213 protein-coding genes and 2 pseudogenes (2 of these 215 only partly in view) are annotated in these 228,310 nt (G+C 70.0%); 88 read left to right on the plus strand and 127 right to left on the minus strand.

Annotation, left to right across the window (positions count from 1 at the left end; genetic code table 11):
* The 4 genes from ACFYPG_RS04115 to ACFYPG_RS04130 all read right to left on the minus strand — a co-directional run.
* Positions 1–1,143 carry the 5' portion of a mandelate racemase/muconate lactonizing enzyme family protein gene (locus tag ACFYPG_RS04115; RefSeq protein ID WP_387350133.1) on the minus strand. Its footprint begins 39 nt before the window's first position, so the window shows 1,143 of its 1,182 coding nt (coding positions 1–1,143); it begins with the start codon at positions 1,141–1,143; the stop codon falls past the left edge of the window.
* Between the two features lie 8 nt (positions 1,144–1,151).
* Positions 1,152–1,982: a carbohydrate ABC transporter permease gene (locus tag ACFYPG_RS04120; protein ID WP_196926036.1), complete on the minus strand. Its 831-nt coding sequence runs from the start codon at positions 1,980–1,982 to the stop codon at positions 1,152–1,154.
* On the minus strand, positions 1,979–2,932 hold the full coding sequence (locus ACFYPG_RS04125) for a carbohydrate ABC transporter permease (RefSeq protein WP_387350135.1): 954 nt from the start codon (positions 2,930–2,932) through the stop codon (positions 1,979–1,981). Before ACFYPG_RS04125 ends, ACFYPG_RS04120 begins: the two co-directional genes overlap by 4 nt.
* A gap of 75 nt (positions 2,933–3,007) precedes the next feature.
* The gene (locus tag ACFYPG_RS04130) at positions 3,008–4,255 is read right to left on the minus strand and encodes a sugar ABC transporter substrate-binding protein (RefSeq protein ID WP_355006256.1); all 1,248 of its coding nucleotides are present in this window, start codon (positions 4,253–4,255) and stop codon (positions 3,008–3,010) included.
* A 161-nt stretch (positions 4,256–4,416) separates the two neighbouring features.
* Between ACFYPG_RS04130 and ACFYPG_RS04135 the strand changes: the two genes are divergently transcribed.
* A complete protein-coding gene (locus tag ACFYPG_RS04135) occupies positions 4,417–5,211 on the plus strand; it encodes an IclR family transcriptional regulator (RefSeq protein WP_355006257.1) in 795 nt (264 codons plus the stop codon).
* Between the two features lie 19 nt (positions 5,212–5,230).
* On the opposite strand, the gene ACFYPG_RS04140 is transcribed toward ACFYPG_RS04135, so the two are convergent.
* Entirely contained in the window at positions 5,231–5,545 is a 315-nt protein-coding gene (locus ACFYPG_RS04140) for a chorismate mutase (protein ID WP_355006258.1), read from the minus strand.
* 139 nt (positions 5,546–5,684) lie between these two features.
* Here ACFYPG_RS04140 and ACFYPG_RS04145 point away from each other — a divergent pair, with 139 nt between their 5' ends.
* Positions 5,685–6,569 carry a CDP-diacylglycerol diphosphatase gene (locus ACFYPG_RS04145; protein ID WP_355006259.1) on the plus strand — a complete coding sequence of 295 codons (885 nt, stop codon included), beginning with the start codon at positions 5,685–5,687 and terminating at the stop codon, positions 6,567–6,569.
* A gap of 9 nt (positions 6,570–6,578) precedes the next feature.
* On the opposite strand, the gene ACFYPG_RS04150 is transcribed toward ACFYPG_RS04145, so the two are convergent.
* Entirely contained in the window at positions 6,579–7,196 is a 618-nt protein-coding gene (locus ACFYPG_RS04150) for a TetR/AcrR family transcriptional regulator (RefSeq protein ID WP_355006260.1), read from the minus strand.
* Positions 7,197–7,277: 81 nt separating this feature from the next.
* Here ACFYPG_RS04150 and ACFYPG_RS04155 point away from each other — a divergent pair, with 81 nt between their 5' ends.
* On the plus strand, positions 7,278–7,706 hold the full coding sequence (locus tag ACFYPG_RS04155; RefSeq protein ID WP_355006261.1) for a hypothetical protein: 429 nt from the start codon (positions 7,278–7,280) through the stop codon (positions 7,704–7,706).
* Positions 7,707–7,717: 11 nt separating this feature from the next.
* A complete protein-coding gene (locus tag ACFYPG_RS04160; RefSeq protein WP_355006262.1) occupies positions 7,718–8,104 on the plus strand; it encodes a hypothetical protein in 387 nt (128 codons plus the stop codon).
* A gap of 107 nt (positions 8,105–8,211) precedes the next feature.
* On the opposite strand, the gene ACFYPG_RS04165 is transcribed toward ACFYPG_RS04160, so the two are convergent.
* From ACFYPG_RS04165 to ACFYPG_RS04185, 5 genes are all read right to left on the minus strand, one after another.
* On the minus strand, positions 8,212–9,216 hold the full coding sequence (locus ACFYPG_RS04165) for a hypothetical protein (RefSeq protein WP_355006263.1): 1,005 nt from the start codon (positions 9,214–9,216) through the stop codon (positions 8,212–8,214).
* A 99-nt stretch (positions 9,217–9,315) separates the two neighbouring features.
* Positions 9,316–10,203: a helix-turn-helix domain-containing protein gene (locus tag ACFYPG_RS04170; RefSeq protein ID WP_355006264.1), complete on the minus strand. Its 888-nt coding sequence runs from the start codon at positions 10,201–10,203 to the stop codon at positions 9,316–9,318.
* A 98-nt stretch (positions 10,204–10,301) separates the two neighbouring features.
* Positions 10,302–10,892, minus strand: a complete 591-nt coding sequence (locus ACFYPG_RS04175) for a WHG domain-containing protein (protein WP_355006265.1) — start codon at positions 10,890–10,892, stop codon at positions 10,302–10,304.
* Entirely contained in the window at positions 10,885–11,721 is an 837-nt protein-coding gene (locus tag ACFYPG_RS04180) for an alpha/beta fold hydrolase (protein ID WP_387350140.1), read from the minus strand. Before ACFYPG_RS04180 ends, ACFYPG_RS04175 begins: the two co-directional genes overlap by 8 nt.
* A gap of 75 nt (positions 11,722–11,796) precedes the next feature.
* Positions 11,797–12,579 carry a hypothetical protein gene (locus ACFYPG_RS04185; RefSeq protein ID WP_387350142.1) on the minus strand — a complete coding sequence of 261 codons (783 nt, stop codon included), beginning with the start codon at positions 12,577–12,579 and terminating at the stop codon, positions 11,797–11,799.
* A gap of 54 nt (positions 12,580–12,633) precedes the next feature.
* Here ACFYPG_RS04185 and ACFYPG_RS04190 point away from each other — a divergent pair, with 54 nt between their 5' ends.
* Positions 12,634–13,236, plus strand: coding sequence for a class I SAM-dependent methyltransferase (locus tag ACFYPG_RS04190; protein WP_355006268.1), 603 nt, complete (start codon positions 12,634–12,636; stop codon positions 13,234–13,236).
* Positions 13,237–13,316: 80 nt separating this feature from the next.
* On the opposite strand, the gene wrbA is transcribed toward ACFYPG_RS04190, so the two are convergent.
* A complete protein-coding gene (gene wrbA, locus ACFYPG_RS04195) occupies positions 13,317–13,925 on the minus strand; it encodes an NAD(P)H:quinone oxidoreductase (protein WP_387350143.1) in 609 nt (202 codons plus the stop codon).
* Positions 13,926–14,111: 186 nt separating this feature from the next.
* On the opposite strand from wrbA, the gene ACFYPG_RS04200 reads away from it, so the two are divergent.
* From ACFYPG_RS04200 to ACFYPG_RS04210, 3 genes are all read left to right on the plus strand, one after another.
* Complete coding sequence (locus ACFYPG_RS04200) at positions 14,112–16,937, plus strand: BTAD domain-containing putative transcriptional regulator (RefSeq protein ID WP_387350145.1); 2,826 nt, start codon at positions 14,112–14,114, stop codon at positions 16,935–16,937.
* Between the two features lie 69 nt (positions 16,938–17,006).
* On the plus strand, positions 17,007–18,572 hold the full coding sequence (locus ACFYPG_RS04205) for an alpha/beta hydrolase (protein ID WP_387350147.1): 1,566 nt from the start codon (positions 17,007–17,009) through the stop codon (positions 18,570–18,572).
* Between the two features lie 287 nt (positions 18,573–18,859).
* On the plus strand, positions 18,860–20,743 hold the full coding sequence (locus ACFYPG_RS04210; protein ID WP_387350148.1) for an alpha/beta hydrolase-fold protein: 1,884 nt from the start codon (positions 18,860–18,862) through the stop codon (positions 20,741–20,743).
* Positions 20,744–20,810: 67 nt separating this feature from the next.
* Here the strand turns inward: ACFYPG_RS04210 and ACFYPG_RS04215 are convergent, their stop codons facing one another.
* Positions 20,811–21,524 carry an alpha/beta hydrolase gene (locus tag ACFYPG_RS04215; protein WP_355006273.1) on the minus strand — a complete coding sequence of 238 codons (714 nt, stop codon included), beginning with the start codon at positions 21,522–21,524 and terminating at the stop codon, positions 20,811–20,813.
* A gap of 184 nt (positions 21,525–21,708) precedes the next feature.
* On the opposite strand from ACFYPG_RS04215, the gene ACFYPG_RS04220 reads away from it, so the two are divergent.
* The 4 genes and pseudogenes from ACFYPG_RS04220 to ACFYPG_RS04235 form a co-directional block, all read left to right on the plus strand.
* A complete protein-coding gene (locus tag ACFYPG_RS04220) occupies positions 21,709–22,947 on the plus strand; it encodes an MFS transporter (RefSeq protein ID WP_387350151.1) in 1,239 nt (412 codons plus the stop codon).
* Between the two features lie 198 nt (positions 22,948–23,145).
* Positions 23,146–23,949, plus strand: a complete 804-nt coding sequence (locus tag ACFYPG_RS04225) for a hypothetical protein (RefSeq protein WP_387350152.1) — start codon at positions 23,146–23,148, stop codon at positions 23,947–23,949.
* Positions 23,950–24,070: 121 nt separating this feature from the next.
* Positions 24,071–24,241, plus strand: a complete 171-nt coding sequence (locus ACFYPG_RS04230; RefSeq protein ID WP_387350154.1) for a hypothetical protein — start codon at positions 24,071–24,073, stop codon at positions 24,239–24,241.
* A 117-nt stretch (positions 24,242–24,358) separates the two neighbouring features.
* A pseudogene (locus tag ACFYPG_RS04235) lies at positions 24,359–24,739 on the plus strand (ADP-ribosylation/crystallin J1); the annotation flags it as partial.
* Positions 24,740–25,210: 471 nt separating this feature from the next.
* On the opposite strand, the gene murQ reads toward ACFYPG_RS04235, so the two are convergent.
* On the minus strand, positions 25,211–26,104 hold the full coding sequence (gene murQ / locus ACFYPG_RS04240; protein ID WP_355006277.1) for an N-acetylmuramic acid 6-phosphate etherase: 894 nt from the start codon (positions 26,102–26,104) through the stop codon (positions 25,211–25,213).
* 253 nt (positions 26,105–26,357) lie between these two features.
* On the opposite strand from murQ, the gene ACFYPG_RS04245 reads away from it, so the two are divergent.
* From ACFYPG_RS04245 to ACFYPG_RS04255, 3 genes are read left to right on the plus strand one after another with little or no spacing between them, the layout of a single operon-like run.
* Positions 26,358–27,917 carry a sodium:solute symporter gene (locus tag ACFYPG_RS04245; protein WP_355006278.1) on the plus strand — a complete coding sequence of 520 codons (1,560 nt, stop codon included), beginning with the start codon at positions 26,358–26,360 and terminating at the stop codon, positions 27,915–27,917.
* A gap of 11 nt (positions 27,918–27,928) precedes the next feature.
* Entirely contained in the window at positions 27,929–29,113 is a 1,185-nt protein-coding gene (locus tag ACFYPG_RS04250; RefSeq protein WP_387350156.1) for an anhydro-N-acetylmuramic acid kinase, read from the plus strand.
* Positions 29,114–29,138: 25 nt separating this feature from the next.
* Entirely contained in the window at positions 29,139–32,012 is a 2,874-nt protein-coding gene (locus ACFYPG_RS04255; RefSeq protein WP_387350158.1) for an FAD-binding and (Fe-S)-binding domain-containing protein, read from the plus strand.
* A gap of 72 nt (positions 32,013–32,084) precedes the next feature.
* Here the strand turns inward: ACFYPG_RS04255 and ACFYPG_RS04260 are convergent, their stop codons facing one another.
* From ACFYPG_RS04260 to ACFYPG_RS04280, 5 genes are all read right to left on the minus strand, one after another.
* The gene (locus tag ACFYPG_RS04260) at positions 32,085–33,008 is read right to left on the minus strand and encodes a peptidase inhibitor family I36 protein (RefSeq protein WP_387350159.1); all 924 of its coding nucleotides are present in this window, start codon (positions 33,006–33,008) and stop codon (positions 32,085–32,087) included.
* Between the two features lie 6 nt (positions 33,009–33,014).
* On the minus strand, positions 33,015–33,899 hold the full coding sequence (locus tag ACFYPG_RS04265) for a peptidase inhibitor family I36 protein (RefSeq protein WP_387350161.1): 885 nt from the start codon (positions 33,897–33,899) through the stop codon (positions 33,015–33,017).
* Positions 33,900–33,932: 33 nt separating this feature from the next.
* Positions 33,933–34,796, minus strand: a complete 864-nt coding sequence (locus ACFYPG_RS04270) for a peptidoglycan-binding protein (RefSeq protein ID WP_387350163.1) — start codon at positions 34,794–34,796, stop codon at positions 33,933–33,935.
* A 196-nt stretch (positions 34,797–34,992) separates the two neighbouring features.
* Positions 34,993–35,934: an NBR1-Ig-like domain-containing protein gene (locus ACFYPG_RS04275; RefSeq protein WP_387350164.1), complete on the minus strand. Its 942-nt coding sequence runs from the start codon at positions 35,932–35,934 to the stop codon at positions 34,993–34,995.
* A gap of 171 nt (positions 35,935–36,105) precedes the next feature.
* The gene (locus ACFYPG_RS04280) at positions 36,106–37,554 is read right to left on the minus strand and encodes a serine hydrolase domain-containing protein (protein WP_387350166.1); all 1,449 of its coding nucleotides are present in this window, start codon (positions 37,552–37,554) and stop codon (positions 36,106–36,108) included.
* Between the two features lie 125 nt (positions 37,555–37,679).
* Between ACFYPG_RS04280 and ACFYPG_RS04285 the strand changes: the two genes are divergently transcribed.
* Positions 37,680–38,261, plus strand: coding sequence for a TetR/AcrR family transcriptional regulator (locus ACFYPG_RS04285; protein ID WP_387350168.1), 582 nt, complete (start codon positions 37,680–37,682; stop codon positions 38,259–38,261).
* Between the two features lie 44 nt (positions 38,262–38,305).
* Here the strand turns inward: ACFYPG_RS04285 and ACFYPG_RS04290 are convergent, their stop codons facing one another.
* The 4 genes from ACFYPG_RS04290 to ACFYPG_RS04305 form a co-directional block, all read right to left on the minus strand.
* Positions 38,306–40,339 carry a hypothetical protein gene (locus tag ACFYPG_RS04290; RefSeq protein WP_387350170.1) on the minus strand — a complete coding sequence of 678 codons (2,034 nt, stop codon included), beginning with the start codon at positions 40,337–40,339 and terminating at the stop codon, positions 38,306–38,308.
* A 180-nt stretch (positions 40,340–40,519) separates the two neighbouring features.
* Positions 40,520–40,666 carry a hypothetical protein gene (locus tag ACFYPG_RS04295; protein ID WP_167337290.1) on the minus strand — a complete coding sequence of 49 codons (147 nt, stop codon included), beginning with the start codon at positions 40,664–40,666 and terminating at the stop codon, positions 40,520–40,522.
* Between the two features lie 121 nt (positions 40,667–40,787).
* Entirely contained in the window at positions 40,788–41,429 is a 642-nt protein-coding gene (locus ACFYPG_RS04300) for a GNAT family N-acetyltransferase (RefSeq protein ID WP_387350172.1), read from the minus strand.
* A 256-nt stretch (positions 41,430–41,685) separates the two neighbouring features.
* Positions 41,686–42,897, minus strand: coding sequence for a cellulose-binding domain-containing protein (locus ACFYPG_RS04305; protein WP_387350174.1), 1,212 nt, complete (start codon positions 42,895–42,897; stop codon positions 41,686–41,688).
* Between the two features lie 435 nt (positions 42,898–43,332).
* On the opposite strand from ACFYPG_RS04305, the gene ACFYPG_RS04310 reads away from it, so the two are divergent.
* The 3 genes from ACFYPG_RS04310 (at position 43,333) to ACFYPG_RS04320 (ending at position 47,078) form a co-directional block, all read left to right on the plus strand.
* The gene (locus tag ACFYPG_RS04310; RefSeq protein ID WP_355006290.1) at positions 43,333–45,312 is read left to right on the plus strand and encodes a translation factor GTPase family protein; all 1,980 of its coding nucleotides are present in this window, start codon (positions 43,333–43,335) and stop codon (positions 45,310–45,312) included.
* Positions 45,313–45,471: 159 nt separating this feature from the next.
* The gene (locus ACFYPG_RS04315) at positions 45,472–45,858 is read left to right on the plus strand and encodes a YciI family protein (RefSeq protein WP_387350176.1); all 387 of its coding nucleotides are present in this window, start codon (positions 45,472–45,474) and stop codon (positions 45,856–45,858) included.
* Positions 45,858–47,078: an RNA polymerase sigma factor gene (locus ACFYPG_RS04320; protein ID WP_387350178.1), complete on the plus strand. Its 1,221-nt coding sequence runs from the start codon at positions 45,858–45,860 to the stop codon at positions 47,076–47,078. Before ACFYPG_RS04315 ends, ACFYPG_RS04320 begins: the two co-directional genes overlap by 1 nt.
* A 1-nt stretch (position 47,079) precedes the next feature.
* Here the strand turns inward: ACFYPG_RS04320 and ACFYPG_RS04325 are convergent, their stop codons facing one another.
* A complete protein-coding gene (locus ACFYPG_RS04325) occupies positions 47,080–47,640 on the minus strand; it encodes a hypothetical protein (RefSeq protein WP_387350180.1) in 561 nt (186 codons plus the stop codon).
* 115 nt (positions 47,641–47,755) lie between these two features.
* On the opposite strand from ACFYPG_RS04325, the gene ACFYPG_RS04330 reads away from it, so the two are divergent.
* Both ACFYPG_RS04330 and ACFYPG_RS04335 read left to right on the plus strand, forming a co-directional pair.
* Positions 47,756–48,118: a VOC family protein gene (locus ACFYPG_RS04330; RefSeq protein ID WP_387350181.1), complete on the plus strand. Its 363-nt coding sequence runs from the start codon at positions 47,756–47,758 to the stop codon at positions 48,116–48,118.
* 223 nt (positions 48,119–48,341) lie between these two features.
* On the plus strand, positions 48,342–50,459 hold the full coding sequence (locus ACFYPG_RS04335) for a ThuA domain-containing protein (protein WP_387350183.1): 2,118 nt from the start codon (positions 48,342–48,344) through the stop codon (positions 50,457–50,459).
* A 19-nt stretch (positions 50,460–50,478) separates the two neighbouring features.
* Here ACFYPG_RS04335 and ACFYPG_RS04340 read toward each other — a convergent pair whose 3' ends face one another.
* Positions 50,479–50,955 carry an Rrf2 family transcriptional regulator gene (locus ACFYPG_RS04340; RefSeq protein WP_355006296.1) on the minus strand — a complete coding sequence of 159 codons (477 nt, stop codon included), beginning with the start codon at positions 50,953–50,955 and terminating at the stop codon, positions 50,479–50,481.
* Positions 50,956–51,065: 110 nt separating this feature from the next.
* Here ACFYPG_RS04340 and ACFYPG_RS04345 point away from each other — a divergent pair, with 110 nt between their 5' ends.
* Positions 51,066–51,533, plus strand: coding sequence for a cupin domain-containing protein (locus ACFYPG_RS04345; protein ID WP_387350185.1), 468 nt, complete (start codon positions 51,066–51,068; stop codon positions 51,531–51,533).
* A gap of 80 nt (positions 51,534–51,613) precedes the next feature.
* On the opposite strand, the gene ACFYPG_RS04350 is transcribed toward ACFYPG_RS04345, so the two are convergent.
* Positions 51,614–54,094 (minus strand): M14 family metallopeptidase, encoded by a 2,481-nt coding sequence (locus ACFYPG_RS04350; protein WP_387350187.1) that lies wholly within the window; start codon positions 54,092–54,094, stop codon positions 51,614–51,616.
* Positions 54,095–54,328: 234 nt separating this feature from the next.
* On the opposite strand from ACFYPG_RS04350, the gene ACFYPG_RS04355 reads away from it, so the two are divergent.
* Together ACFYPG_RS04355 and ACFYPG_RS04360 are read left to right on the plus strand one after the other, a co-directional pair.
* Positions 54,329–54,565 (plus strand): hypothetical protein, encoded by a 237-nt coding sequence (locus ACFYPG_RS04355; protein WP_387350189.1) that lies wholly within the window; start codon positions 54,329–54,331, stop codon positions 54,563–54,565.
* Positions 54,562–54,879 (plus strand): hypothetical protein, encoded by a 318-nt coding sequence (locus ACFYPG_RS04360; RefSeq protein ID WP_387350190.1) that lies wholly within the window; start codon positions 54,562–54,564, stop codon positions 54,877–54,879. Before ACFYPG_RS04355 ends, ACFYPG_RS04360 begins: the two co-directional genes overlap by 4 nt.
* A gap of 89 nt (positions 54,880–54,968) precedes the next feature.
* Here the strand turns inward: ACFYPG_RS04360 and ACFYPG_RS04365 are convergent, their stop codons facing one another.
* Positions 54,969–55,922, minus strand: a complete 954-nt coding sequence (locus ACFYPG_RS04365; protein ID WP_387350192.1) for a cyclase family protein — start codon at positions 55,920–55,922, stop codon at positions 54,969–54,971.
* Between the two features lie 485 nt (positions 55,923–56,407).
* On the opposite strand from ACFYPG_RS04365, the gene ACFYPG_RS04370 reads away from it, so the two are divergent.
* Entirely contained in the window at positions 56,408–57,595 is a 1,188-nt protein-coding gene (locus ACFYPG_RS04370; protein WP_387350194.1) for an amidohydrolase family protein, read from the plus strand.
* Between the two features lie 4 nt (positions 57,596–57,599).
* Here ACFYPG_RS04370 and ACFYPG_RS04375 read toward each other — a convergent pair whose 3' ends face one another.
* Positions 57,600–58,034: a glutaredoxin domain-containing protein gene (locus ACFYPG_RS04375; RefSeq protein WP_387350196.1), complete on the minus strand. Its 435-nt coding sequence runs from the start codon at positions 58,032–58,034 to the stop codon at positions 57,600–57,602.
* A 259-nt stretch (positions 58,035–58,293) separates the two neighbouring features.
* Between ACFYPG_RS04375 and ACFYPG_RS04380 the strand changes: the two genes are divergently transcribed.
* The 3 genes from ACFYPG_RS04380 (at position 58,294) to ACFYPG_RS04390 (ending at position 62,189) form a co-directional block, all read left to right on the plus strand.
* Positions 58,294–59,808 carry a family 43 glycosylhydrolase gene (locus ACFYPG_RS04380; protein WP_387350198.1) on the plus strand — a complete coding sequence of 505 codons (1,515 nt, stop codon included), beginning with the start codon at positions 58,294–58,296 and terminating at the stop codon, positions 59,806–59,808.
* Positions 59,809–59,886: 78 nt separating this feature from the next.
* Positions 59,887–61,545 carry an RICIN domain-containing protein gene (locus ACFYPG_RS04385; RefSeq protein ID WP_387350200.1) on the plus strand — a complete coding sequence of 553 codons (1,659 nt, stop codon included), beginning with the start codon at positions 59,887–59,889 and terminating at the stop codon, positions 61,543–61,545.
* Positions 61,546–61,664: 119 nt separating this feature from the next.
* Positions 61,665–62,189: a hypothetical protein gene (locus ACFYPG_RS04390; protein WP_387350202.1), complete on the plus strand. Its 525-nt coding sequence runs from the start codon at positions 61,665–61,667 to the stop codon at positions 62,187–62,189.
* 52 nt (positions 62,190–62,241) lie between these two features.
* On the opposite strand, the gene ACFYPG_RS04395 is transcribed toward ACFYPG_RS04390, so the two are convergent.
* Entirely contained in the window at positions 62,242–63,507 is a 1,266-nt protein-coding gene (locus ACFYPG_RS04395; protein WP_355006305.1) for a prolyl oligopeptidase family serine peptidase, read from the minus strand.
* Positions 63,508–63,689: 182 nt separating this feature from the next.
* Between ACFYPG_RS04395 and ACFYPG_RS04400 the strand changes: the two genes are divergently transcribed.
* From ACFYPG_RS04400 to ACFYPG_RS04410, 3 genes are all read left to right on the plus strand, one after another.
* On the plus strand, positions 63,690–64,829 hold the full coding sequence (locus tag ACFYPG_RS04400; RefSeq protein WP_387350204.1) for a sensor histidine kinase: 1,140 nt from the start codon (positions 63,690–63,692) through the stop codon (positions 64,827–64,829).
* A complete protein-coding gene (locus ACFYPG_RS04405) occupies positions 64,826–65,488 on the plus strand; it encodes a response regulator transcription factor (RefSeq protein ID WP_355006307.1) in 663 nt (220 codons plus the stop codon). Before ACFYPG_RS04400 ends, ACFYPG_RS04405 begins: the two co-directional genes overlap by 4 nt.
* Before the next feature lie 98 nt (positions 65,489–65,586).
* Entirely contained in the window at positions 65,587–66,231 is a 645-nt protein-coding gene (locus tag ACFYPG_RS04410) for a DUF2306 domain-containing protein (RefSeq protein WP_387350206.1), read from the plus strand.
* On the opposite strand, the gene ACFYPG_RS04415 is transcribed toward ACFYPG_RS04410, so the two are convergent.
* From ACFYPG_RS04415 to ACFYPG_RS04450, 8 genes are read right to left on the minus strand one after another with little or no spacing between them, the layout of a single operon-like run.
* Positions 66,218–67,039: an IclR family transcriptional regulator gene (locus ACFYPG_RS04415; RefSeq protein WP_387350208.1), complete on the minus strand. Its 822-nt coding sequence runs from the start codon at positions 67,037–67,039 to the stop codon at positions 66,218–66,220. The genes ACFYPG_RS04410 and ACFYPG_RS04415 overlap by 14 nt on opposite strands.
* Positions 67,036–67,416: a 4-carboxymuconolactone decarboxylase gene (pcaC, locus tag ACFYPG_RS04420; protein ID WP_355006310.1), complete on the minus strand. Its 381-nt coding sequence runs from the start codon at positions 67,414–67,416 to the stop codon at positions 67,036–67,038. The genes ACFYPG_RS04415 and pcaC overlap by 4 nt, the downstream gene beginning before the upstream one ends.
* Positions 67,413–68,192, minus strand: coding sequence for a 3-oxoadipate enol-lactonase (pcaD, locus tag ACFYPG_RS04425; RefSeq protein ID WP_387350210.1), 780 nt, complete (start codon positions 68,190–68,192; stop codon positions 67,413–67,415). Before pcaD ends, pcaC begins: the two co-directional genes overlap by 4 nt.
* Positions 68,189–69,529, minus strand: a complete 1,341-nt coding sequence (gene pcaB / locus ACFYPG_RS04430) for a 3-carboxy-cis,cis-muconate cycloisomerase (protein WP_387350212.1) — start codon at positions 69,527–69,529, stop codon at positions 68,189–68,191. Before pcaB ends, pcaD begins: the two co-directional genes overlap by 4 nt.
* Positions 69,504–70,076: a protocatechuate 3,4-dioxygenase subunit alpha gene (gene pcaG, locus ACFYPG_RS04435; protein ID WP_387350214.1), complete on the minus strand. Its 573-nt coding sequence runs from the start codon at positions 70,074–70,076 to the stop codon at positions 69,504–69,506. Before pcaG ends, pcaB begins: the two co-directional genes overlap by 26 nt.
* The gene (pcaH, locus tag ACFYPG_RS04440; protein WP_355006314.1) at positions 70,069–70,818 is read right to left on the minus strand and encodes a protocatechuate 3,4-dioxygenase subunit beta; all 750 of its coding nucleotides are present in this window, start codon (positions 70,816–70,818) and stop codon (positions 70,069–70,071) included. The genes pcaG and pcaH overlap by 8 nt, the downstream gene beginning before the upstream one ends.
* Positions 70,815–71,585, minus strand: a complete 771-nt coding sequence (locus tag ACFYPG_RS04445) for a CoA-transferase subunit beta (RefSeq protein WP_387350216.1) — start codon at positions 71,583–71,585, stop codon at positions 70,815–70,817. Before ACFYPG_RS04445 ends, pcaH begins: the two co-directional genes overlap by 4 nt.
* 27 nt (positions 71,586–71,612) lie before the next feature.
* Entirely contained in the window at positions 71,613–72,431 is an 819-nt protein-coding gene (locus tag ACFYPG_RS04450) for a CoA-transferase (protein WP_355006316.1), read from the minus strand.
* A 245-nt stretch (positions 72,432–72,676) separates the two neighbouring features.
* Here ACFYPG_RS04450 and ACFYPG_RS04455 point away from each other — a divergent pair, with 245 nt between their 5' ends.
* The 7 genes from ACFYPG_RS04455 to ACFYPG_RS04485 all read left to right on the plus strand — a co-directional run bounded on the left by ACFYPG_RS04455 (position 72,677) and on the right by ACFYPG_RS04485 (position 79,922).
* The gene (locus ACFYPG_RS04455; RefSeq protein ID WP_387350218.1) at positions 72,677–74,137 is read left to right on the plus strand and encodes a benzaldehyde dehydrogenase; all 1,461 of its coding nucleotides are present in this window, start codon (positions 72,677–72,679) and stop codon (positions 74,135–74,137) included.
* Between the two features lie 17 nt (positions 74,138–74,154).
* Entirely contained in the window at positions 74,155–75,336 is a 1,182-nt protein-coding gene (pobA, locus tag ACFYPG_RS04460; RefSeq protein ID WP_387350220.1) for a 4-hydroxybenzoate 3-monooxygenase, read from the plus strand.
* Positions 75,337–75,525: 189 nt separating this feature from the next.
* Complete coding sequence (locus ACFYPG_RS04465; RefSeq protein WP_355006319.1) at positions 75,526–76,500, plus strand: ABC transporter substrate-binding protein; 975 nt, start codon at positions 75,526–75,528, stop codon at positions 76,498–76,500.
* A gap of 69 nt (positions 76,501–76,569) precedes the next feature.
* Positions 76,570–77,370: an ABC transporter permease gene (locus ACFYPG_RS04470; protein WP_387350222.1), complete on the plus strand. Its 801-nt coding sequence runs from the start codon at positions 76,570–76,572 to the stop codon at positions 77,368–77,370.
* Positions 77,367–78,191, plus strand: a complete 825-nt coding sequence (locus ACFYPG_RS04475; protein WP_387350224.1) for an ABC transporter permease — start codon at positions 77,367–77,369, stop codon at positions 78,189–78,191. Before ACFYPG_RS04470 ends, ACFYPG_RS04475 begins: the two co-directional genes overlap by 4 nt.
* Positions 78,184–78,996 carry an ABC transporter ATP-binding protein gene (locus ACFYPG_RS04480; RefSeq protein ID WP_387350226.1) on the plus strand — a complete coding sequence of 271 codons (813 nt, stop codon included), beginning with the start codon at positions 78,184–78,186 and terminating at the stop codon, positions 78,994–78,996. The genes ACFYPG_RS04475 and ACFYPG_RS04480 overlap by 8 nt, the downstream gene beginning before the upstream one ends.
* 38 nt (positions 78,997–79,034) lie before the next feature.
* On the plus strand, positions 79,035–79,922 hold the full coding sequence (locus ACFYPG_RS04485; RefSeq protein WP_357202699.1) for a PaaX family transcriptional regulator C-terminal domain-containing protein: 888 nt from the start codon (positions 79,035–79,037) through the stop codon (positions 79,920–79,922).
* Here the strand turns inward: ACFYPG_RS04485 and ACFYPG_RS04490 are convergent.
* From ACFYPG_RS04490 to ACFYPG_RS04555, 14 genes are all read right to left on the minus strand, one after another.
* Positions 79,846–81,372 (minus strand): long-chain fatty acid--CoA ligase, encoded by a 1,527-nt coding sequence (locus ACFYPG_RS04490; protein ID WP_387350228.1) that lies wholly within the window; start codon positions 81,370–81,372, stop codon positions 79,846–79,848. The genes ACFYPG_RS04485 and ACFYPG_RS04490 overlap by 77 nt on opposite strands.
* Positions 81,373–81,433: 61 nt before the next feature.
* Complete coding sequence (locus ACFYPG_RS04495; protein ID WP_387350230.1) at positions 81,434–81,886, minus strand: MaoC family dehydratase; 453 nt, start codon at positions 81,884–81,886, stop codon at positions 81,434–81,436.
* A 17-nt stretch (positions 81,887–81,903) separates the two neighbouring features.
* Positions 81,904–82,785, minus strand: a complete 882-nt coding sequence (locus ACFYPG_RS04500; RefSeq protein ID WP_387350232.1) for an amidohydrolase family protein — start codon at positions 82,783–82,785, stop codon at positions 81,904–81,906.
* Between the two features lie 24 nt (positions 82,786–82,809).
* A complete protein-coding gene (locus tag ACFYPG_RS04505) occupies positions 82,810–83,736 on the minus strand; it encodes an SDR family oxidoreductase (RefSeq protein WP_387350233.1) in 927 nt (308 codons plus the stop codon).
* A 112-nt stretch (positions 83,737–83,848) separates the two neighbouring features.
* Complete coding sequence (locus ACFYPG_RS04510) at positions 83,849–84,598, minus strand: IclR family transcriptional regulator (protein ID WP_387350235.1); 750 nt, start codon at positions 84,596–84,598, stop codon at positions 83,849–83,851.
* Between the two features lie 30 nt (positions 84,599–84,628).
* Positions 84,629–85,582, minus strand: a complete 954-nt coding sequence (locus tag ACFYPG_RS04515; RefSeq protein WP_387350237.1) for a PDR/VanB family oxidoreductase — start codon at positions 85,580–85,582, stop codon at positions 84,629–84,631.
* Positions 85,579–85,797, minus strand: a complete 219-nt coding sequence (locus ACFYPG_RS04520) for a hypothetical protein (protein ID WP_355006330.1) — start codon at positions 85,795–85,797, stop codon at positions 85,579–85,581. Before ACFYPG_RS04520 ends, ACFYPG_RS04515 begins: the two co-directional genes overlap by 4 nt.
* Entirely contained in the window at positions 85,794–86,837 is a 1,044-nt protein-coding gene (locus ACFYPG_RS04525) for a Rieske 2Fe-2S domain-containing protein (protein WP_387350239.1), read from the minus strand. Before ACFYPG_RS04525 ends, ACFYPG_RS04520 begins: the two co-directional genes overlap by 4 nt.
* 156 nt (positions 86,838–86,993) lie before the next feature.
* Positions 86,994–87,326 (minus strand): TraR/DksA C4-type zinc finger protein, encoded by a 333-nt coding sequence (locus tag ACFYPG_RS04530; protein WP_355006332.1) that lies wholly within the window; start codon positions 87,324–87,326, stop codon positions 86,994–86,996.
* 338 nt (positions 87,327–87,664) lie between these two features.
* On the minus strand, positions 87,665–88,399 hold the full coding sequence (locus ACFYPG_RS04535; RefSeq protein ID WP_355006334.1) for a VOC family protein: 735 nt from the start codon (positions 88,397–88,399) through the stop codon (positions 87,665–87,667).
* Positions 88,400–88,456: 57 nt separating this feature from the next.
* Positions 88,457–88,816: a DNA polymerase ligase N-terminal domain-containing protein gene (locus tag ACFYPG_RS04540; RefSeq protein ID WP_387350241.1), complete on the minus strand. Its 360-nt coding sequence runs from the start codon at positions 88,814–88,816 to the stop codon at positions 88,457–88,459.
* Positions 88,817–88,866: 50 nt separating this feature from the next.
* Positions 88,867–89,979, minus strand: a complete 1,113-nt coding sequence (locus ACFYPG_RS04545) for a Gfo/Idh/MocA family protein (RefSeq protein WP_387350243.1) — start codon at positions 89,977–89,979, stop codon at positions 88,867–88,869.
* Positions 89,949–90,659, minus strand: a complete 711-nt coding sequence (locus ACFYPG_RS04550) for a ThuA domain-containing protein (protein ID WP_387350245.1) — start codon at positions 90,657–90,659, stop codon at positions 89,949–89,951. The genes ACFYPG_RS04545 and ACFYPG_RS04550 overlap by 31 nt, the downstream gene beginning before the upstream one ends.
* 372 nt (positions 90,660–91,031) lie before the next feature.
* Positions 91,032–91,259, minus strand: coding sequence for a hypothetical protein (locus ACFYPG_RS04555; RefSeq protein ID WP_387350247.1), 228 nt, complete (start codon positions 91,257–91,259; stop codon positions 91,032–91,034).
* A gap of 111 nt (positions 91,260–91,370) precedes the next feature.
* Between ACFYPG_RS04555 and ACFYPG_RS04560 the strand changes: the two genes are divergently transcribed.
* The gene (locus ACFYPG_RS04560; RefSeq protein WP_387350249.1) at positions 91,371–95,321 is read left to right on the plus strand and encodes a helix-turn-helix domain-containing protein; all 3,951 of its coding nucleotides are present in this window, start codon (positions 91,371–91,373) and stop codon (positions 95,319–95,321) included.
* A gap of 198 nt (positions 95,322–95,519) precedes the next feature.
* Positions 95,520–95,972, plus strand: a complete 453-nt coding sequence (locus tag ACFYPG_RS04565) for a peptidoglycan-binding domain-containing protein (protein ID WP_387350250.1) — start codon at positions 95,520–95,522, stop codon at positions 95,970–95,972.
* Between the two features lie 114 nt (positions 95,973–96,086).
* On the opposite strand, the gene ACFYPG_RS04570 is transcribed toward ACFYPG_RS04565, so the two are convergent.
* The 3 genes from ACFYPG_RS04570 to ACFYPG_RS04580 are packed head-to-tail and all read right to left on the minus strand — an operon-like array spanning position 96,087 to position 100,484.
* Positions 96,087–97,580: an RICIN domain-containing protein gene (locus ACFYPG_RS04570; RefSeq protein ID WP_387350252.1), complete on the minus strand. Its 1,494-nt coding sequence runs from the start codon at positions 97,578–97,580 to the stop codon at positions 96,087–96,089.
* A 52-nt stretch (positions 97,581–97,632) separates the two neighbouring features.
* On the minus strand, positions 97,633–99,072 hold the full coding sequence (locus ACFYPG_RS04575; protein WP_387350253.1) for a glycoside hydrolase family 43 protein: 1,440 nt from the start codon (positions 99,070–99,072) through the stop codon (positions 97,633–97,635).
* 35 nt (positions 99,073–99,107) lie between these two features.
* Positions 99,108–100,484, minus strand: a complete 1,377-nt coding sequence (locus ACFYPG_RS04580; protein WP_387350254.1) for a family 43 glycosylhydrolase — start codon at positions 100,482–100,484, stop codon at positions 99,108–99,110.
* Between the two features lie 694 nt (positions 100,485–101,178).
* Between ACFYPG_RS04580 and ACFYPG_RS04585 the strand changes: the two genes are divergently transcribed.
* Positions 101,179–102,225, plus strand: coding sequence for a serine/threonine protein phosphatase (locus ACFYPG_RS04585; RefSeq protein ID WP_387350256.1), 1,047 nt, complete (start codon positions 101,179–101,181; stop codon positions 102,223–102,225).
* A gap of 129 nt (positions 102,226–102,354) precedes the next feature.
* Here ACFYPG_RS04585 and ACFYPG_RS04590 read toward each other — a convergent pair whose 3' ends face one another.
* The 5 genes from ACFYPG_RS04590 to ACFYPG_RS04610 form a co-directional block, all read right to left on the minus strand.
* A complete protein-coding gene (locus ACFYPG_RS04590) occupies positions 102,355–103,164 on the minus strand; it encodes a tyrosine-type recombinase/integrase (RefSeq protein ID WP_387350258.1) in 810 nt (269 codons plus the stop codon).
* Complete coding sequence (locus ACFYPG_RS04595; RefSeq protein WP_387350260.1) at positions 103,161–103,343, minus strand: hypothetical protein; 183 nt, start codon at positions 103,341–103,343, stop codon at positions 103,161–103,163. The genes ACFYPG_RS04590 and ACFYPG_RS04595 overlap by 4 nt, the downstream gene beginning before the upstream one ends.
* The gene (locus ACFYPG_RS04600) at positions 103,340–103,828 is read right to left on the minus strand and encodes a tyrosine-type recombinase/integrase (RefSeq protein WP_387350888.1); all 489 of its coding nucleotides are present in this window, start codon (positions 103,826–103,828) and stop codon (positions 103,340–103,342) included. Before ACFYPG_RS04600 ends, ACFYPG_RS04595 begins: the two co-directional genes overlap by 4 nt.
* Before the next feature lie 435 nt (positions 103,829–104,263).
* A complete protein-coding gene (locus tag ACFYPG_RS04605; protein WP_387350262.1) occupies positions 104,264–105,469 on the minus strand; it encodes a tyrosine-type recombinase/integrase in 1,206 nt (401 codons plus the stop codon).
* A gap of 108 nt (positions 105,470–105,577) precedes the next feature.
* On the minus strand, positions 105,578–106,162 hold the full coding sequence (locus ACFYPG_RS04610) for an NADAR family protein (RefSeq protein ID WP_387350264.1): 585 nt from the start codon (positions 106,160–106,162) through the stop codon (positions 105,578–105,580).
* Between the two features lie 261 nt (positions 106,163–106,423).
* Between ACFYPG_RS04610 and ACFYPG_RS04615 the strand changes: the two genes are divergently transcribed.
* A complete protein-coding gene (locus ACFYPG_RS04615) occupies positions 106,424–106,954 on the plus strand; it encodes a GNAT family N-acetyltransferase (protein ID WP_387350266.1) in 531 nt (176 codons plus the stop codon).
* Between the two features lie 90 nt (positions 106,955–107,044).
* Positions 107,045–107,647: a GNAT family N-acetyltransferase gene (locus tag ACFYPG_RS04620; RefSeq protein WP_387350268.1), complete on the plus strand. Its 603-nt coding sequence runs from the start codon at positions 107,045–107,047 to the stop codon at positions 107,645–107,647.
* Positions 107,648–107,697: 50 nt separating this feature from the next.
* Here the strand turns inward: ACFYPG_RS04620 and ACFYPG_RS04625 are convergent, their stop codons facing one another.
* From ACFYPG_RS04625 to ACFYPG_RS04660, 8 genes are all read right to left on the minus strand, one after another.
* Positions 107,698–108,237 carry an SUKH-4 family immunity protein gene (locus ACFYPG_RS04625; protein ID WP_355006351.1) on the minus strand — a complete coding sequence of 180 codons (540 nt, stop codon included), beginning with the start codon at positions 108,235–108,237 and terminating at the stop codon, positions 107,698–107,700.
* Positions 108,234–108,776 carry an SUKH-4 family immunity protein gene (locus ACFYPG_RS04630; RefSeq protein ID WP_387350270.1) on the minus strand — a complete coding sequence of 181 codons (543 nt, stop codon included), beginning with the start codon at positions 108,774–108,776 and terminating at the stop codon, positions 108,234–108,236. The genes ACFYPG_RS04625 and ACFYPG_RS04630 overlap by 4 nt, the downstream gene beginning before the upstream one ends.
* Positions 108,773–109,303: an endonuclease gene (locus tag ACFYPG_RS04635; protein WP_357197327.1), complete on the minus strand. Its 531-nt coding sequence runs from the start codon at positions 109,301–109,303 to the stop codon at positions 108,773–108,775. The genes ACFYPG_RS04630 and ACFYPG_RS04635 overlap by 4 nt, the downstream gene beginning before the upstream one ends.
* Positions 109,296–109,790, minus strand: a complete 495-nt coding sequence (locus tag ACFYPG_RS04640) for a hypothetical protein (protein ID WP_387350272.1) — start codon at positions 109,788–109,790, stop codon at positions 109,296–109,298. Before ACFYPG_RS04640 ends, ACFYPG_RS04635 begins: the two co-directional genes overlap by 8 nt.
* 4 nt (positions 109,791–109,794) lie before the next feature.
* A complete protein-coding gene (locus tag ACFYPG_RS04645; protein WP_387350274.1) occupies positions 109,795–110,118 on the minus strand; it encodes a WXG100 family type VII secretion target in 324 nt (107 codons plus the stop codon).
* Positions 110,115–110,534, minus strand: coding sequence for a YbaB/EbfC family nucleoid-associated protein (locus ACFYPG_RS04650; protein WP_355006356.1), 420 nt, complete (start codon positions 110,532–110,534; stop codon positions 110,115–110,117). The genes ACFYPG_RS04645 and ACFYPG_RS04650 overlap by 4 nt, the downstream gene beginning before the upstream one ends.
* Positions 110,535–110,682: 148 nt before the next feature.
* Positions 110,683–111,699 carry a sensor histidine kinase gene (locus tag ACFYPG_RS04655; RefSeq protein ID WP_387350276.1) on the minus strand — a complete coding sequence of 339 codons (1,017 nt, stop codon included), beginning with the start codon at positions 111,697–111,699 and terminating at the stop codon, positions 110,683–110,685.
* Positions 111,692–112,387, minus strand: a complete 696-nt coding sequence (locus ACFYPG_RS04660) for a response regulator transcription factor (protein ID WP_387350278.1) — start codon at positions 112,385–112,387, stop codon at positions 111,692–111,694. The genes ACFYPG_RS04655 and ACFYPG_RS04660 overlap by 8 nt, the downstream gene beginning before the upstream one ends.
* A gap of 159 nt (positions 112,388–112,546) precedes the next feature.
* On the opposite strand from ACFYPG_RS04660, the gene ACFYPG_RS04665 reads away from it, so the two are divergent.
* Positions 112,547–113,626 (plus strand): NAD-dependent epimerase/dehydratase family protein, encoded by a 1,080-nt coding sequence (locus ACFYPG_RS04665; RefSeq protein ID WP_387350280.1) that lies wholly within the window; start codon positions 112,547–112,549, stop codon positions 113,624–113,626.
* On the opposite strand, the gene ACFYPG_RS04670 is transcribed toward ACFYPG_RS04665, so the two are convergent.
* Positions 113,598–114,962 carry a hypothetical protein gene (locus tag ACFYPG_RS04670; protein WP_387350282.1) on the minus strand — a complete coding sequence of 455 codons (1,365 nt, stop codon included), beginning with the start codon at positions 114,960–114,962 and terminating at the stop codon, positions 113,598–113,600. The two genes, ACFYPG_RS04665 and ACFYPG_RS04670, sit on opposite strands and share 29 nt — an antisense overlap.
* 147 nt (positions 114,963–115,109) lie before the next feature.
* Here ACFYPG_RS04670 and ACFYPG_RS04675 point away from each other — a divergent pair, with 147 nt between their 5' ends.
* The 9 genes from ACFYPG_RS04675 to ACFYPG_RS04715 all read left to right on the plus strand — a co-directional run bounded on the left by ACFYPG_RS04675 (position 115,110) and on the right by ACFYPG_RS04715 (position 123,326).
* A complete protein-coding gene (locus ACFYPG_RS04675; RefSeq protein ID WP_387350284.1) occupies positions 115,110–115,787 on the plus strand; it encodes a glycosyltransferase family 2 protein in 678 nt (225 codons plus the stop codon).
* A complete protein-coding gene (locus tag ACFYPG_RS04680; protein ID WP_387350285.1) occupies positions 115,784–116,464 on the plus strand; it encodes a DUF2064 domain-containing protein in 681 nt (226 codons plus the stop codon). The genes ACFYPG_RS04675 and ACFYPG_RS04680 overlap by 4 nt, the downstream gene beginning before the upstream one ends.
* The gene (locus ACFYPG_RS04685) at positions 116,461–117,177 is read left to right on the plus strand and encodes a class I SAM-dependent methyltransferase (protein ID WP_387350286.1); all 717 of its coding nucleotides are present in this window, start codon (positions 116,461–116,463) and stop codon (positions 117,175–117,177) included. The genes ACFYPG_RS04680 and ACFYPG_RS04685 overlap by 4 nt, the downstream gene beginning before the upstream one ends.
* Positions 117,174–118,340 carry a molybdopterin-dependent oxidoreductase gene (locus ACFYPG_RS04690; protein ID WP_387350288.1) on the plus strand — a complete coding sequence of 389 codons (1,167 nt, stop codon included), beginning with the start codon at positions 117,174–117,176 and terminating at the stop codon, positions 118,338–118,340. The genes ACFYPG_RS04685 and ACFYPG_RS04690 overlap by 4 nt, the downstream gene beginning before the upstream one ends.
* On the plus strand, positions 118,337–118,762 hold the full coding sequence (locus ACFYPG_RS04695) for a hypothetical protein (RefSeq protein ID WP_387350290.1): 426 nt from the start codon (positions 118,337–118,339) through the stop codon (positions 118,760–118,762). Before ACFYPG_RS04690 ends, ACFYPG_RS04695 begins: the two co-directional genes overlap by 4 nt.
* 44 nt (positions 118,763–118,806) lie before the next feature.
* Entirely contained in the window at positions 118,807–119,646 is an 840-nt protein-coding gene (locus ACFYPG_RS04700; protein ID WP_387350292.1) for an S-methyl-5'-thioadenosine phosphorylase, read from the plus strand.
* Positions 119,647–119,712: 66 nt separating this feature from the next.
* On the plus strand, positions 119,713–120,282 hold the full coding sequence (locus tag ACFYPG_RS04705; RefSeq protein WP_387350294.1) for a DM13 domain-containing protein: 570 nt from the start codon (positions 119,713–119,715) through the stop codon (positions 120,280–120,282).
* A 276-nt stretch (positions 120,283–120,558) separates the two neighbouring features.
* The gene (locus ACFYPG_RS04710; protein WP_387350295.1) at positions 120,559–121,920 is read left to right on the plus strand and encodes a ricin-type beta-trefoil lectin domain protein; all 1,362 of its coding nucleotides are present in this window, start codon (positions 120,559–120,561) and stop codon (positions 121,918–121,920) included.
* Positions 121,921–121,988: 68 nt separating this feature from the next.
* A complete protein-coding gene (locus ACFYPG_RS04715) occupies positions 121,989–123,326 on the plus strand; it encodes a ricin-type beta-trefoil lectin domain protein (RefSeq protein ID WP_387350297.1) in 1,338 nt (445 codons plus the stop codon).
* 61 nt (positions 123,327–123,387) lie between these two features.
* Here the strand turns inward: ACFYPG_RS04715 and ACFYPG_RS04720 are convergent, their stop codons facing one another.
* From ACFYPG_RS04720 to ACFYPG_RS04760, 9 genes are all read right to left on the minus strand, one after another.
* A complete protein-coding gene (locus tag ACFYPG_RS04720) occupies positions 123,388–123,774 on the minus strand; it encodes an AtzH-like domain-containing protein (RefSeq protein ID WP_387350299.1) in 387 nt (128 codons plus the stop codon).
* 81 nt (positions 123,775–123,855) lie between these two features.
* Positions 123,856–125,484, minus strand: a complete 1,629-nt coding sequence (locus tag ACFYPG_RS04725; protein WP_355006368.1) for a regulator — start codon at positions 125,482–125,484, stop codon at positions 123,856–123,858.
* A 12-nt stretch (positions 125,485–125,496) separates the two neighbouring features.
* Positions 125,497–126,189 (minus strand): cysteine hydrolase family protein, encoded by a 693-nt coding sequence (locus ACFYPG_RS04730; RefSeq protein WP_387350301.1) that lies wholly within the window; start codon positions 126,187–126,189, stop codon positions 125,497–125,499.
* A gap of 9 nt (positions 126,190–126,198) precedes the next feature.
* Entirely contained in the window at positions 126,199–126,888 is a 690-nt protein-coding gene (locus ACFYPG_RS04735) for an isochorismatase family cysteine hydrolase (RefSeq protein WP_355006370.1), read from the minus strand.
* 37 nt (positions 126,889–126,925) lie between these two features.
* On the minus strand, positions 126,926–128,728 hold the full coding sequence (gene atzF / locus ACFYPG_RS04740; RefSeq protein ID WP_355006371.1) for an allophanate hydrolase: 1,803 nt from the start codon (positions 128,726–128,728) through the stop codon (positions 126,926–126,928).
* 101 nt (positions 128,729–128,829) lie between these two features.
* Entirely contained in the window at positions 128,830–129,495 is a 666-nt protein-coding gene (locus tag ACFYPG_RS04745; protein WP_124853711.1) for a GntR family transcriptional regulator, read from the minus strand.
* Positions 129,496–129,595: 100 nt separating this feature from the next.
* Positions 129,596–129,979: a VOC family protein gene (locus tag ACFYPG_RS04750; RefSeq protein WP_355006372.1), complete on the minus strand. Its 384-nt coding sequence runs from the start codon at positions 129,977–129,979 to the stop codon at positions 129,596–129,598.
* A 77-nt stretch (positions 129,980–130,056) separates the two neighbouring features.
* Complete coding sequence (locus ACFYPG_RS04755; protein ID WP_387350304.1) at positions 130,057–131,715, minus strand: thiamine pyrophosphate-binding protein; 1,659 nt, start codon at positions 131,713–131,715, stop codon at positions 130,057–130,059.
* Between the two features lie 12 nt (positions 131,716–131,727).
* Positions 131,728–132,489, minus strand: coding sequence for a cyclase family protein (locus tag ACFYPG_RS04760; protein WP_355006374.1), 762 nt, complete (start codon positions 132,487–132,489; stop codon positions 131,728–131,730).
* Positions 132,490–132,663: 174 nt separating this feature from the next.
* On the opposite strand from ACFYPG_RS04760, the gene ACFYPG_RS04765 reads away from it, so the two are divergent.
* The 3 genes from ACFYPG_RS04765 (at position 132,664) to ACFYPG_RS04775 (ending at position 135,827) form a co-directional block, all read left to right on the plus strand.
* Positions 132,664–133,878 carry a PP2C family protein-serine/threonine phosphatase gene (locus ACFYPG_RS04765; protein WP_387350305.1) on the plus strand — a complete coding sequence of 405 codons (1,215 nt, stop codon included), beginning with the start codon at positions 132,664–132,666 and terminating at the stop codon, positions 133,876–133,878.
* Between the two features lie 206 nt (positions 133,879–134,084).
* Positions 134,085–135,233 carry a zinc-dependent alcohol dehydrogenase gene (locus ACFYPG_RS04770; protein WP_357197262.1) on the plus strand — a complete coding sequence of 383 codons (1,149 nt, stop codon included), beginning with the start codon at positions 134,085–134,087 and terminating at the stop codon, positions 135,231–135,233.
* Between the two features lie 18 nt (positions 135,234–135,251).
* The gene (locus ACFYPG_RS04775; protein WP_387350306.1) at positions 135,252–135,827 is read left to right on the plus strand and encodes a hypothetical protein; all 576 of its coding nucleotides are present in this window, start codon (positions 135,252–135,254) and stop codon (positions 135,825–135,827) included.
* A 136-nt stretch (positions 135,828–135,963) separates the two neighbouring features.
* Here ACFYPG_RS04775 and ACFYPG_RS04780 read toward each other — a convergent pair whose 3' ends face one another.
* The 6 genes from ACFYPG_RS04780 to ACFYPG_RS04805 all read right to left on the minus strand — a co-directional run bounded on the left by ACFYPG_RS04780 (position 135,964) and on the right by ACFYPG_RS04805 (position 141,434).
* A complete protein-coding gene (locus ACFYPG_RS04780) occupies positions 135,964–136,350 on the minus strand; it encodes a hypothetical protein (RefSeq protein ID WP_387350307.1) in 387 nt (128 codons plus the stop codon).
* Positions 136,351–136,485: 135 nt separating this feature from the next.
* Positions 136,486–137,502, minus strand: a complete 1,017-nt coding sequence (locus tag ACFYPG_RS04785; protein WP_387350308.1) for an ABC transporter permease subunit — start codon at positions 137,500–137,502, stop codon at positions 136,486–136,488.
* Positions 137,499–138,380: an ABC transporter ATP-binding protein gene (locus ACFYPG_RS04790; protein ID WP_387350309.1), complete on the minus strand. Its 882-nt coding sequence runs from the start codon at positions 138,378–138,380 to the stop codon at positions 137,499–137,501. The genes ACFYPG_RS04785 and ACFYPG_RS04790 overlap by 4 nt, the downstream gene beginning before the upstream one ends.
* Positions 138,377–138,766, minus strand: coding sequence for a GntR family transcriptional regulator (locus ACFYPG_RS04795; protein ID WP_124853702.1), 390 nt, complete (start codon positions 138,764–138,766; stop codon positions 138,377–138,379). Before ACFYPG_RS04795 ends, ACFYPG_RS04790 begins: the two co-directional genes overlap by 4 nt.
* Before the next feature lie 149 nt (positions 138,767–138,915).
* Positions 138,916–139,242 (minus strand): hypothetical protein, encoded by a 327-nt coding sequence (locus ACFYPG_RS04800; protein WP_355006381.1) that lies wholly within the window; start codon positions 139,240–139,242, stop codon positions 138,916–138,918.
* Positions 139,239–141,434 carry an EAL domain-containing protein gene (locus ACFYPG_RS04805; RefSeq protein WP_355006382.1) on the minus strand — a complete coding sequence of 732 codons (2,196 nt, stop codon included), beginning with the start codon at positions 141,432–141,434 and terminating at the stop codon, positions 139,239–139,241. Before ACFYPG_RS04805 ends, ACFYPG_RS04800 begins: the two co-directional genes overlap by 4 nt.
* A gap of 388 nt (positions 141,435–141,822) precedes the next feature.
* On the opposite strand from ACFYPG_RS04805, the gene ACFYPG_RS04810 reads away from it, so the two are divergent.
* The 3 genes from ACFYPG_RS04810 to ACFYPG_RS04820 all read left to right on the plus strand — a co-directional run bounded on the left by ACFYPG_RS04810 (position 141,823) and on the right by ACFYPG_RS04820 (position 144,367).
* Complete coding sequence (locus tag ACFYPG_RS04810; protein ID WP_355006383.1) at positions 141,823–142,857, plus strand: hypothetical protein; 1,035 nt, start codon at positions 141,823–141,825, stop codon at positions 142,855–142,857.
* Positions 142,858–143,054: 197 nt separating this feature from the next.
* On the plus strand, positions 143,055–143,663 hold the full coding sequence (locus ACFYPG_RS04815) for a response regulator transcription factor (protein ID WP_355006384.1): 609 nt from the start codon (positions 143,055–143,057) through the stop codon (positions 143,661–143,663).
* A 119-nt stretch (positions 143,664–143,782) separates the two neighbouring features.
* Positions 143,783–144,367 (plus strand): response regulator transcription factor, encoded by a 585-nt coding sequence (locus ACFYPG_RS04820; protein WP_355006385.1) that lies wholly within the window; start codon positions 143,783–143,785, stop codon positions 144,365–144,367.
* A gap of 29 nt (positions 144,368–144,396) precedes the next feature.
* On the opposite strand, the gene ACFYPG_RS04825 is transcribed toward ACFYPG_RS04820, so the two are convergent.
* The 5 genes from ACFYPG_RS04825 to ACFYPG_RS04845 form a co-directional block, all read right to left on the minus strand.
* Entirely contained in the window at positions 144,397–146,175 is a 1,779-nt protein-coding gene (locus tag ACFYPG_RS04825) for an ABC transporter ATP-binding protein (RefSeq protein WP_355006386.1), read from the minus strand.
* Complete coding sequence (locus tag ACFYPG_RS04830) at positions 146,172–147,899, minus strand: ABC transporter ATP-binding protein (protein WP_355006387.1); 1,728 nt, start codon at positions 147,897–147,899, stop codon at positions 146,172–146,174. The genes ACFYPG_RS04825 and ACFYPG_RS04830 overlap by 4 nt, the downstream gene beginning before the upstream one ends.
* A 72-nt stretch (positions 147,900–147,971) precedes the next feature.
* A complete protein-coding gene (locus tag ACFYPG_RS04835; protein WP_013734295.1) occupies positions 147,972–148,091 on the minus strand; it encodes a SapB/AmfS family lanthipeptide in 120 nt (39 codons plus the stop codon).
* Between the two features lie 5 nt (positions 148,092–148,096).
* A complete protein-coding gene (gene lanKC, locus ACFYPG_RS04840) occupies positions 148,097–150,694 on the minus strand; it encodes a class III lanthionine synthetase LanKC (RefSeq protein ID WP_387350312.1) in 2,598 nt (865 codons plus the stop codon).
* Between the two features lie 133 nt (positions 150,695–150,827).
* Positions 150,828–151,373, minus strand: coding sequence for a carboxymuconolactone decarboxylase family protein (locus ACFYPG_RS04845; protein WP_355006389.1), 546 nt, complete (start codon positions 151,371–151,373; stop codon positions 150,828–150,830).
* Between the two features lie 465 nt (positions 151,374–151,838).
* Between ACFYPG_RS04845 and ACFYPG_RS04850 the strand changes: the two genes are divergently transcribed.
* From ACFYPG_RS04850 to ACFYPG_RS04860, 3 genes are all read left to right on the plus strand, one after another.
* Entirely contained in the window at positions 151,839–152,417 is a 579-nt protein-coding gene (locus ACFYPG_RS04850) for a hypothetical protein (RefSeq protein WP_355006390.1), read from the plus strand.
* 268 nt (positions 152,418–152,685) lie between these two features.
* Positions 152,686–153,291: a lytic polysaccharide monooxygenase gene (locus ACFYPG_RS04855; RefSeq protein WP_238680842.1), complete on the plus strand. Its 606-nt coding sequence runs from the start codon at positions 152,686–152,688 to the stop codon at positions 153,289–153,291.
* Positions 153,292–153,566: 275 nt separating this feature from the next.
* Entirely contained in the window at positions 153,567–154,502 is a 936-nt protein-coding gene (locus tag ACFYPG_RS04860; protein WP_355006391.1) for a DUF4394 domain-containing protein, read from the plus strand.
* Between the two features lie 94 nt (positions 154,503–154,596).
* Here the strand turns inward: ACFYPG_RS04860 and ACFYPG_RS04865 are convergent, their stop codons facing one another.
* The 11 genes from ACFYPG_RS04865 to ACFYPG_RS04915 form a co-directional block, all read right to left on the minus strand.
* Positions 154,597–156,252 carry a serine/threonine-protein kinase gene (locus ACFYPG_RS04865; protein ID WP_355006392.1) on the minus strand — a complete coding sequence of 552 codons (1,656 nt, stop codon included), beginning with the start codon at positions 156,250–156,252 and terminating at the stop codon, positions 154,597–154,599.
* A gap of 45 nt (positions 156,253–156,297) precedes the next feature.
* Positions 156,298–157,026: an anti-sigma factor gene (locus ACFYPG_RS04870; RefSeq protein WP_355006393.1), complete on the minus strand. Its 729-nt coding sequence runs from the start codon at positions 157,024–157,026 to the stop codon at positions 156,298–156,300.
* Entirely contained in the window at positions 157,023–157,640 is a 618-nt protein-coding gene (locus tag ACFYPG_RS04875; RefSeq protein ID WP_387350890.1) for a sigma-70 family RNA polymerase sigma factor, read from the minus strand. Before ACFYPG_RS04875 ends, ACFYPG_RS04870 begins: the two co-directional genes overlap by 4 nt.
* Positions 157,641–157,697: 57 nt before the next feature.
* Positions 157,698–158,159, minus strand: coding sequence for a class F sortase (locus ACFYPG_RS04880; protein WP_355006395.1), 462 nt, complete (start codon positions 158,157–158,159; stop codon positions 157,698–157,700).
* A 241-nt stretch (positions 158,160–158,400) separates the two neighbouring features.
* A complete protein-coding gene (locus ACFYPG_RS04885; protein ID WP_387350315.1) occupies positions 158,401–159,189 on the minus strand; it encodes a hypothetical protein in 789 nt (262 codons plus the stop codon).
* Positions 159,190–159,330: 141 nt separating this feature from the next.
* Entirely contained in the window at positions 159,331–160,854 is a 1,524-nt protein-coding gene (locus ACFYPG_RS04890; protein WP_355006397.1) for a molybdopterin-dependent oxidoreductase, read from the minus strand.
* A 59-nt stretch (positions 160,855–160,913) separates the two neighbouring features.
* Positions 160,914–161,543 carry a fasciclin domain-containing protein gene (locus ACFYPG_RS04895; protein WP_355006398.1) on the minus strand — a complete coding sequence of 210 codons (630 nt, stop codon included), beginning with the start codon at positions 161,541–161,543 and terminating at the stop codon, positions 160,914–160,916.
* 162 nt (positions 161,544–161,705) lie between these two features.
* A complete protein-coding gene (locus ACFYPG_RS04900) occupies positions 161,706–162,629 on the minus strand; it encodes a serine hydrolase (protein ID WP_387350318.1) in 924 nt (307 codons plus the stop codon).
* Positions 162,622–163,149, minus strand: a complete 528-nt coding sequence (locus ACFYPG_RS04905) for a hypothetical protein (RefSeq protein WP_387350320.1) — start codon at positions 163,147–163,149, stop codon at positions 162,622–162,624. Before ACFYPG_RS04905 ends, ACFYPG_RS04900 begins: the two co-directional genes overlap by 8 nt.
* A gap of 306 nt (positions 163,150–163,455) precedes the next feature.
* Positions 163,456–163,956 carry a SigE family RNA polymerase sigma factor gene (locus ACFYPG_RS04910; RefSeq protein WP_355006401.1) on the minus strand — a complete coding sequence of 167 codons (501 nt, stop codon included), beginning with the start codon at positions 163,954–163,956 and terminating at the stop codon, positions 163,456–163,458.
* Positions 163,949–164,830, minus strand: coding sequence for a hypothetical protein (locus tag ACFYPG_RS04915; RefSeq protein ID WP_387350322.1), 882 nt, complete (start codon positions 164,828–164,830; stop codon positions 163,949–163,951). The genes ACFYPG_RS04910 and ACFYPG_RS04915 overlap by 8 nt, the downstream gene beginning before the upstream one ends.
* 357 nt (positions 164,831–165,187) lie before the next feature.
* Between ACFYPG_RS04915 and ACFYPG_RS04920 the strand changes: the two genes are divergently transcribed.
* The 3 genes from ACFYPG_RS04920 (at position 165,188) to ACFYPG_RS04930 (ending at position 170,644) form a co-directional block, all read left to right on the plus strand.
* Entirely contained in the window at positions 165,188–166,171 is a 984-nt protein-coding gene (locus ACFYPG_RS04920; protein ID WP_387350324.1) for a GNAT family N-acetyltransferase, read from the plus strand.
* A gap of 549 nt (positions 166,172–166,720) precedes the next feature.
* On the plus strand, positions 166,721–169,156 hold the full coding sequence (locus tag ACFYPG_RS04925; protein ID WP_387350326.1) for a non-reducing end alpha-L-arabinofuranosidase family hydrolase: 2,436 nt from the start codon (positions 166,721–166,723) through the stop codon (positions 169,154–169,156).
* Positions 169,157–169,294: 138 nt separating this feature from the next.
* Positions 169,295–170,644, plus strand: a complete 1,350-nt coding sequence (locus ACFYPG_RS04930; protein ID WP_387350328.1) for a ricin-type beta-trefoil lectin domain protein — start codon at positions 169,295–169,297, stop codon at positions 170,642–170,644.
* Positions 170,645–170,758: 114 nt separating this feature from the next.
* Here the strand turns inward: ACFYPG_RS04930 and ACFYPG_RS04935 are convergent, their stop codons facing one another.
* The gene (locus ACFYPG_RS04935) at positions 170,759–171,166 is read right to left on the minus strand and encodes a hypothetical protein (protein ID WP_387350329.1); all 408 of its coding nucleotides are present in this window, start codon (positions 171,164–171,166) and stop codon (positions 170,759–170,761) included.
* A 46-nt stretch (positions 171,167–171,212) separates the two neighbouring features.
* Here ACFYPG_RS04935 and ACFYPG_RS04940 point away from each other — a divergent pair, with 46 nt between their 5' ends.
* Genes ACFYPG_RS04940 through ACFYPG_RS04950 form a run of 3 tightly spaced genes read left to right on the plus strand, consistent with a single transcriptional unit; the run spans position 171,213 to position 173,886 of the window.
* Positions 171,213–172,664 (plus strand): PLP-dependent aminotransferase family protein, encoded by a 1,452-nt coding sequence (locus ACFYPG_RS04940; protein ID WP_387350331.1) that lies wholly within the window; start codon positions 171,213–171,215, stop codon positions 172,662–172,664.
* Positions 172,652–173,056, plus strand: coding sequence for a cupin domain-containing protein (locus ACFYPG_RS04945; RefSeq protein ID WP_387350333.1), 405 nt, complete (start codon positions 172,652–172,654; stop codon positions 173,054–173,056). The genes ACFYPG_RS04940 and ACFYPG_RS04945 overlap by 13 nt, the downstream gene beginning before the upstream one ends.
* A 14-nt stretch (positions 173,057–173,070) precedes the next feature.
* Positions 173,071–173,886 (plus strand): NAD-dependent epimerase/dehydratase family protein, encoded by an 816-nt coding sequence (locus ACFYPG_RS04950; RefSeq protein ID WP_387350335.1) that lies wholly within the window; start codon positions 173,071–173,073, stop codon positions 173,884–173,886.
* 28 nt (positions 173,887–173,914) lie between these two features.
* Here the strand turns inward: ACFYPG_RS04950 and ACFYPG_RS04955 are convergent, their stop codons facing one another.
* Positions 173,915–176,161 (minus strand): hypothetical protein, encoded by a 2,247-nt coding sequence (locus ACFYPG_RS04955; protein ID WP_387350337.1) that lies wholly within the window; start codon positions 176,159–176,161, stop codon positions 173,915–173,917.
* A gap of 223 nt (positions 176,162–176,384) precedes the next feature.
* On the opposite strand from ACFYPG_RS04955, the gene ACFYPG_RS04960 reads away from it, so the two are divergent.
* Both ACFYPG_RS04960 and ACFYPG_RS04965 read left to right on the plus strand, forming a co-directional pair.
* On the plus strand, positions 176,385–177,293 hold the full coding sequence (locus ACFYPG_RS04960; RefSeq protein ID WP_387350339.1) for a GNAT family N-acetyltransferase: 909 nt from the start codon (positions 176,385–176,387) through the stop codon (positions 177,291–177,293).
* Entirely contained in the window at positions 177,293–177,784 is a 492-nt protein-coding gene (locus ACFYPG_RS04965; protein WP_387350340.1) for a barstar family protein, read from the plus strand. Before ACFYPG_RS04960 ends, ACFYPG_RS04965 begins: the two co-directional genes overlap by 1 nt.
* Here ACFYPG_RS04965 and ACFYPG_RS04970 read toward each other — a convergent pair.
* From ACFYPG_RS04970 to ACFYPG_RS04985, 4 genes are all read right to left on the minus strand, one after another.
* The gene (locus tag ACFYPG_RS04970) at positions 177,751–178,164 is read right to left on the minus strand and encodes a hypothetical protein (RefSeq protein ID WP_355006409.1); all 414 of its coding nucleotides are present in this window, start codon (positions 178,162–178,164) and stop codon (positions 177,751–177,753) included. The two genes, ACFYPG_RS04965 and ACFYPG_RS04970, sit on opposite strands and share 34 nt — an antisense overlap.
* 210 nt (positions 178,165–178,374) lie before the next feature.
* Complete coding sequence (locus ACFYPG_RS04975; protein ID WP_387350342.1) at positions 178,375–179,343, minus strand: CPBP family intramembrane glutamic endopeptidase; 969 nt, start codon at positions 179,341–179,343, stop codon at positions 178,375–178,377.
* Between the two features lie 143 nt (positions 179,344–179,486).
* A complete protein-coding gene (locus tag ACFYPG_RS04980; protein WP_387350344.1) occupies positions 179,487–180,089 on the minus strand; it encodes a response regulator in 603 nt (200 codons plus the stop codon).
* Entirely contained in the window at positions 180,086–181,240 is a 1,155-nt protein-coding gene (locus ACFYPG_RS04985; RefSeq protein ID WP_387350346.1) for a sensor histidine kinase, read from the minus strand. The genes ACFYPG_RS04980 and ACFYPG_RS04985 overlap by 4 nt, the downstream gene beginning before the upstream one ends.
* A gap of 62 nt (positions 181,241–181,302) precedes the next feature.
* Here ACFYPG_RS04985 and ACFYPG_RS04990 point away from each other — a divergent pair, with 62 nt between their 5' ends.
* Genes ACFYPG_RS04990 through ACFYPG_RS05000 form a run of 3 tightly spaced genes read left to right on the plus strand, consistent with a single transcriptional unit; the run spans position 181,303 to position 183,658 of the window.
* Positions 181,303–182,235, plus strand: coding sequence for an ABC transporter ATP-binding protein (locus ACFYPG_RS04990; RefSeq protein ID WP_387350348.1), 933 nt, complete (start codon positions 181,303–181,305; stop codon positions 182,233–182,235).
* 26 nt (positions 182,236–182,261) lie between these two features.
* Complete coding sequence (locus tag ACFYPG_RS04995) at positions 182,262–182,981, plus strand: ABC transporter permease (RefSeq protein ID WP_387350350.1); 720 nt, start codon at positions 182,262–182,264, stop codon at positions 182,979–182,981.
* Complete coding sequence (locus ACFYPG_RS05000; RefSeq protein WP_387350352.1) at positions 182,978–183,658, plus strand: GPP34 family phosphoprotein; 681 nt, start codon at positions 182,978–182,980, stop codon at positions 183,656–183,658. The genes ACFYPG_RS04995 and ACFYPG_RS05000 overlap by 4 nt, the downstream gene beginning before the upstream one ends.
* 325 nt (positions 183,659–183,983) lie before the next feature.
* Here the strand turns inward: ACFYPG_RS05000 and ACFYPG_RS05005 are convergent, their stop codons facing one another.
* Positions 183,984–185,186 (minus strand): low temperature requirement protein A, encoded by a 1,203-nt coding sequence (locus ACFYPG_RS05005; RefSeq protein ID WP_387350354.1) that lies wholly within the window; start codon positions 185,184–185,186, stop codon positions 183,984–183,986.
* Between the two features lie 303 nt (positions 185,187–185,489).
* Between ACFYPG_RS05005 and ACFYPG_RS05010 the strand changes: the two genes are divergently transcribed.
* Both ACFYPG_RS05010 and ACFYPG_RS05015 read left to right on the plus strand, forming a co-directional pair.
* Positions 185,490–187,634, plus strand: a complete 2,145-nt coding sequence (locus ACFYPG_RS05010; protein WP_387350356.1) for a hypothetical protein — start codon at positions 185,490–185,492, stop codon at positions 187,632–187,634.
* A 113-nt stretch (positions 187,635–187,747) separates the two neighbouring features.
* Positions 187,748–188,833, plus strand: coding sequence for a hypothetical protein (locus tag ACFYPG_RS05015; RefSeq protein ID WP_387350357.1), 1,086 nt, complete (start codon positions 187,748–187,750; stop codon positions 188,831–188,833).
* A 131-nt stretch (positions 188,834–188,964) separates the two neighbouring features.
* Here ACFYPG_RS05015 and ACFYPG_RS05020 read toward each other — a convergent pair whose 3' ends face one another.
* From ACFYPG_RS05020 to ACFYPG_RS05045, 6 genes are all read right to left on the minus strand, one after another.
* Positions 188,965–189,357, minus strand: a complete 393-nt coding sequence (locus ACFYPG_RS05020) for a nuclear transport factor 2 family protein (protein WP_355006419.1) — start codon at positions 189,355–189,357, stop codon at positions 188,965–188,967.
* A gap of 177 nt (positions 189,358–189,534) precedes the next feature.
* Positions 189,535–191,430: a CocE/NonD family hydrolase gene (locus tag ACFYPG_RS05025; protein ID WP_387350359.1), complete on the minus strand. Its 1,896-nt coding sequence runs from the start codon at positions 191,428–191,430 to the stop codon at positions 189,535–189,537.
* Between the two features lie 204 nt (positions 191,431–191,634).
* Positions 191,635–192,213: a TlpA family protein disulfide reductase gene (locus ACFYPG_RS05030; RefSeq protein ID WP_387350361.1), complete on the minus strand. Its 579-nt coding sequence runs from the start codon at positions 192,211–192,213 to the stop codon at positions 191,635–191,637.
* Positions 192,210–192,644, minus strand: a complete 435-nt coding sequence (locus ACFYPG_RS05035; protein WP_355006422.1) for a hypothetical protein — start codon at positions 192,642–192,644, stop codon at positions 192,210–192,212. Before ACFYPG_RS05035 ends, ACFYPG_RS05030 begins: the two co-directional genes overlap by 4 nt.
* Before the next feature lie 85 nt (positions 192,645–192,729).
* Positions 192,730–194,772, minus strand: coding sequence for a M6 family metalloprotease domain-containing protein (locus ACFYPG_RS05040; RefSeq protein ID WP_387350363.1), 2,043 nt, complete (start codon positions 194,770–194,772; stop codon positions 192,730–192,732).
* A gap of 178 nt (positions 194,773–194,950) precedes the next feature.
* Entirely contained in the window at positions 194,951–195,868 is a 918-nt protein-coding gene (locus ACFYPG_RS05045) for a dihydrodipicolinate synthase family protein (protein ID WP_387350365.1), read from the minus strand.
* Positions 195,869–196,104: 236 nt separating this feature from the next.
* On the opposite strand from ACFYPG_RS05045, the gene ACFYPG_RS05050 reads away from it, so the two are divergent.
* A complete protein-coding gene (locus tag ACFYPG_RS05050; protein ID WP_387350367.1) occupies positions 196,105–197,334 on the plus strand; it encodes a PucR family transcriptional regulator in 1,230 nt (409 codons plus the stop codon).
* Positions 197,335–197,415: 81 nt separating this feature from the next.
* On the opposite strand, the gene ACFYPG_RS05055 is transcribed toward ACFYPG_RS05050, so the two are convergent.
* On the minus strand, positions 197,416–198,501 hold the full coding sequence (locus tag ACFYPG_RS05055) for a branched-chain amino acid aminotransferase (protein ID WP_387350369.1): 1,086 nt from the start codon (positions 198,499–198,501) through the stop codon (positions 197,416–197,418).
* 295 nt (positions 198,502–198,796) lie between these two features.
* Here ACFYPG_RS05055 and ACFYPG_RS05060 point away from each other — a divergent pair, with 295 nt between their 5' ends.
* On the plus strand, positions 198,797–200,137 hold the full coding sequence (locus tag ACFYPG_RS05060; RefSeq protein ID WP_387350371.1) for a carbohydrate-binding protein: 1,341 nt from the start codon (positions 198,797–198,799) through the stop codon (positions 200,135–200,137).
* Between the two features lie 123 nt (positions 200,138–200,260).
* On the opposite strand, the gene ACFYPG_RS05065 is transcribed toward ACFYPG_RS05060, so the two are convergent.
* From ACFYPG_RS05065 to ACFYPG_RS05075, 3 genes are read right to left on the minus strand one after another with little or no spacing between them, the layout of a single operon-like run.
* On the minus strand, positions 200,261–201,046 hold the full coding sequence (locus ACFYPG_RS05065) for a hypothetical protein (protein WP_387350372.1): 786 nt from the start codon (positions 201,044–201,046) through the stop codon (positions 200,261–200,263).
* Complete coding sequence (locus ACFYPG_RS05070; RefSeq protein ID WP_387350374.1) at positions 201,043–201,612, minus strand: RNA polymerase sigma factor; 570 nt, start codon at positions 201,610–201,612, stop codon at positions 201,043–201,045. The genes ACFYPG_RS05065 and ACFYPG_RS05070 overlap by 4 nt, the downstream gene beginning before the upstream one ends.
* A gap of 35 nt (positions 201,613–201,647) precedes the next feature.
* The gene (locus ACFYPG_RS05075; protein ID WP_387350376.1) at positions 201,648–202,763 is read right to left on the minus strand and encodes an acyltransferase family protein; all 1,116 of its coding nucleotides are present in this window, start codon (positions 202,761–202,763) and stop codon (positions 201,648–201,650) included.
* 349 nt (positions 202,764–203,112) lie between these two features.
* Between ACFYPG_RS05075 and ACFYPG_RS05080 the strand changes: the two genes are divergently transcribed.
* Entirely contained in the window at positions 203,113–204,324 is a 1,212-nt protein-coding gene (locus ACFYPG_RS05080; protein WP_387350377.1) for an esterase-like activity of phytase family protein, read from the plus strand.
* 85 nt (positions 204,325–204,409) lie between these two features.
* On the opposite strand, the gene ACFYPG_RS05085 is transcribed toward ACFYPG_RS05080, so the two are convergent.
* A complete protein-coding gene (locus ACFYPG_RS05085; RefSeq protein ID WP_357207513.1) occupies positions 204,410–204,679 on the minus strand; it encodes a hypothetical protein in 270 nt (89 codons plus the stop codon).
* A 201-nt stretch (positions 204,680–204,880) separates the two neighbouring features.
* Here ACFYPG_RS05085 and ACFYPG_RS05090 point away from each other — a divergent pair, with 201 nt between their 5' ends.
* Complete coding sequence (locus ACFYPG_RS05090; RefSeq protein WP_387350379.1) at positions 204,881–205,648, plus strand: zinc-binding dehydrogenase; 768 nt, start codon at positions 204,881–204,883, stop codon at positions 205,646–205,648.
* A 218-nt stretch (positions 205,649–205,866) separates the two neighbouring features.
* On the plus strand, positions 205,867–206,982 hold the full coding sequence (locus tag ACFYPG_RS05095; protein ID WP_387350381.1) for a hypothetical protein: 1,116 nt from the start codon (positions 205,867–205,869) through the stop codon (positions 206,980–206,982).
* A gap of 4 nt (positions 206,983–206,986) precedes the next feature.
* Here ACFYPG_RS05095 and ACFYPG_RS05100 read toward each other — a convergent pair whose 3' ends face one another.
* Together ACFYPG_RS05100 and ACFYPG_RS05105 are read right to left on the minus strand one after the other, a co-directional pair.
* Positions 206,987–207,997, minus strand: coding sequence for a mechanosensitive ion channel family protein (locus tag ACFYPG_RS05100; protein WP_387350383.1), 1,011 nt, complete (start codon positions 207,995–207,997; stop codon positions 206,987–206,989).
* 141 nt (positions 207,998–208,138) lie between these two features.
* Complete coding sequence (locus ACFYPG_RS05105; RefSeq protein ID WP_387350385.1) at positions 208,139–209,056, minus strand: NADP-dependent oxidoreductase; 918 nt, start codon at positions 209,054–209,056, stop codon at positions 208,139–208,141.
* 501 nt (positions 209,057–209,557) lie between these two features.
* On the opposite strand from ACFYPG_RS05105, the gene msrA reads away from it, so the two are divergent.
* Positions 209,558–210,064: a peptide-methionine (S)-S-oxide reductase MsrA gene (gene msrA / locus ACFYPG_RS05110; RefSeq protein ID WP_355006436.1), complete on the plus strand. Its 507-nt coding sequence runs from the start codon at positions 209,558–209,560 to the stop codon at positions 210,062–210,064.
* A gap of 178 nt (positions 210,065–210,242) precedes the next feature.
* Positions 210,243–210,890 (plus strand): TetR/AcrR family transcriptional regulator, encoded by a 648-nt coding sequence (locus tag ACFYPG_RS05115; RefSeq protein ID WP_387350387.1) that lies wholly within the window; start codon positions 210,243–210,245, stop codon positions 210,888–210,890.
* A gap of 93 nt (positions 210,891–210,983) precedes the next feature.
* Here the strand turns inward: ACFYPG_RS05115 and ACFYPG_RS05120 are convergent, their stop codons facing one another.
* Complete coding sequence (locus ACFYPG_RS05120) at positions 210,984–214,169, minus strand: penicillin acylase family protein (RefSeq protein ID WP_387350388.1); 3,186 nt, start codon at positions 214,167–214,169, stop codon at positions 210,984–210,986.
* 894 nt (positions 214,170–215,063) lie between these two features.
* Positions 215,064–215,426, minus strand: a complete 363-nt coding sequence (locus ACFYPG_RS05125) for a winged helix-turn-helix transcriptional regulator (protein WP_387350390.1) — start codon at positions 215,424–215,426, stop codon at positions 215,064–215,066.
* A 108-nt stretch (positions 215,427–215,534) separates the two neighbouring features.
* Here ACFYPG_RS05125 and ACFYPG_RS05130 point away from each other — a divergent pair, with 108 nt between their 5' ends.
* Complete coding sequence (locus ACFYPG_RS05130) at positions 215,535–216,374, plus strand: NAD(P)H-binding protein (RefSeq protein WP_387350392.1); 840 nt, start codon at positions 215,535–215,537, stop codon at positions 216,372–216,374.
* Positions 216,375–216,437: 63 nt separating this feature from the next.
* On the opposite strand, the gene ACFYPG_RS05135 is transcribed toward ACFYPG_RS05130, so the two are convergent.
* A complete protein-coding gene (locus tag ACFYPG_RS05135) occupies positions 216,438–217,292 on the minus strand; it encodes a hypothetical protein (protein WP_387350394.1) in 855 nt (284 codons plus the stop codon).
* 187 nt (positions 217,293–217,479) lie between these two features.
* Between ACFYPG_RS05135 and ACFYPG_RS05140 the strand changes: the two genes are divergently transcribed.
* Positions 217,480–220,335 (plus strand): BTAD domain-containing putative transcriptional regulator, encoded by a 2,856-nt coding sequence (locus ACFYPG_RS05140; RefSeq protein ID WP_387350396.1) that lies wholly within the window; start codon positions 217,480–217,482, stop codon positions 220,333–220,335.
* A 25-nt stretch (positions 220,336–220,360) separates the two neighbouring features.
* Here the strand turns inward: ACFYPG_RS05140 and ACFYPG_RS05145 are convergent, their stop codons facing one another.
* Complete coding sequence (locus tag ACFYPG_RS05145; RefSeq protein WP_387350397.1) at positions 220,361–220,849, minus strand: MarR family winged helix-turn-helix transcriptional regulator; 489 nt, start codon at positions 220,847–220,849, stop codon at positions 220,361–220,363.
* An 8-nt stretch (positions 220,850–220,857) separates the two neighbouring features.
* On the minus strand, positions 220,858–222,105 hold the full coding sequence (locus ACFYPG_RS05150; protein ID WP_387350399.1) for an FAD-dependent oxidoreductase: 1,248 nt from the start codon (positions 222,103–222,105) through the stop codon (positions 220,858–220,860).
* Positions 222,106–222,194: 89 nt separating this feature from the next.
* Between ACFYPG_RS05150 and ACFYPG_RS05155 the strand changes: the two genes are divergently transcribed.
* On the plus strand, positions 222,195–222,854 hold the full coding sequence (locus ACFYPG_RS05155) for an MSMEG_1061 family FMN-dependent PPOX-type flavoprotein (protein ID WP_387350401.1): 660 nt from the start codon (positions 222,195–222,197) through the stop codon (positions 222,852–222,854).
* A 74-nt stretch (positions 222,855–222,928) separates the two neighbouring features.
* Positions 222,929–224,239, plus strand: coding sequence for a serpin family protein (locus ACFYPG_RS05160; protein WP_387350403.1), 1,311 nt, complete (start codon positions 222,929–222,931; stop codon positions 224,237–224,239).
* On the opposite strand, the gene ACFYPG_RS05165 is transcribed toward ACFYPG_RS05160, so the two are convergent.
* Complete coding sequence (locus ACFYPG_RS05165; RefSeq protein WP_387350405.1) at positions 224,221–224,802, minus strand: dihydrofolate reductase family protein; 582 nt, start codon at positions 224,800–224,802, stop codon at positions 224,221–224,223. The genes ACFYPG_RS05160 and ACFYPG_RS05165 overlap by 19 nt on opposite strands.
* 143 nt (positions 224,803–224,945) lie before the next feature.
* On the opposite strand from ACFYPG_RS05165, the pseudogene ACFYPG_RS05170 reads away from it, so the two are divergent.
* Positions 224,946–225,381: pseudogene (locus tag ACFYPG_RS05170) on the plus strand (IS607 family transposase).
* Positions 225,378–226,802 (plus strand): IS607 family element RNA-guided endonuclease TnpB, encoded by a 1,425-nt coding sequence (gene tnpB / locus ACFYPG_RS05175; RefSeq protein ID WP_355006447.1) that lies wholly within the window; start codon positions 225,378–225,380, stop codon positions 226,800–226,802. Before ACFYPG_RS05170 ends, tnpB begins: the two are co-directional and overlap by 4 nt.
* On the opposite strand, the gene ACFYPG_RS05180 is transcribed toward tnpB, so the two are convergent.
* Both ACFYPG_RS05180 and ACFYPG_RS05185 read right to left on the minus strand, forming a co-directional pair.
* Positions 226,733–227,161 carry a hypothetical protein gene (locus tag ACFYPG_RS05180; RefSeq protein ID WP_355006448.1) on the minus strand — a complete coding sequence of 143 codons (429 nt, stop codon included), beginning with the start codon at positions 227,159–227,161 and terminating at the stop codon, positions 226,733–226,735. The genes tnpB and ACFYPG_RS05180 overlap by 70 nt on opposite strands.
* A gap of 87 nt (positions 227,162–227,248) precedes the next feature.
* On the minus strand, positions 227,249–228,310 hold the 3' end of the coding sequence (locus tag ACFYPG_RS05185) for a SpvB/TcaC N-terminal domain-containing protein (protein WP_387350407.1). Its footprint extends 6,606 nt past the window's final position; 1,062 of the gene's 7,668 nt are visible here — the last part of the coding sequence; its start codon lies off the right edge, out of view; the stop codon is at positions 227,249–227,251.

The following is a 228,310-nucleotide window of genomic DNA, read 5'->3' on the forward strand; positions in this document are numbered from 1 at the left end:
GCGGGGACGGATGTCGAAGACGGCGTCCTGGAACATCCGCAGCGGGTGCGGTGTGAACTGATGCTGCTCGATCGCTGTGAGGTCCACCTCGATGCCCAGGCCGATCCCGGTCGGGATGAGGATGTCGCCGTCGTCGGTCAACACCAGCCGCTCGTTGGTGATCTCGGGGCGCCAGGGCACGTCGGTCGCCATGATCTCCAGGTACCGGAAGTTGGGCAACGTGGCCCCAAGTTGCAGCGTCGCCGCGGTGCTGAGTGGACCACTCGGGTTGTGCGGCGCGAAGCCCACGTAGCTGGTCGCCGCGAGCGTGGAGATGAAGGCCAGCTCGGCGATCCCGCCGGCGTGCGTCACGTCGGGCTGGACGAAGTCGACCGCCTGGCGGGCCAGCGCCGGCGCGAAGCCCTGCCGCCCGTACCACCGCTCCCCCGCGGCGATCGGCACCGGCGACGCGCGACGGATGTCGACGAGCGCGTCGAGGTTGTCCGGTGGGCAGGGCTCCTCGAACCACACCGGGTCGAACTGCGCGATCTCCTTCGCCACCTTGATGGCGTGGCGGACGTCGAAGCGCCCGTGCCCCTCGACGAACAGCTCCACCTCGCGGCCCACCGCGCCACGGACCGCGTCGATCTGGGCCAGGACCCGGTCCAACTGGGCGGTGGTGATGGTCAGGTCGTAGTTCTCGAACGGGTCCCACTTGAGGCCCCGGAAGCCCGATTCCACGGTCCGGCGCGCGGCGGCCGCGTAGTCCTCCGGCGTGACGGCACCTGAGAACCAACCGTTCGCGTACGCGCGGACCCGGTCGCGGGTCGCGCCGCCGAGAAGCCGGGAGACCGGTACGCCGAGCTCACGCGCCGAGATGTCCCAGAGGGCCATCTCCAGCGAGCTCAACGCCGTCATGATCACCGGGCCGCCGCGCCAGTACCAGTCCCGCGCGGTCTCGTAGAGGATCTTCGAGATGTTTGTGGGATCCAGGCCCACCACCGCCTCGGCCAGCTCGGCGATGGCGCCCTGGACGGCACGTTCCTTGCCCTCCAGGGTGGCCTCGCCGAGCCCGACGATTCCCTCGTCGGTGTGGACCCGCACGATGACGAGGTTCGTGCGGTAGAAGTCGACGACGAGTGTGTCGACAGAGACGATCTTCATCTTTCGGCTCAACCCTTCACCGCGCCGGCGGTCATGCCGGACACCACGTACTTCTGCACCAACAGGTAGAAGGCGACGGCCGGCAGCGTGAACAGGAAGGCGACGGCCATCACCGTCTGGATCGGTGTACCCAGCTCGCCGATGAAGTTGGCGATGCCGACGGAGGCGGGTTGCAGGTCCGGGTTGAAGATGAACGTCACTGCGAACACGTACTCGTTCCAGGCGTGGAAGAACGCGATGACAGCGGTGGCCGCGATCGACGGGGCGATGAGCGGCACGTTGATGCGGGTCAGGGTGGTGAAGGGCCGGGCGCCGTCGGCACGCGCGGCCTCCTCCAACTCCTTCGGGATGCCGTCGATGGCGCCCTTGAGGATCAGCGCGACGATCGGCAGGACGAAGGCGGAGTTCACCAGGATGAGGCCGGTCAGCGAGTCGAGCAGTTCGAAGCGGCGGAACAGCGCGAACAGCGGGACGACCATGAGCGCCTCGGGAAGCATCTGCGTGAACAGCAGAACGACTGTCAGCACGGCCTTGCCCCAGAACGAGAACCGGGACAACGCGTAGCCGAGCGGGATGCCCAGGCCGACGGAGAGCACCATCGTGCCGACGGCGATGATCAGGCTGTTGAGCAGCCAACCGGCGGCCTTGCCCTCGGCGAGCGCATCCACGAAGACCCCGAACTGGCCGAGGTCCGGCGTGAGCCGGGGCTGATCGGCGAAGAGGTCGCTGTTGCTGGACAGCGCGGTGACGAACATCCAGTACAGCGGGAACACCGCGACACCGAGCACGACGAGCACGGCGACGATCCGTGCGGTGACACCGAAACGGAAGCGCCTCATCGGACGTCCCCCTTCTCCACAGCGCGGGCGACCAGGCGGCTGCCGATGACGACGATGAGCGAGATGACGACGCCGACCATGCCGATGGCCGCCGCCGAACCGAGTTCCTTCGAGTCGAAGGCCTGCGAATAGAGGTCGATGACGAGCGTCTCGGTGGCACCGACCGGCCCGCCCTTGGTCATCAGCCAAATCAGCTCGAACCGCCGCAGCGACCAGATCGTCATCAGCAGGGCCAACAGACCCACAGTCGGCTTGATGACCTGCCAGGTGACGGCCCGGAAGGTCGCCCACCGTCCGGCACCATCCACGGTGGCGGCCTCGTTGAGATCCTGCGGTACGGACTGCAGGGCGGAGAGCAGCACCACGGAGGTGAAGGGGAACAGCTGCCAGATGGTCGTGGCGAGCACCGCCGGGAGCGCGTAGCGCGGGCTGTCGAGGATGGCGCCACCCGGGACGCCGAGCCCGACCGCGTCGAGGAGTCGGTTCACGATGCCGTACTGCGCGTTGAGCATCCAGGTGGCGATGAGCGCCACCGCGATGCCCGGAGCCGCCCAGGGGACGGTCACCAGCGCCCGTGCCACGCCACGGCCGCGGAACTTCCTGTTGAGCAGGAGCGCGACGGCGAGCCCGGCGCCGATCGCGACGACCACGCAGGTGATCACGTAGACGACTGTGATCAGCAGGGTGCGATGGAACTCGGGGTCCCCGAAGATCCGGTTGAAGTTGTCGAGCCCGACCCACTCACTGCGGGTGGGGTTGAGCAGCCTCGTCCTGGTGAAGCTGAGGTACACCTCCTGGACGAGGGGTACCGCCTGGAAGACGAGGATGAACAGTGCGGCGGGTGCCAGGAACAGGTACGGCGTCCACTTGCTGCCCAGCGGGCTGGGCCGACGCCGGGGCCGGCCTGAGGGTGTTGTCTTCGGTACTCCGGTCTGCTCGACCACAGTCATCGGATCGGTCCTTCTGGGGGAAGGACGCCGCCGACGCACGAATCCTTGCGTCGGCGGCGTCGCCGTGTCGAGCGGTCAGCGGACCAGTTCGGTCGCCTGCTGCTGGGCGCGGTCGAGTGCCGACTTGAGGTCGGCCTTGCCCTGCAGTGCCGCGACCACGTTCTGCACGACCACCTTGCGGATGTCCGGCGTCTTGGCCTCGAACCCCAGCACGATCTGCGGCAGGCTGGTCTCGGTGAGCCCGTCGAAGACGGGGAGGAACGGCGTGGCCTTGAGCGCTTCCGCGCTGCGCTGCGTGGTGGTGGCGACGCTGCTCGCGCCGAGGATCTCCTGGAGCTTCACCTGGTTCTGCGGCTCCAGCGCCCACTTGATGAAGGTGGCGGCCTCGTCCTTGCCCTCGCTGGCCTCGTTGATCACGATTGGTGCGAGGATCGCGCCCTGCTTGCGGACCGGGAACGGGATGGGAGCGACGTTGAAGTTCAGCTTGGCGTTCTGGCCACGCGTGGCGGTCACGTAACCGCCGTTGTTGAGCTCCATCCCGACCTTGCCCTCGGCGAACATCCGCCGAAACGTGGCAGCGTCCGCGCCGCGCGGGATCACGTTCGCGTCGTACAGGTCCTTGAACGCCTGGAGGCCCTTGAGGTTCTCCGGCGAGTTGATCGTCAGGTTCTTTCCGTCGGACCACGCGCCGCCGAAGCCGTAGACGTAGTTGAAGATGTCCTGCCAGACACCGGCCTCCTCGGCCTCCGTCTGGCGGAACGCCAGGCCGAAGACGTCGCCCTTGGTCAGCGACTTGGCGGTGGAGGTGAACTGCTCGTAGCTGGTCGGCGGCGTCGGGATCAGGTCCGCGTTGTAGAACATCGCGTAGTTCGACGCTTCGAAGATGACGCCGTGCCGGACACCGTCGTGGACCATGAACTGGTCCGGCTGCTTGAGCAGGTCGTACTTGCTGGCGTCGATCACCTTGTCCAGCGGTGCGACGAGACCGGCGTCCGAGGCCGCCTCGAACTCGGGCATGTCGAAGCGGACCAGGTCGGGACCCTTGCCGCTGCCCATCTGCGTGAGCACGGTCTGACCGAAGGTCGGGTACGGCACCGCGGCGGCGGAGACCTGGACCTTGGTCTGGCTCTGGTTGAACTCGTCGAGCCACTTCGTCAACAGGGGCCCGCGGCCCGGGTCGCCGAAGGTCGAGGCCGCGAAGGTCAGTTTGGTGACGCCGTCGCCGGAGCCGCCGTCGGAGCCGCAACCGGTCAGGAGCGTGGCGGCAAGGCCGAGGGCACATGTCGCCCTGGCGATGCCGAAATAAGCGCGCTTATTACCCATCGTTACTCCACTGTTACGAGATGACGTCAAGCCGATGAAATTGCAACGATCGTAGCGTCATGTGCAACGGTGTCAAGTGGCGATTGCGCATCGCGTCATCTATATTGCACAATATGCAATGACAGCGACGGCGCTACCGTCGCGCGAGGGGAGACACAGCCTTGGCGCAATCGATTCGCCGCGCGATCGACCTCATCCGTCGATCCGCGGAGCACCCGCTGTCCCTTACGGAGGCTGCGGACGTGCTCGGCGTCCACAAGTCCACAGCGCTCCGCATACTGCAAACACTGGAGTCCGCGCGCTTCGTCCGCCGGACGGGCGCGGGCACCTACGTGCTCGGCAGCGGCCTGATCGAGTTGTCCGAGCTCGCGCTCGGCTCGATGGACCTTCGCCAGCCCGCCGCCGCACACCTGCGTGCGCTGCAACGCGAGACCGGCCACACCGTACACCTGGCGCAACTGACCGGCGACGAGATCATCTATATCGACAAGGTCGACAGCCCGGCGTTCGACGCCGTCAAGCTGCCGTCGCGGGTGGGACGCGCGGTGTCGATCTACGCGAGCGCCGTGGGCAAGACCATCCTCGCCTACCTCCCCCGGCAGGAACGCGACAGGCTTCTCTCCCACGTCGTCTTCGAGAAGTTCACCGACACCACGTTCGCCGACCACGACTCCCTGGAAGCCGAACTTGCCCGCATCCACGACTGCGGCTGGGCCATGGACAACGGCGAGCACGACGCCTACGTGATGTGCGTGGCCGCGCCGATCAGGGATTCACGGGGGCAGGTCATCGCCGCTGCCTCGATCACGGCGATCGAGGTCATCGCGAGCCTCGACCAGCTCAAGAGCAACCTTCCGCTGCTCCTGGAGACCGCCAACAAGATTTCGTACGAGCTCGGCTACGCGCCGCCGCCCACCGTGGCCAGCCCGGACGGCGAGATCCTCTCGGCGACCTGACCGCGCACGCCCCGGGCGATCACCGCGTTCTCGGCGCCGACCCGCCGGTGATGCGGTGGTGCTCGTCGGTCTCCATGTCGATGAAGGCCTGGATCATGCCCCGGTAGATCCGTTCGATCAGATCCGGGTCGGCACCGGCCTCGCTGGCCAACGTGCGGACCCGGGCCACCACCTGCGCCACCCGGTCCGGCGCACGGACGGCCTGACCGTCGCTCTTGAGCGGGGCGGCCTGCCGGACCAGCTCCTCCCGACGGGCAAGCAGCCCGACCAGGTCCCGATCCAGCTCGTCGATCCGAGCGCGGATCGCTGTCAACGTCGTCGCGGTCTCTGCCACGCCGGAAATCGTCGCACGACAGCGACACGATCAGGGGACCCGTTCGCCGGCCGACGCGTCGAATGCCGGCTATCACCCTAATCTCGACACGTTCATGTTCGCCTCGGCACGGCAACCACGGAGGGTGACGATGGGCGGAATGCCACGGCGTCAGTTCGTCAGACTCTCCGGAACCGCCGGCGCCACCGGACTGCTGGGACTGGTCGGCGCGGACCGGGCGTTGGCCGACGGGGGCCCGACCCCCGCGCCGTCGCCCTCGACACCCGGCGGCCCCGGCGCGGCGGCCTGCCCCACACCCTCGGCCCTGTGCGGCTACCCCGCCGACACCGGTGGCAGGTACGACCTGTGGGACCGGGTCCAGGTCTGCGAGGGCACGAAGACCGGGCCGCCATTCCCCCAGTGCCTGCGGACCACTCCCACGTACGTCGTCCTCAATGGAGGGTCGGGCTCGAACCACGACTTCCTGCTCGTGCCCAGTTGCCGGATCAGCGGCATCGAGTGCCCGTTCATCACCACCGCCAGCGCGCCGAACTACTGGCTGGACGCCTGGGACAACGCCCAGCCGGGGCAGCCGGGGCACGTCGTCTATCCCCACCTCGGGCTGGGCGTCAACTCGGCCGACCCGACGATCCGTCAGCAGGACCAGCTCCACATCCACCTCGCCGGGATCCACTCGGGGATCCAGACGCAGCTGAACAACCACGACAGCGCGATCAGCAACGACCCGAACCGGTGGCGCAACCAGATCGTGCCGATCTGGGGCCTGACGAGCACCGGCCTGCCCGCCCCGCGCTCATACCGGGTTCTGCACGTCGCGAACCTGAACGGGAACCTCTTCCGGCTCCTGCTGGACAGCGTCGTGCGGCCGACCGGAGCGGCGATGGCCGCGCAGATGCTGGCCGTGACGCCCCGCCTGATCGGCGGCGGCGGGTTCTACGTCCTGAACAGCGAGCCGGGCCTGCCCGTCCCGGCCGGTCAACCCGGGGGTACGGGCACCGTCGACTTCCTGCTGGCGTACGCCTGAGCCGCCCGCTCAGCGCAGCAGCGCCATCCGGTCGATGATGGAGTCGCGCAACTCCGGCGGCCAGGGAAACAGCGGCGCTGCCACGCGGAGCTGGGCAAATCCGTGCAGCCCGACCCAGAGCGCTGCCGCGTCGCCGAAGGGGTCGGCGCTGGTCGACCGTCCCGCCGCGACACAGTCCGCGAGCGTACGCCGCAGGACCTCGAAGGCCCCCATGCCGAGCACGGCGAGCTCGTCCGCCATGCCGGGCGCCCGCTCAAGGGCCTGCCCGGCGTCCCAGACGGCGCCGAACATCACCCGGTACTGGTGGGGCCGGCGTTCGGCGAAGGCCAGGTAGGCCGCGCAGGTCGCGCGTAGCCGCTCGACCGGATCCGCGTCCTCTGGTGTGCCCAGTTCCTGCTCCAGGATGTCGAACGCGCGTTGCGCGACCGCGAGCAGGATCGAGTCCAGGTCCGGAAAGTGCGGATAGATCGACGGCGCGGAGATGCCGGCCTGCCGGGCGATCCCGCGCAGGGTCACGCCCTGCGGCGCTCCGTCCTCAAGGAGCGTCATCGCGGCGTCGACGATCTCGTCGCGCAGTTGGGCACCTTCGCCGCGCTTGTTACGGGCCCGTGTTCTCGGTGTGGTCACTCCTTGACTTTACAGACGTTAGGCGAGCGCGTAAGTTAACGGCTGTAAGTTGACGTACGTTTCCTCAAGAAGGAGCCTCTCATGACCACAGCGACCGCTACCCGAATCGACACCGCCGCCCCCACCCACCGCGCCGACCTTGCCGGCCGTGCGCTGGCGGCCCTCGCGTCCCTCGCCACCGGCGTCGCGTTCGTCAACGGCGTACTACTGACCATCAACGCCAGCGACGAGCGCCTGTTCATCGAGGGCTGGCGGGTCTCCAGCTTCGGCATCTTCGCCGCGCTCTTCGCCCTGCTGGCGGTCAGGCCGCGCCAGGCGGCCGGCGTCTGGGAGATCGTGCTCGCCGGCAAGGCCGCTCTCGTCGTGTTCGGCGCGCTGATCGGAGACGTTCCGGAGGCCCGCCTGTCGGCCGTCATCGACTTCGGGCTCGTCGCCGTCGTCGCGGCCGCGTACGTGCTGTGCCGCGGCTGGTTGGCGTGGCGTCCCGCGACCACCAACCCGACCCGATGACGGAGACGACAATGCCCTCCACCTCGCCTTTCCGCCGCGTCGACCGGACCGTCACCATCTCGATCTGGGCGGTCCCGGTCCTGGTCGTCGGACAGTTCGCCATGCTGGCCATCGTCCCGGTCGTCCTCGCGCTGACCGTCAGCCTGCGGCACGCCCACCTACGCCGACTACGCCGCTGGACCATCGCTCTCGCCGCCGCCTACGCCACTCCGCTGATCCTCTGGGCCATCGGGCCTGACCGCGCCCCGAGCCTGTCCAAGGACATGCACCCGGTCTTCGCCGCGCTGATCGTCGTGGCCGCGCTGGCTACGGCAGCTGCCCTCCACCTCGGCAGGCGGCGTCCGAGCGGACCAGACGGCTCGTCGAACGAGCGGACGTCCTCCCGGGCCGCGCCGTGACCGATCCAATTCTCCCCCCGCGAGCGGAAGCGCCGGATCGCCCGTCGCCGTCATCCGACGGTGGCGGGCGATCCGAGCACTCGGTAACTGTCCTGGCGCGTGACGGATCAGCGAAGTGGCAGGGTGGCCAGCGCCAGGTTGGGGTCGACGCCGGTGGTGTACGCGGCACTGAGCACGTAGACGGTGCGACCGCGCACGGCCACCGAGGTCGGGTTCTGCAACCCGTCGGCCGCAGTCATCACCGTTCGGGAACGGCCGGCCGCGTCGATGCTCACCACGGTGTTCGGCCCGTTCAGCGTGGCGATGACCGTGTCGTCACCGGCATCGACGAAGGCGAAGTCGTCGATACCGACCAGACCGGTCGCCACCACCCGGACCGGCCCGGGTCGGCCGTGCCGCAGCGGAATGCGCAGCAGCGTGCCCTGGTCGAGGTTGGTCGCCCAGACCGCGCCGGCTCGGACCTTGATGCCGTTGGCACCGAGGAAGCCCGCCGGGGCGAGCTCGGGTGCCGAGGACCACACCTCGGCGCGACCGCCTTGCAGGGGAACCGTCGAGATCGTGCCGAGCACCGAGTCCGTGAGGTAGAACCTCTTCGTCCCCGCGTCGAACGTCAGGCCGTTGGGGAGCCCGTCGGCCGGCAGGGCCGCGATGCGGTACGGGGACCGGCCGGGACGAAGCCGGTACAGCCCCGTGGTGGCGGCGTCGCCGCTCGCGTAGAGGAAATAGATGGTGCTGTCAGCCATTCGAACGATGCCCGTGGTCAGCGCGAACCCGAGCACCGGCGTGTTGACGCCGCCGTCGGCCGGGGCCGGCAGGGTTGCCAGAACCCGCGTCCCGCCGGACGGGGTGACCGCGGCGACCTGTCGGGCCGCCGCGAAGGTGACGTAGGCGGTCCCGTCCGGGCCGAGCGCGACGTTCTCCGGCAACTGGCCCTTCGCCAGGTCGAAGTGGACCGCGATCCGCGCGGGCACCGGCGCGGCCGACGCTCGACTCGGCCCGACGGTGAGCGCCCGGGTGGTCGCGGCCGGTGCGGCGCTCGACGGCACGACCGTCACGACACCGAACCCGGCTGCTGCGACAGCGACTGCGAGGGTCATTGTTCTCTTGCGCATTTCTGTCCTTACTCACGGTGTTGTTGGTGGGCTTGAGCAGGGCGCGACGGGTCCGGCGCTCCTTGCGGAGCACCTCGTGTCGAGCCGATGGGGACGGCGCTATTCGCGCCTGACGAGCGGCTGCGAAGCACCGGCACGGGTGGTGACGGCGCTGTGCGCGAGCAACGTCATCGCGGCGTGGGATGCCGAGCCGGGTTCGGTGGTGGCGGCGATGACGGTCTGGCCGGTCTCGGTGCGCAGGGTCTGCTGTGTCACGTCCATCGCACCGACCAGCGGGTGACACATCTGGTAGACGGTGTCGCCGCCGGCCTTCACCCGGTGGTCGGCCCACATGGCGGCGAACTGCGGACTCCGCACGGTCAACTCACCGACCAGCGCGGCCATCAGCGGGTCGTCCGGGTGCTGCCCGGAAGCCATCCGCAGTGTCGCCACCACCGCGCGGGCCTTGGCGGGCCAGTCCGCGTACAGGTCACGCGTGTGCGCGTCCAGGAACACCAGCCGTGCCATGTTCGGCCGTTGGTTCGGCCACTCCGGGATCTCCGGGTTCAGGTGACCGGCGAAGAGGGCGTGACCGGCGGTGTTCCAGGCCAGCACGTCGGCGCGGCGACCGAGCACCACCACAGGTACGTCACCAAGCGTCGCCACGAGCTGGCGTAGCGCCGGGCTCACTCGTTCCGGGGCCGGGCGACGTACGGCAGGCCGGCGGCGGGTTCCGGCCGCCAGCTCGCCCAGATGGCGGCGTTCCGCGTCGTCGAGTAGCAGTGCCCGGGCAAGCGCGTCGAGCACCTCGGGTGAGGCGTTCACGGCCTGTCCCTGCTCCAACCGGGTGTAGTAGGAGACGCTGACCCCCGCCAGCAGGGCCAACTCTTCCCGCCGCAGCCCTCGAACCCGGCGCCGCTCACCGTACGTCGCCACGCCGGTGTCCTCCGGCCGCAGCTGGGAGCGCCGGGCCTGGAGGAAGTCGCCGAGCTGTCCTCTCGCGTTCATGACTCGAAGTATTGCGAGCCCTGCCGGCCCCAACCACTCCCTGCCAGGGGTAGGCACCGCCCGGCGAGGCAGTCCGTACGCATGCAGGCGACCCGGTGTCAGTTCGCGACGTCGCTGCCACTGACGGCGCCGGCGCGAAGGCCCTCATCGATGAAGCTGACCAGCCAGCTGAAGCTCTCGTCGACGGACGCGTCGATCTGGAACCCACCGGCCACCTCAAGGGTGGCGAACCCGTGCAGGACGCTACGAAGCGTCCGCATGGCGTGGATCACCTGGCCGGGTTCGAGGTCGTACCCGCCCAGCATGGCCGCCCATGAGGCGAGCACCCGCTCGCTGGCCGGGATGAACGGGTCGTCCGGGCCGGTCGGGCGGGCGGCGTTGCTGGCCGCGTACCGGCCGGGGTGTTCCCGCACGAACGTCCGCATCGCCTGCGCTCCGGCGGCGAGGGCTTCACTGCCGGAGCGGCCCTGGATGGCGTCACGGAGGGCGTCGCCGGCCTGGGTCATCCCCAGGATGGCGATCCGGTGTGCCAGGTCGGCCTGGCTGGCGACGTGCTTGTAGAGCGAGGGGGTCTTGATTCCCAGCCGTTCGGCGAGCAGACCCATGCTGAGGTTGTCGAAGCCGACCTCGTCGACCAGCGCGGCGGCGGCTTCGGTGACCGATGCCGGGGTGAGCCGCGCCTTAGGCACTGGTCAGCGTCCGGGCGAGGAAGGGCAGGGCCAGCGCGAGGACCTCGTCGGGCGTCTGGACGTGCGGGTAGTGGCCCGCGCCCTCGATGACAGCCAGCTCGCCGAGCCCTCGCGGCAGGTCGGCGAGGATGCGCTCACCCTCGGCCCGTGGGTCGGCCCAGTCCGGGTCGACGCTGCCCTGGATCACCAGGACCGGGCAGGTGACGTTCGGCAGTTGCCGACCGGCGTCGGCCGGGCTGCTCTTGGCCATGGACTGGAGGGCCTTCATCCGGCCGGGCTCACTCATCTTGGCCTCGATGCGCGCCAGCTCACCGTGCCAGTCGGCGGGCTTGGTGGGGATCGCCACGTCGAGGTACCTGCGCCAGTTCGCCACGCTGCCCCGGACGAGCACCTGCGCCAGTTGGAGGTAGCCGGCGCGGAAGCGCTTCACCCGCACCAGCCCACCCAGGTCGAAGGACTGCGCGCGGGTGAACGGCGCCAGCTCGATGACGCCGGTGATCAGCTCGGGGGCGGTGGCGGCCGCGATGGTCGCGGCGCCGCCGCTGATCGACTGGCCGATGATCACGGCGGGGCCTCCGAGGTGGCGCACGACGGCGACGAGATCACCAGCGATGTCTGTGCGGCTGTAGCCGTCCCAGCCGAGACTGGAGTCGCCGCAGCCACGGATGTCGACGTTGGCGACCCGGTATCCGGCCGCGGCGAGGGCCGGCGCGACGAACCGGTAGGAGTGCCGGCTGTCGCCCATGCCGTGCGCCAGGACGACAAGCGGGCCCTGCCCGGTCACTTCGTACGCGAGGGTGTTGCCGGCGATGTTCAGGTATTCGGTCATGACGTCCTCCAGCAAGCTAATGTGATTAGCTAAAGGCTAACCGAATTAGCCGCGATGGGCAAGTGCCGGTCACCGCTACTTCCCTCCACCCATGCCGAGCTGGGGATAGAGGGCATCGGGGGCGGCGGCCGCCCCGGTCGGCCGAGCGACAGTGACTGTCGTACCGAAGTCGCTGTAGCGCAGGGACGCGTTCGGCAACCCGTTGGCCTCCGGGATCAGGAAGCTGACCAGCCGACCCTCGGTGTCCAGCGTCGCCCGGAAAATGTGGCTGCGCGCGCCGTCCGGGAAGACACCACCGGGAGGGGGGCGGAAGCTGATCCCGTTGCCGGCGGCAACCCGGGTCACGTCGATCGTCCCGGTGATCTGGGTGCCGTTCACCCGTGCGGTGACGATCGCGTCGATGAGGCGGCCGGAGCCGCCGAAGTCGTTTCTGCCCGGCGCGAAGCTCAGGGCGAAGTCCGGCGGCAACCGGGCCGGGTCGAGGACCATCCAACCGTCGCCGACACCGCGAAGGAGTGCGCCGGCCTTCATGTAGACCTCGTCGTCGATCATCCGGATCTCGATGACCCCACCCGGCGCCGAGATGGTGGCGATCGAGCGCTTGCGGACGTTGTCGCTGTGCGACAGCGCCGCGATCTGACTGGCGATATCGACGTCGCTGCGAAAACTCGTCCGATCGACGAACGCCGTGCCCGTCCGCAGCAGACCGATCGCCTCGGCCGTCATTGTGGCATCGGCGCTGGCCGCCGAAGCCGGGGCGGATCGAGGCTTGGGTGCACTGTCCTTCGGTGCGCCAACCGAGCAACCCAGCATGAGCAGACCCGCAGAAATGCCGGCCAGTGTGGCTCGACGTGTCATGCCCGTCACGGTAGGCCGACCTGGCAAGGGCCCGGTGACCCATATAGTTCGGCGATGGAAACGGACACGGTGCGACAGGCTTACACGTCCGTCGCGGAGCTCTACATCGAGCTGTTCGGCACGGGCCAGCAGGTGGACGCCGACGACCTCGCCCTCATCCGGCGACACCTGGGCAGCCGGCCCGGCCGGGTGCTCGATCTGGGGTGCGGGCCTGGCCACCTCACCGGATACCTTCGCGAGCTGGGCGTCGACGCAGCAGGGATCGACCTGGTCCCCGAGTTCATCGCCCATGCGCGGGCGGCCCACCCGGGCGTCGAGTTCCACCTCGGCTCGATGGAACGCCTCGATATCGCCGAAGACTCCGTCGACGGCATCCTGGCCTGGTACTCGTTGATTCATCTTCCGCCGCCCGAGTTGGACGGCATGCTCAAGGAGTTCCGAAGGGTGCTGGTCCCGGCCGGGCGGTTGGTCCTGGGCGTCTTCGACGCCGAGGAGGTCGGCGCCTTCGACCACAAGGTCCTGACCGCCTACCGCTGGCCGGTCGACGAGATCTCCGAACGACTCGGCCGGGCCGGTTTCCGCGAGGTGGAACGCCTCCGGCGGTCCGCCACCGACGAGCACCGGCCGCTTGCCGCCATCGCGGCGATCGCGGTGTGAGGACGCCGAGGGCCGGCCTCCCGTCCTGGGAGACCGGCCCTCGCCCAGCTGAGCACCCGCGTCCGGGCGGGCGTCAGCACTCAGGCGTTGAGCTTCCCGGCGATCGTGACGACCCGCTCGGCCATGTGGTCGAGCGCGGCGAACTGGGCGTCGCCCAGCGGGGCGTCGTTGCTGCCCCCGGTGACGTGCGAGACGCCGTACGGGTTGCCGTCCGCGAACTTCAGCGGGTCGGTGTAACCCGGGGCGACGACCAGACCCCCGAAGTGGTGGATGGTGTTGTAGAGCGCGAGAAGGGTCGACTCCTGGCCGCCGTGCGCGGTCATGGAGGCGGTGAAGCCGGCGTACACCTTGTTGGCGAGCTGGCCCTGCGCCCACTGCGGACCGAGGGTGTCAAGGAACTGCTTGAGCTGGCTGGCGACGTTGCCGTAGCGGGTGGGCGTGCCGAACAGCACCGCGTCCGCCCAGACGACGTCGTCGGCGGTCGCCTTCGCCTCGTCCTTGGTGGCGTCGAAGTGCTGGCTCCAGGCGGCGTTGGAGGCGATGGCCTCGGCCGGGGCGAGCTCCGGAACCTGACGCAGACGCACCTCGGCGCCAGCCTTCTCGCCAGCCTCGGCGAGGCGCTTGGCCATGGCGTGCAGAGTGCCGGTGGACGAGTAGTAGATGACGGAGAGCTTGGTCATCGGAGGCATCCTTCCCAGGAAAGTAGTTGCCGCTGATAAATTTGCGGCCGCAACAATCTCGACATTAGCAGCCCTCTCGCGGTGTCCCAACCTCCTGACCACGCCCACCGGCGTGACGGAGCACACCAGGAGACGGGCGCGGGCCGCAGCCGTCCAGCCGATGAGGCGGAATGTGCGCGCCCCTACGATGAGGTGATGGACCCCGCGGGGACGCCACCGGCGGCGCGTTACCACCTGCTCGGGCCGGTCGAGGCGCGGTCGGCCTGCGGGGAACCGCTGGCCCTCGGCACGCCGATGCAGGTGCGCCTCTTGGCCGTGTTGATGTCGCAGCCGGGCACCGGGTGGTCCATCGACCAACTCGTCGACGAGCTGTGGCAGGGGCGACCGCCGAAGACGGCAGCCGGCAACGTGAAGACCTATGTCTGGGCGCTGCGCCGGGCGCTGCGCTCCCCGGGCTTCCCTGACCCCGCCATCGTCGCCGGGCCCACCGGCTACCGTCTTGCCCTGGACGGGCTGGCGGTGGACAGCGTGGCCTTCGACGACCTGGCCCAGCGCGGGTATTCCGCGCTGCGGCAGGGTCACTGGTCAGCCGCCCAGGAGACGTTCGAGGCCGCGTTGGCGCTCTGGCGTGGGGAACCGTTCGCGGGCCTCCCCGGCTGGGGGGTGTTGCGCTCAATCCGAGCGCGCCTCGAAGAACAGCGGTCCAGCCTGGTGGAGGAGGTCGTCGACCTCAAACTGCGCGCCGGACAGCATCACGAGCTGATCGAACCGCTGCGGAGCCAGGTCGACGACGACCCGCTGCGCGAGCGCCCATGGGGGCAACTGATGGTGGCCCTGGCGCGGACCGGCCGGCGTGCCGACGCGCTGGCGACGTACCGGCAGCTTCGCCACCTCCTCGCCGAGGAGGTGGGAGTCGAGCCCGGTCCCGATCTCCAACAGCTGCACACCCGCATCCTGCGGGCGGAACGGGAGCCGTTGGCATCCGATCCGCGGCCCTCGGAAGGAACCCCGCCGCGATTCGTCCCCCGGCAGCTGCCGGCCCCACCGACGTTGTTCACCGGCCGGGCCGGGGAGCTGGCCCGGCTCACCTCGCTGCTGCTCGATGACCCGCGCTCGGCCAGCACCGTCGTCATCACCGGTACGGGCGGCGTCGGGAAGAGCTGGCTGGCGCTGCGCTGGGCGCACGACAACCGGCATCACTTCCCCGACGGGCAGCTCCACGTCGACCTGGCCGGATTCGGCACCGCGACGCAGGAGGCGTCACCCTCGGCCGTCGTACGCTCGCTGTTGCCCGCCCTGGGTGTGAAGCTCCTGGAGATCCCCGCGGAGCCGGCGGCCCAGTTCGCCCTGTACCGCAGCCTGACCGCAGCTCGACGGCTGCTCGTGCTGCTCGACAACGCCCGCGACGCGGAACAGGTGCGGCCGCTGCTTCCAGGGTCGACCCGCTGCGGTGTGCTCGTGACGAGTCGCCACACCCTGCCCGGCCTGGTCACCACCGATGGCGCCCATCTCCTCGCGCTGGACCTGCCCAGCGACGACGAAGCGCGCCAACTGCTCGTCCGCCGACTGGGCGCGCAGCGGGTCATCGCCCAGCCGGCAGCGGTCGACGAGCTGATCGGACGTACCGCGCGGTTGCCCCTGGCGCTGTCCATCGTGGCCGCGCGAGCCGCCGCCCGGCCCACATTTCCGCTCCAGGCCATCGCCGACGACCTGGCGGCGAGCCGGGGCGGGCTCACGGCCCTGGCCACCGACGATGCCGCCACCGACGTGCGCACGGTGCTCTCCTGGTCGTACCGACTGCTCAGCGCGGACGCGGCCCGGCTGTTCCGGCAGATCAGCCTGCATCCCGCCCCGGATGTCAGCGCGGCGGCGGCGGCCAGCCTCGCCGGTGCGCCATCGCACCTGATCCGGCCGGCGCTCGACGAGTTGGCCCGGGCGAACCTGCTGGCCGAGCAGTCCCCCAACCGCTTCCGCTGTCACGATCTGCTCCGCGCGTACGGGGAGGAACTGACGCGCGCTCTCGACCCTCCGGCCGACCGTGGCGCCGTCCGCAGGCGCGTGCTCGACCACTACCTGCGTGTCGCTCGTGACGCGGCGAGGCTTGTCGACCCCGGCTGGCAGCCGCTCGACCCGCCGCCCCTGCCCACCGACGCGTCACCGTCGGCGTTCGCCGACCACCGGGCCGCGCTGGCCTGGTTCACCATCGAACAGCGGGTGCTGCTGGCCGCGGTCGCCGACGCGGTCGCGCACGGCTTCGACGCCCACGCCGGGCAGCTCGCCCAGGCCCTCACTCCCCTGCTCGGGCGGCTTTCGCAGTGGCACGACCTGGCCACCGTGCAGACCATCGCGGTCGCGGTCGCGCGCCGCCGCGGTGACCCACAGGCCGAGGCGCTGGCCCACCGGGACCTCGCGCTGGCCCATATCCAGAACCGCCGGTTCGGTGCGGCCCACCACCACCTCCGGCGCGCCATGGCACGGTACGACCAGGCCGGCGACCGCCCGGGTCAGGTCAGCGCCCATCTGCACCTCGCCTGGCTGTCCGACATCGAAGGAGACGCCGGGGCGGCGCTGCCGCACGCCAGGCAGGCGCTGGCACTGGCCAGCCACATCGGCGACCGGCTCGGCGAGGCGGCGGCGCTCAACGCGCTCGGCTGGAGCCATGCGCGGCTGGACGAGCACGCCCGCGCCATCGCCTACTGCGAGCGGGCTCTCGCGCTCTACGAGGAGGCCGAGGATCGGCTCGGCACGGCCCACACCTGGGACAGTCTCGGATTCGCCTATCACGGTCTCGGAAAACACCCGAGCGCGGCGGACTGCTACCGGCGCGCGCTCACGCTCTACTCCGAGGTCCAGGACCCGTGCGGGAGGGCGGACACGCTCGTCCGCCTCGGCGACACCCATCAGGTGTTGGGTGACCACCACACCTCGGTCGACCTGTGGCGGCAGGCGTTGGCGATCCTCGACCGGGTCGGTCATCCACAGGCCGCGGTGCTGGCCGACCGGCTGGCCGCGTACCAGTGAACGTCCTGCGCCGGCCGTCCCCGGACCGGCATGGATCCGACGTGGACCGGGCGTCGGCAGGCTGGACGAATGTTGACCACGAAGAGAACCACCCGCCGGCATCCGCGCGGGGTCGACCGTCGACGACGGCGGCTCCTCGGCAGCCTCTCGGTCGTCGTCGCGGCCCTCGTCACCTTGTCGCTCAACGCCCCACCGTCGCTCGCGGGCACCACGCCGACGAGCGGCGGTGCCAGGCCGGTCACCGTGGACGTCACCGGCGGTGGGAACGCTCGCATCGACTGGCAGGCGTGCCCGGAACAGCCCGACGATCCGGGCACGCGATGCGGCACCCTGCGCCTGCCGGTCGACTGGGCCCGACCGGGAGGGGAGACCTTCCCTCTGGCGCTGGCCCGGCGTCCCGCCACCGACCCGGCCGCCCGCATCGGTGTCCTGGTCTTCAACCCCGGCGGTCCCGGCCTGTCCGGGGTGGACGTGGCGTTGACGGCTGCCAGCCAGCTCGGGCCGGACGTGCTGCGCCGCTTCGACATCGTCGGCTTCGACCCCCGGGGCACGGTCCGTAGCGCACCGGTGCGCTGCTCATCGGCGCTGCTGGGTCAGCAGCCCTCCCTGACACCCGCGAACGCCGCGGAGTTCGAGCGGCTCCGCACCTACAACCGGCAGTTGCGAGACGACTGCCGTGCCAACAGTGGCCCGCTGTTCGACCACCTGGACAGTGTGAGCGTCGCGCGCGACACGGACGCCGTCCGGGCCGCACTCGGTGAGCGGCAGCTGAGCCTCTACCAGTGGTCCTACGGCACCCTGATCGGGCAGTCCTACGCCGAGCTGTTCCCCGACCGTGTCCGCGCCCTGGTCATGGACAGCGTGATGGACCACAGCCAGGGGGTACGGGAATACTTCCGCGGCGGCGCGGCCAGTAACGAGGCGCTGTTCCACGAGTTCGTGACCTGGTGCGAGCGAAACCCTGGCTGCGCGCTGCACGGACGTGACGTGCCGGCGCTCTACGACCGGCTGATGCGCCGTGCCGATGCCGGCACACTCGTCGACGCGGCCACCGGCACCCCGCTGAGCTGGTTCGAGCTTGGGTTCGCGACGTTCGTCAACTTCTTCGACGCGACCTGGGCCGATCTCGCGACCATGCTGCTCGCGCTGGAGCGGGGCGAGCCGGCCTCACTCGCGTCCCCGATGGTGCCGGTCGACGGCGACGAGAACCTGACCGAGTACGCGCTACCGGCGTTCTGCCAGGACTGGTCGCTGCCGATCGACGGGTTCGCCGACTGGAACCGGTATCTCGACCTGTCCCGCGCCACGGCACCGCACCTGCGAGCCTCCCCGTTGGCCGTCCGCTTCGCCGCTGTGTGCCTGGGCTGGACGGCGACCAACCCACAACATCGACTGCAGGTCCGGACGAGCGCGCCGCTGCTGGTGCTCAACGGGCGGTACGACCCGGCCACCCCGTACGACGGGGCCCAGCGGGTGGTGCGCCAGCTCGGCAGCCGGGGCCACCTCCTCACCTACGAGGGGTCGGGCCATGCCAGCTACCCGAGGACCGAGTGCACCCGCCGTCAGGTGGAGCGATACCTCATCACCAGAACCACGCCGCCGGTCGGTGCGAGCTGCCCGGCCGCCCCGGTCTGACGCGCCGGCGGTGTCACGGCGACGCTTCAGCTCACGGTAGGTGGTGCTGGGGCGTCGCCGCCCGCTCGGCAGGGCAGCGACGGTAATACGGCTCGGAAAAACCCGCAGGTCGGGGGTGGTGGACCTGTCGCGGCGGGCGCGGGCCCCGAACCAGGGCACCCTTGACATCGAAAGGGGTACCCATGTCACACTCCCGATGCTAATTCGATTTAGCGACCACCGAAGCCCTCAACTCCCCACACCGGACCAGACCGCGACGAGCGACCACCACAAAGGAGTCTTCGCGCATGAGGGAAACGACCGGAAGACGCAGGCTCCGGCTTGCGATCTCGATTCTCGCGTTCACAGCGCTCGCTGCGGGGGCCGTCGTCCCCGCGCCGGCTGCTGCCGCCGGCAAGCCCGCGCCCGTGCCGGGTGCGACCGTCAAGGCGGACCGCAACTCACCGACCGGATACACCGTCACGTTCGTCTACCGCAATCCGCAGGCCACCCAGGTCCGCCTCGCCGGGGACCTGACAGTGCTCGACGTCGGCACCGGCACCACCCGCTACCAGCCGGAAGAGTGGCAGCCGGGGCGCTATCACGCGGGCGGCACCGAGTTCCTCCGGGACATGACCAGGGACCCGAAGGGGAACTGGTCGGTCTCGGTCCCGCTGCACGCCGGCGGTCTCAGCTACTGGTACCGCGTCTGGGATCCGACGCAGGGCTGGGAGAACAAGCGCATCTGGGACCCCGCCTCGACGAACCCTCGGCCGCCGGGCGAGTCCTCGTTCCGGGTCAGGAACAACGACGTCCTCGATGCCGTCCACGTGCCGTACGCCAAGAAGCAGAACGACCCGGTGCTGAAGGCGCGTGCGGATTACGAGTTGCCGGTTGCCGACCGCGCGAAGCGGGGAACCGTCAGGTACGTCCCGTACACCACGATCCTTGGCGACAGTGGCCACTACCTCGGCGTCTACCTGCCGGCCAACTACGACGCCAACCGCGCGGAGCCGTACAAGGTCGCGTACCTCGCCCACGGCATCTTCGGCGACGAGACCGATTTCATGGTGCCCGCGAACGTCCCGAACATCCTGGACAACATGACGGCCAGGGGCGAGATCGAGCCGACCGTGGTCGTCACCATGGGCAACCACTTCACGGGCACCAGCCTCGGCTTCGCGTCCTACAACCAGACCAACGCGGCCAACAACCTGGTCCAGACGATCCTGCCCCTCGTCGAGAGCAGCTACAACGTCTCGACCGAGCGCTCCGGGCGGGCCTACGCGGGATTCTCGTACGGCGGGATGACGGGCGGCGTCGTCATGAAGAACTACCCGACCACCTTCGCGTTCTACGGACACTTCTCGGGTAACCCGTCGCTCACCACCCAGGACTACGACACCATCGCGAACGCGGTCGGAAACGACGATCTCTCGGTCTTCCTCGGCAATGGCGTCTTCGAGGGCAACCTCAACGCCCAGAACGCCATCGCGGACAACTTCCGGGCGCGGGGATACACCGCCGCGACGACCCAGGTCCCCGGCGCGCACGACGGGATGACGGCGGGCCAGCTGTTCACGATCTTCGCCCGGGATCACCTGTGGTCGGGGGTCGACACCGTGTCGGTGACGCCCGCGACGGTGAACCTGACGAAGGGCTGGAGCTGGGAAAGGCAGTTCACCGCCCAGGTGACGACCAACGAGGGTGTGAGCCCGGCGGTGACGTGGTCGGTGCAGGGAGCGACCTCCACCGACACCAGCATCTCCGCTGAGGGTCTGCTGTCGGTCGCCGCAGCGGAGACCGCGTCGTCGCTGACCGTCGTGGCGACGTCGGTGGCCGACCCGTCCAAGTCGCGCTCGGCCCAGGTCACCCTGACGCCTCCGGGCCCGGGACACGTCGCGGTCAAGGCGAAGGCCACGCCGGCCTCGGTCGTCCGCGGTGGCACGTTCACGCTGACCGTCGACGTCCGGGCCCAGTCGCCGCGCCCGAAGGCTCCGAAGGTGACCGGCGAGGTAGCCGTCACCTTCGGCGGCACCACCCGGGTGGTTGCCCTCCGCGGTGGCACGGCCGTCGTCGAGCTGCCGACCGCTGGGCTGCCCGCAGGGGTGCACCCGGTGCACGTCGCGTACTCCGGTGACGCGGCCCACGCCCCCACCGCTGCGGTCCACCAGCAGCTGCGGGTCCGCTAGGCAAGCAGGCAGGGGTGGGCCGGCGACCTCTCGTCGTCGGCCCACCACCGGCTGTCCGTCCGAACCGTCAGCTCACGCCCCGAACCGCCTCGATGATCGTCTCGGCGACCTCGCTCGGCCGGGCCACCGCCATCGCGTGCGACCCGCCGACGACCTCGCGCTGCCCCCGGGGGTTGGCCCGCTCCGCCATGAACCGGTGCGCCTCGGCGGGGATGTTCTTGTCAGCGTCGCCGAACACGAACCAACTGGGCAACGATCGCCAGGCGGGGTCGCCGGTGAGCTTGTCGCCCAGACCCTGTTCGGTGATCGGCCGCTGGGTCCGGGCCATCAGCGCGGCCATGTCGTCCGACGCGTCCGCGCAGAACTGGGCGTGGTACTGCTCCTGGCCGATCGCCACCTCATTCCCACCGGTCGACACCGGGTACTGCACCAGCGTGTCGGCGAGAGTGCTGCCGGGAAACTTCGAGGACAGCGCCAACGCCGACTCACCGGTGTCCGGGGCGAAGGCGTTGACGTACACGAGAGCCCGCACCGAGGTGTCGCCGGCTGCCGCCTGCGTGATCACCATGCCGCCGTACGAGTGGCCGACGAGGACGACCGGACCGCCGATCCCCCGCACGACATCCTGCACGTACGCGGCGTCGCCCGCCACGCTGCGCAGCGGGTTCGCGACGGCCACCGAGTCGTACCCGGCTCCCAGCCGCTCGAGCACACCGTTCCAGCTCGCCGACTCGGCGAATGCGCCGTGCACGAGCACGAGCGTGGGCTGTGGATCAGGCATGACAGGTGCCCCCTCACTCCGTGAAGCTGTTACCGCAGGTCGCACTGGTACGCCTGGATACCCGTCACGCGAGCGTGAAACGTCGGGTTCGACCGGCTCGCCGATGACCCCTACCGCCCGCCAATGACCACCCGGAAACACGGGGTCGCCTGCCCGAGCGCCGGACCCTATAGTGAGTTCCATTATGGGACTTACTGCATTCTGGCGGTGGTGGGTAGCCGGCACGACCAGTCAACTCGGCTCGGCGGTCGGCGCGCTGGCCCTACCGCTGACCGCGTTGACCGTGCTCCACGCGTCGGCCTTCGAGATGGGTCTGATCACGGCGGCGGGCTATCTGGCGTACCTCCTGATCAGCCTGCCGGCGGGCGTGATCGTGCAGCGTCTGCCGCTGCGCGGCATGCAGGTCGCCCTGGATCTGGTTCGGGCCCTCGCCATCGCGTCGGTCCCGCTGGCCTGGTGGTTCGACATGCTGACGGTGGCCCAGCTGATCGCTGTCGCCCTGGTGGTGAGCTTCGCCAACGTGCTGTTCGACGTGGCGAACCAGACCTTCCTGCCGGAGATCGTGCCGGCCGCGCAGTTGCAGGCCCGCAACAGCCTCACCTCCGGCACGCACGCGGCCACCTCGCTGGGCGGGCCGTCCCTGGGCGGTCTCGCGGTGCAGTTGCTGGGCGCCGTGCCGACGCTGTTCGTGGACGCCGTCAGCTACCTGCTCTCCGCCACGCTGCTGCGCACCCTGCCGGCCCGGCGGGTGCAGCGACCGGCCGAGCGGCCGCCGATGACCACGATGATCCGCGAGGGCTGGCACTTCGTGATCCGGCACCCGATCATCAGACCGGCCATGTGGGACGCCACCGCGACGAACTTCGTCAACGGTGGCATGCTCGCCCTGTTCCCGTTCTACCTGGTGCGTGAGCTGCACGCACCGCCACTCATGGTCGGGCTGTTGATCGCCGCCGACGGCCTCGGCGCGCTCATCGGCGCGGCGTTGACGACCCGGTTCACCAACCGTTTCGGCACCGCCCGCGGCCTCATCATCGCGGCCTTCGTCGGTGTGGCCGGCGCGCTCATCATCCCGCTGGGCACCGGCACCGCCGCGTTCCTGGCCTTCGCCGTCGGAAACCTCATCTTCGCGAGTTCCAACGTGGTGCTCAGCGTGACCACCCGCACCTACCGGATGATCGCCAGCCCACCGGAACTGCTGTCCCGGGTGATCGCCACGGTCAAGTTCGTCTCCTGGGGTGCCATCCCGGTCGGCGGCCTGCTCGCCGGCATCCTGGCCGGGCCACTCGGCGCCCGTACCACCCTGCTGATCTTCGGGGCGCTCACCGTGCTGTCCCCGATCATCTACCTGTCGACGCCGATCCGCCAGATGCGTGACCTGCCGCTCGACGCCACGCCGACACCCGCCGAGGCACGGGTGTGAACCAGCCGGATGCGCTCCCGATCTGCCCACAACGCTCACCGGATATCGACAGGAGGTGTAGCCCTCAGTCCCCTGGGGCAAGAACCCGCCCATGGAGGGAACGGCAGGGTGCGCGGGGCATCCGCACGGCCAGCAGCACCGAACCGGTGACCCGGGCCAGGTAGGACTGGCGATCCCACTGACGGCAGTCTGCGGCTGATGCGGCTGAGGCACAGCCTCCCCCCGGTGGCGCTCGGCGCGGTGGCGCTCGGCGCGGCGGCGCTCGGCGCGGCTCTGGGTGCCGACCCCGCCCACGCCGACACCCCGTCGCCGTCGCGGCTCCCACTGGTGGAGGTCGCCACCTCGCCGGAGGCCATCAAGGTTTCGGTGGCCGACGTGGTCGAGGTGGATCTGACCGTCCCCCTGCCCCTGCCGACCGCTGTCGCTTCCGTGCCCGTGCCTCTACCGTCGACGGACCCGCTGCCCCTGCCGTCGGCGGTTCCAGTTACGGTGCCGACGCCGTCAGCCAAGCCCTCCACCGCCCGGCCGAGTCGGCCGGCTGGGACCCCCTCGTCGTCGCCCAAGGCCACACCGGCACCCTCCACCTCGGAGTCCCCGGAGGCACGGGCCGGCTCGCAGCCACCGCCGACACCGCAGAAACCGCAGACGCGCGTGCCGTCGACGGTGTCCCGGGGCGGCGCGGACGGCACGTCCGACGGCGAGGCGTCGAGGCAGGCGAGGAAGACGGTGGCCGCTGTCACCGGACAGCGGCCCAACCCGCCCGCCCGGCCCGCACCGGGGCCACCGGCGTTCGTACTGGCGCTCGCGTCCGCACCGACCGGCGTCGGTGCCGGCGGCGCCGATCCACCCACCTCAACGGCCGAAGCTCCGCCGCACACCTCGCCTCTGCGCGCAGGGCTCACCGTCACCGCCGTCGACATGCGCGCTACCAGCCGACCCGTCGAGCGGGGCCCTCCCCCGCCCCGACAACTCCTGATCACCCACTCGCGTCCACGACGTTGATCAGGAGAGGTTCATGGAAATCGCCGTTATCTGGATCCCCGCCGACATCGAGCCGTCGGAGCCCGTCGTCGCGAGGTGTCTCAGCCACCTCCGCCGAAACTCCTACCGATTCGCAGGAGTCATGCGGGCCCCCTGGGAGACCATCGAGCAGTCGATGATCGACGGAGAGGTGGATGTCGTCGTCATCGCCGACTTCGCCCACCTCCCGCCGGACCGGTCCCCCCGGATCGAGCTGGCCAGCGCGCCCGACGTCGACGAGGACCGAACGGTTCCGGATTCACCGCTCAACTGACACCACGAAGCGCCCCGTCCGCTGCGGACGGGGCGCTTCGTCGACCTGACGAGATCGCGTGGCCGGGAAAGACGAAGGCGCCGGCCAGTTCCGAATTCGTCGCACGGTTCGGTCAGAATGTCGGGCGGCGGCGTCCTGGCGCCAACACCGCAACCGGTAGGGAGCAGACCCATCGGCAACTCCGACGCGATCACTCTGTGGCGGCCCACCGGGCAGGCCGAACTCGACCTCGTGGCGGCGGCCGGCTGGCGGGCCTGGCCTCCACGACTGCCGGACCAGCCGATCTTCTACCCGGTGCTCAACCGCTGGTATGCCACGAAGATCGCCCGCGAGTGGAACGTCCCCGCCAAAGGCGTCGGCTACGTCACCCGGTTCGACGTGCAACGGTCGTACCTCGACCACTACGAGGTCCAGCAGGCCGGTGGCCGCGACGTGCTGGAGTACTGGATTCCCGCCGAGAAGCTCGACGACCTCAACGCCCACATCGTCGGCGCGATCATCGCGGAGGCCGAGTACCGGGGCCCGGTTGACGACGAGGAGTTCGCCGACGCGGAGAGGACCCTGGGCCGGGCGCTGCCGGACGCCTGGCGCACCTACCTGCAGGGTGAGTCGTGGTTCCGGCGCGGCTGGATGACCACCGACGCCTACGTGTGGCTCAACTCCCCCCGCGAGATGCTGGAGCTGCATGAGGCGTGGGACGAGGCCACCGTCGCGCATCCTGGCATCGCCATCATCGGCGGTGACGGCTCCCGAGAACAGCTCGTCCTCGACCTGCGCAGTGACCCCGCCCCGGTGCTGCTGGTCGACATCACCAGCGGCGGTTGGGAGGACGCCGTCCAGCTGGCCGACGATGTCCGTCAGCTCATCGACCGCATCGAGGCGGGCACGTTCGCGTTCGACCTGGAGACCTGACGTCCGACCGGGTGACGAGCACCTGACCGGATCAGGGTCTCACCGCGAACCCGAGGATCAGGCCGCGACGGCCGCCCGTACGTCGTCGTCGGCGGCGCGCAGCCGAGCGGCGGCCTCTTCGGCGGTGCAGTTCGCCAGCAGCAGCACGATGGCCGTCTTGGCGTGTCCGTGCGCCGCTGCGAGCGCCCTCGCGGCCGTGTCGAGATCGGTCTCGGCGGCGTTGGCGACGATCCGACGCGCCCGGTCGACGAGCTTCTCGTTGGTGGCGTTCATGTCCACCATCAGATTCCCGTAGACCTTGCCGAGCCGGGCCATCGTGGCCGTCGAGAGCATGTTGCAGACCAGCTTCTCGGCGGTGCCGGCCTTGAGCCGGGTGGAGCCGGTCAGCACCTCGGGGCCGGTGGGCACCTCGATGGCGACGTCGGCGTGGCGGCTGGTCACCGCGTCGGTGTTGCAGGCCACCGAGACGGTCGCCGCGCCAAGCGCGCGGGCATGATCCAACCCACCGACCACGTACGGGGTACGGCCGCTGGCAGCGAGCCCGACCACAGTGTCGCGGGCGGTCAGGCCAACGGCGTCGAGGTCGGAGACGGCGCGGGTCGGGTCGTCCTCAGCGCCCTCGACGGCGACACCGAAGGCTCGTGCCCCGCCGGCGAGCAGACCGACGACCCGCTCGGGCGTCGTACCGAAGGTGGGTGGGATCTCGACGGCGTCGAGCATGCCGATCCGGCCGCTGGTGCCCGCGCCGAGGTAGATCAGCCGTCCGCCCTGACGGAGCGAGGCCACGATGACGTCGACGGCGGCGGCGATGTCCGGCACGGCTCGGCGGACGGCGGCGGCGACGGTCTGGTCCTCGTCGTTCATCGCGAGAAGCAACTCGGTGGGAGACATCCGGTCGAGGTCGCCGGTCTTGTCGTTGCGGGTCTCGGTACCGAGGGTGCTGAGGTCCACGGGGTGCTCGTTCCTCTCGCTGGTGTGCAGTCGCCGGCCGGCGGGGAGAGGTCTCCGGTCGCCCGGTGGCGGCTCGTCGTCGAGCGCGTCTCGCGACCCGCCGCCGCGGCCAGGCCGAGGGCGCAGCTGCGAACAGTCCCCGTATCAGCAGGCTGAAACCACAGCGTAACCAGCCCGGACCGGCGGTGGCAAAAAGTTTCGAGTTAGGCTGGCTCAACGTCACTTATTGACAACCGCTGGTTGGGAGCGAGCCGTGCGTCAACTCGACCTCGTCGTGATCGTGCTGTACCTCGTGGTGATCGCCTTCGTCGGACTACGCCTGTCCGGTAAACAGAAGTCCGCCAAGGACTACTTCGTGGGCGAGGGTCGGCTGCCCTGGTGGACCGTCTCGTTCTCGGTGGTGGCCACCGAGACCAGCGTTCTGACCGTGATCAGTGTTCCCGGCGGCGCCTACAGCGGTCAGGGCTTCGGCAACGTCGAGCTGGCCCTGGGTTACGTCATCGGTCGGGTCGTGGTGGCCGCGGTGCTCATCCCGCTCTACAAGCGGGGTGGGTTCGTCAGCGCCTACCAGTACCTCGGTGAGCGGTTTGGCCTGAAACTTCAAGGGCTGGCGTCGGTGACCTTCGTCTTCACCCGCCTGCTCGCCGAGGGTGTACGGCTGTTCGCCTCGGCCATCCCCATCAAGCTTCTTCTCGACGAGTTCGGGCTGAATGTCGGCTATCAGGCGATCATCATCGTCCTGACGCTCATCACTGTGGTCTACACCTACCTCGGTGGCATCAAGGCGGTCATCTGGACCGACGCCATCCAGATGGGGCTGTACCTGGGCGGGGCGATCCTGGCCATCGCGGTGCTCAGCCACGCCGTCGGCTTCGACGGCTACTCGCAGGCGCTGGACGCCGGCAAGTTCCAGCTCTTCGACACCAACTTCAACCTCGCGCACGTGCTCACCAGCCCGTTCGCCCTGCCGACCGCCATCATCGGTGGCGCGATCTTCGCGATGGCCAGCCACGGCTCGGACCAGCTGATCGTGCAGCGCATCCTGTCCACCCGCACACTGCGTGAGGGACAGAAGGCGATGATCTCCTCGGGCATCTTCGTGGTGATCCAGTTCGCGGCGTTCTCCCTGGTCGGGGCGCTGCTGTGGTCGTACAACAAGGGTCAGACCTTCAAGGAGCTCGGCCTGGCCAGCAGCGACAACCTCTACCCGAGCTTCATCCTGCACGCCCTGCCGGTGGGCATCTCGGGTCTGCTGGTGGCCGGCATCCTCGGCGCCGCGATGGGTTCGCTGTCCTCGGCGTTGAACTCGATGTCGAACTCCACGGTCGCCGACTTCATCCACAGCTTCTTCCGCACGGTCCCGTCCGACGACGCGATGCTCCGGCTCGCCCGGGTGATGACCCTGGTCTGGGCGGTGCTGATGGCGATCTTCGCCTGCGCGTTCAGCTCCAGCACCGGAAACGTCTACCTGACCGGTCTGACCATCGCCGGCTACACCTACGGGGCGCTGCTCGGTGCCTTCCTGCTCGGCCGTCTCGTCAAGCGGGCCAACCAGGTCGACGCGGTGATCGCCTTCCTCGTCACCGTGGCGGTGATGACCTACATCGTCCGCTACGTCAAGATCGACGTGACGACGGCCGGGACCACCACCGCCACCGCCATCGCCGCGCAGTGGCTGGTCCCGATCGGCGTCCTGATCACCCTGGTCGTCGGAGCGGTGTCCAGCCGGTTCCACCCGGCACCGGAGACGCCGTACGACCATGGACGCACCGACGAGGTCGACGACGCGGCGGCAGCCGCCGGCCGGGCCTGAAGGAGGATCTGATGCGCGTGATCGGCCTGATGTCCGGAACCTCCTACGACGGCATCGAAGCCGCCGCCGCCGAGTTCGACCTCAGCGGCGACACAGTGCGGATGCGACCGCTGGGGCGGCTCAGCCATCCGTACTCCGACGAGCTGCGCACGCAGATCGCCGCCGCCCTGCCGCCGGCGCCGACCACCACCGAGGCGATCTGCGTGCTGGACACCGGCATCGGCCAGTCCTTCGCCGAGTCCGGCGTGCGGGCCCTCGCCCAGCTGTGCGACGGCAAAGCCGACCTGGTCGTCTCGCACGGGCAGACCATGCACCACTGGGTGGAGGCGGGCAGGGTTCGGGGCACTCTCCAGCTGGGTCAGCCGGCCTGGATAGCGGAGGCCACCGGCCTTCCGGTCGTGTCCGACCTGCGCAGCCGCGACGTGGCCGCCGGCGGCCAGGGCGCCCCCCTGGTCGCCCTCTTCGACACACTGCTGCTGGGTGGCCTACCCGGCGTCCCGGCCGCGCTGAACCTGGGCGGCATCGCCAACATCACTGTCGTAGCGCCGGACGCGGACCCACTCGCCTTCGACACCGGCCCGGCGAACGCACTCCTCGACGCCGCCGCCCGCCACTTCAGCGGGGGCACCGAGGAGTACGACAGGGACGGGCGCGGGGCGGCTGCCGGGCAGGTGAACCCGGACCTGCTGCGGCGGCTGCTCGACGAGCCGTACTACCGGCTGCCCGGCCCGAAGAGCACCGGGAAAGAGCTGTTCCATCTGCCCTACCTGCTCGCCGCCCTCGCCGACGCGCCCACACCGGACCCGCAGGACGTGCTGGCCACGCTCACCCGGCTGACGGCGGTCACTGTGGCCGGCGCCTGCCGCGACCACGGCGTCACCCGGCTCGTCGTCTCCGGCGGCGGCGCACACAACCCGACCCTGATGCGCATGCTCGCCGACGAGCTGCCCGGCGTCCAGCTGTCCTCCAGCGACGACCTGGGCATCGCGTCGGACGCCAAGGAGGCGCTGGCCTTCGCGCTGCTGGGCTACCTGACCGTGCACGGGCTGCCCGGCGCCCTGCCCTCGGGCACCGGCGCGCGGCACGCCTCGGTGCTCGGCAGCATCACCCCTGGCCGGCAGCCGCTGCGGCTGCCGGCTCCGGCCAGCACCGCCCCCGCCCGGTTGCTTGTCGTCGCGTCTCCGGTGGCCGACTGACCATCCCTTCTCGGAGGATCCGCCCATGAGCACCGTCGTACCCGTGCCGCCGCCGAGCGCTGCCGGCGCTCGCGCCCGCGAGGTCGCCGACCTGCTGCGCTCGCGTCTCGACGATCCGAACCGGGCCAGCGCCGAGCTGCCCCGGAGGCTGGCGGCGGCACACGACGCCTCGCCGTACCTGTTCGAGCCGCAGGCCGTGGTCCGCGCCTCCTCGGCCGCCGAGGTGGGGGCGCTGATGGCCGGCGCCCGCGAGGCCGGCGTGCCGCTGACCCTGCGCGGCGGCGGCACCAGCCTGGCCGGGCAGGCCGGCGGCGCGGGCGTGCTGGTCGACGTCCGCACCGACTGGCGTCACGCCGAGGTCCTCGACGACGGCCGCCGCATCCGGCTCCAGCCGGGCCTGACGATCCGGCAGGCCAACGCCCGGTTGGCCCGCTACCGACGCCGACTCGGCCCGGACCCGGCCAGCGAGGCCGCCTGCACTGTGGGCGGCATGGTCGCCAACAATTCCAGCGGGATGACCTGCGGCACCACCGACAACGCGTACCGCACCATGGAGTCGCTGCGCTTCGTGCTCCCGTCCGGCACCGTCGTCGACTCCGGCGCCCGCGACGCCGACGACCGGCTGCGGGCCGACGAGCCCGAGCTGCACGCCGGGCTACTGCGCCTGCGCGACCGGGTGCGCTCGACGCCGGGGTCGCGCGCCACCATCGAGCGGCTGTTCGCCATGAAGAACACCATGGGGTACGGGCTGAACTCCCTGCTCGACCACAGCACCCCGGTCGAGATGCTCGCCCACCTGATGATCGGCAGCGAGGGCACGCTCGGCTTCGTGGCCGAGGCCGTCTTCCGTACCGTCGAGATCCACGGCCACGCCGCCACCGGCCTGCTGATCCTGCCCGGTCTCACCGACGCCACCGACGCGCTGCCGGCGCTGCTCGCCGCCGGCGCCCGTACCGCCGAGCTGCTCGACGCGGCCGCGCTGCGGGTCAGCCAGCGCGACCCGGGTGCCAGCACGGCCCTGCGCGGGCTGACGGTCACCGGGCACGCCGCGCTGCTGGTGGAGTTCGCCGAGGACAGCGCGGAGCAGTTGGCCGCGACGTTGGCTGACGCCCGGCCCGTACTCGACCGGCTGCCGGCCGTCACCGGCACCGAGCTGACCCGCGACCCACGCGAACGGGCCAACCTCTGGCACCTGCGTAAGGGCCTCTACACCGCCGTCGCCGGGGCCCGCCCGCCCGGCACCACGGCCCTGCTGGAGGACGTCGCGGTGCCGATGCCACGCCTGACCGGCACCTGCGACGGGCTGATCCGCCTGTTCGACAGGCACGGCTACCCGGATGCGGTGATCTTCGGACACGCCCGGGACGGCAACCTGCACTTCATGCTGACCCAGTCCTTCGACACCCCCGCCGAGATCGAGCGCTACGCCCGGTTCACCGACGACATGGTCGACCTGGTGCTCGCCGAGGGCGGGACACTCAAGGCGGAGCACGGCACCGGTCGGGCCATGGCACCCTTCGTCCGCCGGCAGTACGGCGACGAACTGTACGACGTGATGCGTGAACTCAAGCGGTTGTGCGACCCGAGCGGCCTACTCAACCCCGGTGTGCTGCTCAACGACGACCCGACCGTGCACCTGCGGCAGCTCAAGGCCGTCCCGACGGTCGACCCCGAGCTGGACGCCTGCGTCGAGTGTGGCTACTGCGAGCCGGTCTGCCCCACCGCCGACGTCACCACCACACCCCGGCAGCGCATCGTCCTGCAACGGCAGATCGCCCTCGCCACCGCCGCCGGCGACGAGGAGCGCCGCCGGGAGCTGACCGCCGACTACGAGTACGCCGCAGTGGACAGCTGCGCCGCGGACAGCCTCTGCGTCACCGCCTGCCCGGTCGGCATCGACACCGGGGCGGCGATGAAACGGCTGCGCGCCGAGCGGCACAGCCCTCGCGCCCAGCGCACCGCCCGCACCGCCGCGAAGCACTGGCAGGCCGCCGTGACGGGCGTCCGGGTGGGGCTGACCGCCGCGCACGCAGTGCCGACACCGGTCACCCGCGCCGCCACCGGGATGATCCGTGGGCTCGGCGCGGCCGAGCTAGTGCCACTGTGGACCGACGACATGCCCCGTGCCGGCGCGCCCCGCCCCACCCCGCGCAGCGCGCCGGACGCCCAGGCGGTGTTCTTCGCGGCCTGCGTCGGCAGTCTCTTCGCTCCCGAGGACGGCTCGTCCGGCGGGTCGGCGGCGGCGTTTCTGCGCCTCTGCGAACTGGCGGGGGTGCCGCTCGTCGTACCGACCGGCACGGCGGGGCTGTGCTGCGGAACCCCGTGGCAGTCCAAGGGTTACCCCGCCGGCCACCGCGAGATGGCGCAGCGGACCCTGGAAGCGCTCTGGACGGCCAGTGACGAGGGTCGCCTGCCTGTCGTGTGCGACGCGTCATCGTGCACGCACGGGTTGACGCAGCTGACGGCCGCGCTGGCCGAGGAGGATCAGGCACGCTACGGCGCGCTGCGCTTCGTCGACAGCGTGACCTTCACCGCCGAGCACCTCCTGCCGGCGCTGCCGCAGCCCCGGCGACTGGGCTCGCTGGCGCTGCACCCCACCTGCTCCACTGTGCACCTGGGCGGCATCGACGACCTGCGCGCCGTGGCCGGGGCGGTCGCCGACACCGTCTCCGTGCCGGACAGTTGGGGGTGCTGCGCCTTCGCCGGTGACCGGGGGCTGCTGCACCCCGAAGTCACGGCCGGCGCCACGGCGGCGCAGGCCGCCGAGATCAATGAGCGCGACCACGACGCGTACGCCTCCTGCAACCGCACCTGCGAGATGGGCATGAGCCGGGCCACCGGCCAGCCGTACCGGCATGTGCTCGAGGTGCTCGTCGAGGCGATCGAGCCGCTGGCGTAACCGGCGCCGTGCCCATGAGCGCGCCGCCCGCCACGGATCTGCGGCGGGCGGCGCGTTCGGTGCGTGGAACCCTCAGGAGAGGGCGATGTCGCGGTAGTAGTAGCGCAGGATCGCCTGGTAGCTCTTGCCCTCGTTGGCGAGGTCACGCGAGCCGTACTGCGACAGCCAGTCCCCGTCCACCCAGCCACCGCATGCGGTCGTCGTCGCACAGTAGTGCGCCCGCAGGATGTTGCCGCTCCGGGTCATCCGGGCCGACCAGGTCCGGTCCACCGCTGCGGACGTCGACGTCTGTGCCGACGACGGCCGGTAGACCTGGTCACCGGTGTCGTCACGAACGTCGTAGCACTGCCCGCCGGACGTCTTCCGGGTCGAGTGCAGCGCCCAGTACCAGCCGTAGCTCTTGACGGCCATCGCACCGGCGTCCAGCGAGGCGGACGGCCAACTCGTGATCCACTCGTTCGGGAGGACGTTCTTGACGTACGTCTTGAAGTCGACCCGGTCGACCCGGCCGAGACCGACCCGGTAGACGAGGATGGTGCTCGGCAGCTTGCTGTTGGTGCCGTCGGTGCTACAGCCCGTCGGCCCGCTCAGCAACTCGTGCGAGGCGTTGTTGTTCTTCAGCGTGGCGTTGAGGTTGCCCTTCGTGCCGGACGTGAAGTCCTGGCTCGCACCGGCGAAGTTGCTGTTGAACCAGACCCGCACGGTCTTGCCGGTGCGGTTCCACACCGACGCGGCGTTGTTCTTCACGCACAGGCCCTTGCCGCTGCCTGAACCCTTGAAGTCGTAGCAGGTCGGCTGGGTCGTGCCGTAGTCGTCCAGTGAGTCGGTGAAGTCGGAGACCGAGCCGGCCTGGTTGCTGTTGTAGTAGTAGCAGAACTCACCGCTGTCGCAGGTTCCGTCCCGTGTGGCCGCCGCTGCCGGCGACGCGACACTCAGGATGGAGGTGGACATGGCGAGGACGGCACCGACGACGGCGAGGCCCTTGCGGAAATTCATCGCGTCCTACTTCTCGTTGTAGCCCTGGGAGTTCCAGAACGAGGTCGGGTCGGCGTTGTCCAGGGTGGGGTCGCCGACGCTGACGGCCGCGTGGGTCTGCCGGCCGGCCCGGACCTCGACGTGGGTGTGCGCGCCCGAGCTCGACGACACCCCGTGCCACGACTCATCGGCGATGATCTCGCCCTTGCTGATGGCGTCGCCCACGCTCACCCCGGACTTCGGCGCGGTGTGCAGGTAGATCACCGTCTTGTTGAGCGAGGAGTTGTAGACGGAGATCGTGGACAGGCCGCCGCTGCCGGTGTTGCCCCGCGCGACGTAGATGACCGTTCCGGAGACCAGGGCCCGCACGTCCGAGCCGACGCTGCGGGCGATGTCGATGCCCTCGTGCCGCCCGGGCGTGGTGGTGTAACCGTCGAAGCCGCACGTGACAGTGCCGCCGCTGGCCTGGTAGAGGCCGTACGACAGGTTCGTGCGCGCCGACGGCGAGAACTGGTGCGAGGCGTTGTTGTTCTTCAGCGTGGCGTTGAGGTTTCCCTTCGCGCCGGCCGCGAAGTCCTGGTAGGAACCGGCGTAGCCGCTGTTGTAATAGACGCGCACGGTCTTGGTGCTGCGGTTCCAGACCGAGGCGGCCTCGTTCTTGATGCACAGCCCCTTTCCGGCGCCAGCGCCCTTGAAGTCGTAGCACGACGGCTGCTCGGTGCCGTAGTCGTCGAGCGACCCGGTGAAGTCAGAGACCGAACCCGCGTTGTCGCTGTTGTAGTAGTAGCAGAACTCGCCACTGTCGCAGACCCCGTCTCGGGCCGCCGCCGACGCGGGCGATGCGACGCTGAGGATCGAGGTGGTCGCGGCCAGCGCGACGCCGACGGCGGCGAGGCTCTTACGGATATTCATGGTGTCCTTTCCGGAACGGTGAGAGGGTGCGGGTCACTGCCCGCGCTGGTACTGCTCCCAGGTCGTGATCGGGACCCGGGGGCCGTCGTCCGGTCCCTGGTTGGCAAGGCCGTTCATGCCCAGGTAGTAGTCGCCGACCTGGTGCTGTGCCTGGCTGGACAGGTCCGTGTCGCTGATCGCGGTGGCGTGGATGTGCCACGGCCAGTCGCCCTGACTCGGGCTACGGACCCAGGCGGCGAAGCCGACCTGACGCAGGGCCCTGGCGACGGCGGTGCGCCTGGCCGCGGTCATGCCGGTGACCGCGATGTCCACCACACCCCCGCCGTCGTGCGTACCGGCCGAGGTGGGGTCGCCCCCGGGGTTGTAGGAGCCCTGCTCGAGCACCAGCGAGTAGCCAAGCAGACGCTGCGCCTCGGCCAGCATGGCCTGGGTGCGGGCGTTGACGACGTAGCCGTCACGCGGGACCTTCGCGCCCGGGCCGATCGTGTTGCCGACTGTGTAACGGTTCAGCCCGAGCTTCGTCAGCGACGTCGTGCCGGGTAGCCCGTTGGCGGCCAGCCCGGTGTAGCCGAGTGAGCGTTGGTACGCCGCGTACGCCGAGACGGTGACGGTCCCGAAGTAGCCGTCGACCCACTGTGCGTTCAGCAGGCCCCGCGCCTGGAGTGCCTGCTCGACGGCGAGCACGGAGTTCTTCGCGCCCGGGGTCAGTGTGTTGTCGGCACGGCGGGGGTCGATCTGGGCCGCCAGGACGGTGGCCTCCATGTCCACGACCGGCCGCGCGGCCGTGGTGACGGGCTGCTGCGCTGTGGCGCCGGATGTCGCGGCTCCGGCGTGGGCCGGGACGCCGGCGGCCACGCAGAGCGCGGCGAGCCCGACGGACAACCAGGGACGGCGCACTGTCGATCCTCCTCGCAATTGGTGAGTCGTTCGGAACGGACATCACCATGCGAGAAGCGGCCTGCTGTTCGGTACCCCTGTTGTGCTGTCAGATCCGTCAGGCCCTCGCCGACCTCGATGGATGTGGTGTTGTCAGATTCGGTGGCGTCCGGGCTGACATCGGGCGATCGCACTCCGGCAGCGGCCGAGAGCGCGTTCAGGTGGTGACGGTGACCATGAAGTACACCGGCCGGCGGGTGGGAAAAAACTCCTGTCCGTTCTCGTCGACCATCTTCCAGCTCACCCAGCACTTTCCGGGGCGGCTGGGCGCGGTGACCTCGACACTGATCATCACCTGCTCGTCAGGTGGTGTGTCACCGATCGCCACCCGATCCGGCACCTGGCAACCGTCGGCATCGGCGGTCGGGTTGGTCCGCGCCAGGAAACGGTTGTGCCAGGCCACCTTCCCCACGTTCTTGAGCGCCCACACCTTGACGAACTGGGAGTTGACCCGCACCCGGGTGCCGTCGGGAATGGTGACGTCTGCGATGAACTTGCTCGAGTCGCCGGGGATCAGCGAGTCCGAGAACGCCGACGGCGACACGGTCGGTGTGGACGACGCCGCCACGGTGCCGGGGGTGTCCCGGGACGACCGGCCGCGGACGACGACGCCCAGCACGGCGACCATCGCCACCACCAGGACCACAGCGGCGGCGGCGAGCCACGGCAAACGGTGCCGCCGTCCCCTCGCGGCGTCCTGGTCGGTCGGCGGATAGTCGGTGCCCCGCAGCGGGTTCTGCCGCTCCGGCGACGGCACGGGAACGACAGACGCGACGGGCCCGGTCGTCTCCGGGGCGGTATCGCCGTCCGCTGAGCCGTGAACGGACGCGGGACGCTGCGCGTCCTCCCAGCGACGCCGCCACTGGGCCTCATCCGCCTCGCAGGCGCGGACGAACTCCCGGACCGTCTCCCAGGAGGGGAACCTGGTGCCGGCGGCGGCCTCGTGCAGCGTGGTGTGCGAGATCCGGCCCGAGCGCCCGGCCATCTTCCGGAACGACGGGTCACCCACGCTGGTCCGCAAGGTCCGAAGCTGCTCGGCGAACCTCTCGGCGGCCTGTCTGTCCTGAAGCGACTGGGTGGCGGCACGCTGGTCCTTCATCACTCCCCCATGTCAGACGACGTCGTCCGGCGTTGTCAGAGCGTGCCAGAGGGTACCGATCCGGACAAGGCCGCCATCAATGTGGTGCATCGACCGAGGTGCGCTGCTGACCGGGCGAGGTCGATGCCTCCCCCGGCGGGCGCTGGCACAGCCGACGCCCCGCCGGGCTGTTCAGGCGACCTTGGGCGTGGCGCGCATTCCCACGTAGCAGACCTGGGTGCCGTTGGTGAGGGTGGAGAAGACCACAGGCATGTAGTCCTCGCTGAAGGACGGTCCCGCGCCGGAGGCGGCGAAGACGGTTGCGGTGACCGGTTCCAGGTCCATCTCCAGGGGTGGGGACATGTCCGCCATCTCGTCGACGAATTCGTACCGCAGGTGGGGCGAGCCGTCGTCGGTGAGGGAGACGGTGAGGACGACGCCCTCGCGCCGGTACGTGCCGAGCAGCGGTTCTAGGTCGATCGACTGTGGCACGGGGGCCGGGGCGAACGGCGCGGGCATTGTGACGTCGGCGAGTTCGGCCAGCAGGTCGCGGAACAGGTCGGCGTAGAGCAGGCGGGCCGCCCCGCCGTTGGTCATCAGGACCAGCGCTAGGTTCGCGTACGGGACGACACGCAGGTACGCGTACTGGCCGATGGCCGCGCCGTCGTGGCCGTAGCCGGGGATGCCGTCCCAGTCGTAGAGCGTCCAACCCAGGCCCCACCCGTCGGCGCTCACCGTCCACTTGTCGGGTACGTCGACCGCTCGGTGTCGCATGGCGGCGACAGCATCGGTGGACAGCACCCGCGTGCCGTCGGGCGCGAGGCCGCCGTCGAGGTGCATCCGGGCGAAGCGGGCCATGTCGGCGGCAGAGACGATGACCCTGCCTGCCGGACCGATAGAGCGGGGCATCAGGTCCCAGGACGGGGCCGGGTCGGGATAGCCGCCGGATTCGCCCAGGTGGCTCATGGCGACGCGGAAGCGCAGGGCCTCCTCCGGCAGCGTCATCGAGCGTTCCAGGCCGAGCGGCTCGAACAGCAGGCTCTTGAGGGCCTGGTCCCAGGTCAGACCGGTGAGCTTTTCAACCACGCGACCCAGGACGATGTAACCGAGCCCACCGTACGAGATGGCGGTGCCGGGCGGGCAGTCCAGCGCCACTCGTCGGGCGGCGCTGACGTATCGGGCGAGGCAGTCGTCACCCCGGCCACCGTCGAAGTTGAAGTCATTCGTCACGCCGCCGGTGTGGGACAGCAACTGCCGAATGGTGATCGTCCTCGTCGCCTCCGGATCCGGGGTGGCGAACTCCGGCAGCACGTCCACGACCGGAGCGTGCAGGTCCAGCTTTCCCTCGTCGGCGAGCCGCATGATGAGCGTTGCGGTGTAGACCTTCGCGATCGAGCCGGACAGGAACACCGAGTCCGGGGTGACCGCCACGCCGGTGTCCCGGTGCAGCACACCACTCGCCAGCTCGTGGATCTGCCCGTCCAGCAGCACGGCCAGGCTCGCGCCGGGGACGTGGTGCGTGTGGCGCAGCTCGTCGAATCGCCGCTGCCAGCTGTCGACGTCGAATCGACTGGTGCTCGACCTCCGTACAGACGGGGGGTGCGGGCCGCTGTCGGCGTTCCGGCTCAGCGTCTCGGTCATGGTGCTTCCCTTCAGTCGATCAGGCATCGGCACGGCACGTGCCGTGCCGCTCGTGGGCCGCGCTCAGTCTGGCCACGCACCCAGCGAATTGTCAACGGCACGTGCCGTGCCGCTACAGTGGCGGCATGACCGACGACCGCCGCACCAGGGCCGCCGACCGGACCAACGCGATCATGCGAACGACGCTGGAGTTGGCGCAGGAAATTGGTTACGCCAAACTCAGCATCGAAGGGGTCGCGGCCCGATCCGGCGTCGGCAAGCACACGATCTACCGGCGCTGGCCCTCCAAGGGCACCCTGTTCCTGGACGCGGTGCTCACCTCGGGCGAACCCGCACTCGAATATCCCGACACCGGCGACATCGTGGCCGACCTGCGCCAACAGATCCACGCCGCGGTCGACCTCCTGGGTCAGCCGCCACTGGGCCCCCTCTACCGGGCCCTGATCGGCGAGGCCCAGCACGATCCGATGGTCGCCGCCGCGCTCAACGAACGCTTCATCCGCCCGCAGGCCGACCGGACCGTCGCCCGGCTGCGGAGCGCACAGCAGCGGGGGCAGATCTCATCCGACTTCGACCTGGCCGTGGCCATGTCGATCCTGTCCGGCCCGCTCTACTTCCAGCTCCTCATCACGCAGGAGCCGCTGACCCACGAGTACGTCGATCGCGTACTCACTGCTCTGCTCGTGGGGATGACGCCACGGACCTAGCACCGCGCCGGCCCGCCGGGGTGGTGGTCCCGGCGGGCCGGGCGTCACGGGCAGGGTGTCTGCGCGCAGACGTCGACGACCTTGCCGGTGAGCAGGAAGACCGCCTTCTGTTTCTGGGCTCCGGCCTGGGCGCGGGGGAACTCGTGCGGATCGTCGCCGTACTCCGGCCCCGCCGGGGCGAGGTTGGTCGGTGGCGGCGCGTACGCCGCGCCGCTGTTCCAGATCACGATCGCCGAGCCGGTGTACGGGTAGCGGCGGATCGGCGTGATGCCCCAGTACGGTCGCACGTCCAGTGACCAGCCGTCGGCGAGCGCGGGGGTGTGCAGGCGTGCGCCGATGGTGCGCGCCTGCACCTCCGCCGCGGCGGGCGAGACCTGCTGGTCGGCGAAGGCCACGTGCATCAACACCTGGTGCGCCGGTGTACGCGGCAGCGGCCGATCGGTCATGTGCTGGGCGTACCCGTTGGCCTCGGACCGGTCCCACAACATCTGCAGCAGCGCGAGGACCAGCTGTTGGTCGACCCTGTCCGGGTAGTAGCCGTCCAGCACGCTCTGGAACGGCGCGAAGTCCACGCTGCGTTGCAGCAGCGTGGAGTAGTTCATCGCCGGTACGCCGAGCACCGACCGGGTCCAGTCCTGGGCGATGGCGGTGAGGGCACCTCCGTTGATGCCGCCCTGGCTGTTGCCGTCGTAGTGCAGCCCGCCGACGCGATCGATCAGCGGCCGGGCGGTGGCGTCCCGAAACGCCGGGTGGGCGGCGAACCCAGCCGGGTGGATCATCGCGCGACCCAGGAAGAGGAAGTTCAGGAAGCTCTGCTGCAACCGGTCCGCCACCGCGGGGAAGGCGCTGAGGTCGGTGAAGGCGTTGGCCACGAAGGGAACGTCGGCGGCGGCCATGCCGATCCAACTGGTCGCGCAGAAGGTGAAGTTGTGGGTGTTCGACATCGTCCTGACGTTGCCGGCGTTGATCTCGGTCGGTCGGCCGAGCAGTCCGTGGCCGTAGAGCGAGAGGTGAGCCGGCCGCGTAGCCGAGGCGCTGCGCGGGATGTTGCAGACGAAGTCGGCCGCCACCGTCGCGCCGGACGGTGTGGGCAGGGCGTTCGGCGTGGGCGGCGTCCCGGCGCCGCCGGCTGGCCCGTAGTGCAGGCGGGAGCCGGGCCCGCCATCGCCGGTCAGATAGGACGGTACGCCGACGGTGCCGGTCACCTGCCGGGCGATCAGCGGATCCTGCTCCGGTGAATAGTCGGTCACCTGGGTGACGGTGACCGGCGGCGCGGCCCGGCCGAGGTCGGCGAACGCGTCGTCCCGGACCGCCAACATCCGCCCGGTCAGCCCCTGCCGACTGGCCACCGTGAAGTCCCAGGCCAGGTAGAGGCTGTGCCGCTTGACGCCGGCCCGGCTCAGCTCGGCGACGATCCGCCTCAGTTGCGACCCCCGCGCGTCCCGCTGCTTGAGGCCGGCACCGGACAGGTACGCCGTGAACGTCTTCGGCGCCGGAATCGACGCCCCGTCACCGTCCCGCAGGCCGCGCAACCCGACGACGTAGCGGGTGCCCTCGGTCAGCGCCACCGCCGGCCGGATGATCAGCAGTTGCCGGTCGGGCTGGCCGGTGGCGTGCGCGTCCAACTCGGCCCAGTACGGCGTGCGCTCACCGGTCCGGGTGTTGAGCAGCACGATCGGCGCGTTCGGCGCCAGCGAGCGGCCGATGTCGGTGACCGGCGCGATCCCGCTGGCCGCGGCGTCGAGACCGGGTACGCGCACCAGGATCGGTGAGCCGGGGCTGAACCCGTCCTGCCGGTTCCACTCCGTCGGGTCGATCGGGGTTCCCTGCACGTTGGCGGGCATCGCGGCGGTGGCGAACCGCACCCGCTTGCCGGTGGGGCTGCTCCGGTCCGCCACGGTGAAGTAGTCGTTCGGGAACGGCAGCAGGCAGGCCGCCGGGTCGATCGGGTCGCAGGACGGATGCCCGGCCGGTGAGGGTGTCCTTGGCGGTGCGGCGGGGGCCGCCGTGCCGAGCAGTACGGCACCCGCCGTCACCAGCACGGACACGGCGAGACGGAGCCCTCTGGAGGTGGTCACACGCATCTCCTTCGACGCTGGACGGCGGATCGACGGGTGGTGTCCTTCCTACGCTTGTGAAAGAAACTCAGCAAGCATCGATGTGTCCGCCCGTGACCTTGCCCGACGCAGGCCGGTGGCCGGCAGCCCACACACCCTGGCTGCCGGCCACCGGCCGCGCGACGACGCCTCAGAAGAAGGTCAGTCGGTGATCACCGGCCAGGCGTAGGCCAGCAGGGCGCAGGCGGCGCCCAGAAGCGCGAGCGAGACACCCCTCGTGGGGAGCGGCAGAGCAGCGAGCACGATCAGGATGACGGCGACAACGTAGAGAAATGCCTGGACCGACATGGTGCTCTCCTCAATCAGGGGTAGCGGGCGGCTGCCTTCAACCGCCGGGATACCCCCCGGCGTGATCTCGGAAAACCTCCTGCTGATCACGGTTCGGCCCACAGTGGTGCGTCCGCGGTGTCTACGTCGCGCGCAGCAGCGCCTCGGCGCCCACCGGTCGAAAACCCGCCGCCTGGAACGCGCGCACGCTGCGCGCGTTGCCGACGGCCTGCTGGGCCCAGACCGGCTGACCGTCGGGCACCAGGTGTCGGGCGGCCGTCGCCAGCGCCCTTCCCAGACCCCGGTGACGACGCTCGTCGTCGACCTCTGTCGCCGCCTCCCATCGGCCGGCCACCCCGCGGCCGAGCACGACCACCCCACCATCGGCGGCCCAGACACGGATGTCGTCACGACGTCGACGTGCCCTGACCTCGCGAGGATGACCCGCGTCGGCCAGCTCGGTCAGCGGCAGTGGAGGTGGCCCGTCAAGGCTGCTCGCCACGGTCAGCAGATCGATCGTGTCCATGGAGCGCCGAGTTTGGTCGAGCAGTGCACCCAGGAAACGCGGATTCATCGTGGCCGCCAGTGGGTCGCACTCGACAGTCGCCAACGTACGGCGTACCCACTGGGGGTCCTCGTCGGTGAACACCACCGAGTGTCCGGTGAAGGCGATGACTCCTGCGTCACGGCGGCTTGGTTGTGGCACCACTGTGGTTCCACCGTCCGGTGGCGGGAAGTGCCCGTGCGCCGCCGCGTCCAGGATGTCGGTCAACGTGCTGGCCATTGTCGCCCTCTCCTCGGTCCCCCGACCGCGCGGCTGCCGAGGGCGGACGCGGCGATGCGCGTCCCGCCCCTTGTCACCGCGCGACCAAACAGTCTTGAGACATCCTGCCGCGCGAGGTGAGCAGCTGTGGGGCCCGCCGTGATGTGATCAAGATCAATGACGATCAAGGGTGTGACCCGGCCTCCGGATCACACCCTTGACACATTCGATGATCTGGACGGGCGCCGCCGACGGCCCCGCCCGCTACCCCGAAGGGTCAGCAGCCGATCCGGCTCGACCCCAGCGCGACGTCGTCGTACCAGAGGGTGTCGGCTCCGCCGCCGTAGCTCTCCCAGCCCAGCTTCAGGTCGGTGAGCTGCGGCCGCCAGGTGCGGTTGTACCACTGGCCGTCGATGTCGTGCGTCGGTGAGCCGTCCGCCGTCAGACCGGGAATGGCGGTCCCGTCCACCCAGGTACGCAGCTGACCGGCCGCGCCATCCACCATGAACTCCACGCAGGTCCACCGGTTGGTGGGCAGTGGCAGGCTCTGCGCCACCCCGGCCGGGCTCTGCTCGGGCAGAGTCGCGTCGTCGGAGGCGCGGTTCCACTGCAGGGCGCCGTTCTGGCCACCCAACCGCAGATCCTTGTTGCCGTCGGCCGCGTCGGCCATCGCCATCATCGTGGTGTGTTCGGTGGGTTGGGCGGTGGTGTGCCGCACCCAGATCCGGCCGTACCGGACGTTGCCCACGCTGCCGAGGTTCTTCGTGGATCTGATGAAGACGTGGTTGCAGTACCCGGCGGCGCCGTTGATCCGGACCGACCGGCTGCCGCTGCGTGCGGTCGCCGTGTCGATGGTGGCGGTACCCGCGCCGGAACAGTCCGGGCTCGCCACGGTCCAGTCACCGGATGGCGTCGAACCGGTCTGGCCCTCGAAGCCGTCGCAGAGCACCGCGCCGGCACACCCGGCCGGCGGCTCGGTGGTGGGCGGAGGCGTGGTCGGCGGAGGCGTGGTGGGCGGCGGGGTGGTGGGTGGAGGCGTCGTCGGCGGCGGGGTGGTCGGCGGCGTGGCGCCGTTGCACAGCACGCCGTTCAGGCTGAACCCGGTCGGGGCGCCACCGCTGGTGCCGTACGTGCCCTGCAACCCGAACTCGGTGGAGCCGCCGGCCGGGATGCTGCCGTTGTACGACGCGTTGCGGGCGGTCACCGTCGATCCGGACTGGCTGACAGTGGCGTTCCAGCCGCTGGTGACCCGCTCGTCTCCGGCGTACGTCCAGGTGACGGTCCAACCGGAGACGGCGGCGTCCCCCGGGGAAACCTTGACGGTGGCGGTGAATCCGCCGGGCCACTGGTTGGGTGTGTAGTCGACCCGGCAGCCCTGGGCGGCGGCGGCCGGGCCGGTGAGCACTGCCGCTCCAGTGGTGGTCGCGGCGGCGGCCAGCGCGGCGGCGACCACCAGGGTCGCGGCGGGGCGGGCACGGAGAATCGTCATGAAGGGTCCTTCTGCCATCGAGCTGAGCGGAGGCGGCACGGCGGCGCGTCCTGGACGGACGCGGCGCGACAACGTGCCCTGGATGCGGCGCGGCGGTGCGCCACAGCGACCGGTCGCGCGTACGACCGAAGTGCCCGGCTCGGGGTGGACCTGTCAGCCGCCGACGGCCCGGTCCCCCGGGCCTCGGCGGCGCCCATCCTCAATCTATTGATACACGACTATCTAATCAAGCGTCGGGTGGAGGCAGGTGACGACCGGCGGGGCGGCTTATTCGATGGCAGGGCCGGTCCCGCCTGTGCCAGGCTGGCCCGAAGACGGCCCGGGCCACGAACGGCCCGGTGTCATGACGGGACCGACCCGACGGGAGCACAGCGATGCGAGGCCTCGACACCTTCCCGCCCATCCGGACGCGAGCTTTCGAGGACCCGTCAGCCCATGCAGACCGTCAATCTTGGCATTCTCGCCCATGTCGACGCCGGTAAGACCAGCCTGACCGAGCGCCTGCTGCACAGCACCGGCGTCATCGACCAGCTCGGCAGCGTCGACGCGGGCACCACCCAGACCGACACCGGCGAGATCGAGCGCCGCCGGGGCATCACCATCCGCAGCGCAGTCACCTCATTCGCGGTCCGTGACCGCCAGGTCAACCTGCTCGACACCCCGGGGCACAGCGACTTCGTGGCCGAGGTCGAACGCGCGCTCGGGGTTCTCGACGCGGCGATCCTGGTGCTGTCGGCCGTCGAGGGGGTCCAACCGCACAGTCGGCGGATCATGCGAATTCTCCGGTCGCTCCGGCTACCCACGCTGATCTTCGTGAACAAGATCGACCGGGTGGGCGCCCGCACCGACGAACTGGTCGCGGACGTGCGCCGGCTCCTGACCCCGGCCGTCGCCCCGCTGGGCACGGTTCACGCGCCCGGCACTCCCGAGGCCGCCTTCCGGCTCTACGACCCACGGTCCGACGGCGAGGCACACCGGCTCGCCGAAGCCCTCGCCGAGCACGACGACCGGTTGCTGGCCGCAGTGGTCGACGACCTGCCACCCGATCCGAGCCAACTGGACGAGGCACTACGTGCGCAGGCCGCCGCCGGCCAGATCCACCCGCTGCTGTTCGGCTCGGCGCTGTCCGGGGCGGGCGTAGCCGAGCTGCTGCAGGGCATCGCGGCCCTACTGCCGGCGTCGCCACCAGCGGAGCCCGAGCCACGGGCCCGGGTCTTCGCCATCGAACGCGACGCCGCCGGCGAGCGGGTCGCGTACCTGCGCGCCTACGGCGGGCAGTTCCGGGCGCGGCAGCGGGTCGTGGCGTACCGCCGGGAGCCGGACGGTCGGATCACCGCGACCCGCGCCCGGATCACCCGGCTCGACCGGGTCGGCGCGACCATCGACCGGGCCGAGCCACCCGGGCGGGGGCACGGGCCGACCGCGCTGACCGCCGGGCACATCGCCCGGGTCGCCGGGCTGACCGGGGTACGCCTCGGCGACCAGCTCGGCAGCCCGGCCGGCCTCGACGGACGGTCGTACTTTCCGGCGCCGACCCTGGAGGTGGTGGTCCGGCCCCGCGACCCGGCGCGGACGCTGGCGCTGCACGCCGCGCTGCTGGCCATCGCGGACGCCGACCCGTTCCTTCGGACCCGGGTGGCCCCGGACGGCGGCACGAGCGTGCTGCTCTACGGCGAGGTGCAGCGCGAGGTGCTGACCGCCACGCTGGCCGAGGCGTACGGGATCGAGACGGAGTGTGGTCCGGGTCGACTCATGCACGTCGAGCGGCCGACCGGTGTCGGCGCGGCACTGGAGATCATCGGGCAGGGTTTCTTCGGCACCGTCGGCTTTCGGGTCGAGCCCGGCACCGGTGTGGACTACCGGCTCGAGGTCGAGCTCGGCTCGCTGCCGCTGTCGTTCCACAAGGCCATCGAGGAGGCCACCCGGGCCGCGCTCGACCAGGGACGGCACGGCTGGCCGGTCACCGACATCAGGGTCACCCTCACCCACAGCGGCTACTGGTCACCAATCACCACCGCAGGGCACTTCCGGGATCTGGCCCCGTACGTCCTCATGCAGGCGCTCGCGGAGGCCGGCACCCGGGTGTTCGAGCCGTGCCGCCGGTTCGAGGCCGAGGTGCCGACCGACCGGCTCGGCCCGGTCACCTCATACCTGGTCCGGCTCGGGGCCCGGATCGACGGCACCGACCCGATCGCGGCCGGCTGGCGGATCGGTGGGCTGCTACCCGTGCGGGTCGAACCGGAGGCGCAGCGGCGACTACCGGACCTGTCCAGCGGAGAGGGGTTGTGGTCGTCGGTCGCCGGCGGCGACCGCCCGGTGTCCGGCGACCCGCCGGGCCGGCCCCGCACCGACGGCAACCCGTTCGACCGGACGGAGTACCTGCGATTCCTCGCCCAACCGAGAACGCGGTCATGACTCGTCGCCTCCTGGCGCGGTGTGACGGGCGAAGGCGCAGTTCGGGGAATCGGTCGCGTCGCGACGAGAGAATCCTCGGGCGATGTCGATTCGCGGGCCGCTCATTCGACGAGTGCGTGCGAGGGTCGAGAGGCGGCCCCGTCGGATGAGGAGAACACGATGTCGAAGTACATGTTGATCATGCGGGGCACCGATGAGACGAACGCGGCCATGATGGCCGACCTCGACGAGATGATGGCCGCCACACGCCAGTTCATCGAGGACATGATGAAGGCCGAGGTTCTCGTCGCGGCCGAAGGGCTGGACGATCCGCGCCAGGGCGTCGTTGTCGACTTCGGTGGCGCGGCACCGGTGGTCACCGACGGTCCGTACGGCGAGACCAGGGAGTTGTTCGGAGGCTACTTCCTGCTCGATGTCGCCACGAAACAGGAGGCGGTCGCGTGGGCCACGCGGGTCCCGGCGGTCCGCGGGTCCAAGATCGAGGTCCGGCGGGTGGCCGAGGCCGACGAGGTCCCGCAGGGCGGCGAGAGCAACGGTCAGGTCTGATGGGTACGGCCGACGTCGAGGCCGTCTGGCGGATCGAGTCGGCGCGGATCGTGGCCGCGCTGACCCGGTTCACCGGTGATTTCGGGCTGGCAGAGGACGCGGCCCAGGAGGCGGTGGCCGAGGCGCTGGTGTCCTGGCCGCGCGCCTCTCCGGCCAATCCGGCCGGGTGGCTGATGGCCACGGCCCGGCGGCGGGCGATCGACGCGATCCGCCGCCGGGTCGCCCTCCACGAGCGGTACGCCCTGTTGGCGGCCGATCCCGCGCTCGATCAGGACATCGACATCGACACCGACCGGATCGACGACGATGTGCTGGCGCTGATGTTCGTGAGCTGCCACCCGGTGCTCTCCCGCGAGTCGCAGGTGGCGCTGACCCTGCGGGTGGTCGGCGGCCTGTCCACCGAGGAGGTCGCCCGTGCGTTCCTGGTGCCGGTGCCGACCGTGCAGGCCCGCATCACCCGGGGCAAGAAGGCGATCACTGCGGCCGGGGTGCCGTTCGAGCTGCCGCCGGCCGGTGAGCGCCGCGAACGGCTGGGCGGTGTGCTCAACGTCCTCTACGTGATCTTCACGGAGGGATCGACTGCCACGTCGGGCGACCACCTGCTTCGCCCCGACGTGGCGTACGAGGCGATCCGGCTGGCCCGCACACTTGCCGCGCTCCAGCCGGACGAGCCGGAGGTGCACGGCCTGCTCGCCCTGTGCGAGCTGACGGCCGCGCGTTTCCCGGCCCGTACCGACCCGGACGGCACCCCGATCCTTCTTGCGGACCAGGACCGCCGGCTGTGGGACTTCCCGGCGATCCGCCGTGGGCTGGCCGCGCTGGCCAGGGCAGCGCAGCGCGGCCTCGGCCCCTACGGTCTACAGGCCGCGATCGCGGCCACGCACGCGTCGGCGCCCTCGGTCGAGGAGACCGACTGGGCCCGGATCGTCCGGCTCTACGAGACACTCGGCAGAGTCGCGCCCTCGCCGGTGGTCGAACTCAACCGGGCCGTCGCCGTCGCCATGGCCTCGGGTCCGGCGCCAGCCCTGGCCATCGTGGACGCGCTGATCGCCGCCAACCGGCTCTCCGGGTCACACCTCGTCCCGACCGTGCGCGGCGAGCTGCTGACCCGCCTCGGACGGCTTCCGGAGGCGCGCGCCGAGCTGGAGCTGGCCGCCCGGCGCTGCGCCAATCAGCGCGAACGCTCGGTGCTGCTGCGTAAGGCGGCCGCGCTGAGCTGACCTAGTGGTCGTTCAGCATGAAGAAGAGCGTCTGATGCTCGACGTCGAGGAATCCGACACGCCATCGTGTCGACGGATTCGACTCGTTGTACAACGTGCTGTGCAGCCAGGTCGGCGCGGTCGGCAGGAAGGGCACGAGGGCCGACCACGCGTCCGTGGGCTTACTGGAGTGGGACAGTTCATCCAGGTCGACGGAGGACCAGGGCCGAAATTCGTACCGCTCTGCCAACGCTCTGGTGTCTTCCGGCCGCAGCTTGATCACACCCTGGTACTCCCAGTCCGTCGGGCCGGGCGCTCTGGAACACGGATTGCCGCCAGCACGAACCTGCCAGTGGATCTCGAGGTAATCGCCGAGGTCCGGCATCTCCTCTGGCGGATCCCAGCGGTCGGTCCGAACTTTCGCCTCGGCGACCTGCAACGACTTCTGGCACGAACGCATGTCGGCAGGATCATCTCGGACGGCCAGGATTCCGGCCGCGACGCACCCGCCGGCCACCAGCACCATCGTGGCAACCGTGACGGAGGCGACCACCAGCACCGGCCTGCGCGTCTTCATGGTCATCAGACTAGGAGGCCAGGACCAGCCGTCGCCACCCGAGACCGAAGTGCGCGGTCAGGGTCAGGTCAGGCGGATAATCGGGCGGGCCGAGACGTCTGAGCTGGAGGTTCGCGTGCGCGTGATCCGTATTCTCCCCAACCTTCCGGTGGCTGACATCGGCGCCGCGAAGGGTTTCTACACCGACTTCCTCGGCCTCGGCACCGAGGAGTTCAGCCTCGGCTGGGTGGCCCGCTACACCTCGCCCGACGCCGACAATGGCGTCGGGGCCGCCGCCGTGCAGCTCGTCTCCGGCGACGCGACCGCACCCGAGGACTCGGTCATCAGTGTGCAGGTGGATGACGTGGACGGCGCGTACGCGGAGGCACAGCGGCTCGGCTACGAGATCGTGCACCCGCTGACCACCGAGCCGTGGGGCGTGCGCAGGTTCTTCGTCCGCGCTCCGGACGGCAACGTCATCAACGTGGCCGCTCACCGCTCCTGAGGAAACCCGGGCCGTCCCAGGGGATTGACCCTCAGTGGCGCCCGTTGTTAACTGCACATCAACGATGTGGATCGATGTTCATCCGGATGCCGCCAACCCGGCACGGTGACGCCGCTCCGCGTTGTCTCGACATCGCCCTCGTTTCGGCGGACGCGGGCACACCGGGGCACTTCCCGGGGTGCGAGACCTGCATCCGCACGACGATCCAGAGGAGATCGTGTCGATGAAGTTGACTCCGCTCGCCGCCGCCGTCGTCACACTCACCCTCGCCGCCGGTGCGGCGACGGTGACCTCGGCCCCTGCCGAAGCCGCACCGTTGGGCAAGGTCCTGGTCTTCTCCAAGACCGCCGGCTTCCGGCACTCCTCCATCCCCAACGGCATCGCCGCCATCCAGCAGCTCGGAGCGGCGAACGGCTTCACAGTCACCGCCACCGAGGACGCGGCGACCTTCACCACTGCCAACCTCGCCCAGTACCAGGCGGTGGTCTTCCTCAGCACCACCGGGGACGTGCTCAACGCGGGCCAGCAGGGCGCCTTCGAGGCGTACGTGGGCGCCGGCGGGGGTTTCGTCGGAGTGCACGCCGCCGCGGACACCGAGTACGACTGGCAGTGGTACGGCGGGCTGGTCGGCGGGTACTTCGCCTCGCACCCGGCCACCCAGCAGGCGACAGTGCGGGTCGAGGACCGGGCCAACGCCTCGACCGCGCACCTGCCGTCGACCTGGACCCGCACCGACGAGTGGTACAACTACCGGGCCAACCCCCGCTCGGCGGTCAGGGTGCTGGCCAACCTCGACGAGTCGTCGTACACCGGTGGGTCGATGGGTGGTGATCACCCGATCACCTGGTGCCACAGTTACGGCGGCGGACGCTCCTGGTACACCGGCCTCGGCCACACCGAGCAGAGCTACACCGACCCGAACTTCACCCGGATGCTGCTGGGCGGCATCCAGGTGGCGGGGGGCGCGGTGGCGGCCGACTGCCGGCCGGAGCCCGGCTACACCCCGCTGTTCGACGGCACCCAGGCCAGCCTCGGGCAGTGGCGGCAGGCGGGGCCGGGCGGCTTCACCCTGGCCGACGGCACCCTCACGTCGAACGGTGGCATGGGGTTGCTCTGGTACCCGGTGCGTACCTTCGCCAACTACTCGCTCAAGGTCGACTGGATGATGCCGGGCGACGACAACGGTGGGGTCTTCATCGGGTTCCCCGATCCGCAGGGCGACCCGTGGGGCCCGGTCGCCGCCGGTCACGAGATCCAGATCGACGCCACCGACGGCGACCCGACGCGCACCACCGGCAGCGTCTACGGCTTCCAGGCACCCAACCAGGCCGCTCGCGCGGCGGCGCTCAACCCACCCGGCTCCTGGAACACCTACGAGATCGGCGTTCACGGCCAGCGGGTCGAGATCTGGCTCAACGGCGTCAAGATCAACGATTACGTCAGCAGCCGGGCCATCGCCAACGGCTACATCGGGTTGCAGAACGACGGCGCCGGAATGGACATCAACTATCGCAACGTGCGGATCAGGACCGACGGCCCGAGTGAGCCGCCCGCCACCGACCTGGCCCAGGGCCGGCCGGTGACGGCGTCCAGCGTCGAGCCGGGCAGCGCGCACGCGGCGGCCAACGCCGTGGACGGCAACACGACCACCCGCTGGGGCAGCGCGTACGCCGACCCGCAGTGGATCACCGTCGATCTGGGAGCCTCGTACGCGATCAACCGGGTTCGGCTGGCCTGGGAGACGGCCCACGCGAGGGCGTACCAGGTCCAGGTTTCGCCGGACAACGCCACCTGGTCGCCGGTGTACACGACGACCACCGGCGACGGCGGCGTCGACGACCTCACCGTCACCGGCACCGGCCGCTACCTGCGGGTGTACGGCACCCAACGCGCCACGCAGTGGGGCTACTCGCTGTGGGACCTCAACGTCTACGGCACCGCCGTCGGCAGCACGCTGCTCTCCCGGGGCAAGCCGGTCACTACGTCCAGCGTGGAGCCGGGAAGCACGCACGTGGCGGGCAACGCCGTGGACGGCATCACGACCACCCGCTGGGGCAGCGCGTACGCCGACCCGCAGTGGATCTCGGTGGACCTCGGCGCGTCCCGCGCCCTCGACCGGGTCCGGCTGACCTGGGAGGCGGCGTACGCACGGGCTTACCAGATTCAGGTCTCCCCGGACAACGCCACCTGGTCACCGGTGCACACCACGACCACGGGCGACGGCGGTGTGGACGACATCGCCGTCTCGGCGACCGGTCGCTACCTACGTGTCCAGGGCAGCCAGCGGGCTCTGCCCGCGTACGGCTATTCGCTGTGGGAGCTGGAGGTGTACGGCCGCTGACCGCAGGCCGGCACCTGCCCTAGCGCAGTTCCACAATCCTGGCGCGGGTGTTGGCTGGGGCTTCGGGGTGCCCGCGCTCGACGTCGGCCCGGACGTCGGCCACGGTCCTGCCGGCCAGCTCCCGCCGCCAGGCCAGGTCGGCGCCGCGCATGGCCTGGGCGAACGCGCATGACTGTCGATAGTCGACGCCTGCGTGCTCGCCCGGCCCCTTGCCAAGGATCTGGTCGCACTGGAACAGCTCCTCCGGGCCCTCGATCGCGGCCACGATGTCCAGCAGAGAGATCGCCGTCGGGGGCCGGGCCAGTTGGAAGCCGCCGCGCGGCCCCGAGGTCGACGTGAGGATCCCGGCCCGGGCCAGGGCCTGGAGCTGCTTGTTCAGGTACGCCGGCGGCAGCTCGTAGAACGCGGCAAGGGTGCTGGTCGGCACCGGAGCGTCCAGCCAGCTCAGGTTGAGGCACGTGTGGAGGGCCCATTCGACGCCCTGACTCATCCGCATGATCCTGGACTCTACCTGTCCAGAATTTGTGACGCAGGCCATGATCACTGGCGCTGACGTATTCTGGACACCTAATGTCTAGGAATCGACCAACGACGAAGGAGTCGACAATGACTTTGGTACGCGCGGCCCAGGCCGAGGTTCTCGACAGCGACCCGGCCAGCGTGATCACGCTGCTCCTCGACCCCGAGCACACCGGCGGTGCCCTGACCAGCAACCGCACCCTGCTCAAGCACGGCACCGACGGTGCGCCGCCGCACCTGCACACCCAATCCGGTGAGCTGTTCTTCATTCTCGACGGCGCCCTTGAGATGCTCGTCGACGATGAACTGCGCACCCTGCACAAGGGAGACGCGCTCTTCGTCCCGCCGAACACCCCGCACGCCTTCGCCCCCGCTGACGGCCAGGACGCCGACTTCCTCGTCGTGATCACGCCCGGCAAGCCCCGGTTCGACTACTACCGACTGCTCGACAAGGTGCACCTGGGCGAAGCCACCTGGCAGGACGTCGGCGAGACCCAGGACCGTTACGACAACCACTACGTGGACAGCTCGTTGTGGGCAGGTCGGCACGGCTGAGCGCCCTGACGTGTTCGTGCAGAAGTTGCCCCGTCGGCGCGGGTGGTCCGCACCGACGGGGCAACGGTTCTCGCGGGGCGCTACCTCTTGGCGATTTTGATCGTCGCGGTGCGGTAGTTGTTGCGCTTGTCGTTCTTCGTCGGGTCGTAGTTCTTCTCGATGTTGCCGGCGCTGTCGACCGAGAACCAGCGGAACGTCGTCGTCTCGGTCACGTGGAACACCTGCCCCGGCTCACGGAACTCGGTCGCCGCGTAGCGGGGCGACTCGAGCGTGGGCCGGCTGCCGTCGGTCGTGTAGTAGATGGTGGCCGGCTCGCTGGTCTCGAAGCGCACGTCGACAGGCCCGGAGTAACGCCCCGCGCCGGGGACCAGCTGGGACGTGGGGTTCTTGTTGTCCCTGCCCCAGTCCGCCGCGACCCGGAACATCTCCATGATCCCGTTGGCGTACTCCATGGTCTCGGCGTGGCCACTGACCAGCTCGGGGTTCCCGTCCCACTCCGGCTGGAACGAACCGCCCTGCCAGTCGCCGGTGGCCGGGTTGTAGACGGAGCCCCCGACCTCCCAGCCGAACGCGTAGATCCCGTAGGTGTGGTACAGGTCCTCGCGTACGTTGCCCGCCGAGGAGTACAGGACGTCGGACGAGCCGCCGACGTTCTCCGGCGTGACGACGGTTTCCCGGTGGGCCTTGACCTGGGACAGGATCCGGGCCGCGGACTGCCAGTAGAACGCCTCGTCACCCAGCGGCGGGCGCGGCGTGGTGATCCGGCCGTCCGCGATGTAGGCGCCGGGCTGCCAGAAGAGCTGGCCGCCGTTGGAGTGCACCGACATCATGAACTTGATGTTCTTGTACTTCTCGACCAGCCAGATGATGTTCTTCGACTCGGGCTCGGACAGCTCCTCCGGCCCCTGGTAGGTGCCACTGACGCAGTTGGTCGACCCTCCCGCGTAGCCGTCGTGGCCCGACCCGACCCGGTAGTTCCGGTTCAGGTCGACGCCCCAGGAGTTCCGCTGCCCAGGTTCGGCGCTCGCGTCCGGGCAGTGGTTCGTCATGTTCTTACGCTGGGAGGCGAAGTTGTAGAAGCTGTAGTTCGCCCCGTCGGGGTTGTTGGACAGGATGAAGAAGACGTCGGTGTTCTCGACGATCTTCTTCGTCTCCCGGTCGGAGCGGTAGTTGTGCACCAGACGTTCGGCCGACTCCAGGCTGGTCGTCGCCGGCACCCACTCGCGGGCATGGTCCTGCGCCTGGATGAGGACACCGGGCTTCTTACCGTCACGGTGCTTGCCGATCCGCAGGACCGGGATCGTCGCCGGCCCGCGCGGCACCTCGCCCTCCGGTGCTCCGACGCGCTTCTGGTCGAGGAAGTCGGTCAGCGCGACCGGGCCGGCCGTCGGAGCGACGATGCCGGTGCCCTCGTTGGCGCGGTACGGGTGCGCCCGGTCGATGAGCCCCGCAGAGCGGGTCCGCAGCGCCTCGGCCACCTCGACTGCCGTGCTCGTCGGTGCACCAAAGGCGTCCGTGGCGAGCAGGACACGGACCGCCGCGCCGGTGACCTCCACCGCCAGCGGGAGATCCGGGTCCGGCCGGTCCACGAAGTCCACTGTGATGTCGTTGCCGCCCTGGTGACCCCACGCGGCCGAGGAGACGACGACCGCCGACTGCCCCGTACCGCCGATCTGGGCCTGCGCCTTGCGTTGGTACCCGTTCGTCTGGTTCGGCAGGTAGACGATCTCGGCGATGTCCGGGTACTGCCGGGCGATCTCCTTGGCCCGGCTGTAGAGCTGCTGAGGGTGCCGGTAGCCGTCCACGAAGTCCGACTTGTAGGACGGGTTTGCCGTCAGCGGCGGCGGGGCGCCCTCCAGCCAGTTGGAGACGACGCCGGTCGCGACACCACCGGTGGAACTCGTCAGCTTGATCTTGTTGGGGCGTACGTCGAGCTTGAACAGGTTCCGGTGGAACATGTACTGCCCCGAGTCGACGAACCGGCTCATCGTCCGGGCGAAGCCGAACGGCGTGCCCTTCCCCGAGTCGTTCTCCAGCTGCATCCCGACGATCGGGTCCTCCTGCTGCCCCTCGGTGGTGCGCGCCTCGACGTAGAGGAAGCCCTGACCCTTCGTGGTGAACCAGTCGGCGCGGACGACGCGTACCGTCGCGTCGTGGTTCGCCGGCTGGAGGGCCCGCGCGCTCGCCGCGTCGATGCCAAGGCCACCGTCGGCCTCGTCGCTCCACGCGAAGCCCGCGTCGTCGCCGAGCACCTCGACGCCCATCGCCGTGAGTTCGGTGACCTGCTCGGCGGTCACCACCGCTTCGCCCTCGATGCCGTCAGGCACGCGCCGGAGGCCGTGTTCGAGGTCGATGCCGGCCGCGGACACCTTGTCCAGCATGTCGGCACCGGTCAGCCTGACGTGCACGAGGCGTACCGCTGCACGATCCTCAGGCTGGGATCGGCTGGCGGCGGCTGCGAGCCCCGTGGGATCGGCGCCCGCAGGGCCGGTCGTCACGAGGATGCTACCCACCAGGGTGGACAGCGCGAGTAGCGCGATGCGCCGTTGTGATCGCCGCATTCCCCCTCCTTCTGCCTACGACGGGTGATTGCCGGCGGACCGGTCCGGTGAGCGTATGCGGGTGGGCGGCTTCGATGGATCACGTCGATCGAATTTGAGCATTCCTTGAGGCGACAGTCGATGGGCGTCCCGCGCCGCCACGTCCGTACCCCCGGCAGCCTGTCCCCCGGCGGAGGGAGCGCCTCCCCTTCCGTCGGGGAGGAGACCTGGTCCGCAGCCGGCGATCGTTGGTCCATGGCTGGTGGCTGGTCGCTCGTCGCCATCTGCGTCTACTTCCTCCTGAACCAGAGGTTCCACCTGGTGCAGAGCGGCTGGGTGGGCATCGGCGACGACGAACCGGTGCACCCGCCTCCCGGTTGGGAGGTGCTCCGCTACTACGCGCCCATGCTCGCGTGGGGCCCGCTCGTCATATCCGTGGCCGCCGACTACCGCCGGCGCGCAGCCATGATTCGAAGAATGGAGAAGGCATGAGAATCCGCAGGATGCTCGTCACGATGCTCGCCGGGACCGTGGCGAGCGAGGGGCAGGCCGAGGTGACGTGCATCAGCGTGGTGGGCAACACCGCACTGGTGACCGCGGTCGTGCCGGAGGGCGGAAGCCCGATGGTCAACCACGTCTTCGTTGTCAAGATCATCGAAGGTGGTCCGGGTCGGGCCGACCAGATCGAGACGCTCCAGGCCGGCGGCGATCCAACGAGGCCCGCCAAGCGGTACTGCATCGACACCGCCCCGTACAGCCTCTCCCGCTACCCGGTTCGACCTGGCGGCTACGCGTTCGGGTCGTGACGTTTCCGCGCCTGCGGGAGCGGAACGTCCGGTCCTATTCTTGCGCGGCGTCGTGGCGAGCCCTCGTCGCGTCGGGTGTGCCGCAGCGGTCAGAACGTGGCGATCGGGTTGACCGGGCTGCCGGACGTGCCGGCGAAGCGAACCGGTGCGACCGCCAGCTGGAAGTCCCACTGGCCAAGCTCGGCAGCCGTCGTCGCGCAGGCCTCCAGGTCACAGTTGTCGAGCATCCACAGACCCATCGCGACGAGGCTCACGGCGTGGACCGGCATCAACACGTCGTCGTACCCCGACGGTTGAACGTCCTGTGGGGTGTCGGCGCCGATCAGCGCCACCCCCCGTTCGTGCAGCCACGGCAGGCAGGACGCGTGCCAGCCGGCCTGGGTGAAGCCGCTGGCCGCACCGTTCTCGTGCCGGAAGCGCCCGTAGCCGGTCCGCAGGAGTACCGCGTCGCCGGGTCGTACCCGTACGCCCTGGCTGCGCTCGGCCTCTTCGAGGTCGTCGGGGAACACTCCCTGGCCCGACTCCAACCACGGCACACCGTGGGCAGCCGCAACGTCGAGCAGGACACCACGCGTGAGGATTCCATTCGCGGCCGCCGTGACGGCCGCCCACGCCGAGCCCGTCGCGGGGTCGACGAACGAGTGCGACCGTCCGTTGTACATGGTGCCGTCCCAGTAGATGTGGCACGGCGAGTCGAGGTGGGTGAGGGTGTTGCCGTGGAACGAGATGCCGAGCCGCTCGGACGAGAAGCCCCAGCGCCGGTCGGCGTGGAAGGCGGGCGGCATGTTCTCCGCACCCGGCATGTCGGCGGTGCACGGGCACGTCGTCGTCGACCGTTCCATGTCTCCCGGTGCGGTGACCTCCCAGGCGCAGGACACGCTCCTGCCGTGCCGCACAGCCCGCGCCGCGGCGAGCCGGACGTCGTCGGTGATGTGGTTGAGCGTGCCGAGTTCGTCGTCGTCACCCCATCGCCGCCAGTTCGACAGCGTGTCGAAGTACCCGAGCACTTCGTCCTGGGTCGGCAACGGTCGTCCTGCCGTCATGTCAGCATCGACTCCTCTGGTCACGCGGTACCGAGGCACCGCAGGTCAGGGTAGTCTGCCGCTTGATCGACGGACGATGACCTCAGGCAGCGCGGGTGCGGTGCCGCCCCTGTTCTAATCACTGAACTCGGTCACCGAGAGCGTCTCGTCCAGCCGACCGGCGGCGAGGTCGTCGTGGCGGATGCTCAAATCCCGCGCAGCACGACCAAACTGCCCCTGATGATCCATGGGCCAGCACGATCCACACCGGAGACACCCCACCTTTGCTCTGCACCCGCCCATGCGCCAGTTACGGACCGTGCCCGGTGCGTGGGCGGGTGCAGAGCAAAGGGCGGATTCCCGGCGCGGAACACCATGCGGCGGGCCGCTAACTCGGCTGGGGGACGAGGCATCGCTCTGGCGAGGGATGCTGCGCGCGCTCGGCGGTGCGATGGTCAGGCCATGACCGGTGGTAACTGCGCCGAGCGGGGTGGGCTGGGATGACGATGACGAAACATGCGGTCCGGGTGGCTCGGATGTTCGACGGCGAACGGCTCGTGGACGGCGGGGTGCTGGTCCTGCTCGACGAGGGGCGCATCGCCGAGGTGCACCTGGGTGACACCGAGGCGCCGGAAGGCTGGCCGGTGCGCGAGAAGCCGAACGGCACTCTGCTACCCGGCTTGGTGGACGCGCACGTACACCTCTGCGCCGACGCTGGGCCCGACGCGCTCGGCCGGCTCGTGGAGCGTCCCGAGTCGGACCTCGACGAAGTCGTCGAGGCGTCACTGCGAACGCACCTGACGGCTGGCGTCACGACTGTTCGGGACCTGGGCGACCGGCGTGGCGCGGTGCTAAGTTGGCGGGATCGGCGGGTGCGGGGCGACCTGCCAACGGTGGTGGGGTCCGGCGCGCCGCTCACCAGCGTCGGCGGGCACTGCTGGTCGTTGGGGGGTGAGGCGAGCGGTGTCGACGAGGTCCGCGAGGCCGTACGTCTGCGGGCGGCGTCCGGTGCCGATCTGGTGAAGGTCATGGCCAGCGGTGGGGTGTTCACCCCGGGCACCGACACCACGAGGCCTCAGTTCACCGACGAGGAGCTGACCGCCGCGTTGACGCAGGCCCATGATCTGGGCCTGCCGGTGACCGCGCACGCGCACGCGCTCAGCGCGGTCGAGCAGGCGCTGCGCGTCGGTGTGGACGGCATCGAGCACTGCACCTGCGTGACCTCGGCCGGCGCCCGGGTTCCCGTGGAGCTCGCGGACCGACTGGCCGCGTCCGGGGTGGCGGTCTGTGCCACGCTCGGCACCGACCCGGCCGTGGTCACGCCACCGGAGGTGGTGGACATGGCGGCGCGGGCCGGGCTCAGCGAAGCCGCGCTGCGCGACGGCGTTGCCACTCTGCACCGGGCCGGGGTCCGCCTGGTGGCCGGTTCGGACGCGGGCCTCGGCCCCGCCAAGCCGCACGGGGTCCTGCCCGAGACGCTTGTCGAGTACGTGGCCTGCGGTATTCCCGCCACCGCTGCCCTCACCGCGGCGACCTCGGTCGGCGCGGAGGTGTGTGGTCTGGGGCGGCGCAAGGGCCGGATCCGCGCCGGATTCGAGGCCGACCTGCTGATCGTGGACGGTGATCCCACGAGCGACATCACTGTGCTGCGCCGCCCGCTCGCGGTGTACCGCGCCGGTCTGCCGGTGAGATGAAGGGTCAGGATGCGCGGAGCTGCCCGCGGAACCAGGCCCGGTCGGGGTTCACGACGGCCTGATCACCGAGCACGACGGTGGGCACTGTCTCGTTGCCGCCAGCTACCGCCCGAACGGCGGCGGCAGCGGCCGGGTCACGCCAGATGTCCACCCAGTGCGCCCGCCGGGCGAGCCCGCCGAGAGAGAACCGGAGCCGCAGGCAGTAGTGACAGCCGGGACGCCAGTAGACGATCGGCCGGCCGTCGACGGCGCTGGCCCGTTGCGCCTCGGCGGCGTCCACCGAGCGGGGAAAGGCCCACGGCGACAGCAGCAGCGCCAACACCAGGAAGACCAACAACTCGACGCCACCGACGACGGGCAGACCGTCGGCCAGTTGCGTCACCGCCACCAGCACACCGCAGGTCGCCATCAGGATCGCCAGAATCCACCGTCGCAGCACGCCGAGCACCCTACCTCCAGGTACGCGGATGGCCGCTGTTCCGGCCAGGTGGGCGGCTGGCATACCTTGACAGGCATCGATGTTAACGCCAACATGAACTCCGCCACCTGGTAGCAACGCCACCGTCACATTCCCAGCCCTTCGTGCCTCTCCCCCGGTCCTGTCCGACGTCACCGCTCGGCGTCGGCCGGATCGGCTACGGCATCGCCGCGGTGCTGAAGGTGCTGGTGAATGGCCATCCCAAGCTCGCGGAGGACAGATGCCGCTGCCGTCCCGTCGAACCGACCCGAACACCCGTCGGGCCGTCCACCGGGGGCCTGCCGGCCACGGCGTCCCTCGGCGGGTGCGGTCGCTGCTGGCCGCGGTCCTGGTGGTGCTGTCCGTGTCGGCCGGCCTGCCCGTGGCCGCGCCCGCGCACGCCGCGCCCGCCGTCAACTACACCAACCCGCTGGTGAACCAGCGGGCCGACCCGCACATCTTCCGGCACACCGACGGCTACTACTACCTGACCGCGACGGTGCCACAGTACGACCGGATCGTGCTGCGCCGGGCCACCACCCTGCAAGGGTTGGCAACGGCGGCGGAGACGACGATCTGGAGCCGCCACACCAGCGGAGAGATGGGCGCCCACATCTGGGCGCCAGAGATCCACTTCATCAACAACCGGTGGTACGTCTACTTCGCCGCGGGCCGGACCGACGACGTGTGGCGGATCCGGATGTACGTGTTGGAGAACGCCAACGCCAATCCGTTGACCGGTTCGTGGACCGAACGCGGCCGGATCACCACACCCTGGGACACCTTCAGCCTGGACGCCTCGACCTTCGTCGCCAACGGGGTGCGCTATCTGACCTGGGCCCAGCAGGAGCCGGCCATCGGAAACAACTCCAACGTCTACCTCGCCCGGATGGGCGCCAACCCGTGGCAGATCACCGGCACCGTGACCCGGCTCGTCGTCCCGACGTACGACTGGGAGACCCGCGGCTACCGGGTTGCCGAGGGACCGGCGGTGATCCAACGGAACGGCCGGATCTTCCTGACCTACTCGGCCAGCGCCACGGACGCCAACTACTGCCTCGGGATGCTGAGCGCCTCCGCCAGCGCGAACCTGCTCGACGCCGCCTCCTGGAGCAAGAGCCCCAGCCCGGTGTTCGCCAGCAACGCCGCCACCAGCCAGTACGGCCCCGGCCACAACTCGTTCACCGTCTCCGAGGACGGGCAGAGCGACATCCTCGTCTACCACGACCGGAACTACCGCGACATCACCGGCGATCCGCTCAACGACCCGAACCGACGGACCCGGCTACAGAAGGTGTACTGGAACGCCGACGGCACCCCGAACTTCGGCATCCCGGTGCCCGACGGGGCCACGCCGGTGCGGCTGCGGTCACACGACCAGGCGAGCAGCTACATCCGGCACTACGACTACCGGGCGCGGGTCGAGCCGAACGTGACAAACCTGGCCGACTCCCAGTTCCGCATCGTCAGCGGTCTCGCCGGCGGCGGTTCGGTGTCGCTGGAGTCGACCAACTTCCCCGGTTACTACCTACGTCACCGGGGCTACGCCCTGTACGTGGAGAAGAGCGACGGCTCCGCGCTGTTCGGCGGCGACGCGAGCTTCCGCCGTCAAGCCGGCCTCGCCGACAGCGCCGGGATCTCCCTGGAGTCGCAGAACTTCCCGGGCCGCCACGTGCGCCACCGCGACGGACTGCTCTACATCGAGGCCGTCAGTTCGAGCGCCGAACGCGCCTCGGCCACCTTCCACCTGGAGTAACCGCTCACAGGTCGAGGTGCCCACGGTCGTCGACACCCGTTCCGGTTCGCCCGGAGCCCATTCCAGCCAGGAGGAGCGATGCCCTTCAGCAGCACGAGAAGACCGTCCGGCGGTGGGTCGTTCCGTCGCGGCCGGCGTACGGGCCTGGTGCTCGCCATGATCACCACGCTGGTCGGCGCCGCCGGTGCCGTTCTGGTCGGCGCACCGCCGGCAGCAGCGGCGAACATCGACACCAACGCCTACTACGTCCTGGTCAACCGGAACAGCGGCAAGGTCCTCGACGTCCGGGACACCTCGACGGCGGACGGCGCGGTGATCCAGCAGTGGTCCCGTAACGACGGCGCGTGGCAACAGTTCCAGTTCGTCTCCTCCGGCAGCGGCTACTACCGCCTCAAGGCCCGGCACAGCGGCAAGGTCGTCGACCTCTGGGAGTGGAACACCGCCGACGGCGCCGAGTACCGCCAGTGGTCCGATGTCAACGGCACCAACCAGCAGTTCCAGGTTCTCGACTCCGACGGCGGCCACGTCCGGCTGATCAACCGCCACTCGGCGAAGGCACTTGAGGTCTGGGAGCGGTCCACCGCCGACGGCGGTCGGATCAGCCAGTACGCCGATCTGAACGGGACTAATCAGCAGTGGCAGCTGGTCGCGGTGGGAGGTGTCAGCACGCCGCCGACCACCGGCTGTGGCAGCGGGTCGACGAACGCCGAGGCCGTACTGAGTGGGAGCACCTGGACGGCCCGCAACGGCTCGTCGACGGTCTACTCGGGTTCGGACATGTTGTCGGCGATGCAGGCGGCGGTCAACTCGCTCTCGGCGGGTCGTACGTCGAAGCAGCGGGTGGTGGTTCGCGGCTCCGGCTCGATGAGTGCGGGCTCGCGGTTGTCGCTGCCGTCGTACACGACCCTGGCCGTGTGCGGCACGATCAACGTGACCGGGTCGGGCTCGGGTGACCAGGCACCGGTGTACTCGCGGGGAACCACCGACGTCGAGGTGCAGAACCTCACGCTGACCGGTTCGCCGTTGTACGGAATCTTCATGCGCAACGTGAACAACCTGACCCTCGGGCAGATCGACATGCGGCTCTCCGGCGGTCTGGGCGTACGCATCGACAACCACGGGGGAGATCGAGCGGTCAAGGTGCGCAACATCCGCATCGACACCGTGTACGTGTCGGGGACCGGCACCCACGGGGTGGAGACGTACGGCGTGGACGGTCTGACGATCGGCACTGTCACCGCGAGGAACACCCGGGATTCCGGTCTGCTGCTCAATGACACGATCAACGCCACGGTGGGCACTGTCGACGCGCAGGGCGCCGGAGCCGGAACCGGGTACGCGGCGTTCCGGATGGCCAACCGCAACGGCCGGGTGGGCAACTCGTATCCGACCAACATCCGGGTCGGGACCGTGCTCGCGTCCGGTGGTGGCCGGGGGATCTTCTGCGTGTCCGAGTCCGGTGGCGCTGTCATCGACCGGGTGACGATCTCCAACACGGGGAACAACGCGATCCTGGTGGAGAACTGCTACAACGTCGTCATCGCCGGGGTTTCCGGGACGGTGACGGGCGGCGGCGAGGTGCGGATCGCGGCCCGGAGCGAATTCCCGATCTCCTCTGGCATCCGGTTCCAGAATCTGACAGTCAGCGGCACCAACATCACCCAGAGCCCCTGCGGCGGGGCGAACAACACGATCAGCAACGTCACCCGGGTGAACTCGACGCTGACCTGGTGTTGACCCGGTGCGGAGCGGCCGCCCGGATCGGGGCGGCCGCTCCGAGCCGGATCGTGGTCGGTGCGCCGGCCCGGGCCGGTGGCGGGGTTTCGCCCGCTGGCGCTTGCGGGTAGCGATGGCCCATGAACCGCAATCTCGTCAAGGCTCTGCAGGTCGCGTGGGAGTTGCCGGAGTTCCGCACCGGGGTGCGGCACGTCGTCGATCTCGATGAGATCGCGGTGCTGCTGGCCACGCTGTCCGTTCCGGACCATGACCACGAGGTGGAACGCAGCCTGCTGAGCCTGCTGCGGTCCGCCCTGGACACTGTCGAGATTCGCGAAGCGGTGTTGCTGCTGCTGGAGCAGGACGACGTGCGCAGGCCGCTCGTCGCGGCCGCGGTGGAGCCGCTGGCGGACCGGCCGGGTCAGGCTGCCGCCATCGCGTCGGCGGCCGAGGATCCTGTGGTGCGGCGTGAGGTGCGGGCGGTGCTGGCCAGCGCCAAGGTGCGCGAGCTGATCTGGCAGGCGATCGAGAACCAGCTGAGCGAGGACCGGTTCGGTCTGGTCCGCCGAACGGCGGTGCTGTTCGTGCGGCACCCGAGCGTCCGGCGCCTCGCCTGGGCCCTGCGCCGGCACGGCGTGTTGCGCGAACTACGCCGCAACCGGTGATCGACGCCAGCCGGTGCCACCGGCACCGGCTGGCACGACCCTGGACGGCAGATCACCGACGACGACGGGCCATCCACTGCCAGATGTGGGTGCCGTTGAGGCTCGGGTCGTTGCGGGCCACGTAGATCCAGGACCAGTGGCCGGGGAACTGGTAGCCGTTCCAGACGACGTGGTCGTACAGGCTGACCAGTGATCCCGGGATGAGGTCGTGGGCGTGGATCGTGTTGGTCTCGGGCGGCACCGTGTCGTCGTCGAGCGAGGTGACCAGCCAGGTCGGAGTCTGGATCTGCGCCAGCTCCGCGTCGGTGATCAGCGGCGGGCCCTCCCCGCTGAGCGGCTCGACGATGCCGCAGATCGGCACCGACGCGGCGAACAGGTCGGGGTAGGCGACTGTCATCTCCAGTGACATGTAGCCACCGTTGCTGCACCCGACCACGTAGATCCGGTCCGGATCAACATGCTTGCGGCGGACGAGGTCCTGGACGATCTCGCGGATCAGCGGGGCGAAGCGGGGGCCGTCCTCCATCCAGTAGGAGGTGCTCTGCGGAGCGACGACGTACGCGCCGGAGAAGATCCGCTGGGCCTGCGGGGTGGCGAAGCCAAGTGCGCCCCGGTTGGCGCGCAGCGTGGTCTCGTTGTCGTAGTAGCCGTCCGGCAGCGAGGCGCCCTCGCCGCCACCGTGCAGCCAGAGGATCAGCGGCCGCCTACCGTGCCGGGGCGAGTGGTCGGGAGAGTAGAGCCGGTACTTCATACCCGAACCCGAGACGTGGTGGCTGAAGGCGTCGACCTCGGGGTTGGACAGCCGCCCCTGCACGAAGCGCGTGATGGTGAGCGGCGAGCCGTGGCGTCGGACGATCGGGGTGTTCTGGGTGATGGTGTAGACGAGGTCCAGCCGGACGTTGCGGCCCCTGCTCAGGATGTAGCCGAGGGTGCCACCGCCGGGTTGACCCTCGGCGTGGCTCAGCTCCAGCACGATGTTGCCGTGCCGGTCGAGCCGGGCGGCGGTCACCGTGCGGTCCAGGTCGTACTCGCTGAAGATCAGGTCGCCGGGGGCGATCGGGATCGGGCTGGTGGCCTTGGCATGCACGCTGAACGTGCCGGGAGTCAGCCCGGCCGGATCGATCGGCCCGAGCCGGGCGGTGTCGAGGGTGACCGAGGTGACCTGCTCACCACCGTCGAGCGTTCTCGCGTCGAGGGTGAAGCTCACGCTGGTGGGATGCTGGCCACCGGCGTGGGCGGCGACGCCGGGCAGAGCCAGGCCGATGGCGGCACCGGCCCCTCCGGCCAGAACGGTGCGACGAGTGACAGGCGTGGACATGCGGCCCCCGTACCTCACAAATTAGACGAGCGTCGATGACATCTCAACGTAACTCGATGGAGATCAGCTGGCAACCGGTGCGGGCACTGGACTCCACCCCGCCTGATCCACCAGCAACAAGGCCACCCGAGTCGTACTTTGGGACGATCTGAAGTCGCACCACCGTTCGTACGATGAATCCCATGCACCCTCGCCTGCACGCGGTGTTGGCCGAGCCGCGTGTCTCCCCCGCCCCGTCCCGGGTGTGGCGCGACTGGGCGGTGGTCGCCGTCCTCGGGCCGGCGATCGTGGTGGAAGCAATCTTCCGACCTGATCTGCCCTGGCGGGTGGGCTGCGCCGTCGTCGCGCTCGCGCTGCTGCCCACGCTCCTGTGGCGGCGCATCGCGCCGCTCGCGATGGTGGTGATCGCGTTCGGCTGCACGACCGTCGCCCCGTTCGTGCTGCCCGGCGATCCGTGCCAACTGTTCACGGCGAGCTTCCTGGTCGTCCTGGTCCACGCGCTGTTCCGCTGGGGTTCCGGCCGGGATGCCGTGCTCGGCTCGTTCTTCGTGGTGGCCAAGGTGACCACCGCCGGTCTGGTCGGGTCGGTCGACGGTGGCGAGTTGATCGCCGGCTTCGCGGTGATGTTCGCCGCCGCCACGCTGGGTGTCGCGATCCGCTTCCGCGCCGCCGCCCGGCTGCGCGAACTCGATCAGGTGAAGCTGTTGGAGCGGGAGCGGCTCGCCCGTGACCTGCACGACACTGTGGCGCACCACGTGTCGGCGATGGCGATCCGCGCCCAGGCCGGCATCGCCGCGTCGGCGGGCCAGCCGGGTGCCGCCGTCGAGGCGCTGCACACCATCGAGGCCGAGGCGTCCCGTGCGCTTGCCGAGATGCGGTCGATGGTTCGCGTCCTGCGGCGCGACGAGCCGGCCGACCTGGGGCCCAACCCGCAGGTCGCCGACATCGGACGGCTCGCCGGGCAGTTCCGCACCGGGCCGACCGTCGACGTGGAACTGTACGGCGACCTCGGCGATATTCCGCCCACTGTGGGCTCCGCGCTCTACCGCCTCGCCCAGGAGTCGGTCACCAACGCCCGACGCCACGCCCGCCACGCCACCCGCATCGAGGTCAGCGTCGCTGCCGACGACACGTCCGTGCGCCTACGGGTCAGCGACGACGGCGAGGCCGGCACCTCCCGTCCGGCCGGCTCGCCCGGTTTCGGCCTGGTGGGCATGATGGAGCGTGCCGATCTGCTCGGCGGCACCTGCGAGGCCGGCCCCAACCCGGGCCGTGGGTGGACCGTCACGGCAGTGCTGCCGCGCGAGGGGGTCGGCAGGTGACGGTTCGCGTGCTCGTGGCGGACGACCAGGAGATCGTCCGTACCGGGCTCACCATCATCCTGAACACACAGCCCGGCATCGAGGTCATCGCTGGGGCCTGTGACGGCCGGCAGGCGGTCGCGCTCGCCCGGCGGCTCCGCCCCGACGTGTGTCTGTTCGACATTCGGATGCCGGACATGGACGGCATCGAGGCCACCCGGGCGCTCGCCGGGCCAACGGTCCCGGACCCGCTCGCGGTGGTCGTCATCACGACCTTCGACCTCGACGAGTACGTGTACGCGGCACTACGGGCCGGCGCCCGCGGCTTCCTGCTCAAGGAGGCCGGTCCCGCCCTGCTCAGTCAGGCGGTGCACGCCGCCGCGAACGGGGACGCGCTGATCGCGCCGAGCGTCACCACGCGGCTGTTGAAAGCGTTCGCCGAGGCGGATCCGGCCGCGCCGCGCACGCAGCCCGTCGAGGCGCTCACCGACCGGGAGGAACAGGTCCTGGTGGCCGTCGCGCGGGGGCGCACCAACAAGGAGATCGCCGACGAGCTCTACATCACGTTGAGCACCGTCAAGTCGCACGTCACCAGCCTGATGACCAAGCTGGGGGTGCGTAACCGGGTCGAGGTGGCGATGTGGGCGTACGAGACCAACCGCAGCCGACGGCACTGGTGAGCGACGGAAGTACGACGACGGCGTCCGACCATGGGCCGACCCGATCGCGGCCCATGTGCCGATGAGCGGGGGCGGGTACGGCGTCCACCATCGGTGGCATGACGATCCGCGAGTGGCGGCTACCGGCCGCGTTGATCCTGCTGGGCCTGATACCGATGCTCGCCGGCGCGGGACGGCTCACCGAGCTGGGCAGCGGACCGGAGGTCACCCCGGCCAACGCCCGCTTCGTCGCCGATCCGCTGCCGGTGGTGCTGCACGTCGTCGGCGCGGTGGTCTACACGATCCTCGGCGCGTTCCAGTTCGTGCCCCGGCTGCGCCGCCACTCCTGGCACCGCCGTGCCGGCCGGGCGCTCGTCCCCTGCGGGCTGGCGGTGGCGTTCACCGGCCTGTGGATGGCCGTCGCGTACGACCTGCCGGCCCACGACAACGACGTGCTCGCCGGTATGCGGCTCGTCTTCGGCTCGGCCATGGCCGGCTCGATCCTGCTCGGTCTCGCCGCCGCGCTGCGCCGGGACATCGCCCTACACCGCAGGTGGATGGTGCGCGGCTACGCGATCGGCCTCGGCGCCGGCACGCAGGCGTTCACCCACGCGCCGTACCTGATCGCGACCGGGGAACAGCCCGACGGGAACCTGCGGGCCGGCCTTGTGGTCGCCGGTTGGGTGATCAACCTTGCGGTGGCTGAGTGGTACCTGCGCCGTCCGGCGCGGGTCGTCACCGCGCCGGCCCTCAAGCTGAGCTGAGCCCGCCGGCCGTCGGTGACCGGCTCAAGCCGCCCCGGATGTCCTCCTCGATCCGCTTCGCGGCGGCCAGCAGCGGCGGGAGCAGCTCCCGACGGATCATCTCGAAGGACCCCCGGGTGGCGTGCGCGGAGACGTTCACCGCGGCGATCACCGACCCGTTCTCGCCGTGGATCGGCGCGGCCACGGAGCGCAGGCCCTCCTCCAGCTCCTGGTCCACGATGGCGTACCCCTGAGCGGCGATCTTCGTCAGGACGGTGCGCAGCTTCGCCGGGTCGGTGACCGTGCGCCGGGTCAGCGGCCGCAGCTGCGCGGTGGCGAGGTAGTCGTCCAGCCAGTCCGCCGGTTGCGCGGCGAGCAGCACCCGACCCATGGAGGTGGCGTACGCGGGGAAGCGCGTCCCGACGCTGATCCCCACCGTCATGATCCGCTTGGTGGGCACGCGGGCGACGTAGACCACCTCGTCGCCGTCGAGCACCGACACCGAACAGGACTCGTGCACCAGCGCGACGAGCGCCTCCATGTGCCGCTGGGCGAGCTCGGGCAGGCTCAGGCTCGACAGGTACGCGTAGCCGAGTTCGAGGATCCGTGCCCGCAGCGAGAAGAGCCGACCGTCGGTGTGCACGTACCCCAGCTCGACAAGCGTGAGCAGGAACCGGCGCGCCGCGGCCCGGGTCAGCCCGGTGCGTCTGGCCACGTCGCTGAGCGTGAGCTGCGGGTGGTCGCCGTCGAACGCCCGGATCACCGCGAGGCCGCGCTCCAGCGACTGAACGAACTCCGGCGACCTCGTCGCCTCCTCGCTCACGCTCACCCGGCCTCCTGCCGCAGGGTCTCCCGGGCCACCTTGAACGCCCGGTTCGCCGCCGGTACACCAGCGTAGACGCCGACCTGGAGCAGGACCTCCGCCACCTCCTCCGGGCTGAGTCCGTTGCGCAACGCGGCCCGGACATGCATCGCCAACTCCTCGTCGTGGTGCAGGGTGGCGAGCACGGCGAGGGTGATGCAGCTACGGGTTCGCCGGTCGAGGCCCGGCCTGCTCCACACCTCGCCCCAGGCGTAGCGGGTGATGAAGTCCTGGAAGTCGGCGGTGAACTTGTCGGTGCCGGCGACCGCGCGGTCCACGTGTGCGTCACCCAGCACCTGTCGTCGCACCGCCATGCCCGCCTGGTGCCGCTCGTGGTCGTTCACCCGTCACCCCGTCCCTCGTGGAAGTGTTCCAACAGGAGTCGGCACACCTGCTCGGGTTGCTCGACGTTGGCCAGGTGCGCCGCCGCGTCGACCACGGCCAGCCGGGCCCGCGGGATGCGCTCGACGATCTCGCGGGCGTGCGCCACCGGGGTGGCCGTGTCGTCCGCTCCCGCGATGACGAGCGTCGGCGCGACGACCCGGCCGAGGTCAGGTCGGAGGTCCATGGTGGCGATCGCCTCGCAGCAGGCGGCGTATCCGGTCGGCGCGTTCGCGGTCAGCATGGCTCGGTGGGTGGCGACCACCTCCGGCCGGGCCGTGGCGAAGGCCGGGGTGAACCAGCGGGCCACCACCGCGTCGGCGATCGCCGACATCCCGCCGGTGAGTACCGTGGCGGCTCGCTCCCGCCACTGCTCCGGTGGGCCGAGCGACGCCGACGTGCAGAGCAGCGCCAGCCGCCGCACCCGGTCCGGCGCGTACGCGGCGAGCCACATGCCCACCATGCCGCCGAGGGACAGCCCCGCGTAGTGGACCCACTGCACGTCGAGGTCGTCCAGCGTCCGCAGCAGTTCCCGGCCCAGCAGGTCCAGCGTGTACGGCCCGGGCGGCACGGCGGAACGCCCGTGGCCGAGGTGGTCGTAGCGGATGACTCGGAACCGTTGGGCGAGCGCCGGGACCTGGGGTTCCCACAGGGCGGCGGCGGTGCCCAGGGAACTGCCGAGCAGCAGCACCGGCGCGGCGGCCGGGCCGTCGACTGTGAGATGCAATCGGGACGTCATCGGCCCACTCCTCGGGCGGCTGCCAGCGCATTGTCGACGAACCGGCCGGCCGAGCCGAGCCAGCGGTGCGGGTCGAGCGCCTCGGCTATCTCCGTGTTGGACAGGTGGGCGCGCACCTCGGGGTCGGCGAGCAGCGCGGCGCGGAACGAGGGCTTGGAGGCAGCGCGGGCCACGAGGTCGTGTGCGACGCCGCGACCGACAGCGGGCGCCAGTCGCGCGGCCACGGCCTCGGCGAGCAGCAGGCCGCCGGTAGCGTCGAGGTTCTCCCGCATCCTGTTCGGACGGACCTGTAGGCCGTGCAGCATCCGCGCGCACCGGGCGGAGGCACCGCCGGCCACGTGCAGCAGCTCCAGCAGGGGCTCCCACTCGGCGTGCCACGCGCCCGCGGCCCGCTCGTGCTCCTGCACCGCCGTGGCGAACAGGGTGGCGACGAGACCCGGGCCGCGTCGCGCCGCGGCGGTGAGGAGCACCGAGTCCACGGGGTTGCGCTTGTGCGGCATTGCCGAGGAACCGCCGCGTCCGGCACCGCCTTCGGCGACCTCGCCCACCTCGTTCTGGGCAAGCAACCCGACGTCGAGGGCGACCTTACCGGCGGCGACGAGCAACCCGCCGAGGGCGGCGGCCAGGTCGAGCCAGGGCTGGCGACGGGTGTGCCAGGGCAGCGGGCTCGGCGGGAGGCCCAGGTGCGCCGCGATCCGCTCGGCGACCTCGGCGCCGGCCGGCCCGTACGCGGCCAGGGTGCCGACCGCGCCACCAAGTTGCGCAGGCTGTGCGGTGCGGGTCTGACGCAGTCGGTCCCGGGTCTCGACCAGCCCGGTCAACCAGCCGGCGGCCTTGAGCCCGAACGTGGTGGGCGCCGCCTGCTGCCCGAGGGTCCGGGCGACCATAACGGTGTCCCGGTGCGCGTCGGCCAGCTGGGCGGCGGCGTCCACGGCGGCGTCGAGGTGACGCAGCAGCGGCCCGAGCGCCCGCACGGCCACCAGGACCAGCGCGGTGTCCAGGACATCCTGGCTGGTCGCTCCGAAGTGCACCCAGGCTCGGGCCTCCTTCGGCACGGCGGCGGTCAGCTCACCCACCAGTGGGACGACCGGGTTGCCCGTGGCGTCGGCCGCCCGGCCGAGCGCTCCCGGGTCGTACCGCTCGGCGCGGCACTGCTCGACGATCGCCGTGGCCGCCGGCGGGGGCAGGATGCCGGCGTCCGCCGCAGCCCGGGCGAGTGCGGCCTCCACGTCGAGCATCGCCTGAAGCACTGACGGGTCGCTGAGTTCCGCGTCGACGTCCGGGGCGCCGGAGAGGCCGCCGAGCAGACCGTCAGACGGCGAAGAAGACGGTCTCATGGTCGCCCTGCAGGTGGATGTCGAACCGGAACCCGTCCGGGGCGGGACTCGCCAGCAGGGTGTCGAGGCGGTCGGCGTCGACGATGCGCAGCACGGGGTCGGCGGCGTTCGCCGCCGGCTCGTCGGGGAAGTAGAGCCGCGTGACGAGGCGGTGCAGCAGCCCACGCCCGAAGACCGACAGGGTCAGGTGGGGGGCTTCGGTGCCGCCGTCCGGCTCGGGCAGCGAACTCGGCTTGACGGTCAACAGCCGGTACCACCCCTGCCCGTCGGTCTCGCTCCGACCGAATCCGCGGAAGCCCGCGAGCGCGGGCGGCCGGGCACCCCGTGGGTCGTCCGGATGGTCGAACCGGCCGTCCGGGTCGGCCTGCCAGCTCTCCACCATCGCGTCGACCACCGGCGTTCCGGTGCCGTCGAAGACCCGCCCCCTGATCCAGAACGCGCCCGGCGTGCCCTCGGGTACGACGTACGGGCCGTCGGGCCAGCGGAGGCCGATGTGCAGGTACGGCCCGACGGTCTGCGCGGGCATGACGCCCAACTGCTCAGTCATCGTCGTCCTCGTCCTCGAAGGGGGTACCTTCCCGACCGCGCAGCACGATGTCGAACTCGTAAGCCAGTGCCCACTCCGGTGCGGTGGTCGCGTGGTCGTACCGGGCGATCATCCGTTCCCGTGCCTTCGGGTCAGGGACCGAGTTGAAGATCGGGTCCTGGAAGAAGAGCGGGTCGCCCGGGAAGTACATCTGCGTGACCAGCCGCTGGGTGAACGCGCGGCCGAAGAGGGAGAAGTGGATGTGCGCCGGCCGCCAGGCGTTGTCGTGGTTGCGCCAGGGGTAGGCGCCGGGCCGCACTGTGATGAACCGGTACCGCCCCTGGTCGTCGGTGAGCGCCCGGCCCACCCCCTCGAAGTACGGGTCGAGCGGGGCCGGCCAGGTGTCCCGGGCGTCGCGGTACCGGCCGGCGGCGTTGGCCTGCCAGATCTCGACAAGCGTGCGCGGCACGGGTCGACCGTCACCGTCACGAACACGCCCGTGCACGATGATCCGTTGTCCCTGCGGCTCGCCGTCGTGCTGGCGGGTCAGGTCGTGGTCGAGCGCCCCGAGCCGTCCCTCCCCCAGTAGCGGTCCGGTGACCTCGGTCAGCCGCTGCGGCAGGTGGATCAGCGGGTGTCGCGGCGCCCGCGTCACTGTCGACCCGTAGCCGGGGCTGAGCAGTGGTGGGTGGACGTCGACGTCGTCGCGCCGGTACCGCGGTAGCACGAGGCGCCTGTCTGCCCCGGCGTCCTGTGTGGTCATCGTCGTCTCCCGTCGGACTTCGTCGCCTCCAGTGCCCGCAGCGCCACGAGTTCCCGCGCCGTCGGGGGTTCACCGGTGGTCAGCCCGTCGGCGACGGCGAGGTCCCAGCCGGTGGCCGCCCGCGCCTGCTCCCGGGTCACACCGGGGTGCAGGCGGGTCAGCGTGAGCTCGCAGGTCACCGGGTCGGGTTCGAGGACGCCGAGATCGGTGATCACCACGCGGGGGCCGGCGCCACGCAGGCCGAGTCGCTCCCGGTCGCCCGGGCCGGTTCCGTAGCCGACCGAGGTGACGAAGTCGACCCGTTCGGTGAACGTCCGGAGGTCCTGCCGGACGATCACCACGACCTCCCCGCAGGAGGCGGCGATCTCCGGGGCGCCACCGGCGCCGGGCAGCCGGATCTTCGGGGCGGCGTAGTCACCGCCGACGACAGTGGTGTTGATGTTGCCGTACCGGTCGAGCTGCGCCGCCCCGAGGAAGCCCACGTCGATCCGGCCCGGCTGGAGCCAGTAGTTGAACACCTCGGGCACCGACACCACAGCGTCAGCCGATTCGGCGAGGACCGCGTCCCCGATGGAGAGCGGCAGCCGGTCTGGCTTCGCGCCGAGGCACCCCGATTCGTAGATGAGCACCAGGTTCGGGGCGTGGGTCACCCGGGCGAGATTCGCCGCGGTGCTGGGCAACCCGATCCCCACGAAGCAGGCGGTGCCGTCGCGCAGTTGGCGGGCGGCGGCGACAGTCATCATCTCGTCGGCGGTCCAGTCAGCCATCGCGTTCCCCCCGCTCGCCGCGCTGACTCATGCCGCCGCCCCGGCCGTGTGCACGTGCTCGTCCAGCCAGGCGCGGAAGGTGTCGCGGTGCCGGCTGACGGCGTCCCAGTCCCGGTAGAAGTCGTTGTCCCGTACCGAGTAGCCGTGGGCGTAGGAGGGGTGCGCGCCGCCGGGCACCTCGGCCACCGCGGTGACCGCCCAACCAGGCAGGACCACCTGCCCGGGTACGGGTTCCAACTCGTCCACGATCTCCTCGACGGTGACCAGGGACCGGTGGGCGGCGAGCACGGCTTCCTTCTGCACCCCGGTGATGCCCCACATCTGCACGTTGCCGTCACGGTCGGCGCGCTGGGCGTGCACCACAGTCACGTCGGGACGCAGGGCGGGGACGGCGGTGAGCGTCTCGCCGGTGAAGGGGCAGGTGATGGGCCTGATGTTCGTCGTGTGCCCGGGCAGGTCGGTGCCTGTGTAGCCGCGCAGGACGGCGAACGGCAGCCCGGACGCCCCGGCGACGTACCGGTTCGCCATGCCCGCGTGGCTGTGCTCCTCCAGCTCGAGCGGACGCGGCCAGGCGTGCTGCACGGCGTCCCGGAAGCGGTGCAGCGACCCGACGCCCGGGTTGCCGCCCCAGGAGAAGACCAGGCGGCGGGCGCAACCCGCGCCGATGAGCTGGTCGTAGATGACGTCGGGGGTCATCCGCACGAGGGTCAGCTCCTGCCGTCCCTGGCGGATCATCTCGTGACCCGCGGCGAACGGGATGAGGTGCGTGAACCCTTCCAGGGCCACCACGTCACCGTCGCGGACCAGGTGCGCCACACCGTCGGCAAGCGAGACGAGCTTCGCCATGGGCCTCCCCGCATCCTGCGACATCCGCGCTGCCGCCAGCTGTTCGCCATGCGGACTGCCGTACTCATATCGAACGTACGACGGAGGACGACATCCGTCAACGACAGGTTGGCCGGGCACGACCGGTGTCGTCCACTGTGTTCGGCAGTCACGTCGGCCGATGCGTTGACGCGAGCCGGGCCACGTGCCAACGTTCAAGCAGAGAACGGCCGTTCGGTACGCGAACACCTCCGAGGAGGACCGCCATGACACTGCTGGACGCCACGACCTGGCAGGGCACCCTGCACAGCGACGGCTGGGTGAAACCCGCCGGCGGCACGGCGCCCGTGCGATCCCCCGCCACCGGAGAGGAGATCGGCCAGGTCGGCGTGGCGAACGCCGAGGACGTGACGCGCGCCTGCGCCCGCGCCGCCACCGCCCAACGCGCCTGGGCCGCCACCGGTTACGCCGTGCGGGCCGCGGTGCTGCGCCGGGCCGGGCAACTGTTCGAGCGGCACGCCGCCGAGATCGCCGACTGGATCGTGCGGGAGTCCGGGTCCATCCCATCCAAGGCCCGCGTCGAGATCGCCGCCGCCGCGCAGGAATGCTACGAGGCGTCGGCACTGGCCTCGCACCCGCTGGGCGAGATCATCCCGAGCGCGCAACCGCGGCTCAGCCTGGCCCGCCGGTTGCCCGTCGGCGTCGTCGGGGTCATCGCGCCGTTCAACTTCCCGCTCATCCTGGCCACCCGTTCAGTGGCCCCGGCCCTGGCGCTGGGCAACGCCGTGGTGCTCAAGCCCGACCCGCGCACCGCAGTCTGCGGTGGCGTCGCGATCGCCCGGGTCTTCGAGGAGGCCGGCCTGCCCGAAGGGTTGCTGCACGTCCTTCCCGGCGGGGTGGAGGCCGGCGAGGCGCTGGTGGCCGACCCGAACGTACGGGTGATCAGCTTCACCGGCTCGACCGCTGCCGGCCGCAAGGTCGGTGAGGCGGCGGCACGCCACCTCAAACGTTCGCACCTCGAACTCGGTGGCAACTCGGCGCTGATCGTCCTCGACGACGCCGACCTGGACCTCGCTGTCTCCGCCGGCGCGTGGGGGTCCTTCCTGCACCAGGGTCAGATCTGCATGACCACCGGCCGGCACCTGGTCCACGAGAGTCTGTCCGAGCGCTACGTCGAGCGGCTGGCGGAGAAGGCGAACCACCTGCCGGTCGGCGACCCGGCGAAGGAGCAGGTGGCGCTCGGGCCGATCATCGACGAGCACCAGCGCGACAAGATCCACGCACTGGTCACCGCGAGCGTCGACGCCGGTGCCCGGCTGGCCGCCGGGGGCACGTACGAGGGACTGTTCTACCGGCCGACGGTGCTCACTGACGTCACCCCCGCGACCCCGGCGTACGCCCAGGAGGTCTTCGGCCCGGTCGCCCCGGTGATCACCTTTGCCGACCAGGACGAGGCCGTCGAGTTGGCCCGCCAGACCGAGTACGGCCTGTCGCTGGGCATCTTGAGCCGTGACGTGATGAGGGCGATGGCCCTCGCCGACCGGATCCCCAGCGGCATCGTGCACATCAACGACCAGACGGTGAACGACGAGGCGGTGGCGCCGTTCGGTGGGGTGGGAGCGTCCGGTACCGGCTCCCGGTTCGGCGGGCCCGCGGCGAACGTCGAGGCGTTCACCGAGACCCAGTGGCTCACCGTGCGCGGCGCCATCACGCGGTACCCGTTCTGACACCGGGAGGATCGGGCATGGCGGGAATGCGTACCCAGGTCGGCATCGTCGGCGCCGGGCCGGCGGGGCTCATGCTGTCGCACCTGTTGCACCTGCGCGGAATCGAGTCCGTGGTGCTGGAGAGCCGCAGCCGCGACCACGTCGAGCACCGGCTCCGGGCGGGCGTCCTCGAACAGGGCTCGGTCGACCTGCTCTGCCGCAACGGCGTCGGCGAGCGGCTGCAACGGGAGGGACTGCGCCACGAGGGCATCGAGCTGCGCTTCGCCGGGGAGTCGCACCGGGTGCCGATGGCAGACCTGACCGGGCGGGCGATCACCGTCTACGGACAGCAGGAGGTGGTCAAGGACCTGATCGCCGCCCGGCTCGCGGCCGGTGGCTCGATCCTCTTCGAGACCGAGGCGGTACGCCTGGACCGGCTGGACTCGGACTCCCCGGTTGTCCACTTTCGACGCGACGGGAAGGTCCAGGAGCTGCGCTGCGACTTCGTGGCGGGCTGCGACGGGTTCCACGGGGTGAGCCGCGGCGCGGTGCCGGAAGGGGTGCTGACCACCTACGAGCGGGTGTACCCGTTTGCCTGGTTGGGCGTCCTCGCCGCCGCACCGCCGGCGGTGGACGAACTCATCTACGCCAACCACGAGCGTGGCTTCGCCCTCTACAGCATGCGCTCCCCCGAGATCTCTCGGCTGTACCTACAGGTCGCGCCCGACGAGGACATCGCCGCGTGGCCGGACGAGCGGATCTGGACGGAGCTGCGGGCACGGTTGGAGACGGTGCCGGGATGGTCGCTCAACGAGGGGCCGATCCTGGAGAAGTCCATCACCCCGATGCGCAGTTTCGTTGTCGAGCCGATGCAGTGGGAGCGGCTGTTCCTGGCCGGGGACGCCGTGCACATCGTCCCACCGACCGGCGCGAAGGGGATGAACCTCGCCCTCGCTGACGTCGCGCTGCTGGGGGATGCCTTCGCCGCCTGGTACGACCGGGGCAGCACAGATCTGCTGGAGGCCTACTCGGCCACGGCGTTACGTCGGGTCTGGCGGGCCCAGCACTTCTCCTGGTGGATGACCTCAATGCTGCACCGGCTGGAGCGCGACGACCCGTACGAGACGAAGCTCCAGACCGCCACGCTGAGGTACGTCGCCACCTCTGAGACGTACGCCGCGAGCCTGTCCGAGAACTACGTGGGCCTGCCCGAGGTCTGAACGCGAGCGTGCGAGACGTCACCACAGCAGAGCGTTGTTCAACTTATTTCTGACGGGCGTCAGAAATTGTTGACTTTCAATGCCGGGGTGACTGACCATGGCCAACACAGCGAAGTGCGCCCCCGCGCCGCCGTTGGTCACCTGAAAATCCGAGGCACCCACCACCCCCGCCCAGGAAGGGCCTCGTCCATGAAGAAGGTCATGGCTCTCGGGCTGATCGCCGTCACCGCGATCGCCCTCACCGGATGCACCGACTCCGACGCCTCCAACCCGTCCGAACAGACCTCGGGCGACCTGCGCAAGGTCCGGGTCGCGGCGCTGCCCATCACCGAGACCGCCGCGCTGTGGGGCGGCATCAAGGCCGGCGTCTTCGCCGAGCGCGGCCTCCAGGTCGAGGTGCTGCCCGCCCAGGGCGGCGCGCAGGCCATTCCCGCGCTCCTGAACGGCGACATCGACTTCGCCATCGGCCAGCCCTTCGGGCCGTTCCGGGCCGACCTGCGGGATCTCGGCGTCGTCATCATCGGCAACTACGCCTCCTCGTACGCCGACGGCGACGACATCAACGCCGTGGTGGCCTCGGCGAAGTCAGGCATCAAGCGGCCGGCCGACCTCGCGGGCAAGCGGGTCTCGGTCAACAGCCTGGGCGCCGCCGGCGATGTGACGATCATGGCGGCGGTCGAGAAGGACGGTGGCGACCCGTCGAGAATCAAGTTCGTCGAGGTCGCCTTTCCGGACGCCCCGGCCCAACTCGAATCCGGCAACATCGACGCCGCCTGGGTGCCGGAGCCCTTCGTCACCCAGTTGAAGACCCGCGGCGACACCTTCATCGTCGCCCCCTACCAGGCGGTGGTGCCCGGCCTGACCACGCTCACCACCATCACCACCAGGGAACGCACGGAGAAGGACGCCAAGCTGGTCGAGGACTTCACGGCGGCGATGAAGAAGACGTTGGAGTGGGCCAAGGCCCCCGCCAACGAGGCGGCGCTTCGGCAGGCCATCAAGGACAACCTTCAGCTGCCCCCACCGGTGGCCGAGTCGGTGCGGCTACCGGCCTTCGGTTGGGAGGTCGACCGGTCGAGCCTCCAGACGCTCGCCGAGCTCGCGCAGAAGTACAAGGTGCTCGACAGGCAACCCAACCTCGACCGTCTCATCCAGCAGCAGTAGCCGGCGCGATCCCGCCCTCACTGGCCCCAGCGGGGAGGGCCTCGTCGCCCGCCTGACGACGGGAGTGACATGCGCGTGTTTCCCACCCGACGCCTACGCGCGTTACGCAAAGCGATGCTGGGCGTCGTCGGCCTGACCGCGTTCCTCGTCGTCTGGCAGCTGATCCCGACGCTGGGCCTGATCGACCCGCTCTACCTGCCGTACGTGACCGACGTGCTGGCGCGGCTTGTCGAGCAACTCGTCGACCTCGCGTTCTGGCGGCGGCTGGGCAGCACCATGACGTCCTGGGCGATCGGCCTGACGGTGGCGACGGTCGCCGCCGTCGTCCTCGGCACGGTCGTCGGGCTGGTGCCGTTCCTACGGCGCGCGACCCACACCATGGTCGAGTTCCTGCGACCGATCCCGTCGGTCGCCCTCATCCCGCTCGCCGTGCTGATGTTCGGCATCCAGCGGCAGGCCGCCCTCGTCATCATCATCTACGCGTCGTTCTGGCAGGTGTTCGTGCAGGTCATCTACGGCGTCGCCGACGTCGACTCGGTGGCTCGCGACACCGCCCGCAGTTTCGGTCTGAGTCGGCGGGAACAGCTGTCGCACCTCGTCCTGCCGACCACCCTGCCGTACCTCATGACCGGCCTGCGGCTCGCGGCGGCGGTCGCGCTCATCCTCGCCATCACCGCGGAGATGGTGATCGGCAACCCCGGTCTCGGGCGCATGATCGAGCTGTCCCGGTCCGCCGGAGACGCCGCCGGCCTGTACGCGCTGGTCGTGGTCACCGGCCTGCTCGGGCTCATGGTGAACATCGTCTTCCGGTTCATCGAGCGTCGGGTGCTGTCCTGGCACCAGTCCGTACGAGGAGAGGAGGCGCTGTGACCACGTACCCCGGGCGGATCGCCACCACGGCACGCAGCCGGACGGTCGGAACCCGGATCGCGGCGAGCATCCTCTACCCACTGGGCCTGCCGACGATGCTGCTGGTGGTCTGGGGCCTGGCGGCGACGAGGGCGACGAACCGGTTCTTCCCCGACCCGTTGACGATCGCCAGAGCCTTTCGGGAGACCTGGGTCGGTCCGGCCTTCGTCGAGGACGTCCTGCCGAGCCTCGCCCGCCTCGGCCTCGGTGTCGCCGCGTCGATAGTGCTCGGCATCGGCGCCGGCACCGTCATCGGGCTGACCCCCTGGTTGCGGGAACTCCTCGAACCGCTGCTGGAGTTCCTCCGGGCCATCCCGCCGCCGGTGCTGATTCCGGTGGTGATGCTCCTGCTCGGAATCACCGACACCATGAAGGTGGTCGTGATCGTCTCCGGCGCGGTCTGGCCGATCCTGTTGAACACGATCGAGGGTGTCCGGGGAACCGACAGCGTAATGAAGGAGACCGCGGAGTCGTTCCAGGTCTCCTGGTGGGAGCGGCTCTGGTTCCTCGTACTCCCAGCTGCCAGCCCACGGATCATGGCCGGGGTTCGTCAGGCCCTCTCGGTCGCGCTGATCCTGATGGTCATCTCCGAGATGTTCGCCTCCTCCTCCGGCCTCGGCTACCGCATTGCCTACTTCCAGCGCAACTACCTGATCGCCGAGATGTGGAGCGGCATCCTCCTCCTCGGTCTCGTCGGCGTTCTCCTCGCCGTAGCTTTCGGTCTCGTCGAACAGCGCGTTCTGCGCTGGTACCACGGAGTCAGGGAGGTCAACCGTGCCTGATCGGAGCAGTCTGCTGCTGGTGGAGCACCTGCGGAAGGTCTACGAGACCACCACGGGCAACGTCGAGGCGATCGGGGACATCAGCTTCACGATGGACGCCGGTGAGCTCGTCTGCATCGTCGGGCCGTCCGGTTGCGGCAAGACCACCCTGCTGAAATGCCTCGCCGGCCTGCTGCGCCCCACCAGCGGCCTGGTCGAGATGGACGGCTCTGCGGTGACCGGGCCCAGCCCGGCTATGGCGGTCGTGTTCCAGGAGTACGGTCGCAGCCTCTACCCCTGGCTGACGGTGCGCGGAAACGTCGAGCTTCCACTGCGGCACAAGAGGCTCAACCGCGATGCCCGAAACAAGCTGGTCGTCGACGCTCTTGAGGCGGTGGGTCTCGGGCACGCCGCGCTGAGCCACCCGTGGCAGCTCTCCGGGGGGATGCAACAGCGCGTGGCGATCGCGCGGGCCATCGCCTATCAGCCCGACGTCCTGATCATGGACGAACCGTTCGCCGCCGTGGACGCGCAGACCCGGGCCGACCTGGAGGACCTGGTCCGCGAGCTGCACGCCAGCCGGACCATCTCGGTTGTCTTCGTCACCCACGACATTGACGAGTCGGTGTATCTCGGTCAGCGGGTTCTAGTATTGTCCACGTCGCCGACCTGGGTCCAGGAGGACCTCGCGATCGACCTGCCGCCGGAGCGCGATCAGATCACGACCCGCGCTCTGCCCCGTTTCACGGAACTGCGGACGCACGTCTACGACCAGATCCAGCGGGCCAAGCGCGGGCAGGCAGTGGCCCCGCGATCCGCGCGGTGATCGGCGGCCAACCAACGAGTTCGCCGAAGGGAAGGGCTGTGGGTAGTCGTCAGCCGAAGCAGTTGTTGCTCGCGTTCTTCGGGGAGCACGTCGTCGACGGTGACACGGGACCGATCCGGGCGAGCGTCCTGATCAACGTGCTGGAGGGCGCCGACGTCGCCGCGCCGGCCACCCGCGCGACCCTGGACCGACTCGTGCACAGCGGCATCCTCGCCCGCAGCAGGAGCGGCCGGGAGACGCTGTTCTCGCTGACCGAGCACGGGGTCGCGGTGTTGCGCGAGGCGACGTACCGCGTTCGCGGGCCGCGGCCGTTCGACCCACAGGGCAACGGGTGGACCCTTGTCACCTTCTCGATCCCGGAGGGCCAGCGGATGCTGCGGCACCGACTGCGCTCAACCCTCATCTGGGAGGGCTTCGCGCCGATCCGGGACGGGCTCTGGCTCGCGCCTGGCGAGGTCGACCTCGCCGGCTCGTTGGAGCCGCTGCGGCAGGACCTCGCGCCCAACACCGTGGTCGCCTTTCACGCCCGCGAACTCGCCGGGTTCCCGATCGGCGAGAGCGTACGCGCCGCGTGGGACATCGAGGCGATCCGGCGCGCCCACCTGGCCTTCATCGACGTGTGGGACGACCCGTCCGCGACGGCGATGGCACCGAGCGCCCTCACCGTACGGACGATGCTGGTGGCGGACTGGCTCGCGCTGCTGCGCACCGACCCGAGGCTGCCGGCCGAGTTCATGGACGACGAATGGCCCGCCACGAGATCGGTGGAAACCTACCGCCGGACGCACGAGAAGCTGGCCGAGGCGTCAGCGGCGGAGTTCGCCGAACTCGTCGCGGCCCGGCCCGCCGCTAGGAGCCGAATCGGGTCCTCAGATCGGCCTTCCGCACCTTCCCCGACGCCGTCCGCGGCAGCTCATCCACGATGACCACGTTCTTCGGGAGCTTGTAGCGGGCGATCCTGCCGTCCAGGCACGCCCGGACGGTGGCGGTGTCCACCGACGCCCCCTCCCGGACGGTCACGATCGCCCACGGCACCTCACCCCAACGCTCGTCCGGCACGCCGATGACCGCCGCCGAGGTCACCCCGTCGACCTCGGTGAGCAGCTGTTCGAGTTCGAGCGGGTAGATGTTCTCGCCCCCCGAGATGATCATGTCCTTGAGTCGGCCGGAGATGTAGAGGTAGCCGTCGGCGTCCAGGTGTCCGAGGTCGCCGGAGCGGAACCACCCGTCGGCCGTGAACGCCTCGGCGGTCGCCTGCGCAAGGCCGTGATAGCCGGGGAAGACGTTGGGCCCGGCCACCTCGATCTCACCGACAGCGCCGGTGGGCACCACAGCACCGGCCGCATCGGTGATCCGCACATCGGTGAAGAAGTGCGGCAGACCGACACTGCCCTGCTTGACGCGGGTCATCGTCGGCGGCAACGCGGTCGCGCCCGGCGCGGCCTCGGTCATGCCGTAACCCTGCGAGAACGACAGGCCCCGCGCCTCGTACGCGTTGAGGATGCGGGCCGGCACCGCCGAACCTCCGCAGGTGAGCTTCGTCAGCGTGGACAGGTCGGTCGACGCCCAGGCGGGATGGTCGGCCATGAGCTGGTACGTGGTCGGCACGCCGCTGAGCATGGTCACCCCGTGCCGCTCGATCTGCGCGAGCGCGCGGCCCGGCTCGAAGCCCTTCTCGATCACCATCGTGGCGCCCTTGAGGATGACGGGCAGGGCACCCATCCCGAGCGACGCGACGTGGAACAGCGGCGAGATCATGAGCGCGACGTCAGTGGAGACGACGTCGTAGTCGACCACACAGTTGAGCGCCACCCAGGTGAGGTTGCCGTGGGTCAGCACGGCACCCTTGGCCCGGCCGGTCGTGCCCGAGGTGTAGACGATCGCCGCCGGGTCCTCGTGAGCGGTGTCGACCCGGCCGGTGAACGGGGAGACGGCGGCCCGCGCCAGGCGGGCAAGCCCGTGCCGGTCCGCGGTGCCCTCACCGTTGACGATGACGTACGGGGTCCGGACGGTCGGCGCGGCGGAGGCCACCAGCGCCGCGAAGTCCGGGTCGTGGATCAGCACCCGCGCGCCGCAGTCGGCGAGGACGGCCACGATCTCGGGTGCGGCGAGCCGGGTGTTGATCGGCACGAAGACGGCCCCGACCTGCGCCGCCCCGAACATCACCAGGAGGAGCTCGGGGCTGTTCTCGCCCAGGTAGGCGACGCACTCACCCCTGCCGACGCCTCGCTCCCGCAGCACCGCCGCGATCCGGTCCGCGGCGTCGGCGAACTGTCCGTACGTCATGGGCGGCCGGTCGCCGTGGATGATCGCGACCTGGTCCGGGGACTTCAGCCGGCGCTTGGTCACCCAGGCGCCAATTCCGTGCTGCTGCATCATCATTCTCCCGGGGGGTGGAGGTGGTGTGCTCGCCCGGCTCGTCGGATGCCCCCGGGCCTCAGGCGTAGAAGCGGTACAGCCCTCGCGCGACGACCGCCGGCTTGGCGCCGCCCTCGATCTCGATCGTCTGGTCGACGGCGATCTGGTAGCCGCCGCGCACCTCGACGACCTCGACGACTGCGGCCCGCATGCGTACCCGTGCCCCGACCACGACCGGCGCGGGAAAGCGCACCTTGTCGAGGCCGTAGTTGACCTTCGTGGTCACACCCTTGACCTCAAGCAGCTCGGTCCAGAACGGAACGGCCAGGGAGAGGGTGAGGAAGCCGTGCGCGATCGGCGCGCCGAACGGCCCGGTCCTCGCCCGTTCGGGGTCGACGTGGATCCACTGGTGGTCGTCCGTCGCGTCCGCGAACAGGTCGACCTGGTCCTGGGTGACAGTGCGGTACCCGGTGTGGCCGAGATCGGTGCCGGCGAGGTCGCCCAGCCGCTCGTAGGTGATGGTCGTCGTCATGGCGCTTCCTCTCGTCGTCACCGGGCAAGGCCCAGCAGGCGGGCCGCGTTGTCCTTGAGGATGCCCGGGAGCACGTCCGGCTTGAGATCGGTCGCTTGCACGTCGCGCAGCCACCGGTCGGGGGTGAGCAGGGGGTAGTCGGTGCCGAAGAGCACCCGTCGCTTCAGCACCGAGTTGGCGTGACGCACCAACTCGGCCGGGAAGTACTTCGGGCTCCAGCCGGACAGGTCGATCCAGGTGTTGTGCTTGTGCGTGGCCACCGACAACGCCTCGTCCTGCCAGGGCACCGACGGGTGGGCCATGATGATCTGAAGGTCGGGGAAGTCGGCCGCGATCGGGTCGAGCAGGATCGGATTCGACAGGCCGAGCCGCAGGCCGTAACCGCCCGGGGTGCCGGCGCCGATGCCGGTCTGCCCGGTGTGGAAGAGCGCCGGGACGCCGGCCCGCTCAAGCAGGCCCCACATCGGCGCGTACTCGTCGTGGCTGGGGTCGAAGCCCTGCACGGTGGGGTGGAACTTGAAGCCTCGTACGCCTTCCTCCTCGATCAGTCGGGCGGCGAGGTCGAGGGCGGCCTGGCCCGTGCGCGGGTCGACCGACCCGAACGGGATCAGCACGTCGGCGTGCTCTGCCGCGGCACGGGCGATGTCGGCGCTCGACAGTGGCTGGTGCTTCAGTTGGGTACGCGCGTCCACTGTGAAGACGACGGCCGCCATGCTCCGCTCGCGGTAGTACTGGGCCACCGCGCCGACCGCCGGCCGTGGGCCGTCCGTCTTGAAGTACGCCGACGCCGCCGCCACGAGCGGTTCGGGCAGTGAGGTGTGACTGTGGTCGTCGACCTCGATGTGCACGTGCATGTCGATCGCCGTGACGGTGTCGAGGTCGATCGCGGGCTGGTACATGGGGCCAACCTTCGTCGGGGCGGGTCAGGACGTCGCGGGCTCGAACTCCTCGGGGAGGTCCGGGAAGCGTTCGCCGACGCTCTGCTCGGCGCCGACGAACGTCGTCGGCCAGGCGTCCACGAGCGCCTCGTACGTCCAGCCGCCCTCGCGGTGGGCGGTCAGCGCCGCCTCCGGATGGGTCCAGATCTGGAGGCGGTCCCCTCCCACACCGATCACCTGCCCGGTCACCGAGGCCGCCGCGTCGGAGCCGAGGAACGCGACGAGCCCGGCCGCGTCGTCCGCCGTGCCGAACCCCAGGCCGTGTCGGAAGAACGCGGGCATCGGCTCGCCGTTCGCCTCGGCGCGTACGGCCGCGGCGAAGTAGGGGACGGTGGCGGTCATCGCGGTCGCGGCGACCGGAACAACGGTGTTGGCGGTGATGCCGGCCCGCTTGAGCTCGAGCGCCCAGGTACGGACCATGCCGACGATGCCCGCCTTGGCGGCCGCGTAGTTGGTCTGGCCGAAGGTACCCCGCTGCCCGGTGGGTGACCCGACGCAGATGATCCGGCCGCCCTCGCCGGCCCGCCGCATGTGCTGCACCGCCTCGCGCACTGTGGTGAACGTGCCGCGCAGGTGCACGTTGATGACGGTGTCGAAGTCGTCGTCGCTCATCTTCCACAGCACCGTGTCGCGCAGGACGCCGGCGTTGGTGACGAGGATGTCCAGCCGTCCGAAGTGCTCGACCGCTGTGCTGACGAGCTCCTTGGCGGTCTCGGTCGGACCGACCGGTGCCACCACCGCGACGGCCCGACCGCCGGATGACTGGATCGCCGCCACCGCGTCGGCGGCAGCTCCGGCGTCGACGTCGTTGACCACTATCGAGGCGCCCCGCCGCGCCAGCTCCTGGGCGTAGGCCAGGCCGAGGCCCCGCCCGGCTCCGGTGACGATGGCAACCTTGCTGTCCAGTGACATGGGTGCTCGCTTTCGTCGATGCCGATCCGCGCACGAAGGTGGGGAGTGACACGCGCACGGGCAACGTAATGCAGATTTTGATCGGGCGTCAACGATTTGCAGTATGTCTACATCAGACGGAGTTGTTCAGCGCCCGGGAGACCACCCGGCCGGCGGCCTGGACCAGCGGGGCCAACGCCACCGGGTCCGCCCGGTCCTGGGCGACCACCAGCGAGATCGCCGCCACCACACCCTCCGGTACGCGGATCGGTGCGGCCACCGAGAGGGCGTCCATCGTGACCTGGCGGTCGCTGACCGCGTACCCGATCCGGCGCACCTCCGCGAGGCAGCTACGCAGCCGTCTCGGGTCGGTGATGGTCATGTCGGTGTACCGCTCCAGCGGCGCAGCCAGCACCTGCTCCTGAACCTCGGCGGGCGCATGGGCGAGCAGGACCAGCCCGACGCCGGTGGCGTGCAGCGCGAAACGACCCCCCACCCGGGTGAGCACCGGCACCGCGTGGCGCCCGGCGATCCGTTCGATGAAGACGAGTTCGAGGTCCTGCCGGACGGCGAGTTGGACGTTCTCGTGGGTCACCTCGTACAGGTCCTCCATGATCGGCAGGGCCAGCTCCCGGAACCCCAGGCCCCTCGGGGCGAGCGAGCCCACCTCCCACAGCCGCAGACCGATCCGGTACCGCCCGTCGTCGCCACGTTCCAGCGCCCCCCACGCGAGAAGTTCGGCGGCCCGACGGTGCACGGTGGGCAGGGGCAGCCCGGTGCGGCGGGCCATCTCGCTCAATGTCAACGCCGGGGTGGCCGGGCTGAACGCGTCGAGCAGCGCCAGCACCTTGCTCGTCACCGACCGTCCCGGCTCTGCGCGCACCCCGTCATCATCCCCGCCCGCGCCGGACGGTCACAGCTCCAGCACGAGTCGGGGCGTACGGGCCCGGGAGACACAGATCATCATGGTGTCCCCGGCGGCCCGCTCCTGCTCGGTGAGCAGGCTGTCGCGATGCTCCGGCACGCCGTCGAGCACCGGGGTCTCGCAGGTGCCGCAGGTGCCCTCCCGGCAGGACGAGAGAACCGGCACGCCGGCTTCCTCCACCGCCTGCAGGATCGGCGTGCCCGGCGGGACGGTCACCGTCCGCCCGGAGATCGCGAGTTCGACCTCGATCGTCGTCTCCGGCGCCCCGGTGTCGCCCAGGGAGGTGAAACGCTCGACGTGCAGGCAGCCGGGTGGCCAGCCCCGGCAGTGCTCCTCCACCGCGCTGATCAGCGCTTCCGGGCCGCAGCAGTAGACGAGTCCGGTGCCGGGGTGGCCCAGCAGACCGACCAGGTCGAGCAACCCGGTCTCGTCCTGCGGGTGCAGGCTGACCCGGTCGCCGTACCTCTCCCGCAGGGTGGTGGCGAAGGCCATGCTGGCACGGCTGCGGCCCCCGTACACCAGCAGCCAGTCGGCGCCCGCGGCGTCGGCGGCGGCGACCATCGGTGCGATGGGGGTGATACCGATGCCACCGGCAATGAAGAGGTAGCGCCGCGCCGCGACCAACGGGAAGGTGTTGTGCGGTCCGCTCACCCGGACGGTCGCGCCGACGGTGAGCCGCTCGTGCACCAGTCGTGAGCCGCCACGTCCGTTGGGTTCGCGCCGCACCGCGATCCGCAGTACGGAGCGGTTCGCCGGGTCGCCGCAGAGGGAGTACTGGCGGGCCAGCCCGGCGCTCAACTCCAGGTCGATGTGCGCGCCCGGCGTCCAACCGGGCAGGTCACCGCCGTCCGCGCGGCGCAGACAGATGGCCACGACCTCGGCGGCCACCTGTTCCCGGGCGGCAACCACCAGCTCCGCACCGGTCAGAACGTCCCCTGTCACTCGCGCATCGCCAGCCGTCTCGGCTGCCCGGGCACCGGCACGGCGACGCCCTGGTGCCCCTGCGGGTGGGCGAGCAGCCAGTCCCACAACTCGACCGGCTCCTCGGCGAGACGCTCGGCCCCACAGTGACAGATCCCGCGCAGCGTGTCGGTGCCCGGCACCCAGTGGATCCGGTAGACCCGGTCCCCGCTGAGGGTGCCTGCTCGGGAACTCACCGCGCCGCTCCCACCGTCCCCGACCCGACCATCCGGGCCAGCAGCCGCCGGGCGGCCAGGCCGCCGGTGTCGATGTTGATGCTCAGCTCCTGATACCGGTCGGGCTCGGTCGCGATCACCTGCTCCAGGATGTTGAGCGCTGTCACGTCCTGCATGACCACTGTGTGGTTGCTGTGGTGGAGGTACTCGCTGACCGACTCGTCGTCGATCGCGAAGTCGCGCGCCACGGCCCAGAAGTCGTAGGTGGTGTGCTCGGTCGACGGGGTGATGGCGTACACGATCTCGGCGTGGAACGCTTCGTGGTCCTCGCCCTCGGCGGGCGGATAGACACCCTGCGGCGCAATCCGGCTGTGCAGGAGGTAGAGGCAGGGCGGGTGGTACTCGATGTCCTGCCACCGGGTGATCCGGCCCTGGATCCCGGTCGAGCGCGCGTAGAACGGCGGGCACTCGGCGTCGTCCATGTGCCGGCTGACGTAGACGATCCCCCGGTCCTCGTCCACCTCGGTGGTGATCGGGGTGTTCGCCACCTCCGGAGTGCCGATGTAACCGCCATGCAGGTAGGTCTCGTGGGACAGGTCCAGGAGGTTGTCCACCAGCAGGCCGTACCGCGCGTTCAGTGGCGCCATGCCCCGCACCACCGCGTAGCGCGGGTCGGCGAGCCACGGCGCGCGGGCAATCGCGGCCGGGTCGGCCCGGTCCAGGTCGCCGATCCAGACCCAGATGAAGGAGTCCTGTTCCACCACCGGGAACGAGACCACCCGCGCGGTTCGCGGGATGCGCTGTTGACCGGGTACGAAGACGCACGCGCCGGTCGGGTCGTAGGTGAAGCCGTGATAACCGCAGACGATGGTGTCGCCGTCGAGCCGGCTCTCCGACAGTGGGAAGCGCCGGTGCACGCACCGGTCGGCGAGCGCCACCGCCTTCCCGGCACCGGTGCGGTACAGCACCATCGGCTCACCGAGCACCGTGCGGGCGAGCAGGTTCCGCCCCACCTCACTGCCGTAGGCCGCCACATACCACTGGTTACGCGCGAACACCATGCGACCGGACCTCCACGCAGACGGACGTCGATGGATCCGGATCGTCCCGTGCGGAGTCTCCTCCCAGGAACCAGAGCTTTCACTGAGTGGAAGGTCGACACTCGCGCCGGAGGGGTGTGGCTGCCGTACCGGCGGCACGGCAGCCACACCCGGGCGTCACCTGCTCTGCTTCTCCTGACACGGCACGCAGAAGCGGGCGTGCGGGAGGATTTCGAGCCGCTCGGCCGGGATGCTCCGGCCGCACCTCTGGCAGGCGCCGTAGGTGCCGTCGCTGATCCGGTTCAGCGCACCGGTGATCTGCTCGATGTTCTGGCGGGTGGCCACCAGCAGCGCGGCCTGGTTGTGGGCCTCGCCGGGGTCGCCGGTGTCCGCGTTGAGCTCGGTCAACTCCCGCAGCCGAGCCGTCTGGGTGGCGAAGTCGTCCGCCAGGGACGCTCGTAGGTCAGCCAGCCAACTCTGGTCGAGAGTAGGACGATGATCGACGCTCATGATCTGCCTTTCAGGAAAACGGGTGGGAAAAACAAAAAGGGCCGAAGCTTGGATAGCTTCGCCCTGGCGGTCGTTCTGGGTATGCAACGACTCCGCAGGTGGGCCTCGGCCGGTTCGCATCGGGCACGACGGTGTGTGCGCGGACACGGTGTGCGGTGCGCGGACAACCGGCACCCGCATGTCGGCCTCGGGGCGTGTGGCCGTCGGCACCCGCACAGCACCGCCCACCGCCACGTCAGTGGCGGCGGGCGAGCGGAAGGTCACCGGCGGCATGCCCCAACCATAGAGTGGCGTTGCCCTAATGCCAACGTTCAATGATGCTCACTGTTGACCGGTTGTCAGCTGGGGGTGAGGAGGCAGAACTCGTTGCCCTCAGGGTCGGCGAGCACCCGCCACGGGACGTCCTGCCCCAGCTCGATGGGGGTCGCGCCGAGACTCCGCAGCCGGGCCGCCTCGACCTCCGGGTCGTCACCGGGGTACGGACGGACGTCGAGGTGGACGCGGTTCCACCCGCTCTTCACGTCTGGGGTTCGGACGAACTCCAGGTAGGGGCCGACGCCCTTGGCGGAGCGCAGTCTCGCACCCTGATCGTTCACCTCGTGCAGGGTCCAGTCCGTGGCCTCGCTCCAGAACCGGGCCATGGCTCGCGGGTCGGCGCAGTCGACCACCACGGCGGCGATCGGTCCCGTGTCCCGGTAGACCGCCCTGGGCTCCAGCACGCAGAACTCGTTGCCCTCCGGGTCGGCCATGACCGTCCACGGCACGTCACCCTGGCCCACGTCGGCGGCGGTCGCGCCGAGCTCCGTCAGACGGGCCACCACCTGCTCCTGGTGGGCCGCCGAGGTGGTGGCGAGGTCCACGTGCACGCGGTTCTTCACCGTCTTGGGCTCAGACGAGACGATGAGGTCGATACAGACAGCGACCGGGTCCGGGTAGACGAAGCCCTCGGGTTCGAGGTTGGTCACGCCGGGTCCCTCACTGGAGATTTCCCAACCGAGCGCCTGCGCCCAGAAACCGCCCAGCGCGGAGTCGTTCCGAGCCTTCATGTTGATCTGCACAAGCCGCGTCGCCATGCCGCGATGCTAGGGCCTGTGCCCACGTCTCGCTGACCGTCGTAGCCGCCTACCGCACTACCGTCCGCGATCGTCCGGGAGTTGCTCCTTCGTCAGGTGGAGCAGCCACCCCTCGCCGGTGCGGATGAGCGCGTATCGCCGGCGACCGGTGCGGCCGTGCAACGTGAACAGCATCCGGCGGTCGGTGCGATCATGCTCTTCCCAGGTGCCGATGTCGGCGATCGACTTGTCGACGTCCTCGTAGGTGAGGTGAGCGAGGTCGTGGTCGGGCACGGCGATCGCGAGCCGGTTGTCGCCAGGGCTGTCCGGTAGACCGCGGGGCACCGCCCACGAGCGCAGCACACCGTCCTCCTCAAGCCGCAGGTCGAAGTGCGGTCGTGGTTTGCGGTGGTGGTGCAGGACGAAGGCGGGTGCCACTCCCCCATTGTCGGCGCAGGCCGGCCCTTCCGCCTGTCAACGCGACCACCTCACGAGACCTGGTACGCCTTCCAGTCCTCGGTCGGCGTGAAAGGAACCGGCACGGGCCGCTTCGTCACGGTCGTCAGCTCGATCCGCTGGCCTTCGGCCGCCGACCGCAGCAGGCTGGTCATAATTTCGAGTACGTGCAGTGCGACCTCGCCGTCAGCGCGCGGGGCACGCTGATCGTCGGCCCTGACCAGGTCGATCAGGCCGATGCCCCGGGAAGCCTTGGCGTAACCGGCCTGCGGTTCGAGAGCGCGCCAGTCGGTGCCGCCGAGCGGGAAGAGGCGGACCTCACCGTCGAAGTAGTTCGGGTCGGGCACGGCGAGCGTGCCGGCCTCGCCGTGCACCTCGATCGGTGCGGCCGTCGTCCGGACGCCGTCGAAGCTCGTCGTGATGGTGGAGAGCGCACCGTTCGTGTGCTCGAGCACGCCGGTGAGGTGGGTGTCCACCCCCACCGGGATCCGCTGGCCGGTGCGGGGGCCCGAGCCGATGACGCGCTCGGCGCGCAGGCGGCTGGCGGCGCCGGTCACCGACCGGACCGGCCCGAGCAGATGGATGAGCGCCGAGATGTAGTACGGCCCCATGTCCAGCATCGGGCCGCCGCCCGGGGCGTAGTAGAAGTCGGGATTGGGATGCCAGCGCTCGTGCCCCGGAGTGACCATGACGGCCGACGCGGACATCGGGCGGCCGATGAGCCCGCCGTCGATCGCCGCCCGCGCCGTCTGCGTGCCCGTACCCAGGACGGTGTCCGGCGCGCACCCGACGCGGACGCCGGCCGAAGCGGCCCGTTCGATGATCGAGCGGCCGTCCGGGAACGTCACGGCGAGCGGCTTCTCCACATAGACGTTCTTGCCGGCGTCGATGGTGTGCAGCGAGATGTCGGCATGGGCTGCGGGGATGGTCAGGTTGAGCACGGTCTGCACGTCCGGGCGGGCGAGCAGCCGCTCGACGCTCATCGCCTCGGCTCCAGCAATCGTGGCCGCGACCTCGGCCGACCGGGAGGCGTCGAGGTCGGCCACCGCGACGATGTCGATCTCGGGATGGTCCGCGAGGGTGTCCAGGTACGCGCGGGAGATGACCCCGAGACCTATGACGCCGACGCGGTGCGGGTCGCCCACACCATCCCCCTCTCGATCACGGTACGGACATCCGCGTGCTCCAGCACGTCGAGGCTGTGCCCCGGGGTCGTCACGACGACGCGCCCGGCACCCCACTGCCGGGTCCAGATGGCCGGTGAGGTGACCGGCCGATGCCACGGATGCCACGCCTGCGTCGGGTGGGTGGTCACGGCCAGTACGTCGATCAGGTCATCGTGCAGCACCCAGTACTGTTCGGTGACCAGGTCGAAGTCCTCGATGCCCGCAGTGATCGGGTGCTTCCGGCCGAGGTCGGTGACGCGCACCGTGTGCGGCAGGAAGTTGTCCTCCGGGCCACCGTGACGCTCACACGGCTCGAGGCCCGGATGGGTCGCGAACTGGCCGCCCACCAGGTGCAGGTATTCGGCTGACGCGCGGAACGAGTCGACGATGCCGCCGTGCCAGCCGGTGAAGCCCGTGCCGGCGATGACCGCCGCGCTGAGGCCCGCCACCTGGTCCGCGGTGATCTGCGACATCGTCATGCACTGCACGACGAGGTCGGTCTCGGCCATCTCGGTGGTGTCGGCGTAGATCTCCGTCGACTCCTCGACCCGTACGGCATAGCCGCTACGTTCGAGGAAGGGGAGGAACAACTCCGTCGCCTTGACCGGCTGGTGCCCCTCCCAACCGCCCCGAACCACCAGTGCTCTGCGCTGCGCCACCGTCGCTCCCTCCCACGGCCGTCGTCACCGGGCTGGCCGCTCCCGCCCCGACGACGGATCGCCGATGCCCAAACGTGCCGAGCACCGAAACCGTACCCGTGGTCGCCGACAAAGCCGACGGACGGCGGCTGCCGGATTCCACTCTGCCCGGTCGGCTTGGCCCGCAGCACGAGCGACACCGGTCCTGGACCGGGGCGCGGAGGTTGCGGACGGGTCGGAGCGATCGCCGCCCGCGCCGACTCCGTGGCGAGCACCCCGATGCGCGCAAGGTCGTGAGCGCCGCGGCGGGGACGCCACGGCGCTCACGACCGGCACCGGCATGATGCCGACCACCGCTGATCATGGGCGCGGTGACAGAGCGCCTGTCGCGGATCAGCCGCTACGGCGGTTACCCCACTGGCGGGGGCTCTGGACCGAGCCCCGGCCGGTGGGGTTCTGACCCTTTCCGAACGGTTGAGGTGAGGCGGCCTTGCCCTTCGCGCGTCGGGCAGCCCGATTCGCGGGAACGGCAGGCGGATCGGTCTCACCCTCGGTCTCGGCCGTGGTTGAGGTGTCGGCTGCCGCCGCGTCGGCGTCCTGGGCGGGCTCAGGCTCCGGCATCGGTTCTCCTTGGATTGGTGGGGTCCTGCGGGCCATCGACGGCCGGCGGACGCGGACTGATCGACGCTGGGGCGCGCGCCTTGACGGTAGCGCAACGCCAGGCCCGACCGCGTGGTCCCCCGCTCCAATGGGACAGCCGTTACCTGCTGCCTGGCGGCGCGGACCGGGCCCCGGGCCGCAACCGCATCGCCGCAACTGGATACTTCTTCTGGCCCGATCCGATGGGCGCCCGTGCCGAAGCTCGCCATGATCGCGCGGCCAGAGTTGCGGCCCAGTATGCGGAGGTGGGTATTGGGCCGTCCGGAGAAGCCAGTGGACCCGGCGGCGGGCCCGGTGCAACGGTTGGCGTGGCAGCTACGACAGTTGCGGGAGCACGCGGGCAACCCGAGCTACCGGCTCCTGGCTCGGCGCGCGCACTACTCGGCCAGCACGTTGGCGGACGCGGCGAAGGGTGACCGGCTGCCGACGCTGGAGGTGACGCTCGCGTACGTTCAGGCCTGCGGCGGCGACCCGGCCGAGTGGCGGGCACGGTGGTCGGCCATCGCCGAAGCGGCGGCCGCCTCCAGCACCGCCGAGACCATCGCCCAACGCTGCCCGTATCAGGGGCTGACGGCATTCCAGCCCGAGCAGGCGGAGCTGTTCTTCGGCCGTACGGAGCTGGTCGAGCGGCTGCTGGCACGGGCCGATCGGCGGTGCCTGACCGCGGTCGTCGGGGCTTCCGGAAGCGGCAAGTCCTCGTTGCTGCGGGCCGGTCTGCTGGGAGCCATCACCGCCGACCGTGGGCTCGCCCAGCGGTGGCAGACGATGTTGTTGACGCCGACCGAACGCCCGCTCGAGGCGTTGGCCGCCGAGATCGCGAAGTTGACCGGCCAGGACGCCCCAGAGATCCGGAAGGAGCTGGCGGCGGATGCCGCCGCGCTCGACATCGCGGTGCGGAGCGCACTGGCAGGCGGCCCCCCGCAGACCCGCGCGCTGCTGGTGGTGGATCAGTTCGAGGAGGTGTTCACGCTCTGCCCCGACAAGGCGGAACGCCGCCGGTTCATCGAGGCGCTGCTGGACGCCGCGCAGGGGGCCGATCGCCGCACGACTGTGGTACTCGGGGTACGCGCCGACTTCCTCGCCCACCTCATGCAATATCCGGACCTGGCCGTCGCGCTGGAGGACGAGGCGCACCTCCTGGTGCGGCCGGTGAGCGCCACCGACCTGCGGGAGATCATCATTCGGCCCGCCGCCCAGGTCGGCATGGGCGTCGAAGCCGACCTGGTCAGTACGGTGCTCGCCGATGCCGCCGACGAGCCGGGCGCTCTGCCGCTCGTCTCGCATGCGCTCCTCGAGACGTGGCAACGACGAAGCGGGGAAACCCTCACTCTGTCGGCCTATCAGGCGAGCGGCGGCGTGCGCGGGGCGATCGCCCAGACCGCCGAGCGGGCCTATGGCGACTTCGGGGCAGCCGAGCGACAAGCCGCTCGCCGGGTCTTCCTGCGGCTCACCGCATTGGGCGACGGTACCGAGGACACCCGGCGGCCCATCATGCGTACCGAGCTCGACGGCATCGCCGATGAGGCGGTCACCGCCCGAGTTCTGGACCAGCTGGCCGAATCCCGTCTGGTGGTCATGGGCGACGGCACCGTGCAGGTGGCCCATGAGGCGCTCATCCGGGCCTGGCCGCGGCTGCACCGATGGCTGACCGATGATCGGGCGAACCTGCTGATCCACCGGCGTCTCACCGAAGCCGCGCAGACCTGGGCGACGCTCGACCGTGATGCCGGAGCCCTGTACCGGGGAACCCAACTCCTGGGCGCGCAGGCCCTGGCCGAGGACCGTCCGGAGGAGCTCAACGAACTCGAAAGCTCCTTCCTGCACGCCAGCTCCACTCTCGCCGAGTCCGAGCAGAACGCCGGCCGACGTCAGGCCCGCCTGTTCAAGCGTCTCGTCGCAGGCATATCCACCCTGCTCGTACTCGCCCTGCTGGGTGGCGCCGTCGCGGTACGACAACGCCAGGACGCCCGCCGACAGCAGGTTGCCGCGCTCTCCAGCGAACTGTCGCTGCAAGCCCGATCCCTGCTCGCGACCGATCCCGATCTGGCCGGCCTGCTGGCCGTCGAGGCCGATCACCTCAACTCCAACACCGAGACCCAGGGCAGCGTGCTGAGCGCGGCGGCCGCGCCCCGCCGCACCGAACTCAACGTCGGCGGGCCCTCCATCTACACGGTCGCGTTCAACCCGGACCATTCCCTGTTGGCCTCCGCGGCCGGTGACGGCACCATCGGGTTGTGGGACCCCGCACGTGGCGAGCGGATCGCCATCCTCTCCGGCCACACCGGTAGGACCTCCGACCTGGCCTTCGCGGACCACGGAAGGCTGCTCGCCTCCGTCGGGATCGACAAGTCCATCATCATCTGGGATGTCGCGACGCGCCAACAGAAGACCCGGTTGACGGAGAACAGCCTCGGGTCGGGCATGGCCTTCAGCCCGGACGGGACCAAGCTCGCCGTCGGCCTCACGGCCGGCACCGGCGCCGACGCGAATGCCGGCCGTGCCGGCGACATCGCCCTCTACGATCTGCGGACCACAACTCGCACAGTGCTCCGCGAGCACCGGAGTCCGGTCAGATCCCTCACGTTCAGCCACGACGGCGCGATCCTTGTCTCCAGCGACGGGGTGGAGCACCCGGCCGCTTGGCGTGTGGCGACCGGCACCGTGTTCGCCAGACTGTCCGCCCAGCATGTCTTCTCGGTCGCCTTCGGTCCCTCGGGGTATGTCCTCGCGGGTTCCGCCGACGACCACGGGGTGTACCTGTGGGATCTTGCCACCGGCCAGCCGGTCCGCCTTCCGCCGTTACCGCTGGCCGGCCGCTACGCATGGACCATCTCCGCGCCCACCGACAGCAAGCTCGCCGTGGCCGACGAGAACGGCGCGATCACGATGTGGGACGTGCGACGCCGCGAGTCCCTGCAGACCTTTCAGGACCGCGGCCGCACCGAAACGGTGTCCGTCGCACTGAGCCGGGACGGGGCGATGCTCGCCTCGGCCGGCTTCAACGGAACCATCGTGCTCCACAATCTGGAGGACGCCCCGTTCAGCGGTTTCGCGGCACAGGTCAAAGACCTGAAGATCAGCCCGGACGGAACACGTGTCGCCTCGGCGGGCAGCGACGGCACCGTCCGCCTCTGGGACACCGACGGTGAACAGGTGGCCGTTCTCAGCGGGCACCCAGACGAGGTCCAGGCCGTCGCGTTCAGCCCCGACGGGCTCCGGCTCGCCGCCGTGACCCGGAACAACACCGTCACGATCTGGGATCTCCAACGTGGACGACACGCCACCCGACCGATCGTGTCCAAGGGAGTCGGTGCGTCCACGGACGTTGCCTTCGATCCTGGTGGCCGTCTCGTCGCAGCCGCCACGCTCGGCCCCTTCATCTGGGACGTCGGGGATATCAACAACCCGACGGACATCACAGCCAGGTTCCCGGCGCAGATCGTCACGTCGCTGACCTTCACCCCGGACGGCCGCCGTCTCCTGGGCGCGAGCGTGGGCGGCTTCGTCAACACGTGGGACGTCACCACCGGCAAACTCCTCAGCCGAGTGAAGAGCCAGCAGGGCACAGTGCAGGACATCGCTGTCAGCCCTGACGGAGCTCTGCTCGCGACCGCCGGCGACAGCCGTAGCGTCAAGCTCTGGGATGCCGTGGCCGGCAGCGAACTCGCCGTTCTGCACGGCCACACCGCACCCGTCCAGGTCCTTGCCTTCAGTCGCGACGGCCGCAGGATCGCGTCCGCCGGTGACGACCGGACCATCATCATCTGGGACACCGTCACCCAGCAGCGGGTTACGACCCTCAGCGGCCATGGTGCGAGAGTCCGCGGGCTCGCCTTCACTGCGGCCGGAACTCTCATCTCCGGTGCCGAGGACGGCCGAATTGTCCGCTGGTCGTTCGATCTCCGCGCCGCCAGGGCTCAGATCTGCGCCAAAGCCGGCCGTGCGCTGACCCGGCAGGAGTGGGCGAGGCACATCCCCTCAGAGCGGTACGACCCTTCCTGCGGCTCACCGCCGAGTCGCTGACTGAGCTGCCCAACGTCCTGAGGTTTGTCCGACGTTGTTTGTCCGGCGCCACCGCCCTGTTGGACAACCTCGCGTCGAACCAGCCTGACTCCAGGACACGAGCCGTGCGGTGGATGTCCTGCCAGGAGTCCGACTGCCCGGGGAGAAGCCCAACGGGGGTCCCGGGCATCGGACGACACCGCGATGAGGGAGAACTCGATGAAGCGTTTGGCAGCACTGCTCGCATTGCTCGTGACCGTGCTCGCGGGCACGCTCGTCGTCGCCAGCCCTGCCCACGCTCGCAGTCAGCCGGAATGCGAGTCCTACGACGTCGTCAGCAACCAGGCCGGTTATCAGGTCGCCGCACCGGTCGGCAAGTACGGCGTCCTGCCGTGCTCGCTGGTCTGGGGCGACGGCGGACCGGGCACGGGCGCCCTCCAGTCGGCCCTGAACGACTGCTACCTCGCACCCGCTGGCAAGGCGCTGCTCAGCGAGGACGCGGCGTTCGGCCAATTGACCTTCAACGCGCTGAAGTTCGCTCAGAGCAAGGCGGGCATCAGCGCGGACGGCCAGTTCGGGCCGCAGTCACGCGCGTCCCTGAAGTTCCCCGCCTACCAGGGCGGAACCTACGGAACCCGTACCTGTGCCCGTCTCGGCCGTCCGCTGCCGTAACTGCCGCCGGATAGGCCCCGCCGGCGGTGACAGCGCAAACGTTGTCACCGCCGGCTCGCCGATCCCCACGCTGCCGATCGTGGTCCTTCCCGGGCTGTTACGTCGGGACGACCGTCAGACGGCGGTGCGGGACCACTGCTGGTTGGTGCCGGTGTTGCACGAATACTGCTTGAGAACCACTCCGTCCGCGGTCGCCGCGGCCGGCACATCCACGCACTTGTTGCTGTGTCGTGCCCGGAGCTGGAAGTAGGCGCCGTTGGTGAGCATCTGGAACTGCTGGTTGGCCCCGGTGCCGCAGGTGTACTGGACGAGCTCGGCGCCGTCGGCGGTCGACGCGTTGACCACGTCGAGGCACTTTCCGCTGTGCCGGCTGACGATGCGCCAGTAGCCGCTGCCGGCGTCCTGGAACTGCCACTGCTGCCACGCACTGCCGCCGTAGGTGTACTGGCTGACGCGAGCGCCGTTGGCGGTGTTCGGCTGCTGGACGTTCATGGCCTTGCCGCTGTGCCGCGCATCGATCCGGTAGAACGTCCCCGTCGTGGGCGGAGGCGTCGTCGGGTCGCCGCCGCCGATGGTGTCGCCATAGGCATAGCGGATCCGGTCGGCGCCAGAAGTGTTGCGGATGGTCAAGTTGAGATCGGTGCCACTGCCACTAAGGGCGAACATCGAATACCAGTCGTGACCGGAGCCGGAGTTCTTGCCGCCGATGGCGGGCCAGTAGGTGCCGCCCATTTGGTTGTCACGCATGACCTGAGCCATGGCGCGGATGTGGCGCACGAAGTTGTCGGTGCTGTTCGCGTCGGCGTAGTTGAGGCCGTTGTCCATGGGCCCGCCGAACTCGGTGGCGACCGCCCGGGAGGCACAGTTGCCCAGTCGCGTCTGCATGTGACTTCGCCAGGCGTCGTAGGTCATCGAGCCGTAGAAGAAGGCGTAGTGGTGGAAGGACAGCAGCGTGCTGTTGAAGCGGCTGTCGTTGCAGATGTCGCGCAGGTCCTGGCTTGCGCCAGTGCCGCCGATGAGCACCCGGCTGGGCACGGCCGAGTAGTGGGTGCTGAGCCAGTTGGCTGCTATGTCGCGCCACTGTGCCGAGCTGTAACCGCCTGGCTCGTTCATTGGCTCGAAGTACACGTTGGTGTTTGAGCCGTAGGCGCTGGTCACGCTGGACCACATCGTGTTCCACGCGGCGAGGTTGGCGATCCTCGCGCCGGAGGAATGGTCCGTCCAAAAAGTAAGGATGACCTTGAATCCGCGGGCAGTAGCGGCGTCAATGGCACCCCGGTAGGCGTTCCACCAGGTGGTGTTGGCCACTGTCTGAGTGTTGATAGGCAGCCGGACGGTGTTGATCCCCATGCTGAGGGCCATGTCGTCGTAGAGGGCGTTGGCCTTGGCCTGCACTGTCGCGTAGCCGTCGGACTGGCTCAGGCCCTGCACGACGAGCGGGCTGGTGCTGAAGTTGTCACCCAGTTGGGCCCAGTTCATGCCTCGGAACTGGTTGGTGGCAGCGGCGGCGGGCGACGACGCGACGACGACCACGCCGCCGACCATCGCCGTCATGGCGGCCACCAGGGCGATCAACGTCCGGCGCATCGACCGGCTGATCCATTTCATGCGTTGTCCAATCAATAGTTCGTGCCTCTCCGGGCCCGACATCTCGAGGGGGTCAGCTGGTCAGGCGGAAGGTGGCGTCGGCCCGGCTCTGCGCGTCGGGGACCGGGTCGAGTCGCAGCAGGTAGGCGTAGTGCCGGAGGTAGCGGTCCGGGTGGCTGTAGGACTGGAACGACGTCCACGAGGAGTTGGCGAGACCCGCGACCTGCCGGAAGGTGGCGTCGGCGGCAAAGGTGGCGGTGCCGTCGTTGGCCTCCAGTCGGAAGTCGTACCCGTAGTGGCGCAGGTAGTGGCCCGGGTAGTTGACCGACTGGATGGAGACGGTGCCGGAGCCGACGAGGCCGGGCACCAGCCGCCACTGGCCGTCCTGCGCCGGGCTGACGTTCGGGTCGATGCGGACGTCGTAGTCGTAGTGCCGCACGTACCGGTCCTGGAAGTTGTACGACTGGATCCGGTTGACAGCGGTGGCGGGCCAGCGGGCGAGCACCCGGCTCTGTTCGGCGGCGGTCAGGTTGAGGATCGAACCATGCCGTTTCTTGGTGCCACCCATCGAGTACGAGCCGGACGCCGGCAGTCGGTAGCTGCCCGGGCTCGACGGATCGGTGGTCAGGACCGGCAGGTAGCCGCGTCCGCTGGAGTACTGGTCGAGGTAGAGGACCCACTCGTTGCGGGCATTCACTTTCATCCACATCGGGCCCTCGACCTGCGCGCCGGTCAGCCCGATGCCGGAGAGGTTTCCGAGGCTGGTCCAGGTACCGAGGATGGAGTTGCTGCCTTCGATGCCGATCTGGCCGTCCCGGGAGGCCCGGACGAAGCGGTAGGCGCCGACGCCGGTCGGCACCTCGACGATCTGGGTGTCGATGATCTCCTGGTTTCCGGGCCGGTTGATGTAGACCTGTGGCGCGGTGACGCTACGGAAGTTCGTCGTCCGCGCGTAGTAGATGCGGTGCTTGGTCGCCCCGTTGAGTGGGACGTTCGTCGCCCAGTAGAGGACGTAGTCATTGGTGGCGGGGTTCCAGATCGCCTCCGGCGCCCAGGCGTTGCGTCCGTCCGGGATCGCGCCGGCGACGTTCAGCAGCCAGGGTGCCGACCAGTTGACCAGATCGGTGGACTCCCACACGACGAGGTTGCGGCTGCCGTTGTTGATCGCGGACGACCAGTCCTGGCCGCAGCCGATGCACAGGTCGGTGGCGATGATCCAGTACCGGTCGCCGTTCGGCGAGCGGACCAGGGCGGGGTCGCGCACGCCGCGGGTGCCGACGGTGGACCGCAGCACCAGCCCACCGTTGTTGAGGTCGTTCCAGCGGAGGCCGTCGGTGCTGTGAGCGAGGTAGATCTGCTGGTCGGTCGACGACTCGCCGGTGAAGTGCGCCATCAGGTAGCCGACGGTCGGGTCCAGCGCGGCCGCCTCCTTCGGTGTCGCCGCCGACCAGGTGGTGAACAGCAGACAAGCGGCGACCATGACCGCGCAGAGCCGGGCGAGGACTCTCGACATGTGTCATCTCCTTAGCGCAGGGGCTTACCGGTCAGCTACAGGGCCGGTACGACGGGACGGATGGTGCCGTCGGTGTTGAACTCCATCCGGTCGATGGCGGTCTCGCGGTTGGTGCCGTTGCCGGCCGGAACAGCGAACCGGTGGTAGGCGATGTACCAGGTGTCGCTGCCGGGAGCCCGGACCACGGAGTGGTGGCCGGTGCCCTTGATGCCCACGTCGAGGCGCTTCTGCAGCACCACGCCGCGCTTCGTCCACGGCCCGAGGGGTGAGGAGCCGGTGGCGTAGGCGACCCGGTAGTCCTCGCTGCGCGTGTCGTTCTCCGACCACATGAAGTAGTACAGACCGTTGCGCTTGAACACGAACGGCGCCTCGTTGTAGCCCGACGGGGTGATGACCCGCGCCTGCGCCGCGTCGAAGGAGACCATGTCGGCGTTCAACCGCACCGCCCGCGCGACGCCCTGCCCCCAGTACAGGTAGGACCGCCCGTCGTCGTCGGTGAACACCATCGGGTCGATCGTCTGCCCGCCGGAGAACTGGTCGCTGCGGATCAGCGGTCGGCCCAGGGCGTCCCGGAACGGCCCGGTGGGGCTGTCGGCTACCGCCACGCCGAGCTGTTTGGCGGTGTTGCCGCTGGCCGCGCCACCGCTGAAGTACAGGTAGTAGCGGCCGTTGGCGCTGGCCACCGCCGGTGCCCAAGCCGAATTGTCCGCCCAGGACACGTCCGGTCCGTGGTCGAGGATCACGCCGTGGTCGGTCCAGGTGACCAGGTCGGTGGAGGAGAACGCCTTGTAGTAGGTGCCGGCCCAGCTCGCGTAGCCGTCGGTGGTCGGGTACAGGTAGTAGCGGCCGTTGAACACGGCGATGTGCGGGTCGGCGAAGAGGCCCGGGATCACCGGCCCCTTGGTGGTCCTGGGTGACCAGGGCACGACGAGGCGGAAGGAGCTGTCCGCCCGGAAGGCGGCCGTGTCCTGGTAGGCGTCGAGCCAGAGGGCGAAGTCGCGGTGCCGGATCCGCCGGGTCGGGTAGTTGTACGAGGCGAGCGCCACCGAAGCGCTGACCGAGCCGTCCACAGCGCAGAAGGTGGCGTCGGCCCGGAATGACGCGTCGCCGGTGTTCGGGTCGACCCTCAGCCGGTAGTCGCGGTGCCGCAGGAACAAGCCAGCCTTCGTCTGGAAGGAGTAGCAGGCCGGCGACGCCAGGCCGTTGACCACGGTGAAGGTGGCGTCGAGCTTGGTCTGGTTGGCGCTGCCGGAGGTCACCGGATCGAGCTGCCCGAGGTAGTCGATGTGGCGTATGTACCGTCCGGCTTGGTTGACCGCCTCCAGCGAGACGGCGCCGGTCGGCAGTGTGGCGGCGTGCGCCGACCCGTCGGCCACCACCACGACAGCAGCTGCGGCCACGGCGGAGAGCACGAGGAGCGCACGTAGGCGGGCGGTGGATGCTTTCGACAGCGATGCCGCTGTCCTGCGCCGTGGAACCACCGCCCCAGCCCTTCTCGCAAGATCATCTATGTTAGCGTTAACACATCCGGCAGTGTCCGGGCCGAGGCTGGGAGGCCCTGGCGACGGGTTTGAAGTCTTCGCATACGTGCCTCTGGCCGCGTCGCGACACAGGCACAATGTGTTCGGTTCGTTAAGCTCGCGTTGCGGACAAGTGTTAGCGATCGCATCCACGAGTGTCAAGGCATCGATCGCCGCCGCTCCCCCGACACCTGACGAAGCCGGTTGTCACGCTCGACCCGCATCCTGAGCGCCGTGATCCCCGAGCACCTCACGCACCTGCATGAGCGCTTATGCGGACCTCACGGTTATGCCGATGGGGCCTCCGGAGAAGTCTCGTCCCGCTCAGGAACGTGAGGCACCCGGGCCATCGGTATTGCGACGCCGGGTGAGCCGGGCAACCCGCCGTCGTTGCCAGCGGCGAGGGATCGTTGGCGTGAGATGACGCGCGGATCGCGCATGACAGTGAGTCGTCACGTTCTGTACCAGTACTCTTCCAACCTTTGCGGCGCCGTCACCGTCGCATTCGGCGCATCATCGACGCCTGCCGCAGGAAGGCGCTCGGCACTGCACCAAGAGGGCTGTCGCCCGATGGCATGATGCAGCGATGCTCCCTACCCGCCGTTCCCTTCATGACCGCGTCGCGGCGTCGTTGGACGCCTGCGCCGACGGTGAACTGTCGGCGTTGTTGCAGGCCGCGTCACCCGTGGGTGTAGGCGTGGGAGGCGGCTCTTCGATCGCCGATGTCGATGGCACGCCCGTGTTCGTCAAGCGGGTTCCGATCACCGACCGGGAGCTGGATCATCCGCACAGCACGGCGAACCTGTTCGACCTGCCGGTCCGTTGCCAATACGGCATGTACCGCCTGGCCGGTCCGGGCTTCGGCGCGTGGCGCGAGCTGGCCGCAAACCAGAGCGTCACCGAGGGCGTCCTCGCCGGGGAGACGGAATCGTTCCCGCTGTTGCACCACTGGCGGGTGCTGCCCGGCCGCCCGCCGGTCGCGCCCGAGCACCTCGACATCGACGCCGTCGTCGCCCAGTTCGGTGGTAACCAGGCCGTGCGTGCCCGGTTCGAAGCGCTGGCGGGCGCGACCGCGAGCCTCGTGCTGTTTCTCGAATATCTCCCCGACGGATTGCCCCGCTGGCTTGACGACCCGGTCGGCAGAGCCGCGACGGTCGAGCGGCAGCTGTTCGAGATGGTGGCGTTCCTGTGTCACCGCGAGCTGCTGCACTTGGACGGACACTTCGGCAACATCAGGGCCGACGACGACCGGCTCTACCTGGTCGACTTCGGGCTCGCCACCTCACCGCGCTTCGACCTGTCGGACGCCGAGCGCGACTTCGCTGCCCGCAATGCCGGTCACGATGCCGACTACGCTTCCATGCGGCTGGTGAACTGGCTGGTCACCTCGGTGTGCGGGGTGCCCGTGCCGGCCGACAGCGGTCCCATCGCCCGCGACCAGTTTGTGCGCCGATGTGCGACCGGAGACATCCCACCGGACGTGCCGCCGCCCGTGAGGGAGATCATCGCCAGACACGCCCCCGCAGCCGCCCGGATGAACGACTTCTGCTGGCGCCTGTTCGACGGCGACCTTCACGCCGAGTATCCCGGCAGTGAAACCACGGTCCGGATCAATGCGGATCGGGCAAGTTGAGGAAGCGGACAACACCCTCCTCTCGGCTCCGGACGTCGTCGGGTCGACGAGCCCCTCGTTGAATCGAGGATTCCTGTGTGCAGCCGACCTGCTGGCTCGTCGGCGAGCCAGCGGGTGGCGTCGGCATAATCACAAGTTCTCCAGGAAGGCGACGATCGTGTCGGTGGGCTGGTAGCGCCCTGGAGTAGTGCCGAGCGGCGTGGTTCGGGCCAGCGCGCGTTCCTTGAGTGCGAGGTCGGCGTGGATATAGATCTGGGTTGTGGCAACGCTTTCGTGGCCGAGCCAGAGGGCGATGACGGTGGTGTCGACTCCGGCGTTCAACAACCGCATGGCTGCGGAGTGGCGCAGGACATGCGGGGAGATCTTTTTCTCGGCGAGGGTCGGGCAGGCCAGTGCGGCGGTCGCGGCGTGCTTGGTTACTCGCCGTTCGAGCGCGTCCCGGGTGATGGCGGTGCCCGAGCGGGTGGGGAACAGTGGGTCGGCGGGTACTCCGCCGCGGTCTTTGAGCCAGTTCTTCAGCGTGGTGACGGTGTCCTTGGTCAGCGGCGTGATCCGCTGTTTGCGGCCTTTGCCGATGCAGCTGACGTGCGCTCCGGTGCCCAGGTGTGTGTCGTGAAGTTTCAGGGTCGTCAGTTCCGTCGCGCGCAGGCCGGTCTGGATGGCGAGGGCGAGCAGCGCATGGTCGCGCCGCCCGGTCCAGGTCCCTTGGTCGGGGGCGTCGAGCAGGGCGTCGATCTCCGGGTCCGTGAGGTAGGTGACGATCGCACGCTCGAAGCGTTTGGTCGGGATCGCCAACACGCGCTGGATGACGGCCGCGTCCTCGGGGTGGCGCAGAGCCGCGTAGCTGAACAGGGAACGGATCGCGGCGAGGCGGGCATTGCGGGTGCGGGCGCTGTTGCCGCGCCCGGTTTCCAGGTGATCGAGAAACGCGCTGATCATGGCGCGTCCAGGTCGGCTATCTGCAGGTTGGAGGGTGCCCGGCCGGTAGTGGCCGTAGCGAAGGTCAGCAGGAGTTTGAAGGTGTCCCGGTAGGCGGCGGTCGTGTGGCTGCTGGCGTGACGCTGCCGGGCCAGCCTGTCGGTGAAGAACGACTGCAGGGTGGGACCGAGGGTGCTCATGCGGCTGCTCCGGTGTTGAGGTGGCGTTCCAGTCGCTCGCCGGCCAGGGCGAGCAGCTCCGGAGCTGCCGAGAGGTACCAGTACGTGTCTTTCGGCTTGACGTGCCCCAGGTAGGTCGACAGGCGCGGCAGCATCGCTTGGACGTCGTCGCCGTTGCGGTAGGCGTCCAGCAGCGTCGCGACGGCGAAACTATGCCGAAGGTCATGAACCCGCGGCCGGCAACCCGCCGACCTGGCCGTCACGCCGGCCTTCTTGGCGATCTGTCGGAACGTTCGGCCCACGTTCGGGCGGTCCATCGGGCCGCCCGAGGACGAGACGAACAACGCCCTGACCACCGTCGCAGGGACGAACTGTTCGCGGGCATGCCGGTAGCGCAGTAGCGCGTCGATAGTGCTCGGGTGCACGGGCAGCAGCCGGGACTTGCCGAACTTGCCGTCCCGCACTGTCACGATGCCCTGTTGCGCGTCGACGTCCTGATCCTGCAGAGCCCGTCTCGCCGATCCGCATCCCGGTCACGGCCAGCAGTCCGAACAATGTCGGATAGACGAGGGCATGGAGCGGGAACGGCAGCTGCCGAGCTGTCGTTACCAACGCCTCGATCTGAGCAGGCGAGTAGAGGTACGGGGTTGCCCGGCTCGATCCGTAGCGGATGAGCCCGGCCGGAGGCACCTCGTGGCGAGGATCGCGGGCGTGCAGGTAGACCGCGAACGGGCGGACCGCGTTCAGCCGTAGAGCGTGCCACCAGGGGTCCCCGGCCGGTGCGGTCGCCCATGCGATGGCATGCTCGACAGTGACCGTGTGGGCGTCTTCGTCGTGCAAGTAGTCCAGGAACTGTCCGAGGAGCTTTCCCGCGCGTTCGAGTTTGTAGCCCAAGGCCCGGCGGACGGCCAGGTAATCGGCGAGGGTCTGCCGCAGGGCGCTCATGCGGCTGCCTCCGGCGTCGGCCAGGGACGGGCGACGCGACGCAGTCCTTCGATGTCGACCTTGGCGTAGATGGCTGTCGTTGCCGTGTGCTGGTGGCGCAGCACCTGACCGATCTCGGTGAGCGAACCGCCGGCGGCGAGCATGGCGGTCGCGGCGCTGTGCCGCAGCCGGTGTCCACGGACGATTCCGAGGCCGGCTTTACGAGCGGCCGCCGCGGCGACGTTGCTGACCGCGTCGGGGCTCATGGGCCGGTATGGGCCCCGGGCAGAGAGGAACACCTCCCGATGTGCACCCGCCTGTCGGCCGTCCTTCAGATACGCCACGATCGCGCCGCCCGCGTCACCGGGCAGCGGCAGCCGCTCATAGCGGCTTCCTTTGCCCATGACCATGACCTCGCCGCGGCGCCAGTCGATGTGATCGAGCCGCAGGCAAGCCACCTCACCGGAACGCAGGCCCAACCGGGCAAGCAGCTTGAGGATGGCCAGATTGCGACGCCCCACCGCAGTGGCTAGGTCGCAGGTCGCCAACATAGCGGCAACCTGCTCCGCGGGCAGCGCCTTGGGCAACCCGGCCAGTCTCCGGCTGTTGGCCGCCGGCACCGCGCTGGCCAATCCTGCCGAAACGACGCCCTCAACATGCAGGAAACGCAACAGGGAACGCAGCGCAGTGACCGTCGGTGGAACCGACGCCGGCCGGACCTGGGATTCCGCGACAATGAAGGCGGTTACATCCTCAGCAGTCAGCGACGGCAGATCCAGCCCACCGCGCTCCGTCAGGCTCACCAGGAACGGGCGCACGAGCTGTGTCCGCAGCGAGACCGTCGGCTGCGCCAGGCCCCGCTCCTTGGCCAGATAGCCAGCGAACCGGAGGAGCAGTGCATCGACCTCGCCGACAGGCGCCTGCTCCGGTGACCTGATCACACCGACGCCGCGAAGGTAAGCCAACGCTGACGCGAATGAGCTGACCCGCAACCGCGTCTGACGGCCTCTTGCGTGACGTTCAACCAGGAATTCTTCGATCAGCCCTTCGCTCAGTACGCCGGCCCCGAGTGCGCGGGTTTCCAACCAGCGACTCAGATGTCCCACGTGCTGGCGGTAAAGCGTCACGGTCCCAGCCGCGTAGCCCTGAGCGGCCAACACTGCCGCGAAGCCGTCAACGTGCGGCATCAGCGGCCCGGACATCGGCACGGCATCACTCGACATGTTCAGTCCCCTCCCTCGTCATCGACAGGAGGAGGCAACCTCGCCCGATGATCGGCTTATGCCGACCTGTGAACCATCGAACACCAGGAATATGCGGCTGCCCGCTGGTCAGTTCGGCATAACCACCAGGTCCGCATAAGTGCCGTTATGCCGAAGTCGGCATAACGGCACGAAGCCGAGCAGGTTGAGCCCTCGCCAACGGGCCGCGTCGCCGGCGGCCGGATCGTCGCGGTTCAGGCCGATACCCCAGATCCGGTCGAGCGGGCTGGCCTCCACCAGGACCCTCTGCCCGCTAGCCAGCAGAAATGCCCGGAGCGCCGGATTCTGGTCGAATTTCGCACGGTTGCCGGCCACCACGATCGCAAAGCGGTGTTCGCTCCAGGTCTGCTGATCGAAGCCCGCGACGCGTCCTCCCAACGCCTTGGCGGCATGGGGATGCGGCGCGGCAAGGATCTGTTCCGCCATCGCGCTGTCGCCGAACAGGGTGGCCTTGCGCCACATCATGTAATGCTCCGCGGTGGCGAATCGCAGCTTGTCGACTGTGAACGGGGTAGGCCACCACTGGCTCAGGCAACCTGATCCGACACCCCCGTCACGCTCGGGCTGGTGCCCCCAGAAGAACAGGAACCTGACCCGATGACCCTGCGCCTGCGCAGCGGCCAGATCCTCGACGCTACGAACCGATGCCAGCATGATGGCGAGTGTGCGGCACCGACGCTCCGCGTACCCCGCATTTTCGTCCGCAGCGAACGGCTCCGCGCTGCCAGGCTGGCGCGCCCGAGTGAGCGGCGCACCGGGGGCATCCGGAGCGCCGCGACTCGATTCCCCTCCGCGTGGACCGCCGGCGGTGGCCGGCCAACGGACACTATCGATTCGAGCCGACGCGACGCCGAACAACCGGTGACGAAGCATCGACAGACCTGGGTCGACCAGTCATCGGACTACCATTCGGCCATGGACGACACCACCCGCGGCGTACGCATCAGACACGGTGGCCCGGCCGACGCACCTGCCGTACTGGACATGCTCGACTCCGCGGTGGTCTGGATGAACGACCGCGGCAACACCGAGCAGTGGGGCACGACGTCGTTCTCGAAGAAGCCCGAGAGGGTTGAACAGGTCGACCGGTACCTGACCGAGAGCCTCCCGTACATCGCGGAGGTGGACGGGACGCCGGCCGCAGCCCTCGTGTTGGATTCGGGGCCCGACCCCCGGGTGCCGATCTCGCCTGCGGAAGAACCGGAGCGGTTCGTCCGCCTCCTGGTCTCCGACCGACGATTCGCCGGCCGGAAACTCGGGTCGGCCCTGTTGGCGCACGCCGTCGAGGAAACCCGGCAAGCCGGCGTGCGACTGCTACGGGTCGACTGCTGGGCGGGCGGCGGTGGCGAGTTGGTGGCGTACTACGAGCGCCACGGGTTCACACCCACCGAAACCTTCCTGGTTGGATCCTGGCCGGGGCAGGTGCTGGCCCAACGGGTCGACTGAGCCCCGCGCCGTCTGCCACCGAGGGTGGGGCGGGCCATCGGAGCGATATTCGGGCGTCTCGCCCGGCTGCGTCCACTAGCGTCCCGCCTCATGGCGAACACCACAGTACGCACTGAACGCCTCGAGCTTCGCCCGGTGCGGGACGAGGACATCGACCGGATCCTGGAGTACCGCAACCTGCCGCAGGTCACGCGCTGGCTACTCCGTACGCAGGTCGACCCTGCGTCCTTCCGCACGGCCTGGCGACGCGCGGCCGCGGACCCCGACGACCACAGCATGGCGGCCACCCTCGACGGCGTGGTGATCGGCACCGTCTCGCTCGACGTCGTCGACGGCATGGGTCAACCAGGCATGCCACCACGGACCGAGGCCCACCTGGGCTACGTCTTCGATCCCGCCTACGGCGGAAACGGGTACGCGACCGAGGCCGTGACCGCTGTGGTGGCGTACGCATTCGACCGGCTGGGCGTTCGGAGAATCACCGCCGGTTGCTTCGCGGACAACCTCGCCTCGGTGCGAATCCTCGAGAAGGTCGGCATGCATCGTGAACAGTACGGCGTCGGCGATTCCTGGCACGCCGAACTGGGCTGGGTCGACGGCTGCACCTACGCCCTCCTCGCCGAGGCACGGCATCGAGAGGGACCACCGCCGGAGCACCCGGCCGCGTCCATGCCGGTGCCGCGAGCGCAGTGAACCTACGGCGTCACGGTTGGACGACCCGCGTGGTCGCGGCGGCGAGAAGGCTAGCCGCTGGTGGACTCCAGCTGATCGAAGGCCATGCTCCACCACGACTTCGGGTCGGCGAACGCGGACGAGTCGACGCCCATCAGTTCCTCGCGGATCGCGGCGGCGCGGGCAGCGCGGGCCCGACCGCCCGGGTCCGTGGCGATGAGCCCTCCGAGCCGGTAGAGGAACTCGACGAAGGCCGCGAAGGTCGCGTTGACCGCCTCGAAGTTGGGGGTCTCCAGGTCCAGCAACACGACGGCGCCGGTCAGCGCGTCGAGGCAGAAGAGCAGCTGCAGGTCCTCGGGTGAGCTGCCGAGGACGATGTGGATGCGCGGGCTGGCCTCGCCGATCTCGATCTTCAGCTTGGAGAACAACTCCAAGCCGGACACGTCGACGTCGACGGTGAACAGGATCGGCACGTCGACCGGGATGGCCCCGAACGGCGGGAAGACCTCTGGCGTCAGCGGGCCGAGGACGTCGTCGAACCGGTCGACCGGGAAGTAGATCATCCCATCGGCGCCCCAGAGCGCCGTGAGCTCCTCATGTGTCGCGGTCAATCGTCCGCCTCCTCGTCATCGTCACCGGGCGTGGTGAGACCGTGCTCGTCGAGGAAGCCCCACCACTCGTCGTCGTCGAAGCCGACTTCGCCGTAACCGGCGCCGAAGACGTAGTAGGCGAGGAACGAGTCGAGGTCCGGCGCGACGTCGAGGAACATCTCACGCATGAACCACTCGTCGGTGGTCTCCGCCGGGAAGTACCAGACCGCGCCGGTGTCGCGTCGCATCAGCAGCGGCTCGTCGTTCAGTGTGCCGATGACCAGCCACTCGGCGGGTTCGTCGGCGACGCCGGTGAACTCGGGCATCTGCTCGAGGTAGTACTGGATGTCGTCGAGATCCGCGACAGCGGGCAGGTCGAACGCGCCGGCCAGGATGCCGTTGGCGGTCCCCAGCAGCTCCCGGACCGGCTGCGGCAGCTCGGCGGGAATCTGGTCGGCCGGAGCGCCCTCGTTGATCTGGGCCCACGCCAGCGTCGCCGGCTGGTCCGCTTCCAGGTCGGTACGCAGCTCCGCGATGAGCTCCCGCAGCTCGGGATTCAATCCACTACCTCTATTCGGATCGGTGTGCCGTCGGGCAGGTTCTTGATCTGTTGCCAGATTTGCCCTCCGACATCCCAGTTTGTCTGACCGTGCAGGAGCTTCAGATTACTAACGTCGTCGGCGCCGCCAAGTTGCAGCTCCCACACATGGTCCGGCTGTTGCTTACGGAGTCGCGCGGCGAGGGCGTTCGCCATCTTCTTGTCGTGGGGCCAGTACTTGTCGAAGATCTTCTGTCGAATGCGCTTCTTGTAGTCGGCCGTGATCTTCTTGTCCCGAGCGACCGGGTTCGCCTGCTTGAACAGCTTGCCCTCGTCGCTGAGCTTCTTCAGCGCGTTCATCTTGCGGTCGAACTGGCCGCGCGCGTGGAACGGCTTGCGTTGCACCTTGATCGTGACCTCGGGCAGGCTGTTGTTGCGCACCACCGGCTTCGCGGCGGCCTTCTTCACCGCTGCCCGGACGCCCTTGCCGACCTTCGGCTTGGCCGCGCCGCCGCGCTTCTTCGAACTCTTCGGCGCCCTGCTAGGCATCGAGGAGCTCCCGAATCACCTGGTCGATCAACAGGCCCACGATCTCCCGCGTGATCATCTGGAAGATCGGAACCTCGGCCAGCGATGCGCCGAACGTGACGACGGCTGTGGCGATCGCCTGCGCCACGGCGAAGGCGAGGATCGCCAGCTGCACTATCACCTGGATCTTCAGCGCGAGCACGATCGCGGCGGCGATGATCAGGCCGGTGCCGATCAGCATCGCGGCCTGGGAGTAGTCCGAGAGGGTTCCGGGACCGCTCTCCGGGTTGGCCCACCACTTCTGGAACGCCTGCATCGACTCGCCCTGGTGCTGCGACCAGATCGCCGCCGCAGCCGTTCCGGCCTGCCCGGAGGCCTCGGCGACCGTGCCGGAGAAGTCCAACCAGGCCTGGCCCATCTCGAACAGCTTTTCCTCGTCGGCCTCGGGCCAGGTGTAGCCGATCCAGCTCAGAGCCGTGATCAGCTCGCCGGGCAGTTGGAGCCCCATGCCGTCACCCCAGCATTCCCCGGATGTCCCGCAGCGCGCCTGCGGAGGCTTCCTCGACCGACTCGTAGTTGTCGGCCATCTTGGTCAGGTCGCTACCGGCCGAGCCGATCTCCTCGGCGGCGACGCCGATGCAGTCCAGGACCCAGGTGGACGCCTCCGTGTACGCGATGCCGATGAGCGAGCCGATGTCGTCGGCGCCCCACGGCTCGCCGTACCCCTGCATCTGCGCCTCGAAGCTCTCCAGCTGGCCGATGAAGCGTTCGGCGGCGCCGATGACCTCGTCGCCGCCAGAACGCAGCAGCGCCGGATCGACCTCGAACCCGTTCACCGGGTGCCTCCTCGGGCCATCCGCTCCTGCGCGTCGGTGAGCGCCTGGAGGAACGCACCGAGCCGCGGCACGGCAGTGTCACGAACCTGTTCCAGCTGCTCGGTGAGCTGCGACAGGTCGCCGGAGGCCACGGCTGGGCCGCCGCGCATCGAGTCGATTGCCGCGTTCACGGCCTCGATCACGTGGTCGCAGACCTCGGCCGAGCCGAGTCGCATCATCCGTGGGTCCAGCGTCAGCGACTCCAACCGGCCATCAGCGCCGAACTCGGCGCGGACCTGCCCCTCGGCGGACTCACCGAGCCGACGCAGGCGCGCGGCCTCCTCGTCCTCCGGCGCAGTGCCGGCGGCGCGCAACGCGCCGACCGTCGCGTCCAGCATGCGAGCGAACTCCCCGCTCGCCGGCTCATTCACCGACATGCGCCCCCCATCGATCGCCTCCAAGACAGTGGAAAGCGTAGTCAGATCCGGCAAATCGTGTAGTCCCGCTAGGCGGTGCCGCCCGACGTGCGGGTGCTGACCGAGACCGCGCTGGCGGCGGTGGGCCACCGGAGAGCGAGACGTTGTCTCAGGCGGTCGCCAGGCGGACCATGAACTGGCAGCCGTCCGGGGTGTTGCGCACCTCGACCCGACCGCCGTGCGCCTCCACCAGGCCATGAACGATGGCCAGGCCGAGCCCTCCGGACGCCCCACTGTCGCCGGGGCCGGGCGTGCGGGCCGGCTCACCACGGAACGCGATGTCGAACAGGCGGGGAAGGTCGGCCGGGGGAATGCCGCCACAGGTGTCGGCGACCGACAACCAGGCGTGGTCCTCCTCCCGGCCGGCTTCGATGCGTACGGTGCCGTCCTCCGGGGTGTAGCGGACCGCGTTGAGCAGCAGGTTGGCCACGACCCGGGCCAACTCAGGTTCGCTCGCGGCAACCGTGGGCCACCCCGACTCGCTGGCGATCAGCTTGATCCGGCGAGCGTCGGCCAACGGGGTGGTGCTGGCCAGCGCGTCCGAGACCACCTCTCCGAGCGGCACCGCCGTCAACGACAACCGCAACGCTCCCGCGTTGATCCGGGACAGCTCGAACAGGTCGTCGACGAGTCGGGTCATCCGGTCGGTCTCCAGTCGGATGCGTCGGTGGTACTCGTCGACAGTGTCCGGATCACGAACCACCCGGTCCTCCAGCGCCTCCGCCATGGCCCTCAGCCCGGCGAGCGGGGTCCGCAGGTCGTGGGAGACCCAGGCGACCAGGTCGCGCCGGCCCTTCTCCAGTTGCCGTTCCCGCTCCCGGGCCTGGTCGCGCCAGACCGCGGCGCGAGCCAGTCGCCGGCCGAAGTGCCCGCCGACGGCGAGGCTGACCACCGCTGCCGCCGCGACGGTGATCAGGACCACCTCACTGTCGTGCGCGGAGAGGAACATCGCTTCCGCGACCGCCATCACCCCGACGGCGACGGCGACCACAGTGGTGGTGAGCAGCACGTTGAGGTGCACGGTGATCGAGCTGCGTCGCAGGGCGCGGAGCAGCACCGCACCGGCGAGCCCGATGCCGAGTGCCGCGCCGAGGGCGATCGCGAAGATCAGGACGATGTCACGCACTGGCTGGCTCGTACCGGTAGCCGACGCCCCAGACGGTCACGATCCGCCGCGGATCGGCGGGGTTGGCCTCGATCTTCTCCCGCAGCCGGCGTACGTGCACTGTCACTGTGGAGTGGTCCCCGAAGTTCCAGCCCCAGACCTGCTCAAGAAGTTCGGCCCGGCCGAAGACCCGGGAGGGATGCCGCATGAGGTGGACGAGCAGGTCGAATTCGCGCAACGTCAGGGCCAGATCCGCACCGGCGAGGCCTGCGGTTCGGGAGGCCGTGTGCACCACCAGGTTGCCGTCGGTGAGCGCCTCCGGCCGCTCCGGTGGAATCCCACCGCCGGCGCGACGAAGCACCGAACGGACCCGCAGCACCAGTTCCCGGGGTGAGAAGGGCTTGGTCAGGTAGTCGTCCGCGCCGAGTTGCAGACCGAGGATCCGGTCGGCTTCGTCGCCGCGCGCGGTGAGCATGACGATCGGTACGCCGTCCGGCCGTACCCGCAGCGCCCGACACACCTCCAGGCCGCTGACCAACGGCAGCATCAAATCGAGCACGACCAGGTCTGGCGCCTGCCGCTCCACGGCCGCCAGTGCCGCCGCACCGTCCGCCGCGAGGCTCACCTGGAAGCCGTCGTTCTCGAGGTAACGACGGATGACGTCGCTCACGGTCTGGTCGTCGTCGACCACCAGCACGCGCTGCGTCACGGGCCTTCCCCGTTCCGCCCCGTCAACGTCTCCCCCAGATGTCCATCGGCCCAGCCTAGCCACGCGGCAGAGTCCACCCGGACCAGCAAACCTTGCGAGCTTCTTACGGCTGGACGCGGAAACCCGCCCAGGCGTACGTGGGGTCATACGGTGACCGGAATGCGGATCCTTGTCACCGGTGCGGCCGGGTTCATCGGCTCACACATCGCCGACCTGCTCAGCGACGACGGGCACGAGGTGGTGGCGGTGGACGCGCTCCTGCCCGAGGCGCACGCTGCGACGGCGCCGCCCTGGACCCAGCGGCACGACCTGGTGGTCGGCGACGTCCGCGACGACGAACTGCTGACCCGGCTACTGACCGGGGTCGACGCGGTCTGCCATCAGGCAGCCATGGTCGGCCATGGCCTCGACCCCGCCGACGCCCCCCGGTACGCCGCGCACAACGACCTCGGCACGGCCACCCTCCTCGCGGCGATGCACACCGCCGGGGTGCGCCGACTGGTGCTGGCCAGCTCGATGGTGGTCTACGGCGAGGGCCGCTACCACTGCCCCACCCACGGCATCGTCCGGCCTGCCGACCGCCGGGTGGTCGACCTGGCCGAGGGCCGGTACGAGCCAACCTGCCCTCGCTGCGATCAGGCGCTCTCCCCCGGTCTCGTGCCCGAGGACGCGCCGCTGGAGCCGCACAGCACGTACGCCGCCACCAAGCTGGCCCAGGAACACCTCGCCGGTGCCTGGGCCCGGCAGACCGGCGGATCGGTGTGGGCCCTGCGCTATCACAACGTCTACGGTCCGCGAATGCCCCGCGACACCCCGTATTCGGGGGTCGCGTCGATCTTCCGCTCGGCCCTTGCCGCCGGACGACCGCCCCGGGTGCTGGAGGACGGCCGGCAGCGGCGCGACTTCGTCCACGTGACCGACGTGGCCGCGGCCAATCTGCTGGCCCTCACGACACCGGCGCCGGATCCCCTGACCCCGATCAACGTCTGCTCGGGCGAACCGCACACCGTCGGCGAGTTGGCCCACGAGCTGGCGTCGGCGATGGGCGGGCCAGCGCCGGTCACGGTCGGGGGCGGACGGGCGGCGGACGTACGGCACGTCGTGGCCGATCCGGCGCGCGCCGTCCGGATGCTTGGCTTCACCGCCCGAGTCGGCTTCGCCGCTGGCGTCGCCGACTTCACCAACGCAGTGATGCGGGATCCGGCCTCGGTCACGACACGGTCCACAGCAGGTGGTTGACGGCGAGAGCCGTGGCGGCCTGGGCGGCCAACCACCACCGTCGGTGACCGTGGGGCAGGTGCGCGGTGGCGACCAGCAGCCAGACGGCGAACGGTAGCCAGATCCGTTCGACCTCGGCCTTGCTGAGCCCGGACAGGTCCGCCGCGAGCACCGCCGCCGTCGCCGCGACGGGCAACCACACGGTGGGTCCGGCGCTGACGAGCCGCTGCCTGAGTGTCGTGGCGAGCGGTGGGTGCGGTGCGTGGATCGACACGGCGGCCACCGCCCGCCGCAGCGCCGGCCCGACCACCGGGCCGGCCGAGAGCAGCAGGGCCGCCAGATTCGCCCAGACCCAGTAACCGTACGGACGCTCCGCCGCCCAACCCTGGTAGTAGCGACGCGCCACCAGGTGGTAGCCGTCCAGCCACCAGAAGCCGGCCAGGGTGAACACGGCGACGACGGCCGCGACCGCCGTCGCCGCGACCAGGAGCACTCCGAGGCGGTTTCGCGCCCGGAGCAGTACCACCGTCAACGCGAGCATCCCGACCAGGACGAACCCGTACGACAGGTAGAGCGCGAAGCCGAGGAGCAACCCGCCCAGTGCGGCACCTGGTCGACCACCCACCGCCAGCAGCGCCAACCCGGCCGCGACCACCGCGGCGAAGATCCCGTCCGCGGACGCGCCCACCCAGACCGCCCCCGGCAGGAGCACCAGGAACGGCAACACCGCCCGGGCCGCGTCCTCGACGCCGAGTGCCCGCAGCGTCACCGGAACCGACACCGACACCGTGGCACCGAGCAGCACGCAGGCGAGCCCGGCGGCGGTCCCGCCGCCCAGGCCGATCCGCTCCAGCCAGACGAAGAACAGCAACGCCCCCGGTGGATGAGCGGCAGCGTGGGTGGACCACGAATCGGGCTGGAAGTCGAGGATGCGGTCGGCGAAGCCGGACAGCATGATGCCGACGTCCGTCACCCGGGGCACCTCGTGCAGGTACTCGGCCTGCACTGTGAGCCGCTCGGTCAACCCCGCGGACCAGCCGTCCACAAGGGCCAGCGACAGCGTCCAGAGCAGCGAGGCGAGATAGCCGACCGCCAGCAGCCGCGGCCACGACGTGTCGGTCGCCCAGCGCACGCCCCGCCAGACGAACAGCGCCGCGACGAGCAACGCGGCGGGGGTACCGGGGCCCAGATGGGGCTGCCAACTCGCGTAGAGCGGCGCCGCGTCGGCGTGCAGCCGTACGCCCTGATGGTTGAGCAGAGCGCCGACGGCGACAGCGACGGCGAGCACTGCCACCTCGACGCCGAGGACGATCAGGTCGGCGGACCGGGTTCGTCCCGGGCGGGTCATCATGGTCATGGTGACGGCCGACCTTACGGCCTCCCACCAGGCATCCGATTGTCCGAAGGTGATACGTCAGCGAGTCGTAAGATCCGTTGCCGTGTAAGCGATTCGTAAGGACGAACCACGGTCCCGACGGCCGGTGACGGGCCTAGCGTCGCCGGTATGCACACAACGATCGACGTGGTGCTGCCGTGTCTGGACGAGGCGGCCGCACTGCCTGCCGTACTGAGCGGGCTACCGCCCGGCTACCACGCCATCGTGGTCGACAACGGCTCCACCGACGGTTCACCGGTCGTCGCGGCCGAGCATGGGGCCCGGGTCGTCCACGAGCCTCGACGCGGATACGGAGCGGCGGTGCACGCCGGCCTGCTGGCGGCGGAGGCGGATCTGGTCTGCGTGCTCGACGCGGACGGCTCGTTCGACCCGGCCGAGTTGCCCAGGCTCGTCTCGGCGGTGCACGGCGGGCGGGCCGATCTCGCCGTCGGGCGGCGTCGGCCGGTCTCGGCGGATGCCTGGCCATGGCATGCCCGAGCCGGGAACGCTGTGGTTGCCGCCCTGCTGCGGCGTCGCGGGGTGCCGGTGTACGACATCAGCCCGATCCGGGTGACCCGCCGGGCGGCGCTGCTGGGCCTCGGTGTCGAGGACCGCGCGTTCGGCTACCCCCTGGAGTTGCTGCTGCGCGCGGCCGGAGCGGGCTGGCGGATCCTCGAACTGGACGTCGCGTACGCGCCCCGCGCCGCCGGCACCAGGTCGAAGGTCTCCGGGTCGGTCCGGGGCACGCTGCGAGCGACCCGGGACTTCGCCGGAGTGCTGCGCGCCGACGCCGGTGGTGGCCGGTGAACGTCCTGCTCCTGGTCGCGAAGGCACCGGTCCCCGGGCAGGCCAAGACGCGCCTCTGCCCGCCCGCCGATCCCACCCAGGCGGCCCGGATCGCTGCGGCGTCGCTGTTGGACACCCTCGCGGCGGTGCGCGCCACCGCCTCGACCATTGCCGTGTTGGCCCACACCGGTCGGTTCGCCGATGCCGAGTACAGCGCGGAGCTGACCGCCGCGTTGGCGGGTTGGCACCTGCTTCCGCAACGGGGCGACACGTTCGCCGACCGCCTCGCGAACGCCCACGCCGACACCGCTGCCGCATTTCCGGGGCGACCGGTGCTGCAGATCGGCATGGACACCCCGCAGATCGGGCCGGCCCTGCTCAGCACCGCGCTGGACCGGCTCGCCGAACACGAGGCGGTGTTCGGGCCGGCGCTGGACGGCGGCTGGTGGGCGCTCGGGTTACGCGATTCGAGGTACGCGAGCGCCTTACGCGAGGTACCCATGTCGACCGACGACACCGGGCGCCGCACCCTCGCCGCGCTGCGCGGGCACGGCGTACAACCGGCGATCCTGCCCGTGCAGCGGGATGTCGACGACTGGTCGACGGCGTTGGCGGTCGCGGCCGACCTACCCGGCACCCGGTTCGCGGATGCCGTCGCGTCGGTGGACGGCCATCTGCTGAGCGGACACCCCCGGTGAGTTCGACTGTCAGTCTCGACGGTTTCGACGTGGTGCTGGGCAGACTCGGCGGGTGGTCCGCCGATCATGACGCCGACGGCACGCCGGTCGGCCCGAGGCGGCCTGCTACCCAACCCGACCATTGGCTGGTGCACACCGACGGGCGACGTGACCTGTTGCCGGTACGGCGATGGCACGGGCCGCCCGAGCCGGCCATCGAGTCCGTCGCCGCACGCTGCACCGGGCCCACGATCGATCTCGGCTGCGGCCCCGGGCGGGTGACGATGGCGCTCGCTCGCCGCGGCCTCGTCGCACTGGGGGTGGACATCTCCGCCGAGGCGGTACGTCTGACCCAGGACCGAGGGGTGGTCGCCCTGCGACGCGACGTCTTCGAACCCCTTCCTGGGGAGGGGAGGTGGGCGCACGCCCTGCTCATCGACGGCAACATCGGCATCGGTGGCGACCCGGTCCGCCTGCTGCGCCGGTGCGGCACCCTGATTGCCGCCGACGGAACGCTGGTGGTCGAGGTGGAACGCCCGGGGGCCGGGCTGTGGCAGGGGAAGGCGTACGTCGTGTCCGGGTCGTCCGGCGATCGGGAGCCGCGCGGACCGGTGTTCCGCTGGGCGCGGGTCGGGTCGGAGGCGGTGGCCCGGGCCGCCGCCGCTGCCGGCCTGCGGGTCGTCGACCGATTCCGGTTCGGTCCACGCTGGTTCGCCGAGTTGGCGCGCTCATGATCCGCCGGCCCCGCGTCCCCGTACCCGAGGACTTCACAGCGCCCTCGCACTCACCGCTGGTCGCCGCACGGCTCGGTCTCTGGCTCGGGGTGGCGTTCGGGCTGTGTTTCGGCACCGGGCTGCTGAGTCACTACATCCAGCACCCGCCAGGCTGGTTCACCTGGCCGACCCGACCGGTCAACCTGTACCGGGTCACCCAGGGCGTGCACGTGCTCTCCGGTGTCGCCGCGATCCCGTTGCTGCTGGCCAAGCTGTGGAGCGTCTACCCCCGGCTGTTCGTCCGCCCGCCCCTACGTCAGCCGATCCGGTTGACCGCCCACACCCTCGAACGGATCTCCGTCCTGGTGCTGGTCTGCGCCGCGTTCTTCGAACTGGTCACGGGCCTGTTCAACGTCGCCCAGTCGTACCCGTGGGGATTCTTCTTCCCGACGGCGCACTACGCGGTCGCCTGGCTGGTGGCGGGCGCGGTGCTGTTGCACGTCGCGGTGAAGCTCCCGATCGCACGCGCGGCGCTGAGCACCCCACTGCGGCGCAGCAGAGCGGTGCGGGCTGCGACACCGGGCGCTGACGACCGGGACTCGTCCGAGAGACGGGCGTTCCTGCGTACCTCGGCGGGCGTCGCCGGAATCGCCGTGCTGGCCACCGCCGGGGTCACCGTGCCGTGGCTACGTCGGGTGTCGCCGCTGGCGTGGCGTTCCGCGTCCGGGCCGCAGGGCGTACCGATCAACCGTACGGCGGCTGCCGCGCACATCGCCGTTCCCCCGGACTGGCGACTGGAGATCGTCTGGCCGGGCGGGCGGGGCAGCCTGTCCCTGGCCGACCTGGCGGCCCTGCCGCAACTGACGGCGGAACTGCCGATCGCCTGTGTCGAGGGCTGGAGCGCGTCGGCCCACTGGACCGGCGTGCCCGTCGTCGAGTTGCTGCGCCGGGCCGGCGCACCGACCGGCCGACCGGTTCGGGTCACCTCACTGGAAACCGAGGGCCTGTACGCGGCCAGCACACTCCCTGCGGCCCATGCCCGCGACCCGCTGACCCTGCTCGCTCTGCGGATCAACGGCCAGCAACTGTCTCCCGACCACGGTTATCCCTGCCGACTCATCGCGCCGAGCCGGCCGGGCGTCCTGCAGACCAAGTGGGTGGCAAGGCTGGAGGTGTTGCGGTGAGAACCGTCCGGCTGGTCCTGTTCGTGGTCGGTGCCGCGGCCACCGCGTACGGCGGTTGGTTGCTCCTCCCCCAGCTCGGCAGCGCCCTGCCGTGGCTGATCGGCGGCCCGGTGCTGCACGACGTCCTGGTGGCGCCGCTGGTCGGACTGGTCGGACTGGCGCTGGGCCGACTGGTGAGGAACCGGTTGCGTCTGGCCTGGATCGCCGCGGGTCTGCTGGCCAGCTCCACGTTGCTGCTGATCGCTGTGCCCCTGCTGTGGCGACCACCCTCGGCGCCGCCGAACCCGGGCCTCCCGGACCGCGACTATCCGCTGGGGCTCGCTGTCGGGCTGGCTGTGCTCTGGGCCGCGATCGTGGTCGTCCTGGTCGTCGCCACCACTGTCGACAGACGTGTCGCGGGCCGACGAGCCGAGCGTCGCTGAGTCGGCCCCAGCCGTTCTTCACTGTTCGTCCAGGAGGGGTACACATGTCAGCAGGAGACACCAGCACGACCGGTCGCCCGCCGATCGGCGTGATCGGCGGATCCGGGTTCTACGAGTTTCTCGACGACGTCGCCGAGGTCACCGTCGACACACCGTACGGGCCGCCGAGCGACGCGCTGTCCGTCGGGAGTGTCGCCGGCCGGCCGGTGGTGTTCCTGCCCCGCCACGGACGCCGGCACACCCTCCCCCCACACCGCATCAACTACCGGGCCAACCTGTGGGCGCTGCGCGCACTCGGCGTCCGCCAGGTGCTCGCACCGGGCGCCGTGGGCGGCCTGCGACCGGATCTGGGCCCGGGGACCCTCGTCGTACCGGACCAACTGGTCGACCGGACCAGCGGCCGGGAGCAGACCTACTACGACGGACAGCCGCGCGCGGACGGGAAGCCCGCCCCGGTCGTTCACGTTCCCTTCGCCGACCCCTACTGTCCGGTCGGACGAGCCACTGTCCTCGACGCCGCCCGAACCGCTGGTTGGCAGCCGGTCGACGGCGGAACGATGGTCGTCATCGAGGGGCCCAGGTTCTCCACCCGCGCGGAATCGCTGTGGTACGGCCGGCAGGGCTGGTCGGTCGTCGGCATGACCGGTCACCCGGAAACGGTGTTGGCCCGCGAACTGGCACTGTGTTACACCGCGCTGTCCCTGGTGACCGACCTCGACTCGGGCGTGGAGGTCGGTCAGGGCGTGACTCAGCAGGAGGTGTTCACGGTCTTCGCCCGGAACATCGAGCGCCTGCGCCTCCTGCTCGGCGACGCGGTGCAGACGTTGCCGGAGGGCCAGGGCGCCTGCCGGTGCGGACAGGCGCTGGCAGATACGCAGGGGTGACCGTCGTAAGAGTTCCGAAATGGTTCGCGAACAGTTCGACGACGGCTGCGGCCGTACGCTGCGGTGATGGGGAAACGGATGTTCCGGTCGCCGGTGGTCCGAGCCGGTCTCGCCTGCGCTGCCGTCGTGTCGATGCTGGCCCTGTACTGGTTCCAGCCGTGGAAGCTCGTCACCGACACCTACGTCGACGAGGCCGTTCCCCGCGTCGCGACGACATCTGTCACCCCGACCTCGGTGTCCGCGAGCCCGGCCCCGGCGGCGTCGGCAGCCACCCCGGCGGCGAACGAGATCCTGACCGCCGGCGAGTTCGTCACCCATGAGCACCGGACGACCGGCAGTGCCGAGATCCACCGGCTCGCCGACGGGCGCCACCAGCTGGTCATCCGCGACCTGGACACGTCGAACGGCCCGGACCTGCGGGTGTGGCTGACCGACCAACCGGTCATCCGGGGCACGGCCGGCTGGCGGGTGTTCGACGACGGCGAATGGGTCGAGCTGGCCAAGCTCAAAGGCAACAAGGGCAACCAGGTGTACGAGCTGCCGGCGTCGGTGGATCCAGGTGACTTCCGGAGCGTCTCCATCTGGTGCAAGCGGTTCGCGGTCTCCTTCGGCGCGGCCGATCTCACGAGCGCCTGACCGACAGGACCGGCCCGCAACCTGCCGGACACGGCATTGACATCTTTCACTGCGCGATCTAGCGTCGGAACGAATCGATTCGACGCCGAGCCAGGTGCTCCGGCACCGTCGGTCGAACGGTCTCGTGATGTTTGGGCGCACGAGGTGACCACTGTTGAATCGATTGCCGAGTGGTCCCGCGCGGGCGGCGAGACCAGCGGCAGAAACCTGCGTCGATGAGCCGGTCGGCCGTGGACCCCTTTCAACCAGTTCGTGCCGAATGGCGGGAGCCCCTTCATGACAAGACGTAGACCCATCCTTGGATTGCTCGCGACGGCGGCGGCCGTCGTCGTGACCGTGAGCGCAGGGGCACTGGCCGGTGGTCTGAGCACCACCGCGTCGGCTGCGGACATCGGAGCGGCCGCGGCGACCGCCGGGTGCGGCAAGGCGCCCACGTTGACCAGCGGCCAGCGGTCCATTCAGAGCAACGGCCAGAACCGCAGCTTCATCCTGAGGATCCCCGACAACTACGACAGGAACCACCCCTACCGGTTGATCTTCGGGTTCCACTGGAACGGCGGCACCGCGAACGACGTCGACGGCGGCGGGTCCGACGGGGCGGCCTGGTCCTACTACGGGCTGCGGCAGCAGGCGAACAACAGCACGATCTTCGTCGCACCCCAGGGCAACGGGAACGGCTGGGCCAACCCCGGCGGCCAGGACGTCACCTTCGTCGACAACATGATCAGCCTGATCGAGGCCGATCTGTGTGTCGAGACCACCCAGCGCTTCGCGCTCGGTTTCAGCTACGGCGGGGGCATGAGCTACTCGCTGGCCTGCTCCCGGCCGGGTGTCTTCCGGGCTGTCGCGGTCTACTCCGGTGGGCAGCTCAGCGGGTGCAGCGGCGGCACCCAGCCGGTCGCGTACATGGGAATCCACGGCATCGGGGACTCGGTGCTCAACATCTCCGCCGGACGGTCCCTGCGTGACACGTTCGTCCGGAACAACGGGTGCACCGCCCAGAGCCCACCCGAACCGAGGGCGGGCAGTCTGACCCACATCACCACCACCTACTCCGGCTGCCGGTCCGGCTATCCGGTGGTCTGGGCAGCCTTTGACGGCGGGCACACCCCCGGCCCGGTGGATGGCGGCGGAGACAGCGGCGCCAGGACCTGGACCAAGGGCGAGGTGTGGAGGTTCTTCACCCAGTTCGGTGGCACCGATCCCACGTCGCCGCCGACCACCCCACCGCCGACCACCCCGCCGCCGAGCGACACGTCGGCCCTGCGCAGCACGTCCTCCGGACGGTGCCTCGACGTCAACGGCGCCTCGCAGACCAATGGCGCGGCGGCGATCATCTGGGACTGCCACGGTCAGAGCAACCAGAGCTGGACCTCGACCGCCGCCCAGGAACTGCGCGTCTTTGGTGGCAAGTGCCTTGACGTCAACGGCGCCAGCACCGCGAACGGCAGCTCGGTGATCATTTGGGACTGCAACGGCCAGTCCAACCAGAAGTGGCGGTTCAACGCTGACGGCTCGATCACCGGAGTTGGTTCGGGCCGCTGCCTGAACCTGGTCGGCAACGGCACGGCCAACGGCACGCGCGTGCAGATTTCCGATTGCACCGGCGCGGCCAACCAACGCTGGAGCCGGAGTTGAGCCCGACGAGGTTCCCGCAGAGGGGACCGGTCCAACGGATGTTCCACCACTCGCAAGGAGGCGCAACCGTGCCACTACGCAAACTCTCCGGCCCCTGGCTGGGGGCGGCCATGGCGGTCATGATTCTGATCGCCGTCGGAATGTACGTTCTCACGACCGTCGCACCGGCGGCGGCGGCCACCACTGCCGGCTGCGGCAAGGCGCCCGGGCTGAACAGCGGCACCCACACCATCCAGAGCGGTGGAAAGAGCCGTAGTTTCATCCTTCGACTGCCGGACAGCTACAACAACACCTACGCCCACCGGCTGGCCTTCGGGTTCCACTGGCTGGGTGGCACCGCCAGTCAGGTCGCGGGTGGCGGCTCCGACGGAGCCGCGTGGGCCTACTACGGCATGCTCTCCCAGTCGAACAACACCACCATCTTCGTTGCCCCGCAGGGCCTCAACAACGGCTGGGGTAACTCCAACGGTGAAGACGTCACCTTCACCGACGACATGATCCGCATGATCGACAACGCTCTCTGCGTCGACACCACACAACGCTTCTCGGTCGGGTTCAGCTACGGCGGCGCGATGAGCTACTCGTTGGCGTGTTCGCGACCGACGGTGTTCCGCGCGGTCGCGGCTATCGCGGCCCCGGGGGCGATCAGCGGATGCAGCGGCGGCACCGGACCGGTCGCGTACCTGGGGATCCACGGCATCAACGACAACATTCCCAGCGGACGCTCGCTGCGCGACAGGTTCGTCCGCAACAACGGATGCGCCGCACAGAGCCCGCCCGAGCCGAGGGCTGGCAGCCTGACCCACATCACCACCGCGTACTCCTGCCAGGCCGGATACCCGGTGCTCTGGGCCGCCTTCGACGGCGGCCACCAGCAGGGCCCGGTGGACGGTTGCGCCGGCTGTGAGAGCGGCGCACGGAGCTGGGTCAAGCAGGAGGTCTGGAACTTCTTCGCCCAGTTCGGGTCCACAGTGCCGCCCACCACTCCCCCGCCGTCGACCCCGCCGCCCGGTCAGCAGAACGTGCTGATCGCCAGCAGCCCGGCCAACCGGTGCATCGACATTCCCAACTCGAGCACGACGAACGGTGCTCGTCCGCAACTGTGGGACTGTCACGGTGGCACCAACCAGCGTTGGACCTACACCGCCAACCGCACGCTGACCGTGTACGGCAACAAGTGCCTGGACGCCAGCGGAGCGGGCAGCAGCAACGGCACCGCGGTCATCATCTGGGACTGCAACGGCCAAGCCAACCAACAGTGGAACCTGAATTCCAACGGCACCATCACCGGCGCCCAGTCGGGGCTGTGCCTCGACGCCGTCGCATCCGGCACGGCCAACGGGACACAACTTCACCTCTGGGCCTGCCACGGCGGCGCCAACCAGCAGTGGAGCAGGCGCAACTAGTACCGCGCGCCACGTCGGAGTACGCGCCGCCCGGGTCCTGTCCCGGGCGGCGCGTACTCCGTCAGTCGGTGGCCGCGGCCGAGACGGAAACGTGCGCGGTGACGATCCGCCAGCCGACGGGCAGGCGTACCCAGGTCTGGGTCTGCCGCCCGGTCGTGGCGGTACCGTCGTACCCGAATCGGGTTGTCACCACCGCCAGGTCCGGGCCGAACGTGGTGATGATCGGGTCGACCAGCCGGCGACCGGCCGGCAACGGTGGCTGCGCCGCGCGCCACTTGCGCTGCTCGTCAAGCCCGTACTGATGGTCGGCGAGGCCGAACCGTACGGTCCGCTCGGAATCCCAGAAGTACCCGCAGATCAGGTCGGCGTCGCCAGCTGCCAGCGCCTGCTCATAGGCGGTGAAGGCCGCCGCCACCTCGGCGGCCACGTCCGTCCGGTCGATCTCCATGCGGTACGTCCCTTCGATCCGTTCGGTCAGGAACTTCCCGGGCCGGTCGGGAGCCGTGACGCCCCGACCGGGCCGGCCGGCTCACCCGCTCAGGGCCGACGTCCGCTGCTCATCCGCTGACCGATCGGTGATCGGCCCGACCCGACCCGGTTCCACGTCCGGCTCGACCTCCTCCGGGCCGGGCTCGCGGGGCGTGGGGCGGCCCAGCGCGAAGACCACACAGATCACCGCGACGAACAGGTAGCCGAGCGCCACCTGGCCGTTGGCGTTCCACTCGATCCGTTCTCCGTGGATCAACCCGATGAACGACAACAGTGCACCGGAGCCGGCGAAGATCGCGGCCCGAACGAACCGCTTGTCGATGATGAAGACCACCACCGCGCCGAGCACCAGGCCGGCGAGGATCGCACCCTGACCCAGCACCAGAAGCCCGTCGTAGATCACGCCAGCGCCGTTGAGCGCATCGTCGCCGACCGCCGCGGCGGTGGTGCCCGCCGCCGCCAGAGCGTTGTCGATCTGCCCGGTCGCCCAGGCGGCGATGTTCGGAATCAGCGCGGCGACCACTGCGGCGGCGTGCGCCCTGGGGGTCGCCTGGAACGCCTGCGCCCCGATCAGCAACCCGATGTAGAGCAGAATCGGCACGATCGCCGCCGTCGGGAAGATCGCGCCGAGCAGCCCGAACATGCCGAGGAAGCAGAGCAACGCGATCACCACACCGGTCGCCATCGAGTAACCGCTGCGTCCACCCGCGGCCTTCCAACCCGGGTGACCGACATAGACGGCCGGTGGGAACGGCGAGCCGAGCGCGGCCCCGATCACCGCACCCGCGCCATCGGCGAGCAGCACGCTGCGCAGGTTGTAGTTGTCCCCCGCGGTGGCCGCGCTCTCCACGTTCGTCATTCCCTCGGTGAAGTTGTAGACACCGAGCGGGATCGCCGTCGCCAGCAGAGGCGCCATGTCGACCAGCCCGGCGAAGAGCAGGTCCAGCTTGAACGAGGGCACGGCGATCGCGATGTCCCGGGCGGCGGCCGTGACGTCCGGCACCGACATCGCACCGCCGGCCCAACCGATCGCGGTACCGAGCAGCAGTGCCGCGAGTCCGATCGGGAAGTTGAACGGCAACTTCACGTCGGTCAACAACCCGATCAGCAGCAGCGCGAGGACCGGCAGGGCGACCCAGGCCATCCGCCACATCTGCCCGGCGGGGTTCATCGAGATGAACGTGATGGAGATTCCCGCAAGGGTGCCGAGCAGCGCGGCCCGTGGCGCGTACCGGCGGATGTACGGCCCGACGAACGCGCCGATCAGCACGATCACGCCGATGATGAAGGCCCACGCCAGCCCGGCCTCCCAGGCCCGCACCGGATCCTGGGTGCGCAGGTAGATGGGGAGCATGATGACGAAGATGACGATGAACATGTGCGGCACGCTCGGCCCGTACGGCAGGGCGGTCACGTCGGTGCGGTTCTCCCGTCGAGCCAGCCGGCGGGCCAGGTAGGTGTAGTAGATGTTTCCGGCGACCAGGGCGATGCCCAGTGCCGGCAGGATGGTGCCGAACACCTCCCCCTCGGGGAGGTTCACCACGGCGAGGCAGAGCCCGGTCAGGGTGAGCACGTTGACAAGGACGTTGACGCCGAATCCGAAGAACGCGTTGGTGTCGCCGCGGACCCAGTACGGCAGCGCGACGCTTGTTGGTTTGGTCGAGACCATGACTGCTCCCGGTCAGGAGGAGGGCTGCAACACGGGGGTGGCGGGTAGCGCGGCGCGTACCTGCGCCGAGTCGGCGACCCAGCCGAAGATGCCGCCCTGGGCGGCGATCATGTCGAGCCCGACCCGGTGGAATTCCGGGAAGTAGGACCCGACGCAGTCGGCGAGCACGAGGCACTCGTACCCGCGGTCGTTGGCTTCCCGGACGGTGGTGTGCACGCAGACCTCGGTGGTGACCCCGGTGACCAGGAGGCTACGGATACCCCGACCGGCGAGCAGGACGTCCAGGTTGGTGGCGTGGAAGGCACCCTTGCCGGGCTTGTCGATGACCGGCTCGTCGGGCAGCGGCCTCAGCTCGTCGATGATGTCGTGGCCGTACTCGCCGCGGACGAGGATGCGACCCTTGGGTCCGGGATCACCGATCCGCCTGCTGGGCGCACCGCGGCTGAGCTTGGCCGGCGGACAGTCGGACAGGTCGGGCAGGTGCCCCTCGCGGGTGTGCACGACACTCAGGCCGACGGCACGGACGGCGGCCAGCAGCGCCGCGAGCGGTGCGATGGTGCGGCGCAACTGGCCGACGTCGTTGCCCAGGCTCTCACCGAACCCGCCGGGCTCCAGAAAGTCGCGCTGCATGTCGATGACGAGCAGCGCCGTGGTCGAGATGTCGAAGGCGTACGGGCCGGGCCGCGCCGCCGCGATGGTCACCATGGGCGCACCTCACTTCGCCGTGGCGGCGATGACGTCGTGGGATGTGGTGACGCAGCCGAAGACGCCGCCCTGCATGGTCACCATGTGCAGTGCCGCGTCGTGGTTGGCCTTGTCGGTGGCGCCGGTGCAGTCGGAGAGGATGAGGCACTCGTACCCCCGGTCGTTCGCCTCGCGCATCGTGGTGTGCACGCAGACGTCGGTGGTGATGCCGGTGAGGATCAGGTGGGTGATGCCTCGGGTGCGAAGAATCAGGTCGAGGTTGGTGGCATAGAAGGCTCCCTTGCCCGGCTTGTCGATGATCACCTCGCCGGCCACCGGGGCGACCTCGGGCACGATCTGCCAGCCCGGCTCACCCCTGATGAGGATTCGGCCGCTCGGGCCTGCGGCACCGATCTCGGCGCCGATCCGCGCCGACCGCCAGCGCTTGTTCGCCGGCAGGTCGGACAGCTCGGGGTCGTGTCCCTCCCGGGTGTGCACGACCAGCATCCCGAGTGATCGGGCATGCTCCAGCAGCCGGGCGGTGGCCGGCAGGCCGGCCCGGGTGAGGCTGATGTCGTAACCCATCGCGTCGACGTAGCCGCCGGGTCCACAAAAGTCGATCTGCCAGTCGATGCAGAGCAGTGCGGTACGCGCGGTGTCCGCCACGCCGTCGTAGGGCCACGGGTAGGGGTTGGCCGTTACCGGCCCGATGCTGCCCATCCTCTCGCCTCCTGTCGTGATCGCTGATGCTGGCGCGTCAGCGCCGGGCGGCGGATCGCCGGTAGGCCCGCCACCCGCCGCTGGCGCTGATGTCCTCGGCCGGCGGGCCCGCCGCGTACGCTTCGCAGAGGAAACCGAGCACGTCACGTCCGTCGTGCAGCTGAACCCAGCCGAGCGAGAGGGGTGCTGGCACTCCGGCCAGCAACCCACCGAGAGCCGCGCTGGGCAGCCGCCACAGCTCGACCTCGATCGGGTGACCGTTCGCCCCGTCCGGTCCGATCCGGACCAGGCCTGGCAGCCCTTCGCCATCGGGCGTGTCCATCCGGTACAGCCGGTAGAGCGGCGCGGTGCGGGCGGTACCGGCGAGGACCGCGCCGCGCCCGAGCAGCTCGCCGTTGCGGGATTCGCCGGTCAGGTGCCGGCCGACCACTGCGACAAGCAGTTCAGCCGAGCGCTGGGGCGGCGGCGGACTCGCCTCGACCATCTGGGTCGACGGCCCGCCCTCGGTGACCGCGGCGGCCAGCCTGGCCAGGGTGGTGTCGCTGAACGCCGGGCCGACCAGGGTCAGGCTCGCCGGGCGGCCGGAGCTGGTGAACCCGTTGGGTACGGTCACCGCGGCCAGGTCGAGCAGATTCGCGAACTGGGTGTAGCGGCCGAGCATCGCGTTGCGCCCGATCGGATCCTCGGCGATCTCGTCGAGCGTGAAGGTGGTGCCGACGGTGGGCACCACCAGCACGTCGACGTCCTGCCAGAGCTGGTCGACCTGGGCTCGCAGTTCGCGCAGGCGGTGCTGACCGCGGAAGGCGTCGATGGCGTCGTAGCGACGCCCGGTCTCCAGTACGGCACGGGTCACCTCGAGGACCGACTCGGGGTGCGACCGCAGGAAGCCGTCCAGGGCGACGAGCCGCTCGGCCACCCAGGGCCCCCGGTAGAGCAGGTCGCCCGCCTCGAAGAAGGCACCGAGCGGCACCGACCGACGGGACCCGACGTAGGTGTGCAGTCGTTCCACCCCCGCCGCGAACCGGGCCTGCTGCCCGCTGTCGCCGAAGAACTCCAGGTCCTCCGCCCGGGGCACCCCGAGGCGGAGCGTCCCCGGCAGGCGGGGAACCACCCGCTCGGCCGGGAATGGACGCCCCCAGGGGTCGGCCGAAGTGACCGCCCGGGCGGCGTGCAGCACGTCGAGGGCGCCAGCCACGTCGGGGGTGAAGACCGACACGCAGTCCAGTGAGCGGCAGGCGGGCACCACGCCGGCCGTACTGAGCAGACCCCGGGTGGGCTTGAGGCCGACAATCCCGTTGAGCGCCGCCGGCACCCGACCGGAGCCGGCGGTGTCCGTACCCAGGGCGAAGCTGACCTGGCCCGCAGCTACGGCGACCGCTGAGCCGGAGCTGGAACCCCCGGAGATGAGGCCGCCGCCGAACACGCTCTGGCAACTGCCGTACGGCGAGCGGGCGCCGGTCAGACCGGTGGCGAACTGGTCGAGGTTGGTCTTGCCGACAAGCAGCGCGCCGGCGTCGAGGAGTCGCCGCACCACTGGCGCGTCCTCGACGGCCTCGTACCCGAAGTCGGGGCAGCCCGCCGTGGTGACCATGCCGGCCACGTCGATGTTGTCCTTCACCGCGAACGGGATCCCGTACAGCGGCAGCGCGGGATCGCCGTAGCGGCTCAGCGACTCGGCGCGCTCACGCAGACGATCGGCCGGGACGGTGCTGATCCAGACCGGTCCGTCGTCGTGCCCGGCGAGCCCGTCCAGGACTCGCTCGGCCTGGTCCGCCGGGGTCAGGCTGCCCTCACGGTACGCCGACCGAAGCTCCGAAATGGACCCCACTCGCTCTGGCATACTGTCGATTGTCGACTGTTCTGTTACGGGAACCCGCGCGTCACGTAACGACAACATGACGGCGCGTGGCCCTGACTCCGCCGGGCCACGGCCGACCTCGGCTAGCCCAGATACGAGCGAGCGCCGTGCCCGGAGAGCACGGTGAGCACCTCTTCCGGGTCTCCCCCGGCGACCGCCTCGAACAACCGCTCATGCCGGTGGACACCGTCCAGCGGCTGCGCCAGCTCCGCCTCCCGGCGCAGGTTGATCGCCATGTAGAGCTGAAGCTTCACCAGGATCGAGCCGTACACAGCGGAAAGCTGACGGTTACCGGCGAGCGCCACAAGCGCGACGTGGAACTCCCGGTGCGACTCGGCGACCGCCATCCGGTCGCCGGCCCGGGTCGCCTCCCTCAACTGGTCCAGCGTCGCCCGCAGTCCGGCGAGGTCACTCTCCCTGGCGACCGGGATCCCCGCCCGTACCGAGAAGCGTTCCAGCACGTCACGCAGCTCGTACAGCTCCCGCACGTCGCGGTCCGACAGGGTGGCGACCCGAACACCGCGCCGGGGCACGTGCTCGACCAGCCCCTGCTGGGCCAGCAGCCGCAGCGCCTCCCGCAACGGAGCCCGGCTGATCCCCAGCCGCCGGGTCAGCTGCTCCTCCACCAGGCGCTCGCCCGGGTCACTCTTGCCGCTGAGGATTTCCCGGGTCAGCCGAGAGACGGCGAGGTCCACCAGGCTGACGCTCTCCAGCTCACCATCCACCGTCGATGCGGCCACGTCGTCCACGCCGATGAGTCTGCCACCTGCCGCCGGACGACCCGCGTCTGCGCGCCCCCGGTGGGACCGGGTCGCCTACGCCTCCACCCACAAACGCCCGACCACGGCGTCAGGCGACGCAGAACTCGTTGCCCTCGGGGTCGAGCATGACGACGTGCCCGAGGACATCGCCGTAGCACTCCTCGCGGACCACAGTCGCGCCGGCGGCAACCAGTTCGGGCACCCTCTGCCGGATCAGCCGGGCGCGCTCGACCATGTCGCCGGAGTCAGGCCCGGCCACCCGGATGTCGATGTGCATGCGATTCTTGGCGGACTTGCCTTCGGGGACCTTGAGGAAGCCGATGGCCGGGCCCCGACCGTCCGGGTCGACGATGGACGCGTTGTCGGGCTCGTCGAAACCGGGTTCCTTGACATAGCCGAGGGCCAACGCCCAGAAGGCAGCGATCCGCTGGGGATCATCGGCGTCGCAGCCCAGGGTCCAGAGAGTGGCCATCGAGCCAACGTACGCGACTTGTGACACCGTGTCACCAGCAGGCCGGGCGGCAGCATCGGCGTGGGTACGACGGTGGCTCAGTGGCCACGGAACGCCTCCTCCAACCACCACGAGCCGCGCGCGGCGCTGACCTTGGCGTCGATCACCAGCGGTCGGGTACGGGGACCAGCGAGCCAGTGGCGTACCGGTTCCAGGTCGTCGACGGACCGGACGGTCAACCCGTCGCAGCCGTAGCCACCGGCGATCGCGGCCAGGTCGGTCTCGGGGAAGGTGACCGTCTCCAACGGGTGCCCGTCCGGCCCGAAGTGGTGCACCTCCGCCCCGTACGCCGCGTCGTTGTAGATCACCACGAGCAGGGGTAGCGCCAGCCGGACGGCGGTGACCAGTTCGGTGGCGGACATGACGAAGCCACCGTCGCCGACCGCGGCGACGGTGAGCCGGTCCGGGCGGGCGACCGCCGCGCCGAGCGCACTGGCCAGCCCGAGCCCGACCGACTGGAACGCCTGGGTGAAACAGAATCCGGCCACGTCCGGCACGTCGAGCCACATCGACGGGTAGCCCATGAAGTTGCCGGAGTCGACCACCACCGTCCGGTCGGCCGGCAGCAGGTCGTCCAGGGCGGTCGAGAGCGTCCTCGGGTCGATCGTCGCCGGGGCGCCGGCCCGCGCCGGCGCACTCTCGTCCCGGTACGGAACGGTCCGCCACCGGCCGTGGTCGCGGATCCGCTGTGCCAGCTCCGGCGTACGCCACCCGCCGGTGGTCGCGCCCGCGGGCCCGGTGGGGTCGACGCTCAGGCGAGCGAGCAGCGCCTCGGCGACAGTCGCCACTCCGCCGGCCACCGTCAGGTCGACCGGACGGTTCACTCCGAACGCGGTCGGGTCACGGTCGACCTGGACGACGACCGCGGCGGGCGGGATCAGTTCGCCGTGCCGGGTGGTCCACATGTTCAGCGTGCTGCCCCAGGCGACGACCAGATCCGCCCCGCCGATCAGCTCGGCGGTGAGCGGGGTGGCGAAGCCGCCGGCCACGTCGAGGTTCCACGGGTTCCCGGCGAACAGCCCCTTCGCCGCGGCTGAGACCGCGAGCAACGCGCCGCACGCGTCGGCGAGCCGGATCAGCGGTTCCCGGGCCGAGCGGGCGCCCCGACCGGCGATGAAGACCGGTCGGCGGGCGGCCTGGAGCGCGGCCAGCAACGGCTCGACATGCGGGGCGGTGACCGGGGTCGGCGCGGCCGCGGGGACCGGGCCGGACCATGGTTCGGTCACTGCTTGCTGCACCTGCAACGGGAGGCCCAGCACCACTGTCGCGCCCCGGGCGGCGGCCCGGTAGGCCGCGCCCGCGTCCTCGGCCGCGTGCGTCGCGCGTACCCGGTGGAAGTCGGCCCCGACCGCGGCGGCGAGTGCCGGCAGGTCGATGAAGAAGTTCGACCGCGGCGCGGTCGCCTCCGGGGCCAGGACCACCATCGGGGTACGGCTCTTCGCCGCCTCGGTGAGGCCGGTCAGCGCGTTGGTGACGCCGGGGCCCTGGTGCACCGAGAGCAGCCCCACCGTCCCGGCGGTGCGGGCGTACCCGTCTGCCATGCTCGCCGCGCCGCCCTCGTGGGCCGCCGCCACGAACCGGGCGCCGGCCGCGACGAGCGCGTTCGTGACATGGAAGTTGCCACTGCCGACCACCCCGAAGACGTGCCGTGCGCCGTGTCCGTGCAGGACCCGCCCGACCACCTCGGCTACCCGCATCGGTGGTCCGGCCTACCGTTCGACCAGCGCGAGGACCCGGCACGGGCTGCCCGACCCGGAGACGATGGGCAGCGGCCCGGCGATCACCACCGCGCCGGTCGCCGGCAACTGCGCCAGGTTACGAAGCTGGGTCAGGCCGTACTTGTCCTGGCCCAGCAGGAACGAGTGGCACGGGAACGGCGGGTCGAACGAGTGCGCGGCGCCCGCGTCGGTCCCGACCGTCTCCACCCCGACGCCCTGGATCGGCGACTCCTCGGCCAGCCAGCGGGCGCACTCCACGGAGATGCCCGGGGTACGCCCGGCGTTGGCGTACCGCTCCGGGTCGTCGCCGTACGCGTCCCAGCCGGTGCGGTAGAGCAGCCAGCCACCGCTGGGCAGGGCACCATGTTCCGCCTCCCATGCCTTGACGTGCTCGACCTCGAGCAGGAAGTCGGGATTCTCGGCGGCGTCGGCGGCGTGGTCGATCACCACCGCCGGGGCGATCAACTGGCTCACCGGAACCTGCGACACGTCCGCGCCCTGCTGACCGGTGACCCAGTGCACCGGGGCGTCGAAGTGGGTGCCGGTGTGCTCACCGGTGGAGAAGTTGTTCCAGTACCAGGCCGGACCCCTGTCGTCGTACCGGCTGATCTCGCTGAGTTGAAACGGCCAGGTCTGGCCGAACTGCTCGGGCAGACCCAGGATCGGGGTCTGGTCCGAGAGCGGAGCGGTGAGGTCGACAACCTGGATCCGGCCGCTGGAGAGAGCGGCGACAAACTCCTGCAGCACCGTCATGCGGCGACGGTACACCCGCTCATACTCCAGATAGGACCGACGCCCACAAGCTGATCCCTCCGTGTCGGACCGGGGCGGTCACTCGGCGGGCAGGGGCCTCACGTCGGAGCCACGACACTGTTGATCTCGCTCCTGACGTGCCGTCGGCGTCGCGTCGGCGTCTAGGCTGCTGGGATGGCCGACGCCGACCTGGTGACGAACGAGGAGCGCCTGAGACGTATCGAGGCGATCACCGACGCCGCCCTGTCGGGGCTCAACATCGCCGAGTTGCTCGACGAGCTCCTTGAGCGGGTCCGGGACCTGCTCAAGGTCGACACCGCCACCATTCTGCTGCTCGACGACCACACCGGCGAGCTCGTCGCGACCGCGGCCAAGGGCCTGGAGGAGGAGGTGCGCCGCGGTTTCCGCATCCGGGTCGGGCGCGGCTTCGCCGGCCGAGTGGCAGCGACACGGACCCCGGTCACGATCGACAACGTGACACCCGACGACGTGGTGAATCCGATCCTGCTCGCCACGGGCATACGTGCCCTGCTGGGCGTGCCCATGCTCGTCAACGGCAACCTTGTCGGCGTACTGCACGTCGGCTCTCTGGCCCTGCGGCGGTTCGGTCCCGACGACGTGCGGCTGTTGCAGCTCGTTGCCGATCGCGCCGGCCTGGCAGGGCAGGCCCGAGCACAGGTTCTCGACCGGCAGGCGGCGCTGGCCCTGCAACGCAGCCTGCTACCCGGCCGGCTGCCCGACATCCCCGGCCTGGACCTGGCCGCCCGGTACGTGCCCGGCCACGACCTCGGCATCGGTGGCGACTGGTACGACGTGTTCACGTTGCCGTCGGGCTGGCTGGGTGCCGTCATCGGTGATGTCTCCGGCCACGGGCTGCCGTCCGCCGTCGTCATGGGACGCATCCGCAGCGCGCTACGCGCCTACGCTCTCGATACCGACGATCCCGCCACGGCGCTGACCTCCCTCGACCGCAAGATCCACCACTTCGAGGCGGGCAGCCTCACCACCGCCGTCTACGCCCTGATCGCACCCGACCGCACGACTGTGCACCTCTCCTCCGCAGGCCACCTGCCACCACTGCTGGCCGTCCCCGGCCACCCCACCCGGCCTGTCAACCTGACGGTGGACCGCCCACTCGGCGTGGGTCGACCAACAGTCGATCGCCGCACCACCGTTCTGGACCTACCGCCGGGTGCGGCGCTCGTCCTCTACACCGACGGACTGGTCGAACGCCGCAGCGAAGTGATCGACACCGGCATCCAGCGTCTCGCCGACGCGGTGAAGTCGGGGCCAGCCGAGGCGTTGTGCGACCACATCATGATCACCACCGCGGAGGAGCGTCCCAACGACGACATCGCTCTGCTGGTCATCCGCCGCCTGAGCCACTGAACGTCGTCGTCCTCGCCCACCAACTCGTCGGCGCCGAGGTGTTCACCGCCCTGTACCGCGTCAGCGCCTCGTTGCGCCAGGTCGGCCAAGCGCCGCTCAACTCAGCTCCGGTTTGTCGGCAATAGACAGGGGTACCAGCTTCGCAGTGCTTCGGACGGGGACCCGGGGCGACACGGCCGCCACCGCTCAGGTCCAGGAGGCAGTCAATGCGAGCAATGGTCTACCGCGGTCCGTACCGCCTGCGGGTCCAGGAGAAGGACCGTCCCGCCATCGAACATCCCAACGACGCGATCATCAAGGTGACCCGAGCGGCGATCTGCGGGTCCGACCTGCACCTCTACCACGGAATGATGCCCGACACCCGGGTCGGGATGACCTTCGGTCACGAGTTCGTCGGCGTGGTCGACGAGGTCGGTCCGTCGGTGCGCAACGTCCAGCCGGGTGACCGCGTCATGGTTCCCTTCAACGTCTACTGCGGGTCGTGCTTCTTCTGCGCCCGAGGGCTGTTCAGCAACTGCCACAACGTCAACCCCAACGCCACAGCCGTCGGCGGCATCTACGGCTACTCACACACCTGCGGCGGCTACGACGGCGGTCAGGCCGAGTACGTCCGGGTGCCGTTCGCCGACATCGGCCCGAGCCTGATCCCCGAGTGGATGGACGACGACGACGCCGTCCTGCTCACCGACGCGCTCGCCACCGGTTACTTTGGCGCGCAGCTCGGTGACATCGTCGAGGGTGACGTGGTCGTGGTCTTCGGTGCCGGACCCGTGGGCCTGTACGCCGCGAAGTCGGCCTGGCTGATGGGCGCCGGCCGGGTCATCGTCATCGACCATCTCGACTACCGGCTGGAGAAGGCCGCGTCGTTCGCCCACGCCGAGACCTACAACTTCGGCGAGTACGACGACATCGTCGTGCACCTGAAGAAGATCACCGACCACCTGGGCGCCGACGTGGCCATCGACGCCGTCGGCGCGGAGGCGGACGGCAACCTCCTCCAGCACGTCACCGCCGCGAAGCTGAAACTGCAGGGTGGCTCCCCGGTCGCCCTCAACTGGGCGATCGACGCGGTACGCAAGGGCGGCAACGTCTCGGTGATGGGCGCGTACGGGCCGATGTTCAGCGCGGTCAAGTTCGGTGACGCGCTGAACAAGGGCCTGACCCTGCGGATGAACCAGTGCCCGGTGAAGCGGCAGTGGCCGCGCCTGTTCGAGCACATCCGCAACGGCTACCTCAAGCCCAGCGACATCGTGACCCACCGGATTCCGCTGGAGCACATCGCCGAGGCGTACCACATCTTCTCCGCCAAGCTCGACGGCTGCATCAAGCCGCTGATCGTTCCGAACCCCGCCTGACCTGATCGGGAGCCCGACATGGCCTACACAGCAGACAAGCCGAAACTGGCCGAGTCCAGCGACGAGTTGCGTGCCCGGATCCCCGGCTGGGGTGTCGACCTGGACCCGAAGGACCGACCCTCGGTGCCGCAGGAGCGGTTCGACCCGACCCTCAACGGTGCGCACTGGGAGTTCCCCGAGCGGCAGCCTGAGAAGTGGCCGAGGGAGCGGTCGATCGAGCACAAGTTCCTCACCCCGGTGTTCGGTACCTCGTGCCCGCCCAGAGGCCTGTCCGGGGTGATCCGTCGGTACTCCTACCGCAGGTACAGCGAGGGACGGGCCGCCCACTGGCTGCTCCTGCTCGCTGCCGACCGGGTGGACGCGGTCGAGGGCACCTTGGCGTCGTTCCTGACCCGCCACCCTGACAATCCGATCACCGAAACCGGTGTCCTGAGCGAGTTCACGCACCACGGGCTCTCGTCCCGGCTGAGCGGCAAGCGGGTCGACCGCGTCCACCATCCGCTCGACCCGGTCCTCGTCGCCGCGCCCTGGGTGCTGGCCGCGGGGGTCGCCTACCTGGCTCTCCGCCGGGTCGCCGGCCGCACAAGGAACTAAGCCGGCCTCTGCGGTGGAGCCGCGCCGAGACACTCTCCCTGGCGGCACCGAACATCGAACGCCCCGCTTCAACCCACCTGCGCGCCACTAGTGGAGGTCGGGGTGTCGCGCGACGCGGACGGCAACCCGGCCAGGGTCAGCAGGTAGTCAGCTGCCAAGTCACCTTCGTCACGTTGACCGGTATATACAGGTTTCCCCCGGTCCCGCCGGCAGGAGCGCAGTTCTTGAAGGGAATCGACGAGCCGAAAGTGAACCCGGATATCACGGCGTCGCGACCTGTGCCGTTGTAGAAGTTGAACCCCTGGATGCTGCCGGTCCACTCGCTGTTGGTCGTCAGAGACGGCGTCTCCACGGGACCCTGCGGCGGGTGATTCCAGTTGGGCCAGATGCAGAGCATGCCCTGCGGGCAGTTCCCGGACCCCCAGCCTTGTATCGACACTCCGGGTGCTGCCGCCGAGGCGGCGGGGGCGGTGGCCAGCACGCCTGCGACGGACGCGGCGATGGCGATGGATTTCAACAGCACGGTTCACCTGGTTTCATAGATGCCGGTAGATGTCGAATTTAAACTACCTGCGGAAAATTGACAGGTCAACCACCTGAAACGACGTAGTCCGGGCGGGACGCTGCACGTCCTCGATCTCGGCCGCTGGCTGTGCCGTCAGACCAGTCGGCGGCGGACCCACCAGAGGGAGAACAGGGACAGCGCGACGGTCAGCGCGAACAGCGCGCCGAACTCCAGCCATTGCAGGTCCCAGAACTTCGAGCCGGGCACGTAGCTCACCTTCAGGCTGAGGTTCTGCTTCCCCAGCCAACTCTGGCACGCCTCGCGCCCACCGGACGCCCTCGGCCCGCACTGGGTCATATCGGCCGGACCAGTGAACTCCGCTCCGGTCGAGGTGATCGTGGTGCTCGACACGATCCAGTCACCCCTGCGGTCGGGCTCGACATGGATCGTCATCCGCCCTGTGTCAGGGCTCATCGAGATCCCGTAATCACCGTCGAACTGCAGGGGGCTGACCGTGGTGACCGGCTGAGCCAGCCAGGGGCGCACCACGAACGGCGCGGCGATCTGCAGGCTGACCACCACCAGCAGGGTCACCGCCATCGCGGCGAGAGTCCGCCGCAGCAGCAGCCCGGTGGCGACACCCACCACGAAGGCCAGCGTGGCATAGCCGATCGGCACAATCCCCCGGGCCGCGAACACCAGCGGGTTCATCCGGTCCGCCGAGGCTCCGTCGATCGGCTGCGCCCACTCGGTCAGCACCAGGCTGAGCAGGCCGGCACCGAGCGCGGCGGCACCGCAGCCGGCCGCCAGTTTGACCAGCAGCCAGCGGCCGCGGCTGACGGACTGGCTGAAGACCATGCGGTACGTGCCGGACTCCAACTCCCGGGCCACCAGGGGTGCGCCCCAGAAGATGCCCACCAGGGCGGGCAGCAGGTACAGGGCCCCGATGGCGGCGATGTGGAACTCACTCGCCCATCCCGGTTGCAACGCCTGCAGGAACGCCTCGCCGGCGGCACGACAGGCATCGCCCTGGCAGCCGGTGTACCCGGTCTGCGTGGCCAGCTCCGTCACCTCCGACCAGGTCAGCGCCAGACCGCCCAGGAGCACCAGCAACAGGGCGCCCGTGGCCAGGGCCGGAGTCCGGAACTGCCGCCACGTCATCCAGATCATCGCTGTCCCTCCAGAACCCGACCCGTGCCGTCGCCGGTGGCACCGCTCATGTACGCCAGCACGATGTCCTCCAGGTCCAGCCGGTCGACCTGCCAGGACGGGTCGACGATCGGCGCGGTGCTGCGCACCACCAGTGTCGACTGCACCTCGGTGTGACTCTGCTCGACCAGGGCTCGCCCGGCGCCCAGGTCGGCGGTGTCGCGCCGCCGCCCGACCAGACGGTGGTGGGTGGCGAGCAGGTCGTCCACGTCGCCGGCCACCCGCACCCGAGAGGCGACCAGCACGATCAGGTGGTCGCAGACCCGTTCCAGGTCGGCGACCAGATGGGAGGACATCACGATGCTCATGCCCTGCTCGGCGGTCAGCTCCATCAACCCCTGCAGGAAACTGCGCCGGGCGAGCGGGTCGAGTGCCGCCACCGGCTCGTCGAGCAGCAGCAGATTGGGACGCTTCGCCGCGGCGACGGTCAGGGCCAGTTGGGCGCGCTGGCCACCGGAGAGCTTGCCCGCCTTCTGTGCCGGATCCAGGCCGACCTGGGCGATGCGCCGCTCGGCGAGCGCCGCGTCCCAGGACGGGTTGAGGTGCGCGCCCATCCGCAGGTGGTCGGCAACGGTCAGGCCGGCGTAGACCGGGGTGTCCTGGGCGACGAACCCGACCCGCGGCGACCCGCTGACCGGCCGCGCGCCGAGCACCTCGATCCGCCCTGCGGTCGGATCGAGCAGCCCACAGGCCAGTTGCAGCAACGTGGACTTACCGGCGCCGTTCGGCCCGACCAGGCCCACGACGTGACCGGCCGGAATGTCCAGAGTGCAGTCCTTCAGTGCGGAGCGCCGCCCGTACCGCTTGGTCAGACCGTCCGCGATCAGGGCGCTAGTCATCCTCGGGCCTCCGAAAATGCCCGAAAGCTGCTGAGGAAGAGCGCCTCGATGCTCTCGTCGTCCAGGCCCGCCTCCCGTGCCTCGGTCAGCCAGCGGGCCAGGCCCTGCCGCAGCGGCTCGTGCTTGCTCAGCGAGTCGCCGCCGAGCGTGCGGGTGACGAACGTGCCCAGCCCGGGCCGAGCGGTGACCAGGCCCTCGTACTCCAACTCGCGGTACGCCTTGGACACGGTGTTCGGATTGATCGCGACCCGGGCCACCACCTCCTTCACGGTGGGCAGCTTGTCGCCTTCGTTCAGGACTCCGAGCCGGAGCGCGTGCCGTACCTGTCGGATGAGCTGCATGTACGGCGCGACCCCGGACCGCGCGTCCAGGTGAAACTCGATCACCTCACCACCCCATTTCACTAGTTGCCTAGCACAATAGGGCCATGACGGGCCTGTCCGCCAGTAGACGACGCTTCTCGCACCACGGATCCCGAGGCGACCACCCGTCCAGTCACGGGCGCGGCGTGGGCCGGTCAGTTCTGGAGGCCGCCCTAGCGGCTCTCCTCGTCGAGCAGTGGTTCAAGTTGGCGAAGCAGGGTCGCCCGGTTGACGTTGGGGGGCAGCTCGATCCGCAGGCTGATGTTCGCCCCCTCGACCGTCAACACCGCCGGCTTCTGATGGTTGCGCAGGCGCCAGTTGCGTATCGCGGCGACCAAAGACTCCGCCTGTGGCTGCAGCGTGGCCAGGGTGGCGAGATTCGCCAACACCGCGATTCCCTCGATCGCCACGGTGATCGCACCGCTGTCGCGAACCCCCTCGTAGGGCAGATCGAGTTCCTCGATCACTTCAGCAGGTAGCAGTAGCTTGACGCTTGTCACTTGTTCCCTCTCACGAGTGAGGCGATTCGCTCCTGCACGGCTGGGTCCAACTCGCGGAGCGTGGCCGAGGCAACCCCGCCGCTGAAGTAGCCCTGCACGTGATGGATCCCCAGCCGAAAGATCTCGTAGAGACTGACCGGGGCGTCATCGTCGAAGCCCTCGACGATGACGGTCCTCGGCTGCCCGGTCTGCCCCTGGTCGCTGGCGTAGCGAGCGACGCGCGCCACGAGTGCGAGTTCCTCCAACGCCATAGGGTGGTGCAGGATCGCCCGGTCGACCTTGATCTGGGTGAGCGGAAGCTCGGCCATACGCGCCAGCGATGCGTAACCCACCCCGAAGTCGTCGACTGCGAAACTGATTCGGAGTTCCCGCGCGAGTGTCGTCAGCCGGTTGTGGAAGTAGACCAGGGGCTCCTGCGGCCATCGCTCGCCCGGCTCCGGTGTGATCGGATCCTGCTCGGAGATCTCCAACGTCAAGGTTCGCGGATGCAGCCCTGCCTCGGCGAGCGCCTTGCTCACCTGATTGAGGTACGCGTCGCTGAGCAGCGAGCGGACCGCCACGTTGACCGACAACGGCTTGGTGCCCTGCCATCCTGACGCCGCGTCGGCCTCGGCGTAGGAGTGGATCGCCTTGGCCGCGAGGATCGCGTCACGCTCGACGACGAAACGGTCACCCCAGTCGTGGGCCATGCGCAATGCGGCCAAAGGAGCACGCCGCTCCCGGTCGTTGCGGCGGGCCAGGGCCTCGAAACTCTGCACGCTGACCCCGGTGGCGCGCTGGTCCAGCTCGACGACCGGCTGAAACACCATGATCATCGAACCGATCAGCTGTTGGTAGAGGCCGAAGGCATCCTCATACAGCTTGAGCGGAAGTCGACCGAAGGAGGTACGCAGGGCGGTCAGGACGGTCATCTCCGACTGCAACGGATCGGCCACCGGATCGGACTCCCAGACCGCACGGAGCATGACGGCCAGTGGTTCGCCCATGTCCAGCTGGGTAAGTGCCGGATCGACCACGGCGAGGTTGAGGGTGCGGTCGCTGGCGAACGAGAGAGGCACGCAGAGCATCCGGCGACCGACCCCGTGCGAGACGACAAACCCTGGCGTCGCCCTCGGATGCTTCACCCTGTCGACGGCAGCGGTCTCCAGCATCGGCGACAGGCTGTCCTTGTCGAACCGCGCCGTTCGGTCCACCACGCCGAAGCTGTTGCCCGTGAACTCGACGACCGCGACCGATTCCGCGTCGAGTGCCTGCCGGATGAGTTCGACACGTCCATCGCGTTCGCTCTGCTGAGACTGGTGCGGGGAACGGACGTCCGCACGGAAGATCCGGTCCAGCAGCTGCCGGATCGAGCTCGTCTGGTCTTCGAGCGGGTTGAGGCACGGGCGCGAGACGCCCGGGTTCGCCGGGCTGTTGAGCGCTTGGCGGTCGTGGCGGGACATCGGCGGTTGGGTCAGCACCGTGGTCGCCCCGTAGACGTGCGCCGAGTGCACCGGCGGCGGATCCATGCCCTGCTCGGCGACGAACGTCGCCATCTGCGCGAACGACACCCGTCCGGCCTCGTCACCCGCCCCGCCGCGCAGCGCCCGCAGGACATGGTGCGTCAGCGTCCCGTGGCGATGCTCGGCGCTCTCCCGGGTCACCGATCCGCTGGGGCAGGCCAGCAGCGCGTTGTGCCGTGGTCGGTCCACCGCCTCCGCGTACGACTGTAGAACCTTGATGTTGCGTCGGTCGGCATCGGCGTACACGCCTGCCTGGCAGCAGTCGAGCACCAGGAACGAGGCACCGGCGAAGGCATCGAAGATATCCCGTTTCAGAAAGGACATCCGTAACCCGTTGTCGGGTTCGCGGGCAAGCGTTTCCGGGTCAAGGTCGGCCGTGACCAGATAGGCGTCGAGCTGATCACTCCATTGCGGAACGAGGGTATGGCCGGCGAAGTAGACGAACAGAACGTCCGATGGCGCCGCGCGGAGGGCCACGTCACGCAGGAACAGCTTGATCTCGCGCCAAGTGGCGTCGCGACCGACGAACATCTGTACCGCACCGTCGTCGAAGGTGCCGATGTCTTGGTCCAACAACACATCCCGCAGGGCCAGAGCATCACTTTCGGCGTATCGAAGCGGTGGCAGTTGGACGTCGCGGCCGCACTGGTCGACCCCGATCAGGACTGCCCAACGTCTGCTCGACGCCATCAACCCCCCAGTGCGCTCGCTGCGGTGACAGTGTGAGTTCAGTTCGGTGCCGCGAGTGACACTATCGGCATCGCGGTACAGACGGCGCCCTGATCAATCAGTCAGATTGTTGTCACGGCATCAGCCTGGACCGATCCGAACCCGCCCGAGCAGTGACCCGGCGGCCCTGCCTCGCCCTTTGTGCAGAGCACCTGATCGAACAGCGATGGTGGGCGCACGCCTCACCGGATGCGGCTACGTGAGCACATCGCTACTATGGGTCAGCTATCCAGAGGGAAGGGGCCGTACCCGCGTGCGAAGTCCCGTCATCCGAACCACGCCTACGTCCAGGCCAGGCCGATGCGCGCCACTTGTGGCCGCTCGGCTGCACCGGCTTATCCGACGGCTGGTGCTGATCGCGGTTGCCGCCGGGGCCGGTTTCGTCGTGGCCGCCCTGTTCCAGGGGCCGGCCGCCGCCGACGGGCTGCGCGACGGCTCTGGTGACGAGCCCCATCGCATAGTCGGCGGTCTGGTCGATTCGGTCGCGCAGCTCACGGTCACCGAGCGCCCCCGCGACGTCCGCCAGAGACCCTCGGGTGCCGACGACAGTCGCCGCGACGGGCTCCGCGCCCCGCTGGCAGAGCCCATCCGTGGCGTCGTCGCCCCCCGCGAGAAGCCACCCCCGACGGACCTTCGACGGTCAACGGGTGCGCCGAGAGTCACCGCGTCCGTTCCGGTCCGCGCGGCGGAGCGCGAGAGGCTCCGGCCGGCCTCAGTGGCCCGAGCGGCTCATCGGCCAGTTCGCCATGTCGAACTGGCGCCGCCCGCCGCCGACGCACCGCGACAGCCAGCCACCCCCGCCCCGCACGTGGTGCGCACGACGACCGTCTCGCCGGTGGTGGGCCTGATCGCCGCTCCGCTGCCATCCGTCGTCGACATCGTCAACGCGGTGCCGATCCGGCCCGTCATCAGGGCGCTCCTCTGTGTCGCCGATGCCGTACCCCCACCCGTCGCACGCCCGGTGACCGTGCCGGCAGCGACACCTCCGCTGCCGGCACCCCCAGCGCTCACGCCGGTGACAGGCCCGGCTCCCGCAGCGGCGGTGGCGGCGCTACCGGCGGTTCCTGCCCCGGCCGCCGTACGCACCGCGGCACCACCCAGCGCGCCGCAGCGGATGTCCGTCGTCGGCCCCGCGGGTGCCGCGTTCTCGACGGGGCACCTCACCGCGCACCCATCACCTGTGGACGCGGGCGGGTTGCTGTCGGGTCAGCCCGTAGCGCCCGCCGACCAGGATGCCGCCGGGGTCGACACTGGATCGACCCCCAGCCCGGGGCTGGCCCGGCCGCTCGAGAGGCAGTCGCACGTCGATGCCGGGCCGCCCGCCGATCTCGTGCCGCTCCTGGTCGAGAGTCGAACCCTCTCTCCGATCACCCGCCCCGGCTGAGGCCTGCCGACCGACCCCGGTGAATGGTGCCCGCAGTCTGTTTCACCGCTGGCCGGTCGATTCGTGTCCGCGCCCGTCCGCCGTGACGGTGCCGCGGGCCGATGCCTATCTGTCTGTAGCACACGACCGCCCCGATCAACCCGTGGATGTTCCGGGATCGGTGGCCGTCGTGACGCGTACCGGAGATCGGAGAAGACGTGGTGATCCACGTTGTCGTCGCCGAGGACATGGGTTTGCTCCGCGGGGCGCTCTGCGCCGCGCTGTCACGTGAGGAGGACATGGAGGTGGTCGCCGACGTCGAGGGTGTCGGCGAACTGTTGACGGTGGTCCGGCGGTGCCGACCGCAGGTGGTGGTGCTGGCACTGACACCGGAGCTGCCCGACCCGGTGGAGGCGGTCGCCCGCATCGACGTCGAGGCGCCGCACGCCGCCGTGCTGGCGATGAGCCCACGGTGGAGCCCGGCGCTGGTGGAGGCGGCGCTGGCAGCCGGCGCGCGCGGCCTGGTCGGGAAGGACAGCTCGCTGGCCGAGTTGGTGCGCGCGATCCGCGCGCTCGCCGCCGGGGAGCGAGCGATCGACCCCGCCGCGGCGATCGCGGTCCTGAGCCCTTCGGAGATGCCGTTGACGCCTCGGGAGATGGACGTGCTGCGGATGGCGGCCGAGGGCCTGCCGCTGAAGGAGATCGCCGGCCGCCTTTATCTGGCACACGGGACGGTGCGCAATCACCTGTCGGTGATTCTGCGCAAGACCGGGGCTCGCAACCGGTTGGAGGCGGTGTCGCACGCGCGGCGTAACGGCTGGTTGTAGCCGTCGGGGGGTGGGTCCGGAGGCAACGTCCGGACCCACCCGTCGCCGTGCGACCCCACCGGATGCGTGTTTGAATGTTGACGTACCGTGATCATTGTCGGAGTGCGGGAAGGTTCATCGTGATCCGTACCCTGCTCGCCTTGGACGGCGCCCTGGTTCTGGGCGCGCTGTCGCTCGTCCTCGCCGCCGAGGACGACATTCGCGTCGTGGCGGAGGTGGATCGCGGCGACGAGGTCTCCGCGGCCGTCCGCGCGCAAAGCCCCGACGTGGTGGTGGCCGACCTCGACTTCGTCGAGGGAGTCGATCCCGACCGTCTCGGCCGGTGTCCCGTCCTGGTGCTGGCGCACCCGCAACGAGCGCGACGGTTGCGAGGCATGTTGTGCCCGACCAGGGCGGTCGGCATCCTGCGCAGTGACGCCACCCCCGAGCGGGTCATCGAAGGGATCCGCCGGCTCGCCCGCCGGGAGCCCGTGCTCGACGCGGATCTCGTGGTCGCCGCGCTGCACTCGGACGGCCCACTGACCAGCCGTGAGACGGAGGTGTTGAGGCTGACGGCCGCAGGTGCACCGGTCGCGGAGGTGGCGGTGTCGCTCGGGCTCACCCGTGGCACCGTCCGCAACCATCTCGGTCGGATCGCCCGCAAGGTGGGCGCGCGTACCCGGGTGGAGGCCGTGCGGATAGCCGGCGAGGCGGGCTGGATCTGACCGGCGCCGTCGGAGCGGTCGTGCGGGGTTCAGCCCGGCGGCGCCGACGCCGCCGGGGACGGCACCACCGGGTCGTCCCAGCAGCCGACGAGCATTCGGTAGGTGGCCGAGCGGGTCATCAACTGTTCGTGCGTCCCCGCCAGCGGCTCGTCGCCGTCGAGGACCAGCACCCGTCCGGCCCGCAACGCGGAGCTGATCCGGTGCGCGATCACCACGAGGGTGCCGGGCCGCCGTGCGAAGGCAGCCTCGACCGTCGCTTCCAGCGCCGGGTCCAGGTGGCAGGTCGCCTCGTCGAGGACCACCAGCGGGGCGGGTGCCAGCCAGGCCCGGACCGCCGCGATGAGCTGCCGCTCGCCGGCGGAGAGCAGGGCCGGCGCGACCGGCGCGTCCAGGCCGCCCAGGCGGGTCGCCAGGGGACGCCCGCCGAGCGTGTCGAGGGCGACCTCCAGCGTGTCGTCGTCGGCGTCCGGCCGGAGGTAGCGGAGGTTGTCGGCGAGACTACCGGTGAAGACGTACGCCTCCTGGGGCACCAGCACTCGCATCCGGGCGAGGACGGCCGGCTCGATCTCGGCGACCCTCGTGCCGGCCAGGTGGACCGTGCCTGCCTGCGGCGGCACCAGCCCGGCCATCAGGGAGGCCAGTGTGGACTTGCCCGCACCGCTCGGGCCGACCACGGCGAGATGATCCCGGTCGGCCAGTGTCAGCGAGAAGTTCCGCAGGACGGGCCGGGCGCGCGGGCCGTAGCCGAAGGTCAGTCCCCGTACCTCGACGGCTGCCGGACGATCGGCGGAAGCTGCGGGTGGTCGGCAGCGGGGCATCCGGGCGGTGAGGGCTGACGGGCGCGGGTCGTCGGAGACCGGACAGGTGCGGAGGATGTTCTCCAGGGTGACCGCGTAGCGCAGCCCGCCTCCGCCGAGGCCCTGCACCAGGGTGTGCAGGGCGGGTTGCAGTCCGGTGGAGACGTAGATCAGCGCGCCCAGCACCGCGCCGGCGGTGAGACCACGCTCGACCAGCCACGGGGCGGTCACCATCAGCACCAGCAGTGGCAGCCAGCCGCCGATGCCGAGGCTGAGGCTGCGGATCGCCGCCATCCGGGCGAGCATGCGTTCGGCGGCGGCCTGCGCCGACACCCAGCGTTCCACCTCGGCCGACACGCGTGTCTGGGCGCCGCAGGCCAGCACGTCACGGTGAGCGGCCAGTGCGGTCGCCGCAGACTGGCCGAGCTGTTCACCGGCCCGGACGTAGGCGCGCTGGTGCGTGACCATCGACGGCAGCGCGGCGAGGAACACGATCAGACCGGCGACCAGCGGGGCGAACGCCAGCGCCGCCACCACCGGCGCCAGCGCGAGCAGGCCGAGCAGGGCCGCGCCAGCGGAGAAGAGGAAGCCGCGGGTCACCATCAGCAGACCGGCGAAAGTGTCGCGGACGATCTCCATCTGGTGGGTCAGCCGGGCCACGGCGGCGCTGTCCGGGCGACCACCCGCTCTGGTGGCGTCGCGGAGCGCACCCCGGATCACCTGGGCGGCCACCTCGTCGCGGAACGGCTCGACCACGGCGCCGAGGCTCTGGTACGTCCGGCCGGTGGCCGCCGCGCCGACCAGCACGGCCACGGCGAGGACCCCCAACCAGGCCAGGCCGGTGAGGAGACGTCCGGCCAGAAAACCCTCGTCGACGGCGCGGGCGACCAGATAGCCGGCGAGCAGCGCGGGCAGCGACTCGACAAGCGACCAGCCGCCGAGCCCGGCGAGTTCCCACCGACGGGCCAGCAGCGCCCGCCAGGTCACCCGGCGTACGCCGGGACGGCTCACGACCCACCGCCGGCCGGCTGGAAGACGGCACGGTAGTCCGGGTCGGCCCACAGTTGCCGGTGCGGTGCCAGGCCGCGCAGCCGACCGCCGTCCAGCCAGGCGACGAGGTCGGCCGCCGCGGCCGCCGCGGTCCGGTAGGTGACCACCAGTCGGGTACGCCCCCCGGCGCGCCCGAGAACCGCCTCGGTGATCCGGTGTTCGGTCGCGGTGTCGAGACTGGACATGGCGTCGTCCAGGATGAGCAGCCGTTCGGCGGCGAACGCGCGGGCCAGGCCGAGGCGTTGGGTCTCGCCCCCGGAGAGCGGTGTGTCCACCAGCGGGGTGCGGTAACCGCCGGGCAGACGCTCGATCACGTCGGCGACCGCCGCCATCCGGGCCGCCCGCAGAACCGCCGGCGTGGCGGGGCTTTCGTCGGCCGGCGGCACCGCCGAGTCGACCGGCAGCGCCAAGCCGATCGCGTCGTGGACGGTCACGCCGATCAGCACCGGCCGGTCGAAGGCGTAGCCGACGGCCCGGCGCAGCGCCACCGCGTCGAGGTCCCGCAGCGGCACCCCGTCGAGGCGCACCTCACCGCGGTCGGGGTCGTACAGGCGTCCCGCCACGGCAGCCAGGGTCGACTTGCCGGCACCGGACGCTCCGACGACAGCCACTGTCGCGCCGGCCGGCACGTCCAGGTCGACGCCGTCCAGGACGGGTCGCCCGTCGTCGGCATGGACGCACACCCCACGCAGTCGCAGGGCGCCACCGCCGGGTGGAAGGGGCCGATCGCCCACCGGCGTGGTGGGCTGTGTCAGCAGCTCGGCGACCCGGTGTGCTCCCGCGCGGCTGCGGACCAGGTGGCTCAGGGTGGCGAGCACCGCACCGAGCCCGGCGCCCATGGCCGCGTACCGGACCGCGGCGACCAGTTCACCCGGTGTGAGCCAGCCTGCGGTCAGGGCGTACCCGCCGACCGCGATGACGCTCAGGTTCAGCAGCGGCGCCACGGCCGAGGTGCGCGCACTCGCCCGGGCCAGCAGTCCCCAGGTACGCCGGCCGTGCCGGTTCAGCTCGGGTAGGGCCGCCAGCACCCGGTCCTCCTCGCGGCGCATGGTGCCGGCAGCGGCGATGGTCCGGGCACCGGTCAGCGACTCCAACAGCCGGCCGGCGATGCTGCCGAGGACCCGTTGGTACCCGGCGGTCGCGGTCGAGGCGTCGGCCACGAAGGCGCGCATGAGGACGGCGAGCAGGCCGAGACCGGCGAGCAGGGTGACTCCGAGGACCGGTTCCATGATGGCGAGCGCGACGACGCTGCCGAGCGGTGGAAGCACTGCCACGATGGCCAGGACCACCGCGTTGCCGGCTTGTCCCGCGTCGGCGGCCTGGCCGACCAGTCGGCCGACGAGGTCACCCACCGGGTACCGGCGGGTGGCGCGGACGTCCACGGCGAACAGGTGACGCAGGAGACGCCGGCGCAGCCCGGCGGTGGCGCGCGCCGCACCGAACCCGCTGGTCAGGTCCGTCAGGGTGTCGACGCAGATGAGGACGACGACAAGGGCGCCGGCGGCCACCGCCCACCAGGCGGAGCCGCCGTCGAGGGCGGCGTCGACGGCGCGGCCGAGGACCGCGGGGAGCAACAGTTCGGCGGCCGCGCCGAGCAGCGCGACCGCCGCGAGTGCGGCCGTCCAGCCGCCGCCCGCCAGGACCGTCTGCCGCAGCAGCCTGTCCCCCGCGGCGAACGTCGGCATCGGTCCTCCCGTTGGTACACGGATGCCCTGGGTGGGCACGTCTACCCACCCAGGGCCCCACGTGTGCGTGGATCAGTTGCAGGTCGTGACGGAGAGCGAGCTGTCGCCGCAGAGCAGCAGGCTCGCCCGGCTACCACCACCGGTACGGTCGGCCGGAGCCATCTCCAGGCCCTGGAGGTCCAGAAGCGCCATGTCGTTCACCTCCCTTCCATCCGTTCGCCGATCGGGTCGCCCCCGCTGTCGCGAGGGAGTCTGTCCGCGCCCGGCAGGGGCGCGAGAAAGGGCAGCGCCGGCGGCTGGTCGTGCCGCGCGCTGGCCAGCGCGTACAGCACGCCGGCGGTGCCGGTGCCGAAGTCCATGGAGAGGCGCAGCAACTGCTCACCGGGGAAGGCGGTCCCCTCCCGGTACGGCAGCGCGTGCCAGGCCAGCCGGTCCACCTGCGCGTGAAGTTCGCGGCGGTCGGCGGCGTCGGTCGAGGCGGCGAGGTAGGCGATGATGCCGGCCCGGCCGGCGAAGAGGCCGGACTGCGCGTAGAACGGTGAGCGCGCCGCGCGGCGGACTCCCGCGCTCGCCTCGGCGAACTGCTCGTCGGCCCGGTGGCGCAGGTACTGGTCGAGGACCAGCCCGATCCCGACACTGCCGTGCGCCAGGTAGGGCATGGTGCGCCAGCCCTCATTGACCTCCAGGGCACCGTCCGGGCGCAGCACACACCGGCGCAGATCCTGACGCAGCGCCGTGGCGGCGTGCCCCAGCAACTCGTCGTCGCCGCTGAGCTCGTAGAACCGCAACAGCATCAGCGCCGGTCCGGTCCGGCCGCGCAGCAGCCCCGCGTACGGGTTTCGTCCGCCGCTGACGTCCGGGCCCGGGTCGTCGGCCAGCTGCCCGATCACACGCTCGGCGGCCCGCCACGCGGCGTCGTGCAGCGACACCTCCCCGGTACGCGCGGCCATCTCGGCCAGGTTGAGCGCGATCCCGGACAGTCCGCTGGCCAGGCTGTGGTCGAGCCCGTCGACGGGTTCCCGCAGGCAGATGTCGACAACGTCCAGCGCGTCCTGCCGGCGTCCGAGGTGAGCGAGGGCGTAGGCGACGCCATGCAGCCCGTCGTAGAAGCCGCAGCGGGTGCCGGACGGGGGCGATGTCGCCCGCCGCACCAGCCACTCTTCGTGCTCGGGCCACCGTCCGGCGCCGCTCTTGTCGAGCGCGTGCAGCACTCCTGCCGCCCCGTGGGCGAGGTTGAGGCCGCCGCTGCGGAACTGCTCGATGTCACCGGGGAAGAGCCGGTCGTCGCGCTCGGGGGTGGCGCTGGCCAGGATCGCGGTCGTCAACCGGTCCCGCGACGTGCGCCAGTCGTCGGCGCCGAGATCCCCTCGCGGGTCCGCGGTGACAAGCGGCTCACCGGTGATCTCCTCGACCGCCGGGTCGAGGAAGGACCTCGGCACCGGGAAGTTCGCGGCGATGATGTCGGCCAGGTGGGTCACCTTCGCCGGGGCGAGCCGGACGAGCTGGGTCAGTGGCAGGAAGAGCGCCAACCGCAGGCACGCCAGGGCGTACCGGTCGACCGCGGGTCCGCTGCGGTCCCTCGGGGCCGCGAAGCCCTGGTTGCGCAGCCCGGGTCGGCGGTGCCCGGCGATCGGGGCGGCCACCTCGAAGTCGACCAGGGCGACCCGGTCGTCCGGCCGGATCATGATGTTGAACAGGTGCAGGTCCCCGTAGACCAGACCGCGTTCGTGGATCGCCGCAACCACGGATTCGACCTGCTCGTAGGTCTGGCGGGCCCACCGGGCGTACTCCGCCCGGTCTCCGTCGGTCGCGTCGGCGTCGATCAGCGGGTACCGGTCGACCAGCACCTTGTTCAGCGGTCGGCCCTCGATGAACTCGAGCGCGAGGAACCGGTGCTCGCCGAGGACGAACTCGTCGTGCACCCGAGGTACCTGCGGCAGGTCGGCGAGTTTCCGCAGGGCCTGCGCCTCACGGGCCAGCCGGGCGACGGCATCGGTGCCGTCGGCGTCCAGGCCGGCATGCGGCCGGGCCTCCTTGAGCACCACCTCGGTGTCGGTGCGCAGGTCCCTGCCCACGTACAGCCCGCCGCCGTTCGAGAAGTGGATCACCCGTTCGATCCGGTACGGCACCTCGTTGGTGCTGGTGTCGTTGCGGGCGGCCAGGTGCGGGCCGAGGAAGTCGGGCAGCGTGACCCAGGCGGGTACGTGGAAGACGGGCTCGCGGCGGTCCGGCACCAGCGTGCCGGAGTCGTCCTCGATCGCCGGCACCACCTGGCCGTCGGGTGAGTGGCAGTAGCGGGCGGCGAAGCCGCCGTAGCGCACGTGGACCGGGCCGGCGCCGTAGCGGAGGTCACTGAGGATGTACGGTCCGGTCTCGCCGGTCAGCAGCTCGTCGAGCTCTTTGCAGGTCAGCTCCAGCTCCGCGTCGTCGCGCGGATAGACAGTGACGAACTTGCCGCTGGCGGCCCGGGCCGCGTACTTGGAGTTGCGCAGCAGCAGCGTGCGCGGCCCGCGCAGGAACTTGAAGGACAGGCCGCGGGGGACGCAGTAGTTCCAGACCGCGTCCAGCACCCGCTCGGCGTTCGTCAGACCCGCCGACACATGAATCTTCCAGCCCTGCTGCGGCAGCGAGCCGCCGTCCGGCGCGTAGATCAGCCAGTCGTCGAGTGGCTCACGGCGCCAGCCGGTCGGAACCGGTCGTTCGGCGGCCGGGAAGACGGGCTGCGCGACGGCGCTGCCGAGCGAGTCGTAGAACAACCGATCCGCGGCGCAGTAGCTGTCGTAGCGTTCGTCCACCGTCTCGCCGCCTCTCGAACTCGGCCGGCTGTTGTTCCGGCGTCGAATCGAGTCTCATCGACGGGACGTGGTGGGCTCCAGTGCGCTTAGTCACGACGTTCGATGCGGTGCGCACAGGCACTCATGACATTAGTCAGGTCCGCCCGCCGTAGACGGCGGCGCCCATCGGCTTGTCGACGTCGAGGTCCGTCACCGCGGCGACCCGGGCGATCATCATGTACTGCCCGATCACCATCAGGAGCTCGACCACCTCGCGCGGGGAGAGCAGCCCGGTCAGCGCGGTGGTGGTGTCGTCGGGCGGGCGGACGTCACGGACGACGTCGGTCGTGAAGCGCAGGACGATCCGTTGCTCTGACGTGAAACAGTCGTCCCCGATCTCGTCGCGCCCGAGCGCGTGGATCATCTCGTCCGTGGCGCCGACGGAGCGGGCGATGGGCTCGTGCTGAACCCACTCGTATGTCACGTTGCTCAACTGAGCGACTCGCAGGATCGCGATTTCGCGGAGCAGTGGGTCGAGGGCCAGGTCGTTGAGCAGCGTGCCGCCCCAGCGCATCCAGTCTGGAAACGCCGTCTCGGCGTGGGCCATGACGCGGAAGAAGCCCAGAGGAAGCGCGGCCTGCAGCGTCTCGCGGACCGGCGCCGGGGCGTCGGCGGGGTTCACGTACGGCAAGCGGCTCATGTTTCCCCTTGTAAGTAGCGAATCGGGTCAAACCGACCATATCTAACCCCGATTGCGCCCGCTGCGGTTCCGTTCCGGGAACCCGGCGGCGGTGCGGCGATGAGCACCCGCGCGAGGAGGGGTGCGGGTGGCCGGCCGAACCCCCGCTGACGCTCGTCGATGTTGCGAAGCCGATCCAGACGTGTTGGAATGGCTCATATCGCCGCAGCGCGGGGGCAACCGCGCTGGGAACGGCCAGCACGGGAGCATCGCAGCGCCGGCAGCGCGCCGCCTCGGCGGACGCTTGCCTGGCGAATCGCCGGGCCACCTCTACGACGACGGGCGCTTTGCCGGGCAACCATTCTCGCCCGCCGTAGGTAACCCCTGGCACGTGTCCCCACGGCTGACGCGCTCGACGCCTGACCCGCCGGGGGCGTCCGATTCGGCCTGCCAGCACCAGAACCGGCGACGAGGTGAGAAGCAACAATGATTTCCCGAGAGAACTTCGCGGGTTGGTACCGAAACCGCTTCGTGTGGGTAGCGGTGATCCTGCTGGTGGTGTCGGCCGGCGCTGTCGTACTGGTCAACCGGGCCGACCCGGAGGCGAAGCCGGCGGATCTGCAGTCGCAGATCATCGCCCGGATGCGCACCACGCTTGAGAAGGCGGACCCGGGGCAGCACAACCACGCCGGCCACGGGGCCCAGCAGGCGGCCACCGCGGAGAAGGCGGCAGTGATCTGCGGGGTCCGCGTCTACGGTTACGAGCCGACCGGGGCCACCGCGCTCGCCGACGTGCAGACCGTCTACGGCTTCCACCTCTGCGGGGTCGCCGAGAAGCAGCGCCCCTGGGACGTGGCGGTCAAACTGGCCGGCCCGGTGATCATGGACGTGTCCACCACGCCTCCGGGCATCCAGGTGGTCGAGGCGACCGCCGACGTCATGTTCATCGACCGACTGCGGCAGATGTTCCCGCCCAAGTACGCCGAACCGGCGACCAGGGAAGCGCTGACCGAGTCGGAGATGGCCGACCTTCGGCGTCGGTACGACGCCGCAGCCGGCCTCTGACCACGCTAGGCGGCCGGTGGCGTGGACGTATCCCGCACCCGGATCCGAACCGGGCGGCTGCGGACACCCCGGTCAGCTCGATCCACATCCGACCATAGATAGATAAGCATTGATATCTAAGTCGATAGATGCAACAGTTGGTTTGGGAGCGTTCCCATACAGAGTTGCAGTCCCGAAGAGCGGAGGATGAACAGTGCGTTCACTCAAGTCCGATCGATCCGGCGGACGATCCCGGTCACCAGTCCGTCGGTCCCTGCGAGCATTCGTCATGGTGTTCGCCATCGTGGCCGGCATGCTGCCCTTCACCGGGGCAGCCCAGGCCCACGGCACGATCATCAACCCGATGAGCCGCGCCTACCAGTGCTGGAAGGCGTGGGGCAACCAGCACATGAACCCCGCCATGCAGCAGCAGGACCCCATGTGTTGGCGGGCGTTCCAGGCCAACCCCGACACCATGTGGAACTGGATGAGCCAGTTGCGCGACGGCCTCGGCGGCCAGTACCAGGCTCGCACCCCGGACGGCCAGCTGTGCAGCAACGCCCTGTCCAGGAACGACAGCGTGAACCAGCCGGGGGCGTGGAAGACGACCACCGTCAGCCGCAACCTCACGGTCCAGCTGTACGACCAGGCCAGCCACGGCGCTGACTACTTCCAGGTCTACGTCACCAAGCAGGGGTTCAACCCGTCCACCCAGAAGCTCGGATGGGGCAACCTCGACCTGATCACGACGACCGGGCGCTACGCGCCGGCGCAGAACATCTCGTTCAACGTCTCGCTCCCGTCACGCAGCGGGAACCACATCCTGTTCGTGCTCTGGCGGGCATCGCACCTGGACCAGACCTACATGTGGTGCAGCGACATCAACGTCACCTGATCGGGACGGCCGAAGCAACAGAGTTGATCCGGCTCAGGGCGCCAGCGCCCTGAGCCGGATTGCTTTCCGGCCGTGTCGGGTGTGGTTGGTCGCCGCACGTCGACTGCACCGTGCAGAAGGTGCGAAAGTTGAAGGAAAGGCTGAATCCCGACAGATGCTGCGGATCGCCTCTACATAGGCTCTGAGCAGGGAATTTATCCCTGCACCGTCGCCGGAAACGGCGTCGGATTCCGCCGAGGAGTCCGACGGTGCATCTGATCAAGGAAGTGCCCCTCATGCACCGTACGCATCGCCGGGAGCTGCTCGCAGCCGTCACAATGATCGTCGTCAGCATCGGGATCACCGCGACGCCAGTCACCGCCGCCCCACCAGACCACCGCACAGCAGCGAGCATCCCGGCTCGCGGCCTGCCCTCGTTGGGCACTGGGACCTGCACCCTGCTGTGGGACCTGCTGAACGCCGGAGGCCAAAACGGGCTCGTCGCCATCGGTCTCACCGACGGTCAGCACCTGATCAAGTTCGCCGCCAACCGCCCCGCCCTGGCCTGCACCATCGGCCCGGTCGACCTGCCCGGCAGCGAAGCGCTCGTCGGCATCGACTTTCGCGTCCAGGACGGAAGCCTCTACGGCGTCGGCAACAACGGCGGCATCTACGCGCTGAACACGCGCACCGCGGCGGCCACGAAGATCAGCCAATTGACCGTCGCGCTGAGCGGCACGTCGTTCGGCGTCGATTTCAACCCCGCCGCCGACCGACTCCGGATCATCAGCGACACCGGGCAGAACCTGCGCCACAACATCAACCCCGGCGGCACAACCCTTGTCGACGGCCCTCTCACCTACCCGCCCAGCACCGCCGCCGTCGGTGTCACCGGTGCGGCGTACACCAACAACGACCTGAACCCCGCCACCGCCACCACCCTGTTCGACATCGACACCACCCTCGACCAGGTTGTCCTGCAATCCCCCGCCAACTCGGGGCAACTGGCCGCCACCGGCGCACTGGGGGTGAACGCGAACCTCCACGCAGGCTTCGACATCCACAGCCCGCTCAGTGGAGACCGCGCCGTGGCCAACAACGCCTACGCCGTCCTCAACGGCATCGGCGGCTCCCGGCTGTACCGGGTCGACCTCCTCACCGGCGCGGCTCAGACGACAGGCGTGTTCAACGGGCACGTGGTCCTCGACCTCGCCCTGCTCCTGCGGCAGTGACCATCGGGTGGGGTGCCGGGCCGCACCCCACCCACACTCGTCCACCCTCAGGTTCGCACCGCCTCGTCGACCCGTGCGACCGGCAACCGCCGCGTCAGTCGAGGCGGATGCTTGCCAGTGCCAGGCGTTGGAGCGGCTCGGTCTCGTTCCACTGGCTGTCCTGAGTGATCCAGGACAGGCTGTAAGCGCGGGCCCTGCTCTCGTTGATCAGCAGCCGGCGGACGTGCAGCCGCGTGCCGCCGGCCTGGTCGCAGGTGTACTCCCACTCCGCCGCGCCGCCCGGGCGGATGACCGGCCCAATACTGATCCTCTGGTAGCCGGCCAGCGCCCCGGTGGTCACCGCGTCGCGCTCGGCGGCCTCCCACCGCTTCGACGGTACGGAGGAAGCTGTCGCGGCGGGGTCGACGGCGATGGCCCGCACCTCGGCGGGATCGCGGAAGCACACCAGTGGACCCTCGGTGTGCCGGCTCCATCCCTCGGGCACCGCCAGCAGAAATCCGGCGGGGTCCTGGTGCCACGCCCACCCGTCCGGCAGGGCGTACGGCAGCGGTGCGCCAGGCGCTCGCAGAGGCTCGGCCTCGCTGGAGTCGGCGTCCCCCAGGCAGGGGTGGGCCGGCGGTGCCGGCGCGGTCGATTCCACCACGCCGGCGGCCGCACCGCCTGGTTCGGCCGCCGAAAGGCTGTCCTGGCCACGCCAGCCGCCGATCACGGCACCGGTTGCCGTGACGACGACGGCCGCGACCGCCAGCAGGCCCACCACGGCACCGGCGAACGCCCAGCCGGTCGTCCGATCGCGGGAGGTGGGTGTCAAGACCGGAATGACCATTGTGGTGATCGCGTCCGCGACGGGCGGCACCGTCGGCGTGACGGCCCCGGGTCGCCGGCGTGACCTGGCGCGCACACGTGGCCAACGGCCCGCCCGCGCCACCGGCGCGGGCGTCGCCGCGGCCACCTGCTCCAGCTGGTCGCGGGCCTCCCGCGCGGAGAGGCGTTGGCGGGGGTTGCGCAGCAGGAGACCGGTGATCGCAGGTTCGAGCGGCAGGACGGTCATCCGGTCCGGCGCCTCGGTGGCCAGGGCGGCAAGCATGGCCAGGGTCGATGGCCGGCTCCACGGCGGACGGCCCTCCGCAGCCAGGTAGAGCGTCGCGCCGAGGGCCCACAGGTCGGTCGCGGGGGTGGCCCTACCGTCGCGGGCACGTTCCGGTGCGGTGTACTGGACCGTCGACAGGCTCCCCGCGGTGACGGTCGCGGGATCCCGGGAGTCGAAGATCGACAGACCGAATCCACCGAGCATGACCCGCCCGTCGTCGGCGAACAGCACGTTCTGCGGCCGGACCTCCCGATGCGTCACTCCCCTCGCGTGGGCGGCACCCAGTGCCGCGATCAGGTGCAGGCCGACCCGCGCCACCTCGGCCGGCGCCAGCGGACCGTCGCTGACAACCACCTCGGACAGGGACCGGGAGGGCACGTGCTCCATGACGAGCCACAGATACCCGTCGGTGCTCAGCACGTCCCACATCGCGACCACGCCGGGATGATCCAGACCGGCCAGGCCGCGTACCTCCCCGAGCGTTCTGTCCCGCAGCCGCGACCGCTCCGCGTCGCTCACCCAACCCGGGAGGGTGATCTGCTTGAGCGCGACGTGCCGATCAAGCACCTCGTCGCGTGCCAGCCAGACGCGTCCCGAGGACGTGGTGTCCCCAATCAGCAGAAGCCTGCGGTACCGGCCGGCGAGCAGCTCGTCATCCATGCGGGTGATTCGGAGCGGTCCGCCGTCCGGATGGGTCAGGTGACCTCAGCTCAGCGCCACCGTACCCAGGATCTGAGTGGGGGCGACGGAACCACCGACGGGCTCGTTGGACACCCCGAACGTGCCCGCCTCGGCGACCGGGCCGATGACAGTGGTAGCCGCCCTGTCCCCCTCGGCGAGCTGTCCCACCTTGCGGGGCTCACTCCCCCGGATGAGCCAGAGCTCATAGATCCGCCCGGCACCGGGCGCGGGCAGGTCGCGCAGCAGCACCACACCGCGGTCACGGTCACGGGAGACCACCACTGTGGCGGCACCACCGGGCGGCAGCGACCGCTCGAACACCCGGGCGTCCGGGGCGTCCAGGACGGCGGCGATCTGCCGGGCCTGGTCGCTGCTGGCCTGCTCCTCGCTGATCCGATCGTTGCTGACGGTCCAGGTGACCGCGCTCGCGCCACCGGCGACGAGGACGGCTGCGGCGGCGGCCACCGTGAGCTGTCGCCACCTGCCAGCCTGCCGTCCGCCGCTGGCACCCGCGGAGCTGACGCGCAGTTGCGGGGTCCGGGCCGCCTGAGCGAGGGTCCGCTCCCGCAGACCCGGCGGGGTCGCCTCGATGACGGCGTCGTCGGCGAGGCGCGCAACGGTCTCCCGCAACTCGGCCACCTCGACGCGGCACGGCTCGCACTCGGCCAGGTGCCGCTCGAACGCAGCCCGCTCAACGTCGTCGACCGCGTCCAGGACGTACGCACCAGCGAGGGTGTGAACATCGGCGCTCATGCCCGTCCCTCCATCTCGATGCCCAGGCAGTCGCGCATCCGGATGAGTCCGTCGCGCATCCGCGTCTTCACCGTCGGCAGCGGCGTCTGCAACTTCTCGGCGACCTCTCGGTAGGTGTGACCGCCGTAGAAGGCCAGGGTCACCGACTCCCGCTGCACCGGCGTCAACCGGCCCAGGCACCGGCGGACCTGCTCCCGCTCCAACCGGGCGCTGACATCCTCGACCACCTCGTCGTAGGGGACGTGTGTCTCGGTAGCGGCGACCCGAAGAGCACGGTCGGTGTGGGCCTGTTCGGAGCGCACCCGGTCCACCGCGCGGCGGTGCGCCATGGTCAGGATCCACGCCGAGGCGGAACCCCGGCCGGCGTCGAAGCGGCCGGCGGTGCGCCACACCTCGACCATCACCTCCTGAGTCACCTCCTCCGCCTGCGCCGGATCGCGGACGACCCGCCGGGCCAGCCCGAGGACCCTGCCCGCCACGGCGTCGTACAGCATGGCGAACGCCGCCTCGTCGCCCCGCGCGACCCGCGTCAGCAACTCGTCGGCGTTCGGTGGGGTCGCGGTGTCCGGCGGCACCGCTCGCAACCGCCGCCCCTGTTCCGGGTCGCCGCTCATTCTCGGCATGTCCTCTCCCTGTGCTGTCGACGGCTCGGTGTGCCGCCGCACTCGTGTCTAGGCGGGACGAGCGTGGGCGAGGCGCGCGTAGACGATGACATTGTCGCGGTAGTGCTGGGTGGTGTCGTCGAACTCGCCGCCGCAGGTGATCAGGCGTAACGCGGCATGGTCGGTCGCCCCGTACACCTCGGCGGTGGGGAAGCGGTCCTTGGGATGCTGCTCGACCCTGGTGACGGTGAACATCGCGGTGCTGCCATCCTGACGATCGACGGTGATCCCGGCGCCGACAGGTAGCTTGCCCAGGTCGAAGAACGTCCCGCGGCGGCCCTTCCAGTTGACGTGCCCGGCCAGCACGGCCGGGCCGAGAGCGCCGGGCGTCGGCGCCTTGGTGAACCAGCCCACGTCGGTGGCGCTGTCCGGAACCTGCATCGCGCCGTCCGACTGCAGACCGAGCGCGACGATGGCGGCGGTGGCCTTCAGCGACGGGATCGACACCCGCGTCGGCGGTGAATCGGCCATCAGCGGTCCCGAGGTCAACTCGCCCGGCCCGCTCGCCGGGACAGGAGACGCATTGGCGGCTGGTGCCGCAGCGGACGTGTCGGGTCCGGGTGGGTCGCCGCCCCGCTTGGCGACTGCAACACCGATCGTCAGGACCGCCGTCACGGTGAGGATGCCGGCCGCCGCCAGGAGCGCGTGACGCCCCCGGCGACGGCCGGCCGGCGCTGGTTCGCCACCGGTGCCCATCATGATCGCCGTCGGCTCAGCGCTCGCCGGCGAGCCGGCGACGCGCGACGACCGCACCGGCGGCGCCGAGCAACGCGAGACCACCCACGGCGTAGATCATCATCGGCGATCCGCCGGAGGTGCTGCCATCTCCGGTGGCGACACCCCCCGCGGGTACGGAGCCGGCGGCCGCGCCGCTGACCATGCCGCAGGTGGCGGGGTCGGTGGCCTCGGCGGGGATGCCGTTGACGCCGACGGACTTGGCGAACGTCGACTCGCCGAGCGCTTCCATGTCGTACTTGCCGTTCTTGTTGGCGTCGATGCCGTGCTGCACGAGGTGCAGGTCCTTCAGGTGCGCGATAGTGCCCTGGGGCAGGTCCCCGGCGGGGATGGTGCGCTCGTAACTGAGGTTGCCCTTCGCGTCGGCCGTCGGCATCCGATCCACCGCCAGGCCGCTGGCCTTGGTCGTGTCCCCGGTGGTGGTCAACGAGATGAAGATGTCCCCGTACATCTTGAGGCCCTCCTCGGTGCTGACGAAGCCGTTGCCGTTGGCGTCGGCGGACTTGTCCGGGCAGTGGAAGTCCATGCCGTTCGCCGCGCCGTGCACGTGCTGGGCGTGTGGCGAGTTCGGCGTCATGCCCTTCGACCGGATCATGACCTTCAGGTCACCGCCGCTCGTGGCGGTCAACGTCGCGGTTCCGGTGGCACCGGTCTCGTTGAGATCCTGCAGCTGGACCTGCACGCTCTCGTCGGCGTACGCGACCCCCGGAAACGCGAGGACCAGGGCGGCTGCGGGCACGGTGAGCAGGGCTCGGGACAATCTCACAACAAATCTCCGTCTCCGCCTGGGTACGGCGTCGATGCTCAGGTGCTGTCGTGAGGGATTCGTCGCCTCCGGTCCACCGGATTGGTCCCGGCCCGGATTCTTTTCCCGGCCCCCGACGACGAACCGTCGGACGCACCAGTTTCAGGTGATGGTCACTGTCGTGCTGTGCCAGCCGGTCGCGCCATCCGGGAAGGGCGCGGCCCGTTGATCGGTCTGGGTCGCGCCGGTGGCATCGGTGGCTCGCACGCGCAGGGTGTGGCTGCCAGGGCTGGCGTCCCAGCGGTAGGTCCACTGCCGCCACAGGTCCGCTGAGGGGCCGTCGGCGAGGCGGGCCTGCCGCCACGGCCCGTCGTCGATCTGCACCTCGACGGCCGTGATCCCGCGACGTTGCGCCCAGGCGACACCGGCGATCATGACGGGACCGGCGCGCCGTTGGGCGAAGGGTTTCGGGGTGTCGATGCGGGATGCGGTCTTCACGGGCGCCTCGGCGGCCCACCCGCGCTGTACCCAGTAGGGATCGAACGCGTCGAACGTGGTCACCTGCATGGAGGTGAGCCACTTGCAGGCCCCGACATAGCCGTAGAGGCCGGGGACGAGCATGCGGACGGGAAAGCCGTGCTCCAGGGGCAGGGGTTCGCCGTTCATGGCCACGGCCAACAGCGCGTCGCGACCGTCGAGGATCGCCTGAAGCGGGGTGCCGATGGTCATGCCCTCCACGGAACGGCTGACGAGCTGATCCTGCCCGGCGTGGATGCCGGCCTCGCGTAGCAGCGGCGCCAGGGGGATCCCCGTCCAACGGGCGGTGCCGATGTAGGGGCCGCCGACCTCGTTGGAGACGCAGTTGAGGGTGATGTCGCGCTCCACCACGCCGCGGGCGAGGAGCTCGTCGAATGTCCAGGTACGGGGCCGATCGACCGCTCCACTCAGGGTCAGCCGCCAGGTTTCCACGTCGACCTGCGGGACGGTGAGGGCGGTGTCGACCCGGTAGAAGTCCCGGTTGGGGGTGAGGAACGCCGAGACGCCGTCCACGCCAGCGGAGACGCCCCCGGGCAGCGGCGGCGCGGGTTGCGTGGGCGGCGGTATGCGAACGGCCGCGCGGGAACGGGCACCTGCGGCTCTGCCGCGACCGACAGTCTGGCCGATGGTCGCCGTGGCGCCGGCGGTGAGCGCTGCTCCCGCCGCCGTGGCCAGAAACTGGCGGCGGTTGAGCAGCCGCGGCCGACCCGAGCCAGGAACCGGGAGCGTCCGAGCGGCGTGTGCCACCACCAGCATCGCGGCCATCCCGATTCCGGCCCCCGCCAGTACCGGCAGGACGTCCACGAGTGTCGCCGTCGGGCGGGACAGGGCGGCGGCGACACCGACGGCAGCGAACGCGGCAAGGCCCGCCAGACCGTGACGGCGTCGTCGTAACGTCGCCGCGCCGAGCAGGACCGCGCTCAGCGCCAACACTGTGTAGACCCCGGCGAGGAGGGCGACCTTGTCGTTGGTGCCGAAGGTGCGGATGGCGAATGCCTTGACCGGTTGCGGTGCCAGATCCACAGCGGCACTACCGACTGTCAGCACCGGGTCGGCGGCCGGATCGACCAGCGCCGCGACGAGGTGGGCCACGCCGAGGGCGACCCCGGCGCTCAGCACGCCGACGACGAGGCCGCGGGTGGCTGTCATGATTCGGGACGGCCCCGGCCGGCGGTTTGCCGGCCGGGGCTCGACGGGGATGGACACCCTCAGCTCTTGGGCATCAGGACGCTGTCAACGATGTACACGGTGGCGTTGGCCGTCGAGACGTTCCCGCAGACCACCATCGAGGTGCCGTTGACGGTGAACGACGTGCCACTACCGGTCACCGTGACGTCGTCGCCCTGCATCGTCTTGTGGGTGCCGGCCAGGGTGTCCGGGGACAACTGGGTCGGCACCACGTGGTAGGTGAGGATCTTCTTCAGCATGGCGTCGTCGGCCAGGACCTTGTCCAGGTCGGCCTTCGGGATCTTGGCGAAAGCGTCGTTGGTCGGCGCGAACACCGTCACGCCCTGCGCGCCGTTGAGCGAGTCCACCAGGTTGGCCTGCTTCACGGCCGTGACCAGCGTCGACAACAGTGGGTTACCGGACGCGGCGGTGGCCACCGGCACCTTCGCCATCGCCTCGAAACTGCCCGGGTTGGACGAATCGGTCGGCACGGCCGCGCACCCTGAGCCGAACTGACCCGACATCATCGTCGACGGCGAAGCCGAGGCCATCGGCGCGCTGGCCGACGTACTCGGCGTGCCGCTGGCGGTGTCCTCGCCGTCGGTTCCGCCGCAGGCGGACAGGGCCAGCACGGCGATCACGCCGACCGTGGCAAACAGGCGCCGCTTCATACGAACTCCTCAGATGCTTGTACTCGATTGCTGCTGTCATGAGGCATTCGAGGCCGACCCGCAGACGGATGGGTACAAGATCGGGAATTGTGTGCTGCCGGCGATGACAGGCGCCTACCCGGCAGGTCGACCGACCCACTGTCGGCCGGAGCGGACCCGGGCCTACCCCGGTGACAGCCCGTCGTGGGCAGTGGCGGCGCGCAGCTCCTTGAGCACGTACGTGGCGGCCTTCTCGACGACGCGGATGCCCTCCTTCTGGCTCACGTGATGGTCGGAGAGCACGGCGATCAGCCAGTCATGATCGGCCTCGACGATCCGCCCGATGCTGTTGACCAGCCAACGGCCCCCGTCGACATCAGCGGTGTCCCAGCCGTTCTTGACGTACTCGGAACGACCGTCCGGCTCCCGCGCGGCGGTGACTCCCCACCGTTGCTCGGGGATCACCTTCTTCATGAGACCCATGATGAAGGTACGGTCCTGCGGGGTCAGCGGTCCCGTCGGCGACGTCAGCGCGGTCAGCAGACGAAGCTGGTCGGCGACCGTGGTCGTGGTGAGTCCCCAGTGCGAGTTGGGCTTCGTCTCACGCAGGCCGAGCTCGCGGTTCGCGGCGTTGAGGCCGCGCGAGCCCTCGATCCGCTGCCACAGGGCCGCCGCCGCGTCGTTGTCACTGGACACGATCATGGCCTCGGCCAACCGCCGGGTGCCAGAACTCAGGGCCTTGCCCGGCGGGTTCTGGCGCAGCAGGAGAGCCGCGAGGATGTTGACCTTGACGATGCTGGCGGTCTCGAACCGTTTGGCGCCGACCGTCACCGAGGCCGTTCCCTGCCGATCCAGTGCCGCGACCGCCAGGTGGCCGTCGTACCGCTCCACGTAGGCCTTGATGCGCGTTCTCGCCTCGCCGATCCAGTCGATGGCCGGCGTCGTGGGGATCGGGCTGGCCGGGGAGGAACCGTGCGATGGTCCGGCTCCGTCGCCGTCGCGGCCGCGCGTGGCACCGAAGGCGGCCGTCGCAACGCCGGCCAGCGACACGGTGGCCGCGGAGAGGACCCAGCGTCGCGACAGCTGCCGCCCTATCCGCTCAGCCAAGGCGGGCCACCACCCTCGCCGCGATCGAGTCCACCACGGCCTGGCTGCCCGGATCGGGCAGACGGACCGTCGAGACCGTCTCGCCTCGTCTCACCATCACGAAGTACGTGACGGTGCTCGGGGTGTCCGCACGCGCGATACGACCTCGAATGAGCATCCCGGCGCCCTCCAGATAATGCGGATCCACGACGTCGAACGAGACCTGCGATCCGAGGACCGGGTAGCTCGCACACCGCAGGAGGACCCGACGGACGTCGTCGACGTTCCGCTCGGCCCATCCAGGTTCGTAGGTCTCCACGACGTGGTGGGCCCGCGACGAGCCGTCAGACAGCCGGTAGTAGCGCTCCACGGCAGCCCGCCGATGCGACTTGGCCAGGTAGTCGCTGCTCCGGTAGTTGGGGCAGCTGTCCTGCTCCCACGGCCAGGCCGCCAGACCGGTTCGCGCGTCGTCCTCGTGCCAGTCCGCTCCCAGATCGCCCGCCCCCAGCAGCAGCCCCGGGTCGCCCCGGTCCGCGTTCACCGTGTGCAGCTCGTCGGAGCCGACACCGGCCTCCCCCCGATGGCACCCCGAAGCCAACACCAACAACGCCGACAAGACCGCGATTGAACCTCGGCCTCTGCCGCGAATCCGGCCTCGGCTCGTCCTGCTGCTCGATGCGGACACCGAAAACCTCCCCAAACGCAGATACCTGCCAACACACGTGGCGCTTCGGCCGACGACGCGTGGCGGCACCTTCGTCGCCGCCGCAGCACCGACGCGGCGGTTCGCCGGCCGACCGTCCGACCCCATTGGGATCCGCCACACCCCGCCCACAGACGGGACCCGTCAATGGCGTTCCTCGGCGAACAGCTCGGAACGTGTCTCGCCGAGCAGCTCGCGCAGCCGGTTGAGGGAGCGCATGCTCTGGCTCTTGACGACGGCGATGGAGACGCCCACAACCTCGGCGGTCGCCTCCACGCTCAGGTCGTCCCAGTAACGCAGGACGATGATCGCCCGGTCCCGCAACGGCAGGGTGGCGACCGCGTCCAGCAACGTCATGCGCAGCTCAGCCGGATGTTCCTCGCCCCGCTCCGGCGGCGCCGACATCGCCAACTCACGGCTGGAACGACGTCGCCGCTGGTCGAGCATGCAGCGCAGCAGTATCTTGCGGGCGTACGCGTGGGGATCGTCGGCCCGGCGGACCCGCCTCCAGTTGGCGTACACCTTGGCCAGCGTCGTCTGGGTGAGGTCCTGGGCGAGATGCCAGTCGCGGCACATCAGGAAGGCGGCGTCGCGCAGCCGGCCGGCGGCCGCCTGCGCGAACTCCACGAAGTCTTCGTCAGCCATTCGACCGGGCCAACTTGGGGAACCTCTTGGCACCGTTGATGACGTACTCGGCCGGCAGTTGCGTCCCCCAGGTCGGGCTGGCGGCGATCTCGGTCGCCTCCTTCACGGAGAGGACGGCCGGTGCCGGAACGGTTCCCTTGGGGTCCCAGACCAGACAGGTGGAGATCATCAAATTGACCTGGAGGCCGCCGCGGTGGTGCACGGTGACCATCTGGTTCTGTACGCAGTTGCCGGGTATTTCGGTCAGCTCCACCGTCCCCGGGACCCGGTTGCCACCAAGGTTGTCCCGGTGGATGGAGAGCCGCAGCATGCCCGGTCCGTCGCCGCGGTCCAGGTAGAGCTGGACGAACGGCATGCCGCGGCCCGCCTCGCTGCTCTCAAGATTCGTGTAACCGCTGGTCTTCCCCGGGGGCAGCAGCTGGATCAGCAGTTCCAGGGCGCCCTCCGGTGTGGTGGTCAGCAGTTCACCGTCCGGCCCCGCCCCCATCCTCAGGGTGTCGATCACCCTGGTCGGGGGAATCGGCGGACGGGGGTCCCCAGGCCGCTCCTCGCCGGTGCCCGACTTCAACCCGCCCGGGGCGCCATCGGAGGACCCAGCCGGGGACGGCGTGGCGGTGTCGACCGACCCACCCGGCGAACCGACGTTCAGCCCGCCAGTCTGACCGGTGTCATCCGCACCGACCCGGAGCGGCCCGGCAGCCAGGCCGATCACGAGCAGCATCGCCAACGCCGATCCGCCGGCGCCGAACTGCGCCAGGCGACGCTGGCGGCGCAGTCGGCGGCCCTGCACCACCGCCTGCTGGACCAGGTCACCCAATGGCGGGGCGGGGTGTCGGGCCAGGTCGTCCCTGAAACGCCCACGCACGTCGCCCATGTCTTCGTTCCTCCTCGGCCGACCGCCCGCAGTGGCGATCCGTCATTGACCTGACGGGTTGGCAAGCCGCTTTGGTTACCGGATTTCGACGGGAATTTTCACCCACCCGCGTCGGCGGAGCGCAGCGTTCCAGGCCGTATGCGGCCACCTCCGCAGCGTCACGCTCCGCTCGCCAGAAGCGTTGCTGCGGGCGGTTCGAGCAGCTGAGGCTGCTGGCGACCCGGGCCAACTGCCGCGCTGGCGACACTGTGGGTCGAGGCACAATCCGTAGAGCATCCTAGGAGGTTAGGCCGACGCTCTTCGGCGATCCGGCCCGCGATTGACCTCCATCGAGCCAGGTCCATAGGATGACCATCGATGAGGATCGCGAGTTGGAGTCGCGCCACACCAGTCGAGGCAGCTGAGCTGGCAGCACTCTTCCAGCGCGCCGAGGCGGTCGCCCCGGTCGGCATGGAGCAGCGCGCTGAGGACGTCCGGAACCGACTGGACACTCTCGGGCCGGACAGCGCCGGACGCACCCGGGTCGGCCGCGACGACACCGGCAGCGTCGCCGCGTACGGCGAGGTCGCCGACATGGGAACAGCGGACGACGTGCTCCGCATTCGCCTGACCAACGTGTTTCATCCCGACGTCGCGGACGACGTCCGCACAGAGCTACACCACTGGCTCATCGACCAGGCGAAGCAGGTGCGGGACGACCGGGGGTCGGCACAGGCCGTTCTCGGAATCCGGTCTGCCGAGAACGACCCGGCCGGCCGCGAGCTGCTGATCCGTGGCGGCTTCGCGCTGGTCCGGCACGAACGGGACCTCGTCCTGGCGGTGCCTGACGAGCCGCTGGCTCCCGCGCTGCCGCAGGGTCTGATGCTCACGCCTGTCGACGAGCGCTACGACGAACTCGCCCGGCTGGCCCACAATGAGGCCTACGCCGACAGCCCCGCAGCGGTCCGACCAGACCAGCGCACCTGGCCCCAGCACGCGACCGGGCATCCGCGGTTCCTGCCCGACCTCTCCTGCCTGGTGCTCGCCGAGGCCGACCGAGGCGACAACCCGGTGGCCGCCTTCCTCTTCGCACTCGCCGACGGCAGCACGGACACGCCGACGGCGATCCTGCACTGCCTGGGCACCCGAGCACAGTGGCGCCGTAGTGGTCTGGCCACAGCGATGATCTCGCGGGTGCTGCACCGCGCGCCCTCGGCCGGCGTCCGACAACTACGACTCAAGGTCACCGACAGCAATCACAGCGCTCTGGCGCTCTACCGGAAACTCGGTTTCGTGGAGTCGGGGCAAGGGTTCGCGGTGCTGATGCGCCAGCTCAACCCCGAGGCCGACGAGCAGCCGTAAGCCAGACTCCCGCTCTGCGTCGGGTACGGGGCAGGTTCCCCGACCCGCCACAGCGCGTGGAGCCCGCCGATGCGGCCGTCCAGCTTGTCGATTCCGGTCTGGTCCACGCGTAACGCGGGTCGACCAGCCGCTGTGCACGCGGACTCCACCCCTTCCGCCCGGATCCGTAACAGGTCCGAAACTACCGGTTGAAAACTCTGGAATTTTCTGCCAGCCTGAGAGCCATCGACAAGTGTGAACGTTAACAAGATCAGTTAGCACTGGAGGCGCTCCACGCGACCGTCGGGCCCACCCACCTGCCAGGAGACCACGTCCACCACCGAAAGAGCCCAACGCCGCAACCACTCCCCCACGGGCGACCGGGCCTACCTGTCACCACTCCTTTATCCGCTGGCCAGGTAGCCCGAACCGACTCGCGGCCGGGCGGACGCCCGACCTGAGTCCCGCCCCCCGCTCGGGCGAACTCACCATCGCGTCCGCCGCTGTTCCAGCGGGGCCTCCCGCTGAAACAGCGACAGAAATCCCCTACCCCACCACTGGAGGATCAGCATGGTTTCCCGGACCCGTCCCATCGGGCGCACCCGACTACGAACACTCACTCTTTCCGGAACAGCCGCGATAATTCTGGCCCTGGTCGTCTCGCTGATGCCCAATCTGGCCCAGGCCGCCGAGACAACCCTCGGTGCCGCCGCAGCCCAGTCCGGCCGGTACTTCGGTGCCGCCGTCGCCGCCAACAAACTCAACGACAGCGCCTACACGACGATCCTGAACCGCGAGTTCAATGCCATCACCCCCGAAAACGAAATGAAGATCGACGCGACCGAGCCGCAGCAGAACAACTTCACCTTCGGCAACGCGGACCGGATCGTGAACCACGCCCTCTCCCGGGGATGGAAGGTCCGCGGCCACACCCTTGCCTGGTACTCGCAGCAGCCGGGCTGGATGCAGAGCATGGAGGGCACCACGCTGCGCAACGCGATGCTGAACCACGTCACCCGGGTGGCCACCTACTACCGCGGCAAGATCTACTCGTGGGACGTCGTGAACGAGGCGTTCGAGGACGGCAACAGCGGCGCCCGTCGTAACTCGAACCTCCAGCGCACCGGCAACGACTGGATCGAGGCGGCGTTCCGCGCCGCCGACGCGGCGGACCCGGACGCGAAGCTCTGCTACAACGACTACAACACCGACAACTGGACCTGGGCCAAAACGCAGGCCGTGTACAACATGGTGCGCGACTTCAAGTCGCGTGGGGTGCCGATCGACTGCGTCGGCTTCCAGTCGCACTTCAACGCCAACTCGCCGTACAACAGCAACTACCGCACCACGCTGTCCAGCTTCGCCGCCCTCGGGGTGGACGTGCAGATCACCGAGTTGGACATTGAGGGGTCCGGCACGACGCAGGCCAACACCTACCGCAGTGTGGTCAACGACTGCCTTGCCGTGGCCCGCTGCAACGGGCTCACCGTGTGGGGGGTGCGCGACTGTGACTCGTGGCGCTCCGGTGGCACTCCGCTGCTCTTCGACTGCAGCGGCAACAAGAAGGCCGCCTACACCTCCACGCTGGAGGCCCTGAACAGCGCCGGCCCCGGCACCACCCCCACGCCCACCACGCCGGGCCCCACCCCCACCGTCCCACCGGGCTCGGCCAGCGAGATCGTCGGCACCCAGTCCGGCCGGTGCGTCGACGTGCCGAACGCGGCGACCACCAACGGCACCCGCGTCCAGCTCTACGACTGCAACAAGCAGACCAACCAGGCCTGGACCTACACCTCGAACAAACAACTCCAGGTGTACGGCAACATGTGCCTCGACGCGGCCGGACCCGGCAACGGCGCGGCAGTGCAGATCTACAGCTGCCACAGCCAGACCAACCAGCAGTGGAACGTCAACTCCAACGGCACCATCAGCGGCGTGCAGTCCGGGCGATGCCTGGACGCCTGGAGCACCGCCAACGGCGCCCAGATCCAGCTCTACGACTGCCACGGACAAACCAACCAGCAGTTCAGGCTGGCCTCCCTCGGCGGCGGCACCCAGACGCCCACGCCCACGCCGACCACGCCGCCGCCGACCACCACGTGTGACCTTCCCTCGTCGTACCGCTGGTCGTCGACCGGCGTGCTGGCGCAGCCGAGGTCCGGGTGGGTGTCGCTGAAGGACTTCACCGTCGCCCCCTACAACGGCCAGCAACTCGTCTACGCCACCACCCACGACACCGGGACCACGTGGGGATCGATGAACTTCGGCCTCTTCAGCAACTACTCCCAGATGGGCTCGGCCAGCCAGAACGCGATGAACTCGGCGACCGTCGCGCCGTCGCTGTTCTACTTCGCGCCGCGCAACATCTGGGTGCTCACCTACCAGTGGGGTGGCACGGCGTTCTCGTACCGGACCTCCAGCGACCCGACCAACCCGAACGGGTGGTCGTCGGCGCAGACGCTGTTCACCGGCAGCATCTCCAACTCCAACACCGGCCCGATCGACCAGGCCATCATCGGTGACGACCAGAACATGTACCTGTTCTTCGCCGGCGACAACGGGCGGATCTACCGGGCCAGCATGCCGATCGGGAACTTCCCCGGAAGCTTCGGCTCCAACTACACGACGATCATGACCGACTCGACGAACAATCTGTTCGAGGCGGTGCAGGTCTACAAGCTCCAGGGCCTGAACAAGTACCTCATGATCGTCGAGGCCATCGGCTCGAACGGGCGCTACTTCCGGTCGTTCACGGCCAGCAGCCTGGGTGGGTCGTGGACCCCTCAGGCCACCAGCGAGAGCAACCCGTTCGCCGGCAAGGCCAACAGCGGCGCCACCTGGACCAACGACATCAGCCACGGTGAGCTGCTGCGCACCAACGCCGACCAGACCATGACGGTCGACGCCTGCAACCTGCAACTGCTCTACCAGGGTCGTTCCCCCAGTTCCGGCGGCGACTACGGCCTGCTGCCGTACCGGCCGGGTCTGCTGACCCTGCAACGCTGACGATCGGACATCACCGGGGCGGGCGGGCTCGGCACACGACGAGCCCGCCCGCCTCTCGCTCTCCCACCACCAGGAGGTACGACAGTGCGAGAACCTGCAGACCACTCCCCGCCCACGGGGAACACCAAGGCCGACCGAGTGTCGACCGGCTTGAGGGGCCGACTGTTCACGCTCGCCGCGGCCGGGATCGCCGCCGCAGTCGGGTTGCTCACCATCACCCTGGCGACCGGGTCGGCGTCGGCCGCCGACAACCCGTACCAGCGGGGCCCGGACCCCACCCGGACCAGCGTCACCGCCGTGAACGGCCCCTTTGCCAACACCTCAGTCAGCGTCCCGACCGGGTACGGCTTCAATGGCGGCCGGATCTACTACCCGACCGACACCAGCCAGGGAACCTTCGGGGCCATCGCGATCTCGCCGGGTTACACGGCGTTGTTCTCCGCCGAACTGGCCTGGATGGGGCCGTGGCTGGCGTCCCACGGCTTCGTCGTGATCGGCATCGAGACCAACAGCCGCAACGACTTCGACACGGCCCGAGGCACCCAGTTGCTCGCCGCACTGGACTACCTCACGCAGCAGAGCCCCGTACGCGACCGGGTCGACCCCAACCGGTTGGCGGTCGCCGGTCACTCGATGGGCGGCGGCGGCGCGCTGAGCGCAGCCACGCGACGCGCGTCGTTGAAGGCAGTGGTGGGCATCGCGCCGTACTCGCCGTCGTCGAACCTGGCCAACGACCGGGTCCCCACCATGATCTTCGCCGGTCAGGCGGACACAGTGGTCACCCCGTCCTACGCCACCGGCCTGTACAACAGCCTCCCGGCCACGACGGAGAGCGTCTACGTGGAGGTCGCCGGCGCGGATCATGGCTTCATGGTCGGGCGGTCGAACCCGGTGATGGTCCGGACCATGCTGCCGTTCGTCAAGATGTTCCTCGACAACGACACCCGGTACAGCCAGTTCCTCTGCCCCCTGCTGGACTCCAGCGGCGTGGTCACCTACCGCAGCACCTGCCCGCTGCTGCCGTCGACGCCAACCCCGACCGACCCGCCGACCCCGACCGACCCGCCGACCCCCACCGACCCGCCGACCGTTCCGCCCGGCTCCGCCAGTGAGATCGTCGGCACGCAGTCCGGCCGGTGTATCGACGTACCCAACGCCTCGCGTAACAACGGCACCCGGGTCCAGCTCTACAACTGCAACAAGCAGACCAACCAGGCCTGGACCTACACCTCGAACAAACAACTCCAGGTGTACGGCAACATGTGCCTCGACGCGGCCGGAACCGGCAACGGCGCGGCAGTGCAGATCTACAGCTGCCACAGTCAGACCAACCAGCAGTGGAACGTCAACTCCAACGGCACCATCAGCAACGTCCAGTCCGGACGATGCTTGGACGCCTGGAGCACCGCCAACGGCGCCCAGATCCAGCTCTACGACTGCCACGGACAAACCAACCAGCAGTTCAGGCTCGCCGCCCTCGCTCGTTGATCACGGCCGACTCCGCGCATCACCTGTTCGAGGGTGTGCGGGTCGACCAGCGGCAGGGCGAGATCCAGCACACCTGAAACGGGCGGATCCGGCGTCGCGCCGGGTCCGCCCGCATCACGTGCCTGGAGGGCGGCGACGCCCTGCGTCCCGGACGAGCGTCAGGGCGATGACGAGAAGCCCGAGCAGGGCGACGACGGCGTTGGCGGTCGTCAGGAACGCCTTCTCGCCGAGGGTGGCGTGGTGCAGGTGGGTCAGGTGAAAGAAGAAGTGTGGTATGGCGAAGGTGGAGAATGCCGCCGCCGCGGGGATGGTGAACGCCGCCCGAGGTACGACGAGCGCGGTGCCGAGGACGACGGCCAGGCCGAGGGTCGCTCCGCCGAAGTCTCGCGCGTAGTGCTCGCTGAACGGCGGGGTGAGGCTGACGGTCGGGAAGTTGTCGTAGAAGCTTTCGGGAAAGACCTGGTTCCAGAACCCGACAACGAGTTCGTCGAGGAAGAGGACGGCCAGGGCGATCCGGATCAACGTGGGAACCTGCCGGCGCTACTCGTACGAATGGGATCGTTGCTTCGTGACGAAGTCGCTTGACCTGCATCTGGAGTTCGATCGGAGCGCGGGTTTCCCGGGTCGCTCGCTGGAGAGCGCGTTACGGGAGAGCATCCGGACAGGCCGGCTGCGCGCCGGGTCGCGCCTACCGGGGAGCCGGAGCCTGGCCGCCGACCTGGGCTTGGCACGTGGCACTGTGGTGCAGGCGTACGCGCAGCTGGTGGCGGAAGGGTGGTTGCTGGCGGCACCCGGCTCGGGCACCCGGGTCGCCGACGTACGCCATGATCCACCCGGCTCGCGCGGGCAACCGCGGCCGTCGCCTCCCGCTGGGCCATTGATCGAGTTGCGGCCGGGGATTCCCGACCTCGCGTCGTTCCCCCGCACAGCCTGGGCGGACAGTGTCCGCCGGGCGCTGACAACGGCTTCGCGCGGCACGCTGGACTACTCCGAACCGACCGGGTTACCCGCATTGCGGGCGGCGGTGGCCGGCTATCTCGCGCGCACTCGTGGAGTGCTCTGCGAACCGGGTGCGGTGGTGATCACGGCGGGCTTCACCCAGGGCCTCTCCCTTCTTGCGCGGACGCTGCACAGGCGCGGCGTCCGCGCCATCGCCACCGAGAACCCCGGTCTGGCCCATCACCGCATGGTGCTGCGTGCCGCGGGCCTGACAGTCACCCCGCTGACCGTCGGTCCCGGCGGGGCCGACCCGGACGACGCGGCGGGTCAGGCCGCGCTCCTCACCCCGGCGCACCAGCATCCGACCGGCGTGGTGCTCGCTCCACGGCACCGCTACCGGCTCATCGCCTGGGCCCGGAAGCACGACGCGTTTCTGATCGAGGACGACTACGACGGCGAGTTCCGCTACGACCAGCGGCCGGTGGGCGCCATGCAGGCGCTGGCACCAGAGCGGATCGTGTACGCCGGCAGCACGAGCAAGTCACTGGCGCCAGGCGTCCGCCTGGGTTGGTTCGTCGTCCCCGAGCCACTGCGTCGTGAACTGACGACGACGATCGTGGAAGCCGGCGCCGCGGTCTCCGCGATCGACCAGCTCACCATGGCCGACCTGCTCACGCACGGCGACTACGACCGGCACATCCGCCGCATGCGCCTGACCTACCGGCGTCGCCGGACCGAGCTGGCCGGCCGCCTGGCCGAGGTGACCACCACTGCCCTGGAGGGCATCGCTGCCGGCGTTCACGCGCTGCTACCGCTGGCTTCCGTGGCGGAGGAGCGCTGGCTGATCCGGGCCGGACGCCGCGAGGGACTGCACCTGGTCGGACTGCACAGCAACGGCTACTGGCACGATCCCGCGGACGAGCGGCAGGCGGCAGCCCTGGTCCTCGGATACGCGGCACCGCCGGCTCATGCCTGGCAGGAGGCACTGTCCGGACTTTGCCAACTGGTCCATCAGACTGGTCACCAACTGGTCCATCCGGCTGGTCCGGTCGGGGATACGTTCGATCCATGCAGACCATGACAATCGGAAACAACGAGATCGTGCTGCTGGGCACGGCCATGCCGCCGGAGTTGCCGGAGGGCTCCCACGTGATGACAGCGACGATCGAACTGCCACCGGGCGACCCGGGCACGCCGCCGCACCGGCACTCCGGCCCGGTCTTCGGCTACCTGCTCGAGGGCGAGATGATCTTCGAGCTGGAGGGCGAGCCCGAGCGGGTGATCAAGGCCGGTGAGGCGTTCTGGGAGCCGGGCGGCGACGTCATCCACTACCGGTCCGCCAACAACCTGTCCGATCGAGTGACGAAGTTCCTGGTCGTGATGGTGTGCGCGCCCGGCCAGGAAATGCTGGTGCTGGTGAGCCCCGACGAGCTCGAACAGCGTAAGGACCGCCGCTCAACCCGGCCGAACTGACGGAGAGGCACGTCATGCGTATCGTTCTCGCCGGTTCGACAGGCGTCATCGGCCGTCGACTCGAGCCCATCCTGACCGCTCAGGGGCATGAGGTCATCGGGTTGGCCCGCAACGGCCCAGTCGCCGTCGACGTGCTCGACCGGGACGCGGTCGCTGCCGCCGTCCGCGACGCCCGGCCCGACGTGGTGATGCACCAGCTGACCAGCCTGAGCACTGGGGACTTCGCCGCCAATTCGCGGCTGCGTCGGACCGGGACCCGCAACCTGGTCGACGCGGCGCTCGCCGCCGGCGTACAGCGGATCGTGGCACAGAGCATCGCCTGGGCGTACGAGCCGGGCACCGAGCCCGCGACCGAGGAGACCCCGCTCGACCTCGGCGCGGCGGAGCCACGCCAGACCAGCGTGGCCGGTGCCGCCGCGCTCGAATCCGCCGTCCAAGAGGCGCCCGAGTGGGTCGTGCTGAGGTACGGCACCCTCTACGGCCCGGGCACCTGGTACGCCCGCGACGGTCTGATGGCCCAGTTCGCCGCCGCCGGCAAGGTTCCCGCCGACGCGGACGTGAGCAGCCTGCTGCACATCGATGACGCCGTCGCCGCCGCAGTCGAGGCTCTGCGGTGGCCCGTGAGCGTCGTCAACGTCTGCGACGACGAGCCAGCCGCCGCCTCGCAGTGGGTGCCCGCGTTCTGCGGGGCGACCGATGTGCCGGCGCCAGCGGTGAGCGGTGGCGAGCGGCACGGCTGGGCGCGCGGAGCGAGCAACCGCTACGCCCGCACGCACCTCGGCTGGAGCCCGACCTATCCGTCCTGGCGGCAGGGGTTCGACACACTGTGAGCCGCCCGCACCGACAATCGCGCCCGCGTCACTGCCGCGGATCCGCCACTGCCCCGCTCGGCGGGTCGCCCGGAAGCGGCACTGAGTCCACCGGCTGGCGAAGGCGCTCGATCAACTCGCGGGCCGCCTCGGCGTACCGCCGCTCCGATCCGCCGGGCCGGTGTCCCTGGATCGGCGGCGGGACACTGTCGCCGGGTAGCGGCACCACGTCGGCGGGATCCCGTAGCCGGCGGTCCACCGTCGCCGCAGTCCCGCCGACGGTCAACGGCGCGGGTGTCCGGTGGGCGCTGAATATCCAGCCGCCAACCGAGTCGGTGTCGCGCCACAGGTTCACCCACCGCCAGTCCACCCGAGCGCCAATCTCGTGCAGCACCTCGTCGTCGACGAAGGCGGGGAAGAGTCGCGCGTAGAGTCGGCTCAGTGGTGACCCATGGGTGAGCAGAGCGACTCGACTGCTGACCTGGGGCGGTAACTGGAGCACTGTCGCGGCGGCCAGGACCGAACCGTGGCTGTGCGCGGTGAGCAGCACGAGGTGGCCGCGTCCGACGAGGTAGGTGATTCGTCGGGTCAACTCCGGCACAGCCCGTTCGGCGTAGCAGGGTGGAGCGAACGGGTGGGCGGCCCGGGGCCAGAACGTGCCCAGGTCCCACAGGACACCGACGTGGCGCCTGAATTCGACTGTCCGGTAGGCGAAGATCCCGCCGATGGTCAGACCGAGGATGATCGCGGCGATCCCCCAGCTCCCGAACGCGATGGAGAAGGTGATCAAATCACCGGGTAACCGTGCGTACCGCTGTACGGACTCGCTCGGCAGCAGGTCCAGCAGACCGAGGGTGGTGGTGGCCGTGCCGATCCCGGCCAGGCATGCGTAGACCACCGCCAACGGAATAAGTCTTTCCGTGAAGCGGGCCCTTGCTATCGCCTTCCGCACCTGCCGCAGTCGGGTCTCGGCCGCGGGCGGGCGCTCCGGGTAGTCGCAGTCGACGATCACCGCCGCAGCATGACGTCGACGGCGGCGAGAGATGAGGATGACCGGCACCGCCACCACCAACGTGAACAGCACGGTCCGGAGAAAGCCGAAGATCGCCCAGGTGAACGCCGGCGGCAGACCGGACGCCAGGCCTTCTCCGGTCGGTGCGTCACGATCGAGGAAATCCGCCACCCGGTAGACGAACTCGGCGGACACTGCCACCGCCAGACTGACCGCGCTGGCCGCCATCACCAGTGCGCCCAGCCCGAGCAGCGGGATGGCGTCCCGCTGGCGAACCCGGCGCCAGAGCAGCACCGCGCCGAGGGCGGTGAGCAGGGTCGTCTGGGCGACGAACAGCAAGGTGAGAACTGCGCCGTAGCCGGGTAGGCCGCCCCCCTCGCGCCACGGCGCCGGGCTGGCGAGGACGTGGGCCGTCACCACGATGGTCAGGGCCACGGCCACCGTCCGCACCGCGCGGGTGATTCGGTCCAGCCGCTGGTCCGAGGCGGCCCGGTCGAGCACCGGGGGCAGGCAGAGCAGGACCACGCAGCTGGCCAGCACCGCCCCGGTGGCCACGGCCAACGAGATGGTGCTGGCCGAGGCGCCGTTCGCGGCTCGGGCGGCGAGCAGAGCGACGTCCAGTGTCGCGAACGCCGCCGCGACGTGAATCGAACGAAGCCGTCCCACCAGCGGCCCGGCGTCCCACTGACCGATCCCGCCGAGGCGATACTCGGAGACCTCGTCCGCCGGAGCGCGGAACGCGTCGAACATCTTTCTCGGCCGGGTGCTGGCACGCCAGAGCAGGCCGATGGCGCCGGCCGGAACCACCGCGAGTACCGCGAGGCGCAGGCCCACCGGTCGCCCGCCCAACCAGGACAACCAGGTGCGCCCGTCCAGGCAACGTGGCGAGCCCATGCACTTCCACGCGATCAGGTCCAGCGTGACACCGACGAAGGCAAGCACATACAGCGCGGTGAGAGTGAGCGCCAGCAACCGGCACAGGGATCTGACCATCGCGTCGGAGCCGGGGCTCGCCGGTCGCATCCAGATCGCCAGGTTGGCCAGCATGAACGGCAGGAGGAACACCAGCGACAGTGTTCTGACAACGCTTCCGGCGGGCAGGTCACCCCAGCGGTACGCCTCCGTCACCCGTTCGCCGGTGCCGCACGAACATGGGCGGTGGGGGCGGTAGAAGCCCCCACTGCGGTCGCCCGCGACCTGCTCGACCTGCGCCGCGTTCAACACCTGAGCGGCGCTGGCGTTGGCGGCGCCGTGCACCCGCAGCTCCACCACGTCATCGGACATCCCGGGCCCGCCTGGCCGCGCTGATGCACCCGACATCGGCCCCTCCGAAGCACCTTCGGTGGCCAAGCCGGGGTGAACCCGGCCCCCGCGCCACTCGCGGCGGTGTACCCCGCCCGGCCGAGACCAACCGTGGGCCCGCCGCACGGATGGTGCAGCGCCTGCAGGTCCTCGGGCCGCACAATATTCCGGTGTCGATCCGGTGGGCGGTGGCTAGCGTACGCGGATGAGCATTGTCCCGAGGGCCGGACTGCGGCTGCGATTCCTCAGCGATCCGGGCGAGTTCCTGGCCGTTGCGGGTGACTACCTGGGCGCCGATCCGGTCGTCAGCACGGTCGTGACCACCATCGCGCACCGGCTGTTGTCGCAACGGGCAGAGGGTATCCCTCAGCCCGACCGTAACTGGTGGCTCGTGGTCAGCGACGACTCCGGGGCGGTGGTCGGTGCCGGGATGCGCTCGGCGCCGTATGCCCCCTATCCGCCGTTCCTGCTGCCCATGCCCGACGAGGCGGCCGTTGCGCTCGCCCACGCGTTGCACGAGCGCGGGGAGGAGGTCCTCGCGGTCAACGGCGCCCTGCCCGCGGTCGACCTGTGCGCCGCCGCGCTGGCCCAGCTCGGTGGGGGCGCAGTCCGGGTCGACCAGCACACACGGCTGCACCAGCTCGGCGAGCTGACACCGCCGCCACCGGTGCCCGGCAGCTTGGTGACCGCGACCGTGGACGACGCGGGACTGGTCACCGAGTGGCTCGCCGCGTTCGTGGGCGACGCCGACGAACAGGCGGGCCGCCCGCGTGGTGCCAGCGCGCACGAAGCGCCCGACCATGCGGAGGTGCTGCATCGGATCCACGCCGGACGGCTGTGGTTCTGGCTCGACGAGACCGGAGAGCCGGTGCACCTCACCGGTGCCAACCCACCGTCGTTCGGCGTGGCCCGCCTTGGCCCGGTGTACACACCGCCGGGCCAACGGGGGCGCGGCTGGGCCAGCAACGCGGTCGCCGAGGTCTCCCGCCGAATCCAGGCCGAGGGTACGCAGGTCTGCCTGTTCACCGACCAGGCCAACCCGACGTCGAACAAGATCTACGCGGCCCTCGGCTACCGGCCGGTCGTCGACATGGCCAACCTGGTCATCGTCTGATGAGCAGCTGGTGGAGCGGCCCCACCGATCAGGTCGAGGTCTGCTCACGCAGTGCCCTGGTCGAGCTGGCGGCGGTACTACCGGCAGCCGGCAGATTCGTCGTCGCCCGGCTCGACGGTGCGAGGATGACGGATGCGGACCACACCTTCTACGAGTTCTCCGACGCGCTGCTCTTTCCCGGCTACTTCGGCTGGAACTGGGCCGCGCTGTCCGACTGCCTCCGCGACCTGAACTGGATGCCCGCGGACGGGTATCTCATCGTCGTCGAGAACGCGCCACGGGTGCTGTCCAGCAGCGCCGAGGATCGGCACACGCTGTTGTGCATCCTGTCGCAGGCCGTACACCACTGGGCCAGGCCGTTCGGCCAACCAGAGTTCAAGGTGCTGCTGCTCTGCGACCGCGACGACGAGGCGGCGCTGTTGCGGCAGGAGATCGCCCGTGCGGACGCCGGTACGCCTCAGCGAGACGGCTTCGCTGATCGTCGGCCGTAGGAAACGGTTGTCCCGACCAGCAACGCCGCTCCGGCGAAGAAGTAGGTGTTGATTGCGATGCCGATCCAGAACTCGCCAGTGGAGACGTCCGCCACCCCCATGAAACCACCGCGACGGACACCGCTGACCATCACATAGTTCTCGGCCATTCCTGGCACACCCCGGATGACGAGCAGGGTGCTGCCGAACACCAGTGGGGTCAGGATCAGCCACCGGGGGAGGTGTCGCGCCGGCGGGCGGACAGTGGCCAGAACGACGGCTGCTCCGAGGGCCGACACCGCGATGAGCACCACGTTGAAGATCACGTAGGCCCTCATGCCCCACGGTCCGCCGCCGGTCGGATCGCGCCCAGGGAAGAACACCAGGATCACGTGGGACACCACAAAGACGTTCAACCAAGCCAAGGCGCCGTACGCCCAGCGACGACTACTGAAAGCGGGCATACCAGCACCCTCGCCAAGCCGACAGCGTGACGCCTCCCTCAGTGGGTCGGTTCCACTCCCCCAGGAGAGCGAGGTGCGGGAGCCCCGCCGCGCACCCGACCAGACGAGGACGCCTCCAATCGCTCGCTGGTCACGACGGCTGCGGTCCTACCGACTACTGACGGCCCGGGGCCGGGCTCGCCGCTCGCGCAGCCAGACCAGCACCACCATGGCGACGTTGACGGCGCCGAGGATCAGCAGGGACGCGTCACCGGAGTCGGTGGACCGGTCGATCGCGAAGGCCTCGCCGTCCGCCATCACCGTGTTGACGGTCGTGAACAGGACGTTGTTGGCGACGTGGAAGGCAACCGGTGCCTCGATGCCACGGCTGATGATGGCCATCAGGCCAGTGCTGACCCCGATCACTGTGTAGTAGCCGAACAACCAGGGGTCAGCCGACCCGTGGACCACGGCGAAGCCCAGGCCGGACACGACGAGCCCGACGACCAGGGCGGGGCGAACCGCACGCACCCAGGACGCGGCGGCGGGCAGCACCGCACTTCGGAACATCAGCTCCTCGCCGACGGCCTGCACCGGGGTGCTCAGTGCGATGATCGCCAGCATGCCGATCGTCGTGCCGGTGACACCGAAGGCGGTCCAGCCCGGGGCGTCGGGCGCGACCAGCGCCACGACACCGATCCCGGCACCCACCAGCAGCGCCGCCGCGACCAGGTAGTACGTCAGGCGGCGAGCGTCGAAGGCTCGGGGTGCACTGATCAGGCTGCGCCACGGCACCCTGGCGATCCAGACCAGGAGCAGGATCGCCAGGGCGCCCGCCGTGCCGATGCTGAGGTTGACGGCCAGGAACTTCAACGGCGTGAGGGTGGCTGACATCGGGTCGTCGCTGCCCTCGATGACGCCCACAAGCTGGTAGAGCAGAACCTGTAGCACCACCATCGCCAGCGGCGGCACGCCGATGACCACCAGCGGCTTCCACCAGCTCATCCGAAGGTGGGCGCCGAAGGGCCGGGAGCTGTCGACGGCCAGCCGGGAATGCTCCGGCGTCTGGAGGCGCGAGCCTCCCGCATCAGAAGGGCTCGTCCCTGTCCAGGGTTTCGCGGCTCTGGGGGCGTTCATCGGGGAGCTCCCTCTCGTCGGTGTGGAGATCCCATTGCAGCGCTCATGGCGCCTCGCCGTCAGTGCCACCACGTCACCACGTCACAGTGACATTTCCTCGGACAGTCGCACCGCACGGTCACGGTCGGCGACGGCGGATGCGCCTACAGCCAGTCGTGTTCGCGGGCGTAGCGGGCCGCTTCGTGGCGGGTCCGGGTCTGGGTCTTGCGCATCGCGTTGGACAGGTAGTTGCGGACGGTGCCCGGGGCGAGGTGGAGCCTGGTGGCGATGTCGGCGACCGAGTAGCCCTCGCCGGTGACCCGTAGGACGTCGGCTTCACGCTCGGTGAGGGGGGAGTCCTCGGTGACGGCGAGCACGGACACGTCCGGGTCGATCCAGCGTTTCCCCGCGTGCAGGGTGGCGATGACCGAGGTGATGTGGGCTGGCTCGGCGGATTTGCTGACGAAGCCTTGGACGCCGAGCTTCAGCGCCTTGCGCAGCACGCCGGGCCGGGCATGCCGGGTCAGCATGAGGATCACCTGCTCCGGTCGCTCGCGGCGGATCTCGGCGACCGCGCCCAGGCCGTCCACGCCCGGCATCTCCAGGTCGATGACCAGCACGTCGGGCCGGTGCCGCAGGGTGGCGGCGATCGCCGTCCGGCCGTCCTGCGCCTCGGCGAGAACGGTGATGTCGCCCTCCATCGGCAGCAGCGCGGCCAGGGCCGTGCGCAGCAGCGCCTCGTCGTCGGCGAGGACGATGGTGGTCATCGGTCGTCCTTCCCGGTAACCGTCGGGGCCGCTTCGGCCCGAGCGGGTGGGAAGGTCGCTGCGGTCAGGAACCGCCCGTCCTTCTGTTCCACGGACAGCTCACCTCCGTCGTCCGCCACCCGTTGCCTCAGCGTCGCCAGGCCCCTGAGCTGCGGGGGCGAGGTGGCGGTCACGCCGTCGTTGACGATGGTGATGCCCGACGCGGCGAGCGTGATCTGCACCTGGGTGGCCTGCGCGTGCCGCAGGATGTTCGTGGTCGTCTCCCGCAGCACCTGCCCGAGCAGTTCGCTGGCGCGGGCGTCGACCTCGGCCTCCCGGGTCACTCGGACCCGGATGCCGGCGGCCTCGAACAGGTTCTTCGCGTTCTCGATCTCCGCGGTGAGGTTGAGCCGCCGCTGCGCGTAGGCGAGTTCCTTGGTCTGCGCGATGGTGTCGCTGACCAGCGTGTACGTCTCCCGCAGCTCCTTCTCCGCCCGAGCGGTGTCGCGCAGCAGCAGCCGCTGGGCCAGGGCGATCTTCAGCTTGACCACGTGCAGGGTGTGGCCCTGGATGTCGTGCAGGTCGCTGGCGAACCGCACCCGCTCCCGGACCACCGCCAGCTCCGCCTCGCGTTCCCGAGTCTGTTCGAGCTCCCGGATGAGGTCGTAGAACCGCTCGCCCACGACCGTGAAGACCGTCACGAGGACGGTGAGAGCGGTCGGGATGAGAACGTAGGTGACCAGGACGCCCACGATGTCGTCGCGCTGCACCAGCAGCCGCGCCACACCGACGACGGCGACGTAGGTGAACAGCCCGGCTATCGTCAGAGCCCGGCGCCGTCGCACCTCGCGCAGGGAAAGCGAACCCACGGCGCAGACACCCCAGTAGGCGTTGGGGCTGCCGGTCACCAGGACCCCGAGCGGCCAGACCGCCGCCGCCACGACCAAGCAGGGCAGCGCGACCCGGGCGAGGTCGTTTGCCGTCCACCGTTCGAAGGCCACCACGGCCGCCACGGCACCGGGTGCCAGGACGACAAAGTGCCACCAGGCGCGCGCGTCGGTGTAGAGCAGGATCACCGCGGCGAACACCACCGGCGGCAGTGATGTCGCGAGGTTGAGCCGGCGCAGCCTTCCCTGCGTCGACTGGGTGAAGCGCGGCGGTCTCGCGGTCACCAGGTCAGTATCCGGCAGCCAGGGGTCAGCACCAGTGACACCACGTCACTTGCGGTGATGACGTGGTGCCACTGACAGATCGGCTGCGCCCGCGCTGTCATAGGTGCATGTCCACCACACCCGTCATCGAAGTTGACCGGCTGAACCTCACCTACGGTGATTTCCACGCCGTCAGGGACCTTTCCTTCGAGGTACGACCTGGAGAGCTCTACGCGCTGCTGGGCACCAACGGAGCCGGGAAGACCTCGACACTGGAGGTCATCGAGGGACACCGCAGGTCAACCTCCGGCACCGTACGTGTCTTCGGGCACCGCCCCGACGACCGCCAGACGGTACGTCCCCGAATGGGCGTCATGCTCCAGGAGAGCGGATTCTCCCCCGACCTCACCGTTCGGGAGTCAGTCGGCCTGATCGGCCGACTTACCGCACGCACCGACGACGTCGACCGGGTACTCGACCTCGTCGACCTCACCAGCCGAGCCCGCCGCAAAGTAGCTCAGCTCTCCGGCGGCGAGAAGCGCCGCCTCGACTTTGCCACCGCCGTCTACGGCACCCCAGAACTGATCGTCCTCGACGAACCCACCACCGGCCTGGACATTCAATCCCGCGACGCCGTCTGGGCGACCGTCGACCGCCTTCGCGAAAACGGCGCCACCATCGTGCTCACCACCCACTACCTGGAAGAAGCACAACAGCGCGCGGACCGCATCGGACTGATGCACCACGGCACCCTGCACCGCGAAGGCACCGTGGCCGAACTGACCCGCACCCTGCCCGCCGTCATCCGCTTCACCCTCCCGGCACCGGCACCGGCATCGGCGCTGCCGCTGCAGGCCGCCGTCGAGGTGGACGGGAAGGTCGTGGTCGAGACCTTCGCACTGCAGAACGACCTGCACATCCTGCTCCGGTGGGCGCAGGACCACGCCGTGGAGCTGCAGGGCCTGGAGGCCGGGCCGACCCGCCTCGACGACGTCTTCCGCGCCATCGACAACTGACCCGCCGTCTCGACAGGAGCGCCACCGTGTTTCCCATCGCCTCCAGCGAACTGATCCAGATCTTCCGCAACCGACTGGTCCTGATCACCAGCCTCATCATCCCCGTCGTCGTCAGCGCCTACTTCGTCCGCCAACACGACACCTTCGCCGACCTCGGCAGCCTCGGCTACATCGCCGCGATCATCCTCTTCACCATCACCGCCTTCGGGCTCTACACCACCGCCGTCACCACCCTGGCCTCCCGACGCCAGAACCTCTTCCTCAAACGCCTACGCTCCACCGCCGCAACCGACACCACAATCCTCGCCGGCCTCCTGCTGCCCGTCGTCGTCATCGCCCTGATCCAGGTCACCGCGATCCTGACCGCCCTCGCCGTGGTCGCCGGCGCACCGGCGAACATCGCCCTGCTCGTGGTCGCGACCATCGCCACCCTGGCCATGATGATCGCCTTGGCGCTGGCCACCGCCGGGCTGACCAACTCACCCGAACACGCCCAGGTCACCACCCTGCCCGTTACCCTCGGGGTGATCGCCGTGGCCAGTTGGGTGGGCATCACCGGCACCGAGAACCTCGCCGGGCTCAAGCGGCTGCTGCCCGGCGGCGCGGCCACCGAACTGACCATGAACGCCTGGAACGGCGGCGTCGCCGTGACCGACTCCCTCCTCCTGCTGGCGCCCACCCTCGGCTGGGTCGTCGTCGCCGTCGCCCTGGCCACCCGACTCTTCCGCTGGGAGCCCCGCCGATGACCACCGAAGCCCGGCCTCAGACGCCGACAGTGGTGGAAGACCTCCTGCTGCTCCTGTTCCAACCCAACTCCGGAACCATCGCGGGAGAGAACACCCTCTTCTACGTCCTCGGCGGAGCCGTCCTCGCGGACCTCGCCCTCGGCGGTCACCTGACCACCGAGGCCCGGGGACGGGTCAGCAGCGTGGCGGGTCATCCACCGTCGGATGACCTCCTGCGCCCGGCGTGGGACTACCTCGCCGAGAAACCGAGAGGGGTGCAGACGGCCCTGGCTGCGGTCGGCCCCGTCCTGCGCAAGCCGGTGTTGGAGCGGCTCATCGCGCGAGGCGACATCGACCAGGAGCCCCGTAAGGTGCTCGGCCTGTTCCGGACGACAGCCCTACGGGAGGGCAGAACCGAACGACGGGCCCGCCTGCTCGCCGACGTCCGGCGGGTCCTCGTGGACGGTGCGCAGCCGCAGGCCCGTGTCGCCGCGCTCGCGGCGCTGCTCTCGGCGAGCGGGACGCTCCCGCAGTTCCACCGCGAGATCCCGTGGACGTCACCGGTCATCACGCGGGCCAAGGAACTCGAGCGTGGCGACTGGGGCGCCGACGCCGCGGCGGCGGCCGTGACCCGCACCGTGACGGCCACCGTCATCAACAGCGCCGTCGCGGCCATCACCGTGCTGCCGCGAGGTTAGCGGTGCCTGCGCACCGGGCCGCCCGAGGGTGGCTGGCGGCCCAGTGATCAGCGCGGTTCCGAGCCTCGATCGGCAACGATGGGCGGCATGGCTCGGCGGATGCGCGCACGACCTACCGGGGAGGCACCGTGACTCAGCGCTCGCAGCACCAACGGGGACGGTGTCCCGTCTGTAAACGACTCGTACCCCTCACCGCTGACGGCACTGTCGCTCGGCACAACGGCACCATTCGTGCCTACGCCCCGCCCGAAGAGTGCCCCGGGGGCGGACAGCGAGCGGACGCCACGGGGTCATGAGCCGACAGCCGGACGATGTCCGGTTCGGCTCACTCTCTGGGATGGGGCGGGTGCGGCCCTTCGGGCGGTTTCCCCCTGGCGTGGACGGCGTCGGAAGCCGCGATGCCGGCGAGGACGACGACGGCGGTGGCGGCCACGGCCAGCGGCGGCAAAAGGATCATGAACGGCGAGGCGCCGGCAAGCGCCAGAGCGCCGACGATCCGGGAGTGGGACACCCGGGCGAATACGGCATGTTCCACCAGGGCTCGTCCGATCAGGAAGAGCATCGGTCCGCCCAGGACAACGAGGATCCACGCCGCGTTGGTGTGCCCGAACGGATGTTCGATCACGATTTCGTACCCGACGGCGACAGCGACGATCCCGGCCACCATGAGTACGTGCGCGAGGAAAGCCTCTCGGATGAGATGCGCGGGCTCAGCGGCGACTCTGATGGCTTCGGGTAGCAGTTGGCCCGCCCTGAAACTGTAGACGCGAAACAGGAGCACGGTCGTGATGAATGAGACCGCAAAGGCTGCCACGGCTCCTCCCCGCCGAAACGAGGTGTCGCTGTAGGCCGACCCGGTCGTCAGAATAAGTTCACCGAGGGCGATGATGAAGAATTGTTGGTAACGCTCAGAGAGATATTCGGCCAGGACGGGCCATTGCCGTTGGGTGGGGCGGGACCACGGCGCGGGATAGAACATCAGAAGTGCCGTGCCGTCGATGGCGATCGCGAGCGTCCACAACAGGCTGCGGGTCAGATCCGTCACGATCGCGCCGGCGATCCACGGCACGGCCGACAACGTGAACCAGAAGAACACTCCAGCTGCTCGGCGCTGAGCTTCGTGGCCGCGCAGTATCGGCACGATGACCAGGCCACGGATGATGTGAACCGCGACGTACGCACCGGCGAAGGCCAGACTTCTGTCACCGAACGCGTGCGGCACGGCGACTGCCATCACCAGCGCGCCAAGCATGGCCGTGTAGACCAGCACCTGAAGCTGGGGCCGCTGCGGATCGTAGAGGTCGGTGACCCACGCCGTGACGAACCACAGCACCATGAAGGCCAGCAGCAACAGCAGGGTCTCGCCAGCCTCGATGAGGACGACTCGCTGCTCGGTGAGTTCCTCAACCAGCCGTTGCGAGACCCGATTGAGGGCAAAGATGAAGACCAGGTCGAAGAAGAGTTCCAGAAGGCTTGGTCGCTGCGGTTGCCCGGGTTTCCGAAGCAGCGCTGCTGCCCTTGTCGACATGGGCCGCCCATTCCTGCCGGCTTCGCCTTCCCGGGTAATTGGTACCACGCCGGGCCGGTCGTCGAGTCGATACCCGAAGAATGTCCGGCGAACATGCCCGCCCGGATGTCGACCTCGCGCTGCGAGCACGAGATTGCATCTTCCTTCGCGGGGTACGCCCGCTAGGCCACACGGGCGCCCTCGGATCACCCGAGCGGGTCGGTGTGAGCCTCGTACACGCCGGGGGGCCGGTACCGGATGGATCAGCGAGACGGGGGCGGGCGCGCTGGGGCTGACGGCTTGGTGGAACTGCGGGTGCACGGGGTGTCCGCGACCGGCCCGGATGACCTGCTGGACCGACCGCACGTGCAGCAGGTGGCGGGTGACCACCGGGGCGGCTTCTACCGGCCGCGAGCGGTAGACCGCGAGGACAGCGAGGCGGGCGCGGTGACGCTCGAGGCCTACCGCTGGAACAACCTGCCCGCTGGCAACGCGGTGCGAACGTTGTCGATGGTGATCCTGCTGCCCTTCATGCTGATCAACCTCGCCATCTGGATGCGTCCGGCCGGAGCCGGTGGCGACCCGGTGATCAAGGCCCTGTGCCGGTTGTTGGCGCTCACCATGACCTCGATGTACGTGCTGAGCATCGTGGGGGTCGCCCTGGATGTGATCGCGTGGAAGTGCATGTCCTCACCGGAGTGCCTGGCCGGACGTAGCTGGCTCTCCTGGCTCGGGGGGCGTCCTGCCGGACTGCGCCTGGCGGTGCTCGCACTGGCACCGGCTGCGGCCATCAGCCTGGTGTGGGGGCTCAGCGCGCGCCCGGCACTTCCCTCTGACGTCTTCCGCGCGGCCGACCACCCTCGTGCGGCGGACCGGCTCACCGCCGTCGGCCGGTGGGACAATGAGCCACTGGTGGCACGACTGCGCTCGATTCACGTCGCGGCGGCGTTTGCCACGCTGGATTTCTGCCTGCTCGCAGCCCGGTCCGCACAGGGTCTGTCGATCGGCACCGTCGCGCTGACGGCAGCTGCCGGACTTCTGTTGATCACGTGCGCGGTTCTGCTCTGCACCCCACCCCTGGCCACGCCCACGGAGCTGCGGCTCGACCGGTTGGTCAGCGCGCTACGCACGATCGCCCTCGGTCTGACCGTGCTGGTCTGGATCCTCGTTGTGACCAGCTCGGCATCCTGGCCGGAGCGGAACGGGCTGCCCGGCTACAACCTGAGCGTCGTCGGGCTGTTCATCGGTCAGGCAGTGCTGCTTGCCGCCCTGGGGGTGGTGCTGTTCTGGCATCGGGCTCGAGATCCGAATGTCGCGCCCGCCCTCGGGCTCGGTGCCCTGGCGACCTCCGTAGCCGCGATCAGTCTGGCGATCACGTTCTCCGCTGAGCTGATCTATCGGGTGTCCGACGTTCTGAACAGGGGCGCGCCCACCGCCGAGGCGTTGATAACCAGCCCGCCACGTGCCTGCATCTGGGCGATTCTCGGCTTCTCGCTGGCGGTGCTGGTGACGCTGGCCGTCGCCGCCGTGGTGTCGGTGGCGTCACGACCGGGACGGATCCGGGCCGCGTCGGCAATCGTTGCTCGTGACTTCCCGGACGCGCCGCCCAATGCCACACCGCGGCTGCACCAGGTGCGCAAGACCGTGGCCCGTGCCCGGTTCACCGAGCGGCTGTTGCCGCTCGCGGTGCTCTACGCCTGCCTCGCCGGGATCGGTATAGCAGCGGTCGCGCTCGGCCTGCTGCCGACGCCTCCCGGCGAACTGCTCCAGCGCTACGTCGGGTTGCCGGTCAGCTTCGTCAACTTCCTCATCGGTGTCGGCAGCTATCTGATCGCCGCTCTCATCGTCGGCCTGGTCCTCGGTGGAATCTTCGCCCATCGCACCCCGTGGTTCCGCCGATACGTCGGCGTGCTGTGGGACCTGGGCACGTTCTGGCCCAGATCCGCGCACCCGTTCGCGCCACCGTGCTACGCCGAACGTGCCGTTCCCGAACTGACCTGCCGGATCACCCACCTCGTCGACTCCGGTAACGCGGTGGTGCTCACCGGGCACAGCCACGGCTCCGTCCTGCTCGCCGCGACAGTGCTCCAACTGCCGCCGCGGGTCACCGACCGGGTCGGGCTGCTGACCCACGGCTCGCCCCTCCGACGGTTGTACGCGCGCCTCTTTCCCGCGTACGTCAGCGACGAGGTGATCCACGAGATCGCCGACCGGGTGAACTGGCGGTGGGTGAATCTGTGGCGGGACACCGACCCCATCGGGGGTCGCGTCTTTCCGCCGCACGGCCCCGACAAGGCACCCGCGGCGTGCGACCGGGAGGCGACGGTGGACCGACGGCTTCGCGACCCGTACGCCGTCACACCTCCGTCCGGCGACATCTTCCCGCCACCGATCAAGGGGCACCGGCCCTGCGAATCGGAGAAGGCGTTCACTGACGCGGTGTGCCACCTGGCCGACCAACTCCGCTGAGCGGGCCACGAGTAGCGGACAGCCGACACCGGAACACAATGTAGCCGACTGTGACCATCAGATCACCACGCGCACACTCCTCTCCGACATGTTCCCGTCGACTGGAGGAACAGATGCGTCTCCGATCGTTCGTCACCACGGCACTGGCCGCCGTCCTGGCCGCCGGCGCACTCGCGCCGCCCACACCGGCCGCGGCGGCCACCGCCGACCGCTGGGGCTTCGCGTACGTCAAGGACCCCACAGTGCCGGTCTGGACCGTGCTGGACACCAGCCGGCAGTGGGGCAGCTGGAAGACCGCCTTCCCCGCCGCCTGGGCCGACGGCATCAAGCTCGCGCCCGGCCGGTTCCAGGTCCGTTTCCCGCAGATCGGTGCCAGCTCACGCGGCGTGCCGCACGTGACCCCGGTGAACCGGACCGGTCACTACTGCGAGGTGGTCCGCTGGTTCCAGTCCGGCACCGACGAGATCGTCGACGTGCAGTGCCACAAGCCGGGCGGCACGCGCGATGACACTCCGTTCACAGTGCTCTGGACGACCAGCTCGGGCGTGCTGCCGGCCGGCACCTCCCACGCGTACGTGCAGTGGACCAGCGGGCTGGTGGCGCAGTCGTACAACTCCACCGGTGGCGTGAACACGGTCGGGCCGCTGGGCGTCGGGCAGTACCTGGTGCGGCTGCCCGGGGTGGGACTGGCCGATCTGCTCGCCGGCAACGTGCAGGTCACCGCCGTGCAGCCGAACGCCGGTCCCCGCCGCTGCAAGGTCTACTCCTGGAGCGCGGTCGGCACCGGCGTGCAGGTGTACGTCTTCTGCTACGACCAGGCGGGCGCGTTCATCAACACCGACTTCGCCCTTTCGTACCACCGTCGGCGGCCGGTGATCGGCTCCCTCGGCCCACCCTCGTACTTCGGCTACCTGGGTACCGCCGTCGGCGGGCCGACAAACGACAACTCGGTGCTCGGCGTCGGCGCGAACACGGTGGCGCCGCTGGCGCCCTCGGGACGCTACCTGGCGACCTTCCCGCAGATCGGCATCAAGGAGACGCACGCCCAGGTGGTGGCGCAGGGCGCCGGCAGCAACTACTGCCACCTCACCCAACCCTGGCCGTACACCACCAACGCCGACGTCGACGTCATCTGCTTCGACAACACCGGCGCGGTCACCCCGCACAGGTTCCTGGCCACCTTCACCTCCCGGCTCTGACGCCGGGCCGCGCCGGCGGTAGCGCTTCCGTTGCTGCCGGCGCGGTAGTGGCCCGGTGCTCGTGGTGGATCATCGATCTGGGATGTGTGGACCAGACGGAAGCGTCCGACGAGCGACCGGCTGCGGCCGAGCTAGCCGGCGGTCGCCTCACGCTGGATCTGCTCGAACTGGGCGGCCATCGCGGCGGCCAGAGTCTGCGCGGCGGACAGTGGGCGAACCATGACCGTGAACTCGTCGATCAGACCGGTCTCGTCCAGGTGCAGGAAGTCGCAACCTTCGACGGCGACGTCGCCAATCCTCGCCTCGAACACCAGCGCGTGATCGCGACCCCCGTCACCGCTCAACTCACGGGTGTACCGGAAGTCCTCGAAGACCCGCAGCACGCCGCGCAGGATCGCCGCGGTGATGGCCTTTCCCGGGTAGGGCTTGAACGCCACCGGACTGCGGAAGACCACGTCGTCGGCAAGGGCCGCCGTGATGGCATCGGGATCGCGTGCTTCAACTGCCGCGCGGAAGTCGATCACCACGCCAGCGTACGGGGTCTCCCCGGCAGCCGCGTGCCCAGTACTCGTCGAGCCTGCACCGCGCAGCAGCCTGGTGTGGCAAGCGGGACGGCCCGGCGATCGTCGGCCCTCCGCGGAGGGTTGATCGCCGGGCCGCCCCGGTGACGAGCCGCCCCGGGCGGCCCGTCGATCAGCCGGTCAGAGGCCGGCGGCGTGCGCGGCGGCGGTACCGCCGACCACAGGCAGGACGATGTTGCTGCTCTTCAGAGCGACCTGCAGGTTCGCGGCGGTGGTGTCCGCCTGGCTGGAGTACTGCGGGTAGCTGGCCACGATGATCACGCCGATCCGGTGGCCGGGCTTGAAGACATAGTCCTCCGGCAGCAGCGGGAAGCTGAAGTTGTACGACTCCCCCTGCACCAGCGGCACGGCCACACGGATCGACTGCCGGTTCTGGGCGTCCATGATGCCCTTGGTGACCAGCTCGTAGTCGGCCGTGGCCACCCGCTTCGCCGTCTGCTTGTAGCAGCCGTCGTCGGTCGGGCTGCTCTCGCCCCAGCAGTCCGATGTGTCCAGGGTGATGATCCCTTCGCCGGAGGCCCGGTGCGCGACACGCTCGTCGGTGCCGTAGTCGACCAGGATCGCCCCGAGGTTGGTGTCGGTCTGGTCGGCGGAGGCCCGCAGTTGCACTGTGGGTGTGCCGGAGATGTGCAGCGGCGCGGAGAGTGGCGCGGAGAGGAAGGCCAGCCGGTTGGGCTGCACCACGTCCGGGTTGAGGATCATGGTGTTCTGGCTCTGCGTGCGGCTGTCCTGGAACGCCCCGGTCGCCGGCTTCGCGGTGGGCACCAGCCCGAGACCGCCAGCGCCGGTGGTGGCGGGCTGCAGGAACACCTCCGTGTCCGCCTTGCCGGGGATCGGCCAGTCGGCGTGGGTCTCCCACACGTCGGCGGAGCGCTCCAGGTCCACCCGCGGCTCGTCCATGATGCCGTTGGCGACGCTCTGCAGCCAGAAGTCGAACCACCGGTGCAGCGTCGACACCCACACCGCGCGGCGCGAGTCGAACGGGTCGACGTGGCCCTCCTGCGACAGCCACAGCTTGCGCGGCACGTTGTTCTCCGCCAGGGCGTACCAGAACTTGCTGAAGTGGTCCGGCCGGACGTTGTCGTCGTTGAGGCCGTGGTAGAGCAGCACGCTGGCGGTGACGTTGGGGACCTTCTTGACGTAGCTGCGCTCGTTCCAGAAGGCCGTGTAGTCGCCGTGCTCGTCGCCGTCGGCGGCGCCTATCGCGTCGCGCACCGGCTTGCAGTACTCCCGTCGCTCGGGGTTGGTGACCGTGTTGGCCAGCGACGACACGTAGCTGTTGCCACGGGTGACCACCCCGTTGCTGCGCACGTAGTCGTAGTACTCGGTCGGTCCGCTGATCGGCACGACAGTGGTCAGGCCCTTCACGCCGGTCACCGCCGTGGCCATGGCCAGCGAGCCGTCGTACGACTTGCCGATCATCCCCGTCCTGCCGTTGTGCCAGTCGGCCTTGACGACCTCACCGGCGGCGTTACGGGCGGTGGCCCGGCCGTTGAGCCAGTTGATGGCCTGTTTGGCGCTGAGGTTGTCCTGGTTGGCGTTGGTGGTCGGGCAGCCGGTGGAGTTGTTGGTGCCGACCATGTCCAGCAGGATGACCGCGTAGCCGCGCGGCACGAAGTAGTTGTCGTAGAACAGCGGCCACTTGTCGAGCAGCCCGTCGCCGTCGAGGTCCGCCTTGCACTCGGACTCGTTGCCTCGGCAGACCGTCGAGTAGTAGGGGCTGGCGTCCATCACCACGGGGGCCTTGAGCCCCTGCGCGGTGGCTGCCGGCCGCATCAGGTCGAACGCGATGATGTCGCGCAGACCGTCGTTGTCGCTGTCGAAGGTGGAGTCGATGAACAGCCGTTCCCGAATGGCGTCGGCGTAGCCGAACACCGGCTGGGTGACACCGTCCTGGACGACGATCGACGGCGGGCCGTCCGCCGCCTGCGCCTGCGGCGCCGCGCCGAGGGCGGCGAGCACAGTCGCGGACAGTACGGCCACGCCGGTGCGCCAACGCGTTCCCACTGTAGGCATGCAATCTCCTTGATGTGTCCGAGGCTGCGTACGCTACGAGCCGACGGCCTTGTGCCACCACCTGCACGTGTAGGAACTTCACCGGGTGTGGTTCGACGGGGCGCGGCCCTCGTCGGCGGGCACCCGTGCTCGGGTACGGAGGTGCCTCGGTGCGGCGCCGACCGGTGCCGGGTCGGCGCCGCACCGAGGTGCTGGGGGACGGGACTATGGCTGGTCGGCCAGCACGAGCTCCCGCAGCTGTCGGTCGAGTGTGGGGGCGTCCAGGCCGCCCGGCCAGCCGCGGAGCAGGGCGCCGCCCTTGGCCACCAGCACGACGGCCGGCGGCTCCCGCACCGCATACGAACGCCAGATCGTCTGCTGGTCGTCCACGACGATCGGGTACTCCACCCGGTGAGCGCGGAGGTAGTCCTGGACCTCGTCGGCCTGGTCCGCGCCGGCCAAGCCGACGAAGACCACCCGGTCCCGGTAGCTGCGGGCCAGGTCGCCGAGGGCGGCCTGGTTGCTGGCGCAGGTGGTGCACCAGGAGCTGAAGAAGGTGAGCACGACGGGCCGCTGCGCCCACAGCTCGGCCGCGGCGAACGGTGTGCCGTCGGTCAGCGCGCCGGTGAATGCCGGGGCGGCCGGGGCGGTGCCGGGCACCGGGCGCAGCGCCAGGTCGGCGGGGACCGGCCCGGGCAGCGCCGTCGCGCCGCCGGCGGGCGTCGGCGCGGGCTCGGGCTCGGGCGTGCTGCATCCGCCCAGCAGCGCCGCCGCGAGCAACAGCGGCAGGAGTGCCCGCCTCATGAGGGGACCACCGCCACCAGCGCCGGGCCCTCGCTGGTGTCCGGCGTCAGGTCGAGCGCCGGCTGGCCGTCCACCTCCAGCCGGTAGGAGTCCCGCTGCGGCACGCGCACACCGACGGCGAACTCGCAGTAGGTGGGCAGGCGCTCGACCCCCAGGTCCTCGGCGAAGGCCGCCACGGCGGTCCCCGCCGGCAGCCGCCCGCTGGCCAGCGCCGTTCCGTCGGGGTCGAGCACGCGGAACGATGCCCGGTTGTGGAAGTGCTGGTAGGGACCGGTGCCGGCGCAGTCCACGCCCGCGGCCCGGATGTTGATGTCGCGAACAAGGACCCGGACGGTCGTCGGGGAGACCGCCTCCTCGGCAGCGCCGACGGCACCGCAGCTGGTCGCGCCGACCAGCAGCAGGGGCAGCAGAGCCATGGTGCTTCGCCGCACGTCATCCTCCTTCCGTCCGCCTGCCGGGTCCGCGGCGGCAGGCCGCCGCGGACCCGGCAGAAACGGGGTCAACCTTGGGCGTCGATCAGGACTTCTCGACCCGGCACTGCTTGGTCTCCGTCTTCGTCGGGTCGCTCTCCGAGGTCGCGGTGAGCTTCACGAAACCGGTGGCCGCGGCGGCGGCGGTGGCACCCACCGACACCTTGACAGTGGTGGCCTTACCGAACTGCGCGGTGGCGAGCTGGTTGGGCAGCCAGGTCCGCCAGCCCTTGCCGGCGACCTCCGCCGACAGGCGGTAGACGTCCGACTTCAGGTACGCGCTGACGTTCTCCGGGTGCTGCTGCCCGCCAGCCGAGTACGAGCCGGTGTTGGTCAGCTCGAACGAGCAGGTCACCCCGCGGTTGGTCGGCTTGCCGCCACCGGTCACCTCGCCCTTGCCCAGCGTCACGCCGTGACTGCTCGGCCCGCCGGTGCCGTCGAGCGAACGCACCGCCACTGTGTAGGAGAGCGAGCCGGCCGAGTCCCGCTTGAGGTCGATGATGTAGAAGTGCAGTCGGTTCGCCTCGTCGACGTACTCGTACTGGCTGCCAGTGTCCGCGCCGGCGTGGAACAGCGCGTCGGAGAGCTGCCGGTAGTCACCCATGGTGATCTTCTGCGGGGTGCCGTCGGGGCGGTAGAAGTCGATCATGTCGATGTCCTGCGGGTTGGCGTCCACCACCCACTGGAACGGCGCGCTGTCGGCGTTCTTCGTCTTGCTGACCAGCACGCCGCTGTCCGGGGTGAAGGAGTCCGCGCCCATCCGGTCGACAACCTCGACCGTGTAGTTGTTGAAGTTGCCACCGTCGCACAACGGGTCGGTGCTGACACCACACGTCGGCGACAGGTCCTTGTTCAACGCGATGTTGACGCCGCTCAGGCCCTTCGGGCCGGCGTCGACCGCCCGGGCCGTGACCTGCGCGACCACCAGACCCGACGAGGCCAACGACTCCCGCGACAGTCGCAGCACGTGCTCCTCACCGACCAGACCGATCTTGATCTTGTCCCGCAGGGTGTGCAGCGAACCCATCGAGCCGCCGTTGGTCGGCGGGATCTGCCAGCGGGTGTGCGGACCGCCCGGGCCGTTGAACGACCCGCGCGACATCATGCTCCAGATCCCGGTGTACGCCCTGCGCAGCGGCTCGCCGTACGGGTTGTTGTAGTTGTCGCCGATGCCCAGCAGATGGGACAGCTCGTGGGCGTAGACGCCCATGCCGGAACTCTCCCCCTGCGTCGAGGAACCGCCGCCGGCGTTCGGCCACAGTGTCGCCGCCGCCTTCCACGAGGTCCAGTCCACGTAGCGGGTCTTCGCCCAGTTCGGCAGGTTGGGGTCCGGCGGGCCCCAGGCGTCCGGCACGTCCTCCTTGTTCTGGAAGATCATCTGCCCGAACTCCTGCCAGGTCGACGACTCGTCCTGGCCGGCGCTGAGGATGAACACCAACTCGTACTGGTTGGCGACCTCCTCGCCGACGGCCGCCCGCCAGGCGCCCAGGCCGTCGGTGCGGATGTTCTTGCCGCACACGTCCCCGCTCGGGCAGGCGCCCGGGTTGAACCCGTTGTCCAGCCCGTACTGGTAGGACTTGGACGGCATCTGGTACGGCCCGAACCCGGTGAGGTCGACGCCGTAGCGGCCGTTGGAGTCCTGCATCCAGTACTCGTGCAGGGTGTGACCCTTGTTGAGGGTGTTCGGGGTGTTCAGGAAGTCCTGGTAGAACTTCGGCACGTCCGCCCGGGGGATGTTTGTCGCGACGGACTGGGGGTTGCCGAAGACCGTCGATCGGGCCCGCTGGGAGACCGCGAACGTCTCGTCCGGATAGTCGAGGGCCACCAGGGCGATCTTGAAGTTGCGGACCGAGCCGGACACGCTCGGGTCGGCCCAGTTCTTGCCGGGCACGGCCTTGTAGTCGTTCCAGGTCATCGTGTCCGGGTTCTGCCAGGCCTGCGGATCGAGGACCTGGAACGGCGCGGTGCCGCCGGCCGGGTTGGCCGGGGCCGCGGCGGCCTGCGCCGCCCCGGTAGCCACGAGCGTGGTCACCACGGCGGCGGCCAGCACGGCCCGCCTCAGCCGGGCTCGGTTGGGGGTACGGTGCACGAAACCACCTCTCGTCGGAGGAAACGCGGTGCCGGCGCCCCGGTGGGGGCTTTCGCGAAGCGCCTGTCAGCAAGCCGCGCAGCGAATCTAGGAGTGCGGGTCGGTGCCGGTCACCGTGCAGATGTCGGCAGGTGAGCCGGCCGCTTCCGACACCTGAAGGACCGACGCCCCCGACGGCTCAGCCAGGGGAGGCTCCGGAGGCCGGTTCGGTGGTCGCCGCAAGGGCCCGCCGTACGTCCCGGCGTACCTGGTCGACGGCGGCCTCGGACAGGGGTCCGCGCGGTGGGCGGCACCGCCCACCGAACCGTCCGGCGCACTCCATGGCGAGCTTCACGGCCTGCACCGACTCGGGCCGGGAGGACCAACCGAGGATCGGGTGCAGTTCGGCGTAGAGCGGCAGCGCCCGGCCCAGGTCGCGGGCGACGCACAGCTCGTACAGGCGCACGGCCTGGCGGGGCAGGGCGTTGGGCACTGTGGCGACCCACCCGGTGGCGCCGCACAGCACCAGCTCGAGCACCACGTCGTCGGCGCCGACCAGCACGTCGACGTGGGGGCAGAGGTCCCGCAGGCGATGCAACCTGCGTACGTCGCCGGTGACCTCCTTGACCGCGACGATCCCGTCGATCTCGGCGACGGTCGCCAGCAGGTCCGGCGTGAGGTCCGACCGGGTGTCGGACGGCTCGTTGTGCGCGACCACCGGCAGGCCGACCGCCGCCACCTCCCGATAGTGGGCGACCACGTCGGCGGGGCGGGCAGCGGGCCCCTCGGGTGGCAGCGCCAGCACGCCGTGGGCACCGGCCTCGGCGGCCTGCTCCGTCCAGCGGCGCGCCTGCCTGCTGCCGTAGCCACCGACGCCGGGCACCACCGCGCAGCCGGGCGGCGCGGCCTGCACCGTCGCCTGAACCACGGCGGCCCGCTCGTCGTCGGTGAGAGCCCGGTACTCCCCCACCGACGCACACGGCGCGACCCCGTGGCACCCCTCGGCAGCGAGCCAGCGGACGTGTTCCTGGAGCTTGTCGACGTCGACCGACAGGTCGGCGCGGAACGGCGTGGTGAGGGAGACCAACACGCCCCGCCAGGGCCTACCAGTTCCCACTCGCAAGCCCCCTCTCCGCCGGCACCGCCGGGTGTGGCGGCGCCGACGCGATCCGTACCGGAACCCTAGGAACGTCCGCGGCCGCGGTCTTCGGACAGATGCCGGAACAGCCGCGTCACCGCCCGTCCTTTTGTCGCGACTTCGACAGTGGACCTTGCGCGATGACCCATCGGCACCGGAGGGTAAGGACTGGCGGTCGCGCGATCCCTGTCACGCAGCGCAACCAGGGGAGTTTTATGCACGGTGAGCTCCAGCGAATCGTCGACGCCGTCGCCGCCCGGGTGGGGCGACCCGCCCTCATCGAGGATCGCCGACAGCGGGTGGTCGCCTACAGCGAGCACGACGGTCCGATGGACGACGTCCGGCGGACGTCGATCCTGCGCCGGCAGACGACGCCGGAGGTGATCGCCTGGTTCCGCGGCATGGGCGTGCTCACGGCCCACGCGCCGATCCGCACCCCCGCGTGCGCCGAACTGGACCTGCTGGCAAGGGTGTGCGTGCCGATCCGGCACGACGACCTGCTGCTCGGGTTCGTCTGGTTCATCGACGCGGACGGCTCGATGACCGATGCCGACATCGCCACCGCGACCGGCCCCTTCGCCGACCTGTCGCTGGCCCTGTACCGGGAGAACCTGCTCGGTGAGCTCGCCTCACAGCGGGAGACCGAGGCCACCCGCACCCTGCTGGTGGAGAGCCGGCAGGCGCGCGAGCACGCGGCGCGGGCGCTGCTGGAGGAGGGCGTGGTGGTCGCCGACGGGTCGACGGTCGCGCTCGTCGCCCAGCTCGTGCCGGCCGCCGGGCGGCAGCCCGACGAGGTGGCCCGGATCGCCCTGGAACAGGCCCTGGTCAACACCCGCCGCTGGATCGGCGTGCGGGAGACGCTGCACCTGGTCTGGCACGACCACGGGGTGCTGCTGGTCTGCGGCGACCGGGTGGCCGGCCGACCCTCGCCGGAAGCCTCCGCCGGGCACCTCAACGACGCGCTGGGCACCGCGACCCGGGGCCTGGCCTCGGTGGACCGGACGGTGACCGGGATCGGCCAGCCTCGTGCCGGGCTGTCCGACGCTGTGGAGTCCTACCAGGAGGCCGCGCAGGCCGCCCGGGTCGGCACGCAACTGCCCGCGCTGGGCGGCGTGGTCTCCTGGGCCGGCCTCGGCATCTACCGGGTGCTGTCACAACTGGACACTCAGCACCTCGCCGTCGCGGGCGTCCATCCCGGGCTGGAGCGGTTGCTGCGCGACGATGCCCACCAGGTGCTGCTGGAGACCCTGGAGGCCTACCTGGACCTGGCGGGCAACGCGCACGCCACCGCCGAGAAGCTCCGCTTGCACCGGACGACCCTCTACTACCGGCTGCAACGGGTGGAACAGCTCGCCGGGACCGACCTCAAGGACGGCAACGAACGGCTGTGCCTGCACCTGGCCATGAAGCTCGGTCGGCTCACCGGCCACTACCGCACGCCGTGACGCCGCCGCCCGCCGGTGGGGCCACAGCGGACAGCAGCGGCCGGTCTGAGCGGTCGTCGGGACGGTCCCGGGCGTTCCTCGTCAGACGAGGCGGGTCATCCACCCGTACGGGTCGGCGGCCCGACCGTACTGGATGTCGAGCAGGTGGCGGCGCAGCCGCATGGTCACCGAGTCCTCGGCGCCGGCCTTCGGGGCCGTCACCTCGCCGCTCTCCCAGACCAGGCGCCCGACCGGCGTGACCACGGCGCCGGTGCCACACGCGAAGACCTCGGTGATCGCGCCGGACGCCACACCCTCCTGCCATTCCCTGATCTCCACCGGGCGCTCCTCGACCTCCAGGCCCAGATCCTTGGCGAGGATGAGGATCGACGCCCGGGTGACGCCCTCGAGGATCGTGCCGAGTGCCGGGGTGACTATCCGTCCGTCGGCAGTGATGAAGTAGAGGTTCATGCCGCCGAGCTCCTCCACGTAGCGGCCCTCGGCGGCGTCCAGGAAACAGACCTGCTCACAGCCGTGCTCGGCGGCCTCGACCATCGGCGCCAGGCTGGAGGCGTAGTTGCCGCCGCACTTCGCCTCGCCCGTGCCGCCCCGCGCCGCCCGGGTGTACTCGGTGGAGAGCCAGATGGAGACCGGCTTGACGCCACCGGAGAAGTACGCGCCGACGGGGCAGGCGATCACCATGTAGGTGATCTCCTTCGCCGGGCGAACCCCCAGGAACGGCTCGGAGCCGAACATGAACGGCCGCAGGTAGACGCTGTATTCGTCCTCGTCCGGCACCCACACCTGATCCGCACGGACCAGTCCCTCGACCGAGGCCATGAAGTCCGGCACCGGCAGCTCGGGCAGTGCCAGCCGCCGGGCGGACCGGGCGAAGCGCTCGCCGTTGGCGTGCGGCCGGAACGACCAGATCGAGCCGTCTCGGTGCCGGTACGCCTTCATGCCCTCGAAGATCTCCTGGGCGTAGTGCAGTACGGCCGCCGCGGGGTGCATGAGGATCGGACCGAAGGGGATGATCTCGGAGTCCTGCCAGCCGCCGTCGGGCCTCCACACCGCCCGTGCCATGTGGTCGGTGAAGTACGTGCCGAACCCCGGATTGGCCATGATCTCGGCTCGCCGCTGCGCGCTCGCCGGGCTCGGATTCTGGTGCAACGGGAACGACAGGCTCATCGCCGGGTCCTCTCAAGGGCCGCATCCCTGGGCGCTCAGGTCACCGAGCACGAACACGCAGGGGAGGTTGTCGGATGACGGGTGCAGAATACCGACGGTGTGCCATCCGCTCGGGGCGCGGCACGTGTGGGTGCTGATGACCAGGTTCGCCGCGACCTCGACGTTTGTGCAGCCGGCCGCCACCAGTACCGACCACTCCCCCAACTTCCCGTTATCTGTAAACAACCCTTGATATTAAGCGTCACGAACGTCAATATGTGGAGGTCGCGGGTCGTCGAAGCTTGGGGAGTGAGCCATGAGAAGCCGTCGAATATTCGCAGTGGTAGCCGGGGCGGCGCTGACCGTCACGGCCGCCGTCGCCTTCGTCCCCAGCAGCATGGCGGCCGCGCCCTCGGCCAACGCCGCCCCGATGGTCGCCTGCACCGCCCCCACCTGGGCCGAAGGCCCCACCTACCAGGCAGGCGCCCAGGTCACCTACGGCGGCCGGCTCTACCAGGCACTGGTCACCCACACCGCGCACCCCGGCGCGGGCTGGAACCCCGCCTCGACCCCATCGCTCTGGCGTGACCTCGGCGCGTGCTCGGGGACCACGCCGCCGCCCACCACGCCACCACCGACGACCCCGCCGCCCACCACGCCACCACCGACCACACCTCCCCCCACCACACCGCCGCCGACCGGTGGGACCTGCGCGGTGAAGTCCCGGCCCACCGGCAAGGTGTTGCAGGGCTACTGGGAGAACTGGGACGGGGCCTCCAACGGCGTACACCCCGGCCTCGGCTGGATCCCGATCACCGACAGCCGGCTCAACCAGCACGGCTACAACGTGATCAACGCGGCGTTCCCGGTGATCCGCTCGGACGGCACTGTCCTCTGGGAGAACGGCATGGACGCCGGCGTGAAGGTGGCCACCCCGGCCGAGATGTGCCAGGCCAAGGCGGCCGGCGCCACCATCCTGATGTCGATCGGCGGAGCCGCCGCGGGCATCGACCTGAGCTCCACGGCCGTCGCCGACAGGTTCATCGCGACGATCGTGCCGATCCTGACGGCCTACCACTTCGACGGCATCGACATCGACATCGAGACCGGCCTGACCGGCAGCGGCAACATCAACACCCTGTCCACGTCGCAGGCCAACCTGATCCGGATCATCGACGGCGTGCTGGCCCGGATGCCGTCGAACTTCGGCCTGACCATGGCTCCGGAGACGGCCTACGTCACCGGCGGCAGCGTGGTCTACGGCTCGATCTGGGGCTCGTACCTGCCGATCATCAAGAAGTACGTGGACAACGGCCGGCTCTGGTGGCTGAACATGCAGTACTACAACGGCAGCATGTACGGCTGCGCCGGCGACTCGTACCCGGCGGGCACCGTGCAGGGCTTCACGGTGCAGACCCAGTGCCTGAACAACGGGCTCACCATCCAGGGCACCACGATCCGCGTCCCCTACGACAAGCAGGTCCCGGGCCTGCCCGCGCAGATCGGGGCCGGCGGCGGCCACCTGTCCACGTCGTTGGTCACGCAGGCGTGGAACTCCGTACCCGGCCTGAAGGGCTTGATGACCTGGTCGGCGAACTGGGACGGGTCGAAGGGGTGGACCTTCGGCGACAACGTGAAGCGCCTGCAGGGCCGCTGACCGCAGACGGTGCGAGGGCCTACCGCCCGCCCGGCCTCCCGGGCGGGCGGTAGGCCGCTCCGGCGAGGCGGAAGGATGAGGTGCCGGCCACTGTCGGAGGGCGGGACCCGCCGCACCACCCTCTCAGTCCAGCTTCGGTCGTTCGTACAGTTCGCTGGCGGACAGGTTGGCCACCGCGCTGCCGTCTGCGAGGCGGACGGTCAGTGTGGTGGTGTTGCTGCTCGACTCATCGAGGCCCTCGGGGTACCAGGCGCCGAAGTAACCGTCGCGAACGGTTGCTCGCGCCGTCCGCGACGAATCGCCATCCTCGGTCCGCAAGGTGATCTCCACACTCGTCACCTGTGAGCCAACGCGTCCCGCCATGATCCGGACATAACCTTCGTCGGTGTGTAGTTGACCCCACGAGTACAGCTCGATGCCCCTGGCGCCGAGCCGCTCGGCGCTGGTCAGCACGGTGAGGATGCTGGTATCTCTCACGTCCCCGTTGCGATCGCGAAAGCACGTCTGGCTTCCAGCCGGCGACACGGCGTTCACGTACGCGTACTCGCCGCGATTTTCACCGATGACCACCCTTGCGACGCTCGCGTCCTGGGCGGGCAGGCATTTGCCGACGATGTCGCGTGCCTCGGTATCCGAGATCGGACTCGGCTCGGGCGTCCACGACGCGAACGCGGGACCAGCGTTGACAAGTGTCAGGGTGAAGGCGACAGCGGCGACGAGTGCTCCGGCCGCGCCGGCGATCGCCAGGCGAGGCCGACGGCGCGGCGCGCGCGCTGGTGCTGGGCGTGGTCGCCGATCAGTGGCGACGATCCGCTCGAGCAGTTCGCGCGCGGGTTCCTGCCCGACGCGTGCGGGCACCGGGACCGCAGCAGAGCGGATCGCCTGGTCGAGGACATCGTCGTGGGTCATGCGGAGCCTCCGCGTCGTGAAGGGCCGGCCGGTGCAGGGACGTTTGTGGGTTCGCTGGTCGCCTGCTGACCAAGATGCTGACGCAGTCGGCGGCGGGCGCGCAGCAGGCGCAGGCTGAACGCGGGCCGGGAAATGCCCAGTACGTGTGCTGCCTGCGGCCCGGTGAGGTCTTCGATCGCGGTCAGTGTCAGCACTTCCTGATCGGCGGATGACAGGCGCTGCCAAGCCTTGACCAGGTCGACGCGGGTAGCCGCGCGGTCGTCCTCGGCGCTGCTCGGAGCATCGGGTTCCCGTAGGACGCGAAGCGCGAGGCTCTGCTGCCGCTGGTCGCTGCGCTGCCGGTTGTGCAGAACATTGCGGGCGACGGTGAACAGCCAGGCGCGGGCCTCGCCGAGTGATTCCGGTACTTCGTCCACGCGGCGCCACGCGATCAGGAACGTCTCAGCGACCACGTCATCGGCAACAGCGAGGTGTGCACGGCGTTCGACGAAGAGCAGCAAATCGTCATACGCGGCCTCGAACAGTTCGCGGAAGGCAGATTCGGCATCCGCGGTCGTTGGATCCACACTCTTCCTCGTGTTCGGCGCGTTGCGTCTGACGGTCATGTTCGTCGCCGGTCCAGGACGAAGCCGCGGACCAATGGTGCGAGTGGGCGCTCGACGAAGCGATGGACAAGCCAGGCTGCCGCGAGCAGCCCGAGCACGGTGCCGCCGATCAGTATCGACGCGGGGAGGCCGGTTTCCTCGTACAGGTTGCGGATCACGCTGTATCCAATGCGCGGGTGCAAAAGGTAGAAGGGGTAGCTGAGTGCACCCGCGGTGGCCAGCCAGCGCATGCTTACCCGGTCGGTGTAGCCCAGCGCGATGACGAGCATCAAAAGGTACACCCCGGTGAGCAGTACCGGTGCCGGCCAGACGGGCACCTCGAAGCCGGGCTTCAACTCCAGGGTCCGCTCGTGCACGCGCTGCAGGCTGACCAGCCACGTGGCGAGTAACAGCACCCACAGCCATCGATCGGATCGGTTGCGGCGAAGCAGGAACAGGGTCATTCCGGCAACGAAGTACGGCGCGAAACTGGACATCACGACCTCGTCCAGGGCGGCACCCCGGAAAACGGGCATGATCACGGCGACGGCCAGCCACGCGGCACCGAAGATCTTTGCTCCCCGGTCGGTCAGCTTGGCCGCAAGAATGCACGCCGCGATCAGATAGAACCGGAGCTCGATCCAGAGGGTCCAATACACGGTGTCGACAAGCGGCGTGTTGAGGGGCTCCGCCAACATGGTCAGGTTGACCAGCACGCCCCACCCGTCCGGCGGAGGGGGAAACGGCAGCCCGCCGCTGATCGGCAGCACCGCCGTTACGACTGTCGTGGTCACCACACACACCCAGAACGCCGGGTAGAGCCGCGCGGCGCGGGAGGCAGCGAACTCGCGAACGGAGCGCCCCCAGCCGCTCATCAGGATCACGAATCCACTGATCAGAAAGAACGTCTCGACTCCGAGGAAGCCATAGATCAGCACCGGTGCCGCGTCCGGCAGGAAGTATGCCGGCGGGTGCACCCCGTCCAACTTCCATGAGTCGCCGAAGTGGTATCCGGCCACCGCAAGAGCACAGATCAGCCGCAACCCGTCCAGCACGTACAACCGTGGCACCCGCCCGGGAGGGCTGCGGACGGGCAGCGGCGTCGGCGCGCGGTCGAGCGTCGCGGTCGTCATACTCTGCTCCTGTCCCGGATACACGACTGCATCCCGGACAGACATGTGCAGCACCGCGTCAAGTGCTACAGGTGATCACCGTCACCATCCTCTGACGAAGCCGTGCCGGCATCGCGAACCAGAACACGTCCCGCTGCGATGGGTAGGCATGACCGTCCAGGACGACGCCGGCCTCCTGGCACCGCCGGGTGCTCACCGTCCGCCGGTACCCCGGCGCGGCTGACAGCCGTGCGGCATCCGCCGGCGGTTTGAGCGGACATTCCCCTGTGGCCAGTTCGAGTTCACCACATCGCTCTACGGTGCCAGCGGACCGAGAACGCCCTGCTCGTACCCGGAGAGATGAGGATTGATGGCAGTAAGCAAGCGGGTGGGCCTGACTGCTGCGGCGGTCGCGCTGACCCTGACGCTGCCGGGCGCCGCGACCGCGGCGGCGGCCGAGCGGAACACGTGGGACCAGGCCGAGTTGTTGACGTTCGCCGCGCTGCCAGCGGCAACCTTCGTTCCCGGCAGCGAACCGTCCGGCTCGTCGCTCGGCAGTGCGCCCATCAACGGGATCACCCCGCCGTTCGCCGACCAACCGATCCAGGGGTTCAGCGGCGTCCTGCGCAACACCGACGGCACCTTCGACGTGCTGTCCGACAACGGCTTCGGCAACAAGGCCAACAGTGCCGACTTCGTGCTGCGTGTTCAGCGGGTAGCGCCCGACTTTGGCAGCGGCGCCGTGGACGTGCTCGGTGGCATCAACCTGACCGACCCGTACGGCAAGGTGCCATTCCCGCTCACTCGTGCCGACCGCGTGCTCACCGGAGCCGACTTCGACGTCGAGTCGATCACCCGGACGGCGGATGGCACGTATTGGCTGGGTGACGAATTCGGTCCGTACCTGCTGCATTTCGACCGGGCGGGCCGCTTGCTACAGGCGCCGGTGCCGCTGCCCGGGGTTTTCGCCCCCGAGAACCCGGGTCGCGGCACGACCCCGGCCAACCTCGCCAGCAGCAAGGGCTTCGAGGGCATGGCCCAGTCGCCAGACGGTCGCACGCTCTACCCGCTGCTTGAGGGCACGACCACTGGTGATCCGGCCGGCACCCTCCGGCTCAACGAGTTCGACACCCGGACCAACGCCTACACCGGCCGGCGCTGGGCCTACGCGCTCGACTCTCCCGCTCACGCGATCGGTGACGCCATCATGGTCGATCGCGACCGCTTCCTGATCATCGAGCGGGACAACGGCCAGGGCGAGACGGCACAGGTCAAGAAGATCTATCTCGCCGACAAGCGCGACCGGAACCGCGACGGGCTGCTCGACAAGACGCTGGTCGCCGACCTGATGGCAATCGCCAACCCTCGCCACGTCGGTGGGTTTGGTGACCCGTTCACGTTCCCGTTCCAGACGATCGAGGACGTGGTGATCCTCGACGACCGCACGCTCGCCGTCCTGAATGACAACAACTTCCCGTCGTCGGCGGGCCGGACTGCCGGCCAGGCGGACAACAACGAGTTCATCGTGATCAAACTCGACCGCCACCTGGACGCGGACAAGCGCGTCCTGCGTCGCTACTGAGCCGCTCTCAGCGGGGTGGGCAGACCGACAGGCTGTCCACCCCGTCCCGGGCGGCCCGAGCGCGCACCGAACGGTGTCGCGTGGGTCATGCCTCAGCAGTGGGTCGGCTGTGCACCACCAACTCGTCGATCTCCAACCGGCCGACGCGCAACTCCCGCACGACCGCCCGGCGGATCACCAGCCGCCCGATGACCAGCGCCCCGACGGCCACGGCCCCGACGGCCAGCGCCCCCACGGCGAGGGCACCGACCGACGCCGCGCCCGCAGCCCGCGCGCCGGTAGCCGCCGCGCCCGTCGCCACCGCGCCGTCGGCACGCGTTCCGGTCAACCGCATCAGGTTCACTTCTCGCTTCATCGCCCCATTGTCCGCGTGCCGCCAGCCGGGTGCCGATCAGGTGCGGAACGCCTCGATCGTGAGCGCGGCGAAGCGCCGAGAGGCGGCAGCCCGGGCGTTCGCGAGGTGGCGTACAGGCCACCGTTGGCCATCAGCATGAGAACCAGATCGTCCAGGCCCACGTCAGGCCGCAGAAGGACTGACTGGGAAGGGTGACGAACAGTGAAGGCAGTAGTGATCAGGGAGTTCGGCGATCCCCGTGGCCTGGCGGTCGTCGACCTTCCTGTCCCGGTGCCCGCTCCGGGGCAGGCGTTGATCACCATTGAGGCGGCCGGTGTGGCTGGCGCCGACGTTCTGATCCGAAGCGGCGCTCTGGCCGCGTACGGCTTCCGCGAGGGTCACATTCCGGGCGGCGAGGTTGCCGGCACGATCACGGCCGTGGGCGACGGCGTCGACCCCGCGTGGATCGGGCAACGCGTCTGGGCCTTCACCGGTACGGGCGGCGGCTACGCCGAGCAGGCAGTCGCCCCGATCGCTGAGGTTCTGTCCCTGCCGGCGGGCCTCCCCGCAGTCGACGCCGTGACGCTCGGCAGCTCCGGGGCTGGGGGTTCGGACGATCCCGCCGGCTACGACGTCATCATCGACGTCGTGGCGGGCCCGGACATGCCCGCGTTCTTCGACCGACTCAACCCCAACGGCCGGCTCGTGGCCCTCGGGGCGGTCGGCGGCCAACCGCCAGCGGGCTTCGGGACGAGGTTGATGGCCGCGTTCCAGAAGTCGATGTCGTTCGCCACCTTCAGCGCGGCGACGGTGACGGCGGCCGATCGACAGGCCGTACGCACGGAGCAGTTCGCCGCCGCCGCTGGCGGGGAACTGCAGACCGTGGTGCACGAGGTTCTGCCGCTGGAGCGGGCGGCAGTGGCGCACCAGAAGATGGACGCTGGCGAGGTCTTCGGACGAATCGTTCTGACCACGAGTTCCTTTCACTGAATCCGCTGCACCGATCGGGGTGGTCTCTTAGGCTGCGTGGGCGGGGCGCCCGGTTCGACGAGTGCGTCGCGGTGGCGCTGTAAGGGCTGGTCGGGTGCTCCTCTCGGTGGCCTGCTTCCGCTACCTCAGCCGGCACGGGGAGCTGCCGCGACGGCGCGTAGGTCCCCCGGTGTCGTTCGCGGCCAGCGGCCGAGCCCGGCTACCGGTGAGGAGCACCGATGACGCAGAGTGCGCACGACCGCCCGGAGATTGTCGTCGGGCTCGTGGCAACCCCGCCGGATCATCCGGCCCGGGTGGCAGAGCGGCTCACCACCGAACTGACCAGCGGGCTCGCCGAGCGGGTGAACGCGGACGTGCGGTGGACCGTCCGGGAAGGCTGGGGAGCAGTAGCGCCGCGCCGCGACGGCGGCGTTGAGGCACTACTCGATGATCTTGCCCAGCGGCGCGTCGACGACCAGTGGGACGTCGCGATCTGCCTGACCGACCTGCCGCTGCATGCTGAGCGGGTGCCGCTGGTCGTGCAGACCTCCGCTCGGCGTCGAGTCGCTGTGGTGTCCCTGCCCGCCCTGGGACTGCACCAACTGCGAGCGGCCCGGGCAGCCGTTCCGGATCTGGTGAGCCGGCTGCTGACCGACGCCTCCGACCAGCGGGTGCCGCCAGCCGACTGGGCACCGGCCAGGATGACAAGCCGGGTTCCCGCCATCCACCGGGTGGTCGGCGAGACCGACATCGGTGAGCGGCGCTACGTCGCCTCGCGGTTCGTCGGCCGACTACGGCTGTTGATCGGCATGGTTCGCGCCAACCGTCCGGGGCGCGCCCTGCTGGGCCTGTCGAAGCTGCTGGTCGGCGCGTTCGGCACGGCCGCGTTCGCGCTCACCACGGACACCATCTGGCAGATGGGCGACGCGCTCGGCGGACTCCGGCTTGCCGTGATCATGCTGCTCGGGCTGACAGCGTTGGTGGCCTGGCTGATCGTCGCGCACGACCTGTGGGAGAAGCCAAGCCGCGAGACGCCGAGTGAGCTGGCACGGCTGTTCAACCTGGGTACGATCCTCACCCTCACTCTGGCAACGGTGCTGTCCTACGTGGTGTTGTTCGTGGGAACGGTGCTCGTCGGGGCGCTGCTGGTCGACACCACCGTTTTGGAACAGACCTTGCAGCGGCCAGTCCACTTCACCGACTATCTGACGCTCGCCTGGATCACCAGCTCGCTGGCCACCGTCGGCGGCGCGATTGGCTCTGGGCTGGAGAACGAGGAGACGGTTCGAGCCGCGGCATACGGCTATCACCCTCAGCCCGATGGCTGGCGGGATGAGAAGAGCGGGCGGGTCTGATCGTTCATGGCTGGTACTGGCTGCGGGTGCGGGGCAGCCACTGGGGATGGCGGTCGCGAAGGTAGCGAAGCATTCCCTCGCGCAGGTCGCAGCGCAGGTCCCAGGCGCTGGCGCCGTCGGCGGCGGAAGCCTGCACCTGGATGACCACCGTCTGCGGGGTGGAGTCGACCATCTGGAGCACCCACTGGTCGCGATCCCACAGCGCTGAGGACTCGACCAGCCGGCGTGCTTCCCGGCGCAGGTCGTCCAGGTCGGCGGTGTGGTCGACATGAATCTGGATCTTGCCGATCACTCTGGACTCATTCCGGGTCCAGTTCTGGAACGGCCGCTCGGTGAAGTAGGTCGTCGGCAGGATGAGCATTCGCTCGTCCCAGAGCCGGATCACCACGTTGGTCAGCTTCACCTCCTCAACTCGGCCCCATTCGCCGTCCACCACCAGCACGTCGCCGACATGCAATCCGTCGGCGAAGGCGACCTGGACACCGGCGAACGCGTTGCCCAGCGCGGTACGGGCCGACAGACCGATCAACGCCCCGACCACCCCGGCCGACGTCAACACGGAGACGCCGAAGAGGCGTACCGGCCGAAAGGTGATCAGGATCAGGCCGATCGCGACGATGGTGACCACGGCAACGGTGAGCCGCCGCACGGGGCGGATCTGCGTCCGAGCCCGCCGGACCCGTCGGCTGGCGACCGCGTCACCCGGCAGTCGACTGAATGCGACCGCCTCGGCGACGTGCAACGCCTTGATCACTAGCCATGCCCCGGACAGCACCAGAGCCACCAGGACGGCGTGCCGCAGATGACGCTGCCACCCGGCCGGACCCAACGGCAGCGCGTAGTACAGCGCCCCCACCAGCAGCAGCGCCGCGGCCGGGCGGCGGCAGGCATGCCGCAGCGGCTCGAGCAGCCACTGGTACCGGCCACGGGCTACCCGGCGGATGACCAGGCCAGAGACCAGGTCCACGACCACTGCGGTCGTCAGCGCGGCCACTACGATCAACGCGGTACGCATCAGAGGCCGTTCACGGTAATCCCGATGCCAGCTTCCCTCGGCTCACTGCCCAACCCACGTGCTCAGGGTGCCACCCCGTCCAGTGGCAGGCGGCCAACATCGGCGAACAACCCGCTCCGCGACGAGGGCTGCCCCCGGGCCCTAGGAGCGAACGCGGATGATCGTCTTTCCGGTGATCCGCTCGGTCGGGTTGAGAGCGGCGACGGCGTCGTCGAGGTCTGCGACGGCGCCGATGTTCGTCCGCAGTCGCCCGTCCCGTACCCGCTGGACGATTTCCCCCAGTTGGGCGCGATCGGGCATCACCACGAAATCTGTCGCCAGGCCGTCCGCGGGCCGCGCGTCGGGCGGCCCGACAACGGAGACCAGTGTTCCTCCGGCGCGAACGAGGCCTGCCGAACGCTTCCCGATGTCACCGCCGATGACGTCGAAGACTAGATCGACTCCGCCGACGTCTTCCAGGGCCTCGTTGCCGAGGTCGACGAACTCGTGTGCGCCGAAGTCCAGCGCCCTGTCACGGTCGGCAGCGCGCCCGGTGCCGATGACGTGGGCACCGAACTCACGCGCGAGCTGCGTCACCATCGACCCGACTGCGCCGGCCGCGCCGTGCACGAGGACGCTCTGCCCCGCCCGAAGGCGGCTGTGCTCGAACAACCCCTGCCAGGCGGTCAGGCCAGAGATCGGCAGGCTCGCTCCCACAGTGAAGTCGACGTCGCCGGGCAGCGGCGCGAGGTTGCGGGCCTCGACGGCCACGTACTCCGCCAGGGTGCCGTCGCGGGTCCAGTCGGTGAGCCCGAACACCCGCTGTCTCACCGACAGCCCGGTCGTGCCGTACCCGAGAGCGCTGACCACTCCGGCCAGCTCGTGCCCGGGTATCGACGGCGTCCGGTCGCGGCCGAGGCGATCGGTCCAGGTCGAGGGCCACGCCAACTCGGTCGGGACGAACCCCGACGCGTGAACCTGGACGACGACGTCGTTGAGGGCCGGTTCCGGCTCAGGCCGCTCGACCAGCGTCATCCCGGCCGTTCCCGCAGCCTCGTCCGTCACCACGATCGCCTTCATCAGACACCTCCCTGTATCCAGCCCTCGTCTGCGCTGGCACGAGGAGCGCAGTTCCGTTTCCCAGCATTGACGGCGGCACGCCTCGGCGCCGTGCCGCAGCAGGTTGGTCGGCAGCGGTTGGGGCGCGGGGATGTCGCCGAGGGCGGCGGGGCGTGTGTCGACCTCGACGCAGACGGGCAGGTCGGGCGCACATCGCTCCCCGAGCCACCCCGTCGAACGCCCCGAACCTGGCCACGGTAAAACTGGTCCGTCAAGTCCACTATTGTTCCACCTGGTCACTGCTGTGGTGGCCACCGCCGCGCAGCTCAGCACCGCGACCGCGTTAGGCGCGAAGTGCCATTTCAGCCTCATCACCGTGCGGCGGACCGACGTCGGCGAGACGCGCGCCTCATGGACCCTGGAGTCCATGAGTGGTGAAGACTGCGGGAATATCACCGACCCGGGGAGCGTCTGTACCTGCGTGTCCAGGTGGGCTGGCACGACGACAGGCAAGGAGACGACGTGAACACCGAAAAGGCAATCCTCGCCGGAGGCTGCTTCTGGGGCATGGAGGAGTTGTTCCGCCGCCAGCCCGGCGTCGTGTCCACGCGCGTCGGCTACAGCGGCGGCGATGTCCCGAACGCCACCTACCGCAACCACGGCACCCACGCGGAATCCATCGAGGTCGTCTACGACACCGACAAGACCGACTTCCGCGCGCTGCTCGAGTTCTTCTTCCAGATCCACGACCCGTCGACGAAGAACCGTCAGGGTAACGACATCGGCGTCAGCTACCGCTCGGCGATCTTCTACACCAGCGATGGGCAGAAGCGGGTCGCCGAGGACACCATCGCCGACGTCGACGCCTCGGGCTTGTGGCCCGGCAAGGTCGTCACCGAGGTCACCGCGGCAGGCGACTTCTGGGAGGCCGAGCCTGAGCACCAGAACTACCTGCAGACCTACCCGAACGGGTACACCTGCCACTTCCCCCGTCCCGGCTGGAAGCTTCCGAGGCGGGCGTCGGCCTGACACCTCCGGCGCGCGGACCCCGGGTCCGCGCGCCGGATGGGACCGGATGGTCCCGACAATCTCGCACCAACGATGATTTTGGTGATGGTCCCACCGCTCATCAGGAGCACAGAACACGTCCACCCGCTGGACTCCGAAGTCCAACTCGACCTAGATCAGCGCTGGATACACTTGACAGATGAGCGACGAGCAGGTGACTGTGCCGACGAACAGGCGGCGGATCAGTCAACGGGGCATCGCGACGCGAGAGCGGATCCTCGATGCAGCGAACCGGCTGACGCTCGTGCGCGGAGTGAACGCGACGACCCTCGACGACATCCGCGAGGCAAGCCAGACGAGCAAGTCCCAGCTCTACCACCACTTCGCCGACAAGCAGGCACTGGTACGCGCCCTGGTCACCTATCGGGGCGCGCTTGTGCTTCAGCGGGAAAGCGCCGGGCTGGAACGACTGCGATCGTTCTCAGGGCTGATCCGGTGGCGTAACGCGCTGGTTCAGGCCAACTCGCTGAACAACGGCAGATACGGGTGCGGTCTCGGGTCAATGGCTCTCGAACTGTCTGATCAGGATGAGCAGGCTCGATCGTCAGTGTCGGAGACATTCGCGGCGTGGGAGAAGCTGATCAGTGATGGTCTGTACCGGATGCGCGACAGCGGCCTACTGCGCCAGGATGCCGACCCGGAAAAGTTGGCCACGGGATTGATGGCCGCTCTGCAGGGTGGCTACCTGTTGGCGAACGCCGCGCACGACGTCGCACCCATGGAAGTCGCCCTGGACATGGCGCTGGAACACATCAGATCGTTCCTCGTGCAGCCGTCCCGACAGTGAACGCGTTCTGTTGACACGACGGCACGCCGGTCGGCCGTGACGCCGCGTACCGGAGGAGGCGGCGAGTGATTCCGCCGCCCCCTCCGGGCAGGCTCACTTCCCGTACAGCTCGAATTCGTAGAGCGAGAACCCGTACGAGGTGGCGCGCTTGACCCCGTACACCCGCACGTAGCGGGCGGTGACCGGGGCGAAGGTGGCGTTGTCGACGCCGCCGTTGCCGGTGGTGGTGGCGAACACCGGCGACCAGGAGCTGCCGTCGGCGGAGGCCTCGATCCGGTACGAGGTGCCGTAACCGGCCTCCCAGCGCAACACCGCACGGCTGACGCTGCGGGCCGCGCCGAGGTCGACCCGGAGCCACTGGTTGTCGTTGTAGCTGCTCGCCCACCGGCTGCCGAGGCTGCCGTCGACCGCCTTGTCCGGCGTGTGGCCGGTCAGGAACTGGGTGCTCGACGCGGTGGCTGGACGGCCCTGCGCCAGGTTGGTGACATCGTCGCCCCGGCGCGCCGGGAACGAGACGACCTGCTGGTAGGTGGGGCGGTTCTGCCAGGCGATCACCGGGTGGGTGATGCCGCCGAGCCCGGAGTGGGCGATCGCGTCGGCGCACCACTGGTCGCCGGCCCCGCAGGACTTGTCACCCGGGTAGACGGTGGTGGCCGGCACCGCGGCGGCCTGACCGAGCGCGTCGAGCAGGGCCTGCCGGCATGCGCCGAGGTTGCCGTTGCCGCAGTACGCGCGGCCAAGCCCACCGGCCACCGGGTCGCCGAGCACGGTACGCAGATCCTTGTCGACATAGCCCCACCAGCCGTACTGGAATGACGAGCCCTTGTGCGCCTGGCCCTGCAACGCCCAGTTCGCGGCGCCGTCGCGCCCGCCGTTCTGGCCGCCCGACGGCGCCTCGTTCACTTCGATGGCATCGACCAGCGAGGCGTAGAGGTCCGGCCCGAGGCCGGGGCGGAACTGCGCCGAGGCCAGTAGCGGCCACCAGGCGTCGAAAATCCGGATGGCGTCGGCGTGCTGGTAGACCTTGGAGCCGGGGGACGTCTCCACCCGGCGGACCCCGGCCTGCTGCCAGGCGCGCAGCTTGCCCACCGCGTCGGCCAGCGCCGGATCGGTGACCGGCGTGCTGTCCAACACCCGCAGCAGGTCACCGAGGACCTGTTGGCCGCGCAGGTCGGTCACCGCCGCATCCGCCATGATCTTCACGACGTCGGCACGACCGAGCTTGCGCTGCGCGATCGCCGCGCGCACCGGGCCGTCGAGCAGCTGCGCCCGGTGTACGGAGCCGAAGCTGAAGTTGCCGTCCGCCGCCCCGAAGTCCCGCGCCTGCTTGTTGTTCCAGCTGACGTAGTAGTCCTGGTTGACCGACTGCGGATGCGCTGACGCCGGGATGTAGGTGGCGTCGTTGGTGTCCGGGTTCCAGCCGGCCCACTCGTACGCCGGCTCGGCCTTCGTCGGCAAATTCGGGTCGGCGCTGGCCGGACGGACCGGGTTCGCGCCGGAGTTGAGGTACGCCGCCTCGGTCGAGTTGACGTAGAACCAGTTGAACGCGTACCCCACGTCGGCTGCGGAAGTCTGGAAGGCCGCCGCGCTGCCCATCGCCGACGGGTCGTTGAAGGCCTGGAAGCCGATCGCCGAGTCGGCCTCGTGCCGGTAGGTCGAGCGCAGTTTGGTGAACGCCGTCGGCTGCCCGTTCACCAGGCCCCGATAGGAGACCAGCCCGTACCTGGTGCGCAACGCGCGCAGTGTGTACGAGCCGGCCGGGGTGGAGTCGGCCAGCGTCGGGGTCCAGGAGTTGCGCTGCTCCAGCGCCTCCATGGCGAGGCACTGTCCGTGGTAGAGGTAGCGGTTGGTGCGCAGCGTCGGGGCACTGCCGTCGGTGGTGCACAGCGGCACCGCGTACGTGTCGGTCAGGTCCTGGGACGCGGAGGTGGCGCTCCACGCGTAGTCCTGGCCCCGGCCGAGCAGCACGTAGAGGTTCAGCCCGGCGAACGCCGCGCCACGCGCGCTGATGCCCGGACCCTGCAACTCCTGGAGCATGAGCAGTTGCGGGGCGAAGTAGCCGGTCTGCGGCCCGAACACGGCAACCGGATTGCCCGTGGTGGTGTGCCGTCCGGAGACCACCACCGCGTTGGACATGCCGTGCGCGCGCAGGTTGGACAGGCCGCCGAGCAGCTCCTTCGTGGCGGTGCTGGCACCGGTGCGGGCGGCGGCCCCGCCGGTGGCGTCGTACGCGAGGGGTTCGGCGACCACCGATCCGGCGTCGGGGAGCACCGCGCTCGTCGCGCCCGGCGGCGTCGCCCCGTACGGGAAGCTCTGTCCGTCGTGCAGGGTGAGCACGGTCTCCGGGTCGTTCTGCGAGCGGAACGCCGCCCACACCCGGTCGCCCTCGGTGGCGCCGTACTTGGCGCGGGCGGCCACCCGGACCAGCGCGGACTGGATCTCGCTGCCCCCGCCCCCGCCGAAGAGCCCGCCGATGACACCGGCGGTGGCGATCAGGTCGGTCATCGTGAAGTGCTTCGGCTTGCCAGCGCCCGCGAGGACGTACTCGCCCGGGTAGTTGTCGTCGGCGATCGACCTGTCGATGTAGGCGTTGATGCCGGAGATGTAGTCGACCACGTCGGTGTAGAGCTGCTGACCTCGGGCACCCTTGGTGCGCAGGGCGTTCACCTGGGCCTGGAGGTCCGCCTCGGTGTAGGGCGAGTTGGCCCAGACGCTCTGCTCCAGTTCCCGGTTGCCCGGCGCGCCGCCGGCGAACGACGTGACGTTCCCACGGCCGACGTGCCGCAGCAGATCCATCACCCAGAGCCGGTCCTGGGCGCCGGCGTAGCCGGCGCCGAACATGGTGCCGGCGCGGGTGGTGCCGGTGACGTGCGGGACGCCGGTGGCCTTGTCCCGCACGATGGTGACGTCCGATCGCGGGGAGACGGTGCTCTCGACCTGTGCGGCCGGAACACCGAACGAGGCGTCGTTGTAGAAGTGGGCGATCTGCTCGTCGGTCAGCCCGGCGTAGTTGTAGACCAGGTTCGCGTACTCGTCGAGCTGGTCGCTGGAGTGCGCCGGGCGGGTGCCGAGCGCCTGGTGCGCCAGGATGGCGACCAGCGTGGCGTTGCCGTTCTGCCCGGGGGGCAGGATGTCGGCGCACTGGCCGAGGCAGTAGTCGTTGGCGGCGAACGTCGTGGCGGCCAGCGCCGGTGAGGGCGGGGTCACCGTCAGGACGCTCGCGGTCAGGACGGCGGCGGTGAACGCCGCGAGCCGGTTACGGAGAGCGGGACGGGGCATGGCGATCCTCCGGGGACGCGGAGTCGGGCCGTACGGTCTCGCCCGGCTACCGGTGCCGACGTCTCGCCCTCCGCGCCCGGGCGTTCCACCCGGAGGTGAGAATCATTCGTATCGATCTCCGAGCAATGATCGGCGCAGAACCGCCGTCCGGGATACCCGTCGTTCACCACGCGCCAATGCCGACGTTTCGCCGATTTCCCCTCACCGGCTCTCCGGATCACGGCTTTGGTGGTGGCCGGCGACTGCCCGCCACCGGATCGAAATGAATGGCCGCGTCGACCGTTCCGACCTACCGTGCAACGAGGTATCCGTCTCCGACGCATTCACGAGAGGACCTCACCCCGCGTGACACCGCCTGCTCTTTAGACCTGACACGTTCCCCGCGCCTGGGTTGCCGACGTCCCCGTCGGTTCGTTCCCATGCCTTCCGTCAGGTCTTTGGAGAGATCATGTCTACGCGTCCTCATACCGCGCTGCCCTGGCCCGCCGGGGGCACCGGGCTTCCCCTGCTCGCACTCGGCTGCGTCCACTGCGATTCCGGCATCGGCGACCGGCCGTTCCGCATCACGGTCGCCGGCGAACTCGTCCACAACAGGCCCCTGATCACCTACGGCGCCAGCTTCCCGGGCCAGCATGCGCACCCGATCCTGGTGACGGGCCACTCCGGCAGGTCCTCGGGTCGTCGGCCGCCGTTGGGGCGAGAGCATCGCTGGCCCCGCCCGTGGCTGCATCAGGCCGCGGTCCGCGCGCGGTCGTTCCTGACGCGCGAACGAACGTCAGGACCGGCCCGATACCGACGGAGGAGGTGACCACCCGGGTGCGTACCCTCGGCCCGCGCTCGGAGTGACCGCCATCGTGATGGCGCCGCCCGAGGTCCGATCACGTCGGCGCGGCCTCATCGCGAGGCGTCGTAGGCGCGCCGTGCTCGTTCCACCTTTCCGAGGCTGGCGTCGGCCCAGGTTGCCAGGTGCGCGAAGAGCGGACCCAGGCTGGCGCCCAACTCGGTGATCTCGTACTCGACCCGGGGAGGCACCTCGGCGTGGTAGGTGCGTGACACGAGCCCGTCACGCTCCAGTTGGCGAAGCCGCTGCGTGAGCACCTTCGGCGTGATGCTCGTCAGTCGGCGTTCCAACTCGACAAAGCGCTGCCGACCGTACTCGTTGAGTGCCCACAGGATGGGTGTGGTCCACCGGCTGAACACGATGTCGACGACCGGCGCGACCGGGCAGGCCAACTCGGGATCTGTCGACTGCTTCATGTGCCCCCCGTCACAAACCCATTACTATCCTCTAGGTACCTACTATATCGACGCTACTAGCGTCTTCTTCGGCCGTGCGAACGACACGGTCGGACTGGAGACCCGGACATGTTTGTCGTGGTAGGAGCAACCGGAAACGTGGGCCGTACGCTCGCGTCGACCCTCGCGGCCTCGGGTGCCGCGGTGACGGCGGTGTCCCGGGGGCGACGGCCAGGCGCCGCACCAGAGGGCATCCGCCACCATCGCGCGGACCTTGAGCAGCCGGAGAGCCTGCGCCCGGTGCTCGCCGGCGCCGAGGCGCTGTACCTGCTCGTGGAGGGCGCCGGAGCCCACCTCAACATGCGCGGAATTCTGCGGGTCGCCGCAGCCGGCGGCGTGAAGCGCGTTGTGCTCCAGTCCTCGCAGGCGGTCGCCACCCGACCGGACTCGCCGTCACACGCGCCGCTGCGCGCCATCGAGGATCTCGTTCGTCGATCCGAGTTCGACTGGACGATCCTTCGCCCCGGCGGCTTCGCCTCCAACTCCCTCGCCTGGACCGAATCGGTCCGGGGCAGGCGGACCGTGGCCGCACCGTTCGGCGACGTCGGTCTGCCCGTGGTCGACCCGACCGACATCGCCGAAGTGGCGGCCGCCGCGCTCCTCCACCGCTCGCACGATGGCCGTACCTACGAACTGACCGGCCCGGCCCTGCGCACGCCACGCGAACGGGTCGCCGACCTCGCCGCCGCGCTCGGCGAGCCAATCGACTTCGTGGACCAGACGCCCGACGAAGCCCGCGAGCAGCTGCTGCGGTTCATGCCGCCGCCGGTGGTCGAGGGGACGCTGGCGATCCTTGGCGCGCCGACCGAAGCCGAACAGCGGATCAGCCCGGACGTTTCCGAGGTCCTGGGCCGATCACCACGCCCCTTCGCCGCCTGGGCCGCTTGCAACGTCGACGCTTTCCGCTGACGGTCGCGCGGAGCCGATGAAGTGGGTCGGCCGGGGCCGCCAGCGGCGGCCCCGGCCCCAGGATCAGCTCCCGCAGATGCCGTATCCGTTGAGGCTCCACGAGCCGGCGAAGCCGTCGGCGTCCTCGTCAGCTCGCAACCGCACGGTGTTACCCCCGGTGATGTTGACCGCGGTCAGCAGCACCTGACCATTGCCGGCGTTGATATCCGCGCCCGCGCTGTAGAGGCCCTTGCCGGCCGGGCACGCCTTGACGCGGTTGGAGGACGGGTCGCTCGCGCTCGTTCCCGTCGACGAGATCCGCTCCAATCCGGCGGGCGCGGTGGCGCAGACCGCGATCGAGGTGGCGCTCCAGCCGGACGGCGAGGTGCCCTGCACCGGGACCGCCCGGACGGTCACCGACGTCAGGTCGAACGACGGCACCACCTGGTCGAGCACGACGTCGCCCAGGCCGCTGTTGATCCGCCCACCCATGCCGATGACCTTCTTCGTCCCGCAGCTCGCCGTGACGAACTCCGTTCCGATCGCCCCGGTCGTGGCCACCACCTGGTACCCGGCCGGCGTGGTGGCGCACTGGGCGAGGGCCTGTAGTGCCCAGTCGCCGGTGAAGTTGACCGGGCCCACCTCCCGCATCGTCACGAAGAACCCGGTGCCGTTCGCCAGCGGCTCCAACCGGTCCAGCCCGACCCGTCCGGCGGCCGACGAACCGGCGAGGAGGAAGCCGCCGCCCCCGGTGACCACCTTGCCGGTCGGGCAGGACGCGAACGCCGACTTGTCCAGGCTGCTCTCCGCAGCCGACTGGGTGACCGTCTCCAACCCCGCCGGTTCCGCCGAGGCCGGTGCCGCCCAGCCCAAGCCGGCCACCACGGCAGCCGTCGACACAACGGCCGCCAGCATGCCCCGTCCCTTGGTTACTCGCATGTCGCTCTCCCTGTCCGCCTCGGCCGACGTCGTGCCGGCCCGCTTCCCGCCGGACCACGGTTCCGGCGACTGAGGAGAGCCTGGGCGGACCCGCTTGTCGTCCGCTATCCGACCGCTTGGCGCCGGCCGTGCAGAGTCGTGCCGTCCCTAGACTGTGGACGTCCGAACACGACGGAACAGGAAAGCCATGCGGTGGTCCCTCCTCGGCCCCGTCCAGGTGACCGCCGGAGGGCGGGTCCTTCCCATCGACCGCCCCCAGCAACGCGCGGTACTCGCACTGCTGCTCCTCAACGCCGACCGGCTGGTGCCCCTCGGGCAGATCGTGTCGGCGCTCTGGGCCGAAGAACCACCCGCCAGCGCCCGCACCCAGGTTCAGGTCTGCGTCTCCCGGATCCGGTCGGCCCTGCGCGAGGTGGGAGCGGCAGACCTGCTGACGACCCAGGGCAGCGGCTACCGGCTCACCGTACCCATGGCCGAGCTGGACCTCGCCGAGTTCACCGTGGCGGTCGAGCGGGCCCGCGCCGAGGAGACAGCCGGCCGGCGGGCAGAGGCGGCGCGCCTGCTGCGCGACGGCCTGGCGTTGTGGCGGGGGCCGGCGCTGGCCGGAGCGACCGGGGCCTTCGTCGACGCTGCCGCCACCGGCCTCGACGAGCAACGCCTGCTCGCATACGAGCGGCTCGCCGCCGTGGAACTCGGCCTCGGCCGGTTCGCCGCGACCGCGCGTGCCCTACGCCCTCTGGTGGCCGAGCATCCGCTGCGGGAGTCGCTGGTGGCCGGGTATCTGCTCGCCCTGGCCGGCTGCGGCCAGCGGGCCGCCGCGCTGCGGCTCTACACCGAGACCCGCCGCCTCCTCGTCGACGAGTTGGGCGTGGAGCCCGGCCCCGAGTTGAGCGAGGCCCACCTGCGGGTGCTGCGGGGGCGGACGCCGGCCGAGCCCACACCTGCGGAGCCTCACGGCCCGTCCCCGGCCCAGCTTCCCGGCGCCCCCGCCTGGTTCACCGGCCGTGCGACGGCGCTGCGGCAACTGGACGCGCTGCTGCCCGCCGAACTGGCGGGAGCCGCCCGGAACGGCGGCGACGGCGATCCGGGCCGGGCGGTGGTCATCTCCGCCATCGCCGGCACCGCCGGGGTCGGCAAGACCACCCTCGCGGTGCACTGGGCCTACCGGGTCGCGCACCGGTACCCGGATGGGCAGCTCTACGTCAACCTGCGCGGGTTCGACCTCGACGGCCGGGCCGTGTCGCCGGGCGAGGCGCTGCGCGGCTTCCTGGAGGCGCTGCACGTGCCGCCCCAGCGGATGCCCACCGACCTGCCCCGGCAGGCTGCCCTGTTCCGGACCCTGCTCGCCGACCGCCGGGTTCTGGTGCTGCTCGACAACGCCCGCGACGAAGAGCAGGTGCGGCCCCTGCTGCCAGGATCCCCGGGAAGTCTGGTCGTGGTGACCAGCCGCAACCGCCTCACCGGCCTGGTGGTGAACGCCGGGGCCCACCCGGTGACGCTGGACGTGCTTCGGCCGGCCGAGGCCCGGGAGCTGCTGGCCGGTCGGCTCGGCCGCGGGCGTGTCGGGCGCGAGGCGGCGGCGCTGGACGAGATCGTGCGCTGCTGCGCCGGCCTGCCGTTGGCCCTGGCCGTGGTCGCGGCCCGCGCCGTCGGGCAGCCCGACGTACCGCTGGGGGCGTTCGCCACCGAACTGCGGGACACCGACCCGGTTCGGCTCACCGCACTGGCCACCGGCGACCCCACGACCGACGTACGGGCGGTCTTCTCCTGGTCGTACCGGGCGTTGGACGCCGACCCGGCCCGGTTGTTCCGGCTGCTCGGGCTGCATCCCGGCCCCGACGCCGGACGGGCGGCGGTGGCCAGCCTCGCTGGCCTGCCGCCGGCTCGGGTAGAACCGCTGCTGGCCGACCTCACCCGGGCGAACCTGCTCACCGAGCGCACCCCCGGGAGGTACGCGATGCACGACCTGCTTCGCGCGTACGTCTCGGAGCTGTGTCAGGGCACCGACCCCGAGGCCGAGCGGAATGCCGCCCGACGCCGCCTGTTCGACCACTACCTGCGCGCCTCGCGCGCGGCGGACCACCTGCTCGACCCGTACCGGTTGGCGCGGCCGGCGGCGCTGCCTCCACCCGAGCCGGGTGTGACGGTGGGCGACCGCCCGGAGCACGCGTGGGCGGCCGCGTGGTTCGCCGCCGAGCACCACGTGCTGCTGGCGTGTGTGGAGCAGGCAGCGGGCACCGGCCTGGACCGGCACGCCTGGACGCTGGCGGCGGCCCTCACCACGTACCTCGATCGCAGCGGGCACTGGCCCGAGCTGGCCACCGCGCAACGGACCGCCCTGGCGGCGGCGCTGCGCCGGGGTGACCTGGCCGGTCAGGCCCTGGCGCACCGGGGTCTCGCCATCGCCTGCACCTGGTCGGGCGATCACGAGGCGGCGCACCGGCACTACCGGCGCGACCTGGAGTTGTACCGCGAGTTGGGCGACGACACCGGACGGGCGCACACACACCTCGGGGTGAGCTGGGTGCTCGCACGGCAGGGCCGGCTGCGGACGGCTCTCGACGAGACCCGGCTGGCCCTCGACCTGTACCGGGCCGCCGACTACCGGGTCGGGCAGGCCAAGGCGCTCAACAATCTGGGCTGGATGCACGCCCGGCTCGGCGAGCCAGGGCCGGCGCTGCACTGCTGCCAGGCGGCCCTTCGGCTGCACGAGGAGACCGGCGATCGGCACGGCGCGGCGCTGACCTGGGACAGCCTCGGCTACGTCCACCACGGCCTCGGCGACCACGACCGGGCCGCGGACTGCTACCGGCGGGCGTTGGAGTTGCACCGGGAGCTCGGCGACCGCTACGACGAGGCCGAGGTGTTGGACAACCTGGGCGACAGCCTGCAGGCCGCGGGTGACCTCGACGCCGCGCGTCGGGCGTGGCGAGAGGCACTGACGATCTTCGACGAGCTGCGCCATCCGGACGCCGACCGCCCCAGGGTCAAGCTGGCCGCCCCGGCCGTCCCTGCGGCGTCAGCGGGCGGCGGGGAACCGTAGGTGACGTGGTACGCGCCACGCCGCCTCAGGCTGACCGATGCGCGGTGTCGCCGTCGCGGAGACGGTCCAACTCGGCGAGGTACATCGCCTGCATGCGGTCGTAGTGCCGGACCAGCAGCGCGACCTCCTCGACGCTGTAGCCCTCGACGAGTCGCTCCGCCCGCTCGGCGAACCGCTCGTACGGCCGCTCCAACTCGGCGGCCCGCTCCGGCCGCAGGGTGACGTTCAACCGCCGCCGGTCCGCCGGATCGCGCTCGGCGGTCACGTAGCCCGCCTGCTGGAGCCGGCGGAGCATGCTGGTCACCGCCCCGGTGGTGAGGTTGGTCCGCTCGGCGACCTGCCCCGCGGTGGCGGATCCGACGTCCGCCAGGTAGTCCAGGCACTCCAGGTCGCTCACGGTGAGGCCCAGCCGCTCCGCGACGGCGTACCGGAACACCATGGACAGCCGCGACGTCTCCCGCCCGGCGCGCATCAGGTCGGTGATCGCGGACGCACGGCCCGGCTCGTGGGACATGCCGGCAATCATCCCTCCGGTACGGTGACCCGGTGCAGCCGAGGTAGCACGCGGGTCAGCACCCAGTGGGGTGCCGCCGCTCCCCCGGTGAGGCGGCGCATCAGCCTGGTCGCGGTGTCGACGGCCTGGAAGGCGTAGCGCACCATCTCGTCCTGGTAGCTGGCGATCGCCTCCTCCACCGGCGCGCCGGCGGCCCGCGCCTCGACCAGCTTGTGGCCGAGCAGGGCGGCGTCACGCAGCGCTGTGTTGCCGCCGTGCGCGCCGAACGGCGGCATGACGTGCACGGCGTCGCCCATCATCGTTGCCCGGGGCACCGCCCACCGACGCGGGCGCTGGCCGGCGGCGAAGAGGTTGAGCACCGTTGCGTCCAGCTCGGCCGTACCGACCAGCCGCCGGATGACCGGGTGGAAGTCCATGCTCATCCCGGAGGCCAGTCTCCACAGCGTCAGCAGGTCGCCTCGGATGCCCATCGGCACCTCCTCCTGCCGGAGCAACAGTCCCCACATGACGTAGTCGTCGCCGGTGGGCGCATAGCTGCCCGGGGCCAGGCGCGCGAACGCCTCCGACGGGCTCTCGCCGAACCGCATGGAGGTGAAGAAGAAGGCGCGGCCCGGCCGGTCCGCGATGGCCAGGACCCCGCTGCTGTGCAGCGCTTCCGGGATGATGCTCTCACCGTTGCGCCACAGGGGCGACCGGCCGTAGATACCCGCCATCGGGCTGTTCGCCGGGTTCGCGTCCGGCATGATCTGCGCGCGCAGCGCCGAGCCGACACCGTCCGCACCCACGACGACGCTTGCCGCCGCGGCTCCGCCGTCGGAGAACAGCAGCCGCGGCCGTGCCGGGTCGCCGCTGTCCACGGCCACGGCGTCCTTGCCGTAGTGGATGCGCCCGTTCAGCCCGGACTGGAGGATCGACCGCAGGGTCAGCCGGTCGACCTGGCGGGTCGCGTGCGGCTCGTCCTTGAAGGTGATGGTGAATGCGTCCCGCAGCCGACTGTCGGTGAAGCGTAGGTGCCCGCCGGGCTCGTCGCCGGTGGTCAGCGCCAGGTTGTACAGCGAGCGCGGCAGGCTCTCGCGCAGCGCTTCCAGGCCGTACCGGTCGAGGATGATCCGATAGCCCTGCCGCCGGACGAAGGGGCCCGGGTCCCGTTCGTAGACGTGTACGTCGATGCCGGCGCGCATCAGGTACTGGGCGAGACAGAGGCCGGAGAGGCCGGCGCCGGCGATCGCCACCGAGAAATCCGTCGATATGGTCACACTGCATTATCTTAATGACTAAGATGATTTGGGCAAGGCCGCCAGCCGCGACGGCCGGACCGGTCAGGTAGGTCGATTAGTGTCGATGCATGACGCCAACCTCCGCCGCCAGTGCCTTCGACTCGCTGCGCCTCGACGCCGTGTCCGACCAGGAGGCGCTGCGCCGGGTCTACGAACTTCCCAGTGACGCGGCCGTACGGAAGCAGATGACCGAGCTCACCGAGCAGACCCGGCGGTTGATCGGCTGCTCGTCGCTGGTCCTGGTCGCCACCGTGGACGCGAAGGGCAACTGCGACGTCTCCCCGCGCGGCGGCCCCGCCGGTTTCGTCGCCGTCCTGGACGCACGGACGGTGGCGATACCGGACGCCACCGGCAACAAGCGTCTGGACAGCCTGCAGAACGTCGTCACCACCGGGCGGGCCGGGCTGCTGTTCATCACCCCGGGGCGCGCCACGACGCTCAGGGTGAACGGCCGGGCCTGCGTCTCCACTCGTCCCGAGCTGCTGTCGCAGCTGACCGCCGTGGGCAAGCCACCAGCCAGCGCACTGGTGCTGGGGATCGATGAGGTCTATCCCCACTGCCCCAAGGCGCTGCTGCGCAGCGGGGCCTGGAAGCCCGAGCAGTGGCTGCCGGCGGACGCTCAGCCAACCTCGGCCGAGGTGACGCTGGCCCAGCTACGAATGCCCGAGCTGACGATCGCCGACATCGAGAAGGCCGAGGCGGACTCGCTGAAGTACCGGTACGAGTGAAAGACATCGCTGGGTTTCGATGAATTTCGCCTCGCGCCTGGCGGGTTTCCGTGGGACTGCCCTAACCTCGATATATGGTCTCGCGTCGATCCGTTCTGCGGGCGGTCCCGCTCGCGGCAGCTGCCCTCACCGCCGCCCCGGGTGATCTCCGTTGGTCCGGCCCGCCGTCCACCTCGGCGGATACGGACCGCGTACCAGCCGACCCGGCCACGATGCAGGCCACCGCCACCGCCGTTCGCGGCTTCACGGCCGACCTCTACCGCACGGTGGCGGCGACCCGGGCGGGCGGCAATGTGGTGTGCGCGCCGTACTCGGTCGGGCTCGCGCTCGCGATGACCAGGGCGGGCGCCCGCTCGACCACGGCGGACGAGATGGACACGGTGCTTCACGCGCCGCGTCCGCGCCCCTGCGCGCTCGACCGCGGACTCAACACCGTCGAGCAGGCGCTCGCCAGCCGTTACCAGGACGGTGACGGAGTCAAGCAGCCTCGGCTGACCACTGCCAACGCGCTGTGGACGCGGCTCGATCTGGTCCTGCGACCCAGGTTCAGGGACACCCTGGCCGGCTATTACGGTGCCACGCCACGACCGGTCGACTTCCGCGGCGCGCCGGAAGTGGCCCGACAGGAGATCAACACCTGGGTGTCCGATCGGACCAACGCGAAGATCCCAGAGCTGTTGCAGTCCGACGCCGTGAGCCCCAACACCAGCCTGATCCTGACAAACACGCTCTACCTCAAGGCGGCCTGGAAGTACCCGTTCACTGCTGCGGCCACCGCGACGGGACCATTCACGAGAGATGACGGGACCGTCGTCGACGTCCCGACCATGCGCGGTCCGTTCGACCGGATGGGCTACCTCGAGGGAGACGGCTGGCGCGCAGTCGACGTGCCGTACGCGGGCGACGGGCTTGCCATGGCCATCGTCATGCCCACCCGGGACGATCTCGCCTCGGTTGAGGCGAGCCTCGATGCGACCTGGCTGGGCGCGTTGCTGACCGGGTTCCAGATCACCGACGTCGAGCTGCGCCTGCCCCGGTGGACGTTCCGCCTGCCGGCCGAGCTGCGTGCCGCGCTGAGCAGCCTCGGCATGCCCACCGCGTTCACGTCACAGGCCAACTTCACCGGCATGAGCACCCAACCGGCCCTGTCCATCGACGACGTGGTGCACGAGACGTTCATCGCGGTGGACGAGAAGGGTACCGAGGCCGCAGCCGCGTCCGCCGTCATCGTCCGGCCGCCGTCGATCCCGCAAGGGCCGCAGTTCTTCGTCAACCGGCCATTCCTGTACGTCATTCACGACCGGCTCACCGGCGTACCGCTGTTCCTCGGCCGGGTCCACGACCCGCTGACCGAGGGCCCAGATCGTCAACGGCGCACCCGATAGCGCAGGTGAAGCACCCGGTTGCCCTGAATCACCACGTCAGGATCCCCCAACGGGTGCTGTGCGTGGACCGACCCGAAGTAGCGCTTTCCGGACCCGAACACCACGGGTACGACGTCCATGCGCACCTCGTCGACCAGGCCCGCGGCAAGCACCTGGCCGCCGACGTCGCCAGCGGCGACCTCGACGACGCGGTCACCCGCGAGCTCCTGCGCCTTGGCCACGGCGGCCGTGACACCGTCGACGAAGTGGAACGGCGCTTGGGGATCCCAGCCCTCGGGCTTCGGCCGGTGCGTCACGACGACCACGTGGTCGATCCCGCTCGGCGGCTTCCCGTCCCAGCCGTCGGTCATGTCGAAGACGTGGCGGCCGGCGACCGTCACCCCGATCTGGTCCCAGTACGGCCGGACATAGTCGTAGGACGTCTGTGACACCTTCAACGCGCCGCTCTCGTCCAACGGGACGTCACCGCTGGTCAACCAGTCGAACAGTGCTCCAGGCTGGTCGTTCTCGTCCGCGATGAAGCCGTCCACCGACACCGAGCTGTACATGACCACGTCGCCCATCGGCGCGCTCCTCTGCTTGGGAATGCCCTGAGGTTAGAGTGAGCCTAATCGAAGTAGCCTGCGCCACCGGCGAGGCCGGCCCAGTCAATAGGTTCGGCGGGGTTACCGGCTGTTAGGCACTCAGTAAGTGCTGGAATGAAGTGGTGAACTTGAGGGAGTGGGCGAAGCGGGAGGGTGTTCATCCGTTACGGCGTACCGCTGTTCCGGGAGGGCAGCCTGCCCGTGCCCGCTCGGCAGGTCGGTGGGTTGGTCCTAGAGGAGCAGCCCACCACCCCGCCGCCGCCGGATTTCACGGTGATATGCCCGCGTGCTATCGACCAACCAGAGGTCCGACCTGGACCGCCAGGTCGTTCGGCTGACCGCGTGGGCAACCGGGGGGACCTCGCGGTGTCGCGGGTAGTGACCAAGGTCGGCTCGGCGCTGGACGAGCGACGGGAAAGTTCCTTGTGGACAATGATGGTGGGTGACGTCGCCGAGATTCTGACGTCACTGTGTGCCCGGCTACAGGGCCGCCGTGGCACCGCGAGCCGCGCCCGCCGCGCGGTCGACGCTGTCACCGACCCGGAGGCTCCGGGGTGAAGTCGTTCCAGGCGTACCGGTTCGCCCTGGACCTGAGTCCGGCGCAGGAACGGGCGGTGTACGCGCATGCTGGGGCCGCTCGGGTGGCTCATAACTGGGCGCTTGCGCGGGTGAAAGCGAACATGGACCAGCGGGCCGCTGAGCGTACCTATGGTGTGCCGGACGAACTGCTGACGCCGTCGCTGTCGTGGTCGCTGGCGGGGTTGCGTAAGGCGTGGAACGCTGGGAAGCGCGAGGTGGCGCCGTGGTGGGCCGAGGTGTCGAAAGAGGCTTTCAACACTGGCTTGGATGGCCTGGCCCGGGCGTTGAAGAACTGGGCCGACTCCCGGTCAGGTAGGCGCACGGGACGGCCGGTCGGGTTTCCCCGGTTCAAGTCGCGCCGCCGCTCGACGCCATCGGTGCGGTTCACCACCGGTGCCATCCGCGTCGATCGGGATCGTAAGCATGTGGTGCTGCCGCGGCTGGGTCGGTTGAAGGTGCACGAGTCGACCCGGAAACTGGCCCGCCGTGTGGAGGCCGACACCGCCCGGATCATCTCCGCCACTCTGCGCCGCGACGGCGGACGCTGGTATGTCGCGTTCTGCGTCGAGGTCGAACGCCCCGACCGCACGCCGGCCCACCCCGAGTCGGTCGTCGGTGTCGACGTCGGCGTTCGGCACCTCGCGGTCCTGTCGACCGGCGACCTGGTACCGAACCCGCGTCACCTCACCGACGCCCAGCGCCGCCTGCGTACTCTCGCACGGGCGGTGTCCCGCAAGGCCGGCCCGGACCGGCGCACCGGGCAGCGCCCGTCGAACCGGTGGCGACAGGCGTGCACCCGCCTCGCTCGGGCGCACGCTCGGGTGGCGAACCTGCGACGCGACCGCCTGCACAAACTCACCACCCGCCTGGCCACCACCCACGGCACCCTCGTGGTGGAAGACCTGAACGTGGCCGGGATACTGACCAACCGGCGACTGGCCCGACACGTCGCCGATGCCGGGTTCGCCGAGATCCGCCGCCAACTCGCCTACAAAACAACCTGGAACGGCGGCCGGCTCATCACCGCCGACCGCTGGTACCCGTCCTCGAAAACCTGCTCAGGCTGCGGCACAGTGAAAACCAAACTTGCCCTGTCCGAGCGCAGTTACGAATGCGGCACGTGTGGCCTGGTCCTGGACCGGGACCTCAACGCCGCCCGCAACCTGGCCGCCCTCGCGGCACAGACAACAACCGCCGGGAGTGGCCCGGTGGCAGCACGTGGAGCCGACCAGAAGACCCGCACCCGCGGGCAGGTGGCCGAGAAACGTGAACCCGGCACGGCACCCGCCGGCAAGACCGGGACCGTCCCACCGCAAGGCGGGACTACTGATCATGCGCTAACCAAAGCGCACCGAGAGGTAACGGTTGATCGAGAGCACGGTGGGGCGGCGAAGCGGTAGGTGCGGGCAAACCGTTTCGGTGTGACGCCGACGAGCTCCTTGAACCGCTGTGCGAGGTGAGTGCTGCTGACACCGGCGGAAGCCCGCAGATCGTCGATCGCCACCGCCCCACTGGTCGCGGCGATGATGCGGCTCGTACGGCGGACCAGCCCCAGGCCGGCCGCGTCGCCCAGCCGTCGCATCAGCTCGTCCTCAAGCAGCGTCAGCATCTCGTGGGGTCCCTCGGCCGTGGCCAGGCGGTCTCGCAGCTCAGCGATGGCGGGCCGGCCCCACACCTGCTCCACCGTCGCCGGCCGGTCACACAGCTCCACCGCGGGCATCGGCAGGAACGGTGCCAGCCCCCACGGCTTGAAGTGCACGCCGACGGACCGGGTCCGGAGTGGGTAGCCGAACTCGAACGGTCAGCCGGGCCGAAGGGTGTGGCAAACCTACTGTCGACGCTGAGGTCACCACCAGTCGAAGTAACGGCCCGCGTGGAAGATTCCCACGCCGATGGCCGCGACGATGCCGACGACGAGCACGACCGGAGCGATCACCACGCTGCCGGCCGCGATGCCGATGGCACCCGCGGCGATGGCCAGACCCGCCCCGATGCCGACGCCACCGGCCACCACCCCCGGCGTGTCGCCAGCCTCGGCGGCCCGGTTCATGCTGACGTACGAGACGGCTGCCAGACCGATGCCACCGATCACCAGTCCGGCTGTCATCGCGCTGACGGTGGCGACAGTGGCACCGGGCACGGCGATGGCGTACAGCTCCAGGCCACCGCCGACCGCGCCGAGCGCGTCACCGACGCCCATCTCCCAGTCGCCGTGCTGGTAGTCGCCCCACAGGGCGAACGCCGACAGGCCGAAGCCGAGGACACTGAGCCCCTTGCCGAGCATGCCGGTCCGGCCCGGCAGCCCGCGCACGTGCTCCGGCGCCGTGGCACTGGCCGGGATATCCCGACCGCGTCCCGGGTTGGTGGCAGTGCGGATCGCGTTTCCGGCGCTGGCCGGCGCGTCGGTCTCGGTGATGATGACGGCCTGAGATCGCTTGCCGGCCATGGTGCCGCTCGGGTTGGCCTGGATCGCGGCATCCGCGTCCCGGGTCGCCTCCCGGGCGATGTCACCGGCCTTGCGGTACCGGTCGGTCGACTTGATCTGCTTGACCGTGGTGCTGGTCTCCAGGTCGAAGTCCGCCGTGTTGTCGCGCCACGGCATGCCGTACAGCCATTCGAGGATGTTGCCGCGGAACGTCCCCCGGCCGCCCTTGAACTTGAAGTTCCAGATGAACTTCTCGGCGGCGGGCGCGGTGTGCGCGGCGGCCCCGCCGACGGCGCCGGGTGCGGCCGGAGCCTTGCCGCCGCCGGAGTCGGCCGGCGGCGCGGCCGGCGGCGGTTCGGGTGGCGGGGCCGGTGTGGGTGGCGGCGGCTCGGCCGGTGGCGGCTCCGGTGGTGGCGGAGGCGGCGCCGGCTTCGGCTTCGGTGGTGCCGGGGGCGGCAGTACGGCGTGCAGCACCCAGGTGCC

Origin of the sequence: Micromonospora sp. NPDC005553 (assembly GCF_042871765.1) — a bacterium.
In the GTDB taxonomy this organism is placed as follows: Bacteria; Actinomycetota; Actinomycetes; order Mycobacteriales; family Micromonosporaceae; genus Micromonospora.

Coding starts and splice junctions, on each gene's coding strand:
- ACFYPG_RS04120 (WP_196926036.1), bottom strand. CDS start 1,982: ATGAGGCGCTTCCGTTTCGGTGTCACCGCACGGATCGTCGCCGTGCTC.
- ACFYPG_RS04125 (WP_387350135.1), bottom strand. CDS start 2,932: ATGACTGTGGTCGAGCAGACCGGAGTACCGAAGACAACACCCTCAGGC.
- ACFYPG_RS04130 (WP_355006256.1), bottom strand. CDS start 4,255: ATGGGTAATAAGCGCGCTTATTTCGGCATCGCCAGGGCGACATGTGCC.
- ACFYPG_RS04145 (WP_355006259.1), top strand. CDS start 5,685: ATGCCACGGCGTCAGTTCGTCAGACTCTCCGGAACCGCCGGCGCCACC.
- ACFYPG_RS04155 (WP_355006261.1), top strand. CDS start 7,278: ATGACCACAGCGACCGCTACCCGAATCGACACCGCCGCCCCCACCCAC.
- ACFYPG_RS04160 (WP_355006262.1), top strand. CDS start 7,718: ATGCCCTCCACCTCGCCTTTCCGCCGCGTCGACCGGACCGTCACCATC.
- ACFYPG_RS04165 (WP_355006263.1), bottom strand. CDS start 9,216: ATGCGCAAGAGAACAATGACCCTCGCAGTCGCTGTCGCAGCAGCCGGG.
- ACFYPG_RS04170 (WP_355006264.1), bottom strand. CDS start 10,203: ATGAACGCGAGAGGACAGCTCGGCGACTTCCTCCAGGCCCGGCGCTCC.
- ACFYPG_RS04180 (WP_387350140.1), bottom strand. CDS start 11,721: ATGACCGAATACCTGAACATCGCCGGCAACACCCTCGCGTACGAAGTG.
- ACFYPG_RS04185 (WP_387350142.1), bottom strand. CDS start 12,579: ATGACACGTCGAGCCACACTGGCCGGCATTTCTGCGGGTCTGCTCATG.
- ACFYPG_RS04190 (WP_355006268.1), top strand. CDS start 12,634: ATGGAAACGGACACGGTGCGACAGGCTTACACGTCCGTCGCGGAGCTC.
- wrbA (WP_387350143.1), bottom strand. CDS start 13,925: ATGCCTCCGATGACCAAGCTCTCCGTCATCTACTACTCGTCCACCGGC.
- ACFYPG_RS04200 (WP_387350145.1), top strand. CDS start 14,112: ATGGACCCCGCGGGGACGCCACCGGCGGCGCGTTACCACCTGCTCGGG.
- ACFYPG_RS04205 (WP_387350147.1), top strand. CDS start 17,007: ATGTTGACCACGAAGAGAACCACCCGCCGGCATCCGCGCGGGGTCGAC.
- ACFYPG_RS04210 (WP_387350148.1), top strand. CDS start 18,860: ATGAGGGAAACGACCGGAAGACGCAGGCTCCGGCTTGCGATCTCGATT.
- ACFYPG_RS04215 (WP_355006273.1), bottom strand. CDS start 21,524: ATGCCTGATCCACAGCCCACGCTCGTGCTCGTGCACGGCGCATTCGCC.
- ACFYPG_RS04220 (WP_387350151.1), top strand. CDS start 21,709: ATGGGACTTACTGCATTCTGGCGGTGGTGGGTAGCCGGCACGACCAGT.
- ACFYPG_RS04225 (WP_387350152.1), top strand. CDS start 23,146: ATGCGGCTGAGGCACAGCCTCCCCCCGGTGGCGCTCGGCGCGGTGGCG.
- ACFYPG_RS04230 (WP_387350154.1), top strand. CDS start 24,071: ATGCGGGCCCCCTGGGAGACCATCGAGCAGTCGATGATCGACGGAGAG.
- ACFYPG_RS04250 (WP_387350156.1), top strand. CDS start 27,929: ATGCGCGTGATCGGCCTGATGTCCGGAACCTCCTACGACGGCATCGAA.
- ACFYPG_RS04255 (WP_387350158.1), top strand. CDS start 29,139: ATGAGCACCGTCGTACCCGTGCCGCCGCCGAGCGCTGCCGGCGCTCGC.
- ACFYPG_RS04260 (WP_387350159.1), bottom strand. CDS start 33,008: ATGAATTTCCGCAAGGGCCTCGCCGTCGTCGGTGCCGTCCTCGCCATG.
- ACFYPG_RS04265 (WP_387350161.1), bottom strand. CDS start 33,899: ATGAATATCCGTAAGAGCCTCGCCGCCGTCGGCGTCGCGCTGGCCGCG.
- ACFYPG_RS04275 (WP_387350164.1), bottom strand. CDS start 35,934: ATGAAGGACCAGCGTGCCGCCACCCAGTCGCTTCAGGACAGACAGGCC.
- ACFYPG_RS04280 (WP_387350166.1), bottom strand. CDS start 37,554: ATGACCGAGACGCTGAGCCGGAACGCCGACAGCGGCCCGCACCCCCCG.
- ACFYPG_RS04285 (WP_387350168.1), top strand. CDS start 37,680: ATGACCGACGACCGCCGCACCAGGGCCGCCGACCGGACCAACGCGATC.
- ACFYPG_RS04295 (WP_167337290.1), bottom strand. CDS start 40,666: ATGTCGGTCCAGGCATTTCTCTACGTTGTCGCCGTCATCCTGATCGTG.
- ACFYPG_RS04300 (WP_387350172.1), bottom strand. CDS start 41,429: ATGGCCAGCACGTTGACCGACATCCTGGACGCGGCGGCGCACGGGCAC.
- ACFYPG_RS04305 (WP_387350174.1), bottom strand. CDS start 42,897: ATGACGATTCTCCGTGCCCGCCCCGCCGCGACCCTGGTGGTCGCCGCC.
- ACFYPG_RS04310 (WP_355006290.1), top strand. CDS start 43,333: ATGCAGACCGTCAATCTTGGCATTCTCGCCCATGTCGACGCCGGTAAG.
- ACFYPG_RS04315 (WP_387350176.1), top strand. CDS start 45,472: ATGTCGAAGTACATGTTGATCATGCGGGGCACCGATGAGACGAACGCG.
- ACFYPG_RS04320 (WP_387350178.1), top strand. CDS start 45,858: ATGGGTACGGCCGACGTCGAGGCCGTCTGGCGGATCGAGTCGGCGCGG.
- ACFYPG_RS04325 (WP_387350180.1), bottom strand. CDS start 47,640: ATGACCATGAAGACGCGCAGGCCGGTGCTGGTGGTCGCCTCCGTCACG.
- ACFYPG_RS04335 (WP_387350183.1), top strand. CDS start 48,342: ATGAAGTTGACTCCGCTCGCCGCCGCCGTCGTCACACTCACCCTCGCC.
- ACFYPG_RS04340 (WP_355006296.1), bottom strand. CDS start 50,955: ATGCGGATGAGTCAGGGCGTCGAATGGGCCCTCCACACGTGCCTCAAC.
- ACFYPG_RS04345 (WP_387350185.1), top strand. CDS start 51,066: ATGACTTTGGTACGCGCGGCCCAGGCCGAGGTTCTCGACAGCGACCCG.
- ACFYPG_RS04350 (WP_387350187.1), bottom strand. CDS start 54,094: ATGCGGCGATCACAACGGCGCATCGCGCTACTCGCGCTGTCCACCCTG.
- ACFYPG_RS04355 (WP_387350189.1), top strand. CDS start 54,329: ATGGCTGGTGGCTGGTCGCTCGTCGCCATCTGCGTCTACTTCCTCCTG.
- ACFYPG_RS04360 (WP_387350190.1), top strand. CDS start 54,562: ATGAGAATCCGCAGGATGCTCGTCACGATGCTCGCCGGGACCGTGGCG.
- ACFYPG_RS04365 (WP_387350192.1), bottom strand. CDS start 55,922: ATGACGGCAGGACGACCGTTGCCGACCCAGGACGAAGTGCTCGGGTAC.
- ACFYPG_RS04370 (WP_387350194.1), top strand. CDS start 56,408: ATGACGAAACATGCGGTCCGGGTGGCTCGGATGTTCGACGGCGAACGG.
- ACFYPG_RS04380 (WP_387350198.1), top strand. CDS start 58,294: ATGCCGCTGCCGTCCCGTCGAACCGACCCGAACACCCGTCGGGCCGTC.
- ACFYPG_RS04385 (WP_387350200.1), top strand. CDS start 59,887: ATGCCCTTCAGCAGCACGAGAAGACCGTCCGGCGGTGGGTCGTTCCGT.
- ACFYPG_RS04390 (WP_387350202.1), top strand. CDS start 61,665: ATGAACCGCAATCTCGTCAAGGCTCTGCAGGTCGCGTGGGAGTTGCCG.
- ACFYPG_RS04395 (WP_355006305.1), bottom strand. CDS start 63,507: ATGTCCACGCCTGTCACTCGTCGCACCGTTCTGGCCGGAGGGGCCGGT.
- ACFYPG_RS04400 (WP_387350204.1), top strand. CDS start 63,690: ATGCACCCTCGCCTGCACGCGGTGTTGGCCGAGCCGCGTGTCTCCCCC.
- ACFYPG_RS04410 (WP_387350206.1), top strand. CDS start 65,587: ATGACGATCCGCGAGTGGCGGCTACCGGCCGCGTTGATCCTGCTGGGC.
- pcaD (WP_387350210.1), bottom strand. CDS start 68,192: ATGACGTCCCGATTGCATCTCACAGTCGACGGCCCGGCCGCCGCGCCG.
- pcaB (WP_387350212.1), bottom strand. CDS start 69,529: ATGAGACCGTCTTCTTCGCCGTCTGACGGTCTGCTCGGCGGCCTCTCC.
- pcaG (WP_387350214.1), bottom strand. CDS start 70,076: ATGACTGAGCAGTTGGGCGTCATGCCCGCGCAGACCGTCGGGCCGTAC.
- pcaH (WP_355006314.1), bottom strand. CDS start 70,818: ATGACCACACAGGACGCCGGGGCAGACAGGCGCCTCGTGCTACCGCGG.
- ACFYPG_RS04445 (WP_387350216.1), bottom strand. CDS start 71,585: ATGGCTGACTGGACCGCCGACGAGATGATGACTGTCGCCGCCGCCCGC.
- ACFYPG_RS04450 (WP_355006316.1), bottom strand. CDS start 72,431: ATGGCGAAGCTCGTCTCGCTTGCCGACGGTGTGGCGCACCTGGTCCGC.
- ACFYPG_RS04455 (WP_387350218.1), top strand. CDS start 72,677: ATGACACTGCTGGACGCCACGACCTGGCAGGGCACCCTGCACAGCGAC.
- pobA (WP_387350220.1), top strand. CDS start 74,155: ATGGCGGGAATGCGTACCCAGGTCGGCATCGTCGGCGCCGGGCCGGCG.
- ACFYPG_RS04465 (WP_355006319.1), top strand. CDS start 75,526: ATGAAGAAGGTCATGGCTCTCGGGCTGATCGCCGTCACCGCGATCGCC.
- ACFYPG_RS04470 (WP_387350222.1), top strand. CDS start 76,570: ATGCGCGTGTTTCCCACCCGACGCCTACGCGCGTTACGCAAAGCGATG.
- ACFYPG_RS04490 (WP_387350228.1), bottom strand. CDS start 81,372: ATGCAGCAGCACGGAATTGGCGCCTGGGTGACCAAGCGCCGGCTGAAG.
- ACFYPG_RS04495 (WP_387350230.1), bottom strand. CDS start 81,886: ATGACGACGACCATCACCTACGAGCGGCTGGGCGACCTCGCCGGCACC.
- ACFYPG_RS04500 (WP_387350232.1), bottom strand. CDS start 82,785: ATGTACCAGCCCGCGATCGACCTCGACACCGTCACGGCGATCGACATG.
- ACFYPG_RS04505 (WP_387350233.1), bottom strand. CDS start 83,736: ATGTCACTGGACAGCAAGGTTGCCATCGTCACCGGAGCCGGGCGGGGC.
- ACFYPG_RS04525 (WP_387350239.1), bottom strand. CDS start 86,837: ATGGTGTTCGCGCGTAACCAGTGGTATGTGGCGGCCTACGGCAGTGAG.
- ACFYPG_RS04530 (WP_355006332.1), bottom strand. CDS start 87,326: ATGAGCGTCGATCATCGTCCTACTCTCGACCAGAGTTGGCTGGCTGAC.
- ACFYPG_RS04535 (WP_355006334.1), bottom strand. CDS start 88,399: ATGGCGACGCGGCTTGTGCAGATCAACATGAAGGCTCGGAACGACTCC.
- ACFYPG_RS04555 (WP_387350247.1), bottom strand. CDS start 91,259: ATGCCGGAGCCTGAGCCCGCCCAGGACGCCGACGCGGCGGCAGCCGAC.
- ACFYPG_RS04565 (WP_387350250.1), top strand. CDS start 95,520: ATGAAGCGTTTGGCAGCACTGCTCGCATTGCTCGTGACCGTGCTCGCG.
- ACFYPG_RS04570 (WP_387350252.1), bottom strand. CDS start 97,580: ATGAAATGGATCAGCCGGTCGATGCGCCGGACGTTGATCGCCCTGGTG.
- ACFYPG_RS04575 (WP_387350253.1), bottom strand. CDS start 99,072: ATGTCGAGAGTCCTCGCCCGGCTCTGCGCGGTCATGGTCGCCGCTTGT.
- ACFYPG_RS04585 (WP_387350256.1), top strand. CDS start 101,179: ATGCTCCCTACCCGCCGTTCCCTTCATGACCGCGTCGCGGCGTCGTTG.
- ACFYPG_RS04590 (WP_387350258.1), bottom strand. CDS start 103,164: ATGATCAGCGCGTTTCTCGATCACCTGGAAACCGGGCGCGGCAACAGC.
- ACFYPG_RS04595 (WP_387350260.1), bottom strand. CDS start 103,343: ATGAGCACCCTCGGTCCCACCCTGCAGTCGTTCTTCACCGACAGGCTG.
- ACFYPG_RS04605 (WP_387350262.1), bottom strand. CDS start 105,469: ATGTCGAGTGATGCCGTGCCGATGTCCGGGCCGCTGATGCCGCACGTT.
- ACFYPG_RS04610 (WP_387350264.1), bottom strand. CDS start 106,162: ATGCTGGCATCGGTTCGTAGCGTCGAGGATCTGGCCGCTGCGCAGGCG.
- ACFYPG_RS04615 (WP_387350266.1), top strand. CDS start 106,424: ATGGACGACACCACCCGCGGCGTACGCATCAGACACGGTGGCCCGGCC.
- ACFYPG_RS04620 (WP_387350268.1), top strand. CDS start 107,045: ATGGCGAACACCACAGTACGCACTGAACGCCTCGAGCTTCGCCCGGTG.
- ACFYPG_RS04635 (WP_357197327.1), bottom strand. CDS start 109,303: ATGCCTAGCAGGGCGCCGAAGAGTTCGAAGAAGCGCGGCGGCGCGGCC.
- ACFYPG_RS04640 (WP_387350272.1), bottom strand. CDS start 109,790: ATGGGGCTCCAACTGCCCGGCGAGCTGATCACGGCTCTGAGCTGGATC.
- ACFYPG_RS04650 (WP_355006356.1), bottom strand. CDS start 110,534: ATGTCGGTGAATGAGCCGGCGAGCGGGGAGTTCGCTCGCATGCTGGAC.
- ACFYPG_RS04665 (WP_387350280.1), top strand. CDS start 112,547: ATGCGGATCCTTGTCACCGGTGCGGCCGGGTTCATCGGCTCACACATC.
- ACFYPG_RS04670 (WP_387350282.1), bottom strand. CDS start 114,962: ATGACCATGATGACCCGCCCGGGACGAACCCGGTCCGCCGACCTGATC.
- ACFYPG_RS04675 (WP_387350284.1), top strand. CDS start 115,110: ATGCACACAACGATCGACGTGGTGCTGCCGTGTCTGGACGAGGCGGCC.
- ACFYPG_RS04690 (WP_387350288.1), top strand. CDS start 117,174: ATGATCCGCCGGCCCCGCGTCCCCGTACCCGAGGACTTCACAGCGCCC.
- ACFYPG_RS04700 (WP_387350292.1), top strand. CDS start 118,807: ATGTCAGCAGGAGACACCAGCACGACCGGTCGCCCGCCGATCGGCGTG.
- ACFYPG_RS04705 (WP_387350294.1), top strand. CDS start 119,713: ATGGGGAAACGGATGTTCCGGTCGCCGGTGGTCCGAGCCGGTCTCGCC.
- ACFYPG_RS04710 (WP_387350295.1), top strand. CDS start 120,559: ATGACAAGACGTAGACCCATCCTTGGATTGCTCGCGACGGCGGCGGCC.
- ACFYPG_RS04720 (WP_387350299.1), bottom strand. CDS start 123,774: ATGGAGATCGACCGGACGGACGTGGCCGCCGAGGTGGCGGCGGCCTTC.
- ACFYPG_RS04725 (WP_355006368.1), bottom strand. CDS start 125,484: ATGGTCTCGACCAAACCAACAAGCGTCGCGCTGCCGTACTGGGTCCGC.
- ACFYPG_RS04730 (WP_387350301.1), bottom strand. CDS start 126,189: ATGGTGACCATCGCGGCGGCGCGGCCCGGCCCGTACGCCTTCGACATC.
- ACFYPG_RS04735 (WP_355006370.1), bottom strand. CDS start 126,888: ATGGGCAGCATCGGGCCGGTAACGGCCAACCCCTACCCGTGGCCCTAC.
- atzF (WP_355006371.1), bottom strand. CDS start 128,728: ATGCCAGAGCGAGTGGGGTCCATTTCGGAGCTTCGGTCGGCGTACCGT.
- ACFYPG_RS04750 (WP_355006372.1), bottom strand. CDS start 129,979: ATGGCCACTCTCTGGACCCTGGGCTGCGACGCCGATGATCCCCAGCGG.
- ACFYPG_RS04755 (WP_387350304.1), bottom strand. CDS start 131,715: ATGCGGGTAGCCGAGGTGGTCGGGCGGGTCCTGCACGGACACGGCGCA.
- ACFYPG_RS04760 (WP_355006374.1), bottom strand. CDS start 132,489: ATGACGGTGCTGCAGGAGTTTGTCGCCGCTCTCTCCAGCGGCCGGATC.
- ACFYPG_RS04765 (WP_387350305.1), top strand. CDS start 132,664: ATGGCCGACGCCGACCTGGTGACGAACGAGGAGCGCCTGAGACGTATC.
- ACFYPG_RS04770 (WP_357197262.1), top strand. CDS start 134,085: ATGCGAGCAATGGTCTACCGCGGTCCGTACCGCCTGCGGGTCCAGGAG.
- ACFYPG_RS04775 (WP_387350306.1), top strand. CDS start 135,252: ATGGCCTACACAGCAGACAAGCCGAAACTGGCCGAGTCCAGCGACGAG.
- ACFYPG_RS04785 (WP_387350308.1), bottom strand. CDS start 137,502: ATGATCTGGATGACGTGGCGGCAGTTCCGGACTCCGGCCCTGGCCACG.
- ACFYPG_RS04790 (WP_387350309.1), bottom strand. CDS start 138,380: ATGACTAGCGCCCTGATCGCGGACGGTCTGACCAAGCGGTACGGGCGG.
- ACFYPG_RS04805 (WP_355006382.1), bottom strand. CDS start 141,434: ATGGCGTCGAGCAGACGTTGGGCAGTCCTGATCGGGGTCGACCAGTGC.
- ACFYPG_RS04830 (WP_355006387.1), bottom strand. CDS start 147,899: ATGCCGACGTTCGCCGCGGGGGACAGGCTGCTGCGGCAGACGGTCCTG.
- ACFYPG_RS04835 (WP_013734295.1), bottom strand. CDS start 148,091: ATGGCGCTTCTGGACCTCCAGGGCCTGGAGATGGCTCCGGCCGACCGT.
- ACFYPG_RS04845 (WP_355006389.1), bottom strand. CDS start 151,373: ATGAGCCGCTTGCCGTACGTGAACCCCGCCGACGCCCCGGCGCCGGTC.
- ACFYPG_RS04850 (WP_355006390.1), top strand. CDS start 151,839: ATGATTTCCCGAGAGAACTTCGCGGGTTGGTACCGAAACCGCTTCGTG.
- ACFYPG_RS04855 (WP_238680842.1), top strand. CDS start 152,686: ATGGTGTTCGCCATCGTGGCCGGCATGCTGCCCTTCACCGGGGCAGCC.
- ACFYPG_RS04860 (WP_355006391.1), top strand. CDS start 153,567: ATGCACCGTACGCATCGCCGGGAGCTGCTCGCAGCCGTCACAATGATC.
- ACFYPG_RS04865 (WP_355006392.1), bottom strand. CDS start 156,252: ATGGATGACGAGCTGCTCGCCGGCCGGTACCGCAGGCTTCTGCTGATT.
- ACFYPG_RS04870 (WP_355006393.1), bottom strand. CDS start 157,026: ATGAGCGCCGATGTTCACACCCTCGCTGGTGCGTACGTCCTGGACGCG.
- ACFYPG_RS04875 (WP_387350890.1), bottom strand. CDS start 157,640: ATGAGCGGCGACCCGGAACAGGGGCGGCGGTTGCGAGCGGTGCCGCCG.
- ACFYPG_RS04880 (WP_355006395.1), bottom strand. CDS start 158,159: ATGGCCGATTCACCGCCGACGCGGGTGTCGATCCCGTCGCTGAAGGCC.
- ACFYPG_RS04890 (WP_355006397.1), bottom strand. CDS start 160,854: ATGACAGCCACCCGCGGCCTCGTCGTCGGCGTGCTGAGCGCCGGGGTC.
- ACFYPG_RS04895 (WP_355006398.1), bottom strand. CDS start 161,543: ATGAAGCGGCGCCTGTTTGCCACGGTCGGCGTGATCGCCGTGCTGGCC.
- ACFYPG_RS04910 (WP_355006401.1), bottom strand. CDS start 163,956: ATGGCTGACGAAGACTTCGTGGAGTTCGCGCAGGCGGCCGCCGGCCGG.
- ACFYPG_RS04915 (WP_387350322.1), bottom strand. CDS start 164,830: ATGGGCGACGTGCGTGGGCGTTTCAGGGACGACCTGGCCCGACACCCC.
- ACFYPG_RS04920 (WP_387350324.1), top strand. CDS start 165,188: ATGAGGATCGCGAGTTGGAGTCGCGCCACACCAGTCGAGGCAGCTGAG.
- ACFYPG_RS04925 (WP_387350326.1), top strand. CDS start 166,721: ATGGTTTCCCGGACCCGTCCCATCGGGCGCACCCGACTACGAACACTC.
- ACFYPG_RS04945 (WP_387350333.1), top strand. CDS start 172,652: ATGCAGACCATGACAATCGGAAACAACGAGATCGTGCTGCTGGGCACG.
- ACFYPG_RS04950 (WP_387350335.1), top strand. CDS start 173,071: ATGCGTATCGTTCTCGCCGGTTCGACAGGCGTCATCGGCCGTCGACTC.
- ACFYPG_RS04955 (WP_387350337.1), bottom strand. CDS start 176,161: ATGTCCGATGACGTGGTGGAGCTGCGGGTGCACGGCGCCGCCAACGCC.
- ACFYPG_RS04960 (WP_387350339.1), top strand. CDS start 176,385: ATGAGCATTGTCCCGAGGGCCGGACTGCGGCTGCGATTCCTCAGCGAT.
- ACFYPG_RS04965 (WP_387350340.1), top strand. CDS start 177,293: ATGAGCAGCTGGTGGAGCGGCCCCACCGATCAGGTCGAGGTCTGCTCA.
- ACFYPG_RS04975 (WP_387350342.1), bottom strand. CDS start 179,343: ATGAACGCCCCCAGAGCCGCGAAACCCTGGACAGGGACGAGCCCTTCT.
- ACFYPG_RS04980 (WP_387350344.1), bottom strand. CDS start 180,089: ATGACCACCATCGTCCTCGCCGACGACGAGGCGCTGCTGCGCACGGCC.
- ACFYPG_RS05000 (WP_387350352.1), top strand. CDS start 182,978: ATGACCACCGAAGCCCGGCCTCAGACGCCGACAGTGGTGGAAGACCTC.
- ACFYPG_RS05005 (WP_387350354.1), bottom strand. CDS start 185,186: ATGTCGACAAGGGCAGCAGCGCTGCTTCGGAAACCCGGGCAACCGCAG.
- ACFYPG_RS05015 (WP_387350357.1), top strand. CDS start 187,748: ATGCGTCTCCGATCGTTCGTCACCACGGCACTGGCCGCCGTCCTGGCC.
- ACFYPG_RS05025 (WP_387350359.1), bottom strand. CDS start 191,430: ATGCCTACAGTGGGAACGCGTTGGCGCACCGGCGTGGCCGTACTGTCC.
- ACFYPG_RS05030 (WP_387350361.1), bottom strand. CDS start 192,213: ATGAGGCGGGCACTCCTGCCGCTGTTGCTCGCGGCGGCGCTGCTGGGC.
- ACFYPG_RS05050 (WP_387350367.1), top strand. CDS start 196,105: ATGCACGGTGAGCTCCAGCGAATCGTCGACGCCGTCGCCGCCCGGGTG.
- ACFYPG_RS05055 (WP_387350369.1), bottom strand. CDS start 198,501: ATGAGCCTGTCGTTCCCGTTGCACCAGAATCCGAGCCCGGCGAGCGCG.
- ACFYPG_RS05060 (WP_387350371.1), top strand. CDS start 198,797: ATGAGAAGCCGTCGAATATTCGCAGTGGTAGCCGGGGCGGCGCTGACC.
- ACFYPG_RS05065 (WP_387350372.1), bottom strand. CDS start 201,046: ATGACCCACGACGATGTCCTCGACCAGGCGATCCGCTCTGCTGCGGTC.
- ACFYPG_RS05075 (WP_387350376.1), bottom strand. CDS start 202,763: ATGACGACCGCGACGCTCGACCGCGCGCCGACGCCGCTGCCCGTCCGC.
- ACFYPG_RS05080 (WP_387350377.1), top strand. CDS start 203,113: ATGGCAGTAAGCAAGCGGGTGGGCCTGACTGCTGCGGCGGTCGCGCTG.
- ACFYPG_RS05085 (WP_357207513.1), bottom strand. CDS start 204,679: ATGAAGCGAGAAGTGAACCTGATGCGGTTGACCGGAACGCGTGCCGAC.
- ACFYPG_RS05095 (WP_387350381.1), top strand. CDS start 205,867: ATGACGCAGAGTGCGCACGACCGCCCGGAGATTGTCGTCGGGCTCGTG.
- ACFYPG_RS05100 (WP_387350383.1), bottom strand. CDS start 207,997: ATGCGTACCGCGTTGATCGTAGTGGCCGCGCTGACGACCGCAGTGGTC.
- ACFYPG_RS05105 (WP_387350385.1), bottom strand. CDS start 209,056: ATGAAGGCGATCGTGGTGACGGACGAGGCTGCGGGAACGGCCGGGATG.
- ACFYPG_RS05115 (WP_387350387.1), top strand. CDS start 210,243: ATGAGCGACGAGCAGGTGACTGTGCCGACGAACAGGCGGCGGATCAGT.
- ACFYPG_RS05120 (WP_387350388.1), bottom strand. CDS start 214,169: ATGCCCCGTCCCGCTCTCCGTAACCGGCTCGCGGCGTTCACCGCCGCC.
- ACFYPG_RS05125 (WP_387350390.1), bottom strand. CDS start 215,426: ATGAAGCAGTCGACAGATCCCGAGTTGGCCTGCCCGGTCGCGCCGGTC.
- ACFYPG_RS05130 (WP_387350392.1), top strand. CDS start 215,535: ATGTTTGTCGTGGTAGGAGCAACCGGAAACGTGGGCCGTACGCTCGCG.
- ACFYPG_RS05135 (WP_387350394.1), bottom strand. CDS start 217,292: ATGCGAGTAACCAAGGGACGGGGCATGCTGGCGGCCGTTGTGTCGACG.
- ACFYPG_RS05140 (WP_387350396.1), top strand. CDS start 217,480: ATGCGGTGGTCCCTCCTCGGCCCCGTCCAGGTGACCGCCGGAGGGCGG.
- ACFYPG_RS05145 (WP_387350397.1), bottom strand. CDS start 220,849: ATGTCCCACGAGCCGGGCCGTGCGTCCGCGATCACCGACCTGATGCGC.
- ACFYPG_RS05155 (WP_387350401.1), top strand. CDS start 222,195: ATGACGCCAACCTCCGCCGCCAGTGCCTTCGACTCGCTGCGCCTCGAC.
- ACFYPG_RS05160 (WP_387350403.1), top strand. CDS start 222,929: ATGGTCTCGCGTCGATCCGTTCTGCGGGCGGTCCCGCTCGCGGCAGCT.
- ACFYPG_RS05165 (WP_387350405.1), bottom strand. CDS start 224,802: ATGGGCGACGTGGTCATGTACAGCTCGGTGTCGGTGGACGGCTTCATC.